We start from the raw sequence: 229350 nt of genomic DNA, 5'->3' as shown, positions 1-229350 counted from the left end.
CGTCCGGGCCGGCGGAAAAAAACCTGCCGCACTTCGTCGTGTATTCGTGTTCAGATGTCGAGCCGGCGGCGCGCGTAGTTCACGAGAATCGGCAAGTCGGAGAGATGGGTTAGCTTCGCAATCGCCCGACGGTCGCCGCCGTTGATCTGCCTGAGGGTGTCCTGTCCGGTACTCCGGAGGTCATCCATCAGTCGATCGTACCGCTCGTTGGGGGCGAGATACAGCAGTTCCGTCATCATCAGACGGGCGTTGTGTTTCGGGGCCACCTCGCTGTGCCAGAGCTGGTCGTAGACAGAGAGGTTCTCCGCCGAGGTGTCGGGCTCGTCAGGCTTGAGCGCTGAATCGGCTGTTGCGGCGGCGGCACGGGCTGACTTCATCCCTTTGTGGATGCCCTCGCCCCACAGCGGGTCGACGGTCGGGACGGTGTCGCCGATAGCCATGAAGTTGTCTGTGCTCATCGAATCGGGTGGCTGGATGTGGGCCGAGCCGCGGTGGGCCTGCGTGCCTTCGATCTTTTCGGCGTCGTCGAATCTGGGGTCCGAGTCGAGCCAGTACTCCAGATAGTCGTCGATGCCCATCCCGTCTTTCGCGTACTTATCGTGGGAGCCGTTCTGGATGTAACAGAGACCGACCTTCGCCGTGTCTTCGCCGGTGTGGAAAATCCAAGAGTAGCCACCCGGGGCGAGGTCGTGATCCAGACGGAGCATCATTGCGTCCCGGAGGTCGGCGTAGTCGTCGTGGTCGACTTCAACGCCCTCGAACTCGTACTCGACGCCGATAGCCTGATGATTCCGCTTGAGGTTACACACGTCGAGTTTCTTCGCCAGCGGCGCGGCGGGACCGGTGGCGTCGATGACGATGTCCGCGTACACCTCTTTGTCGCCGTCGTAGCGGACGCCGACTATCTCCCCGTTCTCCATGATGGGGGCCGAGACGCGGGAGTCAAAGCGGTAGGTCGCGCCCTTGTCCCGCCCCTCCGAGACGAGCCACTGCTTGAACTCTGCGAACTCCAGAACGGCCCCGGTCTGGTTGCGGACGTAGTGGTCGTTGGGTGACTCCAGAACGACGTTGTCCGTGTAGTTCATCACCACGTCATCGGGAATCGCAAAGCCCGTCATCGCCGACATGAACGTCCCGGCGGTGGACTTGTTGCTCTGACGCGGGAACCCGTCTTCTGACTCGGTTTCGAGAACGAGCACCTCGTAGTTTCGCTCCGCTAGATCACGGGCACACTGCGCCCCTGCAGGCCCGGCTCCGGCTATCACCACGTCAAAGCGCTCGCGCATGGTTGTGGGTGTTCCCTGTCGGTAATCAGTCTTTCCGAATACACCGAGGGCGCTCTCGAAAGGGTAAAGACGACCCCACTACCATGACGGGAACACCCGGGGCGACATACAATGGTTCTCAAGACAGGCGCGGGCGTGCTCGCGGACAGGCGGCGGCTTCCCACGGCACTACGGGCGGTGCTGGGATACTACGCGGACACCGGCGTATTCGACGCCGGTAGCCTCTCACTGAAATCCGAGATCGACGACCGCACCGAGGCGATGGTCGAGGACGTGACCGACCGTATCGAGGACGCGCTGGAAGACGAGTTCGGCTGTCCGGTCGAGTTCTCCTATGACACCAAGCTCATCCTGCCAGCACAGCTGACGCTTGGCTACGTCTACCGTAACGCCCGTCAGCAGGCACCCGGCGACCCTGTCATCGATGCTATCGCCGACGGCGTTCCGACTGTTGATGAGACGGCGCTGGAACAGGGGCCTGCGCAGGACCTTGCACCCCGCGAGATGGTCGTCCGAGCCGAGCAGATGACCCGCCTCTCAATCGAGGCGCTCATCGACGGCGACATGCGCGACGCCATCAACGACGACGAGTTCGAGGATTTCGAGGTTGACTTTGACGCAACTGAAGCCGACCGCCGTCGCGTCGCCGAGGTCGCCCAGTCCGCGCTCCAGTCCCACCTCAACGAACTGCTGGAGGACATGCCACCCGTGGTCGAGAACGCCTATCAGTGGGCTGTCGACTACAGCGAGGCACATCAGGACCGTGACGACCACTTCCGAGAGCTGATGACCGCGGCCGAGGACGGTGACGCCGATGCGCTGACTGCTATCCGCGAGGAGTACAAATTCGCCGAATACGACGAGGAGCCGGCGACCCTCACCGAGACGGAGAAGGAACTCCCCTACAGCAAGACCCAGTACGCCCGCGTGGGCGTCCTCTACGACGGTATGCTGGACCTCTACCGACTCGCTGGCCTCGATATCGACGACGAGTTCGCGAAATCCATCGTCCTCGCCATCATCGGCGCACAGGTGTGGCTTGATGACGTTGACGACTACGCCGATGACCGCGAGGAGGGGCAGTTGACGCCCGTCACCGCTGAGTACTTGCTCGCGCCGGACGACGAAGCCGCCTACCGGCGCGTCGTCGATGTGACCGAACAGTACCTCGACCTCGCGAAGTCGTACGCGACCGCCGCCGACTCGCCGCTGACCGGTGTCGCTGTTGAGTACATCTACCGCTCCGGCGACCCAGATGTCCTGCCCGGCAAGCCCGAGTAGGCGTACGAACGACAGCGACTCGATCCAAGCGCCAGTGTTTATATCCCGCCGCCCGCACCGGAATTTGAATGCTTCATTCGTGGGTGGGCAGGGTCGTCGCTATCTGTGGACTACTGGGTTTACTGTTCGCACTCATGGTCGGGTTCGGGACGGCCACGCCTGACCCCGCGCTGGGTGACTACCCCGGCGGAGACGCGATGGCAGAGGACCACGAGAGATATGTCGGCGAGTCCATACAGGTGACCGGCACGGTCGTTGGGACCGACCCCGTCGAAATCGCTGTCGAATACGAGTACGCTGCCAACGGCGAGCGCCACAGCGGGACGCTCGCGATTACGGTCCAGAATGTCGAGACTGCCGTCACCGAAGGCGACTCGCTGCAGGTGTACGGGACGCTCGGCCCGGACCGGACTATCACGGCAGAGAACAGCGTGAGCGTGCCAGCAATGAACTACGCTGCGATGTACCTCGTGTCCGCCCTCGCTGGCCTGTGGACTCTCGGGCGATTGGTCCGTGGCTGGCGGGTGAACTGGCAGACTGGAGCGCTGTGTCGCCGTGACGAGCCACTCAGGCCGATACAGGCGCTTCTCACAAGGGTACAGGAGGTACGTGCCTGATGCCGGACCTGCTCTCACATGCATTCATCGCGTTCACCATCTGTACCCTCCTGTCACTGCGGTACGACTGGCTCTCTGGGGAGTACGTCACCGTGGGGATGGCTGGCGCATTCATCCCGGATATGGCGAAAATCAAGCTTCTCGTCGACGCCGCGGCCGTCGAGGCGGCGCTGGACATCCCGTTCGACTGGCTCGGCGTCCACACGCTCGGCGGCGCACTCGTCGCTGTCCTTGTGGGAACGGTCGTCGTGAACCGCGCCGACCGGCGGCGCGTGTTCGGCCTGCTGTCGCTCGGGGCGGCCAGTCACCTGTTTGCCGATGCGCTCCTGCTGAAGGCTGCTGGACGGTCCTACGAAGTGCTGTGGCCGCTGACGCAGTACCACCCGCCGACGCCGGGACTGTACCTGAGTACGGATATCTGGCTCACCGGCGTCACTGGTTCCGTTGCAGTGGCGACTTACCTCTTCGTGCAGTACAGGGCGTAGCGTCGCCCGGACCCAACCGCCTCAACGCTTCCCGAGCGCTGTCTCGAACACGCGCTGGGCCCGCTCGTAGGCGGCGTTCCGGTCGACGATTGGATGGCAGTAGTCCGGGGCCAGTTCCTCACGTTCGCTGTCCGACAGCGTCGGCCAGTCGACGATTTTGTTCGCCGGAACGTCGCGAAGCTCCGGCACGTACTCGGTGACGTAGTCCGCGCCGCTGTCGTACTTGCTCATCTGTGCGACCGGGTCGAAGATACGCACGTCTACGGAGTCGGTGCCGGTCGAAGCCGTCCACTGCCAGCTGGCGGCGTTGTTTGCGGGGTCGTGGTCGACGAGCTTCCGGCGGAAATGGCGCGCCCCCTCGCGCCAGTCGACGAGGAGATGCTTCGTGAGAAAGGAAGCGACGTTCTGGCGCGGCCGGTTGTGGATGTACCCCTCCTGTTCGAGCTGGCGCATCCCGGCGTCGACGAGCGGATAGCCGGTTTCGCCGCGCGTCCAAGCTTCAAGGTTGCCTTCGTCGTTTTCCCATTCGATTGGGTTCGGGAACGACGTGTAGTTCTCCGACAGCAGCGTGGGGTTGTAGTACAGCAGGTGGTAGCTCTGTTCGCGCCAAGAGAGTTCGTACCGGTACTTCTGGATGTTCCGCTGGGCGTCCCCGGTGGCTTCGGTGTGGCGCTCTGACGCGTCGCGCCACATCTCACGGATACCGATCATCCCCGCGGCGAGGTACGGCGACATACGCGAGACGGCGCTGGTGGGCCGCTCGACGGCGGCCTGCATATCGTCGCGGGTGTCGCTGTACGTTTCGATACCACCGCTGAGAAAGTCATCGTACCGCTGCCGTGCGCCCTCGTAGCCGGGCGTCGGCAGGTCGATGTCGGTCTCGATACTCGGAGCCGTCGTCGGGTCCGAGGCGTCGGCGAGCGAGTCGGCTTCGGGCCGGTCGACAGGCGGTCGCTTGTGGTGAGCCTGCCAGTCGTCGTAGAAGCGACTGTGGTTCTCGTACCGGCTATCGAGCCCAGCGGGGTCGACGAGTACGAGGTCGGTCAGCGATTTCGTCGGGAGCGCCTCGTCGACGCGGCGCTGTCGGTTCCGCCGTGCGGGCCGGTAGTGCTCGTTGTAGTACACCCGGTCGGCGTCGTACTCGTCGACGACCTCTGAAAGCACACCGACGGCAGTACCGTTCCTGACGAGCAGGTCCCCGCCGTGATCCCGGTAGGCCTCTTTCAGCGCTTGCACACCGGCGAGCAGGAACGCCCGCTGGCGCTTGCCGATAGCTGACAGGAGGTCTGTGTCGAGAACGTACACCGGCAGCACTTCGTCGTCCGCGGCGGCGGCAGTCAGCCCACGGTTGTCCGGTATCCGGAGATCCCGCTGGTGCCAGAAGATGTTCATACCTGCTGTTAGGGATGCCCGCATATGGTTCCGAACCCGATTCTATTGTGTACCAAACGGTCCGGCTGATGCCGCTTCTCGGGTGATCGGCGAGACGAGAAATCACTGCGGTCATCGTACGGCGGCCGAAGGCCGCCGTTTCACCGGAATCGAGGTTCAGCCTCGATTCCGGCCTTTTTAGCGTAGATTTTTGCGCCGAGCGGTGCGCGAAGCGCACCCGAGGCGGAAAAAGGTACTAGTAGAACTCGCGGACGAGATCCATCGCGCCCTCGGGTGCGCCGTCAGGGATCTCGGCCATCGAGCCCTCGACGCCTTCGCGTTCCTCGAAGGGGACGGAGTCCTCGTCCTGATAGAGGACGCCCATGTACTCCTTGTCGCTTTCGAGGATCTTGTCCTTGGCTTGGTCGCGGTCCGACGGGTCGTGGTCGGTCTCGTCGAGGTCCACGATGGCGTCGCGGAAGTAGTCGTAGGTGTCGACGTCGTTGAACGTCACACACGGCGAATAGACGTTGACGAAGCCGAAGCCGTCGTGTTCGACGGCCTTCTGGACGATTTCGGCGTGGCGCTGTGCGTTCGAGGAGAACGACTGTGCGATGAACGTGGCACCGGAGGCCAGTGCGAGCGCCTTGGGGTTGACCGGCGGCTGGTTCGGGCCGTCGGGCGAGGTCGAGGTCTCGAAGTCCTCGCGCGAGGTCGGCGAGGCCTGCCCCTTGGTGAGGCCGTAGATGCGGTTGTCCATCACGACGTAGCTCATGTCGACGTTCCGGCGAACGGCGTGGATGAAGTGGCCGGCACCGATGGAGTAGCCGTCACCGTCGCCACCCGAGACCATCACTTCGAGGTCCGGGTTGGCCATCTTCACGCCGATGCCCACCGGCAGGGCGCGGCCGTGGACGCCGTGGAGCGCGTAGCTGTGCATGTACGTCCCGATCTTACCGGAACAGCCGATACCGGCGACGATGAAGGTGTTGTCGGGGTCGTTGCCCGTCTCCGCCAGCGCCTTCATCATGCCGTTCATCGTCCCGAAGTCACCGCAGCCGGGACACCAGGTCGGTTGCTTGTCGGATTTGAAGTCTGTGAAGCGAACGTCGGAACTCATTGTGTTGCCTCCGCGGGTGCGTCAAGCGTTTCCTTGATATCTGTCGCCAGTTCGTCTGCCTTGAACCGGACGCCGTTGTACTTGTTGATGCGCTGGACCCGTTCGAGGACGTCGTGTTCGATGACGTCTGCGAACTGTCCCGTGGCGTTACACTCGACGACGATGACGTCCTCTGCGGCTTCGATTTCCGCTGAGAGGTCCGGCCGCGGGAAGATATACGGCACCGAGAGGAATCGCACGTCGTAGCCGTCCTCCTCCAGTAGTGTCAGGCTCTCGCGCAGGGCTCCTTCGTTGGAGCCCCACGAGATGACCAGCGTGTCAGCGTCGGGGTCACCGAACTCGCGGTAGTCGAAGTCCTCCTGTTCGCGGGCGGTCTCGACTTTCCGCTGGCGCTTGTCGACCTGCTCGATGCGCACGTCCGTATCCTCGGTCCGGCGACCGAGTTCGTCGTGTTCGAGGCCGGTCGTCATGTGTGCGCCGTCGGTCGTCCCGGGGAACGCGCGCGGTGAGACGCCGTCGGCGGCCGCGAAGTGGGCTTGGAAGCGGCCCTTCTCGTCCAGCCACGCGTCGATGTCGTTCTCGTCGACGACCTTCCCGCGGTCGATCTCGACTTCGTCCATGTCGAAGGTCTCGGGGGAGAAGGTCTGTTCGGTGACGGCCATCGCGAGGTCCGAGACGAGGAACACCGGTGTCTGGTACTTCTCGGCGAGATTGAACGCCTCGACGGTCTTCCAGAAGCACTCCGAGACGGTCGTCGGCGCGACGACGAACCGCGGAATCTCGCCGTGGCCGCCGTACAGCGTCATGTTGAGGTCGCCCTGCTCCTGTTTGGTCGGCATCCCGGTCGAGGGACCGGAGCGCATCACGTCACAGATGACCAGCGGCGTCTCGCTCGTGGCGACCAGCCCGAACGTCTCGGTCATCAGGTCGATACCCGGTCCGGACGTGGCGGTCATGGCTCGGGCACCGGCGCGAGCCGCGCCGAGCGCCATGTTGATCGCGGAGAGTTCGTCCTCTGCCTGAACGACCTTGCCGCCGAACTGGTCGACGCGGCCGGTCATGTACTCCATCACATCCGTCGCCGGCGTGATGGGATAGCCGGCGTAGAAGCGACAGCCGGCGGCGATAGCGCCCATGCCGATGGCCTCGTCGCCGTTGAGGAGCACGTAGTCCTCGTCGGTCGTCTCCATGTCGTAGTCGAACTCACCGTACTCCTCTTGAACGTAGTGCTGTCCCTTCCGGGCGGCTTCCTTGTTGTTCTCGACGATGGCCTCTCCCTTGTCGCCGAAGCGCTTTTCGAGGCTTTCGTCGAGGTTCTCGATGGGGAAGCCGGTGACTTCACACGCCGCACCGAGGGCGACGACGTTGAGCATGATAGCCCCACCCGCGTCCTCGGCGAGTCGTTTCAGCGGTACTTCGAGTGCCGTCGCATCGCCGGGTACCTCCACATCCTGCATCGTCGAGCGCTCGCCGTCGTAGATGATGACGGAATCCTCGTGGAGTTCGTCCTCGTTCTCGTGGATCGTGCGCTCGGTGAGTGCGATCAGGATGTCGAGGCGGTCGACGACACTCTCAACCCTGTCGACTGACGTCCGTACCTTGTAGGCAGTGTACCCGCCGCGGATGCGGGAGGCGAAGTCCTTTGAGGTGAAGACGTGTCGACCAGCCCGGGAGAGTGCCTGCGCGAAAATCTTCCCGGTGGAGTCGATTCCATCGCCGGCTTCGCCGCCGATGGCCCAGTTCAGGTCCTCTGGCATTATATCCCTCGGGTAGCCAGCGTGGTAGGAAAAGCCTTCCGTAACCGCCCGCGCGCGCACTACTCGGTTTCGAGTGAATACCGGTGTAGTTTCGAGTGAATACCGGCATAATCCCCCGTATGTGGGAAAACACCGGCAATTACTACCGCCTACCATGAAACTCCGCGACCGTAACCCCCTTGCCCGGCCACGGTAACGCTCAGGTATGGATGAACGAGTCCTCGACGTGGTTGCCGTCCGAGATGTCGGACCGGACACCGTGGCGATTGACTTCGAGACCCCGGACGCCTTCGACGCACAGCCGGGTCAGTTCGTCAAGCTGACCTTGACTGTTGATGGGGAAGACATCTCGCGGTTCTACACGATCTCTTCGCCGACGGTGGAAGAGTCGTTCGAGATCACCGTCGGCATCGACCCCGACGGCGAGCTGGCCCCACAGCTCGGCGCGCTCGAAGCGGGCGACGGTGTCCGCATCGCCGGCCCGTTCGGCTCGGATTACTATGAAGGCGAGAGTCGTGTTGTCGTTCTCGCTGGCGGTCCCGGCGTCGGTCCAGCGGTGGGTATCGCCGAGCGGGCGCTTGACGACGGGAACGAGGCCGCAGTCGTGTATCAGGACGACGCACCGGTCCACGAGGACCGACTGGACGCGCTCGCCGAGGCCGGGGCGCTCGTCTCAGTTATTGACGGCGAGGTGTCCCTGACTGACCCAGTCGCTGAGGCCGTCGAGGACGGCGGTCAGGTGTTCATTTACGGCTTCGCGGACTTCCTTGATGCCGCGACGGAAGCGCTCGAAGCTGCCGGCGTCAGTACCGACGACGCGAAAGTCGAAAACTTCGGATAGGTCGGTCGAGCACCGTTCGAGTGGCGTCTCGCCGGCTGGTAATATCGCCATGATAGACCGCTGGGAGCGATGTTAGCTCTCGTCACCGGCATCCGACGCTCGAACAGTCATCACCGGCACCGGCGAGGTTCGGACCAGTTTTTCGGCGACGCTGCCCAGTAGGTAGCGGTCGATGCCTGTGCGACCGTGGGTCCCGATCACAACGAGGTCAGCATCAGCATCTGCAATGGCGTCGAGAATTGCTTGATACGGGACACCATGGGTGATGGCTGTCTCGACGGTCTCAACCCCCATCTCTGACAGCCGGTCGGACGCATCCCCGACGGCATCCGTCGCGACTGACTCCAGTTCATCGATGATAACAGTGGAGCCGACATCGATACCGAGCGACCGCGTGTCGACGACCGAGACGAGATGGACCGTTGCGTCGGTTGCGCTGGCGAGCGCGCCCGTCGGCTCGATAGCTGCCTCTGCGCCGCTACTGCCGTCAGTTGGGAGCAGAATATCGTCGAACGAGACGGTTCCCGGCTCGGCGTCGGCTTTGACCGAGAGCACAGGCACATCGGCGAGGCGGACGACCTTTTCCGTAACGCTGCCGAGGAGGAACCGCCGGACGCCAGTGCGGCCGTGGGTTCCCATGACGATGAGGTCGATGTCGTTCTCGTCGCCGTAGTCGAGCACCGCGTCGTGGACGACACCCTCACGGACTGCGGCGGTGACGGACAGGCCATCGGTGTCGACGTGGTCGGCCTGCGATTCGATGAAGGCCTCTGCCGGAGAGTCACCGTCGTAGTCCCAGTCGTCATCCGTGGGTCCGTGTTCGTCGACGACTGAGAGGACATGGACAACTGCATCGTGGGTGCTAGCAAGCGTCGCGGCGACCTCAAAGGCGCGCTCGGAGCCGGGGCTGCCGTCGGTTGGAACGAGGAGTCTGTCGAACATCGGATGTCGCTATTTATTGCCGTCAGTGATAAAGTATCGTGGCTGAGACAGGAACAGCATGAGAGAGCACCACTGCGGCGCCACGAGAACAGAACAAAGCCTATAACAGTCGGATGCGAACTCCTCCCATGCGCGAGGCAAGTCGGACGACGCGCCAGCGCATCGCTGACCAACTACGCGACGACGCGATGGCCGCCGGGACAATCGCGAACGCGTTCGAAATACAGACCAGCGACGCGCTCACACACGTAGAGCACATCGCGAAATCTCTGGAATCGACCGACGAGGAACTTCTCGTTGCGCCGCCGGAGTGCGAGGAGTGTGGTTTCACGGATTTCGACGACCTGACGAACCGACCGAGTCGGTGTCCGGAGTGTAAATGCGAAGCCGTCTCCGAGCCGGCATACCGAATCAGCTGACACAGATACGATTCCCGGCCGCACTGATTCTGTCCGTTCAGTTCCCGGAGAAGCCAATCCGGCCGCGTGAAGAGAGGTCGTGGTCGCCTGACGGTCCCTGATTTTCGAACTCGTAGCGCTCGTCGGTCAGGTAGACGACGCCGTCTTCGGTGGTAATCGAGACTTCCTCCAGAACCGCCCCCTCACAGGGGCCGTAATTGCACAGCCCCGAATCAGATTCGAACGTCGCCCCGTGTTTCTCACATACCAGTTCCCCGTTGCGGACCGTCGCTCCACTGCCCTTGTCCAGTCGGACATCTGTCCAGTGTGGACAGTAGTTCTCGAACGCGACGACAGCGTCGGACAATTCAACGATAATCGCTTCCTTCGTGTCGAAGCCGTCGCGAACAGTAAACAGGAACGTTCCGTCATCGGGCACTTCCTCCAGCGCGACGATACGGCTGTCCTCGTCCATGGTACACAGCGGTACGGCAGTCAGGCGTTTCAAACCGCCGGTGCCGGCGAGGATTCCGTCGAATCCCAGTTCGTCAGTACCATCTGGGGTTCATCGTGACCAATCAGTACGGCGTCAACTGTTATCGGGCCGGGGTGTGAACGCGCCGCCATGGGCGACCTCGTCATCTACGGCTCGTACGGCTACACCGGCAATCTCATCGCACAGGCGGCCATCGACCGGGGGCTGGACCCCGTGCTGGCCGGCCGGAATCAGGACGAACTCTCGACACAGGCCATCGAACTGGGCTGTGAGTCCGAGGTCGTCGCGCTGGACGAACCGAAGGTGCTCGATATGCTCCTCGATGATGCCGAAGCCGTCATCCACTGTGCCGGCCCGTTCAGCCGGACGTGGGAGCCGATGGTCGATGCCTGCCTGCGAACCGAGACACACTATCTGGATATCACCGGGGAACTCGACGTGTTCGAGGCCATCCACGAACGGGACAGCGAGGCACAGGAGGCCGGGGTCATGTTGCTCCCCGGCGTCGGGTTCGACGTGGTCCCGACGGACTGCCTCGCCGCCCATCTCGCCGACCGGCTGCCCGATGCCGACACGCTGGAGCTGGCGTTTCACGCGGAGATGGGCGTCTCGAAGGGAACCGCGAAGACGATGGTCGAACACATCGACGCAGGCGGGGCGGTGCGCCGCGACGGCCGCATAGAGCGAGTGACCGTCGGGAGCGAATCGCGCGAGATAGACTTCGGCTGGGGACACGATGGTATGAACACCGTCTCGATCCCGTGGGGCGACGTGTCGACGGCGTACCACACAACCGGCATACCGAACGTCACGGTGTATATGTCGATGCCGCCGTCGGCGGCCCGACAGCAGCGGGTTGCGGGGCTGTTCGCGCCCGTACTCGGCCTCCCGCCGGTGAAAGCCACGCTCAAGTGGTTCATCGAGCAGACGACCGAGGGACCCGACGATGAAGAGCGCGCAAGTGTGCCCAGTTTCGTCTGGGGCGAAGCCAGAACTGACGACGGGGACCGCGTCGAGTCCCGACTGCGAGGGCCACACACCTACGACCTCACGGCGGCGACGGCGGTCGAAATCACCGAGCGGGTCCTGAGCGGTGACGCGCCCGCCGGGTTTCAGACGCCCGCCGGCGCGTACGGCCCCGACCTGATTCTCGCTGTCGACGGTGTCGAGCGCGAAGACGTGGTGTGAACGGACTACTTCGGGGTTGGTGAGAAAGGCAGACAGCTATCAAAAATCAAATAGATAGACAGAAGTGTGTCTTCCGGGAGCCGGAAGCGCGGTAGAAATAGTGTCTCAGACCCCGTATCAGCTCCATATTACTGTTCAGGTATACCCACTACCTGATATATAGTAATCCATACACACCAACTCTTTATTATGATGTAGAATCTCATCATTATTTGTAGAACGGCATGATAGATAACATAGAACACACTTCCGAGAGCAGATGAACCGAACCCGAATTACCGGCAGTAAGCAGGCGTCTCGGCGAACCGTTCTGAAAGGGATCGGAGCGCTCGGTGCCGCAGTATTCGGCACCGCCGCCTCAGTCGGCAATAGCGCGGCCGTCGGCGATAGCGCGGTGTACCAGTACTACCATACAGACTGGACAGAGATCACAGCGACGCTGGAAACAGTCGCACAACAGGGCTACGACGCGGTTCAGGTCCCACCGGCCCAACGGAGCCGCCTCGACCGAAGCCATCAAAACGGCGTCACCGACCCCCCGCTTGGCTATCAGCCCGTCGACCTGACGGATTTCAACAGCGTGTTCGGCACAGAGGCCGAGTACGAGGCGATGGTTCAGGAGGCCCACAATCAGGGCCTCGACGTCGTCGCCGACGCAGTCATCAACCACATGGCCGCAAACGACGACTTCCGGGACGCACTGGGCATTACGTTCGAGGACCTCCCTCGGTTCAGCGAACGCGACTTCCACCCGAAAGACGACATTAACTACGACGACCCAGAATCGGTCGAGGACGACTGGCTCGTCGGGCTGAAGGACCTGAAACAGGAGTCCGAGTACGTCCGCGGCGAGTTACAGACCTACGTCCAGAAGTACGCGGACCTCGGCGTCGACGGCATTCGCTGGGACGCCGCCAAACACGTCCCAGAGTCGTTTTTCGCCGACTACGCGAATCAGTGGGCCGACGACCTCGATCTCTGGACAGTGGGTGAGGTGCTCGACGGCGATGTCAGCGTCTGTCAGGGGTACGCCGACACGGGGATGTCTGTCACCGACTACCCGCTCTATTACACGATGAAAGAGGAGGTGTTCCACAGCGGCGGTGATATGCAGGCGCTCGACGGCGCCGGCATGGTTAATCAGTCGCCGTTCCAAGCGTTTACGTTCGTTTCAAACCACGACAGCGGGCCGCCGGAATACGAGAAACTCGCGTACGCGTATCTCTTGACATACGAGGGGTATCCGCGCGTGTACAGCAACCGTATCAGCGTCGATGACGACGATATCCGGAACCTCCTCTGGATACGAAACAACCTCGCAAGCGGCGGTACTCAGACCCGCCACGTCGATCAAGACCTGTACGTCTACGAGCGCCAAGGGAACCTCCTCGTCGGCCTGAACCGTGCGAGCAGCCAGCGGAGCAAATGGGTCCCCACGAGCTGGACGAACCAGACACTCAACGATTACAGCGGTAACGCAGGCAACATCTCGACCAACAGTGACAGCTGGGTCCAAATCGCTGTTCCCGCGACAAGCTGGGTCTGCTACGCACCCGAATAGGCAGCGGACGCGGGCACCATCAGCTGGTACGCCAGCGACCCGCGCTGGCTTGCTTTCCACCCCTTCAGCGCGATCAGTAGTGCCGCTTCTCGATTCGCTCGTCGAACAGCCGCTGAAGGAGTTTCGTCATCGGCCCGCTCCCAACGGAGATGCCGTCGACGGTCTCAATCGGCCGGATTTCCCATGTTGAGTTCGTGAGAAACGCCTCGTCGGCGTCACGCAGCGCATCGAGCGAGTAGTGGCCGGTTTCGACGGGAAAATCTTCGCCGCGGGCGATGTCCAGCACCACGTCGCGGGTGACCCCCGGCAGCAGGTCGAGGTCCGCACTCGGCGTCCGGAGGCCGTTGTCCGTGACGAAAAAGAGGTTGCTCGTCGCGCCCTCGGCCAGATTGCCGTCCGTGTCCCGGATAAGACACTCGTCGGCCGGTTCACCGCCGGCGGCGGCTTTCCGGAGTTCGAGCCGGCCGAGAATCCCGTTGAGGTAGTTGTGGGTCTTCGCGTCCGCCGGGACGGCCTCGCTTGGGATCCGCCGGGTCCGGACGGTCTGGACCGACGCCGGTCCGTCCCAGACGCGCTCGCCGTCGAGTCCGCCCCGCTGCAGTCCCTTGCAGATGACAACTACCGTCGGGTCAACATCGGCACCCGGCGTGAGCTTCCCGGGCTGGACGCCCCGCGTGACCGACAGCCGGACGTACGCCTCCGCTAAGTCGTTGGCCGCAAGCGTCTCGTCGACGCGCTCGCGGAGGTCTTCGGGCACGGCGTCGGCGAAGCCCAGCGTCTCCGCCGTCCGCTGGAGGCGTTCGCGGTGGGCGTCCCAGCGGAACGGCTCGCCCCCGTAGGCCCGGAGTGTTTCAAAGGCCGCGTCGCCGTACATGAATCCGCGGTCGCGAACCGATACCGTCGCCTCGTCTTCGGGGACGAGCGTCCCGTCTACGTGGTATTGCATAGCAGGCAGAAGTTCTCGATCATGGTCTTGCCGTGGTCGGTCAGAATGCTCTCGGGATGGAACTGGACGCCGATGTGCGGACGGTTGCTGTGGCGGACACCCATGACGACCTGCGATTCGCCGGTGCCGTCAGCGGTGGCAGACTCGGCTGAGTCTGGCGTCGAATCAGTGTTTTCGGTCCCGTCGTCACTGACGGTGTACGCCGTCTCGGTCAGCACGTCGGGGAGAGTCCCGCGGTCGACCGCCAGCGAGTGGTAGCGGCCGACTTCAACGGGTTCCGGCAGGTCCTCGAACACGCCGGTGCCGTCGTGGGTAACCGGCGAGGACTTGCCGTGGACAACCGCCTCGGCGTGGCCGACGGGCGCACCGTTGGCCGCACACAGCGCCTGATGGCCGAGACAGACCCCGAGCGTCGGATACCGCAGTTCCTCGAATATCGGCATCGAGACGCCCGCCTCTTCAGGCGTCCCCGGCCCCGGCGAGACGACGATGCCGTCAGGGTCCAGTTCGCGGATGCCTTCGACATCGATGGCGTCGTTTCGCCGGACGACCACGTTGTCTGCTGTTCCACCGAGTCGGAGGACCACCTCGCCGACGTACTGAACGAGGTTGTACGCGAAGGAGTCGTAGTTATCCACGACCAGCACGGTCGGAGCCAGCGAGTCCGTCGCCGGGCCACCAACGCCGTTTTCGCCGCCGTGACCGCTGTCACGGTGACCGCTCATTGCTGGTCCTCCATCGATAGGTCGACGCGCCGCCCCAGCGCCTCGTCGACAGCGTTGACGAGTGCGCGGCCCTTGTCCAGCGTCTCCTGATACTCGCTGTCGGGGTCGGAATCGTGGACGATGCCGGCCCCCACGCGGAGGTGGTACTCCTCGGCGTAGCGGACTAAAGTCCTGATAACGATATTCAGCGTCGCCCGGCCGTCGAAGCCGAACAGGCCGATGGAGCCGGTGTAGGGCCCGCGTCGCGTGGCCTCAACCTCGTCGATTATCTCCATCGTCCGGGGCTTGGGCGCGCCGGTTATCGTCCCGCCGGGGAACACCGCGGCGATGGCGTCCTGCAGGGTCGCGCCGTCGCGGAGTCTGCCCTCGACGACCGAGACCAGATGCATCACTTCGGAGTAGCGGTCGACGCGCCGGTAGTCTGACACCTCGACGCTCCCAAATTTGCTCACTTTTCCGAGGTCGTTGCGTTCGAGGTCGACGAGCATCGCGTGTTCGGCCCGCTCCTTCTCGTCGTCGAGCAGGTCCGCTTCCAGTTGGTCGTCGGCTTCGGGCGTTTCGCCCCGCGGGCGGGTGCCAGCGATGGGTTCGGTCTCGATTCGGTCGCCGTCGCGGTGCAACAGCAGTTCTGGGCTGGCGCTGACGAGGTCGACGCCGGGGAACTCAAGCAGGGCGGAGTACGGCGCGGGGTTGACCGCCCGGAGGGCGTCGAATGCCTCGACGGGGTGGACTGCCGCGGGGGCACGGAGGCGCTGTGAGACGTTCGCCTGAAACGTGTCGCCGTCGCGGATGTACTGTTTGACCGTCCGGACCCGGTCGGCGAAGGCCTCGCGCGTGCAATCGCTCTCGAAGGTCGCTTCGTCGGCCTCGACGGGCGGATCGTCGACGGCTGGGTCGCCCTCGGTGGCCGCGCGTGCGAGGTCCAAAGCGTGTTGCTTACCGAACTCGTAGGCCAACTCGGGCGTCTCGAAGCCGCCGAGTCGCGGGCAGGCCGTCACGCGCATCGTCACCGAGTCACCGCGGGGTTCCTCCCAAGCGGCGAAGCGGTCGTAGCGAGCCACCTGCAGGCGCGGCAGTGCACGGTCGGCGTCGGCGCTGTCGGGCAGTGACTCCAACTCTCGCGCCACGTCGTAGGAGAGCCAGCCGACGGCCCCGCAGGGATACGGCACGTCACAGTCACCCCGAACCAGCCGCTCGCCGTCGAGGAATTCGGTCAGTGCGGCGAGCGTCTCACCCGTCCCCGGGCCGACCTCGCGGAAGTCCTCCGGGGCCGTCCCGAAGTAGCCCCACCCCGACTGTCCGCCGGTAGTTGCCAGATACACGCCGCCAGTTTCGTCGCGCGCCCGCCGGTAGGCGAGAAACGGGTCGTCGATATCCACGCGGACCTCGACGGGGATACGTGCCTCCGGGGGCGCGTCGGCTGCGAGGTCGGTGAATGCAGTCCGGTCCGTTTCGACCGATGGCATTACAGAACGAAAGCACTGCGGCGACTAATTCCCTTGCGGTTCGGCGAGTCCGACGAACTATCGGTCCGTCGGCGGCTCGGCTCGAAAAGAGGGACCGCCAGCTGCCTTAGGACTCCTCGGCCCGCTCGATCCAGCCCGAAACGCGGCTTTCGGAGAGGTCGGTGTCCGTGGCGATGTCGGCCGCGTCTGCGGCGGCCAGTTCGCCCACCGTCTCGATGCCGACATCGGCGAGTCGGTCGGCGTAGGCGGGTCCGATACCCTTGATATCCGTGACGGGGGCGGCGCTTCTCTCGTCATCAGTTTCGGCTGCTTCCTCGTCGTCACCCTCGACCGGTTCCTCGGCAGCCGTAGCCGCCGAATCGCTGTCCTCATCGTCGGCCGCTGTTTCTGGCTCGGACTCCGTGGTAGAATCATCAGTCGCAGATGCCGATTCGTCGTCGGTCGTGGTCGGTGACGCCGCAGTCTCCGACTCGTCCGTCTTAGTGGATGTCGCACTCCCAGCCCCCGATGCAGTACCGGCCCCGTCCGCGGTATCGGATGTTCGGGACTCGGTAGTCGTCGCGGTGTTCGTTCCTTTGACGGCGTCTTCGTCTTCAGTAGCGGGCTCTCGTTCGACGGTCACGTCCACGTCACGATTGGTCCCCGACGCGGATGACCCAGCCCCGTCAAGCCCGAAAACGGATTTCAATTTCTGAAGCAGACCCATACATGAACGTATTTATCCCCAACACAAATCTCTTGCTGGTGGCTGTTTCGCTACAGGCTCTCGCGCAATTGCCTGTTCATTCGGTCTACGGGGGCGTCTTCGCCGGTCCAGAGTTCGAACGCCTCGACCCCCTGATACAGGAGCATCCACGCGCCGTCGACGGTCGTCGCTCCCGCGGCCGCCGCGTCCTGTAGTAGACGGGTCTCGATTGGTGTGTACACCGCATCGAGTACCGCGAGGTCGCCGTGCAGCGCCTCGCCGGGCACTGGGGTCGCGTCTTCTTCCATGCCCACGCTGGTGCAGTTGACGAGGATGTCGGCGTCCGCGAGCAGGTCGGAAAGCGAATCAAGCCCGTGGCCCGTCGCGTCTGGAACCTCGTTGGCGAGCGCGTGGGCTTTCGTTTCGGTGCGGTTCGCGATTCGCACCGACAGCCCCTCGTCGGCGAGGCCGAACGCGACCGCTCGCCCCGCGCCGCCGGCACCGACGACGACCGCAGTGCCGGACAGTGATACGTCGTGGTGTGCCAGCGCTCGGACAGCACCAACGGCGTCCGTGTTGTAGCCCGTCGGTGTCCCACCGTCGAAATCGATGGTGTTGACCGCGCCGATTCGCTCGGCGAGTGGGGCGGGGTCGACGGCGTCTAGCACGTCCTGCTTGAACGGGATGGTGACGTTGAGGCCGTCGACGCTGAGTGTCCGGGCCGCCTCGATGGCTTCTGCACCAGCATCGGCCGGCGGTTCGAACGTGACATACCGTGCGTCGAGACCCAGTGCCTCGTAGCCCGCCTCGTGCATCGGCGGCGACAGCGAGTGCCCGACCGGGTTCCCGATGAGTCCGTAAACGTCCATACCAACGCCAGCGTCCCCCGATGGTATGAACGCCACGCTCTCCTGCACGTGGGCAGGGTACTCAGTCGAGAGTTTCGCAAGCTTTTCGGCTGGACCCAGCCACGTGTCTGGTAGTGAGCCGTTTTCGCCATCCCCTGATGCAAGTCGCAGTCGCGCTTACCCTGACTGTCGGCTGGATCTATCTGTTTCTTTCCGGCAGTGAAGTCGGGAACGTGACCACCGTCGCGGTCAGCGGGCTCGCCGTCCTCGGGGCGTCGTTCCTTCTGGCATGGGGCGCTGAAACCGCCGAGAAGGATGTCCCGAGGGCGTTCGCTATCGCTGTCCTTGCCATTCTCGCCGTGGCCCCCGAGTACGCTGTCGACGCGCTGTATGCTTGGAACGCCGGGGCTGGTGGGGCGACGACAGAAGCCTGTAGCCAACTCTCCGCACAGGCTATCGAGGCCAGCGAGACATCGCTGGCCCGCGCCTGTCACGACGCAAATCTGGCCATCGCGAACATGACCGGCGCGAACCGCATCCTCATCGGTCTTGGCTGGGCTGGCATCGCCGTCTTCACCGTCTGGCGGGCTGCGAAAACACGGGACCCAGCAGTCACGAAACGTGACGGGTTCCTGCGAGACGCCGTCGAGCTGGATACCGACATCGCGACCGAAATCTCCTTCCTCTTTCTGGCGACGATGTGGGCGTTTCTCGTCCCCCTTGGCGGCGGTATCGGTATCCTCGACACGCTGTTTCTGGTCGGTCTCTACGTCGCGTACATCGGACTCGTGCTCAAGTCCGACATCGAACACAGCGAGCACACCGTCGGCGTACCGAAGTATTTCCAGGACTGGTCGCTGCCGTGGCGGCCGCTGGTCGTGCTGGCGCTGTTTGGCTACTCCGGTGTGATGATTTTCACGGCCGTCGAGCCGTTCGCGCACGGCCTCGAAGAAATCGGTGTCGCGAACGGCATTCCCGAGTTCTTCATGATCCAGTGGGTCGCCCCGCTGGCCAGCGAGTCGCCCGAGCTCATCGTCGTCGCCGTGCTGGTCAACAAGGCCCGGTCGACCGCTGGGTTCAACGCCCTCATCTCCTCGAAGCTCAACCAGTGGACGCTGCTCATCGGGACCATCGCGGTGGTGTACTCCATCGCGCTCGGCGGATACGGCGTCCTGCCGTTCGACGCCAGACAGGGCGCGGAAATCTGGATTACGGCGGCTCAGTCCTTCTTCGCGCTCGCGATTCTGGTCAACTTCGAGATCAGTATTCGCGAAGCAATCGGGCTGTTCGTGCTGTTCATTTCGCAAGTGATTCTTGAGTTCGCCCTCATCAGGGACCTCGTCGCCCTGTCGATATCGAGTCACGACCTCCTGCTGGCGTACACGGGCCTGTACGTCCTCATCGGGGCCGGCCTGTTCGTCCAGCGTCGCGAGGCGCTGAAACACCTGTTCGGGCTGGCCGGTGACGCCGTCCGGACCGCACTGGGGCGTGAGCCGATCCACCCGGAGAACGCCGACTGATGCTTGGAATCGTTGTCTCACACGCTGACGCGGCGTCGACTCACATCGGTGAGCACCTGCGTTCCCTGCGAGACTGGGACACGAGCGTCGACGAGACGCGACCCGACGCCGAAGGTGGTGGAACGGTGTACCGGACTGAGAGCGCGGAACTCCGCGAGTTCGAGGCGCTTCATCTGGACATCGAAGACGCCGCGACGGCGTTCGACGAGCCGGACCTGCTGGTGTTCGCTTCGAAACACGCCGGCGAGACCGAGGAACTGCTGACGGCCCACCACACTGGGAACTTCGGCGTCGCAGAGTACGGCGGCGAGGACGGCCACTTCGCTCGCGCCTGTCCCGGCGCACACGAGGCAGTGGTCTCGGCACTCCAGCGCCATGCTCCACCGGAATACGAGGTCGGGATGGAGTGTACACACCACGGCCCGACGGACGTCGGTGTTCCGTCGATGTTCGTCGAGGTCGGCAGCGCGGAGCCACAGTGGAAAGACCCTGACGCCGCCGAAGCCGTCGCCAGAGCGATACTGGACCTCGCAGACGAACCGGCCGACAAGCCACGGGAGAACGGGACGCGCCGCCACCTCCTTGGCGTCGGCGGCGGTCACTATGCGCCACGGTTCGAGCGGGTCGTCCGGGAGACTGACTGGGCCGTCGGCCACATCGCCGCAAACTGGTCGATAGACGCCCTGACCGAGTGGGCCGACAGCGACGAGGAGCGTGACGCCGTTCTCAAACGTGCCTTCCGAGCTAGCGCGGCCGATTACACCCTTATGGAGGGTGACCGGCCAGACCTCAAGACAGCTATCGAGTCACTCGGCTACCGGGTCGTCAGCGAAACCTTCGTTCAGGAGACGACTGGTGTCGACCTCGGCCTCGTTGAGGCGCTTGAAGACGCTGTCCGGCCGGTCGACGACGGTCTCAGGTTCGGAGAGCTCGCACCGGGATACGACGGCGAGTGGGCGATACTCGACCTTCCGGACGAACTGATATCGGACGCGCGCGGCATCGATAGCGACGCACTGCGTGCGGCTATCGAAGGGCAGTCTATCGCGTATGTGACCGAGCAAAACGGGACCGTACTCACCGGACCGATTGTCTGTCCAGCAACGACAGATCTGGAAGCGGTTATCGACCCGCTCGTCACAATTCTCGAACGACGCTTCGACAGCATCGACTGGACTGCGGACGAACTCGTTGCCCGCGAGACGGTGTTCGACCCGGACCTCGCGCGGACGGCCGACATCCCCGAAGGACCGAAGTTCGGGAAGCTCGCCTCGGGCGAGGCAGTCGAAATCGGCGGGGAAGAGATCGACCCGGAGCGGTTCCATCACGAGCGTATACGTCGATATACGCTGTGAACACTGGCGTGTTAGCCGTCAAAACTGGGGCGCAACACGTCAGACGAGCGTCAGACACAGGGGGAAAACTAATAACTATTCGTCTGCAAGGACGCTTTAAATTATGGATTCGATAATTGACGACGCTATCGACGAGGCAGAACAAGACGGGGAGGACGCGGCGGGCGGAACTGTCGAGGAAACGACATCGACACCGTCTCAGGATATGTCCACATCGGGGACGATGTCAGACGAGGAACTGGCAAGCGTCGTCAAGGACCTCGAAACCAAAATCACGGTCGTCGGCTGCGGGGGCGCTGGCGGGAACACGGTCACCCGGATGATGGAGGAGGGCATCCACGGGGCCAAACTCGTCGCCGCGAACACCGACGCACAGCACCTTGCCGACGAGGTAGCCGCCGACACCAAGATCCTCATCGGCCGCAAGCGCACCGGCGGCCGCGGAGCCGGCTCGGTCCCGAAAATCGGCGAGGAGGCCGCACAGGAAGATATCGAGGACATCCAGCAGTCCATCGACGGCTCTGACATGGTGTTCGTCACGGCGGGTCTCGGCGGCGGAACGGGGACCGGCGCGGCCCCGGTCGTCGCACAGGCTGCGCAAGAAGCTGGCGCACTCACCATCTCTATCGTCACGATTCCGTTTACTGCGGAGGGTGAGCGCCGGCGTGCCAACGCCGACGCCGGCCTCGAACGGCTCCGCTCTGTTTCTGACACCGTGATCGTCGTCCCGAACGACCGATTGCTGGACTACGCGCCGTCGATGCCGCTGCAGGACGCCTTCAAGATCTGTGACCGCGTCCTCATGCGCTCGGTCAAGGGCATGACCGAACTGATCACCAAGCCCGGCCTCGTCAACGTGGACTTCGCCGACGTTCGCACGATCATGGAGAACGGCGGCGTCGCGATGATCGGTCTCGGCGAGTCCGACTCCGAGAACAAGGCTCAAGACTCCATCCGCTCGGCGCTTCGCTCGCCGTTACTCGACGTTGAGTTCGACGGCGCGAACTCCGCGCTCGTCAACGTCGTCGGCGGCCCGGACATGAGCATCGAAGAAGCCGAGGGCGTCGTCGAGGAGATCTACGACCGCATCGACCCCGACGCCCGGATCATCTGGGGCGCGTCGGTCAACAACGAGTTCGAGGGCAAGATGGAAACGATGATCGTCGTTACCGGCGTCGAAAGCCCACAGATCTACGGCCAGAGTGAGGCCGAACAGGAAAAGGCCGCCCAGCAGCTCGGCGAAGATATCGACTACGTGGACTGAAACCGCCTCGTCGTCTGTTCTTTTGACTACAAATACCGGCAGACAATTCTCTTTAGGTACACGAATGCTATCATAAATGATACTCTCGCCGAAAGGGGTTTATCCTGAAATTCAGTCTCTACTCGCATGTACTCAGATTCGAGGCGTAGTGTTCTCAAAAAGTGTTTAGCCGTTGGGAGCTTGGGCCTCTCGTCTGGCTGCCTTGGTTCTCTAAGCGGGAGCGGTGACACTGTTCAGTTTGGTGCACTACTCCCACTCAGTGGTGCACTTGCCCCACTCGGGCAACACGGCAAGCGCATGGTTGAGCAGGCTGTGAACGATGTCAACGCTGGCGGTGGGATCGGCGGTAATAGCGTCGAAGTGACCGTCCTCGATACCGAGGCGAGCGCCGAAACTGCTGTCGAGCAGTACCGCTCGCTCGCCGACCGTGGTGTCATCGGTTTCGTCGGTGGCCTCGTCAGTGACGCGTCACTCGCGCTCGCGCCGGAGGCGGCCAGCGATGAGATAATGGAAGTCAGTCCAGCCAGTACCGCCCCGCAGCTCTCGACTGCTGGCCGGGCTAACGGCCGGAAATACTTCGGCCGGACGGTGCCAAGCGACGGGACGCAGGCGGTGGTGATGGCGAAAGCCGTCGACGACCCGCTGTATATCGGTGCGGACTCCGTCGCGTTACTGAGCATCGACAACTCGTTCGGTGCTGGACTGGCGGACGCACAGCGTGAGGCACTGGACGCCGAGATTGTCGCCGACGTTCGGTACGACCCGTCGTCGGAATCATTCGACGACGCGCTCGCAGACGTGTTCCAGAACGATCCTGATGCCGTCAGCTTCACCAGCGTCTCCGGTCAGGAGCGAAGCATCCTCGATGCATACAATCAGTCGGAGTACGACGTTCCGTGGGTGCTGTCTGCGGGGATGTTCGGCGGCGATCTCCCGTCGTACTACGATGGGTTCTACAGCGCGTCGCTGTCATCTGCGAGAACGCAGGCGTACTTCGAACTCGTCCGCCGCCTCTCGGACATCGACCAGCCCAGAGCGTACTCGGTCAACGCGTACGACGCGCTGTTTTTGATGGCGTGTGCCGCCGAACAGGCCGGAGAGAGCAGCGGGCCGGCGATCGCAGACGCCATTCAGTCGGTCTCTGGCGGGTCCGGACACACCGTCTCGGTCGGCGACTTCGGCCGGGTTCGGTCACTTACCGAAGCAGGACGTGAAGTGAATTACCAAGGTGCGTCGGGAAGCGTCGACCTGACAGGGAATCTCGAACCGCTGAGCTCGTATCTGATCGAACGTGTCACTAACGGCTCGGTCGAATCGCTTGAGCTGTTACAACCACAGTTCTTCAAATCGGGAGGGAACCGATGAGTTCGCTCCCAAGCCGGATGGTGCAGGCGACGGAGCGCGCGCTCCCCAACGTCATTCGGCGGCGGTACGCGGCGAAGTTCGGTGTGCTGTTGCTCGGCGTGGTCGTCTTGCTCGCACTCGGTGGGGCAGCCATCAACCTCGAAACGGGGGCGCTGGTCGAGTCACAGACAGAGGAGCAAATCCGCGGTGTTGCGGAGTCACAGTCGAGTTCCGTCTCCACGTGGGTCTCGAACAAGCAGTCGACGGCGTCGTTCCTTGCGGCGTCTATCGGTGACCGGTCCGACTCGACTTCGGACAGGGAAAATCAGCGGTGGCTCGAACAGAAGCTCATTGGGCTCCCGGGCGACGTCCGGGCGCTTCATTACGTCGACGCCGCTGACGGTACAGTCACCGCCAGCACCGATGACGAGCTGAACGGCGTCGCACTGAGCGACGTTGACGATCCGTGGACCGATGCGAGTGGTGCAGTCGTCTCGTCGGGACCGACGGGTACGTCCGAAGCGTACCTGAGCGGTAACGAATCAGTTATCGCGTTCGTCCAGCCCGTCTCCGGCAGTAACGAATACGTGGTGTTGACGGCGTCGCTCGAGGCGCGCTCCCACGAGTTCACGTCACCGTTTGCGACCGGCGACGTGAAGGTCGTCGGGTCGAACGGACAGATCATACTCGACAATCGAAAGAGTTCGATTCTCGAAGAATACGCGGCAACCGGGGACGCGACCGACACGAGTGTCGAAGCGGCATTGAACGGTGAAACCGGTTACAAATCGGTCTCCGCCAGAACGGGCATGGAAGACGGGCAGTACGTGATGGCGTACACGCCGGTCACCGGCACGGAGTGGGCGCTGCTGTACCACGTCCCGCAGGACCGGGCCTTCGCCCTACAGTCGGCTGTCTCCGAGAACATCGCGCTTCTCTTAGCGCTGGCCGTCGGGGCGCTGTTCGTCGTCGGCGTGACAATCGGGCGCGGAACCGCGAACGCACTCTCCCGCGTGGCTGAAAGCGCCGAGGACATCGCTGCCGGTGACATCAACAGTACGCTCCCGGAGACCACCCGCGTTGACGAGATGGGACAGCTGTACGACTCATTCGCGTCGATGCAGGCATACCTGACGACCGCCGCGGATCAGGCCGACGCACTCGCCGAAAAGCGGTTCGACGACCCGGCGCTCGACGAGAGCATCCCCGGTGAGTTCGGTGCGGCGCTGGAGGAGATGGGCGAAGACATCCAGACGTTGATTACCGACGTCGAGGCCGCCAGAGACGAGGCGGAGGCGGCGAAAGAAGACGCCGAGGAAATGGCGTCCGCCCTCGAAGCAAAGGCAGCCGAATTCAGCGATGTGATGGACCGGTCGGCGGCCGGGGACCTCACACAGCGGATGGCAACCGATAGCGACTACGACGCGATGGTCGATATCGCAGAGAGTTTCAACGAGATGATCGCTGAACTCGAACGGACAGTCAACCGCATCGAAGGGTTCGCCGGAACGGTCGACAGTTCGACCGAGACGATTTCCGCGAGCGCACAGGAAGTGCGGTCGGCCAGCGAACAGGTGAGCGAGTCGGTGCAACAGATCGCCGAGGGCGCTGACGAGCAAAACAGGAACATCCAGCAGGTGAGCGACGAGATGACCGACCTGTCGGCGACTGTCGAGGAAATCACCTCGTCGACCGACGAAGTCGCGTCGAAGTCACAACAGGCCGTCAACGACGGCGAGTCCGGCCGCGAATACGCTGAGCAGGCCGCCGCCGAAATCGAGGCGCTCGAACGGAAGTCCACCGAGGCTATCGAACAGGTCGAGTCCCTCGCGGCGGAGATGGAGCGCATCGGCGAGGTCACGACGCTCATCGACGAGATCGCGGAACAGACGAACATGCTCGCGCTCAACGCGAACATCGAGGCCGCCCGGGCCGGTGAGGCGGGCGAAGGGTTCGCTGTCGTGGCCCGCGAGATCAAGACGCTCGCCGAGGAAACGCAGGAAGCAACGACCGACATCGAGTCGATGATCGACGACATTCGGTCCCGGACTGACTCGACCGTCGAGGATATGCAGGAGATGGGTGAGAGCGTCGACACCGGGAAAGAGACGGTCGAAAACGCGACCGACGCGCTGACCAGTATCGTCCAGCAGGTCAACGAGGCAAACGACGGCGTGCAGGCAATCAGCGACGCGACCGACGAACAGGCCGCCTCGATGGAGGAAGTCGTCTCGATGGCCGAGGAAGTCGGCTCGATCAGCGAGGAGACGTCTTCCGAGGCCGAGAACGTCGCCGCGTCCGCAGAGGAACAGACGGCGTCGATTACGGAGGTCACCGAGAAGATACAGTCCCTCTCCAGTCAGGCGACTGACCTCAAGGACCTCATCGACCAGTTCGAAACCAGCGATGCCGGTGACAGTAGTGAACTGGGAACACACGACTCGGGCGGAACTGCGCTGACCGACGACTGACCGAACGGCTTCGGAACGCCAGTTCCGGGTATCGCACCGTTCTGTCAGCTTATTTTTCTCAGCCGCGATACCCAGAGCGCGCTGTGAGTGGCGCGAACTCGTCGCCGCGCACCACAATATAGAAAAGCCACCAGTGGGTACGACCCGCTATGGACGTTCCATACGATCTCACCTCCTACATCCGCGTACTCAAACTGGCGAGTACGCCGTCGTGGGAGGAGTTCTCCCAGATCGCGAAGATCGCCGGCGCGGGCATCGCGCTGGTCGGACTGCTCGGGTTCATCATCTTCGCCGTGATGACCTTCATCCCTGGCAGCAAGCCGGTGTAAACTCATGGGGATCTACGCAGTCAAAACCACGGCCAGTCAGGAACGCACCGTCGCGGACATGATCATCTCCCGCGAGGAAGACGAGATTCACGCTGCGCTCGCTCCTGATTCGCTGACGAGCTATGTGATGGTCGAAGCCGACGATCACAATGTCTTCGACCGGATCCTCGACGAAATCCCCCACGCCAACGGCGTCGTGCAGGGAGAGTCCTCGATGGCGGAAGTCGAGCACTTCCTCTCGCCGAAGCCGGACGTGGAAGGCATCGCGGAGGGCGACATCGTCGAACTCATCGCCGGCCCCTTCAAGGGCGAGAAGGCGCAGGTCCAGCGCATCGACGAGGGCAAAGATCAGGTGACCGTCGAACTGTACGAGGCAACGGTCCCGATTCCGGTTACCGTGCGCGGTGACCAGATCCGAGTCCTCGACTCCGAAGAGCGGTAGAGAAGCCCCGGGCCGCGAAACCGTGTGACGCGGTCGGCGAAGCGACTCTCGTTCACCTCGAACGGACGGCGACCGAAACTGCAAAGCAGAATTTTCGAGCGAATTGTCGGCGGTCCGTCTCCGTCTCAAAGAGCGACTGCCGCAGTACCGACGCTACGCTTCGCCGCCTTCCAGTCGGTCGATGACCTCGCTCATGTTGGCGGCAGCCTCGACGGACTCCTTTATCTGTTCGCGGCGGCGGACCTCGGCGGCGGAGGCGTCGTAGGCGCGAACGTACTCCGCGCGGGAGTGTTCGTCGAAGGCGTGCTTGATAGCGAAGTAGCCGTCGGGGACAACGGCACCACAGACCTTGCACTCGATGCGGTCGTGTTCGACCGACTGGTGGATGATAAGCTCCTCGACGCGGTCGAACTGTCTATCGTCCCCTTCGATGTCGCACTCCCAGCGTGGCATTTGCTCAGTCGCAGGCGACGCGGGGGTAAAAACCTTGGCAGCCCACCTGTCAGCGGTCTGTCGCTCAGGCTGCCGAAACGGAAACCCCTAATGGCAGTACGGAGTTAGCGTTGACCGTGCAACCCGAGGGGTACGCCGTTGATCTCCACGTGAAAGTACTCGACGACGGGGTCGTCGAGCGCGCGAAGGCACGTGGCCTCGACGCGCTGGTGTACGCGCCGCATTTCACGCGGCTCCCGGAGATACGGCGGCAAGCAGAGGCGTTTTCCGACGAAGAGCTGACCGTGTTTCCAGCCAGAGAGATATTTACTGGGACATGGCAACAGCGCCGGCACGTGTTGGCGCTTGGCCTCGAAGAGCCGATTCCGGATTTCATTACCTTCGACGGCGCGATGCGGGAACTCGACCGCCAAGGTGCGGCTGTACTCGTACCCCATCCCGGCTTTCTCAATGTGAGTCTGGGGCTGGACGACATCGAATCCCACGAGGACAGTATCGATGCACTGGAAGTGTACAACCCCAAACAGTTGTCCCACCACCGAGACCGCGCGCAGTCGTTCACGTCGGAGACCGGTCACAAGCCGTTCGTCTCGTCGTATGCCCACGTCCGTGGGACCGTCGGCGAGGCGTACGTGACCTTTGCCGAGGCGTTCGAGGACGTGGCGGCGCTCAGTGCGGCGCTGAAAAACGACGTGGAGCGGTCGCTGTTCCATCGCGACGGTCTCTCACACGACCTCCGACGGGCGGTCGAGTGGGCGCATCTGGGGCTAGAAAACACGTGGGGCAAATTTGATCGGCTGATGCTACAGGGGACCGAGCCAACTCACCCTGACCACGTCGCGTACGGCGGTCGGTTCGACGACGTGAAAGTGTATTAAACCAGAAACACGCTGTTCTCGACGACGAAGGTCCTGACCGTTGGCGGGAGATACTGTGGGAGCACGTGGACTAGCAGGCCGACCGCAGTCAGTTCGAAGATAGTGATTGCGACGGTGACGATCTCGGCGTGCTCGCTGGTCGTCGTCACGCCCGTCGGTGAGCCGTATTCTTTGTCCGAGATGGGGTAAAACAGGGCGATGCCCCGGCGGGAACCGAAGTAGTCCAGCACGTAGTGGGTGAGGACGCCGAGCCATACCCACTGGAGATTGCCGCCGTGATACAGTGGATGCGCCAGAAAGATCACGAGGACGGGGATGTTGTGCAGCGTCTTGCGGTGCTTGCCGAAGGCGGTGTCGACATCGGGGAACAGCGCGCCCAGAACGACGGGGAGAAACACTTCCGCGATTGTCGCGAAGGTCGTCACATCGCCCGAGGGGTCGAGAACGTATCCCAGCCCGATGCTCAGAAGGACGGCGTTCAGGACGTGCCCACGTTTGTTCATCTACCGGACCGTCTGTGTCCCACCTAAAAGAGCTTACTACTCCTGTAGGGCGGTTTCTAGGTCTCGGAGTGCCTGTGCCGCGATGCTCGATTTGACTTCGCGACGGGTACCGTCGAACTCGTAGCGGGATACTGTCACGCCGGACTCGTTGGTTCCCCACGGCGCGGCCTCGGCGACGGCGATGTACACGGTCCCGACGGGCGTCTCCGGCGAACCGCCGCTCGGCCCGGCGACGCCGGTCGTGGCGACGCCCCAGTCGGTTCTGGCCGTATCGCGAACACCCCGGGCCATCTCCGCCGCGACCGGTTCGGAGACCGCGCCGTGGGCGTCCAGTGACTCCCGTGAGACGGCCAGCAGTTCTCGCTTGGCCTCGTAGGAGTAGGTGACCAGCGAGCGGTCGAAGTAATCACTGGAGCCCGGTATGTCCGTTATTCTCGACCCGACGAGGCCACCGGTACAGGACTCCGCGGTAGCGACCGTGGCATCGGCTTCTCGGAGACGCTCCCCGACACGCTTCTCGACCGGGTCCGCTGTATCGTCTGCCATTGCCGGTCGTTAGCAGGACGGGCGAATAAGCGTTCAGGGCGGGCCGAGATACTTTCAGTTCGGAGACACAACTGCGTGTATGAGCTATCAGACGACGCTTGGCTGGTCACTCCTTACGTCGGGGCTCGTGACGCTATTCCTCTGGGTCCTGCCGGGGTCGGACCTCCTGTGGGGGGTACTGTTGCTTGTTCTCGGCGGACTGACGCTGTACATCCGGCAGTAGACAGAAAAGCAGACGGGGCCGGCAGCCGGAAGGTCTGTATGGACTACACGGAACCCCAGTTCTTCCGGGTCATGCAGTACGCGGCCCGGGCCGACCGGGACGTGGTGGACATGGTGTCGGGCAATCCCGACTGGAACCCGCCCGAGGGGCTTCGGGACGGGCTCAGAGACTACGCCGAGGCCCCGGCGGACGACTACCAGTACCCGCCCAGTGTGGGGCTGACGCCCCTCCGCGATGAAATCGCCGCCCGACGCGGCGTGGACCGAAGCCGAGTCATCGTCACGAACGGCGCGGGCGAGGCGAACCATCTCGCGATGACCGGCGGCCTCCACCACTTCGATGGCAACGAAATCCTGCTGACGGACCCGGTCTACCCCTACTACGCCGGCCGGGCCAACTTCATCGGCGCGGACATCTCCTTCGTCCCAGTCGACGAGACCAACCGACTTGCCCCCGCGGACGTCCGGGCTGCCGCAAGCGAGGAGACGGCCGTCATCGTCGTCAATTCGCCGAACAACCCCACCGGTGCAGTGTACGGCGCTGAGGCGATGGCCGAGTTCGCAGCTATCGCCGAGGAGTACGACGCTCTGTTGCTCAGCGACGAAGTGTACGACCACTTCGACTACGCGGGCCGGTTCAGTTCGGCGCTACACGCTGATTCCGACCACATCGTCGCCACCAATTCCTTCTCGAAAACGATGGCAATCACCGGCTTTCGGGTCGGCTACGCGATTTTCCCGCCGGAGGACGGCCCCACTGGCTCGCTCTTGGAGCGTGCCCGAACCCAGCACATGCTCACGAACGTTACCGGTAGCAGACCGGCACAGTATGCCGTCCTGCGGGCACTGAAGACGACGAGCCCGGACTACTACGCCGCCTGCAGACGGCGACTCGAAACTCGGGTCGACGACTTTTGCGCCGCGCTGGCCGAGGCCGGTGCCGAGTACAACCGGCCCGACGGCGGCTTCTACGTGATGGCGCGGTTCCCCGACTTCCCCGGCTCTTTCGAGAACGTGTACGAACTCATCGACGAAGCCGGCGTCGCCGGAATGCCGGGCGAGGCGTTCGGTGAGTCCCGCAGCGACTGGATACGGTTCGCACTGGTGACGCCGCGGGTCGACGAGGCGGCCGAGCGGCTGGCGAGCTATTTCGAGTAAAAAAAGCAATCGCCGGCTTAGCCGAAGATCAGTTCCACGTCTCTCGCCCGCGCCAGCAGGGCGTCGTCGTAGTACTCCTCGGTCTGGGCAGGATGGGTCTCGTCGATGGCCCGGACCGTTTTGACCGTGTTGGCGAAGTTCTTGTAGGTCGCTTCGTCGACCATCTGGCCGTCGACGACGACCGCGCCGGTCCCCTCGCGTTTGGCCTCGTTGAACGACTCGATCTTGTGGAGATCGCGTTCCATTTCTTCCACTGTCGGCATATGGATGCGATTCGCCTGTTCGGTCTGCTTGGGATGGAGCGACCACGAGCCGTCGATACCGATGGTCGCCTCGTACTCTACTTGATCGGCGTAGCCCTCGGCGTTGTAGTAGGTGACGCCGGCGCGCTCGTGGAACAACTGGTCGAAGGGGCCGCCGATGGCGACGATGTCGGCGGCGCTCGTCTCGTTCGAGAGCGCTTCGAGCAGACCGTCCCAGCGGGGCCGCTCGCCGTTGAGCGCGCGGCCGCCGAGTTCGGCCGTGTAGTCCACCGGGCCGAAGACAAGCCCGGAGAGGCGCGAATCGTCCGCGTACTGGCAGATTTCACGCAGGTCAGAGCGGGCGGGAGCGGTCTCTAAAATAATCGCCATATCGAGAGCCCCCTCGCTCAGCCCGGCGTCACGCTCCGCGTCGGCGATGACGCCCGCGGCGTCGCGCACATCGTCTATGCGGCCGACCTTCGGGAAGACGAAGCCATCCAGTTCCTCGCCGACCTCATCGGCTAGGCGGGTCACCTGTTCGATGCCGCGCTCGCGGGCGTCAGCATCGTCATAGGCCCACTCGACGCGCGGGAGAATCTCCCCCGCGAACTCGTCGGCGTGGTCGGGGACGTGCTCGATGATGTTGTCGACGGCCTCGTCTTTCATCGACGGCGCGGTGCCGTCCTCGATGTCGGGGACGAGCCAGTCGGGGGTCTGGAACCCCTCGCTCGTGAGTCCAGAGACGAGGAACTTCGCGCTGTTGTCGTTCGGAATGGCGGCCGGTGCGGTCTGGAAGGTTCGGCAGAGTCGTGTCATGTATCTCGCTGAATGAGTGCGGTTCGCCGGCCAGAGTAGACCGGGGTCTGCTCTTGATTGAACGCGACGTGTTCGAAGGTGACCGCGCCGGCCCGCGATGGCCCGGCGTCGGGGTCACAGTCGAGGACGCGCGTGAAGCCGTAGACGGTATCACCGAGCGTGACGAAGTCGTGGAACCGCTCGTCGGCGAAGCGCCGTTCGCGGTAGGTCGCCTCGTCGGAGCGGGCGTGGGCCAGCGCAATCGAGCGGGTCACGTCGCCGTACGCGACGATGTCGCCCGACGGCGAGTCGGCCATCTCGTCGCGGTTGTGGTGCTGACGGGCTGTGTTGAGCGTCGCGAGCGGCAGGCCGGCGACGAGTTGGTCGTCCATCGTCCGCCCGCGTTCGTGGCGGTAGGCGACGGCGGCGTGTTCCTCGCGGGCAGTGTCGAGTGCTCGCCTGAAGTCCTCGAAATGCTCCCCGTCGGGCGATACGAGGGTGTCGGGGAGGGTCGGGCCGCTCTCATCCTGTTCGCCCATCGCACCGCCGTCGGTCGCCGCTGGCTCGCGCCGCGGAATCATGTTCGTCCGCTCGTACGTGACGAGCGTCTCGCCCGTCTCGCGGTCGCGGCCCTCCGTCTCCCACGTCACGATTCCGTACTTCGGCCGGGACGAGGATGTCCGCGTGTCCACGACGGTTGAGGTGACCGACAGCGGCGTGCCGGCCGTCGCCGGCTGATGGAACGCCACGTCGTCGCGCCCGAGGAAGTAGCCGCCCTTCTCCGAGAGGTCCTCGACGGTGATGCCCATGACGCAGGCCAGCAGATAGTCCGGGTGAACCGGCCGCTCCTCGAAGCCACGCTCCCGGGCGGTATCAGCCCGCCAGTACGCCGGGTCGTGGTTGAGCGTCTGGCCCATCCACTGTTCGCTGCCGTGCTGAGAGAGGCGGAGGCCGGGGTCGTGGGCGAGCTCGTCACCCTCGGTGAAGAACTCGAAGAAGTGGCCCTTCTCGCGGGTGTCGGCCTGGTCCAGCAGCGAGTCGAACGTCTCCTCGTCCGAGAGATCCAGCGCGTCGGGGTCGGCCCAGTCAGTCATCGGCCGGCACCTCCCGTGTGGCCTCGCGGCGTGCAATCGCTCGCCGCATCTCGTTTGTGACCACCATGAATCCCTCGTCGAAGCCCATCCCAGGCTTTGCCAGCACCTGTGCGGCGTCGGTCGCCAGCGCGACGTGGGCACAGGCCCGCGCCGAGGTAACGGTCTCGTTGCAGGTGCCGCCGACGTAGGCGCGGGTGTCCGTGCCGTCACAGTATAACACTGCCTCGGTCGAGCGCTGGATGCCGCCGAGGTCTGGCGTCTTTATCTGGACCAGATCGGCCGCACCTGCGTCGACGAACGCCTGCACGTCCTCGAAGGTGTTGCACCACTCGTCGGCGACGATGTCCACGTCGACGCCAGCATCGGCCAGTCCGTCCCGGAGTTCAGCCATCTCGGCGATTTGGTCAGCGCGGCCGCCGGCGTCCATCGGACCTTCGACCTGAAGGGGGTACGGCGCGGCGGCCTCTCGCAGGGTCTCGAAGTAGTCGGTCACCTCGGTCCGGTCGTAGGGCGGGCCGAACACCTTCCCGAGGATGCCGTACACGTCGACGTGGAAGCGCGGCGAGTACGGCTCCGGCCCGAGCGCCGTCGCCCGGTCCGAGAGCCACGCGAGGTAGTCACGCAGCCCCTCGCCGTCCTCGCCGACCTTCTCGACGCTGTTGAACAGGCCGTGTGGCAGGACCGGGACGCCCTTGATGAGCATCTTCTCGGCGTTGATGCGGCGCTCGTCGCCCGACTGTCCGAACACCGGGACCGGCGAAGTTGCCGGTTCGGTGTCGTAGGTGTCTGCGAGCACGTCTGTCGGCGTCACTCCCTGCGCTTGCGCGGCGGCATTGAGAAGGGCCTGCGAGACGCCGTATCGGACCGCGGTATGGAGCTGGCCACCGCCCGAGCGGTGGGCGTCCATCTCCTCCAGCATCGTGGCGTTGGCCCCGAACTGGGTCGCGTCCTGTCCGCGGAGCGCGTCGGCGACGGGCCCCTCGACGACGGGGCGGTACTTCTCGGCCCGGAACAGCGGGTCGCGACCGCCAGCGCCGGAGTACTGCACTGCGGCACAGTCGCCCGTCGCGATGGAGCCGTCGGCGAGTTCGATTTCAACGATGAGTGCCTCGCCGGCCTCGCGGATGCGGTCGAACCCCTCGGTGACCGGCTGGCCGTCGTAGGCGAATCCGCTCTGGGTCGCCCCGTCCTTGATTGCCTGCTGGTCGTCGAAGAAGAACCCGGAGAGGCCGGGAACTGTCCGAACGTCCTCAATCCGCATCGCTGGCACCTCCCGCAGGCTTGCTGTCGCCGGTCGGACGCCCGATGAGCTTCCCGTCGCTGATGGCATCCACGTCGTCGGCGACCATCCGGAACGACTGGTCGCGGCCCTCGGTCTCGGCCCGTTCACCGAGTCGTGCGGCGTGGATTTCCTTGATGTCGTCCGGGAGCGCGAGGTCCGCGAACTCGAAGATGCGGACCCGCCCGTCGTCGTCTCTGGCCGGCAGCACCGCGCCCTCCGCGGCGTCACTCGGCGCAAAGGGCACGTCCAGCGCGCCGCTGTCGAAGGCGTTGATAACCCCCTGTGCAACGTCGCCGTCGCCAGCGTCGTAGATGGCGTCCATCAGCGCCCGCGTCTCTCGCTCGATGAGCGCCTGTTCCTCGTCGATACCACCCAAATCGATGTCCTGTTCGATCATCATATCGATAAGCTGTCTCGTCGTTCGCAGTCCGGCCGCGTTGGCCTCTTTCGTCGGCACGCCTTGGAACTCCTGAGCGGACTTCGTGATGACTTTGTCCGGCTGCGCGACGGCCGCCGTCGCACCGCCGAGACTGATGACGCCGTTGGCGCGGGCCTCGTCGGGCGGGAAGCCGCCCATCCACTCGTGGAAGACGGTCGTAACCGTCACCTCGTCGCGGAGGTATTCGTTGCCCAGCTTCCGCAGCGCGCGCAGCGCCGCAACGTCCTGCACGAGGTTCCCGACCTGTCCGTAGCCCAGCGTGAGCGAGCGAACGCCCTGTGTCGCGGCTAACTCACCCTCGACGAGCATCACTGCGATGGCGATGCTCGGCGGGACGAGCGTCCCGGTCAGCGGGCCGAACGGTTCGCGGTTGATCGTCACGCCGCGTTCGGTGTAGGCCCCACAGAGCCGGTCGACGAACTGCCAGTGTTCGATGGTCGTCGCGAGGTCGTGCCGCTTTGTGTACGGAATGTTGTAGGATATCGGCCCGCCCTCGAAGCTCTGGAAGCCGCCAGCAAGCGTGACCATCGCCAGCAGTCGGGCGTCGGGCGTGCCGTGGCGGACCTCGACCGGCGCGTCGAGCGCGCGGATGAGTCGTCGGCAGTCCTCGACGCCGTGGTTGACTGCTGGGAAGCCGTTCAGTTCGTTCTCGTCGCTGCCGCGGGAGGCGGCCAGTCCCTCTTCTGCCTTCTCATACTCGTTGTCGCGCGTGTACGAGTCGATAGTCGTCGGCAGGAGGTCCGCGCCGCCCTCGTCCTGTAGATACCGCAGCAAGTCGATCTGTTCTTCGAGACAGGGAACGCCCGCCCGCGGCTGGAGGAGTGGCTGGTCAGCCGACTCCAGCACCGTGGCGAACTGTTTCGAGGCCGGCAGCGACTCGTGGAAGGCGATGGCCTCCTCGAAGTCGACTTCGCGGCCCGTGTGCCAGTTGTCCCTGAGGTCGTTTGCGATGCGCTGTAGCTGGTCGTCGCTGAGTCGCTCGTCAGTTGGCATAGTCACCCGTCAACCCTGATCTGCTCCGCCTCTGTTGTCGTCAGTTGCAGGTCTTCGCGGAGCATCGCTATTGCTTCCTCCGGGTCGGTCTCCGCGTCGAAGACGCGGTCGAAGCCCATTTTCCGGAAGGTCGTTTGCGTCTCCTCGAAGTCGGACTGCCCGACGGCGAGGTTCCCGCCGACGTAGGTGAGCACGTCGAGCCCGGCGTCGTCGAGCTCCTCGTGGAGCCCCTCGCAGTCCTGACGGGCGTGCCCGTACAGCGAGGATACCAGTACCGCCTCGGCGTCGTGAGATTTCGCGGCGGAGACGAACTCGTCCTGTGACGTCTGGACACCGAGGTTGATGACCTCGAAGCCAGCGGCCGAGAGCGCCTGCTCTAGAATCGTGATGCCGACGACGTGTGCGTCGGAGCCAATCACGCCGAGGATAACGGTCCGGGGCATGTACTACCCCGTCATCGGCGGGTAGTGATAAACCTAATGGTCTTTCATGATAATATGGCCTTAAGGAATTTATAACGGACGTTCAAGAAGGTTTATGCGGCCGCCCCGTCGTGGTTTTTGCATGGGTGCGCTTGACGACTTGCGTGTGCTCGACCTGACACAGGTCCTCGCCGGACCGTACTGTACGATGTTGCTCGCAGACATGGGCGCGGACGTGGTAAAGGTCGAACGCCCCGGCGGCGACCTCATCAGGTCGAACCCGCCGTTCGTGGACGACGGCGACGAGGAGGCCTACGGCGGGTACTTCCAGAGCGTCAACCGCGGCAAACGCTCGCTCGAACTCGACTTGGGGGCGGAGGAGGACCGCGAGGCGTTCCTTTCACTCGTCGAGCGCGCAGACGTGGTGGTCGAGAACTTCAAGGCCGGCACGATGGAGAAATTCGACTGCGGCTACGAGACGCTGCGAGAGCACAATCCGGACCTGATCTACTCCTCTATCCGGGGCTTTGGCGACCCGCGGACGGGCGAAACCCACCGGCAGGGCCAACCCTCGTTCGACCTCATTGCACAGGCACTGGGCGGGGTCATGGAAATCACCGGCCAGTCGGATGGTCCGCCAACGAAGGTCGGCCCGGGCGTCGGCGACCTCTTTACCGCCGTGCTGAACGCCGTTGGCATCCTCGCGGCCGTGCATCACCGCGAGCGCACGGGCGAGGGGCAGTACGTCGATACGGCGATGTACGACTCGATGGTCTCACTGTGCGAGCGGACGGTGTATCAGTACTCCTGTGACGGCGAGTCGCCGACCCGGCAGGGCAACTCCCACCCCACGCTGTTCCCCTATGACTCCTTCGAGGCCGCCGACGGCCACGTTGTCATCGCGGCCTTCGCCGACGGCCACTGGGAGGCGCTGTGCGAGGCGATGGACCGACCGGACCTCGCTGCGGACTACCCCGACGCCGGCAGTCGGATCGCGAACCGCGAGTCCCTGCGTCACGAGATCGCCGATTGGACCGCCACCATCGACTCGGAGACGCTCCTCGACCTGCTCGAAGGACGCGTGCCGGCCGCCCCGGTCCAGAACACTGCCGACATCTTTGACGACCCACACATCCACGACCGGGAGATGCTCACCGATGTCGACCAGCCCGGTGCCGATGAACAGATGACTATCGCCGGCAGTCCAATAAAGATGACCGAGACGATGCCCTCGCCCGGTGGTCGCGCACCACTGCTAGACGAGCACAGAACGGAACTGCTCGATGAGGCTGGGGTCAGTACGGAGACCAACCGCGTCGAAGGCGACGACTAATCGGCAACTGTCGGCAATTTTCACCACATCAGGGCAGGACCATTATCTATCATGAGCCGTACAGTAGGCTATGGTCGAAGTTCCAGATGCACTCAGTACATTGTTCAGTGCGCGAGTAGAGACTGATGGGGACCGATATGTCGTCGAAATTCCGAAAAGCGAAGTGTCTCACGGCGCAATTTCGCCGGGCGAGACCTACCGCGTAGGCCTGCTTTCGCAAGTTGACGCCGGCTCGGCGACGACAGCCCAGACTCAGACGCCCACACAGAATACCGACCCGGAGCGAGCCGACACCGGCGTCCCGCAACCGCCAGTCGATGAGGGCGAAATCCGAAACGTGACCATCGAATCGCTCGGCGATCAGGGCGACGGCATCGCAAAGGTCGAACGAGGGTACGTCGTCATCGTTCCTGACGGTGAACCGGGCGACTCGCCGACCGTCGAGATCGAGACCGTACAGGAAAACGTCGCGTTTGCGAGCGTCGTCGACAACGACGGCCGGACCGCATAGCGGAACAGCTTCGTTTTCAGCGGCCCAGTAACCGTCGGCTGGCAGACTGCAGGGCCGGACCAAACGGTCACAACAGGGTCGCTCAACCGACAGACCCCTATTTGAATGGAATCTGTCGGACGTGGTAGAGGTCGAAGAACGACTAGTAATCACAGCATCACAAACGTTTATATGATTTAAATCCGGTATTTAAAACACTACATGGTCGACCCAAAAGAGAGCATTGACATCGAAAATGTCGTTGCTTCGACCGGTATCGGACAAGAACTCGACCTTGAGAGCGTTGCGATGGATCTGGAGGGGGCCGACTACGACCCCGAACAGTTCCCGGGCCTCGTCTATCGGACACAGGACCCCAAATCCGCCGCGCTCATCTTCCGGTCGGGCAAGATCGTCTGCACGGGTGCGAAATCGACGGACGACGTCCACCAGAGCCTGCGAATCGTCTTCGACAAGCTCCGAGACCTGAACATTCAGGTCGACGACGACCCGGAGATCGTCGTCCAGAACATCGTCAGTTCCGCGGACCTCGGGAGTTCGCTCAACCTCAACGCCATCGCAATCGGCCTCGGGCTTGAGAACATCGAGTACGAGCCGGAGCAGTTCCCGGGCCTCGTCTACCGACTCGACGACCCAGACGTGGTCGCGCTGCTGTTCGGTTCGGGGAAGCTCGTCGTTACCGGCGGGAAACGGAAAGAGGACGCGGAAGAGGCCGTCGACACCATCGTCGAACGGCTAAGCGACCTCGGACTGCTGGACTAACCACGCGGTGCCAGTGACTGGGCGGCGGTCAGTCACAGCCCGTTTTTCCGTTCGTCTCTGGCTGAAGCGACTGCCACGGGGTAGAACCCCGCGGTTCAAATACCGGGACGACTAATCCCGGCTCAATGGCAGACCCCGCCTCGACGGGCACGGAGTCTTGGCGCACGTATTTCGGCTTCGACGAGCCATACGAGAATCAGGCCGATGCCGTTGAACGAGCTATCGAGGCAGGCAAGGCGCGCGGCTTTCTCGCGATGGAAGGGCCCTGTGGGACCGGCAAGACGATGGCCGCGCTCACCGCCGGCGCGACGCTGGTCCGCGATACGGACCTGTACGAGCGGATGGTCGTCGTCACGCCGGTCAAACAGCAACTCCAGCAGTTCGTCGACGACCTGCGGGCGCTCAACGCCGGCATAGCGGAGCCCTTCGAGGGCATCTCGCTGGTCGGCAAGCGCGACCTCTGCCCGTACGGTCGCGAGGGGCAGTTCCCGGACGACGTGGGCACGCACGACCGCTGTGAGGACCTCAGGGAGGCGACGGCGCGGTTAGTCGAGGACGACGGGCGCTCGGACGGCGCAGCCGTCGCGGACGCCGCAATCGCCGGTGAAGCCGACGACGACCAGTGGTGGGACCCGCGGAAGGGACAGGACCTCGCCGCGGCCGCGCGCCCCGACGCCGCCGAGCAGGCGACGCTGGGTGAGGACACGCTTTCGACCGCGGGTGCGGCCTCCCCGTACCGGCGGACCCAGCCGACGGCCCCGGAGGCGATGGCCGAGGGATCGGACCCGCCGCTGTACTGTCCGTTCGAGGCGGACTGGTACGCCCGCAACAAAGGCTCGCCCGTTGACTTCTCAGCCGGAGAGGAGCACGTAGTGACGATGGATGACTACCTCCCGGCGGCGACGGAGCGCGGGACTTGTCCTCATCGGGTAATGAGCGTGATGCTCTCCGAGGCCGACGTCATCGTCGGGAACTACAACCACCTGTTCGACCCCGGCTCCCGCCCGCTGCTGTCGGACGTGCTCGACGACCAGACGCTCGTCATCGTGGACGAGGCCCACCGACTCGAAGAGCGTGTCCGGGACCTCCTGTCAGACCGCCTTGGCCGCCAGACCATCGTGCAAGCGCGAAACGACTGTACAACGCTCATCCAGCGCGCCCAGCAGAGCGCCGACCACAAGGCGCAGGTGCGTGAGGTGCTGTCCGCCCGAGAAGTCCCGCTAGACGCGGTCGATCAGGCTCGGAAGTTCTACGACGACCTCGTCCGGTGGCTCGACGACCGCATCGAGTCGTTCCTCGACGCCGAACACGAGGGATGGCGCGCGGACCCGGCAGTCCTCCCCGAGCACGACCGCGAAATCCCGCTTCGGGACCCCGACACGGTCGAGCAGGACGAGCTGACCGAATGGGCCGAGCGGAAGGGGTACGACGGCTCACTCTGGCGGTCGCTGTCGCAGGTCGGCGCGGCTGTCGAGGACGCGATCGACCAGCTCGGCCTGACCCGCCAGCCGGTGTGTGCCGCCGTCGGCGTGCTGGCCGGACAGTGGTGGGAGCGCGACCACGCGACGTTCCTCCGGGAGATCGAACTGGAGCACTCGCCGAATCACGGGGAAAGCCTCGACGCCGACTATCAGGCTGTCTACACGCCGGGACTGGTGTGTTACAACTGCATGCCCGGGACGGCCCTTCGCAACGTCTTCGACGACCTCGGAGGCGGCATCCTGATGAGTGCGACTCTGGAGCCGCTGGATGTGTTTACCCGCGTCTCGGGACTGGACTCGATAGCCGAGACGGGGTCAACGGCCCCCGATGAGGGGTCCGGCGACGGGCGACCGGTCCGCACGACGACCTACGACCTGCCGTTTCCGCCTGAGAACCGCGCCTCGTACCTCGTCGACGCGACGCCGTTTACCGCACGCAACCGCGGCGACCCCGAGACGATGCGACCGCTCGGTGACAACTGGAATCCGACGCGCGACGAGTACGCACAGGCGCTGCGCGCACTGGCCCGCTCACCGGGCAACGTCATGGTGGCGATGCCGAACTACCGGGAAGCGCGCTGGGCTGGCGCGTACCTGCAGGACGCCGTCGAAAAGCCGGTTCTCGTCGACGAATCATCGAGCAACGAGGAGACCGAACGGCTGAAACGCGAGTTCTTCAGCGGCGACGGGAAGGTCATTGTCACGTCGACGCGCGGGACGCTGACCGAGGGGGTCGACTACGACGGCGAAAAGCTGTCCACCTGTGCGGTCGTCGGTATTCCGCTGGTGAACATCGGGTCGCCCCGCGTTCGGGGCGTCCAGCGGGCCTACGGCGACGCCTTCGGCGAGGACAACGCCTTCGAGTACGCCCTGACAGTTCCGGCTGTGCGGCGCGCGCGTCAGGCCATCGGTCGCGTCATCCGCGGCGTCGACGAAGTCGGGGTGCGAGCGCTGGTCGGCCGTCGGTACACGCCGGACGCACGGCATTCGGTGTCTCCGTACCTGCCCGCCGGCGAACGCGAGGAGTTCACCCGTATGACACCCAATTTCCTCGCGAGCCAGCTCGATTCGTTCTGGGCCGACCACCAGTAGCGCCGCCTGTTGATTAACCGGAAGATTTCGTTGACAGCGGAAGGCATATACATCGTGGAACGAGTGTACCTATAGATGCCCGAGTGTCAGAACTGCGGTGAATTCGTAACCGAGCAGTACGTACGGGTTTTTACACCAGAAGCCGTCGAAGGCCATGGCCCCCGGGTCTGTCCAAACTGTGAGGACAAACTCCGGGACGGTGCGGACGTCCGTGAAGCACGGTCCTCGAGACAGTAGGACAACTCCTTTTCGGGAAGTACTCAAGGCCGGACAAGCGTAGCTTCTGGCATGAGCAAACTCGACGTCGAAGCGGTCGATGACATCGACGCACCCGCGGGAATCGACGCGGCGGAGTACGTCCTCTACGGCGGGAAAGGCGGCGTCGGCAAGACGACGTGTGCCGCGGCCACGGCGCTGGCCTCCGCGCGCGACGACACGGCGACACTCGTTGTCTCCACTGATCCCGCTCACTCCCTGTCAGATACACTTGAGGCGGACATCCCGGCGACGCCGACGCGCATCCGCGAGGACATTCCGCTGTACGCCGCGGAAATCGACCCGGAGGCCGCCGTCGGTGATGGGCCGCTCGGCGTCGAGGAGGACGCGCTGGGCGGCGTGGGCGAACTGCTCGGCGGCGACGGGATGTTCGGCGGGGGCGGAGCAGGTGCCGCAGCGGGCGCAGAGGACCCCATCGGCGGCGAGGAAGGACTGCTCGGCGGGTCGATGCCCGGAGCCGACGAGGCTGCGGCGCTCCGCCTTCTACTGGATTACGTCGACGACGACCGCTTCGACCGCGTCGTCATCGACACCGCGCCGACCGGCCACACCCTCCGGCTGCTGGAACTCCCTGAGACGATGGATTCGATGGTCGGGAAGATCCTCCAGCTCCGCGAGCGGTTCTCGGGGATGATGGACAACCTCACCGGTATGTTCGGCGACGACCAAAACGTCGACGCCGAGGCTGGCATCGAGGACCTGCAGGAGCTTTCGGACCGGATCGAGCACCTCCGGGGGATTCTACAGGACCCACAAAAGACGGATTTCCGAATCGTGATGGTACCCGAAGAACTCTCAGTCGTCGAGTCCGAGCGACTGCTCGCCCAGCTCGGCGAGTTCAACATTCCCGTCAGCACCGTCGTCGTCAACCGCGTGATGCAGGACCCGAGCGAGGTGCTCGGCGAGGACGTGGACATCGCCGGCCCAAACCACGCCGACTGTGAGTTCTGCGCCCGGCGCTGGCAGGTCCAGCAAGACGCGCTGGCCCGGTCACAGGACATGTTCCGCGGCCACGACGTGCGCCGCGTGCCGCTGTTCGCCGAGGAAGTGCGCGGTGAGCGACTGCTGTCGGTCGTCGCGGCCTGTCTGGACTAACGGGAGCAGTGGGCGGCTTGGTTAGCTCGTCAGCTTCCGGATGACGCCGAACGCCGCGTCGCGCCACTGGGCCGGCAGGTAGTCGAGCATGAGCAACAGTTGTGCGCCCTGACCGACGGGATACCGCGGCTCGGGGTTGCTGGCGTTGGCGGCGTCACGGATCGTCAGCGCGACCGTCCCGGGCGTGACCGACAGCGCGTCCTGAATGCCGACCAGACTCGAATCCTCGTGGGCCTGATACAGCCAGTCGTACGCGCCGGACTTGTCGAGGTTGTCGAGTTCTTCGTCGGCGCGGCTGTCGAAGTTCGTCTCGACTGGGCCGGGTTCGACGAGCACCACGTCGATGCCGAACTCCTCGACCTCCATCCGAAGCGCGTCGCTGAGTCCCTCCAGCGCGAACTTCGAGGCTGCGTAGCCGCCCTGATTCGGGAAGGCGATGCGGCCGGCGACGCTGGAGACGTTGACGATAGTCCCGTTCTCGCGAGCCCGCATATGCGGGAGCGCTTCGCGGATGAGTCGATGCGGGCCATAGAGGTTCACGTCGAACTGCTCGTGCAGCGCTGCCGTCGACACGTCTTCGACTGCGCCGAACTGCGGGTAGCCGGCGTTGTTCACCAGACAGTCGAGTCGCCCTTCGGAATCGACGAGCGCTTCCACGACCCGCTCGCATTCGCGCGGGTTCGTCACGTCGAGTTCGGCGGTCTCACAGCCCGCTTCTTCGAGGTCTTCGATGTCCGATTCCTCGCGGGCGGTCGCCCAGACAGTCCAGTCGTCGGCAAGGAACGCCTCGGCACTCGCCCGCCCGATACCCGAGGACGCCCCCGTAATCAGCACCGTCTTCGCCATGTGTTGGCCGGGAGAACACACCCCGGGAAGTTATACTGTCGGTTATCCGAACGAGCTACGTGACAGTCGCCTTCGCCTCGTCGGCGTAGTTGTCAGCCAGCCGGGTCGGCTCGGGGAGCTTGTAGCCGTCGGCGGTGGCTTCGACGAGATCCGCTGCCGTGCTCGCGCTGACGCGGTGGCCGGGGCTGACGATGAGCGGATTGATGTACCGGTTCGGCGAGTCGTACTGCCGGGTCTGGAGTGCATGGCCGATGCCCGTCCCGTTCGGGCACGTCTCAACGCTGTCGTCGGCTGCAATCGGAATCCGCGTGCCTTCCGGGTACGTTTCCTCAAGCGACTGCGCCGGCGTGCCACAGAGGAGGCTCTTGGCGACGCCGACGGCCGGCACGTCCAGCGTGACGCCGATGTGTGTCGCCAGCCCGGCTTCCCGGAAGTGGATGCGGCCGCTGCCGTCGACCAGCACCACGTCGGGGTCGTGGTCCAGTTCGGCGAACGCGGCCAGAATCGCGCCGCCCTCGCGGAACGACAGCAGACCGGGAATGTACGGAATCTCGGTTCGTTCGACAGCGCTGACTCGCTCTATGACTTCGCCGTTCCGTAGTACGACGATAGCCGAGACAGCCTTGTCGTCGACAAACGCCTGATCGACGCCGGCGACGAGTGGCGTGTCCACTGTATCGTCGCCAGCATCCAGCGTCGTCTGATCGCCGTCAGGGACATCTCCGGCGCACGTGATGGTCCGGGGCGAAAATTTCAGGTCGTCTTCGAACCGTGCGACATCGGCGATGTCGCGTTGCAACTCCTCCATCTCAGCCTGCGAGAGCGATGGGTCGGGGACGAACTCGGGACGAACTGGGTGCATCGTCACGGCCGACGGCGACCCGGACCGCCGGGACCGCCGGGACCGCCCGGTCCGCCGGGGCCGCCGCCCCCGCCGAACTGTATCTGGCCGGGCATCCGGGTCTGGCCCTTGATCTTCTGGCCGTACCAGAGTCCGATAACGAGGCCGATAAGGTGGGCGAGGTGGGCAATGTTGCCGCCGAGCAGGCCGGCCCCCATCGGATTGAGTGAGCCGAAGACGCTCAACAGGAAGTAAAAGCCGGTAATCGCCCATATCGGGACCGGGATCAGGAAGTACAGATACACGCGGAGATCAGGTTTCAGGACGGTCAGGAACGCCATGATCGCCAGTGCCGCGCCGCTGGCTCCGAGAACGCCGGCGGAGGTACCCTGCACCGTCTGAATCGCGATCTGTCCGAGCCCCGCCAGCGCCCCCGAGACGAGGAAGAAGATCGCGAACTTCTTCGACCCGATCTGTTGCTCGACGAGTCGGCCGAAGAAGTAGATGATAATCCCGTTTCCGAAGATGTGATAGAACCCGAAGGGGGCGTGTGAGAACACCGACGTGACCCATGTCCAGACGTATTCTGGGTTGTTCGGATGGAGTACGAACAACGTCTGGAACGCTTCGCGACCGAGAGAAAGGATAACGATGTGTTCGAGAATGAACACGATCCCCATGATCGCTAGGAACAGGTACGTGACGTTCCCCCGGAAGTACGCCAGCGGCCCGCCGGGCCCAGTGTCGATACCGAACCGGTCGGCGACGCCGCCGCCCCCAGAGGTCTGGCTGGTGTTTACGCTCTCGTCGAACCCGCTGTCGAACACGCCGCCCGGATCGCTCCAGTTGTCCAGTCCGGGGCAATCGTGGGCCTCGGGCAGTCTGTGTTCCGCACAGTAGGTCCCGCCACAGTGCCCACACTGGTACGGCATGTTCTCCTGCTTTCCACAGGCATCGCACTCCGACATTGTGCTACGGTAGGAGTGGGCGGTGGAAAGGGATTGTGCTTACAGTGGGCCGGACACTGGACGACTGTCACAAGACCGAGAAACACTCTGTCAGAGCTATACAAACCAGTGAGCGGCGCACAGCAGCCAGACAGCGATTCACTCGCCAATATCGGGATGGCTTTCGGCGTCTCGGAGCACACCGATCCACGCTGGCTCGCCGTCGTACTCGATTTCCCCGCCGGACACCTCGATTATCCGCGTTTCACCGTCGGCCTGTTGCCCCGCAAATTCCGAATGGAACGTCTCAAGATCGTCTGATTCTGCCGTTCTGAGTAAATCGGGGAACCGGCTTTCGTCGCCCGCTGGAGTGAGGATGGTCGGTGATTCGTCGATGAGTTCGCTCTGGTCATAGCCGAAAATGTCCGCCAGCTTCTGGTTCACGTAGACGAACGTCCCGTCCTGAATGATACAGACGCCCGCGAGCTCCTGTTCGACGAGCCGCTGATACCACGAGAGGGCGTTCCAGAACCGCTGTTCAGTGCGGTGTTGCTCGACGGCGTTCTCGATTCGGTTGGCGAGGACATCGTACGTGTCTGACTTGCCCCCCTTCTGCATATAGTCGGTAACGCCCGACGCAATTGCCTCGCTCGCGATCTCCTCGCTGCCCTTGCCAGTGAACAAGATGAACGGGATGTTCTGATACTGTTCGCGGACGAGCTCCAGCAGTTCCAGCCCATCGGTGTTTGGCATGTCGTAATCGCTGACGATACAGTCGACCTGCTCGGTCCGGAGGAAGTCAAGTGCGGCGACGGCGCTGGTCTTCGTCACGACGTCGAAGTCGTCGTTGATGCGTTCGAGATACAACTCGACCAGTTCACCCACCTGTGGGTCGTCGTCGACGTGCAACACGGTACACTGCTGGGATTGCTCGACTTTCGCCAGCGGAATCGGGACCTCTGTCCGCATTTCGTCGCGTCGCTCCGCTGACTCGGTCCGGAGCAGCGGCGTGTGTTGCGTTGCCGCGCGGCGGCTTCCGCTGATAGCCCCGCTGGAGAGCTCCACTACCTTCTCTCTGAGCTGCCACTGTTCCTCAGAGGTCATCTTCTTTCCCGGTACTGTTGCTAGCACAGAGATTGAAATCAGCCAGCCACCCAGTCACGCTGGTCACAATTGTCGCACACATTGGCCCCTCTACGTCCAACCGCCGAGCTGAGCCAGTAGGACGCACATACTTCGAGTGAATATTCGGAGATTCCCAGTCAGACATCAATACTTGATCTTGGCTATCAATTGCATATCAGTCTACTAAACGCTACTGATGGGGGGTATCGCTGTGACCGTTCTTCTGTCCGATCGATCTGTACGTGTGATTTGGCCCTAAACAGACGTTTTGGGCTTTGATTGTATTGTTTTCTGCATTTGTCTTTTAATTCTATCCTTAATACAATATATTATATGTAGGTACTCTTCAAATAAATTTAATTATCTATCGCCCAACATCCAAATCGTATCATGTCCGATACTACCATGCGCGAATACCTCGCAGAGCACCCGAAAATGGCCGGCGCACTGTTCACCCTCCTGATGCTACTATCTCAGGCGGGGACTGCAGCAGCTAATAATAGCACGTACATTGGGCCATAAACGAAGAACCAGCTTAGACAACTCAGAACTTTTCTGCAGCACTTACGAGCTACGAGGAAATTCGAACGCTTAGTGAATGTTATCCAAGTCTATTGAATTGCTCCAGTAGAGGCTTCCATTAGCTTTGACAGGCACTTGCTGCATATGTAGAAACTCTACTAGCTCGTCTCTAGAGATAGTGAATCTGTCAACTGAACCCGGAACTATATAATACTCCTCACAATCGTTAAAATGAGGGAACATAATCGCTCCTAATCCTTTGTTATCTGTAGAATGTACATTCATTTCTACGTTGTAGCCGGTTTCAGCGGTTTCTATTTCGAGTACGTTTGGGATCCCGCCGTCTGCTTGGGCAACTGTCACACCACCATCACCAACGACAATATACTGCCCACCCAGAATGCTCTCACCCCGAGCAATAGTTAGCGCCGCTCGAAGCGGGAAGCCACAGTTCAACAGCCGGGCGACCGACTCACCGATGCGAACCGCACCGTCGTTCAGGATTTCGTTGAGCGTGACGATGCCGCCGATAGCGCCGTTTTCGACGAGCGCAAGTCCCTGATTGTAGGAGTTACAGGCGTTCAGCAAGAACGTGTCGACGCCGACCGAATCGACTGTTGTCACGTCAAGCTTGCCGTCGGAGCAGACGAAGCCGTCGTGTTCGGTGTGGCCGATGTAGTGGAAGAACTCGGCGTCGGTCGTGAGGACGGTTCTGAGCTCCGCCGTCGTCAGGTCGTCGTGGACCGTGACATCGAACGGCAGGTCGTCGCGGCTGCCGTACACTTCGTCGACGAGCTGCCGTTCCTCGTCCATACGAGCGTCGTTCTGGACGACGCGAATCGTGATGTCTTCGGCGTTCCTATCGCGGTCAAGTCGGTGTTCGAACGCCGCTTTGGTCAGCTTGCTCGCACCGATCGGGATACTGTCCCCGATCCATGCTTGTTCCAGTGAGTCCGCGGCCTGCGGTTCGACGTAGTCCACGTCGGCTGGGTTGGTAGCAGCGTCGGAGGTCGCAGCGCGGGTGATGACATCGTCACGAGTGAACTCGGCCTCGGCTTCTGCCGGAACAGTCGCCTGATTCAACCGTTGTTGTGGGTGGGTTTGGACGATAGCGAGGTCGTCGACGACGTACGGCAGTTGCTCTGCGTTCGTCGGCACCGGGTCGATGTGCGTCGTCAGCCGCCACTTCGGAATGTGGTCCTCGATAACGTCGTACGGGACCTGTAGATAGGTGGCGACCTGCTCCGCGAGCGACTGCCGATACAGCGACTCGAAGTCAAGATCGACGTAGGGCTCGATGGCTGCTCGCTCGTGCAAGTCGATCTGGTGGAACCCCTCAGTGCGTGTGACACAATCGAGGAAGAACAGGCGTTTGAGCGTGCGTCCGACCTCGGCCTCGAAGCCCCGTGCAGTGTCGAGCGAGTACGTAAATCCTGTGTCAGTCGTGAGCCGCGGCGTGGCTGCGGGAGCGAGCGAAGCACCGAGGTAGTACGAAAGCGGTGCGGCGACGAAGACGGACGCGAGGTCGGGCGGGAGTTCGAGCGTGACACCTGTGTCCGGACTGTCGATATCCGCAGGGATCTCTAAACTGTCCCCGATCTCAATCGCCGGCGGGTGACCACGGAGCGTCGGATAGGAGCGCTCGGGGTCGTAGGCCTTGAGCGCCGAGCCGAAGGTCTCGACTGCGGCCATCACGTCAGCCGGTTGCTCGGTCGTCGTGACCGTGGCCGCCGGCCGGTCGTGCTGGGACCGAGCGCCGATGAGCAGGTCCGTCGGGGCGTCGAACTCGATTCGGGTCCGGTCCGAGTCGACGGTGACCTCAATCTCGGTGTTCTCGACCCGCATATACGTCTTAATCTGCGTTAGCGGGTCGAGCACGTAGTCATCTGTCGGCAGCGTCTCCGACTCGAACTGTGCGACCTCAGCGGCTATCGCCCCGTCGTCGTCACGGACGTACACCATGACGACTGTCGGGAGTTCGATAGCGCGCGTCCGTATCCGGACAGCGTCCCCGACTGGGTACTGAAACACGTCGGTCGCCCCCTCGTTGAGCGCGATGGGCGTCGGCGTGTGTATCCGGTAGCGCTGGCGCTCGATTTGGTCGATGACTGCGAGCCCGGGTCGGTCGTCGAGCGGTTCGAAAGCTAGAGTCATATAATAACCGAGGGCGGCGGTATTACTCTCGTACAGTGAGAACGACAGAAACCATGAAAAAGATATCGCCGACCCGCTTCTATTTCAGTCGGAACCGATCACGGAGTCTGCCTGAAGGAGAGAGACTGCACGGGGACGCGTGGGCGAAGCGAAACGGGCAGCTCCGTGCAACCCAGTCTCTGTGGGCGAAGCGGGTAAGGGCACCCCGGTCTAACACTCCGGTAGTGAAAGAGTTCGAGCGCAAACAGTTGCTGGAGCGCATCGAACGCGACAGCGCGACCGTCGGTGCGGACATCCCCGATGAGATCACCGTGCAGGGCGAGGAGATCGAACTCCAGTCGTTTGTCTTCGAGATCAAGCGCCGGAAGACGATTCCGCAGGGCGAGCGCGAGCGCGTCGAGCAGGCGAAAAAGAACCTGCGGCGCGAGCGCCTCCAGCGCAAGCAACGGATCGAGGACAACGAAGTGGGCTACGAGCGCGGTGAAGAACTCGCCACGGCAATTATTGGCATCGACCGAGCGCTCAACGCCCTCGAACAGCTCGGTGCAGCGAACATCGAACAGGAAGCGCAGGCACAGGAGACTGCTGACAGAAAGCGTTGGATGAAGTTCCTCCAGAAAGCGTTGGGCCACGAGGACGCGGACTCCGGCACGGGTCGTGCCGGGCGGAGTTACTAACATGAGCCGGAACGACGAAATCGCGACGCTGCTCGAAGAGTTCGCCGACCTGCTGGACGCGAAAGGCGTGGAGTACAAGCCCCGGGCCTACCGTCGGGCGGCCGAGAACATCAGGGACTTCCCCGGTGCAATCGAGGGGCTGGCCGCCGAGGGCGAGGACAGCGTCGGTGAGATAGACGGCGTCGGCGACGCTATTTCCTCGAAGGTCGTCGAGTACTTCGAAACTGGCGAGATAGCGGAGTTGATCGAACTCCGCGAGGAGCTCCCCGTCGAGATGGACGCCCTCACAGCGGTCGAGGGTATCGGCCCGAAATCCGTCGGCTCGCTGTACGAGGCGCTGAGCATCACTACCCTCGACGAGCTGGAGGCGGCTGCCGAAGCCGGCGAGATACAGGCGGTTTCGGGCTTCGGTGCGAAAACGGAACAGAATATCCTCGATAACATCGACTTCGCCCGCGAGGCCCACGAGCGGTCGCTGCTGGGCGAGGCCCGCCCGCACGGCGACCGGATTCGGGGCTACATGGCCGCTGGCGATGCTGTGGCCGAGTGCGCACTCGGCGGCTCTATCCGCCGCTGGCGACCGACCATCGGCGACGTGGACGTGCTCGTCGGGAGTACCGACCCCGAAGCCGTCGTCGAGCGGTTCGCCGACTGGGACGGGCTCGACCGGGTCATCGAATCCGGCGACACGAAGGCGAGCGCTTACGCGGACGACGTTCGGGTCGATTTGCGCATCGTCGACCCGTCGGAGTTCGGCACGGCGCTCCAGTATTTCACCGGCAGCAAGGACCACAACGTCGCGGTCCGCAACCGCGCTATCGAGCGAGACCTGAAGGTAAACGAATATGGGGTCTTCGATGTCGAGGGCGTCGAGGACGACGGCCAGCGAGCCGGCGAACTGGTGGCCAGCGAAACCGAGGACGAAGTGTACGAGGCGCTAGGCATGGAGTGGGTGCCGCCGGAACTCCGCGAGAACCGCGGCGAGGTCGAGGCCGCCGCCGACGGGTCGCTCCCGGACCTTATCGCCGAGGGCGAGGTCCGCGGCGACATCCACATCCACACGAACTGGTCGGACGGTCGCAACACCATCGCGGAGATGGTGGAAGGCGCAGCCGCGTTCGGCCACGACTACCTCGCCGTCACGGACCACGCGACCGGACCGGGGATGGTCGGCGGCGTCGGCGTCCCGGACGAGGAACTCCGCGAGCAGATAGCAGCAGTCGAGTCGGTCGCGGCGGACGCCGATATCGACGTGTTCACCGGCGTCGAGGCCAACATCGCCGCAGACGGCAGCGTCTCGGTCGCAGACGATCTGCTGGCGGAGCTAGATGTCGTGGTCGCTTCGCCCCACGCCGCACTGGACGGGGACGGCACCGACCGCCTCGTCGCCGCGGCGGAACACCCCGACGTGAACGTCATCGGCCACCCGACGGGCCGCTATCTCAACCGCCGGGAGGGTCTGGACGTCGACATCGAACGTCTCGCAGCGGTCGCCGCCGACAACGATACAGCGCTCGAAATCAACGCCAACCCCGCCCGTCTGGACCTCGGCGGTGGCGCGGTCAAGCAGGCCATCGAGTCCGGGGCGACAATCGCCATCAACACGGACGCACACAGCCCGGGCAACTTCGAACTCCTGCGCTACGGCGTCCACACGGCGCGGCGGGGGTGGGCCGAGACGGGCGACGTGTTGAACACCCGCGACGCCGAAGGCCTTCGCGAGTTCCTTGATGCCTGACGACACTCTCAGTGACCGGCTCGCCCTCGATGCGATGCTCGGTAAGCTTGCCACCTATCTGCGGATGTGTGGCTACGATACGGCGTACGCGCTGGACCGGGACGCCGAGGCCGACGACGACCTCCTCGCCCTGAGCGAACGCGAGAACCGGCTGCTGATCACCCGGGATAGCGACCTCGCTGCCTGCGCACCCGACAGTCTGTTACTCAGCGAACGGGCGGTCGAGGACCAGTTACGGGAACTTGCCGACGCCGGCTTCGAGCTCGCACTCGCGCCGGAGCCGGCCCACTGTGGCGTCTGCAACGGTCGGGTCGAACAGGTCAGCCCGGAGGACCCCACGCCGGAGTACGCACCGAGTGTGGACGACGAGACGATCTGGCGCTGTGTCGACTGCGGCCAGCACTTCTGGAAAGGGAGCCACTGGGCCTCAGTCGAGGCGACGCTAGATGGGCTATAGAGACAGAAAGTCAGCGGGCGTCGTTACAGTTCCTCAGCCGCGGCGATGGCCGCCTCGGTCGTCCCTGCAACGACCACGCCGGTCGTGACATCGTCTTCGGTCCAGTAGACGACAGCCCTATTCTCACGCTCGATTGTGGTCGCGTTCTGTCCGTTCACCTGTACTGCCGTCCCGTTCTCCGCACCGTCAAGATAGCTCGATGCGCCGGTCGCGGTCAGGACCGTCACGTTCTCCCCGTCAGCGTCGTACTGCTGGGCCACGGCCGTACTCTCGGGCCGGCTGATGTATCGGGCTTCCTCGAAGGTCCCGTTCTCGTATTCGGGCAGGTCAAGATCAGTCGCGGACTGGGCCGCGTCGTAGGAGTCGTACGTCTCGATGGTCGTGACGGCGACCCGGTCAGCCGGCGGAGCGAATTGGCTGTCGTCGATGCTGACGTTGAAATTCGTCTCCTCGACAGTGAGTTCCGTCCGGTTTGTCCCGTCGTCAGTGGTCAGCTTGTGGACGCGGTAGTCCTCGGTGTCGACCCACAGCGTCGTGTTCGGCGCATCGATGCTCTCGTTTGTCGGTTCGAGGTCCAGAACGTACGTCGTCTCGCCGTTGACCTCGTCGGTCCCCCGAAGCGTCGCAGTGACGTTCTCCTCGGGAACCGGATCGGTCGTGTCGTTCATCGCAGCTGATTTCTCCGGCAGTTCGCGGCCGTACGACTGATTCTCGCCGACCGCCCAGACAACGGTCCCGTTCGTCCCCATCTCGTAGGACCGGTCTTCGCTCGTGACGGCGGCCCACGTCTTGTTGGGCTCGGCAGCGGCGTACTCCACTGTGGCAGTCTTCGAATCAGACTTGTTCGCGACGGTCACCGTCGCCGTTCCGGTAATCGTCTCGGCTGCCTCGTAGCGCTGTTCGGTCTGGTCCAATACCTCGTCGCCGGACGGCTCCCCCATCTGGCTGAGACCTGAAACGCCGGCGACCGCCCCAGCAGCCAGTAGTCCAATAGTGACGAACACCGCGACGATAGCCAGTCTCCGTCCGGTATCGGCTGTCATTGTCAGGCCTTAGGACTGGAGTGGTAAGTGGGTTCCTCCTATCAAGATACGGACCACTCCTGCCGAACCCGGATGTGGTCGAACCCCTCATTGCCGTCCAGTCCGTATACAGAGCCGTGAGCGAGTCAGCGAATACGACCGTCCGTGTCGACGGCGTCAGCAAGCAGTACGACCTCGGCGGGACGGTGACGGCGCTTGACGACGTGAGCCTCGACCTGTCTGCGGGGTCGTACACGGCGGTGATGGGACCGAGCGGCTCCGGCAAGAGCACGCTCCTGAACCTCATCGGCGGACTGGACACGCCGTCGTCGGGGCGGGTCGTGGTCAATGGACAAGACGTTTCGGCGGCCAGCGAGGCCGAACGGGCCGACATCCGCGGGACTGCGGTCGGATTCGTGTTTCAGACGTTCAATCTCATGCCGCGACTGAGTGCGGTGGAGAACGTCGCCTTACCGCTCGTCTTCGATGGCTGGGACAGGGACCGTCGCCGCGAGCGGGCGGCGTCGCTGCTCTCGGAGGTGGGCCTCGCCGACCGCACCGGCCACGTCCCCTCGGAGCTCAGCGGCGGCCAGCGCCAGCGGGTCGCCATCGCTCGGGCGCTGTCGACCGACCCGGCGCTGATTCTCGCCGACGAGCCAACCGGCAACGTCGATACGGACACCGGCGCGCAAATCCTCGACCTGTTCGACGACCTCCACGCGGCGGGCAACACGTTCCTGCTGGTGACCCACGAGCGACATGTCGCCGAGCGGGCGGAGCGAATCGTCCACGTCGAGGACGGGCACATCCAGTCTGTCGAGGACGTTTCCGGGGGCGAGCACTGATGGACACTGGCGAGAGTGTGCGAATCACGCTCCGGTCAATCAAAGCGCACAAGCTCCGGTCGGCGCTGACTGTCGTCGGCGTCGTCATCGGTATCGCGTCAGTAATCACCTTCGCCACGTTCGGGGCCAGCGTCGAGGCGGAAATCGTCGGCGACATCGAGACGTCGAACGCAGGCAACATCTACGTGTTCGGAACGCCGTCCGGCGACGACGACTTTGACCGGACGCTCCAGCCAGTGTTTACCGAGTACGACATTCAGCAGTTGGAGGCGATCACCGGAGTCCAAGCAGTGCTCCCGCGCGGAATCGTCCAGACGCAGTCGGTGCGCCACGGAAATCAGACGCTGGCCAGACAGCAGGTCACGGCGGTACGGTCTGCCAGCATCAATGACGGCGTCCTCGTCGAGGGGCGTTCATTCGAAGCTGATGAGGAGGCCGTCGTCGTTAACGAGCGCATGGCCGGGTCGTTCGCTGAGAACCTCACGACCGGCGAGCGCTTCACGATGACGATGGCCGACGGGAGCGAACGCAACGTCACCGTCGTCGGCGTCGTCAACGGGACGCGCGGCGAAGTCCCGGTCAGCGAGTTCGCCCGCCAGCCGCGGGTGTACGTCCCCATCGACCCGTTCTATGACTCGGTTGTCGAGAGCCCGTCGGCGGGCGTGCGACAGCGTGCGTACCCGCAGGTAACACTCGCCGTCGACCCGCGGGCGATTCCGGAGACCCAATCGGCCATTCAGACGTATCTCTCCGGTGAGTCCGACGCGCGGTCGCTGTCGGCCGACGACACGGAACTGGTCGCCCGGTCCGGGAACGACTTCGTCGAGGAGATCAGCGACGTTATCGAGCGCATCACGCGTTTCGTCACCGGCATCGCCGTCATCGCGCTGGTCGTCGGTGCTATCGGCATCGCCAACGTGATGCTCGTCAGCGTCACGGAGCGGACCCGCGAAATCGGCATCATGAAAGCCGTCGGTGCGCGCAACCGCGACGTGATGCAGGTGTTCCTCGTCGAGGCCGCACTGCTCGGGACGCTCGGCTCGCTGCTGGGCGTCCCGCTCGGACTCCTCGTCGGCTACGGCGCGACCCGATACGCCGAAGTCGCGTTCTCGCTCGCGCCGCTGTGGATTGCGCTGGCGGTCGGCGTGGGCGTGCTAGTCGGCGTCGTCGCCGGCCTCTACCCGGCGTGGCGGGCGGCACGGGTCGACCCCATCGACGCGCTCAGACACGAGTGAGCCTTACCCGGATTCAGAACACCGAAATACGTGGTCGTCGTACCGACGGGCCATGACCTTCTCGGAGGAGGCCCGCGAACGGCTCGCCGACATCGTCGAACTCCAGCCGACGAAAAACGGCGAGTTACAGGAGCGCTGGGACATGGATAGCGGGAGCGAGGTGCACCAGTACCTCGAATCCGAACTCAAGGAGTACTACTACCGCAACGACAACAGCCTCATCTGTGCGACGCCGGAGGCAACGACGCTTATCGACGGGGAAGACTCCGAACGCGTACAGACGGTAACAGTCACCCCGCTCCAGCAGGCCATCGTCGACGTAATCGCTGGCCACGACGAAGAGAGTCAGAGTGTCGTCGCCGTGTTACACGCCCTTCGCGAGGTGGGTGAGGACCGGGAGACCGACGACGTTCGCTCTGCGCTTCGGAGCCTCGCAGACAAGGGAATCGTAGAGACCGTCGAGAAGACCGTGCCGACGTTCAGGCTGGCCGTTCCACGCGACGAACTGGACATCGAACTGTCAGAGGGGTGAATCCGGACTCCCGTGGCGGCCGGTTACTCTGACAGCCCCGGCCGCTGCCGGCGTCGTCGCCGCGCTAACAACCGTTGTATTGCGTTCCCCGGTCCGCCGTCGAGCGGCCAGTCCATCGACCGCCACGCCGGAGGCTCCGGCTCGTAGGACGAGCACTGCCCACGACACTCAGCCGCCGTCGGCAGGCACTCTTTTGCCGCACAGTAAGGATACACGCCGCTCTCGTCGGCACTGAGCTGAAAGTGGCGGCAGTCGGGGCGCATCGTGTCCGCGTAGGCGCGCCAGCCGCGAGCATACGCGCGCTCGGCGATGGCGAGCCGCCGCTCTTGCTTCCAGTCGGTGTCCACGTATTCGAACCGCGCCGCGCTGGCGTCGTCGTCCGGCCGCTCCAGAATGCGCGTTCCGGGGTCGTCAACTGACAGCGACCGCGGTTGCCAGACCGCCTCGGCCGTACTGGATGCTGGGTCGACAGTCAATACACCGGCGGCCGCGGGCAGGTCCGCCAGCAGGATCGGCTCCACGCGCTCGTCGGTCGTCGCTGTCGCGACCCACACCTCGTCGGCCAGCGATAGCGCGATGTCCCGCTCCAGTTGTGGAACGAGGTTCCGGGCGGCGCTGGCGGTCAGATCTGGTTTGTTCTCGATGGCGACGATTCGGCGGAGCCAGTCCGGATAGGGACGCACCCGACGAATCTGGATGCGGTTGCCCTGCTTTCGGGTTTCGATGGCGTCCCTGTCAGCCGCCTCGTGAATCGACTCCCGGACGTATCGCCACGGATAGCCCGGGTCCGGCAACGCGTCGCGGTAGTACGTCCAGTCGGCCGGTGCGTGCCGGAGGACGTGCAGGAGGTCTGAGTCAAACGAATCCGGGCCGAACTTTGCCCGCTCTCGGAGTCCAGCAGGGTCACACTCCAGCACAATCGTGTCCCAGCGGCGGTGTTTCGTCCCGAACTGTCTGGCGACCAACACCGCTGCGTCGTTGGCCGGCGACCACGCTCGCTCGGCCCACTGGCAGACAGACAGCTCGAAGGCGAACTCGGAGTCTGGGTCAGCTCCACCGCTCGATGTCACGTCTCTCGAAAAATAGTCGGCCGCGTAAGAACTGATTGGTTAGACCGACGTGGTCGGGCCTGTGACCTGCTGTGCGTTCTTGTTCGTCTGATTGGCGAACGCCGTTCCGAACATGCGGAAAACGGCGACCTGTCCGTAGTAGGAGACGAACGGAACGAGAACTAGGCCGATGACAGTAACCGCCAGCACGTTGCTGATGATGTTCGTGATGATGCCGACGACGATTGGCATGAGAACTGCGATGAAGTAGTCGCTTGTGAGGACGACGTTTTTGAGCAGCGAGAAGTCGAATGCCGCACCGAGGCTCCCTTCGACTGCCATGTTCGCCAGCGCCGCGGGGACGATGTAGTAAATCAGGAACAACACCGGAATCAGCAAGAGGAACGCCATCAACCCGAATCCGGCGATGATTCCGCCGCCCGATTCACCGGCGGCTCCGCCCAGTCCGATGAGTGTCCCACCGATACCGAAGATGACGACCATGGGAACGATAGAGTACACGAGACCGACGATACTGAATTTGATGCCGTCGACGATGAGTCCTCCCCAGTCGTCCCAAGCTGGTGGTTCAGACTCGCCCTGAACGGTCGTTCCGATCACGCGAAGCAGATATCCATTGAACGCGAGCAGCGGGATCAGGAGGAAAAAGAACACCAGCAGTACGCCGCCGATCAACATCTGTGCTATCCAACTGTCGCCTTGCATTGGGTACGATAGTCCGTCTTCTAACATTTTGGATGCCTCTTTGCAAAATGTAATCTTATCCTATTTAAAAATGCTGTTAGTATTGGAAGAGATACTATTTATAAAATATTATTTTCACACGTAATTACCTCAGTAGTGGCTGGTATCGCGGAAGTAGTGTTTAGATTATATTTGTGGGTGCTCGGTCGGGGGTTCTACCACTGAAAGTAATTCGATACTGTCAGCAAAATCACACTTTAGAGTATCTGTGTTCTTCGGATAGTTCTCCGGAGAGTTTACCGGTGCCATCAAGCGACGGCGGAGCTGGCGCTACCCAGAGCACTGTGTCGGTGCTCTATGAATAGGGCTGAGTATCGTCTACGCTTCGCTACTCCTCGTCGCCTCGCTCATCGAGGAACTCGTCTGCCTGTTCGAGTATCTCACGGGGGCCGTCCTGCGTGACCGTGTTGATAGCCTGTTCGTAGTCGCGCCACTGCAGGTCGCGGTGTTCTGTGGACAGTTCGGCTGACGCTTCGAACGATTTCGCGACGAACAGGTGGACCGTCTTGTGGATGGTGTTGCCGTTCGCCTCGAACACATAGTCGTAGTCTTTGCGGAACCCGTCTAAAAGCCGGAAATCACCGATTCCGGCCTCCTCTTTCACTTCGCGTATGGCGGTCTGCTGGAGTTCTTCCTCGCCCTCGACGCCGCCCTTGGGGAACTCCCAATCGCCGGGTCGGCTCTTGAGCAGGAGGTACTCCCGCCGGCCACGCGTATCGCGAAAGAGGATGGCTCCCGCGCTCGTGGCCTCTATCATTATCGGATTTTATGACACCGCTACTTAAGAGAATATCGGAGACACAACGGAAACAGATGGCCTTTTGTCACTCGCGGCTGAGTGTTCGTCTACAGATGCCCTTCGTCACGACACTGACTTTCACCAGTGGGGACCGACACCGCCTCGAGGACATCGTCACAGAAATCAAGGAGAGCGCTGAGCAGAAGGGAGTCGAACTGAAAGGCCCGCATCCAAAACAACCACAGGAGCTACAGATTCCACAGTCGAAGTCACTGGGACCAAGCGGCGGCCGCTTCGAGTCTTGGAACCACTCTGTTTACACGCGAACAATAGAGATCGTCGGGTACGAGGAGTTCGCCCGGAACGTTACCCAGCGGACCTTCCCGGACGCCATCCACGTCGAAGCCGGCGTCGAACAGCGGACACAGATCGGCAGCGGGTCGTAGGGCCGCCGTCCGCGCCCGGAGATTGTTATAAGTGACTGTGCCTCGTTTCGCCGGCATGAACGAGGCTCGGCAGGAGCGACTCAGATCTGTCCGACGCGACCTGCACAGCTACCCCGAACCGGCGTGGCGAGAGTTCTACACCACAAGTCGCATCGTCGACGAAATAGAGCGAATCGGTGTCGACCAGTTGCATCTCGGTCGGGACGTGCTCGATGGCGACGCGCGGATGGCTGTCCCCGACGATGATGAACTCGAAGACTGGCGGATGCAGGCCCGCGAAGCCAGTGCTCGCGAGGACGTGCTGGAGGCTGCAGCCGGGGGGTTCACTGGCGCGCTGGCCGTACTTGAACAGGGCAAGGGACCGACCGTCGCGCTCCGGGTCGACATCGACGCGCTTCCGATAACGGAGTCTGACAGCGTAGCACACACCCCGGCGACGGCGGAGTTCCGTTCAACGAACGAGGGGTACATGCACGCTTGCGGGCACGACGCCCACGCGACAATCGGTCTCGGCGTGCTGGAAGCAGTGAAGGAGAGCGACTTCGGAGGGACGTTCAAAGTCGTCTTCCAGCCCGCTGAAGAGGTCATCGGCGGCGGAAAAGCCGTCGCCGAAAGCGGCCACCTCGACGACGTAGACCACCTGCTGGCCATCCATATCGGCCTCGACCATCCGACCGGCGAAATCGTCGCGGGCGTCGGCGGCTTCCTAGCGGTGCGGCAGTTCAAGGCGACGTTCGCCGGCGAAACGGCCCACGCTGGGGGCCATCCGGCACAGGGACGGGACGCCGTTCAGGCGCTGGCGACCGCCGTACAGAACCTCCACGCGATTCGGCGGCACGGCGACGGCGCGACCCGAGTCAACGCCGGGGTTGTCGAGGGTGGCACGGCCACGAACATCGTCCCCGAGGCAGCGACGCTGGAAGGGGAAGTCCGCGGCGAAACGACCCCGCTCAAGGAATACATGAGCGAGCGGGCGGACACCGTCATGTCGTCCGCGGCCGAGATGCACGACTGCGAAATCGCTATCGAGACGACAGCGGAAGCGCCGAGTGCTGTGAGCGACGATACGCTTGCGGGTGTGGTGTACGACGCGGCAGCAGCAGTTCCCGGCGTCACTAGCCGTCTCCGGACTGATGATCTCGGCGGAAGCGAGGACGCGACCTATCTGATGGACCGCGTGCAAGACCACGGCGGAACGGCGACGTTCGTCGGTATCGGTACCGACCACCCCGGCGGCCACCATACACCCACGTTCGACGTCGACGAGGACTCGCTGGCCATCGGCGTCGATGTCGTCAGCGAGGCGATTAGCCAACTGAGCGAGTGAATCTGCTACGGCGCTTCCCAACTGGCAAGCTGAATAGATTTGTCGCTGTCCGACGGTTTCCAGTTCAGCGTGACCGTCGCCTCCGAGAGGTCAAGCGAGGTCCTCGAAAACGTCACCCGCGATCCGGCTGTGATGTCCGACCCAGCCGCCGGTGCACTCCCGATACTCGTGAACTCGTGCTGTCCGTTAGCGGTTGAAGCCCCGCTAACGGTGATGTACAGGTTCCCGGCCTGAACCGAGTCACCGCTCCGGTGTTCGATGGTGAGGCTGTCGGGACTCCCGGACTCGTACTCGAAGGTGAACGCCGCCTGCGGCGCGCTCTGGCCGAGGTTCCCAGAGCCGAAATCGAGGAAGAACGTCGCTGCTGTCGCCGCCAACAGCACTGTTATTGCAACCATTAGAATGACACCAACAACTGGTGAGACTGCACTATCGTCGGATTGGAATCCCCATGCTAGCATTATTGACCCCCACTCGGGCGACGGCCGACACGCTGTCTCCGTCTCGGTGACCCCCCGGTCGACCGACCCCAGAGTGACTTCATTTTGATATCATGTTATTAGATAATAAAACTTGTCGTTCAAAACTATAGTTTATATCTTAGCCAACTACTATCCAGATAGCTGTTCAAAGCGCTACATCTACCGCTAGCAAACCGATGCCAGAGTGTCAATACCACCGGAAAACGCAACGATCTGCCGAATTAGTACTTTGGCTCTGCGCCAGTGACGTCGTAGATATCGTCCATGATTGCGTCACGCTCGCGTTGCCAAGCCTCGAAGCCGCTGCGGTCGCTGGGGTAGGATTCGTAATGGTCCAGCAGTCGGTCGGCGGCCTTCTTCGTCTGGTAGAGGTCCCGGATAGTCCCCAAGTGACCGATGCTCTTGACGGCCATCTTGAGTTTGAGTCCGAGCCCGATACTGGTCGAGCCGCCGTACAGTGCCTCTGCGAGCTTTTCGCCGGGCAGTGCGGCCAGTAGCGCCATCAGATCGTCAACGTCGTAGGCGGTGGTGAAGATATTGTACACGTCAAGCGCCGCATACCGGGCCCCGAAGTGGTCCATCACGCGCTCGTTGTACTCCCAGAGCGCGGCTTCGTCGTCCGTACGGCCGGATTCAATAGCCTCGATGGCCTGTTCTGCGGCGTAGGTACCGGCGTAGGCCGCACCGGCGATACCGCCGCCAGTCGTCGGATTGACGTGTCCAGCAGCGTCACCGACAGCCATGAATCCGGGTGCAACGGCGGAGTCGTACGGCCGACGCGTCGGCAACGCAGCCCCGAGTTTGTCCTGTACCTCCGCGCCCTCGAACTCGCTTCGGCCCTGAAGATCGCGCTTGAGGTCGTCGACCAGTTCCATCGGCTCCTCGTTCATCTGGAAGCCCAAGCCGGCGTTGATCTCCGTGTCCGTGCGCGGGAAGTACCAGAGGTAGCCGGCGGAACGCTCGGTCGGCTTGAACACGAGTGCGTCGTCCCACTCGACCGGTTCATCAACTTCGATGATCTCCCGGTAGGCAGAGCAAAACTGCGAGTACTGGACGTTCGTGTCGAAGGTCGCGTCTTCGAGGTCGGTCTTGTCTTGGAGGATAGACAGCGCGCCGGCACCGTCGATAACCATGTCTCCCTCGTAGGTGACGGGGTCGCCCTTCCGCATGGCTTTCACGCCGGTGACGCGGCCGCTATCATCCTGCAGCACGTCCTGAACGACGGTGTCGTAATGGAACTCCACGCCGCTATCGGTTGCGCCTTCGATGAGACAGCGACCGTACTCCCAGCGGTCGATGACGGCAAGTTCGCCCGGGACAGGGATTTCGAGGACGGTGTCCTCCTGTGGGATTTCGAACCGGCCGTGGTCGACATCCGTGTTCGTAAACGCCGGTTCGAGCTGGGACTTCGGAATCGCGTCGGGGAAGTCACTGGCTCCCTTCAGCGCGTCCCCGCAGGCGATGTGGCCGGCCTCAGTCTCGTCTTTACGCTCCACGACGACGACGTCGTAGCCCGCATCCGCGACAGTCGCGGCGGCGTAACAGCCGGATGTCCCGGCCCCGACGACGACAACGTCCACGGAAACGGTCCGTGCGCTCGCCGACTCCCCGCCGGCGTTGCCGTCCTGGTGTGTGGTCATGCACTTCCGTCCTGCCCGGAGAGAGAAAATTATTCCGACTATGGGTTTTAGCCGGACTGCTGTAACTGGTTCTTGCGATGAACGGCCGACCAAGAGTGCTTCATGCGGCATTGACGGAGAGCAGTCCGTCTCACTCCGGGACAGCGGTGATAAAGAGTTTTGCTGGGGGGTATCAAATGGCCGAGCATGACAGAGCATACGGTGACATTTGTCGGGACGGGCGAGGAGATCACCGTCTCCGAGAAGGAGACGATTCTCTCGCGGTGTATCGAGGAAGGAATCGCACAGGAGTATTCCTGTCGCGTGGGGATGTGTCTGGCCTGTTCGGCGGAAATCGTCGAGGGCTCGGTCACCCAGCCTGCCGCCCGTGGACTGACCGACCGGGAACGGGAAAACTACGCGCTGACCTGCATGGCGCGGCCGCAGTCAGACCTGAAACTCGACCGTGGGAAGTACCCACCCAGCATTGAAGCGGATGCCACTCCAGAAGACGGCGACCCCACACCTGCGGACGACTAGTAGGCACTGGATACTGCTGGCATATGGCCTGCTAGAAGGTCTGTAAATACCTTTAACATGCACCTGACATATTGCCTGATATAGAGCGGTGAAACCGCGAATGAAGGACAGGTCATATAAGCAAGTGGCCCCTATGGAGTAGTGACTACAGCGTCAGCGGACGGCCTTCGACGACTGATACACGCTTCCCCAACCATGACCAGCCGCGTATACAGACTTCACTCGACACTTGAACTGCCACTGGAAGACGCATACGATTTCTTCGAGGATCCGGACCTTCCACCTGAAATCGCTGACATCGACATTACCCGTCGAAATAATACGCTAATCGTCAGCGCCGTCGCCAAGGACGACTCCATGAGCAAGTACACCCCGACGGCCCAACTCAAGGCCAGCGTCACGGAGAACCGGGTGTACGAGGAGGACCCCGACGAGATGGGACCGCCCGGAGCTGCGAGTACCGGGAGCTCCGGCGGTGGCCCCCAGTGGGGGGCGCTCGAAGAGGAAGAGGAAGAGATCGAGTCCGAACTCGTCGAGTACGCCTGTTTCAAGGGCGACCGCGAGACCGTGCTCCAGAACACCGCGCTCCAGTACGCGATGTTCGAGGTCCTGTGTGAGGTCGCGAAAGTCGCCGAGAAGGGAACGCTAACGGCGATTGCAGCGGTCGATGAGGAACTCCGGGCTGTCCGTATCGTCGACGGGGAAGAGCGACCCGCTGCGATCAACGTTGCAGAGGAACCCCGCGACGGTGAGGAAGAAGAGGGCGTCAACTGGCGCGACAACGAGTTCATCTCGTAACGCGGCCGCGTAGTCCGGTCACGGATTCCATTTTGTCGAGCCGTAGCTCAACGCCGTGTAACGGACGTTCCGAGCCGCTACGCCGGCGTGATACCTGAAAGATCGGCGTCTGTAAACCGTGACGCAATTTCGATGGTAAGGTTCGCTTCGATGTAGGCCGCAATCACGATCAGCACGGCGGCCGTCGCAAGCAGCCACCCGGCTTCCCGGATATCCTGTCCAGTGACCAGTTCGTTCGTGCGGCCGCGGATGTACTGTATCGTGCGCCACCCGAACCGGAGCCCGACAGCGGCGACAATAAGCAGTGCGGGGATTTCGATAAGGCCGTGGGGGACGATGAGTGCGGCGACGACGACGGGCGAGACCTGCTTGAGTGCGATACCGACGACGACCCCGATGAGCAGTCCGTTCAAGACGAGCGACAGAACCGTCATCGAACCGAGCGAGATAGCGCCCAACGCCATCACGAGCAATGCGCCGAGGTTGTTAACCGTCAGTGAGAGTGTCGTTAGCTCAGCCGGCAGAAAGGGATTCTCGCCGGTCGTTCCGGGGTTTTGAAGCCATTCGGCGGGTATCTGGCTGCCGAGTCCGTACCCAGCGAGTGCGCTGGCAAGCAGTATCAGCGCGGCTACAGGGACATAGTGCAACAGCCAGCGGTGCAAGAGACGGGCTGGGAGGGGTGGGCGGTCGTCCATACTGTGCCTTTCGCGCCAGCCGCAAAAAACCCGAGTGACCTGACAGGGTGTGGCCACGAGTATATTTGCCACCGCCTCACACACCTGTCGAAAATCCAAAAAGTACTTGGCATTCGTAATTATATCTCATTACACTATGTCCGAATCAGCAGAGTTCCCGGACTATCTGGACGTTGATTACACTGACGGGGAAGGCGAAGACCCCGAAGAGTACCCGACTGTCAACCACAAGATCGAGAAGGCTATCGAGGTCACGAAGACCGGCCTCGAACAGTACGAGAACCCTGTCGTGATGTGGACCGGCGGCAAGGACTCCACGCTGACGCTGTACTTCGTCAAAGAGGTCGCTGACCGCTTCGACCTCGAGGTACCCCCGGTCGTTTTCATCGACCACTATCAGCACTTCGACGAACTCATCGACTTCGTCGAGCACTGGGCTGACGAGTGGGACCTCGATGTCATCTGGGCCCGCAACGAAGACGTGGGCAACTACGTCGACGAGAACGATCTCGAACCGGGCGACGACATCCCGGTCGACGAACTCTCCGAGCACAACCAGCACCACATCCGGAACATCCTCGAATACGAGGAGGACACGTTCCCGTTCCTGCTCGACACCTACGTCGGTAACCACCTCCTGAAAACGGTGGCGCTCAACGACACCATCGAGGAACACGACGTCGACGGTATCCTGTCCGGCATCCGCTGGGACGAGCAGGAGTCCCGTGCAGACGAGACGTTCTTCTCGCCGCGTCACGACCCGGACATCTACCCGCCGCACGACCGCATCCAGTCGATTCTCCAGTTCGCGGAAGCTGACGTGTGGGAAGCCTTCTGGAACTTCGTCGTCCCGGACACCGTCGAGGGCTACCCCGACGACGGCTATGTCCCGCAGGGCCAAGACGACCTGCCCGAAGGGATCGAGAAAGAGGACGTGCCGGTCTCGCCGAAGTACTTCGCCGGGTTCCGCTCGCTCGGTAGCGAGGTCAGCACCGACAAGTCCGCTGAAGAGCCCGCTTGGCTGCAGGACATGGCGAACACGACCGAACGCGCCGGCCGCGCCCAAGACAAGGAAGACCTGATGGAGCGCCTGCGCGACCTCGGTTACATGTAAGCCGACGCGGAACCGCACCGTTTCCGTATCGTCATTTCTTTTGCTGTCTCAGTAGCGACGGTCGCCGAAACTGACAGGAAACACACGGCCGAATCCGCCTGTCGAACGAGACGAGCGATCTCCGGTCGCTGCCCGGCCGGGGAACTCAAAACGCTCTAGCGGTGCTGTGTATTATCACTCTAACACTTCGACAGGAGTCGATGTAGACTGCACCGGCAGCAATCCCGGGTCCAGTACGGTCGAGTACACAGAGTGGACACGTCTGCTGTTGTCTACGCGGCAGCGGCTAGCGTCGACCACACCCCTTTTAGATCCTTGTGTACCCTTCCTGAACGGTGCAATCATCAGGCCTGACGACTACCGACACCAATCTAAGCCACGCTACTGCCCGAAAAACGACTACTAATTAGTATAGACAACTGTCGAGGAAAGGTTTAGGTACTGTCGAATGGTACCAGTAGGTGAATGAGTTCAGACCAGTACAACTGTCCGAACTGCGGGGCGGAATTGAGCTACCAGACGACGAAGCACAACGGCTGTTCGAACTGCGGTTTCGTTCCGCCACACAGCGCTGAGTAAGACGGATTGGTCCGAGTTAGCGGACGCTCTGTTCTGTAATCGGTAGCTGCAGCGTTCTGCGAGGAGGGCCTCGTATTCGGGTCCGACATCTATTTTTCTCAGCTAGCTGTATCGTTGTCTGTGACGGATCGCACAGACCGGGGCGTTCTCGCGGGCGTTATTTTCGCTGTCCTGCTCGCGCAGGTCTTACTGTATCCGGGTATCGACAGGCTCGTCCGGTCGCTGGGTGCAACGACGGACCTGAACGCGAGTATGTGGTTTCTAGCCGCTGAGTTCGGGGCCTTCGTCGTTTTTGCGGGCGTGTGGGGGGTACTCAGCGACGCTACCGGACGGCGCACGCCGTTCATCATCGGTGGGGCGGGCGCAGGCGCAGTGCTGTACGCCCTCATCGCGTGGCTCCCCGGGGCTGTCTCGCTCCCGTTTGCTGGTGTGCTGGTCCTGCGAGCGCTCCAAGGCGGGGCCACCATCGCGTCGTTCTCGCTGGCGATGACGATGCTGATGGACCTCGGCGGCGGCCACGGCAAGAACATGGGGGCGGCGGGCATCGCAATCGGCGGCGGCACGGCGCTTGGCGCGCCACTCGGCGGCCAACTGTACGAGATCGGGACGACGCTGCCGCTGTACGTGGCAAGCGCGTTGTCGCTCGTCGTCGCAGTGGCCGCCCTTCTGGTGACCGACCGCGCACCGTCGGACGGGCGGGCAGGCTTGGCTGCGACCGTGTCCGGGCTCAAACAGCGGCCGGCACTCGGCGTGCCCTATGCCTTCGGATTCATCGACCGGCTTACCGCGGGCTTTTTCGCGCTCGTCGGAACCCTGTATTTCAGGGAGACGTTCGAGCTTGGGCCCGGCGAAACCGGCGTCATGCTGGCGCTGTTTTTCGCGCCGTTCGCCCTGCTGCAGTACCCCTTCGGCGTGCTCTCTGACCGTATCGGTCGCACCGCACCCATCGCCGCCGGATCGGTGCTGTACGGTCTCACCGTTATCGGCGTCGGGCAGGCTCCGTCGGTCACCACCGCCGGTGCAGGGATGGTACTGACCGGCGTCATCGGTGCGCTGATGGCTCCGGCGACAATGGCGCTCGTTACCGATCTCGCCAGTGAGACGGAGCGAGGGACCGCCATGGCCGGGTTCAACATCTTCGGCAGCGTCGGCTTCCTCGCCGGTATCCTCGTTGGCGGCACCGTCGCAGGAGCCTTCGGCTACCCGACGGCGTTCTTCGTCGCCGGCGGGACGGAGATCGTCCTCGCAGTACTCGCGCTCCCCGAGCTGCTACGGCTCGAAAAGCCGACAGATGAAGCCGTCGGGAGCTGACTACGACGCTTCGCGCACTTCCTCGAGCGCCTCGGGATTCTCGATGCTGGACATATCACCCAAGTCCTCGCCGCGATAGACGCCGGCGATGGCCCGGCGGATGATCTTCCCGCTCTGGGTCTTGGGGAACTCGTCGACGAACAGCACCTCGCGGGGCCGGAACGGCTTGCCGAGTTCCTCGCCGACGGCGGCGCGGATGTCGTCCCGGAGGTCATCAGAGGGCTCGTAACCGGGTTCGAGGACGGTGTAGAGGACGACCGCGGTTCCGGTGGTATCGTCCGGCGCACCGACGGCGGCGGCCTGATTGACGGCGTCGTGTTCCATCGCCGCACCCTCGACCTCCGCTGGTCCGACCTTCCGCCCGGCAACGTTGAGTACGTCGTCGGCCCGACCGTGGAGGAACCAGAGGCCGTCCTCGTCTTTCTGGGCCCAGTCGCCGTGGTCCCACACGTCGTCCCAAGCCGACCAGTACTCGTTCAAGTATCGCTCGTCGCCCGACCAAAGCGACCGGGTCATCGAGGGACAGGAGTCTCGTGCGACCAGATACCCGCGCTCGTGGGTGTCGACGATTGATTCGCCGTCGGAATCGACGATGTCGATGTCCATCCCTAGCCCCGGACCGCCGAGCGTGCAGGGCTTGAGCGACTGGATCGGCATCGGCATGAGAAAGCAGCCCATGATTTCGGTCCCGCCGGAAATGTTGATGATGGGACAGTCCTCGCTGCCGACGTGCTCGTAGAACCACAGCCAGCTCTCGGGATCCCAAGGCTCACCGGTCGACCCCAGCAGCCGCAGGCTTGAGAGATCGTGGCCGTCTAGCCACTCGTCGCCCTTCTTTCGGAGCGCGCGAACTGCCGTCGGCGAGACGCCGAAGGTGGTGATATCGTGACGGTCGATCATCTCCCAGAAGCGGTCCGGTTCAGGATGATCAGGTGCACCCTCGTACATGAACACGGTCCCGCCGAAGGCGTGGTTCCCGAGCAGCGTCCACGGCCCCATCATCCAGCCGATGTCGCTGACCCAGAAAAACCGGTCGCTCGGCTTGTGGTCGAAGCCGAAGTGGATTTCCTTGGCCGCCTGCATGAGCGCGCCGGCGTGGGTGTGGACGATTCCCTTCGGTTTCCCGGTCGTCCCAGAGGAGTACAGCAGCATCGACTCCTGATTGCTCGGGAGTTCTTTGGCGGCGTACTCGTCGTCAGCGGCCTCTATCGCTTCGTCCCACCACTCATCGCGGCGGGTCCAGCGAATCGTCTCATCGGGGTCGTCGGCCACGCCGAGGCGGTCGTAGACCACAGTGTGCTCGACCGGTGTCGTCCCGAGTTCGTCGCCGGCCTGTTCGATGGCCTCGTCGGCGCTCCCCTTGAGGTGGACCTCGGAGCCCCGGCGGTAGAAACCGTCGCCGGTGAACAGCACGGAACACTCGGCGTCGGCGATGCGGGTCGCCGTCGCGTCGACGCCGAACCCGGAGAAGATGGGGACGGCTATTGCGCCGACCTTGAGACAGCCGTACAGGATCGACGCGACCTCCGGCACCATCGGCATATACAGGCCGACAGTGTCACCGACGCCGACGCCGACGGATTCCAAGTAGTTCGCTACCTTGCTGGCCTGTCGGTTCAGTTCGTGATACGTGATCTCTCGCACGTCGCCGGGTTCGCCCTCCCAGATGAGCGCGACCGTGTTTCGAGTGGGACTGTCCCGCGCCGCGTGGCGGTCCAGCACGTTGTGGGCAGCGTTGATGGTCCCGCCGGGGTACCAGTCGGTAAACTGCGGTCCCTCGCTATTGTCTCGGACTTCGTCGTACGCTTCGAAGAACTCGATGTCGAGGTACTCCGGGAGCAGGTCCCAGAACCATTCGATGCCCGAGTCGGGTTCGTTCGGCCGATTCGTGGTCGTTCGCTCGATGAGTTCGTCGTAGTCGTCGATGTCGTATTCCTGCATGAACTCCCAGACGTTCGTCGACTCGACGAACGCGTGGCTCGGTTCGTGGACGATGGAGTCTACGTGGGTTTGCTCGCTCATAGCGTCAGTGTTCTGTAGTGTTTGGCCGTCTGGTATAAACTCGTACCGCCGGTTGGTATGCGATGCACCCGTCTATCGACTGGGGAGTGGAACCCCGTACAGCCTTCGTGGGATAAGGCAGAGGCTCGTGCGCACGCGCATATCTCACTCGTAGGTCTTTGTCATGCCGCCGTCGAACAGCAGGTCCCCGCCGTTGAGATGGTCGGCGTGGGTCGAGAAGCCGAACACGAAGAGGTTCGCCACGTCGATGGGGTCCATCATCTCTTTGACTCGGGACTGACCCAGCATCACGTCGTCGATGACTTCATCAACGCTGATTCCTCGCTGCTCGGCAGTGTCGGGAATCTGATCGACGACGAGCGGTGTCTTGACGTAGCCCGTGCTGATGGAAAAGCCCCGAAGGCCGTCGCCACCCTCTGCGGCGATAGACTGTGTCAGCCCCCGCAGGCCGAACTTCGAGACGTTGTAGGCCACCTTGTCCGAGGTGACATAGTGGCCGTGAACCGACGCCATGTTGCCGATGGCACCCACGCCGTCGTCGGTCCCGCGAATGTGGGGGATGACTCGCTTCGAGAGCGCCAGCGGGGCGCGAAGCATTACGTCGTGCATCTGGTCGTACTTCGCCATCGGGAAGTCCTCGATGGCGTCGATGTGCTGGAGACCGGCGATGTTCGCGAGATAGCGGACCGTGCCGTGGGACGCGGCCGTCTCGACGATGGTTTCGATGTATGCGTCATCCGCGAGATCGCCGGCGACGGTCTCGACAGTTCCATCGAGGTCGAGGTCCGCTGCTGTCGCCGCAACCTCGGCGAGGCCGTCCTCGTCGATATCTGTGGCGACGGCAGTCACCCCGTTTGCGGCCATCGCCAGCGCCGTCGCCCGTCCAATGCCCGACCCGCCGCCGGTCACCAGACAGACAGTGTCGGTGGTGAAGTGGTCGTCGTCGACGAACAGGACCGAGGACTCGTCGATTGGCTCGACGTCGAGCCGTTCGTGGGATGCGTTGGATGCCATTCAGTCACACGTTCTTCAGACACGTCTGAATAGGGGTGGGTTGACATGTATACCCGGTCTGCTGCTGTGGAACTGCTACAGGGCGGCGAGAGACTGCCGTTCCGCTGTCTCACCGGCTCCCGTGGTTTACGTGTAAACCTCTCGTTATTCGGGGGTTACGTCGGAAGAACCAGCCATCCCTGTGAGCGTGGCACACACCGCGTGACCAGACGGCCCGGATTCGTCCGGGGCTTATTGGGACACACCTATGGAACGAACGACAACGGACCATGACACTGGTGGCATCGGCAGGCGAAAACTGCTCTCCGCGGTCGGCGGCTCGGCCGTCGCCGCAGCACTCGCTGGCTGCTCGACGTTGCTGAGCGACGGCGAGTCAGCGGAGCAGGGCGGGCAGTCCAGCGGCGGCATCTCCGACGAACCCATACAGGCCGGGCTGTTGACCTTCACCCGCGGCGCACCGGGCGTGCTCGGTATCCAAGCCCAGCGCGGGGCCGAACTCGCGGTCCAGCGAATCAACGAGGCCGGCGGTATCGGCGGGCAGCGCGAAATCGAACTGGACGTGGTCAACGAGGGGTCGAACCCGCTCGACAGCTACAACCAGTTCATCGAGGAAGGAAAGGAGGTCACGTTCGGCCCGATCTCCAGTGGCACGCACAGCCAGATCGCCCCCGAGGTCGAGAAAAACGAGGTCATCAACGTCAGTACCGACGGAACGGTGACAACGCTGTACGAGGAGACCGTCCCCGACCCGACCTACTCTTTCCGTTTCCAGAACTACGACATCATGGAAGTGGTGACGATGGCCCGGGAGGCCGTCGAGCGCATCGGCGCGGACAACATCTCGACCGTCGCCGGCGTCAACCCCGGCTACTCCTTTGGCGAGGACGAGATGCGGGTGTTCACGCAGGCCATCCAGAAGCTCACCGACGCCGAGATCGTCTACGAGGGGTTCCCGGAACTGGGGGCCAGTGACATGTCGAACCACATCACTTCGATCAACAACGAGGAGCCGGACGTGACCTTCTCCAGTCTGTGGGGCGGCGACGTGACGACATTCGTCCGACAGGCGAACGCCAACAACATGTTCGAGAACACGACGGTGTTCGGCACGACGCTGTACAGCGCGGCCGGCGACGTGCCCGGCGACGCGCTGGCCGGGACAGACATCTACTCCGGATCGCGCAACTACTACTGGGGGAAGCCGGCGCTGGGGAACTGGCAGCCCGGCCGTGAGCTGTTCGACGCCGCGACCCAGCAGGACGGCGTGACCGTGCCGACGGCGCACTACATGAGCGGGTACGGGGCGGTCACCGCTTGGGCGACGGCCGTCGAGAAGGCCATCGACCTGTTGGGAACCTACCCCAGCCAAGAGCAGATTGCCCAAATGCTGGAGGGACACGGCTTCTTTACGCCGGCTGGCTACCATAACATCGCCGAGGACCATCAGGGAGCGTCGAACTCCTTCGCCGGCAAGATGGTGTACGACGACGACCTCGGCGCGGCCAGACTCGAGGACGTGAACACCTACGCGGCGACCGAGACCGCCCCGCCGCCGGGCGTCACCGGCAGCGACTGGCTGGACAGCTGGAGTGCCTGATACCGAGCCATGGCCGTAACACCCACAGCCGCGCTCGTCCAGACGCTCAACGGCATCCAGTTCGGGTTCATCCTGTTCATGATTGCCTCGGGATTGACCGTCATCCTCGGCATTCTGGACGTGTTGAACCTCGCCCACGGGGAACTGTTCTCGATCGGTGCGTACACCGCCATCGGCGTGTTCGGATTTATTATCGGCATCGTCGGCCCGCCGGGGGGCGGCGTTGCCGGGACCGCCGTGTTCCTCTTCGCGGTCCTCGCCGCCGTTCTAGTGACAGCGGCGATTCTCCTTCCCGTTGGGACCCTCTTCGAAGCAGTGTTCCTGCGCCAGATTTACGACCGCGATCAGGTGTACCAGCTGGTGCTGACCTTCGCGCTCCTGCTCATACTGCTGGACGTGAAGAAGTTCATCTGGGGGGACAGCTCGATACGGACCGATGCCGTCTACAGCGCCATCAACACGATTCCGACGAGCGAACTCGTCGGGCTGAACTACCCGACCTACAACGTGTTCGTCATTCTGGTCGGCTCGGCCGTCGTCGCCGGCCTGTTCTGGTTCTTCGAGCGGACAAAGACCGGCCGCATCATCCGTGCGACGGCCATCGACCGCGAGATGGCGACCGCCATCGGCGTCAGTACCGACCGCGTGTTCACGCTCGTGTTCGCACTCGGAGCCTTCCTCGCCGGCTTTGCGGGAGCGATGGCGGTGCCGCCGACCTCGGCGACGCTGGAGATGGGCACCAATCCGCTGGTGCTTTCCTTCGTCGTCATCGTCATCGGCGGCCTCGGTAGCCTCCGGGGCGCATTCGTCGGCGCACTGCTGGTCGGTGTCATCCGGAGCTGGATGATTACGCTGTACCCGCCGGGTGAAATCGCTGCGCCGTTTGCCATCATGGCGCTCATCCTGCTGGTCAAGCCAGAGGGGCTGTTCGGGACGTGGGGTGAGACAGCATGATGCCGGAGCGCGTCGACCGCGACGGGACGCCGGCCTATCGCTTCCTCGGGGTCGAACTGACTCGCCGGGAGGCAGCCTTCCTCGTCCTCGGGGTCGTGTTCCTGTTCGTCATTCCCGACATCGCGGGCCTCTCCGACAGCCTCCAGCTCGGTGTCATCCACCAAGGCCTGTTGTTCGGCTTCGCGGCGGTCGGGCTGAACCTCCTGCTTCGGCATACGAAGCTCACCTCCTTTGGCCACGCGGCATTCTTCGGCACCGGCGCGTACGCGACCGCAGTGCTGGCTCGGTACGCCGGGGTCCAGAGCGTCGGCCTGCTGTTGCTCGGGGCTATCGCCGCCGCGACGGTGATGGCGGCCATCATCGGGGTGCTGTCGCTACGACACACCGGGCTGTACTTCGCCCTTCTGACGCTGGCCTTTGGTCAGCTCCTGTACGCCATCGCGCTCGGGCAGAGCGCTCTCGGCGGGAGCGACGGGCTCCCCGTCAGGCCGGGGCCGGCGAATCAGCCGCTTCTGTTCGGGGCCTCGTTCAGCCCCGACGTGTATCAAGTGCTCACCTACTACCTGACGGTGGTCGTCATCCTCATCGGCCTGTTCGTGATGTACCGCATCACGCAGTCGCCGTTCCGCAACGCGCTTGATGCTATCGGGCAGGAGCGGACCCGGGCGCGGTTCATCGGCCTGCCGGTTCGCCGCTACGTCTGGGCCGCGTTCGTCATCTCCGGCATCTACGGCGGCGTCGCGGGCGGGCTGTACGCCGTCGTTCGCCAGTACGTCCGTCCGGAGGGGACGCTGTTTTTCCTCCGGTCGGGCGACATCCTGTTCATGGCAATATTGGGCGGGTTCCGGACGCTGGTCGGTCCGCTCATCGGCGGTGTCGTCCTCGTGTTCCTGCAGGACGTGGGTCAGGACGTGACCCAGTACTACGAGTTCCTGACGGGTACGATACTCCTGATACTGGTGTATGGCTTCCCGCGGGGCATCGTCGGGTCGCTCCGGTCCGGCGGCATCGTCAACACGCGGCTCGGTGAACTCCGCCGGGAACCGTCGGTCCTGTCGACGTGGGGCCGGACCGCCGTGCAATCGATAGAACGGAAGGTGACAGAGGCACTGACCAGCCTGCGGATAATCCTCTTTGGAGTCGACTGATATGCTCGAAGCACGCAATCTGCAGAAGTCCTTCGGTGAACTGGTCGCAACTGACGACATCACGCTCGAGTTCGGCAAAGACGAGGGCGAACTCGTCTTCATCGTCGGCCCGAACGGGGCCGGGAAGACGACGTTCATCAACCTCTTGACCGGCTTTCTCTCGCCGGACGAGGGCTCCATCGTCCTTGATGGCGACGACATCACCGGAATGTCGGCAAACGGGCGCGTCGACGCCGGTATCGCCCGGAGCTTTCAGGTCGTCAAGGTGTTCGAGGAGATGACGGTCCGAGAGAACCTCCGGACGGTCGTACTAACCGAGCAAGGCAAGACTTGGAGCCTCTTCTCGATGGCTGACGGCCACGAGGACGTGGAGGCGCAGGTCGACGAACTAATAGAGAAGTTCCGGCTCGAAGACGCGGCCGACACCGTCGCCGAGGAACTCCCCCACGGCGACCGGAAACTGCTCGACGTGGCGATGTCCTTTGGCCTCGACCCGGATTATCTCCTGCTCGACGAGCCGACCTCTGGGGTGTCGACCCGCGAGAAGGAGTACGTCATCGAGACGATTGTCGAGGTCGGCCGGGCCGAGGGCGTCACGACGGTCACCATCGAACACGACATGGACATCGTCACGGAGTACGCGGACCGCGTCGTCGCCCTGCATCAGGGCGCAGTCCACGGGGTCGGCCCGCCGACGATGCTTGAAACGGACGACGAACTCCGGCGGCTCCTCTTGGGGGTGGGCGACGATGAGTAGTGATTCTCTGCTGTCGGTTCGTGGCCTCAACGCCGCCGTTGAGGGGTTTCAGGTGACCGAGGACATCGACCTCGACGTGAACGCCGGGGAGGCGGTCGGTCTCGTCGGCCGAAACGGGGCCGGCAAGACCAGCACCTTCCGCGGCATCATGGGTCTGACGCCGGTCTGGAGCGGGTCGGTCCGGTTCCGCGGCGAGGAACTGACGAGCATCCGCTCGGAGCTGATCCCCAAGCGTGGCATCGGCTATCAACCGGAGGACCGGAAACTGTTCACCGGGATGACCGTCGACGAGAACTTCCGGCTCCCGATCTGGACCAGCGGGAAGGCCCGCGGTATCGACGACGAGGACGCGGTCATCGAGAGCGTTTACGACGTGCTCACCGAACTTGACGACCGACGGAACGCGAAGGTCCAGAACCTCAGTGGCGGCCAAGCGAAGATGGTTGCCATCGGCCGGGCGCTGGCGCTCCAGCCCGACCTGCTCATCCTCGACGAACCGCTGGAGGGACTGGCTCCGGTCGTCGTCGAGAGCCTCAAGCGCTACATCCGGGCGATCAACGATCGCGACATCGCGGTCCTCATCGCCGAATCGAACGTCACGCACGTCCCAGAGGTCGTGGACCGGCTCTACGTCATCGAGCGCGGGGATATCGTCGCCAGCGGCGACCCCGAAGAACTGGCGGCCGACGAGGACATCCAGAAGCTGATGCAGGGCAGCGGAGCGGAATAGTTCCCACAGACGGAGTATCGGACCAGCCCCTCACTCGGTCACGTCGTTCATCGCCGTCGTGACACGGTCGAGTATCTTCCGCTGGCTGCGCCGGAGGTTCTTCGAGATGGCCATTTTCGACACGTCGAACTCCTCGGCGAGCGACGACAGGGTCGCGTCCCGGGGCGTGTCGAAGTAGCCGCCCTCGACGGCTTTCTCCAGCGTGTCCCGTTCCACCGCAGAGAGTTCTCGACACCCGTCGACGAGTCGCTTCGCCGAGTCGATGTTCTGCAGGAGGTCGTAGTAGTCCTCCAGATCAACCGACTCTCGTGACCGGATCGTGTAGTCGTTATCACGCTCCAGTTCCGATAGTGTCCCCTCCGCGACGCGTTCGGTGTCGAAGCCGACGTGCCAGATTTCAGAGCCGTCCCGGATGCGGAACGGCCCGGTGATGTACCCGCTGTGGTCGCGGATGACGCTCATCGCGTTCGTCTCGTCGATGCGTGAGCGGATGAGTGCCAGATCGCCCTTCCGGCGGAGGAGCTGATAGGACTCCATGTGGTCGTGTGCCTCCAGCGCGTCCAGCCCGCGGTCCAGTTCTTCCCGGTCCGTGCCGTTGACCATGATCCGCGTCTCCAGCTCCCGCTCGACGGGATGGAAATCCCACTGCTTGGCGAGGAACGACACCTCGTAGTCCCGGGTGGTGTCGATGTACGGACAGTCGTACTGGACCATGTCCATCTCGAGCGATATCATGGGTAATCAATCATGTTGGTCTGTCTTAGTGATTGCCTCTCCGTGACCAACCATGTCAATCACGCCGCAAACCCTTTTGACTGCGGCAGTTAATTTTCGAGCTATGTACGTCCGGGATGCGAAAAACCGAGAGGAAGTCTGGTTGCTCGACCGTATCGAAGAAATGGGGCTGGACGAGACGGCTTTCAGATCCCGGGACTACGTCGTCGCTATCGACGAGGAGAGCCACGAGAAGGCGGGCTTCGGTCGGATCCGAATCCACAAGAGCGAGGAGGTGTCCGTCTGTGAACTCACCAGCATCGGCGTTCTGCCGGAGTGGCGCAATCAGGGCGTTGGCGCGCACGTCATCGAGCGACTGGTCGAGTACGCGGGCGACGAAGGGTTCGACACCGTCTACTCGCTGACGAACGCTTCGGAGTATCTCGCACAGTTCGGCTTCGAGCGCATCGAACCGACGCAGTTGCCCGACTCGCTCCGGGGCCGACTGGCCACCAAACAGGAGAACATCCAGCCGGACGCGGTTCCGCTCCGGGTGGCCGTCGACCGCTTCGAGGTACCGGGGCCGCTCCGGAAGCGGTTCAAGCAGGCCAGTGCCGGCGAATCCGAGGACACCGAGCCAGAAGAGGGGCCCGAGGACTTCGGCATCGACCCCGACGAAGCGACCTACAAGTACGACACGGGCGACTGACCGCTATCGGACATCGACGACTTCGACATCGAACACGAGCGTCTTACCGGACAGTTCGTGGTTGAAATCGACTTCAACGGCGTCGTCCCGGACCGCAGTGACATCTCCGTGAAGTCCGTTTTCAGCTTCGACGTGGAGTCCGACTTCCGGTTCTTTTCCGACCATGCCCTCGAACGTTTCGGGGTCGTACTCGCGGACGCGGTCGGGCTGGAACTCCCCGTAGGCCTTCGCCGGTGGCACCGTGACGGTGGCTTCCTCGCCAGCGGCCATTCCGACGAGGGCCTCGTCGAGACCCTCGATTATCTCCCCAGAACCGACAGTGAAGGAGAGCGGTGCGTACTCGCTCGCCTCGACGCCCTGTGCCTCGATGAGTCCGTGCTCTCTGGCGACTTCGGGACGTGACGTATCGAAGACGCCGCCGTCCTCGAAGCGGCCGACGTACTCGATGGTAACGCCGTCTCCCGGTTCGATTGGCATACATCCTCGATAGATACCGACGATATAAACGCACCTCGGAACAGTGCGCCGCCATGTGGCGACGCGACGCATTACAAACCGTGAAGGATTTAAGAACCCTTAAGCCTCCGCCGTCCGACAGTCCGTCCATGTTTGACCCCGACGAGCTGGAGGAGATACGGGAGTCGAAGGCTCAGTGGGAGGAAGACGATGTCCAGCCCACCGTCGACCGCTTTGGCGAACGCAAGGAAACGTTCACCACGGACACTGAAGGACACGAGGTAGACCGTCTGTACACCCCCGAAGATATCTCCGATCTCGACTACGAGGTGGATCTAGGTCTCCCCGGCCAAGAACCGTACACCCGCGGCGTCTATCCGACTGGCTATCGGGGCCGACTCTGGACAATGCGCCAATACGCCGGGATGGGGACGGCAACGGAGACCAACGAACGGTTCAATTACCTGCTCGACCAAGGTCAGACCGGGCTCTCGATGGCGTTTGACCTGCCCACACAGATGGGCTATGACTCCGACCACGCGATGGCTGCCGGCGAGGTCGGTAAAACCGGCGTCGCCATCGACTCGCTGGACGACATGGAGACCGTGTTCGACGGCATCCCGCTGGACGAGGTGTCGACGAGCATGACGATCAACGCCCCCGCGTCGGTGCTTTTGGCGATGTACATCGCCGTCGGCGACAAGCAGGGCGTCGACCGCGAGGAACTGCGCGGGACCATCCAGAACGACGTGCTGAAAGAGTACATCGCCCGGAACACGTTCATCTACCCGCCGGAGCCGTCGATGCGGCTCATCACCGATATCTTCGAGTTCTGTGCCGCCGAGACGCCGAGTTTCAACACCATCTCGATATCTGGGTATCACATCCGCGAGGCCGGTTCGACGGCCGCTCAGGAGATCGCGTTCACGCTCGGGGACGGCATCGAGTACGTCGAGGCCGCCATCGAGGCCGGGCTTGATGTGGACGAGTTCGCCCCACAGCTCTCCTTCTTTTTCGCCTCCTACAACAACATCTTCGAGGAGGTCGCGAAGTTCCGGGCCGCACGCCGACTCTGGGCGAAAATCATGGACGAACGCTTCGACGCCCAGAACCCCAAGTCAAAGCAGTTGAAGTTCCACACCCAGACCGCCGGCTCGACGCTGACCGCCCAGCAGATCGAGAACAACGTCGTTCGCGTGTCCTATCAGGCACTTGCGGCGGTCCTCGGCGGAACCCAGAGCCTCCACACGAACGGCAAAGACGAGGCCATCGGCCTGCCGACCGAGCAGTCCGTCAGGACGGCGCTGCGGACCCAGCAGATTCTCGCCCACGAGTCGGGAGCCGCGGACACCATCGACCCGCTGGCCGGCAGCTACTACGTCGAATCACTGACCGACGAACTCGAAGCCGAAGCCCGCGAACTCATCGAGGAGGTCGACGAACGCGGCGGGATGCGCCGCTCCATCGAGGAGCAGTGGGTCCAGCGCCAGATTCAGGACGTGGCCTTCGAGCGCCAACGCGAACAGGAGGCCGGCGAGCGGGTCATCGTCGGCGTCAACGAGTATCAGGTCGAAGAAGAGGGGGAACAGGACATCGAAGAGGTCGATGAGGCGGTCGAGCAGGCACAGAAAGACAACGTCGCCACGGTCCGGGAGGAGCGTGACGACGAGGCAGTCGAGGCGAAACTCGACGCCCTCCGGAGGGCCGCCGAGGGCGACGAGAACGTCATGCCCTACATCATCGACGCCGTGAAGGTGTACGCCACGACCGGCGAAGTGTGTGACGTGCTCCGGGACGTGTTCGGTGAGTATCAGCCCGGCTCGTCGATGTAAGGTCGGGTGAAACGCGAGGAGCGTCCTGCTTGCCAGCTAACTATGCTCCCAGAATTATAAGCCACCCCGGAGTACGGCCGTTCATGCAATTCGACCACGCTGGCATCGCAACCGACGACGCCGACCCGCTCGCGGAACTGTTCGCCGACGCCTTCGAGACACCAGTCGTTCACGAGGAGACGTTCGATGGCCTGCAGGTGACGTTTCTAGATATGGGCAACGGCTACTTCGAACTGCTAGAACCGCTGCCAGACGCCGACGGCGCGATTCCGAGCTACCTCGACAGCAACGGGCCGGGCATCCATCACGTCGCGCTAGAAACCGACGACATCTCCGCCGCACTAGAGACAGTCAGTGCCTGTGGCATCGACCGCATAGACGAGGACCCGCGGCCGGGCGCGTGGGGCCACGACGTGGCCTTTCTCCATCCGAAGACGACCGGTGGCATACTCGTGGAATTAGTCGAACACTAATCGACATCCCGCCTCGGAGTCACTCGTCGTCAAGGAAGGCCGCAAACCGTTCCTCTGCTCCCGGTGTCAGGCGCTCTGGCGGGTCTGCGAACCACCCTGCGCCCATGAGTTCAGACTCGTCAACGTCGAGGGTCCCTTTCTTGTACTCCGCTTCGAGGTAGATATCTAGCGTGTGGACCGATCCCTGTGCGTCGGTGTCCGGATAGTACTTCGAGTGAACGACCTCCGCGACGCCGGTGACCGTACAGCGGATGCCGGTCTGTTCGTTGACACGGCGGACGGCGGTCCCTTGCACCGACTCGTACTCGTCCCCTTTGCCGCCACCCGGCAGCGCCCACATGTCAGCGCCACGGCCCAACACCAGCAGAACGCGGTCGCGGGTGTCCCCGGCGGCCTGCTCGGGTATCTGGTCGCTCAGCTCCGGGAAATCAGAGCCGTCACGGGTGACGAACACGACGCTGTTCCCCGAGTAGCCGGTCCCACGCGTCGCAGCGAACACGTCGGCGTACTCCTCGGGGGTTAGCTCGAAGGTTTCCCGGGTGACTGGAACCTCGTCGTAGGCCGCTTCCAGACTCGAAATACGCTCGTCGACGTTCGTCTGGTTGATCTTCTCCGTGAGGTTCGCGTCCCCAGTCCCCTGACCACTGGCGTCGTCAGTCATACGGGGTTGTACTCCGGGGCACCGATAAGTCCGGTGGTCCAGTCGATGAAAAAGAACTTGTATTCTGGTTGTCTCTTTTCGGACATGAAAGCAATTGTCCTCGCAGGCGGGTACGCCACCCGGCTCTGGCCAGTCACCAAGCACCGGCCCAAAATGCTGCTCCCCGTTGGTGAGACAACTGTCATCGATCGGATTCTCGGCGAATTAGAGGAGGACAGTCGCATTACGGACGTGTTTGTCAGCACGAACCAGCGCTTTGCCGACGACTTCCGGGACCACATCGCCGCGAGTAGCTTCGAGAAGCCGTCCCTGACCGTCGAGGAAACTGCCGAGGAGGACGAGAAGTTCGGCGTCGTCGGCGCGCTCGCCCAACTGGTCGACCGGGAAGGGCTCGGCGACGAGGACCTGCTCGTCATCGCTGGTGACAACCTCATCAGTTACGGCATCGACGAGTTCATCGACTACTTCGAGCAGTACGGCGACCCCACGCTAGCCGCCTACGACGTCGGGTCCCGCGAGAAAGCAAGCTCCTACGGCCTCATTGAACTGGACGGTGAAGAAGTCACAGACTTCCAAGAGAAGCCCGACGACCCCAACAGCACGCTCGTCTCGATTGCCTGCTACGCGTTCCCGGCCGACTCGATTCGCTTCGACGAGTACCTCGAAGACGGGAACAACCCCGACGAACCCGGCTGGTTCATCCAGTGGCTCGTCGACGACGGGTCGGTCCGCGCGTTCACGTTCGACGACGCTTGGTACGACATCGGAACGCCCGGAAGCTATCTGGAGGCCGTCGCGTGGGAACTCGACGGCGACAACGTCGTCGCAGAGGACGCCACCATCGAGAACACCACGCTCGGCGAGAACGTCCACGTCCTCTCGGGGGCTGAGATCGTCAACTCCAGCCTCGACCGGACCATTGTGTTCCCGGACACGACCATCCGTGATTCGGATGTCCGCGAGTCGATAATCGACCGCGACACGCAGGTCGAGGGTCTGGACCTAGCCGGTGCGCTCATCGGTGCACATACGCAGTTGACCGACGGCGATTAACCCCGCTTAGCCGTTTTGTCTCTCCTGATTACGCCAGCCATGCGTCCTCGACCTGCACCGTTCCACGGCTGCCGTCCCACTCCGTCTCGTACTCCAGTTCGATCCGGCGGTCCATGTGTGGCCCGTCGGTGACGAGCGTCTCGAACTCGCCGCCCTCTCCGAGGATGTGGACGCCGTACTCCTCGTTGAGCGCTTCCAGTTCGTCGAGCGCGTCGGCATCGAGCGTCCGGCCCAGCCACGACTCGTCGAGTCCGTACGCGGCCACCCGGATAATCCGTATCTCGAAGCCAGCGTCGAGCATCGCGTCGGCGAGGTCGCGTGGGTTCTCCTGCCACAGGGGCGCGAACACGTTCGCTTCAAGGCGGTCGGCCATCGATTCGATGCGAGTCGTCTGGTACTCGCTTTCGACCGCGCCGGCAGTGACGCCGGTGATGCCGCCGTCTAGTTCGGCGTCGAGGTCGCGGAGCGCGGCCTCAAGCGGTTCGAGTTCGGTGTCGCCCTGTGCGCCGGAATCAAGCACGTCATCGGCCTCGAAATCGTCGGGCTCGACTTCGACTAGTGGAATACCGATGCTCTCGGCGGCCAGTCGAGCCAGTCGAGTCGCCGGAACGTGGTACATATATGAGTCGCCCTCCGGGTGGACCGTCACCAAGTGTTCGACAGGGTGGCCTCGTTCCAGTGCCCGGTACAGCGCCCACGAAGAGTCTTTGCCGCCGGAGAACAGCGAAACCCACGCACCGTCAGTCATAGCCGCCGGTAGCCATCGACGGCGTAAATCGCTGTCTATTCTACCAGTTCGTCTTCGATATCGGTGTGGCTGACATAGGTCGCTACCCGGACGCCGATGAGGCTGATGAGGATCCCTGCGAGGATGAACAGCGCGAGGCGGGTCCCGGCCTCCAGCGTGAAGCCCTGCACTTGGACGATACTGAGGTTCGTCTCCGGCACCTGAAACGGCTCGAACACGCCGCCGCGTTCGAGGAAGTACGCAGAAAAGCCACGAACGACGAGGCCGACGGCGACCGCACCGAAGGGAAGGTTCACGTACGCGCCCCGGACCCCTTCTTGCTGGATGAGTTCGTCCAGTAGACGACCGAGCGAGGCGGCCAGCGCCGCGCCGGTCAGCCACGGGACGGACGCGAAAGCAAAGCGGTTCGCAAGCAGGAAGGGACTGATATCGCCGACCGCAGAAACGCCCAAAACGCCGGCGAAGATACCGACGAGCGAGAGGCCACCGGCGACGACGTAGGTCACGAGCGACACCTGCCCCGAATACAGGGCTTCGCGGGTCTGGCCGGGGAGTCGCGAAAGGTACGTGTCGATACCGAGCCCCTTGTAGATGAGGAACACGCCGATAGCGGCCGCGATAGCGCCGACAGCGATGGTCGGGCTGGTGACGACGAGCAACAGCGGGAACGCGAGCATGATGATCCCGACAGGAACTAGCACTGTCTTGCGCAGTTCCTCGTCGGCCAAGAACTGCTTGAGCAGGTAGTATGTCGATTCGATGTCACGAGCTTGGCGGACGACGACGCGGTCGACGGCGTCGACCTGAACGCGGCTCTCGATGATGGGGACCAGCCGCTCGTCGTCGGCGCTGTCGACGACGACGACCGCGGAATCGGGGTCGTGCTCGGCGACTAGATTGTCGATCTGGCTGGCGATCTCCCGGTCCGAGCCGACGCTGTCGCTCCCGCCACCGACGACGGCAAGCACCGGCGAGGACCCCTCAGCTTCGAGTTCGTCCGCGACTGCGAGCCCTTCGAGCAGGCAGTTGACCCGGCTGTCTTCCGGGTCAACGACTCCCGTCTGCGTGATGAGGGCCTCGACGGCGTCGCGGCCGACGACGGGACACGTCGCTGCGGCCGGACTGTCCCTGTCGATACACACCACCAGCGTGGTCACACTACCGCGAAGGCGGTCCCCGAATAAAAAACCTCCCGAGCTATCGCCGGAAGGAGAGGCCCTCAATGTCGCCATCGGCGACGCCAGCGATGCCCGCACCCAGCGCGAACGCGACCTGCTGTGCGCCCCCGCGGAGCTTGTTCGTCAGTCCGCGTTCAGGCTCGTACTCCTTGATTGTCACAGCCTCACCCAGCCGTTGCTCCAGACTTGCCTCAACGTCGTCCCGCGTTCCGAGCCGGTCGACGAGCCCGCGTTCTTCCGCCTCGTCACCGAGGAAGATTCGCGCTTCAGTATCCTTGAGCGTCTCGGCGTCCATCTCGCGGCCTTCGGCCACGGTGTCGACGAACTGGTCGTAGTAGTCGTCGACGATGCCCTGGAGGTACTCGCGCTCGTCCTCGGTCATTTCCTTCAGCGGGACGCCGGCGTCCTTGTACTCGCCGGCGGTGAATTGCTCGTAGGAGAGGCCGAGCCGGTCGGCCAGCTCCTTGGCGTTGACCCGGGAGCCGACGACGCCGATAGAGCCGACGATAGAGCCCTCACGCGCCCACAGTTCGTCACAGCCGGCGGCGATGTCGTAGCCGCCGCTGGCACAGACGTCCGTCGCGTAGGCGATGGTCGGGCCGTCGAACTGCTCGGCGGCGATGCGGATATCCTCGCTGGGAACGATTTCGCCCCCCGGCGTGTTCAGCTTCAGCATGAGTGCTTCCGAGCCGCGGTCGCTATCGGCCCGTTCGATCTGTTCAACGATGTTGTCGGCCGATGCACCGACTGGCGGACTGGTGATGCCGCCCCCGCCGTCTCGACTGATCGGTCCTTCGACGGCGACCTCCGCGACGTTGTGTGCCGGCAGCAGCGACCCGGCGATGTTGCCACCGATACGTACCGCACCGACGACGACGGCCAGCAGTAACAGGATGCCAAGCAGTTCCGCCAAGCTGTTCGGGACCGCAACGAACAGGTACCACGCCGCTATTGCCGCGACGATGCCGACGATTACGACCAGTAACCCACGAAGGATGTCGTCTGCGTCCGTCATTACTGATACATCCCGAGCGGCTGTGCGCTCGTGCTCTCCTCCTGATTCTCTTGGAGTTGCCGTGCGAGCTGTGCTTTTGCTCGGCCGATTTCTTCGGCTTGCTCGACCAGCGCCTCAGTGTCGACCTCGAAGTCGGCCAACGGGCTGATTGCCGTCTGCAGAAGGGCTCGAGCCGCTTCCGGGTCGGGGAATCGCTGGTCGGCTTCGACGATGAGTCCGATGCCCGTCAGCCCGACCCGCTGTGATTCGTGGATCAGCGCGCCGGTCGGCCCGGTGATCGCGCCGTTTTCCGAGGGCGGGTCCACGTTCGCGTCCGTCAGCATTGCCGCCCCGTCGCCGGTCGAGACGCCGTACACGTTCGGAACGCCGTCTTTCTCGGCAGGGCGACCGCTGAGGTAGATGGGCGTCGCGTCGTTGGCCTCGAACCAGCTGACCATACAGCCGGCGAACTCTTTTGCGCCGGAGGGTGAAATTGGCGCATCACTCTGGAGGACGAGCAGATCACGCTCTTCGTCCGCGTACAGCCGGACCGGTGGGCGAACCTCCGGGTCGTCCGTTCCGTACACGGCGATTTCTGGCAGTCCCTCGCAGTGGGCCGACGCGTAGTACTCCATGTCGTAGACGTCGACAAGATGGTCTGCAGCTATCTTGCCGACGAGTCCGACGCCCGGTAGCCCCTCGACCAGTGTTGGCGAATCGAGAGAAATGTCGTCGCGGTGGACCTGTATGTGTGCCATACCTCAGGTATCGGCCGCCGGCGGCTTGAAAGCCATGGGCCGGTGCTGTTCGAAACCCACAAACCGACCGCCAGCGAACGCCGGATAATGGAACCACTCGACCGCTACCGGCCCATCATCGACGACTACGAGGCGTTCATCGACGCGTGTGAACGCCCGCTGCCGTCGGCTGTGCGGGTCAATACCATCAAAGCCACCGTTCAGCGGGTCCGGACGGCGCTTGCGGAGGCGGACATCGCCTACGACCCTGTCGACTGGCACGACGGCCTGTTTGTCCTGCCCGAAGACTCTCCCGGCGCGAACTGGCCGTACTTCCACGGCTGGATTCACGGTCAGGAAGAGGTCTCGGTTATTCCGGCGACCGTACTCGATCCACAGCCCGGCGAGCGAGTCTGGGACGCCTGTGCAGCACCGGGCAGCAAGACGACCCAGCTCGCCGCGCTGATGGACGATACTGGCGAGGTCGTCGCGACGGACAACAACCTCGGGCGTATCTCGGCGCTGCGGACTAACACCGAGCGGTTGGGCGCAACGACGGTCGCCGTCACTCACGAGGACGGCCGCAATCACTCGCTCAAGCCCTTCGGCGGTGAGGGGTACGACCGCGCGCTCGTCGATGTCCCCTGTTCCTGTGAGGGGACCATCCGCAAGAACCCGGATACGCTGGAGGACTGGACGCTCTCTCACGTCGAAGGGATCTCGGGCGTGCAGAAAGGCATCCTCAAGCGGGCCGTCGAAGTGACCGAGCCCGGCGGCACTGTCGTGTACTCCACCTGCACGTTCGCCCCGGAGGAGAACGAAGCCGTACTGGACTACGTGCTCGACGAGGCGGCGTGTGAAATCGTGGACTACGACCTGCCGCTCAACCACGCGCCCGGTATCACCGAGTGGCGAGACGAGACCTACGACCCGAGCGTGACCAACGCCAAGCGCATCTACCCGCACCACAACGACACGGGCGGGTTCTTCTGTGCGAAACTGGAGGTCCCCGCAAAATGAGTGACCAGAGCACGGAGTTCACGCGGCTCCCCGAAACGGACGACGAGCGCGAAGACCCCGAACGAGCGACCCGTGCGGAAGTCCTCGATTTCTGGGCCGAACGCTTCGGTGTCCCGCCGGAGACCTTCGAGGGGTACACCTTCTGGGAACGCGGCGCTGGCAAACTGTGGCTGTATCAGGGCAGCCCGCCATCGCCAGTTGACATCGAGGGCCTAGGAATGACGTTCCTCCGGACGCGCCAAGAACACTGGAAGCCGACGCTGGAGGCTGTCCAGCGGTTCGGCGAGCACGCCAGCCAGAACGTCATCCACCTCGATGAGGACGCTGCCCGAGCGTTTGTGGCCGGCGAGGACCGGGAACTCGACTGGGACGGCGACTGGGGGTATCTGGTCGTCACCCACGACCTTGCTGGTGAGGCTGAACCGGTCGGCGTTGGTCTGTACGTCTATGGCGAACTCCGGTCACAGGTGCCGAAGGGCCGGCGTCGAGACGTTTGATTCGGCGGGACACCCATCCCGGCGAGAAGCGCTCAGCCACTGGAAGACTGTGTGGCCACCGTTCCCTGCATCGCGTACAACTCCGCGTATGTCCCCTCGCTGTCGAGTAGTTCGTCGTGGCTTCCCTGTTCTGTGACCTGCCCGTCCTCAACGGTGTAGATGCGGTCGGCGTTAGAGACGGTCGAGAGTCGGTGGGCGATTGCGATCACAGTCTGGTCCCCATCAAGCGTCTCGACTGTTCGATGGATTTGCCGTTCCAAGTTCGAGTCGAGGTCGCTGGTGGCTTCATCGAGCACGAGTATGTCTGCATCCATCAGCAGTGCGCGGGCCAGTGCGACCCGCTGGCGCTGTCCGCCGGACAGTTTCACGCCGTCATCGCCCAGCACCGTGCCGAGCCCTTGTGGGAGGTCATCGAGGAATTCGAGGACGAGGGCCTTTTTAGCGACTTCATAGAGCGTTTCCTCGGAGATATCCCGACCGACTGTGAGGTTGTACCGTAACGTGTCGTTGAAGATATGTGGGTCCTGTCGAACCATCGCGACAGCGTCACGCCACTCGTCGAGGGCATAGGTCGAAATCGGCGTCCCGTTCGCCAGAATATCACCGCTGTCTGGCACATACAGTCGAGTGAGCAGCGAAACGACTGTCGATTTACCACCACCGGACTCACCGACAATGCCGACGAACTCGCCTCGCTCGGCAGTCATCGAGAAGTCCGCAAGCACTGGCTCGTCCTCGTAGGCGAACGAGACATCCTCAAACACGATTTCCTCGATTCGGTCGGAGACTGGCTGCCCGCCAGTAGGCTCCTGCTGGGTTTCGAGGCGGTCGATGAACTGGTGGGTTCGAACCAGATGTGGTAGCTCCCCCTCGATAGCGTAAACGGTGGAGTTGAGCGAACTCAGTCGGGGCGCGAGTCGGAGCATCGCGAACAGGAATACGCCGAACTCTGCGATGGACAGCGCTCGGAAACTGATTGCAACGTAGACGAGCCCAAACAAGAGTAGCGAGACGAAGAGTCGATAGAGGCTTCCGATTGCGACCTGATTCCGGCGAACAGCGACACTGGTCGAGGTGTAGCGGTCGAGTATGGTCCGGAACTCGGCACGCAGTCCGTCGCGCATGCCGAACAGTTTCACCTCACGGATACCCTGCGTCCCAGCTTGTGTTGTCTCCTGCAGTTGTTCGTTTGCCGTCGCCACACGGTCGCCAACAGCGTACCCGGGTTCGATGCCGTATCTGATGAGCGCCGTGACGCCGCCGAGGGCGACAGCCGCACCGACTGCCAGCATCGGTGCGATAGCCAGCGCGATTCCGATGTACACCAGACAGAGGATGCCCTGCTGGAAGAACTGGATGATACGGCCGATAACACGGCCGGCGTACCGGGTCTGTGTCAGAATCGTATTCATGATGTCGTCAGACCCCTTGTCGTCGTAGTAGGCGACCGATGCGCCCATCGCCAGTTGGTAGGCCCGGTTTTTGAGGTCGCGTTCGTATGTCTGTGTGAGCTTCGCTGCGAGCCATTTCACGGTAAACGACGCCGTGAATCGGACGACCATCACAAAGGCGAGGCCGAGCAACAGGAATTCGAGTGTGAGCGGCAGTCCGGCAGCAGCGTACGCGGAAAGGAACTGGCCAGTGACGCCGTCCGCCTGAAGCGGGAGACCTTGCCCCGCCTGTGCGGCGTCGAGTATCGGAAACAGGAACGAGAGGCCAACGCCTTCCAGTAGCATGACAAAGAGGCTAGCGGCAACGATACTCCCCGTCAGACCCGGACGATACAGCGCAACGCGGCGCAATGATGCGTATCTCTCACTAACGGAGGGAGTATCAGTCATTGTTCCGGATGCGGGTTCTATGAATCATAGTTACCGACTCACTACGGTCGGGCAGTACAGGGCCGAAGGGAACGTTTACCGGCAGTAACGCTTGTGGCGGCGACGAAAAGAGGACATAACAAACCATGTGAGTATCGCCGATATCTGCATGGTAGCGATAGATTCCGGATCGGCTGTCGTCGCAACTGACGACTGTGTCACAACGACAATCGACGGCGAGGTCGTGCTGCTCAACAACAAGACGGGACGGTACCAAGGATTGTTGGGGGCCGGCCCGGATATCTGGGACCGGATTCAGGAACCGACGGAGCCAGCCGACATCGTCTCGGCGCTGGTCGAAGAGTACGATGTCGACAGCGACCGAGCGGCGACTGACGTGAAGCGATTTCTGGACACGCTTGCCGCGGAGCAACTCATCAAGGTTGATGCGAGCTCGACTCCGTGAGTTCAGGGCGTTGTCACGGGCGCAGAAACTGTTGCTCTGTGAAGCAGTGGTACTGATGGCTACGAGCAAAGTACTGCTTGCAGTCGCTGGGCTGGAGGACGCAGAGCGATATGTCGGCACAATTTCTCAGGCTCTCCCGTGTCATCGTCAGTCTGGGTCACCAGAGTCAGTACGCTGGGCAGTTCTGACAGCGGGATCGCGCCTTCCGGGCACCTACGATTGTCTCGACCGAGCACTCGCTGGTAGCACACTGCTGGTGGCCAACGATCTGCCACATTGTCTTCGCTTCGGCGTGGATACGCAATCCGATACCTTCGAGGCTCACGCTTGGATCGAGTCGAACGGTGATGTCCTTATTGGGGATGTCGCCGACTTTGAACGGTTTCGAACACTCACGGAACGAGAAGAACGTGGGTAACGGATAGTAAACGCCCTATTCTACAGAATCTCCACAGTAATACATACTATAACAAATACACTGATGTCTGAAACCAGAGGTGGGGGTAACCCATGAAGGAATACGAAACGCCGTCGGTCGAAACGTACGGAACTGTCGAAGAAAAGACGAACTGGTGGGACCACGACGACGGATACGGGAAGTGGAGCTAATATCCGCTGACGGTCCATACATCTAGCTGCTTTCTCTTTTTATCGACACTCGATAGTCTCCCTGTTCGGTGGAGACATCGCACCGGTTTCGTGCCTGCGTGTTGGAGTAGAGAGTGCATTCTTATCCACCACAGCAGTCAAGCGGTCTGGTATGAATCAGGGGTGTCGTCGACGGGGTGTGTCTCAGCATGGATGGAATCAATGGACAGCTACAAAGGGTGGACTCTAGCAGGATGGCGACGGCAAACACAGCTACGTATGAAGCCTTCGGGCTGACGGTCCGCTCTGCCTTCGACGTACCGGAACTTCCGCTCGCGGAGCCAGAGCCCGACGGGCGGGCCGACATCACTATCACTGAGGAGCGGATTCCTTGTCCACTGTCGGCTGACTCCAGTTCGACCTTTCACGCGGTAACTGAGCGCGAATACTACCTGTTATACGACGCCGCAACGGTCCGGATTCTCGACGGGAAGTCCATCGCGGTAGACCCGGCCTCGGACGTGCCAAGCGAAGTCCTCCGACACGTACTGGTCGGCCCGGCGTTGAACCACTTGCTGGATCAGCGAGGCTACTTCGTGCTGCACGCCAGTACCGTCAGCATCGACGGGCGCGCTGTGGCGTTTGTCGGGGAGTCAGGGGTCGGAAAAACGACAACTGCGATGGCCTGCCTGCTCAACGGACATCGTGTCCTGAGCGACGACGTAGCTGCGATAACGCTGGGCGATTCGGGGCCGGTCGTCCGGAGCGGCTACCCCTCGATGAAACTCGATCCGGAGGCGGTTGAAGCGTTTGACCCCCCTGTCGAACCACCAGAACAGGTCCATGGCGGGCGTCCTCGGCACTTCTACGGACTCAGGCACGACCAGCCCGCGACCCCAGTGCCGCTAGAACGCATCTACCTGCTCGAAGACGGCGAATCTATCGCAATGGAACCAGTCAGACCGGACGAGCAGGTCATGGCGCTCGTCGATAACACGTACACGCTGGGCGCGTTAGAAGCCGACGGCCAAGCTGTGTCCAATTTCAATGCCTGCGGGAAGATCGTTGAGATGACAGATATAAGACGACTCCGCCGGCCGCGAAATCTCGATACGCTTCCGGCTGTCGCAGCCAGCATTCAGGCTGATCTCGATAGTGACTCATGTTGACAAAGGTCGAACCCGAACTTCAGGTGGTGGCCAGCTGTGCTCATACCGCGACCGTCGCCAACGCTTCCCCTGACCCTCCCCCACTGGATACCACGCTAAACTGGGACCGCGTCGTTGAACTCGCCCGGTATCACGGCGTCGTACAACTCCTCTATGAGGGACTGGAAGCGATGGCACGCGAGAGCGGTGCTGAGTTTACCGTGCCAGAGGCCGTATTGACACGACTTAGCAACACAGTACAGGGAAGGCGGATGCGGAATCTCGCGTTCACGACCGAGCTACACGAAATAGTCGAGGGGTTCGAGACACGCGGGGTGCGCGCGATTCCGTTCAAAGGACCAGCGCTGTCCGCCGCCGCCTACGACGACGCAACGCTGCGTGAGTACAACGATCTAGACCTGCTCGTTCATCCAGAAGATATCCCCGTTGCTGCGGACGTTCTGGAAGAACGAGGATACGAGTGGCGCGGGGGGACGCCGCGGTTGGACGACGCTGCGCTGCTGGGCGGTCCCGTGACGAAAGCCATCGTCCACGAGTACGAGATGCGGGGGCCGGAGTTCGATGTGGAACTTCGCTGGCGCGTAGGCGACGCCGAACGACCGTTCTCCACATCCTTCAGTGAACTCTGGGACCGCCGCGACAGAGCCTCGGTCGGTGGCCAACCGCTTCCGGCGCTTGCACAAACAGACCGGCTGCTCGTGCTGGCCTTTCACGGAACCAAGCACCGCTGGTATCTCCTGAAATGGCTCTGTGATTTCGTTGCGGCGCTTGAGTCGACGGAAACGGACTGGTCACACGTCCTCGCTCGGGCGCGTGAAGCTGGCGTCGAACGGAACCTACTGCTGGGGGCTGCGCTCGCCCGTGTTGTCTTTGGGTATGCTCTCCCAGCGCCGATACTGGACCGCCTTCGCACGGACGACCGCGCCTCCGAATTAGCCGATTCCGTCGTCGAGTCGCTAGCTGCTGGGACGCCACAGCCGCCGACGCAGTTCGAGGCCGCTCGGTTTTACTTGGCTGCCAGCGATTCGGCCACTGCGCTGGTGCCGCTCCTGCTGTTACATTCCTCACTTCACCCGACTTACTCGGAGTACCAGTTTTGCCCGCTCCCCGGTCCAATGCATCCGCTGTACTACGTCATCTGGCCGTTCCGCCTCCTCCTCGAAACACCACAGTGGCCGGGACCGCGCTCCGAGGAGCAACGTGATGAACCGACCTGAACGACGGTCGCTCCATTCATTGCGGCGGTACTCTGCAGTATCTAGAATCGGATTCCACCACTGTTTCCCACAGGCGGCTCACTCCCGTAGCTGGATTGTCCCCTCGCCCAGTCCTTCCCAAGCGACCCGATATCCCAGTCGAGCGAGTGCGGCGCTGTCGTCAGCGATACCGTGCGACGACAGTCGGTCGGTCGCCGTCTCGTAGGCCATTCCGGGTTCGATTTGCTCGGCCAGTTCGTCCAGCACGGTAGGGGCAACTAACGTTCGGCCTACGCACTCGTGGTCCGGAAAGACCACCTCGTCCAGTGCATCCTCACTGACGCCGTACTCCGCGGCGAGGTCGGCGAGCGAGACAACCGGGGCGTCCGGTCGGAGTTCATCGGGGATCACCGCAGCGCTCTCGCGCACCAGTCGCTCCTCGTAGGGCCGCAACGCGTCCCGGACATCTTTCACTCTGACCGTGCCAGAGTACGGAATCGCACGGGTACCCGTCGCTTCGATTTCCTCGCCGACACCGAGCGACTCGTCGACGGCGACCAACATCTCGACAGCCTCCAGCGCGTCGAGGCGGGCGAGTTTCTTCTCGACGTACTCCGGCGTCCAGAACCCCATAATCTCGAAGAATATTCGGAAAGGTGCGTCGCCGTCGGTCCCGTCTGAACGTTCCCCACGTCCCGTCTCCCGAACGCCGGTATCAGCGCCGGGTCGCCACTCGAAGGCGAAGTCCGGGATGACGACGTGTTCGCCCGCCGCTAGGGGCTCCGGCTCGCGGATGAGGTCCCAGTCGAGATCCAGCGCACCGAACCGGCCAGCGAAGTCGGCTTCGACGCTGCTATCGTAGCTGACCTCGGTTACGGGCTCGACGCCGGGAACGGAGATATCCGCGTCCGAGAGCGTGAGTTCCTGCTCGGTGCCCCGGTCGTCGATGGTCGCCGTTAGCTCCCACTCATCTGCAGTTGCGACCGTTCGCAGAAGTCGAGCGAAGCGGGTGCCGTACCGTCGCGTGTTCGAAAACAGTGTGTCCGGGCCCGTGACGACTACCTCCCGACCGGCCTCCGTCCGGCGAATCTCGTACATCAGCCTGAGACGCTTGACCGCCGAGACGAGCGCCTTCGGGTCCGAGGAGCGGACCCGTACCTCGGTCGCGTCGAACAACGCTGTTTGTGCCAGCGAGAGGTTGTACTGGGTCCGTAGCACGGCCGGCCCCCATCGCGAGTCGACATCGGTGAGAATCTGGCGCGAGTCCCGGTCGGCGTACAGCGCGTCGGCCAGCGCCGCAGCGTCCGTACCGAAGTGGTCGGCCGCCCGGGCGAGTGTCCGCTCGCGCTCGGCCTCGGTCACGACGCCGATGTCCGCGGCGGCTTCGAACACCCGACGACGGGCGCGAACGGGGTCGACCGAAGCTTGTGTCTCGAATGTAGCCTCCCGCTCGACGAGTTTCGCCAGCCCGCGGACGAGCTTGAAATCGTCGGCTTCCCGTTCGACGTTCGCGAGTGCTGTCTCCAGCGTCTCGCGGGATTCGCCGACATGGCCCTGATAGACGCCGAGCACACGAGCCGCTAGTCGCTCTGCGCTGGCGTCGGCGAACTGCAGGTGATACCCGCCGCCGGCGCGGGACACCCGCAGCAGGTCTTTCGTCAGCACGCGCGTATTTCGGTCACGGAGCGACAAAAACACGGGGAGTCAGGGCGATCCTGACTCGACACGCTGAGATGGTCCCTCAACGATTTACTGTCCGCTATCTGCGACGCCTAGCGACCCGCTCTTCGGCAGTCTCCTCGGTCACGAGTTCGTACAGCAGTGCTCGCCCACCGTCGGCTTTCGGCCGGAGAATTCGGCCAAGTCGCTGCGTGAACTCCCGCTCTGAGCCGCTGCCCGAGAGGACGACGGCGACGTTCGCGTCGGGCACGTCTACTCCTTCATCGAGGACGTTTGCCGTCACGACCCGGGAGTAGGTCCCGTCGCGGAACCGCTCTAGAATCTCCCGGCGCTCGCTCGCTCCGGTTTCATGTGTTATCGCCGGGATGAGGAATTGCTCGGAGAGACGGTACACGAGGTCGGTGTGTGCGGTGAAGACGATAATCCGGTCCTCGCGGTGGCGGTCCAGAATCGTCGCCAGCCGGTCGACCTTCCGCTGGGCGTTCATCATCACCTCGCGAGCCCGCTGTTTCGCCAGCAGCGCCTCGCGAGCCGCCGGGTCGTTGCCCGAGCGTTTCACGAGTTCTTGATAGTCGCTGCCCGAGCGGAGCTGGATGTTCGACTGCTTGAGGTAGTCGGTGAAGGTCCCTTGGTGCTCCTCGTAGCGGTCCCGCTCGTCCGGCGTAAGTGATACCTCGATGCGCTTGATGTCGTAGTCCGCGAGGTGCTCGCCGGCCAAGTCGTCGACGCTGACTCGCTGGACGAGTGGCCCGACGAGGCCTTCGATGGCCTCGTGGGCTCCGTCCGGCCGCTCGAACGTCGCCGTCAGCCCGAGCCGTGCCGGGGCAGCGAGTAGCCGAGCAATGTCCTGATACCCTTCGCCACCGAGGTGATGGACTTCGTCAAAGACCACAAGTCCGAATCGGTCGCCGAGTTCGTCGGCCCGCAGATACGCCGAGTCGTACGTCGACACCGTGATGTCCTTGACGCGCTGTTCGCCCCCGCCCATGCGGCCGACCGGCTGGTCGAACTCCCGCTGTAGCTCGCGCTGCCACTGCTCCAGCAGATCGATGGTCGGGACCACGACCAGCGTCGGCGTCCCCAGCGCGACCATCGCCGCGATGCCGATGACGGTCTTGCCGCTCCCCGTCGGCAACTCCAGACAGCCCCTGTCATCGGCCTCGCGCCACGCATCGAGGGCCGACTGCTGGTACTCCCGGAGGTCGTACGTCGTCGAGAGTGACAGTGACGGGAGCGAACTGACGTGGTCTTCGTACGCCAGCCCGCGCTCCGCAAGGGCGGCCCGGAGGTCGGCGTACCGATAGGCCGGCGCTCGTCCGGTCTGGGAGCGCCGGTCGTACTCGATGCCGGGCAGATCCGACGGCGGGTCTCCCGACACGCGGATCGTCCCCGATTCGTACGTCAACTCCAGCACACCCCGAGGTTTGCCGGTCCGGCCGATAACGCTTTCGCGGGCCGTACCGCTGCGGGTATTATGTGGTGAACTAGCAGTACTGTTTACATCTACTCGCACCTAGTATTGGACTATGGACGATGCGCGCACGACACTGCTTGCCTTCCTGCTGTCGGTAGTGCTGACCCTCGCCGTGTTGCCGGCGGGCGTGGCAGGGACACAGACGGGACAGGACACATTGACCGTCGGCAAAGACGGGAGTGCTGACTACCGGTCGATACAGGCTGCCGTGGACGCCGCCAATAGCGGCGCTACCATCGAGGTCCGTCCGGGCACCTACTACGAAGAAGTCCGAATCAACGAGAGCATCACCATCGTCGCACCCGACCGGGCGATCCTTGACGGCTCGCGGTTCGTCAACGGGACCGGCGTCACGGTGGCCGGCACAGCCGAACCGAACGTCACCGGATTCACCGTGCGGAACTACCGCTTCGGCCTCGCGGCGAACGGAACCAGCGGCGACTGGACGCTCACCGACACGACGGTTATCGCTGCCAGCGTCGGTATCTACGCGCCGAATACGACTGGGAACTGGACTATTGAGGACACCGCCGTCGCCAGTACGACCTACAGCGGCGTGTTCGCCCGCGAGACCAGCGGTGACTGGACGATTCGCGACACCCGCTTCGTCGATGTCGGTGGCGACGGCGCTGATGTCCGTGGGTCTACGGGCGACTGGACGGTCGAAGCGGTGGTCGTCGACCGATCCGGCGCTGACGGCGTCGACGCCTCCGGGACAACCGGCGACTGGACGGTCCAGAACACGGAGGTCCGCCGTAGTGATACTGGCGTCAAAGCTATCGATAGCGGTGGCAACTGGACAGTGACCGATCTGACAGTCCACCGGAGCGACACCGGTCTCGTGACTGCCTTCTCGAGCGGGACATGGACACTAGAAGATTCCACTCTCGAAACCCGAGATATCGGGGTTTTCACCGCTCGCACAACCGGGGAATGGACTATCCAGAATACGACCATCGAAAGCCGGCAACAGGGAATCCACGCGGTCAAGACCAACGCGTCGTGGACTGTTTCTGATTCGACTATCTCCGTGACCGCCGAGCAGAATGCTATCGGTGTCGATGTCCGGTCAGCGAGCGAGGGGTGGTCGCTTGACGAAGTGACCATCGACAGCGCCGGTATCGAAGTCGCCGAGTAATGGTGACGCGCTGGCATCGCGTTCCCCGTCACGGGATGTCACTTCGTCACCAAAGCGAAGCCCTTAATTAAAACACCCTCTTCTGACGGAGTACGGGACCGTGGGGTAGCGGTATCCTCGGCGGATGGGGTCCGTCGGACCTGAGTTCGAATCTCGGCGGTCCCACTTCAACTTCTGTAAAACCTGATCAGACAGCGACGGCATTCCTTCGCTGGACTGGGTGCTAGGTCAAGCGAACCGAGGCGGACGCGAATAGACTACAGCGAGAGGGGACTATAGCCGGGGCTGGAAGTGGAAACAAGTGTCGCGTAGCCGTAACGGTGTGAAACCGATTTCCTCTACACTTTTGTGACGCCGATAGCAAGCGGGGGTATGGGAAAGGCAAACGACGTAGACTACGCTGACCTGCACGACCCGAACGCAGAGTACACGATGCGGGAGCTCTCCGCGGAGACGATGGGCGTTACCGCCAAACGCGGCGGCGGCCGCGACGTGGAGATTACCGACGTGCAGACGACGATGGTCGACGGGAACTTCCCGTGGACGCTCGTCCGAATATACACTGACGCAGGCATCGTCGGCACGGGCGAGGCCTACTGGGGCGCTGGCGTCCCGGAACTCATCGAACGGATGAAGCCGTTCGTCGTCGGCGAGAACCCGCTGGACATCGACCGCCTCTACGAGCACCTCATCCAGAAGATGAGCGGCGAGGGCAGTGTCGAGGGCGTCACCGTCACCGCTATCGCTGGCATCGAGGTCGCGCTGCACGATCTCGCGGGCAAAATCCTCGAAGTCCCGGCCTACCAGCTGCTCGGTGGCAAGTACCGCGACGAGATGCGCGTGTACTGTGACTGCCACACCGAGGAGGAGGCCGACCCCGAGGCCTGTGCCGATGAGGCCCGCCGCGTCGTCGACGAGCTGGGTTACGACGCGCTGAAGTTCGACCTCGACGTGCCGAGCGGGCTGGAGAAGGACCGCGCGAACCGCCACCTCCGCCCGGGCGAAATCCGCCACAAGGCCGAGATCGTCGAGAAAGTCACCGAGGAGGTCAAAGACGAGGCCGACGTGGCCTTCGACTGTCACTGGACGTTCTCGGGGAGCTCTGGCAAGCGCCTCGCTGATGCCATCGAGGAGTACGACGTCTGGTGGCTCGAAGACCCCGTCCCACCGGAGAACCTCGAAGTGCAGGAGGAAGTCACCAAGTCCACAACCACGCCGATCACTGTCGGCGAGAACCGCTACCGTGTCACCGAGGAGCGACGGCTCATCGAGAATCAGGCCGTCGACATGATCGCGCCGGATATGCCGAAAGTCGGCGGGATGCGCGAGACGCGCAAGGTCGCCGATGTGGCGAACCAGTACTACATCCCGGTCGCGATGCACAACGTCTCCTCGCCGATTGCGACGATGGCGAGCGCACACGTCGGGGCCTCGGTCCCGAACTCACTGGCCGTGGAGTACCACTCCTACGAGCTCGGCTGGTGGGATGACCTCGTCGAGGAGACTGTCATCGAGGACGGCTACATCGAGATTCCCGAAGAACCGGGCCTCGGCCTCACCCTCGATCTCGACGCCGTCGAAGAACACGTCGTCGAGGGCGACACCGTCTTCGACGAAGCGTAACGTCCGACCACCCATTTGGTGTTGACTGGGGCGGCACCGGGTGACGTGGTGGTCACCCGATACCGGAACGGCGACACGGTTACACCGTTTCGAACTCGACGCCGGTGATCTCGAAGCGAGCACCGCCGTCGTCGCTTTCTGTGGCCGCTACCGACCAGCCGTGGGTATCGACGATTTCGTCGACAATCCGGAGCCCGAATCCGGAGCCCGAAGCCAGCGAGTAGCCACCCTCGAACACCGTCTCGCGCTCGTCCGACGGTATCCCAACGCCGTCGTCGGCCACGTAGAAGCCGTCGTCCAGTTCGCCGACAGTTAGCGTCAGGTCGGCCGCCGCTCCCTGTGACTGTACTGTCGAGGTTGCCGCACGCTGCTCCCCAGTGTCTTCCTGTCTCTCGGTGTGTGGCGTCTGTCCATGTTCCACACTGTTCCGGATGAGGTTCTCAAACAGTTGCCGGAGCCGGCTCGGGTCTGCTCGGATCACGGCGGCGGTCCGTAGCTCCAGCGTTGCGCCGCCGGTTTCGACGGTTTGCCAGCACTGTTCGATGATTGTCTGGAGCGGCACCGGCTCGTTGTCGAGCGCTGCCTCGCCGTTCTGGGCCAGCGTCAGGAGGTCTTCGATTAGCTGTCCGATGCGGTCGTGAGATCGCTTGATCGCATCGAGATGCTCGCTATCGTGGTCTCTCTGTGCGAGTTCTAGCTGGCCCCGGGCAACGTCTAGAGGATTCCGGAGATCGTGACTGACGACGCTGGCGAACTCTTCGAGGCGCTCGTTTTGCCGTTCAAGCGCCTGCTGGCGGCTGTCGCGGTCGGAGATATCCCGCCCGATACCGGCCACGCCGGGAGTCGAGCCGTCAGCAGCCGGTACCCGGCTGCCGGTGAATTCGTACCGAACGGTCGATCCACCGGCGGTCAGCAGGTCGGCTTCGAACGATGTTTCACCGGTCTCGAAAGCCGTTTCGATACGGTTGCGAATGTTCTCACGATCAGATGGAGCAAAGAGCGCTGCCAGCTCCATCTGTGCCAAATCAGCGTCTGCGTAGCCGGTGGCTGCCGCCAGTGCATCATTCCAACGAGCCAGACCGCCGTTCTCGTCGAGTTCATAGAACAGATCCGGTACTGCATCAACCGGCGCGTCGGGGCTCTCTCGTTTCGCGACACGCTCGGATTCGCGTCGCTTCCGCTCGGTGATGTCACGTGAGGCACCGACGATTCTGGTGACTGTGCCGTCCTCGACAATCGGTTGCGCCTCGGCCCGTACCCAGCGCTGGTCGTCGTCGGGCCGGGTGATGCGGAATTCGAGCTCGACGGACTCGCCCGCCGACACGCGCTGCATCGCTTGGACGACCCTGTCCTGATCTGTCGGATGAATCGCCGTCATGAACTCCGCGGGGTTGGCCTGCAAGGACTCGACGGAGCGGCCGTAGATGGTTTCGTATGCCGAGTTGACGAACTGTATCTCGGTCCAGTCCCCGGAGAACACCCACAGCAGTTCGTTGGACTGTTCGGTTAGCTCTGTGAGCCGCTGTCTGGTCCGGCTGGCGGTTTCTGTCGACTGGTGATGTTCGACGAGCAATCGAATCCGATTGGCGAGGAGGTCGCCACACCCGACAGCCGTGTCTCTGCTGAAAACGTCAGTGACTCCGTTCGAGACTGCGTCACTGGCAACGGATTCCGACTCGGTCAGCAACAGTACCGGAACATTGCTGTCCCGTTCGCGGACCGCGTCGACAAACGCACAGCCGGACCGGTCCGGGAGGTCGTCCGCGGCGACGATACCATCGATAGTGTTGTCTTCGAGGCGTGCAAGCGCACTGTCAGCCCGGTCAGTCGTGGTCAGTGTCAGCGAGTCCGGACTCTCCCCGTCCGGGAACTCGACGGGTTCGTCGAGTAGCGGGGTGTCGTCGACCTGCAACACGTGTATCGAGTCCGCCGTCGCATATGTGTCAGCCATCTTGTGTAAATAGAACTGCATCCCCCCTCTTGAAGATACACCTGCATTGCTGGATTATGTCCCGAATCGATCCGAGATTGCACCCCGGTCAATCTTGTCCGGGCCGCTGGTCGGCATCGCCTCGACGAACGCGATTTCGCAGGGGTGTTTGTACCGGGCTAGGCGGTCATCGAGGAACGCCCGGAGGTCGTCGAGCGTGAGCGGTCTGTCGCCGGCTCCCTCCGTCGTGACATCGGGCGCAGGTTCGATGATAGCCTTCCCGACATGTCCCCACCTGTCATCTGGGACTGGAATCACGACGACGTCAGCGACCGAAGGATGGGCGGCGATAGCGTCCTCGACCTCCGCGGGATAGACGTTCTCGCCGCCGCTGACGAACATATGTTTGGTGCGGCCCTCGATGTAGTAGTAGCCGTCCGCGTCGACACGGGCGAGGTCGCCAGTCGACACCCAGTTGTCGCTGAACGTCTCAGCCGTGGCCTCGGGGTTGTCGAGATAGCCCGTCGCAGCGTGGGGTGAGCGCAACTGGAGTTCGCCGACGGTGTCGGGGTCGACGGTCTTTCGTTGGCCGGTGGCGCTGTCCCCGTCGGCCGCGTCCGCTGGTTCGACGACTCTGGCGTCGACGTGCATCGCCGGCTTGCCGACCGAATCGGCCTTCTCGCGGGGCCATCCCTCCGGCATCGCGAAGTTGTTCGGGCCGCATTCGGTGAGGCCGTACCCCTGCGAGAGGTCGACGCCGCGGTCCCACCACGTCTCCATCACGCTCTTGCGACAGGGGCCGCCGCCGGACTTGGCGAAGCGGAGCGTCGAGAGGTCCGTGCTGTCCCAGCGGTCGTGCTGGGTCATCATCCGAAGCACTGCGGGGACGGCGACGAGAACGGTCCCGCCCTCGGCATCGATGGTCTCCAGTACGTCGCCGGGGTCGAACTCGCGGGCGATGACGACCGTCCCGCCCATATGCCACAGCGGGACGGTGAGGACGTTCCAGCCGCCGGTGTGGAACAGCGGAAACACCATCGGCGTCACGTCGTCGGCCCGCAGCCCCCAAGCCGTAATCGTGTTCAGGGAGTTCCAGACGATACCGCGGTGGGTGATTTCCGTCTCTTTGGGCGTCCCCGTCGACCCGCCGGTGTGCAGGAGGAGGTGCGTGTCGCCGGGAGCCGGAGTCGCTGTCTCGACGGACGAGCCGTCCTCGGGGAGGGCCGAAGCGTAGGGCGTGCTATCGAGTTCGGCGACCGAGGACGCGCCGTCTGCCGCGGTTTCGAGATGGATGAGTTGGGGCGCAGTCGCGTCGGCTGTCTCCAGGGCGGTCGAGACAGCGTCGGCGAAGGGGGCCTCGACGACGAGTATCTCCGGGTTCACGCGGTCGAGAAGCGCGGCGAGTTCGGGGGGCGCGAGTCGGTGGGACAGCGGAGCCAGCCGGCTCCCGGTCTTGCCGGTGGCGAAGAACAGGTCGACGACGGCGGGCCGGTTCCGCGAGACGACGGCGACGCTCCCGGCTGTGTCAGTTCTGGCGGTATCACTGTCCGTGCCGACGCCGTACTGCCGGAGCAAGCGAGCGGTCCGGTTCGCGCGGCGGTCCAGTTCGGCATAGGTGAACCGCTCACCGGTCGTCGCGTCCACCAGTCCCTCGCGGGTCGGCGTGAGCGCGGCCCGGCGCTCGCTCCACGCACCGACCCACTCTTGTGGGGTGCCGGGACCGAACTCAGACATCGTCGATGAACTCCCGTATCTGTGTGTTGACGCGCTCGTACTCCTCGATGAAAAACAGATGCGGGCCGCCGTGGACGGTGATGAAGTCGGGGCTGGGCAAGCGCCGGGCCAGCAGTTTCCCGTTCTCGTAGGGTACTACCTCGTCGGCGGTCCCGTGGATGATCAGGCACGGCTCCGTAAGTTCCCCGAGGCGGTCCGACGCGTCGAACGCCTGCACTGCCGCCCCTTGCCATTCGAGGGCCCGGTCGCTGGCGTCGCTGTCGATGCGCCAGTCGATGATGCGCTCGATGAGGTCCTCGTGGGCCGCCATGAATCGCTTCGAGAGCGCCGGCTGCATCTTGTATCGCCGGAGTTCACGCTCGTCGAGGTCGTCGGGCACGTCGAACATCCGCTGCTGTGTCCCCTCGGGGACCGGTCTGGCTTCGGGGCCGCCCGGCGACGTACACATGAGCGTCAGCGACTGTGCCCGGTCGTACTCCAGCGCGTACTGCTGGGCGACCATTCCGCCCATGCTGGCCCCGACGACGTGGGCCTGCTCGACGCCGGCATCATCGAGAACGGCCTCTAAATCGCCGGCCATCTGGCTCATCGTGTACGGCCCCTCGGGCTCGTCCGAGTTACCGGTGCCGCGGTTGTCCCACACGATGGTCTCGTACTCGTCGACGAGCGCCTCCTGTTGCCACAGCCACATCCAGCGGCCGTAGCCGATGCCTTCGACGAAGACAACGGTCTCGGCGTCCGACGGTCCATCACGCTCGTAGGCGATGTCGACGCCGTCGTTGGTCGCGTAGTGCATACTAGCTGTTTCTGGTTGGATATCCTTCAAGTGGTCCGGTTCCGTACTCATTGCTCTCCTGATTCCGTCTGCAGGTGGTCACACGGCAGGTCGTCCAGTTGTCGATACATCTCTGTTGAGGAGCCACGCGGTGCGCGGCCACCCCATGCCCAAGTCATCGTTCTGTCGGGCGGTTCGACGGTCGTTGTCACTGTGTTCGTCATTCCGACTCACCCCAGAGCCTCTCCGGCAGTGCCTCGGCGAACGTCCCGCCGACGCGCGCCCGGAGCGTCCCCAGCAGTCCGTCGGGGACGTAGAGGACGAACAGCACGAACACGAGACCGACGTACAGGCTCGCGTGCCCGTTCAACAGCAGGTCGATGAGCCCGCCGATGGTCGTGTCTCCGACCAGCGTGGCGTCCAGCGTTTTCTGGCCCAGCAACGCGCGAAGGTACGGCAACAGGCCGCCCCCCTGTCCGGCCTTCGAGAGGAATTCTCGCACTGTCTCGTCGAACAGATGGCCGTACAGTGAGCCGGCGAGCGTGCCGAACCCACCGATAATGCTCGCCAGCAGAGCGTCGCCGGTCACCAGAAAGTAAAAGGCGTTCTCCGGACTGGCCGAACGCTTGAATCCGGCGAACAGGCCGCCGGCGACGGCCGCGAAGAAGCCGCTGATGGCGAAGGCACCGAGCTTGTAGAGGTAGGTGTTGTAGCCGATAGCGATGGCGCGCTCTTCGTTCTCCCGAATGGCAATCAGCACTCTGCCAAACGGAGAGTGGATGACGCGCTGCATGGCGAAATAGCAGGCGAGAACGACGAGGCCGATCATGTAGTAGGACACCTCCGTCCCGGACAGTACCGACCCAAGGAGGGCCACTTCATCGCCGGTCAGCACGCCGATTGACAGCGACAACTGGTCGATACCGGGGACGCCGATCTGGAACCCTTCGGCGTGGCTCGGCCCGACCGCAGGGCCGTCGCGGGGGTTGGTCGCCACGTAATCCCAGCCGCGGACGAACACGTACAGCACCTGCGCGAAGCCGAGCGTGATCATCGCGAAATAGACGCCCGACAGCCGGAACGACACCAGTCCGACCAGTATCGCCAGTACGACAGCGACGAGGCCGCCGACCACGAGCGACAGCATGAACGGCGTGCCGGGCCCCAGCAGCGGCAGCTTTCCGTTGGCGATGAGGATGACCGTGTACGCGCCGGTGCCGTAGAACACCGCGTGGCCGAACGAGAGGTAGCCGGTGTAGCCGCTGATGAAGTCAAACGAGATGGCAAAGAGCCCGAAGTACAGCACACCGACCATCGTCTCCACTGTCGGTAGGAGCATCTGTGTCTCGGCACTGACCGGCGAGTTCAACAGCGTGTGATACACCGACGGGTACAGCGCCAGCAGGGCGATGACGAGGATGTGGGCGGTGTGGTCCCGGAGGTACTCTCGGGGCCATTCCGTCTCGACGGTCGTGGCGGCCTGTGGCTCGGACGCCGTCTCGGCGTCGGCGTCGGCCTCGGTCTCGGTGCTAATGGCCCCCCACCTCCTCGACGCCGAACAGCCCCTGCGGGCGGACGATGAGCGTCACCACGAGCACGAGAAACAGGACCAGTTCCGGCAGGCCCGTGAACTGAATGGCGTTCTGGAACCACCAAGTCGTCACCGCGTCGGCCATGCCGACGACTAGGGCGGCGACGACGGTGCCACGGAACGTCCCGAGGCCGCCGACGATGACGACGATGAACGCCGGCAGCAGTGTCTCGGCCGCCAGCGGGACGCTCGCGCCCCATGTCGGGTCCCACATCAGCAACGTTCCGGCCGCTCCCGCGAGGCCGATACCCAGCGCGAACACGACGGTGAACACCTGCCGAACGTCGATGCCGAGCGCCGACGCCATCTCCGCGTCCTCGCTCCCTGCGCGGATGTACAGCCCGTACCGGGTCTTCGTGAGAAACGTCCAGATGCCGACGACGGTGACGACGCCCAGCAGTATCTGGAACAGCGACATCCAGCCGGCGCTGACCGGGCCGAGCATCACCGACTCCCGCAGGAACTGCGGTTTGGTCGCCAGCGCGGCCTGCCAGTCAGACAGCGGCTGAAGGTCGTAGATACCCAGTACGATGCGGACGAGTTCTTCGATGACCAGCGTCAGCCCGAACGTCAACAGAATCTGGTATATCGGCGGCCGGTCGTACAGCGGCCGGATGATGGTCGTCTCGATGGCGCCGCCAAGCACCGTCAACAGCGCGAACACGACGACGATGGCGACGAAGAAAAGGCCGAGACGGGCCAGGGGCGCTGTCCCGCCCGTTACCGTGACGACCATCAGGAGGCCGCCCAGGTACGCCCCGACCATCGTCAGCGACCCGTGAGCGAAATTCAACACGCCCATCAGCCCGAAAATCAACGTCAAGCCGCTTGCTATCATCACGTACAGCGCCGACTTGGCGAGCCCGTTGACGATGACCCCGCCGAGTTCCCCGAGCGTCAGGAACTCCGCGAGCGCTTCCAGGATCATGCCGAAAGATACCTCCGGAACCGCTCGTCGTCGGCCGTCACCGCTGCCGTTTCGCCGTCGTCGACGACGCGGCCCTTATCGAGGATGTAGAACCGGTCGGCGAGGTCCAGCGCCAGCGGGAGGTTCTGCTCGACCAACAGCATCGTCACGTCTTCGCTGGCTTTTGACAGCGCCTCGGCCACGTCGGCGACGATCTGGGGAGCCAGTCCCTCGCTCGGTTCGTCGACCAGCAGGAGGTCGTTGTCGCCGACCAGCCCGCGGGCGATGGCGAGCATCTGCTGTTGGCCGCCCGACAGCGTGCCGGCGTCCTGTCCCCGTCGCTCTTCGAGAATGGGGAAGGACTCAAAAGCCAGTCCGAGCCCGTCGCTCACCTCGTCGGGGTCCGGAATCGCCGCCCGGAGGTTTTCTTCGACCGTGAGCTGGCCGAATATCCGGCGGTCTTCCGGAATCCAGCCCAGCCCCCGCGACGCGACATCGTGTGTCTCCAGGCCGACCAGTGACTCGTCGCGGAACGTAATCGTCCCCTCGCGGGGTGGCGTCAGCTGGAGAATCGTCCGGAGTGTGGTCGTCTTGCCGACGCCGTTGCGGCCGGCCAGCGCGACCACTTCCCCCTCCTCAACCGAGAGGTCGACGCCTTCGAGGATGTGGCTATCGCCGTAGTACGTGTGGACACCGGCGAGTTCAAGCAGGCTCACGCTGTTCCCCCCTCAGAGTCCGGTTCGGACCCGGTTGCTGTCGTCTCATCGTCCAGACTGCCCGGTTCGTAGCCGCCGAGATACGCCGACTGCACGTCGGGGTTGGCCCGGACCTCCGCCGGTGGGCCGTCGGCGATAACAGCGCCCTGATGCAGGACGACCACGCGGTCGGAGACGCCCATCACGATGTCCATGTTGTGTTCGACCAACAGGACGGGGTAGTCCTCTGCGACCGCCTCGATGAGGTCCCGGATTTCGTCGACGCTTTCCGAGGAGACGCCGGCGTTTGGCTCGTCGAGCAGGAGGGCTGCGGGGTCGCCCGCCAGCGCGATGGCGACTTCCAGTTTCCGCTTCGCCCCGTGGCTGAGTGTGCTTGCGAGGTCGTCGGCCCGGTGGGAGAGCCCGACCCGGGCCAGAATCTCGTGTGCGCGCTCGGTGAACTCCTCGTAGTGGTCGACGTTGCGCCAGAACGTCGTGGCGTCGTCGCTGTGGGCCTGCTCCGCGACCCGGACGTTCTCCAGTACTGTGCTGTCGGGGAAGACGTTCGTCACTTGGTACGAGCGGTGGATTCCCTTGCTGGCCGTCTCGTGTGGCGAGGCGTCGGTGATATCCTCCCAAGTCCTGTTCCGCCGGAGTTCGACCGTGCCTTCGGTGGGCGAGAGGGCTCCGGTCAGCAGATTGAAGAACGTCGTCTTGCCGGCCCCGTTCGGGCCGATGAGCGAGCAGAGTTCGGCGTCGAGTTCGAAGTCGACGCTGTCGACGGCTTTGAGCCCGCCGAACTGCTTGGTCAGTCCCTGTGTTCTGAGCATGCCTACAGTGAACAGCCCATCTGGTCGCTGTCCTGTGGGATGGTCGTCTCGTCGGCGCTGATGCGGGCCAGCGGCTCGCCGGGCATGATGGCCGCCCCCCAGTTGGCGGCCCACTCGTCGGTCGTCGGAATCGGGTTCGCGACGGTCATCGCCGACCGCGCCTGGTTGTTGTACTCTTGGAAGGTGTAGCCGTTCTCGCCTTTCGGCGTGTCGGTGACGGTCATCCCCTTCAGGGCGTCGGCGATGTCCGCGCCCTCGGTCGACCCGCTCTCCTGAACCGCTTGGTGAATCGCCGACGCACCTGTGAACGTCCCCGCTGTAAAGAGGTCCGGGACGACGCCGTACGCGCTGGTGTAGCTCTCGACGAAGGCGTCGTTGATCGGGTTGTCGTACTGGTTCCAGTGGTAGCGGGTCGTGAACGGGCCGAGCCGGGAATCCCTGATTTTGTCCTCGGTCAGTGGTTCACCGAGGACACTCTGCATTGTCCCGCCGACGACGCTGTTCGTGATGCGGGTCGCGAACCCGCCGAACACGCGGTAGGAGTAGTCGCCCGAGAGGAAGGCGTTGAACATTGCGGGGAGTGTCGCGACAGTGAACCCGCCGACGACGCCTTCGGCTCCGGCCTCCTCGGCGTTGTCCAGCAGCCCCTCCCACTCGGCATAGCCCTGCTCGACGAAGCGCTCGCCGACGATGTCGACGCCCTCGGCCTCCAGCACGTCCCGGTAGTTGTTGACGACAGCGCGGCCGAAGCTGTAGTCCGCGCCGAACAGGTAGACGCTGGAGACGTCCGTCTCTCTGGCGACGTACTTCCCGCCCGAGCGGGCGTCCATCGCGGTATTCTCGCTCGCCCGGTAGACGAGGTCGCTACAGGTTTCGGAGTTGGACGTGATATCAGCCGACGCTGCCGGGCCGAGCATGATGGGGACCTGCGCCTGATTGACGACCGTCGTGACGACCCGGCTGGCGACCGCCGAGGACGCACAGCCGGCGAGCAGGTCCACGTCCTCGTTCTCGACGAGGTTCGTCGCCGCTGTCTGGGCCGTATCCGCCGAGAACTCCGTGTCCCGGACGAGCAGCCGGTACTCCGTGTCGCCAGCGGTGATCGTTATCTCACCGGTGCCAGCGTCGGTCGGCGGGTCTGTATCGCCCTTGTACGCCAGCCCGGAGAGAAAGCCCCACAGCGACTGGTCGCCGTAGTACTTCAGGTCGCCGGCGCGGGGCTGCAGGACGCCGATGCTGACAGTCTGTGTCGAGCCACCGCCGCCCGATTCGCCGTTCGTACCGCTGTCCGTCGTACCGCCGTCCGAACCGTCCTGTTCAGTCATGGATGAGTCGTCACTGACACAGCCGCTGAGCCCGACAACGCCGGCACCGAGCGCGCCGAGAACGCGCCGCCGTGTAGCCGTGTTCTGCATAACAAATTACTGTAGACTTGCCGGCCACATAGTGTACTGAGTTAACATGTTAACGCGAGAGGATATCTCGTGCGCTAAGGCAACCGAGCTGACGGCTACGGCTAGAATCAATCGTCGATGTCGTCCAGCGCGTCAACGACGCGCTCGATCATCTTCCGCTCGCCGCGCCGGAGGTTCTTCGAGACGGCGGGCTTTGACACGCCGAAGTCCTCGGCCAGTGACCCCAGCGTCGCGTCCCGTGGCGACTCGAAGTACCCCTCGGAGACGGCGGTTTCCAGCGTCTCGCGTTCGGTGTCCGAGAGGTCACGACAGCCGTCGACGAGCGTCATCGCCGCGCCGGCGTTCTGCACGAGGTCCTGTAGCTGCGGGAGCGTCGTCGACGTGCGCTCGATCACGTCGTACTCGTTGGCGCGGTCGAGTTCCGAGAGCGTCGTGTCGGCGTCCCGGCCGCGGTCGAAGCCGACGTGCCAAGTCTCGCTGCCTGCCTCGATGTGGAACGGCCCGGTGATGTACCCGCCGTTGTCCCTAATGGTCTGCATCGCTGCCGTCTCCTCGATGGTCGTTCGGATGTGAGCGGCGTTGTCCTCGCGGCGCAACAGCGCGCAATCGTTCATGTTCCCGTGGGCCTGCAGGCTCTCAAGCCCCGTATCGAGTACCCCTGCGTCCTCGGCTTCGACAACCATCCGCGTCTCAAGCTCTCTCGCACGCTGGTCGAAGTCCCAGTGTACCGCTGCAAAGGCGACATCGTGGTCTGCCGTCGTGTCGATGAAGGGGCAGTCGTACTGCTCCATGTCCAGTGCGATATCTATCATTGGCAGTCCACTGTCTCAGATGACGTTCGTGTGACATGGTAAAGAACCCCACGATTAATGACGCGTAATACTCGCAACCGGATTCTTCACGAACGTCTATCCCTGATACACCGTTTCAATAGTGTTTTAGGGCTCGGTTCTGGAAGAAGTGGTATGACTTTGCACGCCAGAGAGATAAACCAAGACGTACGGGAGCTGGGTGCGCTTCTAGGCGAAGTGCTGGAGGCACAAACCTCAACCGAGGCGTTCGAAACAGTAGAAACTATCCGGAACTCGTGTATCGACTACCGACGCGGAGACACCGAGACACGGGACGAGGTCCACCGGGCACTGAACCGACTGAACCCGGAGACGCAGGATATTGTCGCACGAGCGTTTACCACGTATTTCGAACTCATCAATCTCGCCGAGGAACGCGAACGGGTCCGAGAAATCCGAGAGGGGAGTCAGGAGGGTGTTCTGGCCGACAGCGTCGAAGAGGCCGTCCGGGATCTGGCCGAGCGTGGCGCAGACCCCGCGGAGTTCGAGCAGGTACTCGAAGACGTGCTCATCCAGCCGACGTTCACGGCCCATCCCACCGAAGCCCGCCGGAAAACCGTGAAGGCGAAGCTCCGGTCGGTTGCCCGTGACATCGAGCGACTCGACGAGCGACGGCTCACTGACCGCGAACAGAAGCGCATCGAGCGCGACCTCGACGCCGAAGTGACGAGCCTCTGGCAGACCCCGCAGGTCCGGGACCGCCGTCCAGAGGTCACCGACGAGGCGCTGAACGTCCAGTGGTACCTTGAGAACGTCCTGTTCGATGTCATCGACGAGGTGTACGACGAACTCGAAGCGACTCTCGACGACATCTACGACGAGGACATCGATATCGATACCCTCTACGAATTCCGCTCGTGGGCCGGCTCCGACCGCGACGGCAACCCGTTCGTCACGACCGAGGTGACTGAGGAAACGCTTGAGCGCCAGCGCGAAACCGTGCTGCCGCTGTACCGAAACAAGCTCAAGGAACTCTCCGGCGTGTTGAGTCAGGACGCCTCGAACATCGCAACCGACGCGCTGTTCAACGAACGACTCGACCGTCACAAGTCCAGACTCCCCGGCATCGCCACGGAGGCCGAGGAACGGTATCCGGACGAACCGTACCGCCAGAAGCTCCGGCTGATGCGCGAATCCGTCATTCGAGTTAGTGACGTCCGACAGGGCGGCTACGAGAACGAGGAGGAACTGTTGACCGACCTCCGTGTCATCGCCGACAGTCTCCGAGAAAACGACGCCGAGGTAATCGCCGAGGCCCACGTCGATCCGCTGATCCGCAAGGTCGAGACCTTCGGCTTCAACCTCGCCAGCCTCGACCTGCGCGACCACCGGAAGATGCACACCGACGCCATCGCCGAGGCCGTCGACCGGCAGGGTATCGACTACGCGTCGATGGACGAAGACGAGCGCGTCGAGTTCCTGACCGAAGCGATCCTGCAGGACAACACTGTCATCGACATGGAAGACACCGAGGGCCTTTCGGAGGACGCCATCCGCGTCCTCGACCGCTTCCGTGCGGCCGCCGACTGGCAAAACGAGTTCGGCATCGACGCCATCGATACATACGCTATTTCGTGGTGTGAGGAGCCCAGCCACGCGCTCGAAGTGCTGTTCCTCGCTGACCAAGTCGATATCGTCGACCTGCCCGGCTACTGTGGATTCGACGTGGTGCCGCTGCTGGAATCGGAGTACGCACTCTCCGGGGCTCGCCGCATCATGGGCACGCTGTTCGAGAACGAAGCCTACTCTCAGGCACTCGAGGCCCGAGACAACATTCAGGAGATCATGCTGGGGTACTCCGACTCGAACAAGGAGAACGGCTTCCTCGCCGCCAACTGGTCGCTGTACAACAACCAGAAGCGACTGGCAGACATCACCGACGACTACGACGTGGAGATGCGCCTGTTCCACGGCCGCGGTGGCTCCATCTCCCGCGGTGGCGGTCCGATGAACGACGCGATGCTGGCCCTGCCAAACGAGACGGTAACCGGCCAGATCAAGTTCACCGAGCAGGGCGAGGCCATCGCCGAGAAGTACGCCAACCACGACATCGCCGAGCGCAACCTCGAACAGATGCTCAACGCCCAGATTCGGGCGCGCAAAAACGCTATCGAGGAGCCCGTCGAGGAGATCCCCGAGGAGTGGGAGGAAGCCATGGAGACGGCGGCCGACGCCGCCCGGAACGAGTACCAAGACCTGCTTGAGACCGACGGCTTCGTCGAGTTCTTCGAGCAGGCGACGCCGATAACCGTCATCGAGAACCTCAACATGGGCTCGCGACCGGCCTCCCGAAGCGAGGACCGAAGCGTCGAAGACCTCCGGGCCATCCCGTGGGTGTTCTCTTGGACGCAGGCCCGCTGTATCATCCCCGGCTGGTACTCCATCTCGACGGGGCTGGACGCCTATCTCGAGAACGGCGGCGACATGGAAACGCTGCAGGAGATGTACGAGAACTGGCCGTTCTTCCGGACGAAACTCGACAACGCGTCGCTGGCGCTCGCCCGTACCGACCTCGGAATCGCCGAGGAGTACGCCGACCTTGCCGACCCCGACCTCCGCGAGCGCATCTACCCGCGGATCGTCGAGGAGTACGAAGAGACCGTCGAGAAGGTCCTCGAAATCACCGGGCAGGACGGCCTCCTCTCGCGTGAGTGGCTGCAGGAGAACCTTGAGCGCCGGAACCCGTACGTCGATCCGCTGAACCTGTTGCAGGTCCGCTTGCTCAAGCAGTCCCACCGGACGGAAACCGAGCGCCGGACGCTGCGACTGACCGTTCAAGGTATCGCAGCCGGGATGAAAAACACCGGATAAGACGTCACACAACCGAATTACTACGAAAGTAGTACCCATCGAAGGATTTAGGCGTCTTCCCTCGGAGTAGCCGGTATGGCACTCGAAACAGTTCTTCTCGCAGTTGGACCGAACGACGCCGACCGAATCGACGAACTCGCAGATGCCGTGCTCGATATCGCGAGTCCGGCCGGCGCGACGGTCATCGTTGCACACGTATTCACCGACGACCAGTACGACGGCGTCGTCGACAGGCTCGAATTCGAATCGACCGGCGAAGCCGACCCCGACGAAGTCGCGGACCGCCACACAACCGTCCGGGAACTCGTCTCGCGGTTCAACGACGCCGGGCTGACGACACAGGTCCGCGGTGCCGTGGGCAACCACGGCGAGCAGATCGTCAGCCTCGCTGAAGTGACGGGCTCGGACCTCGTCGTCGTCGGCGGCCGCAAGCGCTCGCCGACCGGAAAGGCCGTCTTCGGCTCCACTGCTCAGGAAGTCATGCTGAACGCGGCGTGTCCGGTCACCTTCGTCCGCGGCGCAGAGTAGGCGGCGAAACGCGGATTTTACTTACTCTACCAGCGCGGCTTCGAGGAGTTCGAGCGGATGCCGGATCTCGTAGCCGCTCCCGTGTTCCATCTGCATCGCGCAGGTCGGGCACTCGGTCATGCCGGTCTCGCCCTCGGCGTGTTCCATGTGCTCGAACATCTCCTCGCCGATTTCCATCGACTTCTCGTATTTCTCTTCTTTCCAGCCGTAAGTCCCTGAGATCCCGGAACAGGAGTCGCCCACGTCTTCGACTTCAGCGCCGTCGAGGTCGCGGAACAGCTCGACGGCCTGACGGTCAAGCCCCTGATTGCGCGAGTGGCACGGGGCATGGTATGCGAACTCCTCCGCGAGCTCGCCGTCCACGTCGGCCGCCTGCACTTCGCCTTTGAGGTCCTCGTGGATGCGGAGGTACTCGACGGCCTCGAAGGTGTTTTCGGCGACCTTGTCGATGCCATCGATGTCGAATAGCTCGGGGTACTCCTGCCGGAGCGCCATCGAGCACGAGGTACAGGAGGCGATTGCGTGGTACCCCTCGTCGACGAGTTCGGACATCGACGAGACGTTCGTCTCGGCGTGGCGGCGGGCGTCGTCGAGCATGCCGTTGGCGAACATCGGCGTCCCCGAACACTTCTGCTCGGGCGCGACGACCTCGTAGCCGAACTCCTCGTACACCCGGACCATCGCCTTGCCGACCTCCGGCGTGTTGTAGTTGGAGTAACAGCCATGGAAGTACGCCACCTTCTTGTCGGCGTCTTCGGGGAGTCCGCGGCGCTTGCGGGCTTCGCGGGCGTTTTCGCGTGACTGGACCTGACCGCCTCGGTCGGCCCACCAGTCGCGGAAGGTCTGCCGGGCGAAGGCCGGGAAATCACGCTCGCTGGTGACGCCGAGCGTCTTCTCCATCACCCAGCGGGCCGGCCCGAAGTTCATCGCGAAGTTCGCGAGTCGCGGGACCTTGCTGGCGAAGAACGCGGAGGTGCGGTAGTTCGCGAGGATGCGGTTACGGATGTACTCGACGGAGAGCTTGTCCATCTGCTCGCTGACGTACTCCCCGCGGGCGGTGTTGTGCATCTGGCTGAGGGGGACGCCCGAGGGACAGGCGTTGTCACAGCGCATGCAGTTCGAGCAGTCCATCACCGAATCGTCGATCTCGTGGTCGTCGTCGGACTGCTTGAGCCGCCACTGTTCGGGGCCCTGAAACTTCGGACCGGGGAAGTCGTCGTCGACCTCCGCGACGGGGCAGTTCGTGTCGCAGGTCGAGCATTTGTAACAGGAGTCCGCGCCGGGGCGGAGGTCGAAGTCGTCGCTGTCGGGGAAGACGTCGACTGGTTCGAACTCCTCGCCTGTATTCGGTGCTACCGGGTCAAAATCTGTCTCTGGTGGGGTTTCAGCGTCACTCATCGTGCCTCCTCTGCGGCGCGCTGGCCCGCCGCGTAGCCTGTTGCAATCGAGACGCCGCTGCCGGATTTCTCGGCGGCGAAGTCGTAGCCGCCCAGCACCGAGCCGGCGGCCCGAAGGTTCTCGAACTCGTGGTTGTCGCTCGCATCGAGTGGTCGCAGGTCGTCGTCGGTCGCCACGCCGTAGCGGGCGAACTCGTGGTCGCCGAACAACTCGCCCTCGAACCAGTCGTAGCGGTCCGTTGCGTGGGGGACATGGCAGTCGAAGACGGGCTCGTACACCCCATCGCGGTCGGACTCGACGCCCTTGCCGACGAAGCCGCCGGTCGCGAGAACGTACTCGTCGGCGCTGTTGGGTATCTTCGCGCCGTTCTTCTCGATGTACACCTGTTCGATACGGTCCTCGCCATCGAAGTCGACTACCGGGTTGCCGGTCTCGATGCTGGCCCCGGCCTCGTCCAGCGCCGCGAACAGGGCGTCTTCCAGCCGGAGACCGGGCAGCGACGGTGGCCCCATCGGCACCTCGAACACGTCGACGCCGAGGTGCTCACCCAGCGCGTCGCGGATCGCGCCGGGGTTGTCGTCGCCCAGAATCGCGGGGAAGCCGACCCGCTGTTCGTCCTCCAACAGCGGATTCACACGCTGGGCGAGGGCCTCGCGGGCCGGAACCATGCGCCCGCGGACCGCCACCTCGCTGTTGGTATCGAGCAGTTTGGCGTAGCGCGTGACCTTCGCGTCCGCACGCAGGTCGCCCGGGAACCGAATTGTCTCGCCGCGCACGTCGAACGGGACCCCCGTCGCGTCGAGATGGGCGGCGATGTGGGGCGCGTCGAAGTCGACCATCTCCTCGATGCCGACGAGCAGCGTGTCACGGGTGTCGCTGGCGAGGCCGGCGCTGGCCCCGGCCGGATAGCGGGCGGTCGGCTTGATGCTCCCGCCGTGGGTCGGCAGCAGCGCGTTCGTGTCCGTGTGCTCTCCCTCGTAGGTCGGGACCGCGTCGTCGAACAGCGACAGCGCGTCCCGGACCGTCCCGACGCCGACTTTCCGGTACGGGTGGGAGTCGGGCAGGGACGGGATGGCCTCGTATGGGTCAGTTAGCGGGCCGTCGCCATCGGGCGTGTAGCCCAGTACGTCGACGAGCCCCGACGCCTGCCTGAGCGTGCTCTGTTTGTAGGAGACCAACCGCACGTCGGCCCCCTCGCGAGCAGCAGCCAGCGCGCTGGTCAGCCCACCGAGACCGCCGCCGATGACGAGCACCTCCGACTCAATAGCCATCTGTCCCTCCGTCGGCAGCGACATCAGCACTGTCGACACTACTGCCTGCCTGCCCGCGGCCCGAGTCGAACGCCGAGAAGTCGAGCGGGTCGCCGTCGGCAGGGTCCTGATCGCGGTTCTGCGTAGTAGCGTGCAGCGCGTAGTTCAGCGCGGCCTGTGAGAGCTGTTCGCCCCAGAGAGCGTGGCGTTGGCCCTTCCAGCGCTCCTGTAGCAGTTCGTCCCAAGCCTCGCGGACGACCGGTTCGTCGTACTCCGAGTGGAGTTCACTCGCCATCCGATGCGAGCAGAAGCCGCCCTGACAGTTGCCCATCGACGCACGGGTGCGGATGCGGACGGCATTGAGGTCAGAGCCGGACCCCTTGATTGCGTCCTGAATCTCGGCGCGGGTGACGCCCTCGCACTCGCAGACCGTTGGATTGGGACCGTCGGTTGTGAGCACGTCGTCGGCTCGGGAGCCCAGCCGCTCGACGCTCCGGCGGCCGATGGGCGAGCGAAGCCCGAACTCGTCCATGTAGTCCCGCAGCACCGAGAAGTCCTCGCTGCCGGGGAGCGGCTCGTCAGCCGTCCGGCAGTCGGCGTCGATGCCGAACTTCTCGCAGACGTGGTCGGATATCTGCTCGCCCATCATCCGGTAGGTGGTGAACTTCCCACCGACGATGCTGGTCATGCCGGGCAGGTCGTCGCGCTCGTCGTGGTCGAGCAAGAAGAAGTCCCGCGTGATGTCCGTCGGGTCGTCGCTGCCCACATCCGGCGGTTCATACAGCGGACGGACGCCCCAGAACGAGCGGATGGTCCGTGCCTCGTCAAGCATCGGAATCAGTTCCGAGAGGGTGTCGATCATCATATCGACTTCCCACTGCTCCTCTGGGTAGTCCTCGGGGTCCTCGACCTCCTCGTCTGTCGTGCCCAGAATCGCGGTCGTCTCGTGGGGCACGACGATGTCGGCGTCGCCTTTCGGCCGACAGCGGTTGATGACGGTGTCGACCTGCCGGATGTTCATGATGGTCATGACGCCCTTGGAGGGGCGGACCTCGATGTCCAGCCCGGCCATGTCGCCGATGCGACCGGCCCAAGCCCCAGTCGCGTTCACAACGTAATCGGCGCGGATTTCCTCGGTCCCGCCCTCGGTCCCGTGGACGCGTTTCCCGGGGCCGGAGTCGTGCTCGACCTCGAGCCCGACGACTTCACCGCTCTCGACGAGGAGGTCGGTCACTTTGCTGTGTGTCTCGATGCGTGCGCCGTGTTCCTGTGCGCTCGCGGCGTTCGCGACGACCAGCCGGAACGGGTCGATAGCCCCGTCAGGAACGCTGATTGCCTTGTCGATGTCCTTCGCAAGGTGCGGCTCCATTGCGCGGGCTTCTTCCCCCGAGACGACTTCGGCGGGGATACCGCACTCCTCACAGCCGCTGAGCTTCTTCTGGAAGTACTCTTCAGAGTCCTCCGGTCGCTTGACGAACAGACCACCGGTCATCTCGACACAGTGGCTTGCGATATCCCGAAGCACACGGTTCTCCTCGATACACTCGGTCGCGCTGGCCTGATCCGAAACGGCGTATCGCCCGCCGCTGTGGAGCAGCCCGTGCATCCGACCGGTGGTCCCGTGGGTCAGATTCCCCTGTTCTACGAGGGTCACGTCGAGCCCGCGCATCGCGAGGTCCCGCGCGATGCCCGCCCCAGTCGAGCCGCCACCGATGACGGCGATGTGTGGTGTCGGTCCCATCTATCTTTCCGTGGGTTTGGAGCGCATACACTTCACTTTACCGTTGCTGGTGTTTGGGTAGTAAATTTTCTATGTAATCATGAGGAATAGCGTCACCCTACACTGGTGATTGTGGACTATTGGCACACACTTCTCAGTAGGTTCTGAGAGGCATTGTTAGAAGTATAAACACATTTTCGAATAATGACTTAATTATTTCAATTTATATGGGGTGAGGACTGCCATCTTGGCACTGAATCTCTGCCCAAACAGTAGTTATCACTCATACCGTTTCGACAGTAACTATTATATATTTTGATAGTGGACTATTCCCGAGAGCGTGTTGGCCGTTCGGCCAACGGGAGCGACAATGAGTAAATGGAACCCACTTGATTCAGAAGACGGCCCGCCTGACGAGGAACGTACCGACGGCGGCGTCACAGAGGGGCGGGATGGAAACGAGTCGGAAGATGAATCGCCGTCGGCAGAATCCCTCCAGAAAGAACCAGAGACGGAAAGCGGCCCTGAACGGGCGGAACTGAAAGCACAATGTGAGCAACTGGCGGCGGAACTCGAACAGGAGCGGGCGGAGCGTCGCGCGCTCGAAACCGCTGTCGACCGTCTCACCGCTGTGGCCAGGGAAAACGCTGATGGTGATCTCACGGCGAAGCCGGGACAGCCACCGGCTGAGGCGGCGGAACCGCTGTACGACGCATACGACGAACTGCTTCGTGAGTGGACAGACACCGTCGACCGGATGGCGTCGTTCAGCGAACAGGTGACCGCCGCAACGGAACAGGTCGACACCCGTCTCGGGTCGGTCAAGTCCGCCAGCCGGGATGTGAGCGGTGCTGTCGGGGAGATTTCGACCGGGTCGGACGAGCAACGCGATGAGATACAGTCAATCTCCGACGAGATGCGGAACCTCTCGGCGACGATAGAGGAGATAGCGAGCGCCGCAAACGAGGTCGCAGACACCTCCAGCGAAGCCAGCGTTCGAGGCGAATCCGCACTGGAGTCGGCGTCCTCGGCGATGACGACGCTCGACCGACTGACCGACAACGCTGAAGCGACCGTCGACAAGGTCGAACAACTGAACGACCTGCTGTCGGACATCGAAGAGATTGTCGGCTTCATCACGGATGTCGCGGACCAGACCAATATGCTGGCGCTGAACGCCAACATCGAAGCGGCCCGTGCGGGAGAATCCGGCGACGGGTTCGCCGTCGTGGCCGAAGAAGTCAAATCGCTCGCAACCGAGACGAAAGAGGCGACTGACGAGATTGCGGCCTCCATTCAGGAGGTCCACGAACAGGCCGACGCGACGGTTTCGGAGATGTACGACACCCGAGAGAGTGTCGAAGACACCCGGTCGTCAGTCGCCAGCGCACTCGATGAGCTGGATTCCGTCGTCTCGATGGTCGAGGAGGTCGATACGAGCGTCCAAGAAATCGATGACGCGACAGATACGCAGGCTGATTCCACACAGGAAGTCGTGTCGATGGTCGACGATGTCGAGGATATCAGCGCTCGGACAGCCGAAGAAGCAGCTGTCGCTGCCGACGCCGCAGCGGACCAGACGACGGAGCTCGCGGAGGTTTCGACGCGGGTTTCGACACTCACTGAACGGGCCGAATCGCTGGAAGCATCGCTTGATTCCTTCGAGCTGGCGACTGGGTCGGTGGCGGCGAACACAGACGGAACCGTCGTCGAGTTCTGGCACGCGATGGGCGGTGAGAAAGCGTTACTGCTTGAAGAGCTGGTTCGTGAGTTCGAATCACAGACGGAGGGGATCAGTCTCGCACTGCGGTCGAAAGGGAGCTACCGCGGAACTCTCGATGCGACGCTGAATGCCGCCGAAAACGGCGATCCACCGGCAATCGCACAGATATTCGAGATCGGCACTACGCGTGCGCGCGACAGTGGATACTTTACGCCCGTTGAGGAACTCCTCCCGACAGCCCATATCGACTCGCTGCTCGACCCGGTGACGAACTACTATCGTTTCGACGGAACCCTCCACTCGCTGCCGTTCAACGCGTCGAACCCGGTGATGGCGTACAACCGCGATGCGTTCAGACGTGCTGGACTCGATCCCGATTCGCCGCCGGAAACCCTCGCTGACGTTCGGAGCGCGGCTGAACAGCTCGTCGACGAGAGTGGCGTAGATGCCGGTATCACGTTTGCGAACTACTCGTGGTTCGTCGAGCAGTGGTTCGCCGAGGCTGACCAGCTTCTTGTGGACCAGCGCAACGGTCGCGCCGGGTCGCCGACGGAGAGCTATCTCGACGGGGAGTTCGCCCACGACTTGTTCGAGTGGTGGCAGGGCCTCGAAGCGGACGGACTGTACCACGATCCCGGCATCGAAGCCAGAGGTGCCGCCCGAACTCACTTCGCCGAGGGGAACGCCGCGATGCTGATCGGCTCGACATCGTCCCTGAACAGCATCGAAAGCAACGCTGACTTCGATGTTGGAACCGGCCGATTCCCCGTACTTGACGACCGGACTGGCGTGCTCGTCGGCGGCGCATCTCTCTGGGTCGGCGAGGCAGTTTCCGGGGCCGTACATGACGCTGTCGGCGAATTCCTGACGTGGCTCACTGAACCGGCCCAGCAGCGCCGGTGGCATCAGGAAACCGGGTACTTCCCGGTTCACGCTGACGCGATTCCACAGCTCCGGTCGGCAGACTGGTTCGAGCAGAACCCTCACTACCGAACAGCGTTTGACCAGCTCATAGACACACGTGACACAACGGCGACACGAGGCGCACAGATCGGCCCGTTCGATACGGTTCGAACGATCATCGAAGACGCCGTCGATAGTATGGAGGGGCCCGATTCAGTCCCGGGCGTGCTCGACCGACTCGACACACAGGTCACAAAACAGCTTGAGCGGTACGATTCTGACCGGTAACGCCGCCGCACCCTTTCTTTACTAGCCAAACATCACCATTAGTAATCTTTATAATGGTTCACTATGTTGTTTACTGGCAAGGTGGTAGCTTTCATAAATAAGCTACCTCCACCACGGAGAAAACAACAATGGCAGACACATACGTTGGCGCAATCGACCAGGGAACGACTGGCACTCGCTTCATGGTATTCGACCATAGCGGCCAGGTCGTTGCGAACGCTTACGAGAAACACGAACAGATCTATCCGGAGCCCGGCTGGGTCGAACACGACCCCGTCGAAATCTGGGAAAACACGCAGGAAGTCGTGACCAAGGGGCTTGCCGATGCAGGTGTCGGTGCCGAACAGCTGGAAGCACTCGGCATCACGAACCAGCGTGAGACGACGATTGTCTGGGATAAGGAGACCGGCAAACCGGTCCACAACGCGCTGGTCTGGCAGGACCGCCGAACCACCGACCGCGTCGAGGAAATCCAAGAAGAGGACAAGGTCGAATGGATTCGGGGGAAGACCGGGCTGGAATGTGACGCCTACTTCTCGGCGACAAAGACCGAGTGGATTCTCGACAACGCGGAGCCGCTCAAGATGCAGAGCTCGCGCGGCGCTGATCTCCGCGACCGAGCCGAGGATGGCGAACTCCTGATGGGAACCATCGACGCGTGGCTCATCTACAAGCTCACCGGCAACCACATTACGGATGTCTCGAACGCATCGCGGACGATGCTGTACAACATCCACGACATGGAGTGGGACGATGAACTCCTCGACGAGTTCGGCGTCCCGGAATCCATGGTTCCGGAAGTCCGTCCGTCCTCCGACGAGAGCCTGTACGGCCACACCGACGCGGACGGCTTCCTCGAAGAGGAAGTCCCCGTTGCGGGCGCGCTGGGCGACCAGCAGGCTGCGCTGTTCGGTCAGACCTGCTTCGACAAGGGCGACGCGAAAAACACCTACGGCACCGGCGCGTTCTACCTGATGAACACCGGTTCCGAAGCAGTCGCCTCGGATAACGGCCTCCTGACGACCGTCGGCTTCCAGATGTCCGGCGAGCCAGTCCAGTACGCGCTCGAAGGTTCCATCTTCATCGCCGGCGCGGCCATCGAATGGCTCGAAGACGTCGACCTCATCAACAACGCCGCCCAGACGGCGGAACTGGCCCGCTCGGTCGAATCGACCGACGGTGTCTATATGGTGCCGGCCTTCACGGGCCTCGGCGCTCCGCACTGGGACGGCCGTGCCCGCGGGACGATTGTCGGGATGACTCGCGGAACGCGAAAAGAACACATCGTCCGTGCGACTCTGGAATCCATCGCGTACCAGACCCGCGACCTCGCGGAAGCGATGGAGGAAGACTCCGGTGTCGAGATGACGACGCTACGAGTCGACGGCGGTGCCGTCAAGAACAACTTCCTCTGTCAGCTCCAGTCGGACATCATCCAGACGGACATCGCCCGCCCACAGGTCGACGAGACCACCGCCCTTGGGTCGGCCTACGCGGCCGGTCTCGCCGTCGGGTACTGGGATACTGTCGACGAACTCCGGGACAACTGGCAAGTCGACAAGGAGTTCTCGCCGGAGATGGACGCCGAGGATGCAGACAAGATGTACGCCCGCTGGGACGACGCCGTCGACCGGTCCCGCGACTGGGCACAGGAGGAATAACAGATGGCGATCGCATTCGGACTCACGGCGGTCGATATGCTCGTCCTCGCTATCGCGGCGTTTGCAGGCGGAGCATTCGGGGCCTCTATCGGTGCACTCCCAGCGTTCTGTTTCACCGGCTTCATGGTCCTTATCGGAGAGGCTGGCAACGTCGTCTCGGAGTCGTTCGTCGGTGGTTCTCCTGACGTTATCTCGGGTGCCGCCGGTGGGTACGGTGCCGGAATTGTCGGCCCACTGGCCTTCGGTCCCGTGTTCGGGCCACACGTCGCCTTCGCTGGTGGTGTGGCAGCAGCCGCGTACGCTGCGAAGTACGACGGGATGTACGAGCCGGACGACGGTGACTACCACCCGGCAAAGGACATCGCCTACGCCCTTGGTACCCGACCGGACGTCCTTGCAGTCGGTGGGGTATTCGGTGTCCTAGGTATGGCAATCCGGCAGACGTCCGGTGGACTCGGTGTTCCCATTGATCCGCCTGCAGCAGGCGTCATCCTGACGGCCGTTATCGCCCGTCTGGTCTTTGGGTACCCGGTCATCGGCCGTGCCCGCGGAAGCGGTCTGCTCGATATGTCGCCGTTCGAGAGCGGAAAAATGCGGTCGAGCAGCAGTGAAGAAGTCGCAACGGATGGCGGAGCCATGGCTGCCGAGCGACCGGCTGTCGAGCCGTGGCTGCCACACCAGTACAAGTGGACACACGTCGCAATGCTCGGACTCATCACCGGCATCCTTGGCGCGTACATCTTCGCCAAAACCGGGAGTCTCTTCCTGCCGTTCGGTATCTCAGCAGCGAGTCTGCTGTTCCTGAACCTCGGCGTGGAGAAGTTCCCGGTCACACACCACATGACGCTCCCAGCCACGTTCGTCGCTAGTATGGCGATGACAGACGGAGCGAGTGTGCTGGTCGCGCTCGGTCTGGGTGCGTTCTTCGGCATCCTAGGTGCACTGCTCGGTGAAGTGTACCAGCGCATCTTCTATGCGCACTCCGACACGCACTTCGACCCGCCAGCCGCCTCCATCATCACGACGACCCTCATCCTTGGCATTCTGGCACTGGCTGGAGTATTCACGACATCTGCAGCTGTCCCCCTGCCGTAAGCCACACGCCTTTTTATTTACTCGTCCAATCAGACATACTAACGATTTAATTTCCAAGCATGGACATCGAAGCGAGAATCAAACGTCGACAACGCCGGAACGGGGAGCCACGGCTCATTCAGGATTACGAGTCAATCTCACCGGTCGTCCACATAGAGGAGCCGGCTGACCGTGGTCCGGTGCTTGAGCGACTCCTCGACCACCTCGATCCGGTGTTCGATGGGCAGCTTCCGCCGAACGCGTACGTGTACGGCCCCCGTGGTTCAGGGAAGTCCGCAGTTATTACGGCGCTTTTCGCCAATTTAGAACAGCTTCCGACGGAACAACAGGCGATCATCCACACGACGACCCGTGCACAGCCACCGACCTCTCCGTCGTTTGTCTACGTGAACGCCCGAGAAACTGCGAGCGAGTTCGCGTTCTACCATGCGGTGCTGGACTCGCTTGTGGACGACTCGGTGCCGGAACACGGGATCGGGACGGAGACGCTCAAGTCACGACTCCACGAGCTGGTACGAGAGCAGCGCACGGGCATCGTCATTGCAGTCGACCACATCAGCGAACCGGAGAGCATTCAGGCTCCAACCCTCGTTGACCTGTTTGCTGGCTTACCGAGCAACGTCAGCTGGCTCGCTATCGGTCGCGATGACCCGTCGACAACTGAACTGACTCGATACACCGCCGAGTCGATCAGCATCGACCGCTATCAGCGGCAGATGCTCGTCGACGTGTTGATGACCAGAACATCGAACGGACTGGCCCAGCAGGGACTCGGCCACGGCCTAGCGCGGCATATCGCGGACTGGGCGGACGGCAACGCCCACGACGCCCTTGCCGCGCTGTTTATCGCTGCAGAGTTGGCCGAGGAGCGGGGGCAGGGCCGCATCACACAGGCCAATGTCGACGCGGCTATCGCGGAAGTGCCCGACCCCTGCGTTTCGTTGGGCGTCGTCCTCTCCCTGCCGACGAACCGGCAGATCGTCCTCAGAGAACTCATCGACTTAGCGGAGAGCGAACGCTCCTCGGTAACGGCGACGACAGAGGCGATTGCGTCGGCACAATCAGTCGATCTCTCACCCGGGACCGTCAAGCGGTTCCTCTATGAGATGGCTGAGTCCGGGGTCGTCAATCGTGTCGAGGCAACGGCCACCAACGGTCAGGGGCGCCCGCCGAGCCGTGTCGAACCGCGGTTCCCCCCGACAGCCTTCCGGCGACTGTACGACCTGCAACAGTAGTCCGAGTTCTGCGGCCAAGTCGGTGCGTTTCAAACGCGCTGTGACGGATCGCCTGTGCCACCAGTCAGCGCTGACGCCAGTGCGCCGCGAACCACGACATCGTCGCCGAACTGCGTCAACTGGATGTCTGGAATGTTCGACATCACCATGTCGTCAAGCCGTTCTCGGATCGGTTCTAGCACCTGCTCGGGGTTGTTGAGTGCGACGGCCCCGCCGACATAGACGACGAGGGGCGCGTACGCGTGAACGATATTTGCGACGCCGATAGCGTTCCAGTGACAGATCTGATCGAGAACGTGGGATGCGAACTCGTCTTCACCGGCATATTCGAAAATATCCGCCGCGGAGAACTCTTCAGTCTCGATTGGGAGCGCCGTCTCGACGGGGTCTTCTCGGTGCAGTTGTGTGGCATACCGCGGGATGTTCTCGCCCGAGCAGTACGCTTCCCAGTGGCCGTCGTGCCCACAGCCACAGGTCATGAAGCCGTGTGGATCGATGGTCAGGTGGCCGACTTCCCCAGCGTTGCCGTCCCAGCCTGAGAGGATGTTCCCGTCGACAGCGACCCCAGCGCCGACCCCGGAGGAGATAGTGAGATACACCATGTCGTCGGGGCTCCGGTCCGAGTAGAACCGCTCGCCGATGACGCCGGCGTTAGCGTCGTTGTGCAACGAGACCCGCTCGCTGCCGATGAGGTTTTCGACCGGTCCGGTCAGCGGGATCCGGTCGATAGTATCAGGAAGGTTCGCGGGGTTCTCGACGACACCTTCGGCCAGATCCATCGGACCGAAGGACCCGATACCAGCGGCAACCACGTCTGTGGGGGCGATATCGGCGGCGTCACACGCCTGCCGGATCGCGTCGAGGACTGCCTCCGTGACCGCGATACCTGCCGGTCCACGCGGTGTCTCAGTTTTATGTGACGCGACTATCGAACCTGTCTCGTCACCAATAACAGCCCGAATATGTGTCGCTCCGAGGTCGACCCCTGCGTAAGCGCCCATGCTGGTCGAAGGGTTGCCCCACCGATACTTAACTACACAGATTCTACTGCGATCAGTAGTCTCGCTCTCTGCCCGAGATGTCTTCTCGGCCAACGGCCTCCTCGTAGACGACGCCGCGCTCGGAATCCAGTGTGACGGTCGACCCGTCAGAGACAGCATCAGGCAGGTCCGCGTTCGATATCATCGGAATCGAAAGCTCGCGGGCGATAATCGCGGCGTAGCTCGTAACGCCTTCGTGGGCGTCGATGATGCCCCCAATGCGGCTGGTATCGCCGACGAACTCGCCGTCGAACCCTTCCGGTACTGCCAGTATCGCCCCGTCTGGAACGTTCGAGAGGTCGCCGGGCGATTCGCGGGGTGGGGCCGTCGAAATCCGATGGACAGGGCCGGTTACCAGTCCATCGACGATAGACCGACCGCTGGCGACAGTTTCGGCCGCAACGTGGACTTTCAGCATGTTCGCCGTGTTCATCCCCTCCAGTTCGGTCATCATCCCGGAGAGGACGACGACCGTGTCACCGCTGTCCGCGGCCTCGGTGTCGAGAGCCGCCTGCACTGCAGTCTGGATGACGGCATCGGCGCCTTCGGTAGTGTATTCGGTCGTTACCGGCGTGATACCCCATGAGAGTGCGAGCTTCCGGCGGACGCGCTCGCTCGGCGTCGACGCGACAATGGGAATCGACGGCCGGTACTTCGCCGATTTCAGGGCGGTGTAGCCGGATTCGGAGGCAGCGACAATCGCCGACGCTCCGATGTCGCGTGCGAGGAACCGGCCGGAGCGTGCGAGCGCGTCCGTCCGGGTGTCACCGGCGTTTGGCACGCGCTGTTCGCGTGACTCGGCGTACTCATCGCTACTCTCGACATCGCGGATGATGCGGTCCATCGTCTCGACGACGCGGGCCGGATGGTCACCGATTGCCGTTTCCCCGGAGAGCATCACCGCGTCGGTGCCGTCGAGCACTGCGTTTGCCACGTCTGAGGCCTCCGCGCGGGTCGGTCGCCGCGAGTGAACCATCGAGTCGAGCATCTCGGTGGCTGTGATGACCGGGACGCCGGCCTCGTGACACCGGCGGATGATGCGCTTTTGAATGATCGGGACGTCCTCAAGCGGGCACTCCACGCCGAGGTCGCCGCGGGCGACCATCACGCCGTAGGCCTCGTCGATGATTGAGTCGAGGTTCTCGACGGCCCCGGCCCGTTCGATCTTGGCGATGATCGGGATGTCGACGCCGCGCTCTTCGAGCGCCTGACTGATCTCGTAGATATCCTCGCCGTCACGGACGAACGACGCGGCCACGAAATCCGGTTCCTTCTCGGCGGCCACGTCGAGTTCTCGCTCGTCGTTTGCCGTAATCGTCGGCAGGTCGAGTTCGACACCGGGGACGTTGACGCCCTTGCGGGCGGCCAGCTCGCCGCCGTTCTCGACGGTCGCAAACACTGTGTCGTCTTCGACGCGCTCGACAGTCGTCTCGATGCGGCCGTCATCAAGCAACACCCGGTCACCCGGTTCGACTGCCGTAATCGACTGCGAGAGACCGACCTCTTCGGGCGTCGCGTCGTCACCGACGACGTACCGGATGGTGGCGCCCTCTGTCAGCTGAATCGGTTCGTCGATCTCCGCAGTTCGGACCTCCGGACCGGGCATATCGAGCATTGCCGCGACCGGTTCCTCGACCGCCTCGTCTACCTCACGGATGCGATCAATCATCTCTCGGCGGTGCTCCGGCGAGCCGTGACTCGCGTTCAGTCTGGCAACAGACATACCGGCCTTTGCAAGTGACGCGATGTCGTCGACCGAGTCCGACGCGGGGCCGAGGGTACAAACGATCTTTGCGCTACGCATTGTGACCTCCGTCTCCGGGGAGCCACAGTTTACAGCGTTCATAGTTAATCATACCCTGCCGTTCCCCGCGAAGGGATAAGAAGCTTGCTGGACGCCGTAGCTACCGCGAAATCGCTTCCGTGTCGCCGCTGAGAATCGAGCGGACTTCGTCGGGCGACACGACGGCAATATCGCCCGGAATCGTCCGTTTGAGTGCGGCCGTCGCGGCACCCCAAGCAAGGCCGTCTGCAACGGTGCCCCCGGAGAGATACTGCGAGAGGAATCCGCCGACAAACGAGTCGCCTGTTCCGACCGGATGCGCGTCGGTCGACTCGAACGTCGATTGCTCCGTTACAGTCCCGTCAGCAAGCGCGAGCGCCCCGTCGCTACCACGGGTGATTACTGTCGCTTCGAACCCGTACTCGGCCGCGAGGTCCCGAGCAATCGTTTCCGCGTCACCGGTCCGGTCCAACACGGCATTCGCGTCGCGTTCGGCGACCACGAGCACGTCGACGGACGGGAATAGCTCGGTCAGCACTGAACGGGCTTTGGCTGGTGTCCAGAGCTTCGAGCGATAGTTCAGGTCGAAGGTCGTGGTCGTGTCCGCATCCTGTGCGAGCGAGAGGAGATCAGCAGTGGTCGATTCGAGCGTCTCAGAGAGTGCCGGTGTGATACCCGAAGTGTGGAATCCCGCGGCGTCTGCGATGGCTTCTGTCGGAAGCTCCGTCGGTGTGGCGGTTGTGACACTGGCGCTTTGGCGATCGTAAATAACATCGTTGCCCCGCGGTGGACTTCCCTGTTCGAGGTAGTAGGTTCCCTGTCGGGCGCTGTCCGAGTCGTCCCAAGCAACATCGACCGACACGCCGTGGTGCTTGAGTTCACCTGTAACTCGGCGACCGACCGGAGAATCCGGGAGTTTTGAGGTCCACAGTGCATCGAGTCCGAGCCGTTGGGCAGCGACTGCGACGTTTGACTCCGCGCCAGCCGCCCTGACGGTGTATTGGTCTGCGGTCTCCAGTCGCTCGTCGGCAGGTGGCGATAACCGCAACATTGTCTCACCGAACGTAACTAACTCCGTCATAGCCGACGTTGCTCACTGGCTGGGTATAAATCCCGGAGAACCGGTCGTCTGACGGAGCTGTTAATATCTCCCTACTGGCTGGTAGAACGGTACTTCGTGGTGGTGAATTATTGGTCGTTCAGTCTTCTCCAAAAGTTTATGTGCAATAGTAATTTACACACGCCAGTATGGATTCAGGGAGAAATGGTGGTGGGCCGTCGGTCTTTAGGCGGAACCTACTCCGTTCGATTGGTGCGGCCGGGCTGACCGGGCTTGCAGGCTGTGGTGGCAGCGAGGGTGTAACAGCTGGGGACGAGACGCCGACCCCAACTCCAGTTGGAAACTATCCAGTGTCCGGGGATTCGGTGACGTTCGGTTTCAACGTCGCTTCCTCGGGGGCGTACTCAACGGCCGGCAAGCAGGAGCTACGAGGTTTCAAACTCGCGGTCAAGCACATTAACAACGGCGGGGGGTGGGTAATGAGCGAGAAGTACAACTCACCGCTGGACGGTGACGGACTTCTGAATAAGGATGTCGAATTCGCTGTCGAAGACACGGGTGGCAATTCAGATACCGCCCGAAGCAACGCACAGCGGCTTGTTGACAGTGAAGAGGTGATTATGCTCGCTGGAGGGACGTCCAGTAACACTGGCGCGGCCACTCAGGAGGTGGCCGCACAGAACCAAGTCGTGTATATGGCGACGATGGCTAGCGCGAACTCGCTGACGGGTATCGACTGCAACCGGTACTCCTTCCGCGAGATGTTCAACAGCCACATGGCGGCCGAGGCGCTGGCCCCGGCCCTCAGCGAGGCGTACGGAGACGACGTCGAGTACGTCAAATTTTTCCAGGACAACAACTGGGGACAGTCGCTTCGGGATGATATGGATGCCGTCCTCGGGAAACTCGGTTGGGCACCTGTTTGGGACACCAGTTCACAGGTCGGGACAAGCGACTACTCCCAGTATGCGGCAGATATCGAGTCCGTCGACTTCGACGTAATTGTGCTTGGACTCCGTGGTCTTGACGCAGTAAACGCACTCAGAGCGTTCCGTGAGAAGTTCCCCGAGTCAAATATCGTCCTTCCGTCGGCCTCGATAGAAGTTGCTCAGGCTGCAGGCGGTGCAATCGACGGTGTTATCGGAACCGTCGCTTGGAGCCCGGCAATCAACTCGCCACTGTCTGACACCTTCCGAGAGGCGTTCCGTGAGGAGTACGGCAGTACGACGGGGTCCTCGAAATCGGCGATTCCATCGGGGTCGGCGCATATTGCATATACCCAAACGCTTCAATACGCCAGCGCAGTCGAGCGGGCAGGAACGTTCAATCCGCTCGATGTCATCGGAGAACTCGAAGGACATGAGTACGACGCCGGGCTCGGACCGCAGACGCTCCGGGCTTGCGATCATCAGGCGATGCGCCGAGTGCCAGTTGTGAAAGGAAAGCCAGAGGTACAGCAGTCCTATGGCACCTACTACGGCCTAGTTGGGGAACCAGCGGATGTACAGTACGCGTGCGACAGCGGCCCAGCGGCTAACTGCTCGCTTGGAGGGAACTAATTATGAGTTCAGGAAATACACAGATACCAGACAGTTCAGAGACCGATTCGAACGCCTCCGGTGGGATTTTAGCGACAGTCGTTCCGGACGTTATACGGCGAAACTTCGCACTCAAATTCGGGATTGTCCTCTTCATCATGGCGCTGTCGGTTGGGCTCATCGGCCTTGCCGCAACTGAACAGGTCAGGAACTACACGGAACAGCAAGTTCTGAGTGACTACGAAAACGCCGCCGCACAGGAAGCGGACATCTTGTCACAGTGGGTTGACCGAAACCGGCTATCAACCCAGTTCGTCTCTTCTGACGACGTCTGGGCTAGTAGTGAGACAGACGATATTGATATCGAGCTCAACAATCGGAAAGCCGCCTTGTCCGCAGATGCTGCCGACATCCATCTGATCGAACAGAGTGCCAGCCAGTCGCAAGTCATCGCTAGCACGTCTAACTCGCAGGTGCTGACTAGCTCAGCGCTGGAATCGACGAGCAGGGCTTGGTTTACCGGTGCGAACTTCGAAGCGGCAAGCGATGTCGTCGTCTCCGATGTGTACCAGACGAACTCCGGCCCAGTCGTCGGCTTCGTCAGTCCTGTCGATGCCTCGCAGAACCGGTACATCCTCATCGAATACTCGCTTGACGAAATCGCGAACTCGCTTCAGGGGAACAACAGGGCCGAAGGCGGATTCACGCAGGTCGTCAACGGATCGGCAGTCGTCATGATCGACGAACCCAGAGACGGGAGCCGCGGTGTCGGTGAGAATATGCTGCAGCCGTACAGCGAGAACAGCCGTGCCACCGGACCGATCAGCGAGGCGAACGACCTCCGGTCGTCGGAGCAGCAATCCGGTGTCACCGCTGACATGCCGGCGGCCGACGTGCTCAGTGAGCGCTACACGGTCGGCTATGCACCAATACAGGGGACGGACTGGGTCGTCCTCGTGCACGCGCCCAACTCCGCGGTCTTTGGCTTCGTCCAGAACGTCCAGCAGTACGGACTCATCGGCACGGCACTGATGGTGTTACTCATCGCGGGTGTCGGTGCGATACTCGGGTATAACACGGCGACATCGATTGACCGCCTGACCCGAAAAACGGACCAGATGCGACAGGGGAACCTCGATGTCGAGATCACCACCAGCCGTATCGACAACATCGGCCGTCTGTACAGCGGGTTCGCTGACATGCGTGACGCGCTCAAACAGCAGATCAACGAGGCCGAGCGTGCACAGAAAGAGGCAGAAGTTTCCCGCGCCGAAGCCCTCGAAGTCAACAAATACCTGCAAAAGAAGGCCGAAGAATTCTCCGACGTGATGGAGGAAACAGCCGCTGGAAACCTCACCGAGCGAATGGCGACCGATGGCGAGAACGAGTCGATGGACCGTATCGCCAGCGAATTCAACGGCATGGTTGACGAACTCGAAAAGACGATCGGCCAACTCAATAGCTTCGCCGACGAAGTCGCGGAATCCGGGGACGTCGTCCTGTCCAGTGCGGAGTCCGTCCGTGACGCATCCGAACAGGTCGCCGAATCGACACAGAAGATCTCCGACGACGCCTACGACCAGAAGGATCGTCTTGCGACTATCTCGGAAGACCTCGATGCCCTCGTGGACACGCTCGAAGAACTGGAAGCCAATAATCCGGATATCGAGCTTGGTGACTCGCTTGAACGGTTCCGGACGGTAGCGACGACGCTACAGTCGGCCGCCGAAACGAGTGACCAGATGATGGCCGAAACCCAGACCGTCGCTGGGGCGGCCGAAGAGCAGGCCGCAGAGCTCAACGAAGTGTCGTCGCGGGCCGAGCAGCTCAAACGCTACGCGAAGCCACTCGGTGACATCCTGAATCGCTTCGAAACCGAAGCCGAGCACGAGTTCGTTTTCTCGGGCGGTCCGTCACAGAGTCTCGGCGAAGAGGAAGAAGAGTAGCTCGCTTCGCTGCGTTCACCGAAACCGATTTTCGCGCTGGCGACGTATCGCGTTCAATGAGCGACGACGTGGGCGATATCTCACGGGCTGAACTCGCCGAGTACTGTCGAACCCAAGCTGCGATTCTTGCCGGTCATCTGGACCAGCGCAGCGCGGAGCTCTCCGATTTGCTCGACGAGATCGAACAAGACACTGCCAACGCTCGTGCGACAGTAACCGAGAGTTCCGAGCGCCCGGACGGTGATGCGGAAACTACTATCGCCGAGGTCGAGGCCAAGCAGGAGCGAGCGCAGGCGAAACAGGCGGCAATCGACGAATACCGGACGCTCGCTGCGGGATATACGGATCTTGCCGAGCGACTTGCCGAGGGCTCCGGTGACCTTGAGACCGTTCTGGAGTTCGAAATCGAGACCGATGCTCCGACATATTTCGACGCCGAGACGACGATTCTGGGAGTGGCGACCGGAGGAGATCAGGACTGACAGCGTGGAACCGGACAACGAATCGTCTCCTCTACAGGGCCGTTTCTGATGGCAGCTATTGTTTCCACGGTGGCCCGGCGCTGACGTCCGAGGAGCCCGCTGGCAGAGACTGTCGTTGCTACGAGATGGATAGCCCGGCGCAGACGTTTTTGGCTGTCTACAGTCTGGCGTATGGGTACCTGATCCCAGATCCGAATAAAGAGCCCAACACGAATTCTATATATCGATATACAGTTTATACGCTCCAAGCGAGCCACTACGGATGAAGTGTAGAGATTACTTCAAGTAATGTATAGCTGAAGTAGTCACGCAAATTTCAGCCAGTCAACTCTCTCTGGGAGATCCGAGATTACGAATTGAACGTACGCTCGACGAGGTATTTGACCAAGTAGAACCCGCCGACAAGGGTGACACCCATCACCACGAGTACGATCGCAATCATGAACAGAAGGACGAGTGCGTCGTTAGCCATCGGGCCCACCCGCCTGAGAGGCTGCGTGTCGTCGAGGACGCATGTCGCTAGCTTCAGTCTGGACACGCTAATGTAGTATGGTTTTGGACTCAGCATTCTGTGGCGCTTGTGGTCTATGCTGAATTCGTCTCATATCGGCACAGTGGCACGTACATAAGCGAGTGACAGGCCCGGAAGGGCCACAATCTGTTTGCAGGCGGTACGATGAACTGAACCACGGGGTAGAAGTCCGTGCAGTCCACCCAGCTAGACCAGCGTACAGGGCCAAGCGGCCATCAAGACACAAATCGCCTGAATCGTACTGGGGCTCTACCGGCTTCCCGAGAATCGTGATGGAACACCCGATAAGAGGCTTCAAACGGCTGTCCGTGTTTCACAACCGAGTCACAGAGAGACTAGACCATCGTCGTTCACCCAAAGGAGGCGGTGATTTCGCTCATAGCGCCAAACGAAGCGATTTGCAGTTGTGTGTCGGAACAGCAAGGAGTGTCAGGGCTGGTACTGTGACAGAATCCCAGCTTCAGCAGCTATGGCGACTGCAGTCTGGGTCAGAACCGGAGAGCACCGTTTCTAGCATCCTATTCGGTTGGCTACGGTGGGTCTGTGGCGAGAATCAACCGAGAAGTGGACAAGTAAGTCAGGATGCCGGCGACAGCCCTGTCTGGTGATCGCGCCACTGGGCATGTACCAGAAGTGGCACGCACCCAACGGTGAAGAAGTCGCAGATGCTGGTATGTAACCTGCGGAGGACGGACCGACTATTTGGGAACAGCAGTACACAGAACTGTCAGACGGCACTGTCTAGTTCTTGATCTCCTCAGCTGGCGTTTTTCCGTCAAGGGCTTGGTTCGGTCGTTCGTGGTTATGGTGGTGTTTGAAGCGTTGTAGCCATGTTTCGAGCTGGATTGACTGCCTCCAAAAGGAGTGAAAGCGGTCGATTCACATGCTCACAGTCTGGAACCACTTTTCGATGTGGTTCCGGATTCGAGAGTCAAGTCGACCGCTCAAATCGTGGCGAGAGAGGGCAGTCAGATAGCCGCCAGCATCAACGAGAAGCACTGAATCGACGACATCGTGTTTCTGAGTGAGCCGATGTAGGAACGCCGTCCTCAGAAATCGAAGATTTTTGATGTGCGAACGAGAGCATCGCTCTCGTTAACCCCGCGGAGTCAGTCCCGCGGCGGCTGAACACGTCAACATATAGCAACAGCTTCGACTCAGCGTCGACGGCGGCATACAGCCACTTCTTTTCGCCATCTACCTCGGTTTGTTTCTCGTCAACCACGGCCCGAGGCGACTGCGCCGTCGACAGGTCATTCTGTGCTTCAGACAACGTATGAACCCAGTTCCAAACCGCACCATGAGAGCGTTCGACATCCAGCGGGTCTAAGATTGTCAGCGTCTCCCTGATCGACAGCCCCGCAGAATGGAGACACGCCCCAAATCGCTGGACAGGTGTCGGGGTGCGCTCGTTCACCCAACGTCTTGGCTGTCCCCATCTAACGTCTCGCTGAGGAGGTCTGCGAGTGGCATGGACACTTCTCGCTACGACCGACTCGTTTCTCAAACTCGGTCAACTAGACAGTGACTGTCAGACTATCTCATCCCTCGTTTGACACTGACGAGTGACCAACTGGCTCTGAATAGTCTCAGACTCACCCACCGTGGTTGTTCGCTTGGTCTCAGTATGGATGCAGACTACCACGCATCGGGCTGTACTACTGCACATGGATTCGGTTGGACGGCGGGCAAATCAGATAGAGTTGGTGAATTTGGCCCCGTGTTTATATTTGTGGCTGTAGTCCCATCTGTCGCAATAATGTTGTTTGGTTGCCATAATAGCGGCATACTGGGGCGAAATAGGGTGTCACACACCCAAATAAGTGTGTTTATCCCTGAGTATGGGACTACATTGAAGTCCCCGGCGTCCGAGAGTGAAATGTGTCCAGTGACAGTGAGCGAACGACGGTTCGGACGTACATTCCGGCCTACCAGAAAGAACAGTGGCAGGCCCACGCCGAGGAACTGGATATGAGCCAGAGCGAGTTTGTCCGGGCAATGGTACAGGCGGGCCGAAGCGGCTTCGAGCCAGCAGCGGCCGAAACAGCCGAATCGGATGCCGGTGAGAGCAATAGTGTGGAACACCGTTCTTCGGACGCTACCCCCGGGGGTGACGGGTTGAAAGACAGGGTGCAGGAAATCCTTGAGGATGGTGACTACTACGAGTGGGACGACCTGCTTGCCGAACTGACTGACGATATCGAGGAGCGCCTCGAAGATGCGCTACAGGAACTGCAATCTAACAACGAAGTGCAGTACAGCGGGCGACATGGGGGGTACGTTCGCGACGAATGAGCACGGATACAGCTACGTCGGACGCCGAATCGGATCCGATCGGATATTTCCTCGATGACATCACATATCACGGAAAGAGCGACCGGACTCGCGCATTCTATGAACGCGTCCTTCGGGACTTCGAATCCTATCTGGCGGAGGGACACCAGTCGCTCCCCGTCCAAGAGGCGTCCCACCGCGACTGCATGGCATACGTGCACAGTCTCCGTGGCACCGTCGAAGAAAGTACCGTCGCAACGTACGCCTCCTATCTGCACCGTTTTTTCGCGTACATGACACAGGTAGGGGTCTTCGAATCGAACCCGATGACACTTGTCATGGAAGAGATGGACGAGTCCATCAACACCGACCCAACCCGTCGCGAAATAGACCTCCAGTCGATGCGTACGTTCGTCGACAGCGTGTCACATCCGCTAGAACGGGCTATCGTAGTGACGTTGCTGAAGACCGGAATGCGAGCCGGTGAACTGTGCAACCTCGATATCCGGGATCTCAACCTCGAAACCCCCGGGCCTAGACCGGATATCCCGGTCCGAGCGGGGCTTGACGGGCGTCCAGACTCGCTGTTCGTCGCGACGGGACCGACTCGCGGCGAGGCCAGTAATGGGGAAGAACGGACAGCGTCGAATAAGCGCAAACGGGAGACGACGATCCCAGTCGACACCGAGCTAGCATCCGTATTGCGGCGCTGGCTCGCGATTCGACCGGATACGCAGTCCCCGGCAGCGCCGCTGTTTGTGTCGACGAGTGACAGCTGGGGAGAGCGTCTCACACCGAACATGGTCCACCACATCGTCGAATCCCACGCCCGCGAGTTCGGCTGGTACACGGACGGTGGGGGAGCCGAAGAGAACGTTACGCCGCATTACTTCCGGCACTTCTTTACGACACATCTCCGGGACCGGACCGGTGAGCGCGGCGTCGTCAAGTACCTCAGAGGTGACGTAGCACAGGACGTCATCGATACGTACACCCACGAATGGGGGACTCGAGTCAGGGATGTGTACGAGGCCGAAATCTACTCGCTACTGTAATATCTGTATTATTGTTTGGTTCTCGGTCCGCATGCAAGATGGTCGCTGCGGAACCTGTGAATCATATACCGCTATACAAAACTGGCCGCGTTCTGCTTATCAGTTGTACTCTCTCAATGGACAATCGCGGTGGCCACATAGGGGGCAGTAGGGGCCTATGCTCGGGCTGGCCCTACAGGACGGTCCAGTGGTACACGACTGACCAGTTCTCTGTCACCTGCTTGCCGAAGGTGCTCCGTCAGTGCACCATCGGGGGCTGAAAAGAATGTGCCACCAGAGACTACGGACACCAAGCTAACACGCGTCACAGTGTAGACCGTACCCGGGAGAAGGGCCACTGATAGGGCTACTCGGGATCCAGAAGTTTCGACTCAGCCGTTCGGAGATGTTCGAGCAACGTGGTCTTCGAGATGTCCATCTGGTCGGCTAGCTCGCGAACCGAGATTCCGCGCGGCCACTGGTAGTAGCCTGCCTCGCGGGCCGCTTCGAAGGCTTGTCGCTGGGCCGGCGTCAGTGAGTCGGTTCGCAGCCCACCCACCGACCGTTCGGAATCGCTGACCGGTGTGACGATGGATTCGACCGATACGTCAGCGTCGGCGTCAGCCTCGACGGCATCGAGTGCGGACTGGATTTCGGGGCGCTCTCTGGTGAAGCTCACCTGCCACCGTTCGCGACCGTCTTCGATACGAACGGGCGCACTGTGGACGAACCCGTGTTGGAGGAGCGTCGGGCAGACCAGCTCGTCCGGGTCGTACTCTAGCAGGAACTGTCTGACGACGGTTCCCGGCGCCTCACGCTTGTGTCCGATACGTGCCTGAAGTTCCTGTATCTCTCCGGCGTGGGATGACGCACGGACTGCGTCGAGGCAGTCCTCGACAGCCGACTTTGTCGGTCCATACGCTGTAAAAACGCCGTTGACCGATGCTGTCGGCGACTGTACGGTCTGTTGCACCGTGTGTGCCAGAATGCCGCCATCGGTGCGGTCGGTCGCTTCGATAGCCCAGCAGTTCGGGTGCCACAGGTCGAGTGTTAGCCGTGCTCCGGCGCTATCGGTTTGACTCATGGAATGTGCTGAAATATTTGATTGGTGACCCTAAGAGAGTGGTCATTGTCTGGTGTGTCCGACACCTGCGGTTGCAGTGTGCGATTCGACGCGGTCCATCAATGCTGATGCCGAGACAACCAGAGCAAGGTACAGTATCGCCACCAGTACGAAGAGTTCCGTGTACTGGTACGTTTCGTTAGCGATGGTACTCGTCCTGCCGTACAGTTCCTGCACAGTGATGAAGCTCGCCAGCGAGGAGTACTTGATGAGGTACACGAGTTCGTTCGTCCAACTGGGAAGTGCAAGCCGGAGGCCCTGTGGAACGACGACGTACCGTATCCCTTCGAGCTTCGAGAGCCCGATGGCGCGTGCGGCGGTCAGCTGCCCGCCGTCAACTGACTCCAGTGACGCACGCAAGTATTCGGACTGGTAGGCAGCGCTGTTCAGTGTGAAACTGATGACGGCCACCCAGAACGCCTGTGCCGGGACGAACCCGACACCGATTCCCGGAACGCCTCTGAGAACCTGCGTCAGTGACGTCGCGAAGTAAAGCACGAACAACTGGGCGAGCAGCGGCGTTCCGCGGATGAGTTCCGTGTACGACAGGGCAAGCCAGCGGGCCCACCGCCCCCCGTACACGCGGACGACGCTGAGCGGGAGCGCCAGCGTGAACCCGAGACAGACACTGAAAACGGTCAGTAGAACCGTCGTCCAGATACCGTGTGCCAGCGCCGGCAGGTACGCCGTCGCGTCGGCGGCGAACCGGAGCGTGTCAGCGAGCCACACCAGCGGCGCGCCGGCGACACCGAGTGATGCGGCGAGCGAGGCGGCGGTATCCGCTGTTGTCAGAATCGGGGCTGCCGGAATAAACGGTGTGCCACGGGCAACGCCAAGTGTCCCTGCGAGGACGAAATCGGTGGTCCAGCGAGCGAGAACCCAGACCCAGAACAACATCAGGCCCACGGTAAGCGGGCGAACAGTAAAGACCGTTCCGACGCGGTCGCGGAGCCCCGGGTTCGGTGACGTCGTAGATTCAGCCGTGCTCATGGCGTCTCCTCGTGTGCGTGCAGTCTGCTCAGGAACTGTTCGGTTCGGTCCGCAGTCGGGTTCTGGAACAATTGCTTCGGCGGACCGTGTTCGACGATGTCACCGTCGTCGAGGAACACGATGTCCGACGCCGCCGACCGGGCGAAATCCATCTCGTGACTGACCACGAGCATCGTGATGCCCTCGGCGGCGAGGTCACGCATCACGTCGACGACCTCGCCGACGAGTTCCGGATCAAGCGCACTGGTCGGCTCGTCGAACAGCAACAGCTCTGGATCCATTGCGAGTGCGCGCGCGATGCCGACGCGCTGTTTCTGCCCGCCGGAAAGTTCAGCGGGATAGGAATCCGCTTGCTCCAGTAATCCGACCTGTTCGAGGTAGTCCCGTCCAGCTGCCTCGGCGTCAGCAGCGTCCATGCCGAGTACTTTTTTCGGGCCGAGCGTGACGTTTTCGAGCGCCGTCAGGTGCGCAAAGAGGTTGAAATCCTGAAACACCATGCCGACCTGCTTTCGCAGCTCGTTGACATCGGTGTCAGATCCAGTCACGTCTTGCCCATCGAGGGCGATCCGGCCGCTGTTGATCTCCGTCAGTCGGTTCACACATCGGAGCAGCGTGGACTTACCTGAGCCGCTGGGGCCGATGAGGACGGTCACGTCGCCCTGCTCCATCTCGAGGCCCACGCCTTCCAGTACCTCTTCGCTCCCGTAGGACTTGTGCAGGTCGTCAATTGAGAGTAATGGCTGTGTCATGTCGTTCCCTCCGGTACCGCGTAGTAGTCGCTGAGTCTGTCGAGTGATCGATTCGTCGCAAACGTCAGCACGAAGTAAACGAGGCTGACGACGAGGAATATCTCGAGTGCCGCGGTCGACCGCCCGCCCTCGTAGAGGTTCTGGCCCGTCGTCAGCAGTTCGCCGATACCGATGACGATAGCGATGCTCGTGTCCTTGAGGACGATGGTAAACTCGTTCTGGAATCCCGGAACGCTCCGGCGGAGCGCCTGTGGGACGACGACGTGCCGAATCGCTTCAAAACGGGACATCGCGACGGCACGTGCCGCTTCCAGTTGTCCGTCATCAACGCTCTGGAGCGCACCGCGGAATATCTGTGACTGATAGGCGGCGCTCCGGAGACCGAGCGCGATGGTCGCCGTGACGAACGCGCTACTGGAAACGGACAGGCCGAAGTACAGGATCATAATGATGACCAACAGCGGGGTACCGCGAAGGACGACCCCGACCTGTTCGACCAGTCGACGGGCCCTGTCCGAGCCGTACACCTCTATTGCACCCGCTGGGAACCCGACAACGAATCCCAGAAGAATGCTGGCTACAGTGAGCCCGATGGTGACAGCTGTCCCGCCGAGCAACAGGCCCAGATTGTCGACGACGAACAGCCAGTCAGCGGTCTGAAGTAGGGTTGCTGCCATGGCCTCACTTCTGTCCGAACCACTTCTTGGTCAGGTCCTTGTACGTCCCATCGTCCTCAACTGCGGTCAACCCACTGTTGAGCGCGCCCGCGAGTTCGTCGCTGCCGGACTGAATGCCGAACCCGAACTGCTCGCCGGTTTCGTGGACGAACGCAGACTCGATGGGTCGATCTGCCACGAAGGAGTTCGCGACGGGGACGTCGATGATGATGACGTCGACGTTTTCGTTCAGCAAATCTTCGACAGCAAGCACGTAGTTACCGTACGCGTTGTACTGCGACTCTTGAATCGTCCCCGCTTCGATGAGCTGGTCCTTGATGACGGATTCACCAGTCGTTCCCTTCTGTGCACCGACTGCCGATCCGGAGAGGTCGTCTAGCGACGACGGTGAGAACGACCCGCTTTCCCGGACGACGATGGCCTGATTCGAACTGTAGTACGGGTCGGAGAAGTCGATCGCTTCGTCGCGTTCGTCGTTGATGGTCATGCCCGCAGCGACGACATCGACGTTCCCGTTGTTCAGCGCCGGAATGAGCGACTTGAACTCCAGTTCCTCCCAGCCGCCCAGTTCGTACTCCGTCGCCGTGATAACGGCTTCCAGCAGTTCGACGTCGAAGCCGACGAGTTCGCCGTCCTGTTTCATCTCAAACGGCGGAAAGCCCGGCGCGGTTGCAGCGGTGAGCGTCTGTGAGTCCCCGCTCCCTGACTGGCAGCCGGCCACTGACAGTGTCGCGACAGTGCCACCGATTGCCTGCAGATACCTCCGTCTGTCTACGCGTGCCTCTCGTGGCATAGTCCCACAGTCGAATCAGTCATATTTTAACATTTCGGTTACCGCAGAAGCAGCGAGGGTCAGGCGGACGCGACAGCGCCTGCAACCTCGGTAAACACCGAATCGAGGATGTCGAGACAGAGTTCCAGCTCGCGTTCGGTGACATCAAGCGGCGGGAGGAGTCGGAGCGACTTCTGGCCACAGCCCAGCGTGAGGAGGCCATGCTGGAGTGCGGTTTCCATCACAGCGTCACGGCGGTCAGCCGTATCGAACTCCAGAGCAGTCATCAGACCGAGACCACGAACGTCCTCGACCAGCTGACGGTCCGCCGAGATATCTCGGAGGCGGTCCATGAAGTACGTCCCCTTCTCGGCGGCGTTGTCAAGCAGGTCGTGATCCTCGATGGCGGCGAGTGTCAGGGCTCCGCGCATCGAGCCGAGGATGTCGCCGGCCCCCCACGTCGAGGAGAGCCGCGACGTTTCAGACGGGAAGATGTCCGACCGAGAGACGGTCGCGCCGACCCGAAGCGCTTTCGCGCTCGTGATGACATCCGGTTCGATGTCGTAGTGGTCGACGGCCCACATCTCACCCGTGCGGCCGACTCCCGACTGAATTTCGTCGGCGATGATCGGGATATCGTGTTCCCGGCAGAGGTCGTCGACGGCCGAGAGGAACTCGGGGTTCGGGACGCGATAGCCGCCTTCGCCCTGTATCGGCTCCAAGATGAGGAACGCGACTTCCTCGGGCGGGATGTGGCCGGTGTCTGCGTCGAGTTTCGAACGGAGGCGTTCGACGCCGGCCTCGGAGTACTCCACATCGTGAATCCCGCTGAGCTCGGGGAACTTCCGGCGATAGACGGACTTCGAACGGTTCAGTGAAAGCGCCCCGAGGGTCCGTCCGTGGAACGCGCCGTCGAAAGTAATGCCGTATTTCGGCGTCTCGCAGTTGTCGTAACAGACCTTCATCGCGTTCTCGACGGCCTCGGCCCCGGAGTTCGAGAGGAAGACGGTGTCGAAGTCGTAATGGCTGGTAATGTCGGTCAGTCGATCCATCAGGTGGGCGGGCCCCGGCAGCGACGTTTCATCGGGCGAACCGCCGGTGCTGATATAGAAATCTTGGCCGGCGATTTTCAGCGGGTCGACCATGTCGAACTCGTCGGCGCGGTCGAGCACTTTCGGGTTGTTGTAGCCAAGCGGTGACGCGGCGACGTGGCAGGTGAAATCGAGTAGGACGTTGCCGTCCGCGTCTGTACAGAACGGACCGATTGCGTCTTCAGTGATGTCCCAGACGAAATCGTACACGTACGTACTTGGCGCGGCAGTCTCGTGGTGGTACTCGACCCACTCGCTGCTCTGTGGGCCGGGAAGGCTATCGACACGCGGCTCTGCAGTATCGCGGTCCATGTTATCACAATCGGAATCATTGGTAATAAATCACTGTGTTCCGGCACCGCGTGGCGGCCACACAACTGAGGACGTGCCGTGGTTCGAACCCGGGCTACAGGATCCGTTTGCCGAACGCGCTGGCGGCGAGTTCGGCCGCCCGTTCGCCCGTTGTATTGCGCTTGTCGAGGATAGGATTGACTTCGACGACATCGAGCGAGCGCAGCACCGATTCGGCAGCGTTGCGGTCGGCGACCCGTTCCATCGCCGTATGTGCCTCCCGGTACGTGACGCCGCCCGGGACCGGTGTCCCGACTCCCGGGGCGTCGTCCGGGTCGAGCCAGTCGAGATCGAGGCTGACGTGGATGTCATCGACGCCATCAGTCGCGATGTCGAGCGCCTCGTCAGTGACGGGTCCGATGCCCCGTTTATCGATGTCTGCCATCGTAAAGACGGAGATTTCGCTGTCCCGAAGGACCGCTCGCTCGTCGGCGTCGAGGCTCCGCGCTCCGACGATGACGGTGTTCTCCTCGGAGACGTTCGGGGCGGTGGCCCACGGCTTCTCGGTGAAGTCACCGTAGCCGTGGGCGGCCGCGAGCGGCATGCCGTGGACGTTGCCGCTGGGCGAAGTCGTCGGGGTGTTGTAATCGCCGTGTGCGTCGAACCAGACGACGCCGAGTTCGGCCGTCTGGGCCGCACCGCGCATAGTTCCCATCGCGATAGAGTGGTCGCCACCTAACACCAGCGGCACGCTTCCGTCGGCTATTTCGGTTGCCACCCGGTCGGCAAGGGTGTCGGTCATTTCCGCGATAGCGTCGAGGTACTTCGCACCGTCGTCGGGGGTCGCCGGCTGAGAGCGTAGCGTCGGCAGTGACAGGTCCCCAGCGTCAGTGTAGTCGACACCGGCCGTATCAAGCGCGGCGCTGAGGCCACCGTAGCGAATCGCCGACGGCCCCATGTCGACGCCGCGTCGGTCGGCACCGAGAGCGAACGGGACACCGAGCACCGCAACGGGTGGCACGGGACGACTGTGGTCTTGCGAGTGTGTAGACTGGAGCGACATTCGTTACTACGGCCATAGCCCGCGGGCGTTCATAGCGTCACCGATTCGCGAGAGCGCGACGATGTAGGCAGCTGTTCGCCACGTGACATCGCGGTCCTCGACTTCGGTCCGAAGCGCGTCCCAAGCGTCGAGCATCTCGGCTTCCAGTTCGTCGTTGACCTCCTCGCGGGACCAGCTCCGGCGGTTGATGTGCTGGAGCCACTCGAAGTAGCTCGCGGTGACGCCGCCGGCGTTGGCGAGGATGTCCGGAATGACGGGGATGTTTCGCTCTTTGAACACCGTATCGGCTGCTGTTGTTGTGGGGCCGTTTGCCCCTTCGACAATGATGCTTGCCTGTACGTCCGCAGCGTTCTCCTTGGTCAGGACATTCCCGACCGCTGCGGGAATGAGGACATCGACGTCGAGTTCCAGCAGTTCGGCGTTGGATAGCTGACGTGGTGCGTCGACATCTCCTAACTGACCGTGGTCGTCGCCGTCGGCCGAAATCGATTCGATATCGAGTCCGGATTCGTCGTAAATGCCGCCGTCGACGTCGCTGACAGCGACCACAGAAGCGCCCCAAGAGTCGAGGAGGCGTGCGGCGTTTGCGCCCACAGCGCCAAAGCCCTGTACGGCCACAGTGGCCCCCTCGATGCTCCCGTCGTAGTAGTCGAGCGCTTCGCGGGCAACGATAGCGACGCTCCGGCCGGGTGCCTCTTCGCGGCCGTGTGTCCCGCCGACTGCTGTCGGTTTGCCGGTCACAATTCCGGGGACCGTCTCGCCCTCCTGCATCGAATACGCGTCCATGAACCAAGCGACCGTCTGCTCGTCGGTCCCCATATCGGGTGCGGGGATGTCTTTTGTCGGTCCGACGACTTCGCGTAGCTCCTCGGCGAACCGACGGGTGAGTTGCTCGGTCTCCTGTTGATTGAGCGTCGACGGATCGACGACAATGCCGCCCTTCGCGCCGCCGAAGGGGAGATCCATCACCGCACACTTCCACGTCATCAACATCGCCAGCGCCGTACACTCCTCGGCGGAGACGCTTGGATGATAGCGCATCCCTCCTTTATACGGTCCTCTGACCTCGAAGTGCTGGACGCGATAACCGCTGAACACCTCGACGCTTCCGTCGGTTCGGCGGATCGGGACAGACACCTCGACGGTTTTCGATGGATGGCGGAGTTGCTCAAGCAGCCCCTCGGAGAGGTCGAGGTGTTCGGCCGCCTGCTCCAACTGGCGGCGGGCAGTCGCGATTGGCGATTCGTCCTCGTCTGGCGCTTGCTCTGATGGCTCCTTCTGTGTGCTCATGATTGGTTGGTGGATTCGGCTGTTGGTTCTGGTGCGTACGCCCACTCGCTTCGGGACCAATGGGGCGAATACGCTGAGTGGTTCAGCACGCTGTGTCCGTACTGACTGTCAGCATCCGACGGCTGGAGTGAGACAGTGTATCGGCATCAATACCGGTATTGTTAATAAATATTTGGGACTGTCCGTGGGGCAATCCGTTTGAATATAGCAAAAATTATTGAATGCCTGTGTTGAGGGCCTATAAGCTATAATAGGCCAAATTAGCGGTGTATGTGCGGGATATCGCACAAGGTTGGCTTGATATACTCAATAGAAAAGAGGCGGCACTCGTCGAAGAAAGCCGCGCCTGATAGCACAGAGGTTCCCGTATTCGCGCTTTGCCGCGGTCATGGTACCGAAGGGCGAGCCAGCAAGCGCTTTGACCAATTCAAAAATAGACTCGGCGCTGTCGTAGCGGAGCACCGTCCCGGGACATCCCAGCAGCGGCAGGTATTAGTCACACAGTACCTACTGGAAACAGCCTGCAGACGTACTATCGGGCCTGATACGCTATCTACAGTCCCTTACTAACGATGGTACGACTGTTATTGTGGCTCATGTAGCGGGAGAGTCGCTCCGCACCACGGTCACAGTAGCGTACCCGTTATTTGAGCTATCCAAATGTTGGCGGCTGGACGACGCCGTCGGGTAGTGTTCGTCGCCGACACAGAGCAACGGGTGGAAGGCCCTGCTGTTAGGTGCTCCGGTCGAACGAAGTCATTTCGAGATTGACTTCGATGAGATTCGCTGCCTCCATGACCATCTCGGGGATTTCGGTGTCGAAGCGACTCCCTTTCAGGCGACTGGTCGGTGCAGTCACACTGACCGCGCCGACAACGGTCCCGTCGTTGTCCAGAATTGGCGCACCGACTGCCCGGAGGCCGCGGATCTCTTCCTCGTCGTTCGTCGCGTACCCCCGCTCCTGGATGGTCTCTAGCTCGTCGCAGAGCGTCTCTCGGTCCGTAATCGTGTGCTGTGTCTGTCGTGAGAGACCCTCCCGGTCGATTATTTTCTCGACACGCTCGTCCGGGAGACGCGAGAGGATTGCCTTGCCCGAAGCGCTGTCGTGGAGGTGTTGTGGTGCCTCCCGCAACTGGAGGTGATAGTCCATCCCGACGGCGTGTTCGCCTCGCCGCTCGTAGATGGCGACTTCGCGCCCATCGTTTTCGACGACCAGATGGACGTACTCGCCGGACCGGTCCGCCAGTTTGTCCACTTCCTCTTGGCCAGCGGTGTAGAGTTCCGTCTCGTTGCGGACGTGTTCGCCCATCGTGACGAACCGAAAGCCGAGTTGGTATGTGTCGTTGTCCTTCGTGAGGAAGCCACAGTCAGTCAGTGTCGCAAGGTACGTGTGAAGCGTTCCCTGTGAGAGCTCGATCCGCCCATTCAACTCCTGCAACGTCGCGCTGTTTGACTCTTGGACAGCTTCGATGATCTCGCAGGCGTTCTCCACGGACTGTATCCGGCGGCCCGTGTTTTGTGTGTCGGCGTCGTCGGTCATTACCCGAGTAGAGTTCCCGTCATTATTTAAAAACCCGGATGTAGCCGATAAGGACCGCTCGGGCGCTACCGAGCGACAGGGAGTGATACCTAACACAGTACGATCATCCGGCGACTTGTTTACCGAAGTACTGGAAGCCAGAGCGGGTCGAAGTCCCTATTCTGGTACTAAAAGTATACTCTGCCAAAGTTTACAGATAGATTCCACTAGTACATACATATAATAGTTAATCTCAGGTAGAATTTCTATATTCAAGTCCAAGCCTTGTATATCCAGTCTAATATTCTGATTTTCTCCCCGAGACAACGCTAAATAGTACACATATCTGAATGAGCCTAACAGATAAGCTTGGGACACACAATCAGATGCTATGGTATGAGAACTGAACGCAGCCGATAGATCGAAACCACACGACGCACCCCGGATATAACGCGACTACCGCGGAGGGACTATATAAATAGCCGTCCAGAACACGGGGGTGTTGACCGGTAACTAAAACACTTATTGTTGTTACTGAACGAGACACTAGCATGTCAACGACGCCTGCGCAGGACGGCACGCAGTGGTTCCTGCACACATGGCGAGACCACATTCTCGAGCCGATAGAGACGGCCCTCACTGTGCTTGACATGGAACATACAGAGCTCGCGGCCGAGCAAGACGGTCTCGAAGACTTTCTACAGCGTCTGCGTGCCGTCGACCCCGCCAAACAGCCCTCCTCCCCCGTCGGTGCGCGAAGTCGACAGTCCGCGTCCGACCACGTCGAAACGTTGCGGGACGCCTACGCCGACACAGTGCTGGCTGTCGACCACTACGAGTCAGTGTACGACGAATCGCTGGTTGAGAACGTCGCCATCGAGTTCGGGTCGGACTACGCCGCGCTGTTCCATCCTGAGACGAACGTCGGGTTTTCGCCGCCGCTCAAACGCTCGCTGGTGGCCGCGACTGAGAAGGCCATCGATGAACGGACCTCGCTGGACCGTGCCGTCAAAATCGAACGGGAGTCGATGCAGGGGTACCGTGGCAGTCTACAGGAGATTATCGAGACGCTCGACAGCACAGTCGTGCCCGAGTGGTATCGCGAGACGTTCCAGAACGACGTTACTGCGCTTCTACAGGAGCGGCAGGACCAACTCCACTCTAGCGTTCACCGGTTCGAGACACACGAGTTCTGCACGTATATGTACGAAGAGCAACTCTGGACGTACCCCGTGTTGACCAGTCTTGCGCGGTTACAGGAATCTGTGGACAGTTGAACGAAAGCGACCCCTGTAGCAGACCGTCATAGGCGTTACCGAAGCGCGGTACGCTTAACGCCGCCACCCACCACCCAACTCAGGGAGTGTGGCGGCGATTGCACAGTCGTTGTATTCTGCGGCGACGTTCGCGAGCAGACACCATTCACTATTTATCGGCGAACATATTCGCCCCACTTCCTGCGAGCTGAGAGTCCGGTTCCCTATATATACAGGTTGGTCTTCGAGTTGCATCCGTGAGCTACCATGGAAACGCGTAGAACATTCGTACGCGGTCTGGGCGTCGCGGCTGGAGTCGCGCTAGCTGGCTGTTCATCGGGCGGCGGGTCCGACAGTAGCGGTGACGCCGAGTCGGATAGCGGCGGTGGCGGGTCAGATGGCGGCGACACCGAGTCCAGCGACGGCGGGAGCGGGTCCGAGTGGACCGAGACAAGCACCGTCGAGATGACGGACGAACTGGCATACGAGCCGAAGAAAATTCAGGTCGAAGCGGGGACGACGGTCACGTTCGAGAACGTCGGCAGCATCGGCCACACGGTGACGGCCTACGAGGACAAGATTCCCGATGGCGCGGATTACTTCGCCTCTGGCGGGTTCGACTCCCAGCAGGCTGCAAAAGACGGCTACAGTAACGGTCAGGAAGGCAACGTCCCGAAAGGCGAGAGCTACGAGGTCACGCTTGAGACGACGGGGACGTACGAGTACTACTGCATCCCCCACGAGATGAACGGGATGGTCGGCACAATCAAGGTGGTCTGATATGAGCAAGAACGAAACCCCACGCGACCCGAACGAAGTTCTCGATGAGTACGAAGAAACGCTCGACTCAGTGCTGGCAGAGGTCGAGTCCCCGGACGAAACGGCTGAAGAAGACGACCTCTCGCTGGGACTACCCGGCCTTTCGCTTGGCCGCCGGGACTTCATGAAGGCCGGCGTGGCCGCCGGTGCGATGGGGTCCGTCGCCGGCTGTTCGGCGCTGACCGGCGGCGATGGCGGCGCGGCCAATCAGTCGACGCCTTCGGGCAGTGGCGCGAGCCACGCCGTCGAACCGGGCGAACACGACGAGTACTACGGCTTCTGGTCGGGCGGCCACTCGGGGGAGCTTCGAGTCATCGGTATCCCGTCGATGCGCGAGCTGACACGCATCCCGGTGTTCAACACCGACTGCGCCTCCGGCTACGGCTACACCGACGGCACGAAAGAGATGCTGGAGGAGGGCGGCGGCTACAGCTGGGGTGACAACCACCACCCGAGCCTCTCGGAGACGGACGGCGACTACGACGGCGAGTACCTGTACGTCAACGACAAGGCCAACGGCCGCATCGCCCGCGTGAACCTCACGTACTTCGAGACGGATGCCATCACGGACGTGCCGAACATGCAGGCCATCCACGGCTGTACTATCCTCTCGCCGGATACGAAGTACGTGCTGGGCAACGGCGAGTTCCGCGCGCCGCTCCCCAACGATGGCACCGACGCGAAGAACCCGGACAACTACACGTCGTTGTTCGTCGCCGTCGACCCTGAGTCGATGGAGACCCAATGGCAAGTCAAGGTCGATGGCAACCTCGACATCGTCGACACCGGCAAAGAGGGTCGGTGGGCCATCTCCTCAGCGTACAACAGCGAGGAGGCCACCGATATTCAGGGAATGACGAAGGACGACCGAGACAACGTCAAGGCCTTCGACATTCCGGCCATCGAGCAGGCCGTCGAGAACGGTAACTACGAGGAGGTCAACGGCATCCCCGTCGTCGACGGCACCCAGAGCAGTTCGCTCAATCAGGGCGACCGGCCTATCGTGAAATACATCCCGACGCCGAAGAGTCCACACTGCGTCGAGGTCGGGCCGAACGGCGACTACGCCTTCATCGCGGGGAAACTCTCCCCGACAGTGACGATGCTCGACCTGAACGCACTGGCTGATTCCGCCGACCCCGAGGAGGTCGTCGCTGGACGACCCCGTGTCGGACTCGGTCCGCTACACACCACCTTCGACGGGAACGGACACGCTTACACGTCGTTGTTCATTGACTCACAGGTCGCCAAGTGGGACATCCAAGCGGCTGTCGAAGCAGACGAGGGGTCCGAGGACCCCATCATGGAGAAGCAGGATGTCCACTACAACCCGGGCCACATTCAGGCGCTGGAGGCGATGACGACCGATCCCGACGGCGAGTGGCTCGTCAGCCTCAATAAACTCTCGAAAGACCGGTTCCTCCCAGTCGGCCCCATCATGCCCGACAACGATCAGCTCATCCACATCGGGCAGGGCGAGAAAGAGATGGAACTGGTCGCGGACCACCCGGCCTATCCCGAGCCACACGACTGCGTCTTCGCCCACAAGGACAAGATAGACGCAAAGAAGGTGTACGACAAGAACGACTACGAAGAAACGTACATCACGGAGGCGGACTCCGGCGTCGAGCGAACGGGCGAGAACAGCGTCCACGTCAAGATGACGACCAAGCGCTCGGAGTTCGGCCTGCCGGACTTCACGGTTCAGGCGGGCGACGAGGTGAAACTGTCGACGACCAACATCGAGGGCGTTCAGGACATCATCCACGGCGTCGCCATCCCCGAGCACGACATCAACTACGCCGTGGCCCCACAGGACACCCGCGAGGTCACGTTCACGGCTGATGACCCCGGCGTGTACTGGATCTACTGTACGTACTTCTGTAGCGCCCTGCACCTTGAGATGCGCAGCCGGATGATCGTCGAACCGGCGGAGGAGTAGCGCCACGAACCACTTCGGAGGTGTCCAGCCATGCAACGACCCACCCTCGACGACTTCCGTGAGATACGACGGGGTCTCCCCGCGGTAGCGGCGCTGCTGTTCGTCGCGGCGCTCGCGTTCCCGATGTGGCACATCAGCGTTGACGCCGTGCAGTACCCCAGTACGACGCTGCACGTCAACCTGTACGCCTACCCGCGGCTGACCGGCGACTTCACCGAGATGGCGCGGCTGAACCACTACATCGGCTTTTACTTCCCGGACCCGGTGCTGTTAGAGCCGAACTTCCCGGTGAACGACCGGGCTATCGACGTCCCCGAGTGGTCGCTGGGGCCGTTTGCGTTCGTCGCCGTGTCGCTGCTGTCGGTGTTCGTCGCTGTCGCGCCGACCGCCGAGAAGCTCACGCGAGGTCTGCGATACCAGTTCGGCGGTACAGTACTGGTGTTCACCGTGATGCTGGTCGACATCCAGTTCCGGCTCTGGCAGGCCGGACACACGCTCGATCCGGGTGCGCCGGTGATGGGCGTCGACGGCTTCACGCCGCCGCTGTGGGGCCAGTATCAGGTCGCCAACATCACCAGCGTTTCACGGTTCGGCCTCGGCGCGTACATGGCCGCCACGGCTGTCGGACTGCTCGCGGTGTCGTACTACTACCGCGACCAGTCCGTGACGTTCGGCGAACTCCCTGCCAGAGTTTGGAACGGGATGCGCGGCCTTCCAGACACCGTTCGGGACCGCCTCGGCCGCAATGACGAGACCGACGATGAGGACGACGCCCCGCACCGCCCAACGACTACCGCGACCGAAACCGACCACTCATGAGTCTACTGTCCCACGATTTCGAGCGCGTGTTCGCCGCCGGCACCGCGGTTCTACTCGTGCTGTCGGTCGCCGCTGTCGGGATGGCAAGCGCTGGCCCGTCCGGTAGCGACGACCTCGCCTTCGACCCCGACGTGCCCGACACTGACTCGTTCAGCGCCCCGTCGGCCGACGGCACCGCGACGGTCGACGGCGAGACCTACGATAGCGCGCAGGCGGCGGTCGATACCGCCGACCCCGGCGACACCGTCACGCTCGATGGCCGTTTCAACGAGACTGTCGTCGTCACGACGCCGAACATCACGCTGGCCGGGAACGGCCCCGGGTCGACCCTGCTGCATGGCGACGGCGAGGGCGACGTGCTCGCCATCGAAGCACAGGGCGTCACCGTCTCGGGCCTCTGGGTCCGCAACAGCGGCTACAGCACTGCGACGAATGACGCCGCGGTATTCGTCAACGCGAGCGGGGCCACTGTCCGCGACAGCCGCGTGACCGACATGACGTTCGGCATCTGGCTCGACGGCGTCGACAATGCCGACATCCGCAACAACACCATCGTCGGCCGCGAGGAGATAACGCAGTTGACCAAGCGGGGCAACGGCATCCAGATCTGGAAGACCGAGGATAGCGTCATCCGCAACAACGAGATCACCACGGTCCGTGACGGACTCTACTTCAACTGGGCCAAGGACGTCAACGCCAGTGCCAACACGATGTGGGAGCTCCGCTATGGAGTCCACTACATGTACTCCGACGACTCGCACCTGCGGGACAACACCGCCTTCGACAACGACGTCGGATACGCGCTGATGGTGTCGAAGCACCTCGTCATCGAGGGCAACGTCGCGGTGAACAACAGCGGCCAGTCCGGCCACGGCATCCTCGTCAAGAGCATCGACGACACGGATATCAGGGACAATCACCTCGTCGGCAACGAGAACGGGCTGTTCGTCTACAACTCCGTCAGCAACCGCATCGTCGGTAACCTCGTCGTCGGCAACGACGTGGGCGTCCACATTGCCGCCGGCAGCACCGACGGGACCGTGACGAAGAACAGTTTCATCCGCAACGACAGGCCGGTACTCGCGGTCATGAGCGATCAGGTCCACTGGAACGAAAGCGTCGGGAACTACTGGTCCCGGGCGAACCCGACCGATATCGACGACGACGGCGTCGGCGACACCCGCTACCAGCCGGCCGGGACCGTCCAGCAGGTGACCGCGGAAAAGCCCGCCGCGCGAGTGTTCGCCAGCAGTCCGGCCTTCGACGCCGTTCGGCTGGCCGAGTCGTCCGTTCCGGTCGTCCAGTCGCCCGGCGTGGTCGATGCCCGTCCGCTCACTGAACCACCCCACGAGAACTGGAGGAGCTACTATGAACGTGATTGAGGTCGACGACGTATCGAAAGCCTACGGCGACGTGCAGGCGCTTGACGGACTGAGTCTGTCTGTCGAGCAAGGGGCAACCCTCGGCGTGTTCGGCACGAACGGGGCCGGCAAAACGACGCTGTTCAAGCTGCTCGCCGGATTGAACCGACCCGACGACGGCAGCGTCTCCGTCGCTGGCGCGGACCCGACGGACGGGACCACCGTTCGCGAACGGGTGCGCTATCTCCCCGAGCATGCCGGCTTCCCGCCGAGTCTGACCGGCCGCGAGGTGCTCCGGTTCCACGCCCGGATGCGCTCGGTGCCCCGCGAGAATCGGGACCACCACATCGAGCGCATCCTGCACACTGTCGGGCTCTCGGACGCCGCAGACCGCCGGGTCGGCGGCTACTCCAACGGGATGAACCGCCGGCTCGGACTCGGCACGGCACTCGTCGGCGAGCCGGCCGTGCTGATACTCGACGAACCGACCGCCGGGCTCGACCCCGACGGCATCCGGGCATTCCACGAGGTTGTGGAGGCACTGGCGGCCGAGACCGACGTGACTATCGTCTTCTCCTCGCACGCACTCGGGGAGATTCAGCGGCTCTGCTCGGAGGCAGTCATCATCGCTGACGGACAGGTGGCGACTGTGGGGCCAGTGGAGGAGCTTCGCCGTGCCGCCGCCGACGAGGTGACGGTGTCGCTGTCGCTGGCATCCGAGTCGGCGGTGAGGGACGCAACAAAGATACTTCGTGAACACGGGGCCGCGGCGAGTGTCGCCCGTGCGGGCGTCGACCTGACCGTAACCACCGCGCTAGCCGACGCCTACGACCTGCTCACCGCCGTCGGTGAGGCCTACGACATCGACCGATTCGAGGTCCGCGAACCCGGTCTTGAGGCTGCATTCTACGAGGCAGTCGGGACGGACGACGGCGACGAACGCCCCAGCCCAGACAGCAAAACGCCTGCGGAGGCAGCGACCGAGGACTCGGGAGGTGAGCCGGCATGAGCGACGGGGAATCCTCAACGGACCCGGCCCCCGACGGCGGCGTCGTCGCGGTCGACGCTCCGGCCACCCGGTTGCACGACGGCGGAACCGAGGAGAACGCGACTACAACCGCGACCGACGACTCCGCACTCGCCCGGCTGGCCGACAGCAGCCTGCTCACTATCGCTCGCCGGGAGTACCGGCTCGCGGTCCGAAGCCGATGGGCGCTCGGCGTGGCGCTGCTGTTCGGCCTCTTTACTGCCGCGGTGGTCCAGTTCGGTGCGAGTTCGGTCGGCCCGGGCCGCTTCGACGCGGTGATCGCGACCATCGCGGAGCTCGGTGTCTACCTCGTGCCGCTGACGGCGCTGGCGGTCGGCTACGACGCCATCGTCGGGGCCGACGAGCGCGGTTCGCTCGAACTCCTGCTCGCCCTGCCGGTCACGAAAGGACGCGTCGTCGTGGGAACTGCCATCGGCCGGGCGGCGGTGCTGTCCGGCGCGATGTTGCTCGGTTTCGTCCCCGGCGCGCTGTTGACCGTTCGCCACATCGGTCTCGCCAGCGTCGGCCCGTACGCGGCCGTCGCCCTCGCCGCGGTGCTGACCGCCTGTGCGATGCTCGGCGTGGCGGTGCTGGTCTCGACGGTCGCACGGACGAAAACGCATGCACTCGGTGCCGCGCTGGCTATCTGGCTGTGGGTCGCGCTGTTGCACGACCTAGTCGCGCTGGGGGCCGTCGCGGGGTTCGACCTCGGATCCGGCGCTATCGCTGCGGCGATACTGCTCAATCCCGTCGACTGCTTCCGCGTGCTCGCGCTGTCGCAGGTGGACGTGGTCGCCGGTGGCTTCGGCAGCGTGCTAGCACAGGCCGGCCTGACCGCGCCGATGGTCGCTGCGGCGCTCGCGGCGTGGGTCGTCGTGCCTGTCGGCATCGCGACGAAACTCATCCAGCGGCGACGCCTCTGAAAAGAACGCGTTTCAGACCGACTGCAGTGCCGTTTCTTCGGGCTCCTCGAACAGACTGGCGACCCGCTTCGTGGTCTCTGTGCGCTCGTGGGCGTTTTCGAGAAGCACAGTCTCGCTCGGGAACAGCCGCTCGCCGAGTTCGAGGCCGTGGTCGCGTGCGGTCGAGCCCGTGACAGTGAGGTAGACGCCCAAGCCGGTCGCAGCGATGTCTTCCTCCTCTTCGCCACCCTCTGTGGGATATGTGAATGAAATCCCATCGAGCGCGCTCGTTCCGAGCACCGCTTCGACAAGCCGTTCGTAGCGCGGTGAGATACAGAGCTCGCCCTCGTAGTTGGTGACGAAACCCCGGTCGAGTGGCCCGTCCTGTGAGTCCATGACCTCCGGCGTCGCCAGCAGCGTGTGGTACACCGTATCGCCCAGCCCGGTCACGACCCGTACGTCCGTATCCAGCGGGTCGATGCGGTCGTTGATCTCGTGAATGGCGGTCAGTGGTTCGTCCCGAAGCTGGACGACCTCTTCGAGAACGAGGTCAGCGCTGTCGAACCCGAGTGCGAATTCGTGAGTTCGGAGCGCCCGGAACGGCTCCTCGCGGCCGACTAGCTGGACATCACCGTGTTCGGTCGGAACGGTGACGCTGTCGAAGACAATCCGTCGGGGCATCCCGTCGCGGTCGTCCCGTAACAGCGTGTACTCCGGCTTGTGCGGCTCATCGAGTGAGGAGTAGTCGCTGATGCGATGGTACACATCGGCGACCGCGTCCTGACTCCCCTTGGTGACGGCCTTCTCGTAGCGGAGCGTCGAGATGATGTCGTCGGCCAAGTCGGTCGTCTCCGTGCGTCCGGCGAGTCGCTCCAGCACTGCTTCGAGGGGCCGGCCCTTGCGCGGAACGGCCACTCTCGTCGTCGTCATTATGCAGGCACAGACGGGGGATCGGTAAAACGAGTTCGGTTAGTCGCCGCCGCCAATGACCGACGAGAGCTGTTCGCGCCACTCTTTGAGCTCCTCGATCTCCGATTCGGTTTCGTCGATCCGGTCAGCGAGTTCGCCATCGTCGATCTCCTCGCGGACGGTTTTGATGTCGTCTTCGAGGTCGTCAAGCTGCCCTTCGACGCTCTCGACTTCCTCGGAGAGGTCGTCGACCTGCTCGGAGGCAGACGTGGCTGTCTCCGTCGCCGACTGGACCTCGTCTTGGAAGTTCTCTAGAGCCGTTTCGAAGGAGTCGAGCCGCTCGCCGAACTCCTCAATCATGTCCTCGCCGGTCCCGTTCTCTTCGAGGAATTCTTCGAGCGCATCGGTGTACGCACGGAGATCCGCGACGTCGCTCTGGATACGTTGGATCCGGGCGTCGTTGACGCCGCCGGCGTCGCTATCGTCCTCGGAGACGGCGTCAAGCGCACGCTTGAGGAGCTTCACGTCTTCGGGCGAGACGTTCTGATCGCGGATTTCCTGTGCCATCGTCGCGACGACCGCGCCGGATTGCACCTCGGAATCTGCCGGTGCGGCGTTGCTCTCCTCCGGGGCTTCGACGCCTGAGTCCGGGTTGTTCGGGTCCGAGAGGTCCAGCGTCTCGATATCCTCGTCGTCATCCTCTTCGAGGCCGGGAACGCTGTCGGCGTCGCCGGCAATGACGTCTCGAACAGCCTCGTCGCCCCCACCGACGAGGTCTTCCTCGTCTTCGTCCAGAGGCGGGTCCACACTCTCGATTTCGGGTTCTGTCAGGAACTTCTCGACATCGTCGGTTCCCGTCGCACGGATACCGTAGACGGTCGTGTAGTCGGCCTCAGGTTCGAGTTCTTTCTCGAAGGCGATCCGGTTTTCGTTGATGTCCCAGTACTCACTGCCGTACTCGGGGTGGAAGCCCAGATCCTCGACTGCGACGTCTCCCGGAACGGTGTCGACTAGTCTGACTGTCACCGGAACGGACCGTCGCGAAGTGAGATTGAACGCTATCGCGGGGACAGGGAACTCGTCCGCCTCGAACCGCTTGGTCACTGTCACGCCATCTGCGGCGACAGTGACTTCGTCGTAGGCTTGCGAATTGCTCATGGTCTGTATGGTCTCAGCAATAGTATTAAAGGTACGTACCTGACCAACATTTACGCCTTTTTTCTACACTGTAGAGGTTAATATAATATAGGTAGGTAACTTCAGTAACAAGAACAGGGCGTGAGCAGTGAAGGGCGGACGGTCCGTCCATGCGGCACTGGCAGGCTGTTTTCAGTCGAGATCGTACCGGTCGCCGATTTCAACAATTGAAAGCGTCGAGGGATGCGTGAAGCTGTTGGCGTGGTTGTGCAGCACGGTCGGCTCCGTCGTCATCCCCTTCCACATGTCCCAGTGGGTCGGGACGAGGGTGTCCAGTTGGAGTTCGTTTGTGGCTTCGATAATCATGTTCTCGTCGTTGTACCACTGCGTTCGGGTGGGCTCGCCGGTCTCCTTGTCGTCGATCATCCCGACCGTCCCGAATGCGAGGACGCCGACATCGATATCGTAGCGCTCGCCGACAGATTCGAACTCACCGGGGCGGGCGTCGCCGCCGTGGAAGAACGTGCCGGATTCGTGTTCGAACACGTACGACACCGGATGCTCGGCGTCGGGGTCGTTGGCCGGTTCGACGTGGACCGTCAGGTCACCGATTTCGAGCGTCTCGCCCTCCGTGACTTCGTGGAGTTGGTCGTCGGTGACGCCGTAGTTCTCAAGCCATGCCTCCTCCCGGATGACATCGTGCCCGCTGTCAGTGGTGTAGTAGTCCGCACCCGTACCGGCGAGAATCGGGGCTTGGGACGGCCCGTGGACGTGGTCAGTGTGTTCGTGGGTGCCCAGAATCGCGTCACACTCGGTGATGTCGTCGGGGTTGAACGGCACCGGGACCATCCGCACGGTCCGCGGCGGGTCGCCCGTGCCGAGGTACGGGTCGATGAAGACGGTCGTCCCGCCGCTCGATTTCACGATGAAGCCGTTACAGCCCAGATACCAGATCGCCAGTCCGTCAGGCGTCGCCGACTCCACCGCACGCGGGAGCCAGTCGTCCCAATCGGATTCGACTGTCATGGCGGGAGATGCCACGCCCGGTCGCTAAGATGTTTCGAAGACGCTGGGTCGTCTCCCGATGTTTGAGAACGAGGCCCCCAGTTTATTTCCCAGTTGGGTGAAAGACCACCTGTATGTACGATCACATCCTCCTCGCCTCGGATGGGACAGAAGCGTCGACCAATGCCGAATCCCACGCGATTGCCCTCGCAGCAGAACACGGTGCGGACCTCCACGTCCTGTATGTCGTCGATGAAGACGTGTACACGGCCTACAGCGGCGACGAGTACGTCGACGAATCGGAAGGGCCGGAGCACGGCCTCGAAGAGACGGGTCAGGAGACGCTGGCCCGGATACAGGCCGACGCGGAGGCGTCCGGCGTCGACGTAACGACGACCCTGAAACACGGACGGCCGGCCGAATCCATCATCGAAACCGCTGACGAGGCGGACGTCGATCTGCTCGTGCTCGGGACGAAGCGGCGGCCGGCGGAGTACCGGAGTCTCTTGGGCAGCATCACCGACAAGGTGCTTCGACTGACCGAGCGACCGGCGGTCGTGGTGAAAACCGAAGTGGAGGAGTAACTGCCCAGTCGATTGCGTGTATCGCTGACCGACGCTAACTGTCGACAGCACGGTGCCACTGACGGATGACGGCTGTCGACGGCGTCGGCGCTCTTGACCGGCGGCTCCGGAGTCAGTGCGAACCGTGACCGCGAAAAATACCGGTGGTCAGTCCTCGCAGCAACCGCCGGCTTTCTGCCCGAAGTCGACGGCCAGTTCCTCGGAGACGATTTCGTTGAGCTCCTGCAGGCGCAGTTCGAGTTCGTTCTGGGCCTCTAGGTAGTCGCTCATTACCGGGATGTCGTGGAGTTCCTCCTGCTTTTGCTGGACCTTCCGGAGGTCTTCCTGCGAGGCGTTGCCCGTCTGACGGGCGAGCATGAACTCCTCACGGATCTGCTCGAACTCCTGAATGGCCGCCTGTGCCTCGTCGTGGTTCTCGACGGCGTCTTTCGTCTCCTTGAATCGCTGGTACACCGGTAGCTCGGCGATTGCTTCGCCGAACTCTGTAGCGAGCGCTTCGACGTGGTCACCGTCGATATCAGCGGCGGTATCAGTCTCGATGCTCATCGACGTAATGTATGGACTCGGGCGGTATAGGCCTGCCGAAACCGGGTTGTTCTGGGTCAGACGGGGAGAGCAGACATGACTCTGACTGTGTCTATTCTTCCATCGACTATCTCGGACTGGCAGGCGTGCAACGGTGTGTCTTGCGTCCGTGTTTGTACAGTCTTTGTCTTTTACTGGGCATCGCTATGCTGATGGGTACGTAGCTTCGCTTGCGACATGGCCAGTTTAAATCAGTTATCAACTGATATAATCGGTCGAAAACGGTATATTCGGTTCTGGAATAGGCTTTACAATGCCAAAAACAGCTGCTGGAAACGATCTGCTACCAGAATCTATGGACAACGGCGAGGAGTTCTGGCTCCACACGTTCGAGTCCCTTATCGAGGATTTACCGGAAGCAGCATTCGTGGTCGACTCGGACGGCGACATCACGCACTGGAACGAGACGGTCGCAGGTATGCTCGGGCTCCCAGCGAGCGAGGCGGTTGGGATGAACGCCTACGACGTGTTCGGTACGGAAGGCCAAGATGAGACGCTCGCCCAAGAGGTCATCAGAACGGGGGAGCCAGTCCGCGAAAACGAGTTCCGCTCGGCCGAGCGGCCGGACGGGACGATGGCGCACGCGCGAGCGGTTGCTATCCCGCTCATGGGTCCCAGTGGGGACGCTATCGGTGCGCTGGAGCTACTGATCGATTTCAGCGATATCGTCGAACAGCGTGCGGCGCTCCAGAACCTCCAGTCACAGATGGCAACGGATGTCGAGTCGGCGGTCGGCGAGATCAGCGACTCCGCCGCGGCCGTCACCGAGCAGTCCGACGACATCAAGCAGATGGCCGGCGAGCAGTCCGACAATCTTGATGAGGTTCAGTCCGAGGTCTCCGGGTTCAGCGCGACCGTCGAGGAAATCGCCTCCAGCGCCGAGGAAGTGAGCAGCCAGAGCGGCGAGGCCAGAGAACTCGCCGAGGAGTCCGTCGAGACAGCAGAGGAAACCATCGAACGCGTCGAGGATGCGACGGAGTCCGCCGAACAGGTCGCGTCGGACTCGACGGAACTCCGGGGCCACATCGAGGAGATCGACGAGTTCGTCGAGGTCATCAACGACATCGCGGACCAGACGAACATGCTGGCACTGAACGCGAACATCGAAGCCGCGCGAAGCAACAGCGACAGCGACGGGTTCGCGGTCGTCGCCGACGAGATCAAGGAACTGGCCGACGAGTCCAAGCAGCACGCCGACGAGGTAGAGCGCATCGTCGGGGAGGTCCGCGAGATGGCCGACGACACCGCCGAAAACGTCGAGGAAACGACGGACGCAATCCAGCAGGCCCTCTCTGATCTGGAGACGGTGCTAGACAACCAGCAGGCCATCCTCGACGCGACCTCGGAGACAGAACAGGGCATCGGTGAGGTTGCGGCGGCGACGGACGATCAGGCCGCAAGCGCTGAAGAAATCGCCAGCATGATCGACGAAATCGCCCAGCGTGCCGCCGAGGTTTCCGAATCTATCGATGAAGTGGCTGACGCCAACGAGACCCAGCACCAGATGGCCCGTGACCTAGAAGAAAACGTCGAGCGGGTCGAGCGACGGCTCGCCGAGATTATGGAGTGATCCCCGCTCACCGAAACACGGGGGTTATGCCGCTCGAACGGATACAGGGTTGCAATGAGTCAAGAGCGGACTGACGGCGACCTCCGGAACACCGGACTGTCGCTCAAGCACGACCGAGAGTGGGACTACGAACTCGACCGAATCGTCGAAGCCGTCGAGGAACGGGACGCCGAAAAGGTAGGACTGCAGTTCCCCGAGGGGCTGAAACGCCGCGGTCCGGCCGTGGCCGACGACCTCCGCGAGAACCTCCCCGACGACGTGACGGTGCTGCTCTCGGGCCAGCCCTGCTATGGGGCCTGCGACCTCGACACCTACATGATGCGCCGGACGGACGTGTTCGTCCACTTCGGGCACTCGCCGATGAAAGAGTCTGACAAGATCATCTACGTGCCGCTGTTCTCGAACGTCGACGTCTTTCCCATCATGGAACAGGCCCGTGAGGAACAGCTTTCGGACCCGGAGGAGGACCCCGATGTGGGGCTGGTGACGACGGCCCAGCACATGAACAAGTTCGGCGAGATGCGCGAGTGGCTTGAGGAACGCGGCTATAACGTCCACACGCGTCGCGGCGACGAGCGGCTCACCCACGAGGGGCAGGTGCTGGGCTGTAACTACGCCAGCGCCGACGTTGACGCCGACCAGATGCTGTACGTCGGCGGCGGGAAGTTCCACCCGCTCGGGCTGGCGATGGAACACCCCGAGAAGCACGTCGTCATCGCCGACCCGGTCAACAACGTCGTCACCGTCGCGGACACGGAGAAGTTCATGAAACAGCGCTACGGCGCGGTCCACCGAGCGATGGACGCCGAGACGTGGGGCGTCATCTTCTGTACCAAGATCGGGCAGGGCCGCTGGGATCAGGCCGAAGAGATCGTCGAGAACAACGAGAACGCCTACCTCATCACGATGGACGAGGTGACGCCGGACCGGCTGACGAACTTCGGGATGGACGCCTACGTCAACACGGGCTGTCCGCGCATCACCACCGACGACGGGCCGCAGTTCAAAAAGCCGATGCTCACGCCCGGCGAGTACGAGATTGCTATCGGCGAGAAACCCCTCGACTCTCTGGAGTTCGACACCTTCCACGGTACTTGGTAACGTTCTCACAGCTGAGAACGGCGGGGACACAGTCTTGTACCGTGCAAATCGAATTCCGGTATGGCTTCTACCGAGGACGGCGTCATTTATCGGGATGTTTTCGAGGCGAACCCGGACCCGATTATGATCCACGACGCCGATACCGGGACTGTCGTCCGAGCCAACCAAGCAGCGGGGGCGTTGCTGGGGTGCGATCCACACGACATCGTCGGGCGGCACGTCGGCGAGTTCAGTCCAGAGGGGTTCTCTACGGCGGACGCGAACGGTCTGATAGCCGAGGCGGCCGAGTCAGGGACAGCGCAGGTCGAGTGGGCGATAACGGGACCCGACGGCACTGACAGGCTGGTCGAGGTCACGCTCAAGCGAGCAGTCATCGATGACACGACCCGTGTTGTGGCGTTCATTCACGATGTGACCGACGTCCGTGAGCGGGAACAGAAACACGCCGAGCAGAGCGAACAACTCCAGACGCTTATCGGAAACCTCCCTGTCGTGGTGTTCACGCTCGACCCGGACGGCACCTTCACGTACTCGGCCGGAAAGGGGCTCGAAGGCCTCGGGATAGCGCCCGGCGAGCTCGAAGGGACGTCGGTGTTCGAGACGTACGCCGAGTATCCGGACATCATCGCTGCTGTCGAACAGGCTCTCGACGGCGAAGAGCTCCGTGTGACCCAGACAGTCGATGACTTCGTTTTCGAGACGTGGTATCGGCCGGTGTTCGACGACAGCGGACAGCTCAAGCAGGTGGTCAGTGTTGCCAGAGATATCACTGCTCTCAAGCGCCGCGAGGAGCGTGTCGAGGCACTCAGTGACGCGACGAACGAACTGCTGTACAGCCGCACGGAGACGGCGGCTGCGGACACGGTCGTACAGATCGCACAGCGTATCGTCGACCAACCGCTCGCCGCAATCTGGGCATACGACAGCAGCGACGACACGCTCTATCCCATCGGTGCGACGGCGGCAGCGACTGACTTCGCCGGTGTGGAAACGCCTACAGACCTCCAGCGATGGGTCCAGACAGCGACGAGCACCGTATTTTCCACGCTGGCGAGCCAGCCGTTATCGAGGACTATCAGGAGCTATCGAGTCCGTCAGCGCCGGCAATGCCGATGCGGACGCTCCTCTGTCTCCCGCTCGATGACCGGGGGATGCTGTGTATCGGCTCCGAGACGGTGTCCTCGTTCGACGGTGACGAGCGGTTCCTGCTGGAGATTCTTGCGAGCACAGCGGCTGCCGCGCTGGAGCGAATCGAGCGAGAGACACGGCTCAAATCGAAGCAGACGGAACTGGAGCGCTCGAACGAGGCGCTCCAGCAGTTCGCCTACATCGCGTCCCACGACCTGCAGGAGCCGCTCCGGATGGTCTCAAGCTACGTCGACCTGCTGGACAGCGAATACGGCGACGACCTCGATGAAGAGGCCGCCGAGTACATGGCTTTCGCCGTCGACGGCGCTCGGCGGATGCAGGAGATGGTCGATGCCTTGCTCCGGTACTCGCGGGTCGAAACGAACGCCAGCGATTTCGAGGAGATAGACCCGGAGGGAGTCCTCAATCGGACGCTGGATGCCCTGCAGATGCGAATCGAAGAAGCGGACGCCACTGTCACGATGGAGACACTACCGCCCGTCGACGCTGACCCGAATCAGGTCGGGCAGGTGTTCCAGAACCTTCTGGAAAACGCCATCCAGTACGCTACCGAAGCCGGCATCGAACCCCGTATCGAGATCAGCGCCGACAGGGACGGTGACGACGTCGTGTTCACCGTCTCGGACAACGGACCGGGGATACCGGCGGCGGACCGCGAGGAGGTGTTCGACATCTTCCACCGGGGCGGCGTGCACGATACGGAGGGTACCGGTATCGGCTTGGCTGTCTGCCAGCGGATCGTCCTGCGCCACGACGGGCGCATCTGGGTCGAACCGTCGGACAGCGGGGCGACGTTCAAATTTACATTGCCCGCGGCGACGGGGGCGAATCGCGATGACTGATAGCGCTGAGGGCCGGCCAGTCGAGATTCTGCTGGCCGAGGACAATCCCGGGGACGTCAGACTGACCGAGAAAGCCTTAGAGAAGGGGAAGGTGCTGAACAATCTCCACGTCGTCAACGACGGCGTCGAGGCGCTGAAATTCCTCCGGCAGGAAGGCGAGTACGCGGACGCACCCCGCCCCGACCTGTTGTTGCTCGACCTCAATATGCCCCGTAAGGGAGGGCAGGAAGTCCTCAAAGAGATGAAAGCCGACGAGTCGCTCCGACGGATTCCGGTCGTCGTGCTGACCAGTTCCGAAGCGGAAGAGGACATCATCGAATCGTACGACCTGCACGCGAACGCCCACCTGACGAAACCAGTCGATTTCGACGGGTTCGTCGACATCGTGAGCAGCGTCGAGGAGTTCTTCCTCACGGTCGTCAAGCGGCCGCCGAAATAACGATGGCCGAGACGGTGCATCTCGACGTGCTCCTCGTCGAGGACAACCCGGGTGACGCCCGCCTCGTCGAGCATCACCTGAACTCCCCGGCAGTGGCACATTTTGTCGACGACGTGACAATCTCGCACGTCGATTCGCTGGCACCGGTCAGCGACCATTCCGGGGCGGCCTACGACGTGTTGCTGCTGGATCTCGGACTGCCAGAGTCGACAGGACTTGCGACACTCGACCGGGCCACCGAAATGGTGGAGGCTGTCCCGATTATCGTTCTCACGGGGATGCAGGACCAAGAGATGGCTATCGAAGCGATCAACCGCGGCGCACAGGACTACCTTCCGAAAGCGGATCTGGACGGTGACCGACTGGTGAGAGCGCTCCGGTACGCAGTCGTCAGGAGTCGCCAGCAGCGTGCCATTCAGCGCCAGACCGACCAGATGGACCTCTTCAACAGCATCCTGCAACACGACATCCTCAACGGGATGAACGTCATCCGGGCGCGAGGGGAACTCCTTGAGGACACGCTCGACAGTGAGGAGCGCGAGTACGCCTCGACGGTCGTCCAGTGGAGCGACGACCTCATCGAACTCACCGAGAAGGTCCGGTCGGTACTGGAGACGGTCACTGACGAGGGCAGTCGTGACCACGAGCACCGTGAGCTACAGACCGTCCTCACTGAGGCGGCGGACCGCGCCCGCTCGGTCAGCGACGACTGTACCGTCACCATCGAGCCACAGTCGGTCACTGTCGTCGCCGACGAACTGCTTGATGACGTGTTCGGGAACCTCTTTCTCAACGCGGTCGAACACGGCGGAGCGGACGTGACTATCGACGTGACGACGACGGTCGAGGAGGGTGTCGTGACCGTCTGTATCGCGGATGACGGGGCCGGGATTCCGGACAGTGAGGCCCGGCGCATCTTCGAGCGTGGCGAGAAGGGCTCCGAGTCCGGCGGCACGGGCTTCGGGCTGTACTTCGTGGACACGATGGTTCGGAGCTACGGCGGCGACGTCTGGGTCGAGGACAGCGAGTTCGGTGGAGTTGCCTTTTATGTCGAGCTCCCGCACGCGACGTTGTAGGGGTGGCCAACTGTCGCGCCGCCATCGGTCAATCGCATTTCACCTCCTGAGAAACGGGGCCGAATCTTCAACTCCGGGGAGGTCGAGTTACCAGCTATGGATGACCCGCTGGACGGTGTCGAGGGTAGCGACTCAACGGAGCAGGATCGCTATCTCGCGGCTATGCAGGATCTCACCGCGGCGATGGCGGCCAGCGGAGAGTCGTTCCGGGAGCGCGTCGAGCCAGTCCTAGCTGTCGGCCGGGAACATCTTGGGTTTCCGAACGGCCATATCACAGTCGTCTCCGGCGACGAACACGAAATCGTCGCCAGCAGCGGCCTCTCTGAAACAATCGCCGCCGGTGCCAAGACACCGCTTTCGGAGACGTACTGCAGACACACCCTCGACGGCTCCGGGATTCACGTCATCGCAGACGCCAGCGAGTCAATGGTGACCGACCCCGCGTACGAGCGGTTTGAACTGGAGGCGTACATCGGTGCTCCGTTGCAGGCGAACGGAGCAGAGTACGGAACGCTGTGTTTCGTCAACGACGATGAGGCGATTGCGGAGCTCTCAGACTGGCAGCAAACGCTGTTCAACCATCTCATGCAGTGGGTCGAGGCGGAGATAGAGCGCGAACTGGCCGTCGATACACGCGAGCGGAGCCAGCGGCTACTGGAGGCGACATTTAATTCACCGGAGACGTTCATCGGGATTCTCGACGCCGACGGGAACCTTATCAGGGCAAACGAAAGGGCGCTCGGGTTCATCGACGTTGATGATGAAACCGTCTTCGGGGAACCGTTCTGGGAGGCTCCGTGGTGGAACCACGATGAGGCGGTAGCGCGCCGTTGTCAGGATGCTGTCGAGCGGGCAGGTACCGGAGAGATGGTCAGGTTCGAGGCCGAGCATATCGGCGCAGATGGCCAGCGTATCTCAACGTCAGTTGTGGCGAGACCGGTCGCTGTCGACGGCACTGTGGAAAAAATAATTGTCGAGGGGACGGACATCACGGACCTCAAGCGCCGCGAAGAGCAGATGGAGTTTTTCAACAGCATTCTCAGACACGACATTCTCAACGGGATGAACGTCATCGAGGCACGGGCAGAAACGCTTGCAGACGCACTGTCCGGGACACAGGAAACCTACGCCGAGACGATCTTGGACTGGAGCCGGGACATCGTCGACCTCACACAGAAGGTCCGGAGCGTCCTGAGCACGATGTCGGACGACGGGCTGACCAAGGCAGAGACGATCGAACTGGGGCCGGTCGTCGAGGGGGCGACGAGAAAGGCGGCCTCCATGGACACGGAGTGTACGCTCAAAACAGACGTCCCTGACGGCATCGAAGTTGTGGCTGACGACCTCCTCGACGATGTTATCGGGAACATCCTGACCAATGCCGTCGAGCACGGCGGTTCAGGCACCACAGTCGAGGTGACGACGGAACGCGTCGGCTCAATGGTTCACCTTCGCATCGCGGACGATGGCCCCGGGATACCGCCCGGGGAGCGCGAGGCGATCTTCGAGAAAGGGGAGCGTGGAACCGAGTCGACGGGGACCGGGTTCGGGCTCTACTTCGTGTCGGTGATGGTCGACAGCTACGGCGGCGATATCTGGGTCGAGAACAGTGACCTCGGCGGCAGCGAGTTCGTCGTCGAACTCCCACTAGAATAACTACTGAGCATTTCCAAACGTTTTTGAATGATCTTGACGTATCTCAGGTAATGCCGACAAAGAGTGCGCTCGCCCAGCAACTCGCCGTCGTCGCCGGGTTCGACAATCCACGGGCCAGTCTCGAACAGTACCGGACACCGCCGGATCTGGCGGCGCATCTCGTCCACACCGCGGACCTCCAGAACGACATTCAGGGACGGACGGTCGTCGACCTCGGCTGTGGAACCGGTATGTTGGCGCTGGGTGCAGCGCTGCGGTCGCCCGCGCGGGTTGTCGGGCTAGATATCGACCCCGCGCCGCTGTCGACGGCGCGCGAAAACGAGCGGAAAGTCGGGTCGACGACGCCAGTGTCGTGGGTTCGAGCAGATGCCACCACGGCCCCACTGTGTCCCTCCGCCGACGAGACCACCGTTGTGATGAACCCCCCGTTCGGCGCGCAGTCGGACAACGAACACGCCGACCGTCGGTTCCTCGAAACCGCCGCAGCCATCGCGGGCGTCTCGTACTCGATTCACAACGAGGGCAGCCAAGCGTTCGTCGAGTCCTTCGCCGCCGATAACGGCGGCGAGGTGACTCACGCCTTCGAGACGGAGTTCGACCTGCCGCGACAGTTCGAGTTCCACGAGTCGGACCGACAGGCCATTACCGCGGAAGTGTACCGGATCGACTGGACCTAGCTCCGCGCCGCTTGCTGGCGGCGCTCCGCGACCTTGACGCGGGTGCCGTCGGTCCGCGCGTACAGCCGCGAGCGGTTCCGCTCGAAGGTCAGCCCGCCGACCCGCGTCCGCGTCATGTTCGCCGGAAGCGGTGCCTGCCCGACCGTTTCGTTCCCCCGTGTTACGACCACATCGAACCCGTTCTGCCGGGCCGCCACCGTCACGTTCCGTCCGTCCAGTATCACGTCCGCCGTCGACGGCTCGGAAGTGTAGGCCGTTCGGGGCTGGCCCCCCTCGCGCCTGAGCTGGACCCGGTAGACGCTAGCATTGCCGAGCACCGACCAGTCCGTCCGTTTCGCGGACACCGACTCGCGCCAAGTCGGCCCGCCGACCGTGACCCGCTCCTGCCCGTTGACCGCGAGCCGGCCGGGCTGGACGGCGGCGATCCAGATCTCCCGCTCTGCGCTGGCGACGATGACGCCACTGGCGTTGACGCTTGTCCCCTCTCTCTGCGTTGGGACCCAGATGCTCTCGAAGTATGCGTTCGGGACGTTCTCGTCGTAGGTCACCACGTAGTCTCTGACCTCAATACCGTCTTCGGGGAGCTGGTCCGCTTGCAGGTCAACGAGATTCGTCGGGATGGCAGCGAAACTCAGTGCGCTGAGGGCGACGAGTAGGATGACCACTGCGAGCGACGCCGGTCGCCGGTCGACTCCCAGTCGGAACGAGCGGTCGGAGCCGACGGTCGCCGCCGCGACGGTGAGCGCCAGAACGAACACCAGCGCCGTCCCGACCCAGCGGAACAGCCGAAACCGGCCGCCGCCGAGGGGGAGATACACCGCCCACAGCCCCTGTGCGACGGCGAACACAAGCGTCGCAAAGAACACCCGAAGCGTGTCGGGGCGTTCGTCCCGGTTCCAGAGGAGCGCGAGAGCGACGATGACACCGGCCAGAATGCCGAGAGCATGGCCCTGAATAGCGATACTGGACCACCATGGCGTCACGAACCGGGTCTGGCCTGACGCCGTCGATACAGGGTAGCGGAGTGCCGATAACAGGAGATCGAGCACGCGGGAGCCAAGCAGCGCACCGAGAAACAGCGTCGGCCGCGTCACAAGCGCGAATCCAGCGATGGCAAACACGACGCCGGAAAAGCCCACTATCGGCCCGATGGCGAACACCGCGGAGAACACGCCGACAGTGAACATGGCGACTGGAACGGCCAGAATCCGGGCGAGCGGATTCGTCTGCAGAGCTGTGAAGGTCTGGACGCCCCGCTTACGAGGGTAATGCCCCCAGACGTACTCCGCGACCGTTCCGTACACCAGTGTCCCCATGAGATTGCCCGTGAGATGCCCCTGACTGCCGTGGGTGAACGCACCGGTGAGCATCCCGAACGGATAGAAGTACGACCACGTCCGGAACGGTGTGACAAGCGGGTTCCGCGGGTGCCACCACGCGCCCTGCAGGAACAGGTACACCGCCGCGACGCCGGCCATTGTCAGCAAGGTCCCCCACGGGACCCCGAGAAGGAGCCGTGCCCGCATCTTGTCCCCAAGCCGTACGTCCGAGAAGCGACGGGCAGCAATGAGGACAGCAAGCACCACGGCAAGCACAACCGCTTCCTGCCACGGGAGCCACGCGGGAATGACCGGCGTCGGCAGCGACTGCATCATTCACGCACAGTTCGGGTACGCGACGGCTTATGGATGGCGGCAGGTGTCACTCCCGAACAGTGACAAGCCGGGAGCGGACCGGAGTCAGGCAACCGTGCCAGCGGCTCCGTCGCCTCAGAACAGGGCCATACCGACGCTGTACGGCCACGATGTGCCGGCCACCGCCAGCAACGCTATCGCGCCGCCGGCGAGGGCGACGTTCTTGAGGAACTGCGTCATCTCGTCCTGTATCTGGTCGTCCGGGACGGCCCAGAAATTATGCATCATGACGGCGGAAGCGATGAGGAACGTCGCCAGCGCCCCGGCCGCGATGACGGGGTACGCGCCGAGGATGAGGAGGACGCCGCTGACGAGGAGCAGCCCGCCGCTCCCGTAAACTGATGCCGCGGGTGCCGGAAGTCCCTTTGCCTCCGCGTAGGGAGTCATCTGCTCGGCGCTCTGGAAGTGGTTCAGACCCATGAAAGCGAGAACCCCACCGAACAGGAGCCGCCCCAGCAGGAACAGTTCGGCCGCCCCGGCGGACTCAAACGCCATCAGGCGCTCACCTCCGGAGCAGTGGGAGTTTCGCTACGTGACTGTCGAACCGCGATTGGTAGTTTCATTACGTTACTTGGTTCGCATCCGAACCTATTTGTACGTTCCCGGACAACAGAGATACTAGGTAGCATCGATGTCATCTGAAGTATTCACTGCCGCTGAGGAAGAGGAAGAGAGCGGGCCGTGTGCCGTCATCGAATCGCTGGAACAGATCGGGTCGCGCTGGCGACTAGTCGTGCTCCACGAACTCCAGAACGGCGAACAGCGGTTCAACGAGCTCAAACGCGCCACCGACGCCAGCTCTCGAACCCTCTCGCGGGTCCTCGATGACCTTCAGGAGATGGACTTCGTCGACCGTCGCCTAGAAGAGGACGCCCCGGTCGCGACGTACTACCAGCTCACCCCCAAGGGGGAATCGCTCTGTCCGGTGTTCGACGAGATCGAGGACTGGGCCGAGGAGTGGCTGGCCGGCTGCCAGAGCTAACCGACAACGCAGACTTTTCTATCCCCCGGCCCCATCGCTTTACCAATGGGAGTACGGCCACCAGCCGATAACAGCGACGAGCCAGACGTCATCGAGTTCGGTATCGCGGCACTCGACGCCCGCCTGTCGGACGTGGACATCGAGTATCCCGCGACCACGAGAGAGGTCCGGGACGCCGCCGGCCACATCGCAGTACCCTTCGACGCGTCGGGCCACTCGATGACCGTCGCCGAGGCGCTTGAGGAGACGAACGCCACGGAGTTCGACAACGAACAGGAGCTACTCAACGACCTCCATCCGATCTTCGAACGGAAACGGGAAGCCACCAGAAACAGTCTTCTCTCCCAGCTGCGCGCGTTGGTCCCGTTCTGAGCTATTTGTCGGGCTGACGCGGAGATACCGCCGGCTCTGTCCCGCTGTCGCTCTCCTCGGTGCCTTCCGCGTCGCCGGTCTGCTGGTCATCGAACACATCCGCCGGCTGATTGGGGCTCTCGTGTGTGAGTTGGACAGCGATGTCCTCCAACCGGCGCGTCTGCTCGCGGTTCACCGCCACGAGCATATCTGAGAGGACACCGAACATGAGAAGTTGGATCCCCAGCAGAATAGCGAACGAGCCGATAACGGCTATCACCTCGTGTGAGATGCTGTTGACAACCCAGTCGTAGGCCACGTACGCTCCGAGCAGGAACCCGACCACAGTGCTCCCGAGGCCGACGCTCCCGAAGTAAAAGAGCGGATTGTTGGTCTTTGCCATCTGGTACAGCGTCAGGATAATCGTTGCGCCGTCCCGGAACGGGCGGAGGTTCGTATCGGACTCGTCGGGCCGGGGCAGATAGGTGATCGGCACCACCGCCGTCGAGATGTTGTGTTTGACACACTCGACAGCCATCTCGGTCTCGATACCGAAGCCCGACGCCGTCAGCGAACTCCGCTGGAACGACTGCCGCGTAAACGCACGATACCCCGAGAGGATATCAGTGAGGTCCCGTCCGTGGATCGTTTCGAAGGCACTATTGATGATACGGTTGCCGATCTGGTTGAGTTTCGTCATCGCGCCGGGCTGCATATCCGCAAAGCGGTTTCCGATGACGTGTGCGGCCTGTCCCGAGAGCAGCGGTTCGAGCAACCGGTCTGCCTCGTCGGGCCGATATGTCGCGTCGCCGTCAGCCATCAGGACGTACGGCTGCTCGATGTGGCGCGCCACCGCCTCTCTGACGGCCTGCCCCTTCCCCGAGCCGGACTGTTCGACGACCCGTGCACCGGCTGATTCGGCGACTTCCTGTGTCTTATCGGTCGACCCGCCGTCGATGACGAGGACGTTGTCGAAGCCCTGCTCACGGAACCCGGACACGACCGACTCGATAGTCTCAGCCTCGTTGAATGTCGGCAACAGTATACAGACGTCGTCTCGGTCGGCCATCGACTCAACGTCAGCCACGCGAAGGCAAATAAATGCGGGTCTGGCCGCGGGCGGATGTTCGTTCCAGCTTCCCGCCGGTCGTCGGTGAAGCAGCGGTGACTGGGGGACTAGCTGATGACAGCCGGGACTAGCCGACAACAAACTGTCTCAGTCGTTGCGCTGCTCGCTCATGTGCTCCCAGACCTCCGCACAGCCACAGCCGTCTTCGATGTCTGCCATGTGATCGTCTTCCTCAGTCTGGGATGACGTAGTCATGTTACTCACTCTGCGAGTAACTACTCGCCGCCACCCACTAATAGATTTGGGCGGCGGGCGACGCGTTTTATACCCCTCCTGCTCATGAGCGTGTATGAGCGACCCCGCGGACGTGTTCGACTTAGTTGGGCTCACCGAATACGAGGCGACGGCACTGGAACAGTTGCTCTCGCTCGGCCGAACGACGGCTCCGAATCTCGCGGAAGCGAGCGGCATCCCGAAGGCTCGCGTCTACGGCGTGCTGGAGTCGCTGTCCGACCGCGGCTTCATCAAGGTAATTCCCGGTCGGCCCAAGGAGTACCAGCCGAAATCCCCCAGCAAAATTCTCGAACGGGCCGTCGAAAACCGCAGGCAATCATACGAGTCGTTCTCCGCAGACATCGATTCCTACCGCGATGTCTTCCTCGCCGAGTATGAACCGCAATTCGAACGCGCCAGCGAAGACATCTCGCCGACGGCCGAACTGTTCCACGTCGTCGACGTGGGCGAACCGAGCGAACGCGAAACTAGACGGCTGTACGACGACGCCGACGAGACGCTACGAGTTATCACCAACAGTTTTGCCTACCTCGACAGCGTCGAGCGCGCCCTCGAAGACGCCCTCGACCGTGGCATCGATGTCAGCGTGCTCTTCTTGCATCCCGATGCACTCCCAGCGAAGAAGGCTGCTGTCCAGGCCGACATCGTCGACCGGCTGAAAGAGGAATATCCCGCAATCGACCTGCGGTTCAGCACAGAGAAACTCCCTTGGCGCGGCACGCTCGTCGACCCGAGCATGGACTACGACAGCGGCGAGGCGATTCTGCTGGTCGAGGAACCGGACGTTCCCAACCACATGCGCCAAGCCGCGATTACAGACAACGGGTCATTCGTCGCCGGGATGAAGCGGTACTTCGATCTGATCTGGGAGTATGAGAGTGTTCGGCAGCCAAACTGAGACTACCCGGCAATGTCGTCGTACAGTGCGCCGTACTGCCCAGCGATAGCTTTGATAGTATACTTTTCTTCGACCAAGTCGCGCCCTGCTCGTGATAGTGACTCGCGACGTGATTCGTCCGACAGCAACAGACCCAGACAGTTCGTGAGGCCATCGACATCATCAACCTCATGATACAGCGCCGCGCCATCGTACAGCTCTCTAAACGTGTCGATATCCGAGAGAACCGTTGCGGTTTCCGCAGCCAGCGCCTCAGCGACGGCTGAGCAGAACCCTTCCCAGCGGGACGGCATCGCGAAGGCATCAGCTGCTTTTGCCATTGCGTAGACGGCCCGACGCTCAACCAGACCAGCGAAGTGGACCCGCGATGGAATGCCGAGTGTCTCGGCAAGGGATTCCAGACGTGATCGTTCGGGTCCGTCGCCGCAGATAGCGAGTTCCACGGGTCGGTCCGCCCGCTCATTCAGCCTTGCGACAGCCCGGATTAACGTGTCTTGGGCTTTCTGTTCGTGTAGCATGGCTGCGTTGCCAACGAGGAAAGCGCCGTCCGTGAAGTTGGCGCCGTTCGGTAGTGCGGGTGCAGTCTCATCTATGCGGTCTAAGTGGACGCCGTTCGGGATTCGCCGAACCTTTTCTTTGCGAAGTATCGCCCGCTCCCAGCGGGTGAACGATCGGTAGACGCTATCGGAGATACAGACGACACGTGTGGCAAGCGGATTAGTGATACCGTTGGCTATCCGCCCCTTCCGGGTGAACCCATCGCGAGTATTTCCCTCACGGGAAACGACCGGCACATCGACCTGACGTGCGATGATCTTCGTGAAGGCCGCAGAGTGGTTGTGGTGGGCCTGAATCAGGTCGTACTCGGAGAGAATGCTCGCAGCGCGGCGGTACGTCGCCGAATCTATACCAAGCGCTGTGTCCGGCGCGTTGAGGGACCGGACATCCAATAGCTCCTTGCCAGCGAACTGTCCCGAGCCGAACCAAGTCAAGATGTCGACGGTGTGGTCAGTATGTCGTGTCACTGCCGTCGCAATCTCCGCCGGGATACTCCCTTCGCCGACCGCGTTCACCACGAAGCAGATATCCAACGAAGCCACGGTGACTAGCCTTCACTGAGGCCGGTGAAAACGGTTGCGACCTCAGGCGTAGCCCAAGTCCTCGAGACTCTCCATTACCGAGTCCGAGACATCGACATCACCGGTGCCCTCCAGATAATCGAGGTCGTCGACCAGTTCGTCCATCCGGTCGCGGGGAGTTTCGAGAGTGCTCGACCCGGATTCGACGAACTCCCCGTCAAAGTCTTCGTACCCGTAGTAGTTTTCGGCCGTAGCGATGCCGTACAGCTTCCGGTCGTACGTCGAGAACTCGCTGGATTGTCCGGCCGCTTCCAGCTTCCGTTCGCGCCACATGTTCAGGCCGAGGTACTCCGTCAACTGCGGCTCATGATTCACAGGCGACCGGAGGTCCCGCCCGCGACCCTCATACTCGCTGTCCCCGATACCGACCATCGCCAGTATCGTCCGGTGGACATCGATGAGGCTGACAACCTCATCGCGCGTCTCCTCGCCGTCCATTCCCCAGATTGACAGCGGGACATGAGTCAGTTCTGGGTAGAGGCCCAGCCCGTGACCCCAGATTCCCTTCTCGCCGAGGTTTTCCCCGTGGTCGGCTAGCGTGATCACGTAGTCGAACTTGTTGCTGAGTTCCGTGAATATCTCCTCATACCTCTCGGATAGATACCGCACCGAGTCGCGGTAGGCCTGCCGGATGGTCTCTGCATACTCCTCGTCGACCGGCTCCTCCTGGACGGACTCTGCAAACCCGGGCATCTCCTCAAACTCTACCGTACGGTGCTCTTCAGGCGGTCTGTACGGCCCGTGGGCCTCCATCAGGTTCATGAAGAGGAAGGCGTCGTCCGCGAAGTTGGTGCCGCGAACGTGCGAGAGCGCCTCCTGTGCCCCGGAGTCAGACACAGTGTGTGTCCGGTATTTGATCTCCAGCCCGTGTTTGAGACTCGGGACCGTGTCGCAGTCACCGGAGACACACGCCCACAGTGCTTTGAGATAGCGCTGTGGTCCCTCGTCGCGGTGTTCCCGGATGAACGCATTCCACTCGAAAATGTCGTCGACCGCGTTGGCATGTTTTGAGTTCCAAGAGCCGCTGTAGCTGTCGAATCCTCTGTCCCAGCCGAACTGCCGGGAGATCTGGACGTTTGCACTGAAAGCGTGGGTATCCAGCCCCTCCGCCTGAAGTCGACGGGCCAATGGGGGGTGGGGCGGGGTGAACTGGTGGGAATTAGCGTTCGTGCCGGTCTCGATCGGATAGAGCCCGGTAAACAGCGAAGCATGTGACGGAACGGTGTAGTGACCCGGCGCATATGCGTGCTCGAAGGTGGTTCCCGGAAGCCACTCGAAGTGTCTGTCGAAGGCGTCCTTTCGGAGGGTGTCCAGTACGACGAGGGCAATGCTGGTCATACTCAACGGGAATCACGTCACCAGTATAAATCCCACTACGACGGTCTACATGTAGCCGAGGTTTTCAAGTTGGGACATCACCGCGTCGTTGTCGCCCATCGAGAGCGACTCGCCGCCGGAGCCACTGTGGTCGTGCCGATCCAGTTCGGTCTCAATGGCTCCTCGAACGTCGAGGACACTCCCGATATCCTCGACGAGACGCGGCGATGTGGCTGCGACCATTGCCTCATGGGTGTGGACGCCGTCCTGAAGCCCGTGGTCGCTCACCAGCAAAAGTTCGTCCTCCTTGCGGAGGTCCTCAACCAGCTCACCAACGAACTCGTCGAGTTCGTCGTAGGCCTGCCGCTGGAGTTTCGGGTGGTCGTAGGAGACGTGGCCGATGAGGTCAAGTCCGCTCGTGTAAGCGAATACGAGTTCTTGCCGACCGCCTCGGAGTGCTCTGCGTGCCCGGGCAAGACGAACCATCGACATCTCCAGACACTGCTCGTAGAATGTTGCAGGGTCGGCTGAGGTGTGTCCGCCCGGGGCGCTCCCATCGCGTTCAAACAGGTCCCCTAGATTCCGCCGGAGGCTGTGCTCCCGGTCCTCGGTCTCCGGATCGACGACGTAGTTCGGGATACCGATTGTTGCCGCCTCGTACCCATCGAAGACCGTCGAGAGCCCTTCTGTCTCGTAGTAGGTCGCTGGCACACGGAAGGCATCCTCGCCGGTGTTGTTGAGGAGCCACGCACCGATTCTGGTCTGGAGGCCGTCAGGCAGCAGATACTTCGCGGCAGCGCTGCCGTACCGCAAAAGTGGGTTCTCCCAGGCCACGCCATCGTCAAGCACAAGCCCGTGCTCTTTGGGGGTGAGCCCAGTGATAATCGTCGGCCATAGCTCGTGGGTACTTGGCTCCCCCTCGACGCTGTCTATCGTCTCTATGGCCCGGTAGCTGTCGAGCGTGAGGTTTGGATGGTCCGCGGGGTCTACTAGCTCCGGGTCCAGCGCGTCGATACCTATGACGACCAGCACCATGATTATTTCATCTCGGCTACGCGTCCGTTTAATACTTGTCTACTTCGGCTACTCGGCATAGCCCAGCGCTTCCAAGCGGTCTTGGACAGTCCCGTCATCAACCGCCTCAGGCTGAGAAGGATCGAACTCGACCCATGGGACGGCCGTCAGCGGTCGGATCCCAACCTTACAAGGGTGTTCGTACATCGTTGCGTCGGCGAGTCGGCCGAAAACCTCCCCATGGTCAGCGGTGATGACGACGGTGTGACCGTCGGTAACCCACGATTCGATAGCCGGAAGTAGCGTCCGCCAGATGCTCCGAACCGAGGCGCGATAGGCACTCTGGGCCAGTTCAACATCGATCTTCCCGCGGGCCATCGCCACCTGCATTCCAGCTATCTCCTCGTCGCCGTCCATCCACGGCCCGAGGTCGGGGTATGCGAGCTCCCATTCATCGTCAATCCGTGCGACGTAGGGCCAGTGAGGTTGCTGAAGGTGTGCGATGACTGGTGGCGAGTCCCCACTGACGTGCTCTGTAACTCTATCGAGGACTGGTTCGGGCAGCACGGTCTGGCGTCGTTCATCCCAGTGGCTCTGCCAAAAGTGTTCCAGTGAGTCGGCCCCAAACTCAAACTTTTTATACTGCGGATTTGCGGTCAGGACTGTCTTCCCGGCGAACAGGTCGCGATCTGCAGCAGCCGCGAGCCAGTCCGGGGTACAGCTGGCTGGCGTGGTCACTTCTTGGACAGGCCAGTCGACAGCGTCCCGACAGGTGTCGAGCCGACAGGCGTCAAGGACGAGCAGGACATCCCAGTCACCCTCCGCGATTCGCTGATGCTGGTCAGCGTCGGCCATCGAGGTAGCCCGCTGGAGCAGCCACTTCCTGAGCCGATAGGAGAGCTGCTCGCTGGCGCTGGTGTCAGCCGTTGGGCTTTCGGGCATGCGTCCGGGTATCCCACCGTTCGTGATAAATCATCCGTCTCCATCTGGAACCGGAATATAAATTACTCGAGGGCTAGTCATGAAAAACTACACCGTATGTCGACGCCGAATATCGTCTGGATCACTCTTGACAGCCTCCGGTCGGATCACACGACAATCGGAGGGTACGAGCGCGACACGACCCCGGAGATGGCCGACCTAGCCGCCTCAGGCCACGGATTCGATACGTGCATCGCCCACGGTAAATCTACGCTTCCTTCTAGCGGTGCAATCTTGACGGGTTACGCTCCAACCCACACGAACATCGGGATTGAGGGGAACGCGGTTCCAGACAGTATTACGACGATCGCGGAGCGATTCCGCGATGCCGGCTACCGGACGGCTTGCCTGTCGCGCAATTCCTACCTCAGCTCAGCAACCAATCTTGATCGTGGCTTCGATAGGTTTCAGTGGCTCGCATCTTCAACGATTCATCGGGCCGGTGCAAAGACCCTCGCCTCGTACCTCTGGAACATCCGGAACCACTCAGCCGGGCTGACAACGGACACGTCAAAACACGCGTCACCACTGTTGATGAACGGCGTCGCGAAGCGATGGCTGGGTGGCTTCGAATCCGAATCCAAGCCGTTCTTTTTCTATCTCCATTACAACGAACCCCACCGACCCTATTATCCACCGGGGAAGTACCTCGATACCTTCACTGATGACCTCGAGATGTCCGGGCGGGAGGCCGCCGAACTGGCGCTCGATATTCACTACGACCTCGATGAAATTATCGCAAACGGCTGCGAGTTGACCGACCAAGAGTGGGCTGCTCTGCGAGCGATGTACGACGCGGAGATTGCCTACACAGACGAAATGGTAGGCCGGCTCGTCTCGCATTTACGTTCGCTCGATCTTGGCGACACTATCGTCGTGGTGACTGGCGACCACGGCGAACTGTTCGGCGAGTGGGGATTGCTCTCGCACAGCTACGTCCTGAACGACGCCGTCACCCGCGTCCCGCTTGTCATCAGCGGACTTGACGAGCCGCTGACCGTCAACAACGGGGACATCATCCAGCACAGCGACGTGATGCGAACATTGCTCGAAGTCGCCGGCGTGGACGGATCGGATACAATTGGAGTCGACCTTCGTGAAGAGGGCCGTGAGTTCGCCGTCTCTCAGCGGGGCCCGAACACCTACGAGGAACTGCTCACCCACAACCCCGACTTCGACTACTCGGCGCTCCACACCGGGACGCTGAGTGCGCTCCGGACAGAAGGGTGGCGCTATCAGGAGAGTGCAGAGGGTTCGGAATTGTTTGATTTATCCGATGAGGAGACCGACGTGCGCGAGACGTACCCCGAAGTGGCCGAGTCGCTACAGTCCGACCTCGCCGACTGGGTTGAGGCGAACGGCCAGCCGGTTTCGGGGGGACAGCAGGAGGAGTTTTCCGGAGCGGTCCAACGCCAGCTCCGCGACTTGGGCTACATGGAATGAAGCTTGGGAAAACCGCCTTCTCGCACTTTGTCTCACAGGTCGTTGTCACGCTGGCCGGTTTCGCGGCAACATGGCTCATAGCTGTTGTTCTGGGTGCAGACGGGCTTGGACGGTATTCTGTCATCGTCTCACTGGGCTTCTTTTGGCTAGTGATCCCGGGCAACGCTGTTTCGAACGCGATGAAAAAGCGGATTAGCGAGGGGGACAGTCCGGCTGGATTCATCGGCGGCGGTATCCTGCTCAACGCGGTTGCGACTGCCGTGCTCGGCGTCCTCGTCTTGGCGGCCGGCGAACTCCTCGGGGGGATTGTTTCCCGCAACCGCGAGCTGATGCGGGTCCTCATCGATTACGACGTGGAAATCGTGATCATGCTGGTCGCAACGGTAGCATATCGGACGGCACAGGGCAGCTTGCAAGGTCAGAAACGAGTCGCTGCGACGGGTTGGCTCAAGGCCGGCGAACGCGTGACACGGACCGCTCTACAGATCGGGGCGCTCCTAGCAGCGATGGGCGTGGCCGGCATCGCGCTGGGCCACGCTTTGTCACTTGCCGTCGCCGCCGTGGCTGCTTTCCTGCTGAGCGAGCGGGAGCCGGCGCTGCCCACTGTCGACCAGCTCCGGAGCCTCGTCGACTACGCCAAGTATGCGTGGATGGGAGCGCTCCGAGGCCGGGTATTCGGCTGGCTCGACACTATATTTCTCTCCTTTTTCGTTAGTGCATCTCTCATCGGCATCTACGAGGCGGCGTGGGGTGTCGCGTCGATGCTTGCCATCGCGAGTTCTTCGATCAGCCAGACGCTTTTTCCCGAGGTCAGCGACCTGAGCACGGAGGACGGCTACGACCGTATCGTCCACTACCTCGACGAGGCACTGGCGTTTAGCGGTATCCTCGTCATTCCGGGGCTTGTCGGCGCGGCTGTCATCGGTGACCGAGTTCTCCGGTTCTACCGACCGGAGTTCGAACAAGGTGCGACGGTGTTGCTCATCCTCATCGCGGCGTATCTTGCCGACGCGTTCGCTTCCCAGTTCACAAACGTTATCAACGGGGTCGACAGGCCCGACGCAGCATTCCGTGTAAACATGGTTTTCATTGTCTCTAACGCGATCCTGAATGCAGTTCTCATCTGGCAGCTCAGCTGGACGGGTGCGGCAATCGCCACCGCGTTATCGTCGCTGCTTCGGGCGCTAATCGGTTACTGGGTACTTGGAAACATCGTCGGATCTATCCGGATCCCGTACCGGACACTCAGCACTCAAATCGCCGCTGCCGCGCTGATGGCCGCCGCAGTCTCTCCCGTCGCCATGCTGATGCCCCCCGGGCGGCTGGGTACGCTGCTGCTCGCCGGCTTCGGCGGGGTCGTCTACGCTGTCGTCCTCATAGTCATCTCAGCCCGGGTTCGCTCGAAGGCCCAGTTGCTTATGCCGGAAACGATACTATAGCAATCCTTAATTATGCCACTGGCGGACGCAGTACCATGAACAACGTCCTCCTCGTTACTATCGATTCGCTACGAGCGGACCACGTGGGGTATCACGGGTACGAACGAGATACCACGCCACATATCGACGCGTACGCCGAAGAAAGCAGCACGTTCCTGAACGCCTTCTCCCATGTCGGCGGCACCCGTTTTTCATTTCCCGGCATCCTCTCGGGCGTGACGCCGATGATGTATGGCGGTCACGAGCGAATTTCCGAGGAACAGACCCTTATATCCGAGGTGTTCGACGACGCCGGCTACCGCACCGGTGGGTTTCACTCGAACCTCTACGTCTCCGGGAAGTTCGGCTACGACCGGGGTTGGGACGAGTTCTACGACTCGGCGCCCGACGAGTCGACTACCTCGAAGCTCCGCAAGTGGGCCAAGACGAACCTCGACGGCACGCTGCTCTCCCTCCTGAGGCGGGGCTACGACTTCCTCGAGTCCTCACAGGGCATCAACGTCGGGTCCTATCACGTCCCGGCCGATGAAATTACTGACCGGGCGATTCAGTTCATCGAGGATAGCGACGATGAGACGCCGACGTTCGTCTGGGCACACTACATGGACGTCCACCATCCCTTCCTCCCGCCCGAGGAATACCAGCTGGAGTTCCGGGACGAGCCGGTGTCCGACAACGACTCGATCCAGCTTCGTAGAAAGTTCATCGAAGAGCCTGAGGCAGTGACAGCGGAAGAGCACCAGACGTTCATTGATCTCTATGATGCGGAGATACGGTTCAACGACGCGGAGGTCGGTCGCCTCATGGACGCCGTCAAGTCGACGTGGGGAGACGACTACGTGATGGCATTGACGGCGGACCACGGCGATCACTTCCTCGAGCACGGTTACTTCGGCGGTGCTCGCCTGCTTGACGTGAAGAACCACGTCCCGCTCCTGATTAACGGCTGGGACGATACAGGGAGCTACGATGAGCTAGTCGGGCTGACTGACCTGCCCTGTACGCTCGTCGACACCGCTGGACTCGATATTCCGGACAACTGGTTTGGACAGAGCCTCCGGCGACTCGCCTTCGACGGAGAGTGGGATCGCAGCGAGATTCTGGGCGGTTACCGCGACAGCGACGGGTACGAGCACATCCGCGTCCGAGAGCCAGAGTGGAAGCTTATTGCCCACGAGGACGACACAGACGACGAACTGTACGACCTGACAGCGGACCCTGAAGAACAGGTAAACGTCATCGAGGACCACCCATCTCAGGAGCGGCGGCTTCGCAAACGACTCGATGACCACCGGCAACTCGTCCGGGCGACAGAGGCGGACGACGTCGAGCGCCCGGATATGGACGAGAACGTCAAGGAACGGCTCCGTCGGTTGGGTTACGACGAGTAGCCAGTGACGGAACGAAGGATACTGCGGTATCGCTCACAGGCCGCGTCGAAACTGTACTCGCATTCGATCAGGGTACGTCCGTTCTCGCTGATTGCTGCCAGATCGTCTCTGTTGAGGATCCTCTTGATACCCGCCGCCAGTGCTGTGGGCTCGCGCGAGTCGATGGTGAAGCCGGTCTCTCCGTCCCTGACCACGTCCGGGACACCCGAGACCGGGCTGGCGTATACCGGCGTTCCGCAAGCCAGCGCCTCCAGAATAGTCGTCGGGAGTCCTTCGGTCGGCTGAGAGGGCAGGATCAGGAGGTCAAGGTCGTTCAGGGCGCGAGGAACCTTGTGGTGGTCGACCCAACCGGTCAGTTCCACCCGGCCAGCCTCGATCTCTTTGGCGAGTTCCCGTTCCAGCCACTCTCGGAGGTCACCGTCCCCGACAAACCGGAAGGTGATGTCGTCGGGAAGCTGCTTGGCAACTGCTGCCAGCTCTCGCACGCCCTTCTCTTCGTCGAGTCGCCCGAGGAATCCGACAACGCGGCCACGGTCAGTGTAGGGTCGCTGGACGCAAAATTCGTCCGTCCGGACGTATCGCGCGCCCGTTGGATACACAGTAGGGGATTCCGGATACAGGTCCAGCTGGCGAGCCATCTCCGGTGTGTAGGTGATGACGCCGTGGGCTGTGGCGAAGCCAGCTCGCTCAAGTCTCCGGACGGCGCCGGCCAGTCCGGCAGCCACCCAGTCTGGCAACTGCTGTTCCCAGTTCAGCCGGAGTGTCAGCGGTACGTCGCCGCGGGGTTCGACAAGAACTGTTTTACCGAGCAGCCGAGCGGCGATAATAGGTAATAGGTACGATGTTGCGCCGAAAAACAGCACTACGTCTTCGTCGCGGTCGGCGATGACGCGGCACATCCGAAGTTGGTTCAGCAGGAACCGGAACGCGGCGGTGACGACGGAGTCACCCGCGCCTTTCTGTGTGAGTTCGACGAGTTCGTGCCGGTCACGAATCTCGGAGTCAGCCGGCAGGTCAGCCGTCACGAGCGCGACCGATGTCACAGCCGATAGGATATCCAGTAGACTCCGCGTGGCGTTCTCACCGGCGGCGGCAAGCGGATGGGTCACGACACAGACGCTCGGAAGGTCCGTTCCCTGTGCATCCACGTCAGCCTCTTCGCGACGTTTTGGTTCCGTCATCTATTACCCCCAGACCGTCATCCCATAGAGGTACCCAAACCCGACGAAGGCGGTCAGCACAAACAGGAACACGAGCTGTAGCACGCCGCCGACCGACGGCGAGCGGGTGACACGCCCGATCCTTTTGGGGGCAAACTGAAACAGGAGGTCGCCGAGGAAATCCGATTCTGCACCTGTCGATTCAGGAACGAACACTTCCATCCCGCGCTTGGAGTACCCCTGCCAGAACGCGCGGTCGATGAGCCAGCCGGGGTCGGTCCGGTAGTGGAATATCTTGTGGGCGACGAGGGCGTCCGGGGTGTAGTACACGCCCTCATCGTACTCACTTCGCAGGCGTGCACAGAGTTCCGTCTCGCCGCCCTGAAGGTTCTTGTCGCCCTGCCGACCGCCGATATCGTCGTCAAAGCCACCCAGTTCGAGAAACACGTTCCGGTCGAAAGAGATGTTCGAGCCGAACGTGTTGCGGACGACGCCGGGTTCGTCGGGGTCGCCGTTCGGTCCGAACCCGCGGTGTGTGACACCGATGAGCCAGTAGAACTCCGCTGGCAGAAAACTGGGCTTGCCGGCGACCCACGCCGGGGTCATGCGGCCGCCAGCCGCGAGCGCGTCGTGTTGTTCGTAGGCAGCGACTAACGCCTCGACCCACCCCTCGTCGGCGATAGCGTCGTCATCGATGAACGCGACGACGTCCCCGGTCGCTACTTCGGCCCCGTTGTTCCGACTCTCCAGCAGCCCGACGTTCTCGTCGTTACAGTGCGTCAGGACCGCTTCCCGGTCGCCGAAGTCGGAGTTGTACTGTTCGTACACGTCCCGGTTACCATCCGAGACCAATACGAGTTCCACGTCGTCGTAGGTCTGGGCTAAGACGCTCTCGGCCGCCGCTCGACAGTCATCGTATCGCTCCATCGTGTGCGTACAGAGCACGACCGAGACTCGCATGGTCGGTGGTGTGCCACCGGTGCTGTTAGGCGTTTCCATCCTGCGCTCGCATAGAGGTCAAAAGGCTTATGCGCGCCTTGGCAGTTTTTCCGTGCAATGAGTCAATCACGGGGCTATCTTGACGACAACCCCGAACTCGAGTCCGCCCTAGAGTGGGCCGAGCGCTGGTACCACGTTCCGGTCCTCCTGGTACTGCTCGGGTTCATGCTGTGGAATCGCGTCCGGAGTTGGCAGAACTTCATTGTTGACGGTGAAGTCCTCTTCAGCGGGAACGACGCTTGGTATCACTACCGTTCAACCCAGTACGTGGTCCAGAACTGGCCCTCGACGATGCCGTTCGACCCGTGGACCTATTTCCCGTACGGGACCACAAATGGGCAGTTCGGGACGCTGTTCGATCAGATCATCGCGACAGCTGCCCTGATTGTCGGTCTGGGTTCCCCTAGCGACCAGACGGTCGCGATGACAGTCCTGTTCGCACCGGCCGTGTTCGGGACGGTCGTTGCGATTCCAACGTACTTCGTTGGCAAGCGACTCGGCGGCCGCATCGGCGGCGTGACCGCGGTGACTGTGCTCGCATTCTCGACTGGTGGACTGTTACAGCGGAGTCGCGTCGGGTTCTCCGACCACCACGTCGCTGAAGCGCTCTTCCAAGTACTTGGGGTCCTCGGTGTCATGGTGGCTGTCAGCGTCGCCGCGCGGGACAAGCCCATCTACGAGCAGTTCGTCGAGCGAGATATCAGTGCATTGCGAGACACTATCAGTTGGTCCGTGCTGGCTGGTGTGGCGATTGCGCTGTATCTCTGGACTTGGGCTCCTGGTGTACTCCTCCTCGGCATACTCGGTGCCTTCTTCCTGCTCCGATTGTGTCTGGAGTACGTTCACGACAGCAGCCCGGAACACACGGCCATCGCGGGCGCAATCACGATGATGACTGCCGCTGTGTTGAGTGCATCTAGAGTTAACGTACTAGATATCACAGCCACCGAGCAATCGCTGCTACAGCCAGGGCTGGCGTTGGCTGTTGGCCTCGGCTGCGTGTTCATGGCATGGCTGGCCCGGTTCATGGAGCAGCGTGAATACGGCCGGTACGTGTATCCGGCGGTCGTGTTTGCGATACTCGCTCTCGGAGCGATTCTAATGGCAGTATTGACCCCCGATCTGTGGAGCTTCTTCACAAACAACGTGATGCGGGTAATCGGTCTCACAACCAGCGAAACGGCCAACACCGTCGGCGAAGCCTCGCCGCTGCGGAACGCTGGCGTCTTGTTTGACCAGCACGGGTTCGCTGTCATCGTCGCAGGAATCGGCGGCCTCATCCTGCTCGGAAAGCAGTTCCTCTCTGACGATGCACCCGCAGAAGAGCTACTCATCGTCGTTTGGGCACTGTTCATCCTGTTGGCTACGTTCACCCAGCGGCGGTTCGCGTACTATCTCGTCGCGCCGATTGCAGTGCTGTCAGGGATGGTCGTCGGTCGATTTATCGTCTGGTTCGATTTCAGCGCCGACGATGGGATCGAATACTATCAGGTTCTAACTATCTTCACGGTACTTCTTGTCATTGTTGTCCCGCTGTTCGCCTTCGGTACAACGCCAGTTGAGGCCGGCTCAACCGGTCCCGGGCCGGGTATCCAGGGTTGGGATGAGAGCCTGCAGTGGATGGAATCGAACACACCCGCCGAAGGGGCCTACGGCTCTGGCGGCGAGGCGACGCTTGATTACTATGGTACCTATGAGGAACAAGAGGACTTCGACTACCATGATGGACAGTACGGTGTTTTGTCGTGGTGGGACTACGGACACTGGATTACAACTAGAGCCGAGCGTGTTCCGAACGCCAACCCGTTCCAACAGGGCACCGAAACGGTTGCACCGTTCCTGATCGCACAGAACGAAACGCAGGCGAACGAGATCCTCGACAACACAGACGAGGATGACGCGAAGACGCGGTACGTGGCTGTCGACTGGAAGATGGCCGAGACCAACGGAAATCTCGGTGGCAAGTTCTTCGCCCCGTCAGCCTTCGTCGACGGGGTGCAGACCAGTGATTTCTACAGTCGGCTGTACATCCAGTCTCAAGGCGGTGTCCGTCAGGTGACGTTCCAGCAACAGGCCTACTACGAGACGATGGTCACCCGGCTGTACCGGTTCCACGGCAGCGCTGCGGCGCCGCAACCGATTGTCGTCGACTGGGAGAACAAGCAGACACAACAGGGCGCGCAGTACCGCGGTGCGCCGACGAACGAACAGGAGCCGGAGGGCCAACAGCAGGGACAGGTCATCCGCCAGTTCCAGAGCGTAGAGCAGGCCCGCCAGTACGTCGAGCAGGACGCGACCTCGCAACTCGGTGGCTACGGTGATGCTCCCACCGAGCGGGTTCCGGCGATGGAACACTACCGTCTGGTCGGTTCCAGTGAGACCGAGGCGTTCCCGAACAGCCCACAATACCAGCATTCCGCCTGGACGAAGATATTCGAGCGCGTTCCCGGTGCGACGATTGAAGGGACTGGACCGGCGAACACGACAGTCCGGACCGCCGTGGAGATGCGCAACCCGGCCACGAACAAGACGTTCATCTACCGCCAACGGACCCAGACCGATCAGAACGGGAACTTCGAGATGACCGTTCCCTACTCAACCACGGGGTACGGCGAGTGGGGCACCGACGAGGGCTACACGAACGTGAGTGTCCGTGCTGAGACCCAGTACCAGTTCACTGCGGTCGGAACGAACAACGGGAGCCAGACCGGCTTTGCTGGTACGACTGAGGTCACCGAGGGACAGGTTATCGGTGAGGACGACTCCGCCGCAACCGTCGAACTGGAACCGATATCAATCCAGCAGGGGAGTGAAACTAGCGGTGAATCACGCGCCCCGGTGACCGAAGACACGGCTGAAGCAGGAGTATAGCGAAGTAGCGGCGGTCAGTCACCATCAGATCGGCTGTTCGATCCACCTGAGACTTTTCACAGGATTCCGTCGATTAACCGTGTTCTAGTAGTGACGTCCATGTCCGCGAAAAACCGACAGCAGCGGTACCGCGAACTCACTCGGCGAGCGGATTGAACGTGCCGTTGATGTCCCACTCATGGAGACAGTGTGGGTCACCGGACTGCTTGGTGCCGTCGTCGGAGACGATACGCCAACTGTGTTGTTCTGGGTCCCACTCGTCGACCCGCCCACAGCGCTCGCACTCGCGTTTGCGTGGGGTGACGATTTCAGCCATATCTGGTGCAAGCGCGTGGGTGATTATCAGGCTGCCGGTCCCTGACGGGCCAGTCGGAACGATTTGGAGCCGGCGAGTGAGGGGGCTGAACTCACACTAATGCTGGGGTAGTGCAAACGTTACGACGCTCAAAAGTCCGGGAGGTCGTCCGCGCCGACCTCCTCGGCGTCCCAGTCGATGTACTCGTCGGCCAGCACCTCACAGACGACCTGTCCGAACTCAGTCAGGCCGGCGTTGATACCTGAGACAGTGCCCCAAGAATCGATGTCCGGGTGGATTTCCCGCTCGCGCCAGTCCTCGGGCAAGCCCGGGGCGTGGTAGCCGACGCGGCCCGCAAAGGAGTCCCAGAAGAAATCGAACTCCGCGATGAGCTCTAGGTCAGTGACGATCTCCCACTGGTCGGCCGTGAGCGATGTGTCCGCGGCCCATTCCTCGAAGGCGTCCGCCCACGCACCGTCGTCGAGGGCCTCGGCGAGTTCCTCGCGCCGGTATTCGTCGCCCTGTACGTCCGCGTCGTCGTACTCGTCGGCAGCGACGCCGGTGGACAGTTGTGGTCGCTCCGGCGTCTCGACATCGAGTGTCATAGTCGTGGTATGTGGCGGAGCCGAATAAAGCTCATACTGTTAGCTGCACTTTCGTGACGAGAGTCACCACTTCGAGGGGCAATACGCTTCACGTGAGTTCGGTGGACGGTATCAGCGGTTCGCTTCCCCGTCGAGAGCGCGCTGTCGCAGTCGTTCACCGCGGTCAGTCTCGGTCGTCACGTCGGGAACGGGAACCGGGTTCCTGTCCTCGTCGACCGCGACGTACACCGAGTACGACTCTGCTGTCGACTCAGTGTCGCCGGTTCTGAGGTTCTCTCGGGCCACTCGGAGCCGAACTTTAACGCTCGTTTCGCCAGTGTCGTAGACGAACGCCTCAATGAGAGCCGTGTCACCGACAGGGATCGGCCGCTTGAAATTCACCTGATCCATCCGTGCGGTGACGCAGGTCTCGCCGGCAAAGCGCATCGCTGACATCGCTCCGAGTTCGTCCATCCACTTCAGTACGTTCCCTCCATGGGTCGAACCCAGATGGTTCGAGTGATTGGGCTGGACCATCCAGCGGTTCTCGATATAGGTTTCCAGTACCGTTGGCATGGCGCGAGGTTGGCCAGCACTCCGGTTGAGTCTGTCGGACGGGCTTCGAAAACGTGGCTATGCCGAAACGTACTGCGCTTCCCACTCTTTCCGGGCGTCGAGTTCGCGCTGACCGCGCTTGGTCAGCGTGTAAAAGTTCGTTCGGCGGTCGCGTTCGCCCTTCTCGATGAGTGCCTTTTCTACGAGCGTGTCAAGATTCGGATACAGTCGGCCGTGGTTGACCTCGCTCTCGTAGTAGTTTTCGAGTTCTTCCTTGATTGCTAACCCGTGGGGCTCGTCAAGGCCTGCAATGACGTACAGCAGGTCCCGCTGGAATCCAGTCAGGTCATACATCGTATATCCGATATAGTTTGACCCTGTACATATCAGTCTTTTGAATCGGCAAATCTATTACGTATTTACAAGCCCCGTCACCGTCCAGTAGTTACCACGACATCTGTGGCTGTATTAACACGAGAGTTGGTAATAGCTTCGGCCCGTGACGGGAACATACAATGCTGCGAACATGATCCCGGTCGCTGTTCCTGCGCAGTCACCCGGACCCGACAAGGGTAAAGGAAACGAATGTGTAACGCGGGTGATGACCGAACACGCGGAGTCGGCGGCAGACGAGTTCCCAGAACCGTCAGGGGCGGGACGCGTCGATGTCGTCGGAACCGCCCACGTTTCCGAGCACAGCGTCAAGGAAGTGGAATCGGCGATTGAAGAATCCGAGCCCGATGTCGTCGCCGTCGAACTCGACGAGGGCCGGTATCGCCAGATCAAGGGCGAAACGCCTGACGACCTCGATGCAAGCGACCTCCTTCGCGGGAACACCGTCTTTCAGTTCCTCGCGTACTGGATGCTGTCGTACATCCAGACTAGACTGGGCGACCGGTTCGACATCGAACCGGGTGCAGACATGAAAGCGGGAATCGACACCGCCGAACGCCTCGGCATCGGCGTCGCGCTCGTCGACCGGGATATCCAGACGACCGTCCAACGGTTCTGGGCGCGACTGACGGCCGTCGAGAAACTCAAACTCGTCGGCAGCCTCGCGGCCGAGATGGGGCCGCCGTTGACGGTCGGGCTGACCGTCGGTGCTGTTTTCGGCGGCCTGTTTGCGGTCGTTGCTGGGGCCTTCGGTGGCCCGTTCATCGTCCCAAGTGGGGCTCTTTCTGCCTTGCCCGGGGGTTTCGGTGGCGCGGTCGAGGGTCTGCTCGATACGCTGTTGCTCATCTGTGTTGTCGCGGCCGGTATCGGGATTCCCATCGCCGCACTGCTGGTCCGGTTCCGCGGCGAGGCCGACGTTGAGGAGTTCGACATGGAGAAACTGACTGATACCGACGTGGTCAGTGCAATGATGGAGGAGTTCCGTCAGTTCTCCCCCGGCGGCGCGGAGGCACTCATTGACGAACGCGATGCGTTCATCGCACACCGACTTATCGCTCTCCGTGAGGCCGGCTATCACGTCCTCGCTGTCGTCGGGGCTGGCCATCGTGAAGGTATCGAGCGCTATCTCGACAATCCAGAGACGCTCCCGCCGATGGAGTCGCTCACCGGAACCGAGGGTGGTCGTCGGTTTTCACTGTACAAACTCGTCGGCTACGGGTTCGGTGTCGTCTTCCTCGTCTTCTTCGGCCTGCTCATCCTCGGTGGCGCGAGTCAGGCGGTGCTGTTGAAGCTGTTCGTCGCGCTGGTCGTGGTCAACGCCGTGCTGGCCGGCGGGCTGGCAAAAGTGGCCGGCGCACACTGGTCGAGTGCCGCCGCAGCCGGCGCGTTTGGCTGGCTGACGAGCCTGTTTCCGCTGCTTGCGGCCGGCTGGTTCGCCGGCTACGTCGAACTGCGGTACATCTCCGTCAACATCAGCGATATCGCGACGCTCAACGAGATACTCAACGATCAGGAGTCGCCGATACTGGACCTCATCAGCCGGATGCGTGGTGTGCCACTGTTTCGGCTGATCCTCGTTGTCGCGCTCACGAACGTCGGCAGCGCAATCGCCTCCTACGTCGTCTTCCCGGTGTTGATCCCGTACATCTCGTCGGATATTGGCGGGATGCAAGGCGTCTCGAAACTCCTCTGGCAGGGCGTCCGCGAAGGGACGCAGATACTTCTGGGGGTCCTCTGATGGCGGGTCGACGACAGCGAACCGCTGGAGGCCGGACCGTCGGCGGTCTCAGCTTCAGTCAGCGCGAACTCAGAGATCTCCTTGTCGCTTGGCTCGCGCTCGGGCTGGCGTTTACGTTCTTCCTCGAACGACAGTTCCGCCGCATCGTCTTCGGCCAGTTCGGTGGGCTGTCGGGAGCCGAAATCGCTAGCACGTTTGCCGTCAGCCTGCTGACTGTCGGCGTCGGCTTCCTGTTGCACGAGCTGGCCCACAAGGTCGTCGCCGTCCGCTTCGGCCAGATCGCCGCGTTCAAGGCCGATTACCGGATGCTCGGGTTCGCAGTTCTGGGTGGCCTCGTCGGCTTCCTGTTTGCCGCGCCGGGCGCAGTCGTCCACCGCGGCCGTCTCACGGCGAAGCAACACGGCCTCATCGCCGTCGCGGGGCCGGTGACGAACCTCGCACTCGCCGTTGTGTTTCTCGTTCCGTTCGTCGCGGCGCTGCTGTCGGGTGCGGGCGGCTTCCTCTGGGAGGTCGCCCGGATGGGCCTGCAGATCAATCTCCTGTTGGCCGGCTTCAACATGCTGCCCTTCGGTCCGCTCGACGGCCGAACGGTTCGAGAATGGAGTACGCCAGTGTTTCTTGCCGTCGCGGTTCCGTCGATTCTGCTCGGGGTCGGCGCGCTGTTCGTTCTCTGAGCGGCCGCAACGCTCCGCCGGAACGACGCTCTTTTGCCCGCGCCACGCACGCTCTCGGGTATGACCGACAGTGAGTCCGAGTCTGGGGACGATAGCGAGGAGGGACTGACCTACGCGGAAACCGGTGTAGACATCGACGCCAGCGAAGCGGCGACAAAGGCGCTCATCGGCGCGGCCGGCGAATTCGAGGGCGATTACGCGGGTCTGGTCGACATCGGCGACCAGTACCTCGCGCTTGCAACGGACGGCGTCGGCACCAAGCTCCTCGTCGCCGAGGCCGTCGACGACTATTCGACCATCGGCATCGACTGCATCGCGATGAACGCCAACGACCTCATCGCGACCGGTGTCGAACCGGTGGCCTTTGTCGACTACCTCGCGGTCGAGACGCCGGACGAGGAGACGAGCGAGGACATTGGCGCGGGACTTCGGACGGGGGCCGAGCGGGCCGGCGTGGCGCTCGTGGGCGGCGAAACCGCCGTGATGCCGGACGTTATCAAGGGGCTAGACATCGCCGGCACCTGCGCCGGACTGGCACCGAAAGACGCTGTCTTCCCCGGCGAGGCCGAGGCCGGCGACGCGATTGTCGGCTGGCCCTCGTCCGGGATTCACTCCAACGGCCTCACGCTCGCACGCGAGGCGGTTACACAGAACCACGAGTACACCGACCCGTTCCCGCCGAATCCCGACAGGACCATCGCGGAGGAGCTGCTGACGCCGACGCGAATCTACAGCGAGGTACTGGAGCCACTCCGGGCCAGTGAGACGCACGCGGCGGCCCACGTCACCGGCGGCGGCTGGACCAACCTCACGCGGATGGGGAGCTACCGGTACGAGATTACGGACCCGTTCGAGGCCCAGCCCGTCTTCGAGTTCGTCCAGCAGGAAGGCGACGTAGCCGACGAGGAGATGCACCGGACGTTCAACATGGGCACTGGGTTCGTCGCAGCAGTGCCACAGGCTGATGCTGACAGGATCGTTGCTGACAGCGAGGACGCTCGTGTGGTCGGCGAAGTAGCTGCCGGGGACGAGGCGGTCGCGATTCGCGACCTCGAACTCACCGAGTAAGCGATTGAGGTCGCCGACAGAAACCAGTCAGTCAGAGTCAGGCGGACAGGATGTCTTTGCCGGCGGTCTCCTCCGCAATCCGTATCTGAAGGGCCTGCCGGATGTGGTATCTGGCGGCTTCGGTTTCGGCGTTCTCGAGGGCCTTTTCGAGTTCGGCATACAGTGGGTCGCTGGGATTAGGCATATCGCTATGTCTCTCGTTAGTGAGAATAGACATATACCCCTGACACTGTTTTCGGTATTAAGCCCCTCCTACGGGCAGTACGGTGTTGCTATCGCTGTTCGCGTTTCTGAGAATTAGAGTTAGCTGACCGTACGCGCGATATCCGCTTCCGTTATGACACCGATAGTTTCCCCGTCTTCGACAACCATTACGGCAGCATTGTGGTTCAGATACGCATCGACTTCGTCGATGGGGGCGTCGGGCTCGACGGTCGCAATCGATTCGTTCATCACCTCGGCAACGGGGAGTTCGCCGACATTCTCTTCGGAGCGCTGACGGATATCAGAGTTGCCGATAAGTCCTTGTGGTGCCCCGTCCCGGATGACGGGGACCTGCGAGTACCCCTTCTCGTCCATCAGGTCCTTCGTCTGGTGGACAGAGTCGTCAGGTGCGACGCCAACAACGGGCGAATTCATCAGATCGCGGGCCTTGATGATGCCACCTTCGGCTTCTTCGAGGGCGGTCACGATTCGGCGGAGCGTCGACAGCCGTGGGTCCACGTCGCCACCTTCGATACGAGCGATAAGGGGCTGAGAGACATCTGCCCGCTCCGCCAGTTCACTCTGGGTCAAGCCGAGTTCGTTGCGGCGCTCCCGAAGATCCTGCGGCGTCGGTAAGTCCATATCCGCTAATTACCAGAGGTAATATAAAAAGCCCACGGCTGCTCCGGCGGGCGAATCAAGCAAAACGCCGGTTATGCCTCGGCTTCGGCTTCGTCCTCGTCGGCTTCGGTCTCGAACACCTCGACGACTTTCAGCGGAACGTCCCGGAGTGCGCCGCCGATCTCGCTCTTGGCGATCCGCTGGGCGTGCTCGGGGGATTCGGCGTTGAACACGTCCATCTCAAGCACCAGACCGACGAGCGCCGTATCGGCCGCAATAAACGCCGAGTCGAACGGTTCGCCACAGGCCGGACAGCCGGTCGCGCCGACCTCGACCTCGACGTAGTCCATCTCGGCCTCGTTGAGGCGCTTCCCTGCTTCGCTCACTGCTACACCGATAGCGTCGTCGATGTCGTCTACGTCACGAACCAGCCAGGCTGCTTCCATCGCCACGAGGTAGTTCATACACTAGCTCTCGTGGCCCGACTATTCGATAGTTTTGATTCGCGTCTGTTGCGCACGTCACCATTACTATCTCTATAACTTATGCGAACCAGCCACCTGACTCACACCCCTATTATGTCTGATCGCGGAACCGTTCGGGTATTCGTCTGTTCTCTCAGCCATCTCAGCAAACCGCAAGACAGCGGCCCCATTGTCCGTCACGATCAATACTCTTTGTCTGAGATTCGGCGACAAGATTTATATACCAGAGCCACTCTGGATGGACCGAGGAAGATGGTAGCTCGACTGTATACCGCAACGCTGTTCGCACTGTACCAACTCACCCTGCTGCTGGGCATCATGCTGCTGCCGGTGGCGATGCTCACGGAGCGGCTCGGACTCAGACTGCCGATGGACCGGGCCGTGTCGGGGCTCAACGAGGCTTACGATCAGGCGAGTGCGTAAGGCAGGCAGTCAATAGACCCCTGACCGGATGGTGGCGGTCAGGCTCACCACAAAAAGAGGTTTTATCAGCGCCCGACTAGTATCAGACAGTAATGCGAGATATGACTCCGGGGCCGGACCTTTCTGGACCCCAAGCCGCTGACGAGTTCCAGAGCGACCCGTACGCGCCCGAAGTCGGCGAGCTCCCCGAACAGTCCGCACAGGATTCGGAGAAGGTGAACAAGACGGGGACGACCACCATCGGTATCAGCACGTCCGAAGGGGTCGTCATCGCGACGGATATGCGCGCCTCGCTTGGCGGTCGCTTCGTCTCGAACAAGAACGTCCAGAAAGTCGAGCAGATCCACCCCACGGCGGCGCTGACCCTCGTCGGTAGTGTCGGCGGCGCACAGTCGTTCATTCGGACGCTTCGCGCGGAGGTCAACCTCTACGAAGCGCGACGCGGTGAGGACATCAGTATGAAGGCCCTCTCGACGCTCGCGGGCAACTTCGCACGCGGTGGCCCCTTCTTCGCTATCAACCCCATCCTCGGCGGCGTCGACGACGACGGTCACCACGTCTACTCTATCGACCCGGCCGGCGGCGTCATGAAAGACGACTACACCGTTACCGGTTCCGGGCTCACCGTCGCGTACGGGACCCTCGAAGACCGCTACGAGGAAGACATGACAAACGAGGAGGCAAAGGAAGTGGCTGCCGCCTCGATCAACGCCGCCGCCGAGCGTGACACCGGGTCCGGCAACGGCATCTACCTCGCCGATGTCACCGCCGACGGCGTCGACATCAACGGCTACGACTTCGACGAACTGCTGTAATCCGGGCACTGCACGGTCTCTTTTGCTCCGTTTGTATCCGACAGCAGTCCTCGGTCTCGTCCAGCCGTCCGCACGGCGACCCTGAACTGACGTGCGAACGAGAGAATTATACGGTCGGCTTCCGCATCGCCGGTATGGAACTGTTCGGGACCGCGGGAATCCGCGGTGATGTTGTATCGAAGGTGACGCCGGACCTTGCACTGCGAGTCGGGCAGGCTACTGGGCAGGACGGCGAGACGTTCGTGCTGGGGTACGACGGTCGTGTGACCTCACCAGCGCTCGCTGATGCGATGGCCGCGGGACTGCAAAGCGCCGGCGCGCGCGTCGTCAGAATCGGCCGCGTTCCGACGCCAGCGCTGGCGTACGCCTCGCAGGGCCGACACGGCGTGATGATTACCGCGAGCCACAATCCGCCGACGGACAACGGAATCAAACTGTTCGCCGATGGGACCGAGTACGGCGACGACGATGAGACGCGCATCGAAGGGCGAATCGAGGACGGTTCCACGCCGACTGCTTGGCGCGACTGGGGCGACACGGAATCGGTGGCCTATCTCGACGAGTATCGAAGCGCTGTCGCCGACTACGCTGAGTCACTCGGCAGCGACCCGTCGGAATTGACAGTCGCCGTCGACTGCGGGAACGGGATGGCCAGTGTGGCGACGCCACAGGTCCTCCGGGAACTGGGTGCCGACGTACTCGCGACGGAGGCGAACGTCGATGGGACCTTCCCCGGCCGCGAGAGCAAGCCAACGCCGGAGACACTGGCCGATTTCCGTGAGTTCGTCGCCGAGTCCGACGCCGACTTCGGGTTCGGCCACGACGGCGACGCCGACCGTATCGTCGTCGTGGATGCCGACGGTGATGTCATTCACGAGGACACGATACTCGCGATGCTGGCCGAACATTACACACGCGCCGCGGACATCTCGGACCCGGTGGTCGTGACGACGCCCAACGCCTCCGGCCGCATCGACGAGCGTGTCGAGGCCGCCGGCGGCCGTGTCGAGCGCATCCACCTCGGTTCGCTCCACGTGGGCATCGCCAACGTCCGCGCGGACGCAACTGACGAAACCGAGGTCGTCTTCGCCGCGGAACCGTGGAAGCACATCCACACCGCCTTCGGCGGCTGGATCGACGGTGTGGCCAGCGCAGCCGTGCTGACACGTCTGTTTGCCGAGGAGAGTGTCGCCGATAGGCGGGCCGTCATTTCCGAGCGGCCCTATGAGAAGGTGAGCGTCGAGTGTCCCGACGACGCCAAAGCCGAGACGATGGCCCGACTCGAATCCAGCCTGCCGGACGTGTTCTCTGAGGCCGATGTCTCGACTGAGTACGGCGTCCGACTCTCCTTCGACGACGGGTCGTGGACGCTCGTCCGACCAAGCGGTACCGAACCGTACGTCCGGGTGTACGCCGAAAGCGACGACATCGACGCGCTGGTCGCGGACACCACACAGGCGGTCCGCGACGCAGTCGAGGCCGTCAGTACTGCCGACGCCTGACACCTCCGGCCGCTACCGAGACCGATAGAATTTCTACACGGCCCTTCGAGGCCCAGTGCATGGAGGACCTCCTCGACGCAGCGAGAGACGCCATCGACGAGGCGTACGCACCGTACTCGGAGTACACCGTCGGTGCAGCGCTCGAAACGAGCGACGGCAGCGTCTACACCGGCTGTAACATCGAGAACGCCAACTACAGCAACAGCTTGCACGCCGAAGAAGTGGCTATCGGCGCAGCCGTCAGCGACGGGCATCAGTCGTTCGAGCGCGTCGCCGTCACCTCGGGTAAGCGCGACGGCGTCACCCCCTGTGGGATGTGCCGCCAGACGTTCAGTGAGTTCTGTGACGAGTCGTTCGAGATCATCACTGACGGTGACGAGCCGACGGTGTACGAGCTCGGGGAGCTCCTGCCAACGACAATCACCAGCGATCATCTCGACAAATGACAAGCGATAGTGAAGACCCGAACGACGACGTACAGTACCATCTGGAAGTGAGCGAGGACGACGTGGCCGACAGCGTCCTGCTGCCGGGCAACCCCGAGCGCGTCGAGAAGGTCGTCGACTACTGGGACGACCACGACATCGTCGCCGAACACCGCGAGTACCGTACGGCGACGGGCACCCACGACGGCACGCCGATTTCCGTCACCTCGACCGGTATTGGCGGGCCATCGGCCGCTATCGCCCTCGAAGAACTGGCCCGCGTCGGCGCTGACTCGTTCATCCGCGTCGGCTCCTGTGGCGCAATTCAGGAGGAAGCCAGCATCGGCGACCTCGTTATCACAACCGGTGCAGTGCGACAGGAGGGGACCAGCAAAGAGTACGTCCGCGAGGACTATCCCGCCAGCGCCGACCACCGGATCGTTTCGGCACTCGTCGCCGCCGCCGAAGAACTCGGTTACGACTACCACCTCGGGGTCACCTGCTCGACGGACAGTTTCTACGCCGGACAGTCCCGCCCGGGATTCGAGGACTTCGAGGCCAGCGGCAGCGACGAACGTATCGCGGCGCTCAAAGAGGCCGGCGTCCTCAACTTCGAGATGGAGGCCGCGACGATTCTCACGCTCGCGAACCTGTACGGCCTGCGGGCCGGCGCTGTCTGTACAGTGTACGCTAACCGCGTCACCGGCGAGTTCCGCACCGAAGGGGAGCGCAAGGCGGCCAAGTGCGCCAGCCTCGCCGTGTCGTATCTGGCCGAGATGGACGCGGCCGTCGAGGAAGCCGACGCCGACGGGTGGCACGCCGGCCTGTCTATCGACCGCTAGGACTCTCTCCCGGTATAGCTGTGAGTTGCGGAGGCAGCAGCATACCGCGCGAGTGGAACGAGCGCGGTTTCACGTCTCGCGACCAGCGGGAGCGAGACGGTCGTTTTTAGCGTAGATTTTTGCGAGCCGAGCGGGACCGAAGGTCCCGCTGGCCGTGCGAACGGGCGCTCCGCGCCCGTGAGCAGAGAGTGGTGCCCGCAACACGCTCTACGAGCGCGCGAGGAAAGGCGACGAAGTAAAAAGGGCCTCGCTACATGTCGGGCCAAGCCTTGGCGGCCCGGCCGACACCGGTCACGTCGTTGATCCAGCGGGCGGCAATCGCCTTTTTCAGCAGTTTCGCGGGCATCCCACCGAACGTCTCGATGGGGACGTTCACGACGTCGTGGGCGACGGCTTTCTCTCCGACGGAGACGACGGTTCCCTTGTCCTTGTGGGTCCATGTTTTGAGCGGCTGCCCGCGCACCGCACGGGCGAGGTTCTCGCCGGCCACCTCGGCGGCTTGCCAAGCGGCTTGGGCCGTCGGCGGGGCGGGTTGGTCGCCCGGCTGGTCGATTAGCGCCGAGTCGCCGATGGCGAAGACGCGCTCGTCGTCGGTCTGGAAGTTCCCTTCGGCGTGGACGCGGTGGTTGCGTTCGTCCTTGTCGAGGTCGACCTCGTGCATACAATCCCGGCCGGTGATACCGCCGGTCCAGACCAGTACGTCGTAGTCCAGTTCGTCCTCGTCGCCGATGTAGACTGTTTCCTCGTCGACCTCGCCGATGAACTCGCCGCATTTGATGTTCACGTCGGCTGCTTCCAGACGCTTGCGCAGGGCACCCTGAAGCTCGGGGTCGCTGTTTGGCAGGACCTGATCGAGGCCTTCGACGAGATGGATGTCGATAGGCGCGTTGTGTTCGTCGCGGAACTCGGCGACCTCACCCGCGGTCTGGATGCCTGAGAGGCCAGCGCCGCCGATGACGACCTGCGCGGGGTCGTTCGTGGAGGCCTCACGAGCGGCCTGCTGAATATTGTCGTGGATCTCCAGCGCGTCGTCGAGGCTCTTCAGCGTCAGGGCGTGCTCTTCGAGCCCATCGATGCCGAAGAAGGCCGTCTGCGAGCCCAGCCCCACGAGCAGGTAGTCGTACTCGACAGTGTCGGAGTCAGCCAGTTCCACTTCCTGAGCGTCAGTATCGATACCGACGACCTCGTCCTGCACGAAAGCAGTCGAGGGCTGTTTGATCTCGTGAACGGGAATGGCGATGTTCTCCTGCACGCTCGGGTCCCGAATACATCGGTGGGACTCGTGTAAGACCAGATGATAGTCCGTCTCGGAAACCCACGTTACATCCACATCCGTCTCACCGTTTAGCTCGTCCTCTAAACTCTTGATTGCCCCCGCACCAGCATACCCCGACCCGAGTACGACCACGTTCTCTGTCATACCGGAGACTCCGCAACCGACTGATACAAACCCTTTGAAATCCCTCTCAGTGGGAGAACGATTCTCCAGCGATACTCGTGGTAAGAACGGTACGATGCGGCCCCGGTGACCGCAGAAAAACAATCCAAAAGACCAGTGAGACGTACTAGTGTTCCGGTTCGCCCGCCGGTGCCCGCATATCGTCGATAGCGAGGATGAGTTTGTTGTTGGTGTCGTCCTTTCCTTCGAGAGTCCCGATAATCTGGAGCTTCGACAGCGGTGTCGGCCCGACCGTCACCGAGTCGCCCTCGTGGAATTCGGACATCGTGCCCTGCAGCTGAATCTCTGCGCGACACTCTTCGGGGTGGTGGACGCTGGTCAGGTCGATCTCCTCGACGTTCGAATGTTCGACAAGCTCGCCGTTGTGGCGTAGCGGGACCTCTGCAGCCTGATCCATGTCCTGAATCTGGAGCGCGTCGTAGGCGTTAGCGGTAGGCTTGTACCCACCTTTTGGGCCGGGGACACCCTCGACAAGCTGCAGGGCTTTGAGGCTCTGCATCTGGTTTCGAATCGTCCCGGGGTTCCGGTCGACTTTCTCGGCGATGTCTTCGCCTTTGACAGCGCTTTCACTTTCCCGATAGAGATTTACCAGTTCCTGCAGAATGTTCTTTTGACTGGGTGTCAGTTCGATAGATGACATAATCTGTTGTTCGGTACAGCCGTCCTTAAATGCGACGGTAAACCGTCTGGAACCGTCTTAGAATCGCCGAAAACGTTAGTACTTTATTCCAGCGCTGACCTGACACAGATATGGAAAGTCAGCGTATTCTGGTGACCGGTGGTGGGGGGTTCATTGGGGCAAACCTCGCGAACAAACTGGCCGAGAACAACGATGTCATCGCTCTGGACGACGGCTACCTCGGGACGCCGAAGAACGTATCAGAAGAGGTAGAGTACGTCGAGCAGAGCGTCCTCGACGAGGACCTGCCGACGGACGTTGACGTGGTGTTTCACCTCGCCGCGCTTTCCTCATACGCGATGCACGAGGACAACCCGACGCACGGCGCTCGCGTGAACGTCGAAGGGTTCGTCAACACGGTCGAGCAGGCCCGAGACGACGGCTGTGACACCATCGTCTACGCCTCGACCTCCTCCATCTACGGCAGCCGAACGGACCCGTCGCCGGAGGACATGGACGTGACGGTCAACACCGGCTACGAGGCCTCGAAGATGGCTCGGGAGACGTACGCGGAATACTTCCAGAACCACTACGACCTCACGCTGGCCGGGATGCGCTTTTTCTCGGTGTATCAGGGCTACGGCGGCGCGGAGGAACACAAAGGCGAGTACGCGAACGTTATCGCCCAGTTCGCCGACGACTTGGCCAGCGGCGACGCGCCGAAGCTGTACGGCGACGGCGAGCAGACCCGCGATTTCACACATGTCGACGACATCGTCCGCGGGCTCGTCTTAGCCGCTGAACACGAACTGAACGACGTGTACAACCTCGGCACCGGCGAGGCCTACGACTTCAACACTGTCGTCGAGATGCTGAACGACGAACTGGGAACGGACATCGAACCGGAGTACGTCGAGAACCCGATTCCTGAGGACGTGTACGTCCACGATACCTGCGCAGACTTCTCGAAGATGCACGAGGCGACTGGCTGGGAACCGGAAACCAGCTTCGAAGAGGGCATCGAACTGGTCTGTGCGCCGTATACGTAGGGCTATCGCCGACCCAGCGCTGGGTCTTTATCCGTCGCCCGTGGAGGCGACGGTATGGAACAACAGGTTCGCGTCCTCGGCGTTCCGATGGACCTCGGTGCCGACCGGCGCGGCGTCGACATGGGACCGTCGGCGATACGGTATGGCGGTCTCGCTGACCAGTTGGCAGGTATCGGTATCGACTGCGTCGACGGCGGCGACATCGCCGTCCCACGGCCCGAGGAACGCGACCCCGACGCCGGCGGCCTGAAGAGCGGTCGTGCGAAGTTCTTCAGAGAGACGAAGGAAGTCTGTGAGGACGTGACGACGGCGGTCGATGCGACCCTCCGAGAAGGGCGCTTTCCGCTCGTCCTGGGCGGCGACCACTCCATCGGCATCGGAACCATCGCCGGCGCGGCCAGCGACGACGAGGAACTGGGCGTCATCTGGTTCGACGCCCACGGCGATTTCAACACACCGGAGACGACGCCGAGCGGGAACATCCACGGGATGTCGCTGGCGGCCGTTCTCGGGCTGGGCCCGTTCGCCGACCACGAATGGGCGCACACGCCGGCAGTGAGCGAGGAAAACGTCGTTATCGTCGGCCTACGGGACGTGGACGACGAAGAACGCCGGCTGATAGAAGAGAGCGATATCACGGCGTACACGATGTCGGATATCGACGCCCGGAGCGCGCCTGAAATCGTCGATGAGGCTCTAGAGATTGCGACGGACGGGACGGATGGCATACACGTCTCGCTTGACCTCGACTGGCTCGACCCGACGGAGGCTCCCGGCGTCGGGACGCCAGTCCGCGGTGGCGTCTCCTACCGCGAGGCCCACATCGCGATGGAGTACGTCGCCGACCATCACGACCAGTTGCGCTCGATGGAACTGGTCGAGGTGAACCCGATTCTCGACGAACACAACCGCACCGCCGAGTTGGCCTGTGAACTCGTCGCCAGCGCTTTCGGCAAGCGCGTGCTGTAGCTATCCGAACCCCTCGTACTGCATCTCGGAGTCGGGAACGCCGACGCTTCGGGCGGCCCGGACCAGCGTCGACACCATCGCGCTGATGCCACACGCGTACAGTTCGACGTTCGTCGGGTCGATACGGGCGTCGACGCCGGACTGTGGACGCCGCTCCCGAACGGCGTCGAACCGCTCCGGCAGGTCTGCACTGGCTAGCGCGTCGCTTTCTACGTGGTTGACAAACACCGACTGGACGTAGTCGGTCGCGCCGTCCCAGTCGGTCAGCAGTGGTTCGCGCGTGAGCGTCGGGACGAAGTGGAAGTGGTCGTACTGGGCGTCGAGTCGCCGGAAGTGCGCCCGGTGTGGCAGGTCGTCCTCCCAGCCACAGCCGAGAAACAGCCAGATGTCACGGGGCTGGCCATCGACCACGTCCCGCCCCTGTTCGAGCGTGTAGTCGATCATGCTCTTGAACGGCGCGACGCCGGTCCCGGTTGCCAGAAAGACCATGTCTCGGTTCGAGGGAGGGTCCAGTACCATGTCGCCGTTCGGCCCGCGAACGACGACCTTCTCGCCGGCACGGACGCGTTCGAACAGCCCGCTGGTGAGTTTTCCACCGGGGACCAGCCGGATGCAAAACTCCAGTTCGTCCTCGCTTGGAGAGTTGGCCAGCGAGTACGCTCGCGGCGTGTCCCGGAGTCTGAGCGTGACGTACTGTCCGGGGGCGAAATCGAGGTCCACGTCGGGTTTGACACGCAGTCGCAGCAGCGATGGATAGGGGCGGTCGAAGCGTTCGGCCAGCGTCTCGATTCGCGCGAGTCGTTGCTTCGACGCCCCCGCGTCACGAACGCGGTCAAGCAACGCCGGCCACCGGATTGTCGACCCGTTCCGGGCAGCCGCCACCCACGACTGGTCCCCGACGGATGCAATCTGGTCGCGGACCGCCGACAACACCTCGTCGTTGCGGTTGCGGTCCATCGGTTCGACGAGCGTCACCTGCGCGTCCTCTGTGACTAGCGGCAACTGTGCCGCCCGGTCGTGCTGTGAGAGATGCCGAGGCAGGTCCATGGACGGGCTACGTCACCAACACCTGTATGTTTGCCCCACCACCTTTTTCGCGCTCGGGTTCGCGCTGCGCGCGAACCGCTCCTTGAAAAACGTGGGCGAAAAAGACCGCTCGCTTCGCTCGCGGTTACTTGCCGGCATCCGCTGATACGGTCAGCCGCTGGCTACACGCCTTTCTTTCAGGCCAATAATAGTCACCCACATTACGTTTTGCCGCTCATGTGGCCTGTGGCCGCCAATCGCGGCAAAACGTGGTCTTGCTGAACAAAGTGAAGCAAGGCTCGAAAGACTCGCGTTGCTCGTCTTTCGGTGGCGAAAAAGCGCGAATCGCTCCACGATTCGCGTGAAACCGCGCCTTCGGCGCGGTACGCCAGCTACTATTGGTCTGACGCCGCGTCGTCCGTCTATTCGCTGTTATCTGCTGGCACGACCGTCACGCTCGCCACACGGTCGTCGTCTTCCAGACCCATAATCGTCACACCCTTCGTGTTCCGACCGACCTGTGACACATCACCGGCGCGGATGCGCATAATCTGGCCCTGCCCGGACATGATGACAAGATGGTCCTCGTCGGTGACGGCCTTGGCAGTCGACACGCGGCCGTTCCGGTCGTCTGTCTTGATGTCGATGAGGCCCTTGCCGTAGCGGGACTGCGTGCGGTACTCGTCGAGTTTTGTCCGCTTCCCGAAGCCGTGTTCGGTGACGGTCAGCAGCGACCGCGAGTCATCGTCATCGGTGGCGACCATCGCCGCGACCTTGTCGTCGCCCTGCAGTTTGATGCCGTTGACACCGCGGGCGGACCGGCCCATCTCGCTGACTTCGCTCTCGCTGAAACGGATGGTCATCCCCGCCTCCGTGGCGATGACGAGGTCGCCGGTGCCGTCGGTGACGTCCACGTCGATGAGTTCGTCGCCGTCTTCGAGCTTGGCGGCGATGATGCCCGTCGAGAGGATGTTCTCGAACTCAGAACAGCAGGTCCGCTTGACGTAGCCGTTCCGGGTCACCATCGTGATACACTCGTCGTCTCCGAACTCGTCGGTCGAGACGACGGCGGTCAGCTCCTCGCCGTCGTCCAGATCGATGAGGTTGATCGCGGACTTGCCCCGGGCAGTGCGGGACATCTCCGGAATCTCGTAGGTCTTGAGGCGGTAGACCTGTCCTTGATTGGTGAAACAGAGCAGGTAGTCGTGGCTATTGGCACGGAAGACCTTCGAGACGCGGTCGTTCTCCTTGGGGTCGGCACCGATGATGCCCTTACCGCCGCGGTTCTGCGGGTCGAAGTTCTCGACCGGCATCCGCTTGATGTAGTCGTCCTCGGTGATGACGACAACGCAGTCTTCCTCTGGGATGAGATCCTCGTGGGTGACCTGTCCCTCGTCCTCGATGATACTCGTCCGGCGGTCGTCGTCGTACTCGTCTTTGACCTCTTGGAGTTCGTCGGCGATGACGCTATCGAGTTTCTCGCGGCTGTTGAGGACGGACTGGAGGTACTCGATGGTGTCCTGTACGTCCGCGTACTCGTCTTTGATTTCGGCCGCTTCCATCGAGGTGAGCGAGCCGAGTTGCATCCGGACGATGTGGGCGGCCTGCTCCTCTGAGAACTCGAAGGACTCCTGCAGGCCGGCCCGGGCGGCGTCGCGGTCCTCGCTGTTTTGAATGAGGTCGACAACGTCCTCGACGTTTTCGAGGGCCTTCAGTCGGCCTTCGAGGATATGGGCGCGGTCCTCAGCCTCGGCGAGGTCGTACTCGGAGCGTCGGCGGACGACCTCGCGGCGATGGTCGATGTAGTGCTGGAGGCTCTCTTTCAGCGAGAGTACCTCCGGCTGGCCGTCGACGAGCGCGAGATTGATAACGCCGAAGGTGGATTCTAGGTGATGGTCGAGCAGGCGGTTCTCGACCACGTCGACGTTCGCGCCGCGCTTGAGTTCGATGACGATGCGGACGCCGTTGCGGTCGGACTCGTCACGCAGGTCCGAGATGCCCTCGATTTTCCCCTCGTTCACGTCGTCGGCGATGCGCTCGACGACGCGGGCCTTGTTCTCCTGATAGGGGAGTTCGCTGATGACGATGCGGCCCTCCTCCGGGTCGACCTCGTATTCAGCACGGACCCGCAAGCGGCCGCGGCCGGTCGCGTACGCCGAGTAGATGGCGTCGCGGCCGACGATGTTGCCCCCGGTCGGGAAATCCGGCCCCTTGATGTGCTCCATCAGGTCCTCGACCGTACAGTCGGGGTTTTCGAGCAGATGGACCGTCGCGTCGACCAGCTCGCCGAGATTGTGCGGCGGGATGTTGGTCGACATACCGACAGCGATGCCCGAAGACCCGTTCAGCAGGAGGTTCGGGACTTTCGACGGCAGCACGTCGGGTTCCTGCAGGCGGTCGTCGTAATTGCTGGAGAAGTCGACGGTGTCTTTCTCGATGTCTTCGAGCAGTTCCTCGGCGATGGGGGCCATCCGAGCCTCCGTGTACCGCATGGCTGCGGCCGGGTCGCCGTCCATCGAGCCGAAGTTCCCCTGACCGTCGACGAGCGGGTAGCGCATCGAGAAGTCCTGTGCCATCCGGACGAGCGTGTCGTAGATGGCCGAGTCACCGTGTGGGTGGTAGTCACCCATCGTCTCCCCGATAATCGAGGAGGACTTCCGGTGGGCGGAGTTCGAGGAGACGCCCATCTCGTGCATCGCATAGAGGATGCGTCGATGGACGGGCTTGAGACCGTCCCGAACGTCAGGGAGCGCCCGCCCCGCGATGACCGACATCGCGTAGTCGATGTAGGACTGCTCCATCTCGTCCTCGATGCGGACGTGCTTGATCTGCTCTGCCGGTGCGTTCGCGTCGTTTGCGTCAGAACTCATATATCGACCCACTCCGCTTCAGGCGAGTGCTCCTTGATGAACTCCTTGCGCGGTTCGACGGCGTCACCCATCAGGACGTTGAACATCTTGTCCGCGGCCGCGGCGTCCTCGATGGTGATCTGCTTGAGAATCCGATTGTCGGGGTTCATCGTCGTCTCCCAGAGCTGTTCGGGGTTCATCTCACCGAGGCCCTTGAACCGCTGGACCTGAGTCGGGTTCCCGTCACATTTCTCCTCGATGATCTTGTCGCGTTCTGCGTCCGTCATCGCGTCGTAAGTGTTCCCGCGGTAGCGAATCCGGTACAGCGGCGGCTGGGAGGCGTAGACGTAGCCGGCCTCCAGCAACGGCTTCATATGCCGGTAGAACAGCGTCAACAGGAGCGTCCGGATGTGCGCCCCGTCGACGTCCGCATCCGTCATCAGGATGATCTTCTCGTATCGCAGGTCCTCGATATCGAACTCGTCGCCAATACCGGTCCCGAGCGCGGTGATGAGGTTCCGGATTTCGTTGTTCTCCAGAATCCGGTCCAGTCGGTGTTTCTCGACGTTCAGAATCTTCCCCTTGATGGGAAGGATGGCCTGAAACTCCGGGTTCCGGCCCTGTTTGGCGCTGCCGCCCGCAGAGTCTCCCTCGGCGATGAACAGTTCGGCTTCCTCGGGGTCCCGCGTCTGGCAGTCCGCGAGCTTCCCGGGCAGTGCCGTCGAATCCAGTGCCGACTTCCGCCGGGTGAGCTCCTCGGCCTTCTGTGCGGCCTTCCGTGCTTTCGCGGCCTCGACGGCCTTCCCGACGATGGCTTCGGCCGTGTCGGGATTCTCCTCGAAGAAGGTCGCCAGTCCGTCATGCATCGCCGATTCGACGATCCCGCGGACTTCGCTGTTGCCGAGTTTCGTCTTGGTCTGCCCTTCGAACTGTGGGTCAGGATGTTTGACAGAAATAACGGCCGTCAGCCCTTCGCGGATGTCGTCGCCTTTGAGTGTATCGTCAAGATCTTTCAGCAGATTATTGTCGGTCGCGTAGTCGTTGATGACCCGTGTGAGCGACGTTTTGAATCCTGTGAGATGTGTCCCGCCCTCGCGCGTGTTGATGTTGTTGGCGAAGGCGTGGATCGAACCCTGCAGGTCGTCGGTCCCCTGCATGGCGATTTCGACCTGCACCGGCCCCTCCGCGATTTCCTCCTCGTCTTCGAAGTAGATGATATCGCGGTGGAGCGGGTCCTTGGTCTCGTTCAGGTATTCGACGAATTCGCGGATACCGCCGTCGTAGGCGAACGTCTCCGTCTCGCCGTCGCGCTCGTCGATGATAGAGATGGCGACGCCGGAGTTGAGGAAGGCGAGCTCCCGCAGTCGAGACGACAGCGTCGAGAACTTGAACTCGCCGGTCTCGAAGATTTCGTCGTCGGGCCAGAACCGGACGGTCGTTCCCGTCTCTTCGTCGGGTTCGAGGTCGCGGACCTTCTTCAGGTCGTATTCGGGTTTGCCGTGGTCGAAGCGCTGTTTCCAGAGCGCGCCGTCGCGCCTGACCTCGACTTCGAGCCACTTCGAGAGGGCGTTGACGACGCTCACACCGACCCCGTGGAGACCCCCGGAAACCTGATAGGATTTGTTGTCGAATTTGCCACCAGCGTGGAGAATCGTCATCACGACCTCGACAGCCGGGCGGCCGTGCTCTTCGTGGGTATCGACGGGAATTCCCCGCCCGTCATCGCTGACAGAGACGGAGCCGTCGTCGTGAATCGTTACGTCGATGTTGTCACAGTAGCCGGCGAGCGCCTCGTCGATCGCGTTGTCGACCACCTCATAGACGAGATGGTGGAGGCCACGAGCGTCCGTCGACCCGATATACATCGCGGGCCGCTTCTGGACGGCTTCCAGCCCTTCGAGGGTCTGGATCGACTTTGCGCCGTACTCATCAGACTCTCCTGACATAGGAACTTACCCGTCCTAATAGAGGGGGACGTATAAAGCTCCCGCACGCGCGCGGGACCGCGGTTTCGGGGCAGCGTCCACTTTCACTCCGGTGGCGATTACCTTTTAAGCCCGACGCGGGTACGTACCGCACGACAATGACCTCGTATCAGTCGCGACTCGGCGAGGGCGAGGGGATCGCCGAGGAGTTGGCCGAGTCCCAGCGGGCCATCTCCATCGCCGAGTTCTTCGAGAAGAACAAGCACATGCTGGGCTTCGACTCGGAGGCCCGAGCGCTCGTCACGGCCGTCAAGGAGGCCGTCGACAACGCGCTCGACGCCTGCGAAGAGGCCGGTATTCTCCCCGATATCTACGTCGAAATCCAAGAGTCCGGCGACTACTACAAACTAATCGTCGAGGACAACGGCCCCGGTATCACGAAGGAACAGGCCCCGAAAATCTTCGGAAAACTCCTCTATGGCTCCCGCTTCCACGCCAGAGAGCAGAACCGTGGCCAGCAGGGGATCGGGATTTCCGCGGCCGTGCTCTACTCGCAACTCACCTCCGGCAAGCCGGCGAAAATCACCTCCCGACCGAAGGGCCAAGACGAGGCCCAGTACTTCGAACTCATCGTCGACACGGACACGAACGAGCCAGAGATCAGCGTCGACGAGACGACGACGTGGGAGCGCCCTCACGGGACGCGCATCGAACTGGAAATGGAGGCCAATATGCGGGCCCGGTCGACGCTGCGGGACTACATTCAGGACACCGCTGTCGTCAACCCCCACGCACGCATCGAGTTCGACGAACCGGGGCTGGACGAGTCCCTGAAGTTCGAGCGCGCCGAGCGTGCCGAACTCCCCGATGAGACGGAGGAAATTCGCCCCCACCCACACGGCGTCGAACTGGGGACGCTCCTGAAGATGCTCGAAGCCACGGACTCCTACTCCGTGTCGGGGTTCATGCAGGAGGAGTTTACCCGCGTCGGCGGGAAGACCGCCGACAGCGTCATCGCGAACTTCAACGACCGACACTACGGCCGCGGCATGGCCTGGCAGCCGCCGAAAGTCAATGCGGACGCCGAAATCGAAGCCGCCGTCGAGGACGCAGTGGCGAACAAGGGGGCCGAGACGACCGCGACGTTCGCCGCCGCCGTCTCCGATGCTATCCACGACCGCGACCGGGTCGCGTACCACGAGGTCGAAGCGATTGTGGATGCGGCGGCCGAGGACGCGGAGGCCGACGGCGACACGACGTTCGGCGCGACCGTTCGAGAGAACGCCGTTGTGGCCGCGTGGAACGCCGTCAGCGATGAACTGACTGCCGACCTCTACGCGCTCATCGACGATGTGACGACGAAACGCAAGGACGACGCCGCAATCGAGGGACTTGCGAGCCGTCTCGCTGACAAGTTCGCCGACGAGGGCCGGCATCGATTGACTCGCGACGAACTCCGGAACTACATCGACCGCGCGGCCGACATGACCGAGGAGCAGGACGACGCCACATACGGCGAGACGGCCCGCGAGAACGTCCTCGAAGCACTCTGGGCGGCTGCCGAGGGCGTTCCGGAGGAACCGCCGAAAGTCTCCGACATCGCAGACGATCGTGACACAGCGAGCGAGTTGCTGTCGGCGATGCGCGAGACGGACATCATCGCACCGCCGACAGACTGTCTCTCCCCAATCAGTGCGGAACTCGTCGAGGAGGGGCTCCGCAAGGAGTTCGACGCGGACTTCTATGCCGCGTCAACGCGGGACGCGTCGGTCCACGGCGGCGACCCGTTCATCGTCGAGGCCGGTATCGCCTACGGCGGCGAACTGGAAGCCGAAGGGACGGTCGACGTGATGCGATTCGCCAACCGCGTGCCGCTGGTGTACCAGCGCGGGGCCTGTGCGACGACGGACGTGGTGAAGTCGATCCGCTGGCGCAACTACAACCTCGACCAGCCCGGCGGCTCCGGCATCCCGAAGGGACCGGCCGTCATCATGGTCCACGTCGCCTCGACGAACGTCCCCTTCACGAGCGAGTCCAAGGACGCCATCGCGAACGTCCCCGAGATGGAAGACGAGATCGAACTCGCCATCCGGGAGGCCGCCCGCGAGCTCAAGAGCTACCTGAACAAGCGCCAGTCGATGCAACAGCGCCGCGAGAAGCAGGACAAACTCGCGACCATCCTGCCGGAGATGGCCGAGAAGCTCACCGAAGTCACCGACAACGACGAGCTCCACATCGACGACTCGCTGGCCCGCATCATGAACAACGTCCTCGTCGAGCGAGAGGTCGAGGACGGCACCGTCCGTGTTCGAATCGAGAACAACGACGACACGAACGCGGACGTGGAACTGACAGACATCGTCACTGCCGAACCGCAGGACACGAACGGCGCGACGGTCGTCGAGATGGACGGCGAGTGGTTCGTCAAGTGGTCTCCGACCGTCGGGGCCGGCGAGACCGCCGTGCTGGAATACAGCGTGACCGACGAGGCCGAGTTCACCGTCTCGGTCGACGGCGTCGAAGAGGAGAAACTCACGGTGAACGCCTGATATGAGCACAGATTCAGACAACACACCCGACACCGAGGAAGCGCGCGAGCAACTCATCGACCTCGCGGCGGACTTCTACGACCAGTTCGCCGGCGGCGAGGTGCCGACCATGTCGATTCCCACCCGGACCAAGTCGAACATCGTCTTCGACGAGGACGAGCAGGTCTGGGTGTACGGCGACCGTAACTCCACGCGGTCGGCCAAGACGATATCCGGAGCCGAGAAGATTCTCAAAGCCGTTTACACCATCGACTTCCTCTCCCAGCAACTGGAAGAGGACCGCTCTTCGACCCTGCGTGAACTGTACTATCTCTCGGAGTCTTGGGACCTCGACGAGGCCCAGTTCAACACGCAAGACGAGTCGAACAACCTCATTGAGGACCTCGAAATCGTCTCCGACGTGAAACGCGAGGACTTCCACATGCGCCCGGAGGAGTCCGGCGCGAAGGTGATGGGGCCGCTGCTCCTCCGCGAGCAGACCAACCGCGGCGACCGTGAGATCCACTGTCAGGACGACGTCGGGCAGGGCGGCTACCAGATCCCGAACAACCCCGACACCATCGAGTTCCTCGACAACGACGCGAAGTTCGTCCTCTGTGTCGAGACCGGCGGTATGCGCGACCGCCTCGTCGAGAACGGTTTCGACGACGAGTACGACGCACTGGTCGTGCATCTCGGCGGCCAGCCCGCGCGGGCGACCCGGCGGCTCATCAAGCGCCTCCACGACGAACTCGACCTCCCGGTCACGGTGTTCACTGACGGTGACCCGTGGTCGTACCGCATCTTCGGGTCGGTCTCCTACGGTTCGATCAAGAGCGCGCACCTCTCGGAGTACTTGGCGACCCCCGAGGCACAGTTCATCGGCATCCGCCCGGAGGACATCGTCGAGTACGAACTGCCGACGGACCCGCTGTCGGACTCTGACGTGAACGCTCTGGAGAGCGAGCTGGAGGACCCGCGGTTCCAGACGGATTTCTGGGAGGAACAGATCGAACTCCAGCTCGACATCAACAAGAAGGCCGAGCAGCAGGCGCTTGCCTCCCGCGGACTTGACTTCGTGACGGACACGTATCTGCCCGAACGGCTGGACGAGATGGGCATACTATAGTCGTCGGACCCACCCTCTCGGTTATGCCAGTCCGTACACAGTCCCGTTTTCGGCGGCGACGTACGCTCGCGTCTCGTCGGCAGACAGGTCGGTCAGACCGCTCTCGGCCTCGAATTGCCATTGTTTCTCCCCTGCCGTTGTCTCAAGCGCGAACTTGAACCGATTTCGCGGATCGGAGTTCGACCATGAGTCCACATATAGCGTCTCCGAGACGGTTGCGGCCGGGACGACGCCTTCGACGTTCGCGTCCGGCTCCCACGTCCAGCCGAGGTCTCCGGTGGCACTGTCGTAACTACGTACGGCGTCACCGCATGCATAGAGAACGCCGTCCAGAACTGGGGCCTGTTGGACGTAGCCCGACTGTTCCGCCTGCCACTGTTGGTCACCGCTCGCGGGGTCAAGCGCAGTGACGCACGAGCCACCGACATAGAGCGCCCCATCGTGAAGCGTCGTCGACGTTACCGTTCCTTCGTCGTAGGTCCAGAGAGACTCTCCAGTGTCGGAATCCTGGGCAACTACCGTGCCGTGAGTCTCGTCCACGTCGGCAGCGTAACAGACAGCCTCGTCGGTGGCGACCATCGTCTGCGCGTGGTAGTCCGAAACGTCGTGAGCCCACCGCTGTGTCCCGGTCTCAGCATCGTACGCGTAGAACCGACCGTACGACGCCACGTATATTGTCCCGTCTCGCACGACACCCTCGTATTGGTCGCCGACTCCACCAGTCCACTGCACTGACCCATCGGAGACAGCGAGTGCGTAGAGCGTTCGTCCCTGCTTCGAAGGGGCATCGGTGTTCGTCCCGACGTACACCATTTCCTCGGTCGCGCCGAGCAGTTCGAGCCACCACTCTCCGGGCGAGAACGTCCACTGCTCCGTGCCGGTTTCAGCATCGAGTGCCACGACGACGTGATCCTCGTACAGCCCTTCTTTCCCGCTTACGACGACTACGCTGTTCCCGATAGCGATGGGCTGCGAGCGGATGCCGTCATCCGCGTTGTACGACCACTGCTGACTCCCGTCGTCGGTCGCGAGTGATGTGACGGTTCCTGACGCTGTCCCAACGTACAGACGGCTGCCCACACTAATTGGTGGGGCGGTGATTTCTGAGACGAGGGGCTGCTGCCAAGCGACGAACGGTTCTCCTTGCGTGTGAGTAGCAGTCCCATTCTTTGATTCCGGTGGTGCCGTCTCCGTAGTTTCGGTGACGCTGAGACACCCGGCGGACGCCAGTCCAAGGGTCGCAACACAGCCACGAAGATATCGTCGACGGGAGGAGGGCATAGTAGTCTAATTTCTGTTGGCCAGTAAGTGCTTTCTGCCGAGTGAAAAAGTCAGTGTGGTCGTCGGCGTGGAATTGATTCAGTATCTGGGCAGTAGCGAATCCATGTGCGTTTAGTCCAATTTTGTATGGCACCCCATCAGTCGTGGTCGGTCGACGGGTTTTGGGGCGGTAGTTTGAGCAGTGAACGGACGTTTCGACGGAGCCAGTTTCGTATTTTCGTCCCGACGGTGGTAAACACCAGCGTCGCAGCAAGACCGATCGAGGCCAGTTGGAACGTGATCATAGTCCACGGTGTCAACGACCGGCCAAGGAGCAGAACGACGCCGAAAAGCAAGATTAGGTCAATGATCTGCTCTGCCACAAAGTAGCCGAAACTGGCCGCAAGTGAGGGCTGAAAGCCGGCCGTCCAGAACAACACGACAATGATCGTCCCGAACAGCAGGCCAGCTCCCATCGTTGACAGCGGAAACTCGACCTGAATCGCATCGGCCACCGCGGAGCCGAGGGACCAGAGCGACCATCCGACGAGGAGCCAGACCAGCAGCAGGTGACCGAACGAGGGTGTTCGTTCGGTCACTGAACGTGTTTCCCCTGCTTGCTCGCTGGCGCGGTCCATCACTGATGTATATTGATTACCGCTTCAATACTTTTTTGACTGACAGGTGAAGCGGGAGCCGTCATCTCAGTCGCTGTCCGGCTGTTACACTAGCTAGTTCTCGTCGAGCACGACTGGTACGCCGCGTTTCGCTACATCCTCGGCGAACGCACCGGAGTCCGCTTCCAGCGACTCGAACGTGTTATAGTGCATCGGCAGCACGAGGTCCGGGTCCATCGCTTCGGCCAGATCGGCGGCCTCGTGTCGGTTCATCGTGTAGTTCTTGGCGATGGAGGGGACGAACAGCGACACGTCGAGTTCGGCGTGACCGTCCAGCACGTCGGTGTCGCCGGGCCAGAACACGCGGGTGTCGTCGAGGGCGACGAGGAAGCCACAGCCGATGCCCTTCGGGTGAATCGGGCTGCCGTCATCCTTGACGTTCCGGCCGTCCTCGTGGTTGTAGGCCGGCATCGTCCAGATAGGCACGTCGTCGACCAGCACGTCGGCCTCCATCGACACCTTTCGGACCTCGTAGTCGAGGTCGGCGAGACGGTCGAGGTCGCGGTCGGTCGCATGGACGTTGATGCCCTCGAACGCGACCACGGTGGCGTCCTCAGCGGCGACGCGGCGGATGCCGTCGGGGTCGTAGTGGTGGATGTGGGTCACGCAGACGATATCCCCGTCCTTCGGCGCGTAGTCGCGCGTCGGCGGATGGCCGATACCGGGCGTGTCCGGTTCCCACTCACCAGTGAGGACGCCGTAGCGGCCGGGGTCGAAGTAGACGACAGTGTCGTCGCCTTCCAGCCGCAGCGTCGCGTAGCCGAGCCACTCCGCGGTGATGCCGTCGTGTCTGACTGTCATGTGTGATCGTTCTCGGAGAAAGCCATTACGCGTGTCGGTCCGCCTCGAATCGCAGCAGCGGCGCTACTGTGACGCCGCCAGCCGTTCGACGCGCTCCAGCGAGTCAGCGTTATCTGGCGTCTTGTCCTCGCGAACCGAGAGGAATCGGGGGAACCGCAACGCGTAGCCCGAGTCGTAGGACTGGGAGGCCTGAATCTCCTCGTAGCCGACCTCGAAGACGACGGCTGGGTCAAGCACCACGTCGCGGCCGTCCTCGCGCCGGATGTGCGGTTCGAAGCGCTCTGTCAGGTCGTCGAGCTCCGCGTCGGTGATGCCTGTCGCGACGTTGCCGACGGTGGCGTAGCCGTCGTCGGTTCGCACCGAGAGTTCGAAGGAGCCGAGGACGTTCGCCCGGCGGCCCTCGCCCCACTCCGCGCCGGTGACGACACAGTCCAGCGTCTCCACGTCGGGCTTTCGCTTGCGCCAGTGCTTGCCCCGCTTCCCGGGCGAGTACGCGGCCGTCGGGTCTTTCAACATGATGCCCTCCTGCTCGGCGGCAAGGGCCTCTCCCTCCAGATCTTCAATCTCGTCGGGGTCGTCGGACAGCCACATCCGCGAGACAACGTCGCTTTCGGCCGGGAACAGCGATTCGAGGCGGTCGTGACGCGTCTCCAGCGGGGCGTCGAGTAGATCCTCGCCGTCGGCGTGCAGACAGTCGAAGGCGTGCAGCCGGACGGCCACGTCCTCGCGGGCCGCGGCCACGTCGTGTTTCCGGCGGAAGCGACGCAAGACCTCTTGGAACGGGAGCGGGTCGCCGTCCGCGTCGACCGCGACCACCTCGCCGTCGAGGATTGCGGGCGCGTCAAGCGTTGACTCGACGGTGTCGACGACCTCGGGGAGCGGGTCCGTGACTTCCTCCATGTTCCGGGAGAACAGCCGGGCGTCCTCGCCGTCGAAGTGGACCTGCACGCGAGCGCCGTCGTACTTCCACTCGACAGCGGCGCGGTCCCAGTCCTCTAGCGCGCCGGCGACCGTACCCGCCTGAGCCAGCATCGCCTGAACGGGGCGGCCGACTTCAAGAGTAATAGTCGCCAGTCCGGACTCGCCCTCGTCGCGGGCCACCTCGGCCACCATTCCGTAGTCGTTAGACACCTGCACGGCCCGCTCGACGGCGTCGACCGGCACGTCGAAGGCGGCCGCGACAGCGTCCCGGACCGTCCCCTCGCCGACGCCGATGCGCATCTCCGAGAGGACGAGTCGAGCGAGGTAGCCGGCTTCGGTCGGGGAGCACCGCGAGAACAGGCCAAAGAGGATGTCGACTTTCGTCCCCTGACTCCCGCTGCCGTCGACGGCGGCCAGTTCCCGTAACTCGGCGTCGAGTTCCGCCACAGTGAGGCCGCCACTCCCGCCGCCAGCACCGAACGCGGCGAGACCCTGCTGGCCGCCGAGGTCGTAGCTGGCCGCGACGGCCCCGATTTCGCCCACGTCGGCCAGCCGCCCTTCCACGTCGTCGGCGCTGACGTTCCGGCCCGCCGCTCGGGCGATGGCCTCATAGCAGAGCCGCGGCCCGATATCGAGCGTGCGGGACTCGTAGGCCGGAAACACTCGACCCTGTACGAAGCGAGCCAGTGTCGAGAGGTCAGACCCCGCGTCGGTGAACAGGTCAGTAACCGCCTCGGTTATCGCGGTGTCGGCGCTCTCGGTTTCGATTGCGTCGGCCCGGTCGGCGAAGGCGGCGAACTCCATCAGCCTCTCCTACCTGATTGGACACCGTAAATCCAGCGTCACTCGACCGTGTATTCGACGGTGACGTTCTCGCCGGCCGTCGACGACGCGTACGGCTGGTCCGGGGACCCGGAATTGCTGTCGAAGGGATAGTCCAGTTGTTGGTTCCCGTTGGTGTCCTGATGGGCGACGAGCACGAGCGACTGCCCGGTCGATGGCGGTCTGTCGAGGGGTATCTGGACATCGCTGTGGGACCCCGAGGAGAGGTACTCGGACGTCCCGAGTACGCGTCCGTCGGCCTCGAACTCGCGGACGACGATGAACCCGCCCTCCGACAATGACGCCGATTCGACCGTTATCTGGTCGCCGGCGACGGCGGGGCTGGTGACCGTCATCGACGCGACCGGGGAGGTGAGGAGGATGAACGCGACGTAGGCGACGCCCAGCAAAATTGCGGCGTGTTTCGCGCCGTCTTTGAGCGTCCCCTCGCCGAGCTGGCCACCGATGAAGCCGGTCAGGACCGCCTGAATCAGCGCGGTGTGGAAGAAGACGAGCGTGTACGCGGCCTTGTCGACGCGACCGAAGCGGGCGAACTGGTCGACGCCGACGCCGAGGCGGTTCGACTCGCCGGCCGGCATCGGCACGCTGGAGGGCAAGCTCGGGACCAGCACCTCTTGCACGGCGACGATGATGACCAGAAACACCAAGAACGCGACGTAGATGACGACGAGGTAGGTAAGCATTTGCTGGCGTCGCCGGCGCTTCAGCCGGAGGTCAGCCCGTGACTGGGTCGCCGCGATGCGGAACACCGGTCCAAGTTGGCCCGAGGCGTGCATCGCGTGGGTCAACAGCGTCACGATACGCGTTATCGCCGTGGTCTGGACCCGGCGGCCGAACCGAACCAGAGCGTCGGTGACATTCGCCCCCATCCTGATGTCGGCCCAGATACGGTGCATCTCCTGAGTGAGCACGCCGATGTCACTGCCGCGGACCCGGCGGAGGCTCTCCACGACGCTCATTCCGGCCTCGTTCAGGCTCGCCAGCCGTTCGAGCAGGTCCGGCGTTGCATCCTCAATGCGGGAGAGCCGTTGGGTGTAGACGAACCGGACCAGCGCGAACGGCCCCAGAATCAGCAACACTGACTGGATGACGAGGTCATCGAGGATGCGGATGTTGACCGACGACGCTTGGAACGCTGCCGGAGCACGGACGAGCAGCAACACTACCGCGACAGGCACTGTGAGGTAGAGGACGTACACCGGGTTCCAGATCAGCGACTGCATCGGAGAGCTGAGCAGTTCCCGAATCGATTTGACGCGGTCGTGGAATCTGAGCCGGAGCCAGTTCGCCTCGTCAGCCGGGGCGACGCCGCCGTCGGTCAGGCCGAGACGGTCGGCCCCCGTGCTGGGTTTCCCCAGCGTCGCCGTTTCGTGCCGCTCCAGAATGTCCGTCGTGCCGCTGCTCCCGATGCCGAGCGATTGGAGTTTGATATCAAGATACACCACGAATCCGACGTTGGCGAGCGGGATGACGAGATACGCCATCAGCTGCAACAGCCAGAGCGTGTCCGTCGTCGTCAGGCCGAACACGAGCAAGATTGTCATCAGGAAGAGCACGGCGGCGACGAAGACGGTGACGTACGCCTCGGCGACCGTCGCCAGTCGCTCCAGTAGGTTCTCCTGACGCTCGGCGGCCTCTTCCTGATGTCGCTCGTACTGCTCGCGGAGGAACGGGGCCAGCGACTGGCCGCTCTGGAGGACGCTTGAGAGGTTCTCGGTGAACGTCTTGAACTGTTCGCTCGGGGTTCGCCGAGAGACGTGTTCGAGCGCAGAGATCATGTCCCGTCCGAACAGGTCCATCTCCCTGACGGCGACGCCGACCTCCTTCGCCGTGTCGCCGTAGATCTCCTGATTTCGGGCTAGCACCCGCATCACGTCCGGGAACGACATCCCGCCGCGGGAGAGCGCGTACATGAAGGCGATGGTGCGGGCCATCCCCTCGTCGATGTTCCGGCTCCGAACGTCTGCCCGGTTTTTGAGCCGTTCCCAGCGGTACAGGTACGTGAGACCTGCCGTCGCCGCGCCGGAGAGAACGCCGCCGCCGATGAGGATGTAGAGCGTCCCCGTCGGCGTCAACACGAGTTCGAACGTCCGCAGGCCGAAGGCGTTCACCATCGTCGAGGGGAGTCCCTGTGCAAGCTCCACCAGCGCCGGCAGCACCAGCAGCAGGCCGCCGATGGCATATGCGCCGGTGATCGCCCCGGCGACGGCCCCCACACAGGCGTACACCAGCGTTCTGGCGGCGTAGCCGCGGTAGGTCTCGTCGATGTATGCGGCTTCGAGCTGTCGTTCACGCGTGGGCGACTCGCCCACGTACCGACCGAAGAGCCGTCGGGACAACCGCGTGACGTTGCGGTCGAAGCGCTCGTTGATGGTGCTGTAGCCGACCAGACCGAGAATCCCGACGACGACGGCCAGCGGTGCGAGACCGAGCGGGTTCAGCGCCATATCAGGCTATCGCGCCGTCGTCGATGTTCGCCATGACCTGCGCTTTGTCCGCGTAGTACTTGTTGACCATCGCCGTGAACTTCCGGTAGTCAGTGATGCCTTCGGACTGGAGATAGCGAAGGAACTGCTGGCGGTTGCGGAGTTCGGTCAGCAGTTCCGACTGCGACCAGCCGCGCTCCTCACGGATCTCGTCCAGTAGCTCGCTGTTGTTCTCGCTGAATCGGTCCTCGGTGGCCCGCCAGTTGTACGTCGTCGAGTAATCGAGTTCGCCAGTCCGCTGGTCGATGCCCTCGATCTCAGCGAGCGTCTTCGCACGGCGGACGCGCTCGTCGCCCGAGCGGGCAAGCACCTGCACACAGAGGATGTCGAGGCTCTGGACCATCGGCCGCGGGACGTTGATGGGCTCGTTCTCCAGCCGGTTGATGACCGTCTGGACCGAATCAGCGTGCATCGTCGAGAACGTCGTGTGGCCGGTGTTCATCGCCTGAAACAGCGTGATGGCCTCCTCGCCACGCACCTCGCCGACGATGATGTACTCGGGGCGGTGGCGCAGTGCGGAGCGCAGCAGGTCATACATCGTGATATCGGAGTCACCAAGCCGCTCGCGGGTGACCGAGGAGAGCCAGTTGTCGTGATACAGCGACAGCTCGCGGGTGTCCTCGATGGAGAGCACCTTCGACCGAGGCGGGAGGAACATCGCCAGCGCGTTCATCGACGTGGTCTTGCCGGCCGCCGTCCCGCCGGCGAAGATGAGCGACTTGTTGGATTCGATGGCCAGCCAGAGGTAGGCGAGCATCTCGACGGAGAACGTGCCATACTCCAGCAGTTCGATTGGCGTGAAGGGCTCGTCAGCGTATTTCCGGATGGTGAACGCGGAGCCACGCGGCGTGACTTCCTCGCCAAGCGCCAGTTCGATACGGGAGCCGTCCGGGAGCGTCGTGGAGACGACGGGGTCAGAGACAGAGACGTGTCGGCCCGAGCGCTGGGCCAACTGGATGACGAAGTCGTTCAGTTCGTCGGCGTCGTAGACGATGCTCGTCTCGATGTCCGTGTAGCCGTCGTGGTAGACGAAGATGGGGAGGTTCGCCCCGTCACAGGAGATGTCCTCGATGTCCGGGTCGTGCATCAGCGGGTCGATGTGGCCGTAGCCCTGAAACGAGCGGTGTAGGTAGTAAAACAGGCGGTAGAACGTCTCGGGCTCGATGACAACGCCGTACTCCTCTAGTCTGGCTTCGAGTTCTTCTTTGAGGACGCGCTCGGGATCAGTGTCGACGTCGTCGCGGTAGATGAGCGGGATGCGGATGTCTTCAAACAGGCGGTCGAGCAGTTCTCGCTCAAAATCGGTCAGCGACGGCTCGACGACCTGATACAGGTGCTCGTCTCGGTCCGGGTCGTGATTGATAGAGGCGAATGCAAACGGCGCGTTCAGCCAGTAGCGTTCGACCTCGTTATAGCCGTCTAAGCCATCGAACTCGACCAGCGCCCCGTGGCGGCTGGGGTCGTAGTTCGCCGTGGGAACCGCCGACCCGGAAAGCACTGTTGCGGTCCGCGAGAGCCACGACTGGATGTGGCCGAGCGGGTCCGAGACGAAGTCACCGGGTTCGGGGGATTCTGGGTTCGACATCGGTGGTCCAGCGGGGCGCGCCGCACGTGCGTCCCTGAATATACCTCTGCTATCGTATCCACCTACTTAAATTCGCTCGCCAAATTATCAGCAGTATAATCGCCAGCGGTCAGACGAACTGGCCTGTGTGTCCGTCACGTCCGGTCGACGGTAAGCAAGAGATAGGCAAAGACAAGCGCGACGAGCGTGCCGACAGGGACCGTGATGCCGGGAAAGGACGTGACGAACAGCCCGCTTGCCGCGAGCGTGAGGACGCCGACGAGGCCGAGCAGCCCGCCGAACAGCCGGACCGGGTCGACAGGAAGGGACGCTTCGAGGCGCTCCTCAGCGGCATAATAGTAGAGACTGAGTCCGAGCGGGAGCAAGAAAACGACTAGGGCGGTGAACCCGAGCGTTCCGGCGAGGGCAAGCGGGTCTGACTCCTGAAACGCGGCGACCTGCCAAGCCCAGAGAAACGGCTGCTCTCCGGGGAGCGTCGCACCGAAGATGAACTGGAACCGGAAGGGGAGAAAGCGGAGCCCGATGACAGTCAGCCCCTCAATCTCGAACAGCGACACCGACCACGGGGCAAGTCCAACGAGCCACGTCGCAAGCACCGCGAACTCGCCCGCGTATTCTGACTTCACCCAGGCCATACTACTGTCAGAGGGTGGGCCGGTCACGTAAAAGCTATCGATACCAACAGTCGGTGCGCCGTTACGTTCATTTGGCCGGGCCACGTATCTGTAAATACCGGAATGAGGCGTGATTACTTCACCGTCGATATCCAGGCTTCGGCCACCGACAACGACGACCCGACGATCGCGATTGTGTACGATGGGCCGACAGGAGAGCTCCGCGAGCGCCTCAGCAAAGTAGACGACGGCACACTCGATGGCGAAGAGATCGACGTGACCTTTCGCCGCCAGCCCGAGACCGACGGCGTGCTCTCGCTGACGAACCGTCTCACCGGTGAGTACGTCTTCGAGGCGGCAGCGCCGACAGCGGACATCGACGCGCTCGTCTCCACGGCGGACGCACAAGAAGACCCACAGTTTACAGTCCGCCTCACCGACGGCGAAGGCGAGTCACGGACTTACGAGCTGGGGACGCTGCTCGTCTACGACCACGACGGGGACCTCCTGCGCAGCCAGAGCCTGATCCCCGGCAGCGTCGAGCTGTAGACGCGTCCCGCACCGCTATATCCGTTCGAGAACCGCCGGGAGAACCGCCGTGACATCGGCACGAATCACATGCGCCGCACTCGCGTCACGCGGCGTCTCCTCGTAGTTTACCACGACCAGCGTGCTGCCCGCTTCCGCCGCTATCTTCGGGAGGAGCGACGCCGGCTGGACCGACAGCGACGACCCTGCTGCCAGAAACACGTCGCTATCGCGGGCGAGGCGCTGGGCCTCGTCCATCGCCACGTCGGGCATGGGTTCGCCGAACAGGACCACGTCGGGTCGGTAAACGCCGCCACACTCACAGCGCGGCGGCAGGTCGCCGCCCTCGGCGGCCTGCTCGAACACCGCTTCGGCGTCCCGGCGGTGGCCGCAGTCGTCACAGACCACGCGCTGGTGGGTCCCGTGCAGCTCGATGACCCTGTCTGTCCCAGCGGCGTGGTGCAGCCCGTCGATGTTCTGCGTGAGCACAGCGTCGAGCTGGCCCGCGGATTCAAGCGCCGCCAACGCCTCGTGTGCGGCGTTGGGTTCGGGGTCTAGGTCGCCGTAGATGGCCTCCCGAAGCGAGAGTCGGTCTTCCCAGAAGCCCGCCGGGTCGGCGTCGAGCCGGCGGCGGTGGAAGTCGGCGGGGTCGTGACGCTCCCAGATGCCGTCGTCGCCGCGAAAGGACGGGATACCCGACGCCGTCGAGACACCCGCCCCAGTGAGCGCGACAGCGGTTTCGGCGGTACGAAGCGCCTCGGCCACAGCATCGAGCGTCTCGTCGGCGACATCATCGGTCCCGTGCCTGTCGTCGGCCATGCGCTCGCTTCGCAGTGCGAGGCCGTGGGTCTGTCGGATCGCATCGCTGTCCCAACCCACAGTACATCGGGACGAACGTCGCCCGTCGCAGGAAGAGAAACGGACGGATTTAAATCGCCACCGCTCGCCTTTCTGCATGACATGCGCTTGCACGAATACCAGGCGAAGCAAGTCTTCGCTGACGCGGGCATCCCGACGCCCGCCTCGCAGCTGGCCGAGACAGTAGATGAGGCCGTCGACGCGGCCGAGGAAATCGGATATCCGGTCGCCATCAAGGCACAGGTACACGTTGGCGGCCGCGGCAAGGCCGGCGGCATCAAGCTCGTCGAGTCCAAGGAGGAAGCTCGCGAGGCCGCCGAGGACATCATCGGGATGGACCTCAAGGGCTACCACGTCTCGAAAGTGCTCGTCGAGGAAGCCGTCGACTTCGTCAACGAGCTGTACGTCGGCGTGACGATGGACCGCAACGAGGGCCGGCCCGTCGCGATGGTCTCGACGAAAGGCGGCGTCAACATCGAGGAGGTCGCCGAGGAGGACCCCGACGCCATCGCTCGCGAGCACATCGACCCCGCGTTCGGAATGCACCCGTTCCAAGCCCGGAAAGTCGTCTACGAAGCCGGTGTCGACCGCGAGGTCGCAAACGACGTTGCGAGCGTCCTCACGACGCTGTACCAGCTCTGGGACGACCGCGACGGTGCCGACACGGAAATCAACCCGCTGATGATCACGAGCGACGACGAAGTCATCGCGGCCGACGCCGTCATGAACATCGACGGCGACGCCCTGTTCCGCCAGCCGGAAATCGCGGAGATGGGCGAAGAGGCCGCGGAGGGCGACGAACTCGAACAGAAGGCCGACGAGTACGGCTTCGACTACGTCCGACTGGACGGTAACGTCGGCATCATCGGCAACGGTGCGGGCCTCGTGATGACGACGCTGGACCTCGTGGACTACTACGGCGGCGAGCCCGCTAACTTCCTCGACGTCGGTGGCGGCGCGAAGGCCGACCGCATCGCCAACGCGCTCGATATGGTGTTCTCCGACGACAACGTCGATTCGGTCGTGTTCAACATCTTCGGCGGCATCACCCGCGGCGACGAGGTCGCCAACGGCATCAATCAAGCGCTGGAGCAGTTCGACGAGATTCCGAAACCGGTCACTGTCCGACTTGCAGGGACCAACGCCGAGGAAGGGATGGAAATCCTGAACGAAGATCTGGTCACGGTTGAGCACACGCTGGAGGACGCCGTCCAGCGTGCGGTCGAGTACGCAAAGGAGGTGGAAGCATGAGTGTTCTAGTCGATGAAGACACACGCGTCGTTGTACAGGGAATTACCGGCGGTGAAGGGAAGTTCCACACCGAACAGATGCTGGAGTACGGGACGAACGTCGTCGCCGGCGCAGTGCCCGGCCGCGGCGGGCAGGAGGTCGCCGGTGTCCCGGTGTTCGACACCGTGCAGGGCGCAGCCCGCGAGGCTGACGCGAACGCCGCCGTCGTGTTCGTGCCACCGGCCTTCGCCGGCGACGCCTGCTTCGAGGCGCTGGACGCCAAGGGCATCGACCTCGTCGTCGCCATCACCGAGGGAATCCCGACGCAGGACATGGCCCGAGTCTACCGCAAACTGCAGGAGACCGACACGCATCTGGTCGGTCCGAACTGCCCCGGCGTCATCACGCCCGGCGTCGCCAAACTCGGCATCCTCCCGGGGAACATCTTCTCGTCCGGGAACGTCGGCCTCGTCTCCCGCTCGGGGACGTTGACCTATCAGGTAGTCGACAATCTGACCAACCGCGGTATCGGTCAGTCGACGGCCATCGGTATCGGCGGCGACCCGATCATCGGGACCGACTTCATCGGCGCGCTCGAACAGTTCGAGGCCGACCCCGACACCCACGCCGTCGTGATGTGCGGCGAAATCGGCGGCGAGGACGAGGAAGAAGCCGCTCGCTTCATCGGCGAACACATGGACACACCGGTCGCTGGCTTCATCGCCGGCCGGACCGCCCCGCCCGGAAAGCGCATGGGCCACGCCGGCGCTATCGTCTCCGGCTCCGGTACCGGAACTGCCCAGTCGAAGATTACCGCACTAGAGGACAACGGCGTACCAGTCGGCGACACGCCCGAAGAAGTCGCCGACCACGTCGAAGACCTGCTGTAGGCCACCGTCGGTTTCTTATCACCTGTTTTCGTAGTGCTACCAGATGACGCCTGCTCGTGGGACTACCTATCTCGTGGTCGGTAGCGAAGCGACTGACCTTGCCGGGGACCTCTCCGAAACGCTGACGACGGACGGGGTAACAGCTGAGGTAGCCCAAGACACGAGCGCGATACGAGACCGACTGAGCGACGGTGATATCAGAGGTATCGTCATCGGTGATGACGGCGACCTCAACGGGGTAGCGGTGCTTGAGGAACTGCGAGCGGCCGGGGCCGTGGTCCCGATTGTGTTCACCGCGGTCGACCCCGACCCGGAGCGAGTCACTGAGGCGCTCCGGGCCGGCGCCACTGATTACGTGACGACGGAAACACCGGTATCCCTGCTGGCCGCGAAACTCGAAGCGTACGCGACCCGGTGGCCGACGGACTGGTGGGTCGGTGCCAGACAATGGGACGAGATTTCGAGCGGCGTCTCCCATGACGCCAAGAACCCGCTGAATGTCATCATGGGGCGGTTAGAGCTACTGGACATCGGTGAGCCCCATGAAGACGCGTTGCTTCGGTCCGTGCGCCGCGTCGAGACGCTGCTTACCGACCTCTCCCGCATCGGAAGCATCGCGTGCCCCGTCTCGGAAACCGCCTCGCTTTCGCTGGCTGATGTCGCCACTGAGGTCTGGGCCGCAGCGAGCTACGAGGACGCGACGGTCGAAGTGGCGACGGATGCGACTATTGACGCCGAAAACGACCGACTGCAGGTGCTTCTCCGCGAACTGTTCGACAACGCTGTCACACACAGCGAGGGATCGGTGACCGTCACCATCGGTGACACCGATTCGGGGTTCTACGTGGCCGACGACGGCCCGGGGATTCCCGATGCGGATCGCGATGAGGTGTTCAAGCAAGGCTTCGGGACAACGACGGAAGGGGAAGGGTATGGACTGTTCCTCGTCGACACTGCAGCGAGAGCCCACGGGTGGACAGTGTCAGTCGGGGAGAGCGAATCTGGCGGCACGCGAATCGACGTGACGACGGCCTAGCGGTTTTCTCCCGCAGAATCGCTCTCGGTCTCTGGAAGACGGCGGCTGGTCTGGTCCCGAACTGGCTACTGCCGAGAGGTGTCCGTGGTTGGTCAGTGCAATCACCCATTACTGTCCAAGATGTTAGGTGTATAGCGTATCGAAAACCGACGGACGGCGGCCGACCCGAACCTTCCGTCAACGGAAAGAAGCGGCCGTGAACGTTCCGGTATCGCTATAAGGGATGAATCTGTAGTTTCGAATATGCCTCATATTTGTCGGAACTGCAAACGAACCTTCGGCACAGAACTCGAACTCGAACTCCACCGCGACACGTGTTCGGACGGGCAGCTCTACTGCGACGAATGCGGCGACCGGTTTACCGAGCGGGCGGCCACGGAAGACGGCTGGCACTATCGTTGTCCGAATGACGACTGTGACGGCACCGGCATCGACGACGACATCCACAAAGTATCGGACGCTCGCGTAACCAAACAGTAGAACGACAGGCTTGTCCGGCAGTACTGTGGACGACGATGCCGGAAAGCGCGGTGCACGACTGTTCCGTTGGCCAGTAGTGGGAAATGTTCATCTAACAAACCGATGCGGAAGTGACAGACCCAAATCGCCGCTCAGATCGCCTGCCAGCCATTATTCAGGCAGTTGGATGGGGCCTCCTGCTTGGAATCGTCGGCAATTACTTTTATTTTTCTGACGCTGGGCTTCCAGCCGTTCTCACGGCCGATTTCGTAGTCAGTATGCTGGCAGTCGTCCCGTTTGCCGCGGTGATTATCGTCGGGGGGTTCTGGCTGGGGAACTCAGAACTCACCTTGTCACGGTATCAACGGATCGGGGTTTGGTTTGCCGGTGGGCTTAGCAGTTTCCTGTTATTGAACCTCCTGATGATGCAGACTTGGTCGACCGGGTCGCTACGGTGGAATATCGGATGGGTACTGTTTGCAGTTGGCGTTGGTGGCTCGGGCGGTCTGGTCGCCGGCATCTTCGAAGCCCGGGCGATCTCTCGGGCTGTCGAGGCCGAGCGACAGCGGCTTCGTCGGGAGGCTGTCGAGCAGCGCAACGAACGTCTCGACGAGTTCGCGGCCGTTGTGGCACACGACCTCCGGAACCCGCTCAACGTCGCGTCCGGGCAGCTCGAACTCGAACGAATGGACCGCGATTCGGAGCATCTGGAGACGGCTGCGACAGCGATGGACCGAATGGGAACGCTCATTGACCGAACGTTGACGCTGGCTCGAAGCGGACACGTCATCAGCGATACGGAGACCGTTGATCTCGCAGAACTGGTCGATAGCTGCTGGGAGGCCGTACCGACAGGGGATGCGACGCTAAAAAACGAAGTGACAGCCGTCATCGACGCCGACCCGGATCGGCTCCGGCACCTGTTCGAGAACCTGTTTCGGAACGCCGTGGAGCATGGTTCCATGGACACTCGACCGGGGGCCGACGACAGTGTGGAACACGGTTCGACGGGCAGTCAGGCAGAGTCCGAGGACGCCCTCGAACATGGCAATTCTGGCCTGCTGATTCGTGTTGGCGAGACGGCTGAGGGGTTCTACGTTGCCGATGACGGCTCCGGAATCCCGCCCGAAAAGCGTGATGCGGTGCTCGACGACGGGTATTCCACCATAGACGGCGAAGGCGGGCTGGGGCTGGCAATCGTCCAGCGCATCGTCGAAGCCCACGGCTGGGACATCGATGTGGCTGCAAGCGATGAGGGCGGGACACGCTTCGAGATTACGGACATCACGAGGACGGATAGCTCCGTGGAAGACACCGACACGCGCTCGAAGACGCCACTACAGACCTGAGGGGTCGGCGCGGTCGCTGCCTACGTTTCGCGCCGCTGTGCCATCGCGGCGATACGCTGGCACGCGCGGGCACACACCGGGGCGTAGCCAGTCGCCAGCGGCGGAATTTCGAACCCGACGACTGCGCCGTCGGCCCGCTCTTCAGCGAAATGGCCCGTCGCGGGGAGCCGCGCGACGTTCCACGTCCAGCGATACGGCGTACACGCTGTCACCTCGAACGGGAGCCACACCACTCCAGCAGCCCGAACCCGGCCGGTCGTGCCGACATCGATATGCCGAGTCGTTGTCTCGACAGCTGTGACCGACGGGCCCCAGTCTGCCCAGCATTCGGTGTCGGTCAGGATATCCCACACAGTATCGACTGACGCAGCGACATCGTGCCGGACGACCAACCGTCGCCCGTCTGGTGTTTTCTCGAGAGAAACGCTGTTAGTGCCGAGTTCGAGTGCCATTATCAGAAGCAATAGGCCGGAGCCAAGGTATAGGTTGGTTCACTCACAACCAATCGGCAGATGATTGACGCCCGGGATATTCGGAAGGAGTACGGCGGTTTCGTCGCTGTACAGGGCAGTTCGTTTTCAGTCGACCGCGGCGAGGTGTTCGGAATTATCGGGCCAAACGGGGCCGGCAAAACGACGACGCTGAAGATGCTCGCGGGCCTGCTGGAGCCGACGAGCGGCTCCGCCGAGATAGCGGGGCTCGATACCGAGACCGCGGAGATGCGCCAGCAACTGGGCTTTCTCCCCGAGGAGTCGCCGCTGTACGAGGAGATGACACCGATATCTTATCTGAAATTCTTCGCCGACCTCTACGACGTTGACCCGGACGTGGCCGAGGAGCGGATGCACGACACGCTTGACGAACTCGAACTCGAACACCGCGACCGGAAGCTCGGGGATATGTCCAAGGGGATGAAACGGAAGGTCGCCATCGCCCGCTCGCTCATCAACGACCCCGACGTGCTCATCTACGACGAGCCGGCGTCGGGGCTGGACCCACTGACGACGAACTACGTCATCGAGTTCACCGAGCAGTTGGCGAAGGAAGGCAAGACCATCGTCTTCTCGGCGCATAACCTCTTTCACGTCGAGTCCATCTGTGACCGGGTCGTCATCATGAACGAAGGCGAAATCGTCGCCCGCGGCGATCTCGAGGAACTTCAGGCCGAGTACGGCCACACGCGGTATCACGTCTATACGACCGTCGACGTGCCCGACGCCGTGCAGGAGAACGAGTCGTACAAGCGGGTCGTCGAGAGCATGGACGCCGTCGAAGCGACGCGCGAACAGGCAGAAGCAAACGGCGGAGAGGTAGTCGACATACGAACAGAGGAGTCCAGTCTGGAGGAGGTGTTCCTCAACGTCGCAGAGGCCGGGACCCGCGGCACGCGGTACGTCGAGGAGGACGCGGAGTAGATGCAACTGGAAACACTCCTTCGCGTCGCAAAGTGGGAGGTGACGAAAAACGCCGGCGGCGTGGACAAACGGACCGTCGTCGTGATGGGACTGTCCCTCGTTGCGATGGGCGCGGTCGCCGCGATAGCCGTCAGTGGCGGCGCTGGTGCGGGCATGGACGACGGCATCTACCGGATTGGTGTTGACGAGGGCAGCCCCTACTACGGCGTCGCGGCCGATGATCGGACCTTCGATATCCGTGAGCCGGACCCCGCCGCTATCGAGCGACGCCAACAGGAACTCCTGTATCGAGGAATACGACTCCAGAACGTCCCACAGACAGCCAAGGAGCGGGCCGCGCTCACCGAACTCCGCGACAGCACGGCGCAGTACAACGACCGGACTCTCGCTCGGGACGACAACGGGACCGCCGCGTTCCCGGTGTCCGTGACACTTGTCTACGAGCAACAGTCGGGGAGCAGCCAGCTTGACCCACGAGATGAGGGACCCGACGGCGGCTCAGGCACTGACGGGAGTGGGTCGGGAACTACCGACGAGGGTTCTGATGGCGGCGACAGCAGCAACGCGGACGGAGCTGACGGTGACGGCAGTGCGGACACTGACGGAAGTGGCTCAGAAACGACAGACGGTGGTTCTGACCGTGGTGACGGTAGTCACACAGACAGGGCTGCTGGCGACGATGGTACAGACACGAGCAGTATTGATGGGTCGGCGACGAGCGGCGGTGACGGAACCGCCGGCGGCAGCGGCGCGAACTTAGGCGCTATCGGCGCGCGGTTGACCGGCGACGTGCAAGGCGGCACTCCCTCCGATATCTCGCCGCCGTTCCCCTTCGAGTCGCTCGTGCTCGCCTTCCTCTACATCGTGCCGATGAACTTCGTCATTCAGGCCTACGGCTCGTCGATGCTCTCCGAACGGCTGAACCGCCGGGGGGAGCTCCTGCTGGTGACACCGGCCTCGCGGGGCGACATCATCGGCGGAAAGACACTCCCGTACTTCGTCGGTGCTGTCGGCGTGGCGACGCTCATCACCGGCGCGCTACGGTTCGGAAACATCGCGCCGGCGGGGAGCTACGTCGCAGTGCTGGCGGTGGTCCCGCTCGTCGTCCTCTTCCTCTCGGCGACGTTCTGCGGGGCGATGTTCGCCCGCTCGTTCAAGGAACTCACCTTCGTTACGGTGACCATAACGGTGACGCTGACGTCCTACGCGTTCGTGCCGGCGATCTTCACCGACGTAACACCGATTGCACTCATCTCGCCGCTGACGCTGGTCGTGCTCGACCTGACCGGGCAGTCGGTCGGCCTCTCGTCGTTCGTGTTCTCGGTGACGCCGCCCCTTTTGACCGGACTGGTGCTGTTCGGTCTGGGCGCGGGCCTGTACCGGGAAGAGGACATGTTCACCCAGCGACCGATTCCGCTGAAGGTGCTCGACGCGCTGGCCGGCGGTATCAACTCCCGCCGGAGCGCGCTGAAGATGAGCGTCGTCCTGTTGCCGCTTGTCATCGTCGCGGAACTGGCAGCCATCGCGTTCCTGTTCGTCCTCGACTCGGTGTCGCTGAACGTCTTCGGGACGAACCAGTCGCTCGGTATCGTGCTAGTGCTCGGGGTCATCGTCGTCATCGAGGAACTGGCAAAGAGCCTGCACGTCTATGCCGGCTACGAGCACGCCCGCTACGAGCGGACGCTTCGGTCGGCGCTCGGCGTCGGTGCGCTCTCCGGACTCGGCTTTTTCATCGGAGAGAAAGGTCTGCTTATCGCTAGGCTGTCCGACTTAGAGAGCCTCCCAATTGGCGAGGCGGCGCTGCAGGGCGCAACCCTGCCGACCGGCCTGCCGCTGTGGGTTGCGGGGCTGCTGTTCCTGCTCCCGCTGGCTCTGCACACGGTAACCGCGGCCATCTCGTCGGTGGGTGCGAGCCGCGGACGCCGGGCCTATCTCGTCGGATTGGGGCTGGCTATCGTCATTCACTTCGCCTACAACTTCGCGGTGGTGAGCACCCTTGTCTGAAGACCGCCCCTTCTGGCGCGACCCGCGGGTGGTCGTGGCCCGGCGGGACATCCGGTCGCTGTCCCGCGAGAAGACCATCGTGCTGGCGCTGCTCATTCAGCTGTTCGTCGCGGGGTTCTCCTCCTTTCTCGTCGTCGGCCTCACGTCGCTGTACGACCCCGGCTCGGTCGCGGCCGGCGAGGTGGAGATGGCCGTCACCGGCGACGCCCGCGAGGAGTTGGAGGCTGCGGCCGCCGAACAGGACGGGACCAGCGTCACTACCTTCGAGAACGAAGCAGCCGCACAGCGGGCGTTCGACCAGCGCCGGGTAGACGCGATACTGCGCGGCCAGTACGTACCGTCGACGCGCGGACCGGGAGAGCAAATACAGGTCACCGCCGTCGTCCCCGAGGGGAGCATCCGGTCGACGCTCATCGTCGTCGAGGTGCGACGAGTCCTCAGTGCGCTGGAGCGACAGGAGCGACTGGAGCGGACGCCGTATCTCGACCAGCCGCCCGTGCCGCTCCCGTTTACCGTCAGCGCGAGCCAGTACTTCGGGTTCACCTACACCATCCTGATTCCGCTGCTGCTGTTCCTCCCGCCCTTTATCAGCGGCTCGGTGGCCGTCGACACCGTCACCGAGGAGATCGAACGCGGCACGATGGAACTGCTGCGCGTCGCCCCGGTGTCGCTGCTCGACATCATCGACGGCAAGGCCCTCGGGATGGTGTTGCTCGCCCCCGCACAGGTGCTGCTGTGGCTCGGACTGCTGTCCACGAACGGCATCGCCGTCTCGAACCCGGCAGCGATTCTGCTGTTCATCACCGCAGTTACCGTCGTCGTCGTGACGCTCGGCGTTGTGCTGGGCATCTCCCTCCAGAACCGCCGCCCAGCGCAGTTGCTGTTCTCCGTGCTCACGCTCGTGCTGTTCGGGGGAGCGGTTCTCCTCCCGGAGCATCCGGCGACGACGGTCGCGAAACTCGCGGTCGACAGCCCGACGCTGCTGACCTACGGCCACGTCGGCGGAGCAGTCGTGGTGGCGATTGCGGGCTACGCCGCGGCGAGGCTGTACATCGGTCGGGTCGCAGCGGAAGCCCTGTAGTCCACGCCGAACCTTTTTCGCCAGTGCGAACGCGAACCCGAGCATGGAGTACACGACACTCGGGTCGACTGGCATGGAGGTCAGCCGGCTCTGTCTGGGCTGTATGAGCTTCGGAACCTCGGAGTGGCGCGACTGGGTGCTCGACGAGGACGAGAGCCGCGAGGTGATCGAACGGGCTATCGACCTCGGCATCAACTTCTTCGATACGGCCAATATGTACTCGATGGGCGAGTCCGAGCGCGTCCTCGGGACCGCTCTTGACGATTATGACCGAGACAGTCAGGTCGTGGCGACGAAGGGCTACTTCCAGATGGACGAGGACAACCCCAACTCCGGGGGACTCTCGCGGAAAGCCATCGGACAGGAACTGTCGAACTCGCTGTCCCGGCTCGGGATGGACACCGTCGATCTCTACCAGATTCACCGCTGGGATTACGACACGCCCATCGAACAGACGCTCGGGGCGCTGGATGATGCAGTGCGGCGCGGACAGGCGCGCTACGTCGGCGCGTCCTCGATGTGGACACACCAGTTCGCCGACGCGCTGCGGACGAGCGAGCGCGAAGGGCTGGAGCGGTTCGAGACGATGCAGAACCACTACAACCTGCTGTACCGCGAGGAGGAGCGCGAGATGCTGCCCCTGTGTGAGAAAGAGAACGTCGGCGTCATTCCGTGGAGTCCGCTCGCCCGGGGCTATCTCACCCGCCCGCACGAGGAGGTCGAGGAGACGGTGCGGGGCGAGACGGACGACTACGCTCGTGAACACCCCTATTACGAGGGCAACGGTCGCGAGGTCAACGAGCGCGTACAGGAACTGGCCGATGAATACGACGCCTCGATGGCACAGATCGCGCTGGCATGGGTGCTCGATAAGGAATGGGTCGACGCACCGATTATCGGGACGAGTAGCCTCGAACACCTCGAAGAAGCAGTTGCGGCGCTCGAAATCGATCTCTCAGACAGCGATGTAGAGTGGCTGGAAGACCCCTACGAGCCAGTTCGGGTGTCAGGTCACGAGTAAGCCGCCGAAACGGTTAACACGCTGTATGATGAATCGCTAGGTTGAGGAAAGGTAACAATGACCAATGCTCGGGGGCCGAGCAGCGAGACACTCGAAGAAACGACGGGCGGTGACGCCTGCGTCTGCCCGGTAGGCAACGCGGTCGAACACTACATGACCGGGATACTGGGCCTCATCGCGACGCTCATCGTCGGTGCACAGGCCTATCCGTGGCTACAGTCAGTCGCCGATACCACATCGTACCTCGGGTCGACGTGGCTGGTGTTTAGCTTCGCCGCGATATGGCTCGTTTGCTGGATCGCGCTGGAAGTCGCTTGGGAGTGGCGTGCCGGGCGTGTACATCTACTGTAGCGGGGGTCAGCCGCGAACCTCGGCCGCGATTCGTTGTATTTTCGTGAAGTCGTCGTCGGAGTAGGCGATGAGTCGCACGTCTCTCAGGGAGTCGGACTGGTACT

General features: G+C 62.6%; 212 protein-coding genes, 1 tRNA gene and 2 pseudogenes (1 of these 215 cut by a window edge). 110 read left to right on the top strand and 105 right to left on the bottom strand.

Annotation, left to right across the window (positions count from 1 at the left end; all coding sequences use genetic code 11):
* Positions 1-50 precede the first annotated feature (50 nt).
* Complete coding sequence (locus tag Har1129_RS02995) at positions 51-1286, bottom strand: digeranylgeranylglycerophospholipid reductase (RefSeq protein WP_151099311.1); 1236 nt, start codon at positions 1284-1286, stop codon at positions 51-53.
* Positions 1287-1397: 111 nt separating this feature from the next.
* Here Har1129_RS02995 and Har1129_RS02990 point away from each other — a divergent pair, with 111 nt between their 5' ends.
* The 3 genes from Har1129_RS02990 to Har1129_RS02980 all read left to right on the top strand — a co-directional run bounded on the left by Har1129_RS02990 (position 1398) and on the right by Har1129_RS02980 (position 3669).
* Positions 1398-2567 carry a hypothetical protein gene (locus tag Har1129_RS02990; RefSeq protein WP_151099310.1) on the top strand — a complete coding sequence of 390 codons (1170 nt, stop codon included), beginning with the start codon at positions 1398-1400 and terminating at the stop codon, positions 2565-2567.
* Between the two features lie 68 nt (positions 2568-2635).
* Positions 2636-3184, top strand: a complete 549-nt coding sequence (locus tag Har1129_RS02985) for a hypothetical protein (RefSeq protein WP_151099309.1) — start codon at positions 2636-2638, stop codon at positions 3182-3184.
* Positions 3184-3669: a metal-dependent hydrolase gene (locus Har1129_RS02980; protein ID WP_151099308.1), complete on the top strand. Its 486-nt coding sequence runs from the start codon at positions 3184-3186 to the stop codon at positions 3667-3669. Before Har1129_RS02985 ends, Har1129_RS02980 begins: the two co-directional genes overlap by 1 nt.
* 21 nt (positions 3670-3690) lie before the next feature.
* On the opposite strand, the gene Har1129_RS02975 is transcribed toward Har1129_RS02980, so the two are convergent.
* The 3 genes from Har1129_RS02975 to Har1129_RS02965 all read right to left on the bottom strand — a co-directional run bounded on the left by Har1129_RS02975 (position 3691) and on the right by Har1129_RS02965 (position 7917).
* Positions 3691-5061 carry a deoxyribodipyrimidine photo-lyase gene (locus Har1129_RS02975; protein ID WP_151099307.1) on the bottom strand — a complete coding sequence of 457 codons (1371 nt, stop codon included), beginning with the start codon at positions 5059-5061 and terminating at the stop codon, positions 3691-3693.
* Between the two features lie 235 nt (positions 5062-5296).
* Positions 5297-6160 (bottom strand): 2-oxoacid:ferredoxin oxidoreductase subunit beta, encoded by an 864-nt coding sequence (locus Har1129_RS02970; protein WP_151099306.1) that lies wholly within the window; start codon positions 6158-6160, stop codon positions 5297-5299.
* The gene (locus Har1129_RS02965) at positions 6157-7917 is read right to left on the bottom strand and encodes a 2-oxoacid:acceptor oxidoreductase subunit alpha (RefSeq protein ID WP_151099305.1); all 1761 of its coding nucleotides are present in this window, start codon (positions 7915-7917) and stop codon (positions 6157-6159) included. The genes Har1129_RS02970 and Har1129_RS02965 overlap by 4 nt, the downstream gene beginning before the upstream one ends.
* A gap of 205 nt (positions 7918-8122) precedes the next feature.
* Between Har1129_RS02965 and Har1129_RS02960 the strand changes: the two genes are divergently transcribed.
* A complete protein-coding gene (locus Har1129_RS02960; protein WP_151099304.1) occupies positions 8123-8758 on the top strand; it encodes an FAD-dependent oxidoreductase in 636 nt (211 codons plus the stop codon).
* Positions 8759-8830: 72 nt separating this feature from the next.
* Here the strand turns inward: Har1129_RS02960 and Har1129_RS02955 are convergent, their stop codons facing one another.
* The gene (locus Har1129_RS02955) at positions 8831-9700 is read right to left on the bottom strand and encodes a universal stress protein (RefSeq protein ID WP_151099303.1); all 870 of its coding nucleotides are present in this window, start codon (positions 9698-9700) and stop codon (positions 8831-8833) included.
* Positions 9701-9828: 128 nt separating this feature from the next.
* Between Har1129_RS02955 and Har1129_RS02950 the strand changes: the two genes are divergently transcribed.
* Positions 9829-10119: a transcriptional regulator gene (locus Har1129_RS02950; RefSeq protein ID WP_151099302.1), complete on the top strand. Its 291-nt coding sequence runs from the start codon at positions 9829-9831 to the stop codon at positions 10117-10119.
* 37 nt (positions 10120-10156) lie between these two features.
* Here the strand turns inward: Har1129_RS02950 and Har1129_RS02945 are convergent, their stop codons facing one another.
* Positions 10157-10573: a Rieske 2Fe-2S domain-containing protein gene (locus Har1129_RS02945; RefSeq protein ID WP_151099301.1), complete on the bottom strand. Its 417-nt coding sequence runs from the start codon at positions 10571-10573 to the stop codon at positions 10157-10159.
* A 150-nt stretch (positions 10574-10723) separates the two neighbouring features.
* On the opposite strand from Har1129_RS02945, the gene Har1129_RS02940 reads away from it, so the two are divergent.
* Complete coding sequence (locus tag Har1129_RS02940; protein ID WP_151099300.1) at positions 10724-11782, top strand: trans-acting enoyl reductase family protein; 1059 nt, start codon at positions 10724-10726, stop codon at positions 11780-11782.
* A gap of 259 nt (positions 11783-12041) precedes the next feature.
* Entirely contained in the window at positions 12042-13343 is a 1302-nt protein-coding gene (locus tag Har1129_RS02935; protein WP_151099299.1) for an alpha-amylase domain-containing protein, read from the top strand.
* A 73-nt stretch (positions 13344-13416) separates the two neighbouring features.
* Here the strand turns inward: Har1129_RS02935 and Har1129_RS02930 are convergent, their stop codons facing one another.
* The 5 genes from Har1129_RS02930 to Har1129_RS02910 all read right to left on the bottom strand — a co-directional run bounded on the left by Har1129_RS02930 (position 13417) and on the right by Har1129_RS02910 (position 18034).
* Positions 13417-14289, bottom strand: a complete 873-nt coding sequence (locus Har1129_RS02930) for an aminotransferase class IV (RefSeq protein WP_151099298.1) — start codon at positions 14287-14289, stop codon at positions 13417-13419.
* A complete protein-coding gene (locus Har1129_RS02925; protein WP_151099297.1) occupies positions 14274-15014 on the bottom strand; it encodes an aminodeoxychorismate/anthranilate synthase component II in 741 nt (246 codons plus the stop codon). Before Har1129_RS02925 ends, Har1129_RS02930 begins: the two co-directional genes overlap by 16 nt.
* The gene (pabB, locus tag Har1129_RS02920) at positions 15011-16480 is read right to left on the bottom strand and encodes an aminodeoxychorismate synthase, component I (protein WP_151099296.1); all 1470 of its coding nucleotides are present in this window, start codon (positions 16478-16480) and stop codon (positions 15011-15013) included. The genes Har1129_RS02925 and pabB overlap by 4 nt, the downstream gene beginning before the upstream one ends.
* 106 nt (positions 16481-16586) lie before the next feature.
* A complete protein-coding gene (locus Har1129_RS02915; protein ID WP_151099295.1) occupies positions 16587-17186 on the bottom strand; it encodes a helix-hairpin-helix domain-containing protein in 600 nt (199 codons plus the stop codon).
* A gap of 50 nt (positions 17187-17236) precedes the next feature.
* Positions 17237-18034 (bottom strand): shikimate dehydrogenase, encoded by a 798-nt coding sequence (locus Har1129_RS02910; RefSeq protein WP_151099294.1) that lies wholly within the window; start codon positions 18032-18034, stop codon positions 17237-17239.
* Between the two features lie 137 nt (positions 18035-18171).
* On the opposite strand from Har1129_RS02910, the gene Har1129_RS02905 reads away from it, so the two are divergent.
* The 7 genes from Har1129_RS02905 (at position 18172) to Har1129_RS02875 (ending at position 26738) form a co-directional block, all read left to right on the top strand.
* Positions 18172-19533 carry a sodium:calcium antiporter gene (locus tag Har1129_RS02905; RefSeq protein ID WP_151102075.1) on the top strand — a complete coding sequence of 454 codons (1362 nt, stop codon included), beginning with the start codon at positions 18172-18174 and terminating at the stop codon, positions 19531-19533.
* Positions 19533-20888 carry a D-aminoacyl-tRNA deacylase gene (locus tag Har1129_RS02900; RefSeq protein ID WP_151099293.1) on the top strand — a complete coding sequence of 452 codons (1356 nt, stop codon included), beginning with the start codon at positions 19533-19535 and terminating at the stop codon, positions 20886-20888. The genes Har1129_RS02905 and Har1129_RS02900 overlap by 1 nt, the downstream gene beginning before the upstream one ends.
* Positions 20889-20991: 103 nt before the next feature.
* A complete protein-coding gene (ftsZ, locus tag Har1129_RS02895; protein WP_151099292.1) occupies positions 20992-22152 on the top strand; it encodes a cell division protein FtsZ in 1161 nt (386 codons plus the stop codon).
* Between the two features lie 126 nt (positions 22153-22278).
* Positions 22279-23517, top strand: a complete 1239-nt coding sequence (locus Har1129_RS02890) for an ABC transporter substrate-binding protein (protein ID WP_225307727.1) — start codon at positions 22279-22281, stop codon at positions 23515-23517.
* Positions 23514-25967: a methyl-accepting chemotaxis protein gene (locus Har1129_RS02885; RefSeq protein WP_191906140.1), complete on the top strand. Its 2454-nt coding sequence runs from the start codon at positions 23514-23516 to the stop codon at positions 25965-25967. Before Har1129_RS02890 ends, Har1129_RS02885 begins: the two co-directional genes overlap by 4 nt.
* Before the next feature lie 149 nt (positions 25968-26116).
* The gene (locus tag Har1129_RS02880; protein ID WP_004592944.1) at positions 26117-26296 is read left to right on the top strand and encodes a protein translocase SEC61 complex subunit gamma; all 180 of its coding nucleotides are present in this window, start codon (positions 26117-26119) and stop codon (positions 26294-26296) included.
* 4 nt (positions 26297-26300) lie between these two features.
* Positions 26301-26738 (top strand): transcription elongation factor Spt5, encoded by a 438-nt coding sequence (locus tag Har1129_RS02875; RefSeq protein WP_004516836.1) that lies wholly within the window; start codon positions 26301-26303, stop codon positions 26736-26738.
* Between the two features lie 153 nt (positions 26739-26891).
* Here the strand turns inward: Har1129_RS02875 and Har1129_RS02870 are convergent, their stop codons facing one another.
* Complete coding sequence (locus tag Har1129_RS02870; RefSeq protein WP_004516837.1) at positions 26892-27191, bottom strand: hypothetical protein; 300 nt, start codon at positions 27189-27191, stop codon at positions 26892-26894.
* Positions 27192-27307: 116 nt separating this feature from the next.
* Between Har1129_RS02870 and Har1129_RS02865 the strand changes: the two genes are divergently transcribed.
* Positions 27308-28069 carry a PHP-associated domain-containing protein gene (locus Har1129_RS02865; protein WP_151099290.1) on the top strand — a complete coding sequence of 254 codons (762 nt, stop codon included), beginning with the start codon at positions 27308-27310 and terminating at the stop codon, positions 28067-28069.
* On the opposite strand, the gene Har1129_RS02860 is transcribed toward Har1129_RS02865, so the two are convergent.
* Together Har1129_RS02860 and Har1129_RS02855 are read right to left on the bottom strand one after the other, a co-directional pair.
* On the bottom strand, positions 28066-28572 hold the full coding sequence (locus Har1129_RS02860) for a metal-dependent hydrolase (protein WP_151099289.1): 507 nt from the start codon (positions 28570-28572) through the stop codon (positions 28066-28068). The two genes, Har1129_RS02865 and Har1129_RS02860, sit on opposite strands and share 4 nt — an antisense overlap.
* Before the next feature lie 36 nt (positions 28573-28608).
* Positions 28609-29118 (bottom strand): CinA family protein, encoded by a 510-nt coding sequence (locus tag Har1129_RS02855; RefSeq protein WP_151099288.1) that lies wholly within the window; start codon positions 29116-29118, stop codon positions 28609-28611.
* Positions 29119-29197: 79 nt separating this feature from the next.
* Between Har1129_RS02855 and Har1129_RS20390 the strand changes: the two genes are divergently transcribed.
* Both Har1129_RS20390 and Har1129_RS02850 read left to right on the top strand, forming a co-directional pair.
* Entirely contained in the window at positions 29198-29341 is a 144-nt protein-coding gene (locus Har1129_RS20390; protein ID WP_191906141.1) for a hypothetical protein, read from the top strand.
* Positions 29342-29379: 38 nt separating this feature from the next.
* Complete coding sequence (locus Har1129_RS02850; protein WP_151099287.1) at positions 29380-30498, top strand: pyridoxal phosphate-dependent aminotransferase; 1119 nt, start codon at positions 29380-29382, stop codon at positions 30496-30498.
* Positions 30499-30515: 17 nt separating this feature from the next.
* Here the strand turns inward: Har1129_RS02850 and citE are convergent, their stop codons facing one another.
* From citE to glmS, 5 genes are read right to left on the bottom strand one after another with little or no spacing between them, the layout of a single operon-like run.
* Positions 30516-31556 (bottom strand): L-malyl-CoA/beta-methylmalyl-CoA lyase, encoded by a 1041-nt coding sequence (gene citE, locus Har1129_RS02845; RefSeq protein WP_151099286.1) that lies wholly within the window; start codon positions 31554-31556, stop codon positions 30516-30518.
* Positions 31553-32629 (bottom strand): 2-methylfumaryl-CoA hydratase, encoded by a 1077-nt coding sequence (mch, locus tag Har1129_RS02840; RefSeq protein ID WP_151099285.1) that lies wholly within the window; start codon positions 32627-32629, stop codon positions 31553-31555. Before mch ends, citE begins: the two co-directional genes overlap by 4 nt.
* Positions 32622-33890, bottom strand: a complete 1269-nt coding sequence (locus tag Har1129_RS02835; RefSeq protein WP_151099284.1) for a methylaspartate ammonia-lyase — start codon at positions 33888-33890, stop codon at positions 32622-32624. Before Har1129_RS02835 ends, mch begins: the two co-directional genes overlap by 8 nt.
* The gene (locus tag Har1129_RS02830) at positions 33880-35343 is read right to left on the bottom strand and encodes a methylaspartate mutase subunit E (RefSeq protein WP_151099283.1); all 1464 of its coding nucleotides are present in this window, start codon (positions 35341-35343) and stop codon (positions 33880-33882) included. Before Har1129_RS02830 ends, Har1129_RS02835 begins: the two co-directional genes overlap by 11 nt.
* A gap of 2 nt (positions 35344-35345) precedes the next feature.
* Positions 35346-35786, bottom strand: a complete 441-nt coding sequence (gene glmS / locus Har1129_RS02825) for a methylaspartate mutase subunit S (RefSeq protein ID WP_151099282.1) — start codon at positions 35784-35786, stop codon at positions 35346-35348.
* A 121-nt stretch (positions 35787-35907) separates the two neighbouring features.
* Between glmS and mct the strand changes: the two genes are divergently transcribed.
* The 5 genes from mct (at position 35908) to Har1129_RS02800 (ending at position 42315) form a co-directional block, all read left to right on the top strand.
* A complete protein-coding gene (gene mct, locus Har1129_RS02820) occupies positions 35908-37098 on the top strand; it encodes a succinyl-CoA:mesaconate CoA-transferase (protein ID WP_151099281.1) in 1191 nt (396 codons plus the stop codon).
* Positions 37099-37168: 70 nt separating this feature from the next.
* A complete protein-coding gene (locus Har1129_RS02815) occupies positions 37169-37609 on the top strand; it encodes a TRAM domain-containing protein (RefSeq protein ID WP_151099280.1) in 441 nt (146 codons plus the stop codon).
* Between the two features lie 201 nt (positions 37610-37810).
* On the top strand, positions 37811-38371 hold the full coding sequence (locus tag Har1129_RS02810) for a TATA-box-binding protein (protein WP_151099279.1): 561 nt from the start codon (positions 37811-37813) through the stop codon (positions 38369-38371).
* 125 nt (positions 38372-38496) lie between these two features.
* The gene (locus Har1129_RS02805; protein ID WP_151099278.1) at positions 38497-40944 is read left to right on the top strand and encodes an ATP-dependent DNA helicase; all 2448 of its coding nucleotides are present in this window, start codon (positions 38497-38499) and stop codon (positions 40942-40944) included.
* A 288-nt stretch (positions 40945-41232) separates the two neighbouring features.
* Entirely contained in the window at positions 41233-42315 is a 1083-nt protein-coding gene (locus Har1129_RS02800; protein ID WP_151099277.1) for a TRC40/GET3/ArsA family transport-energizing ATPase, read from the top strand.
* 21 nt (positions 42316-42336) lie between these two features.
* Here Har1129_RS02800 and Har1129_RS02795 read toward each other — a convergent pair whose 3' ends face one another.
* The 4 genes from Har1129_RS02795 to Har1129_RS02780 all read right to left on the bottom strand — a co-directional run bounded on the left by Har1129_RS02795 (position 42337) and on the right by Har1129_RS02780 (position 46053).
* The gene (locus tag Har1129_RS02795) at positions 42337-43161 is read right to left on the bottom strand and encodes an SDR family oxidoreductase (protein WP_151099276.1); all 825 of its coding nucleotides are present in this window, start codon (positions 43159-43161) and stop codon (positions 42337-42339) included.
* A 55-nt stretch (positions 43162-43216) separates the two neighbouring features.
* Complete coding sequence (locus Har1129_RS02790) at positions 43217-44023, bottom strand: endonuclease V (RefSeq protein ID WP_191906142.1); 807 nt, start codon at positions 44021-44023, stop codon at positions 43217-43219.
* Positions 44024-44025: 2 nt separating this feature from the next.
* On the bottom strand, positions 44026-44970 hold the full coding sequence (locus tag Har1129_RS02785) for a rhomboid family intramembrane serine protease (RefSeq protein WP_151099274.1): 945 nt from the start codon (positions 44968-44970) through the stop codon (positions 44026-44028).
* A 138-nt stretch (positions 44971-45108) separates the two neighbouring features.
* Positions 45109-46053, bottom strand: coding sequence for a response regulator (locus Har1129_RS02780; protein WP_151099273.1), 945 nt, complete (start codon positions 46051-46053; stop codon positions 45109-45111).
* A 411-nt stretch (positions 46054-46464) separates the two neighbouring features.
* Here Har1129_RS02780 and Har1129_RS21130 point away from each other — a divergent pair, with 411 nt between their 5' ends.
* On the top strand, positions 46465-46596 hold the full coding sequence (locus Har1129_RS21130) for a hypothetical protein (protein ID WP_255359471.1): 132 nt from the start codon (positions 46465-46467) through the stop codon (positions 46594-46596).
* 69 nt (positions 46597-46665) lie between these two features.
* Here the strand turns inward: Har1129_RS21130 and Har1129_RS02775 are convergent, their stop codons facing one another.
* Entirely contained in the window at positions 46666-48750 is a 2085-nt protein-coding gene (locus Har1129_RS02775) for a caspase family protein (RefSeq protein WP_151099272.1), read from the bottom strand.
* Positions 48751-48974: 224 nt separating this feature from the next.
* Between Har1129_RS02775 and Har1129_RS02770 the strand changes: the two genes are divergently transcribed.
* The 3 genes from Har1129_RS02770 to Har1129_RS02760 are packed head-to-tail and all read left to right on the top strand — an operon-like array spanning position 48975 to position 51622.
* Positions 48975-49427 (top strand): DUF5788 family protein, encoded by a 453-nt coding sequence (locus tag Har1129_RS02770; RefSeq protein WP_151099271.1) that lies wholly within the window; start codon positions 48975-48977, stop codon positions 49425-49427.
* Position 49428: 1 nt separating this feature from the next.
* Positions 49429-51165, top strand: a complete 1737-nt coding sequence (polX, locus tag Har1129_RS02765; protein ID WP_151099270.1) for a DNA polymerase/3'-5' exonuclease PolX — start codon at positions 49429-49431, stop codon at positions 51163-51165.
* Complete coding sequence (locus tag Har1129_RS02760) at positions 51158-51622, top strand: Mut7-C RNAse domain-containing protein (RefSeq protein ID WP_151099269.1); 465 nt, start codon at positions 51158-51160, stop codon at positions 51620-51622. The genes polX and Har1129_RS02760 overlap by 8 nt, the downstream gene beginning before the upstream one ends.
* Positions 51623-51645: 23 nt before the next feature.
* Here the strand turns inward: Har1129_RS02760 and Har1129_RS02755 are convergent, their stop codons facing one another.
* Positions 51646-52665 (bottom strand): outer membrane lipoprotein carrier protein LolA, encoded by a 1020-nt coding sequence (locus Har1129_RS02755; protein WP_151099268.1) that lies wholly within the window; start codon positions 52663-52665, stop codon positions 51646-51648.
* Positions 52666-52781: 116 nt separating this feature from the next.
* Between Har1129_RS02755 and Har1129_RS02750 the strand changes: the two genes are divergently transcribed.
* The 3 genes from Har1129_RS02750 to Har1129_RS02740 are packed head-to-tail and all read left to right on the top strand — an operon-like array spanning position 52782 to position 55256.
* Entirely contained in the window at positions 52782-53489 is a 708-nt protein-coding gene (locus tag Har1129_RS02750; protein ID WP_151099267.1) for an ABC transporter ATP-binding protein, read from the top strand.
* Positions 53489-54724, top strand: a complete 1236-nt coding sequence (locus tag Har1129_RS02745; RefSeq protein WP_151099266.1) for an ABC transporter permease — start codon at positions 53489-53491, stop codon at positions 54722-54724. The genes Har1129_RS02750 and Har1129_RS02745 overlap by 1 nt, the downstream gene beginning before the upstream one ends.
* Before the next feature lie 52 nt (positions 54725-54776).
* Positions 54777-55256, top strand: a complete 480-nt coding sequence (locus Har1129_RS02740; RefSeq protein WP_151099265.1) for a DUF5797 family protein — start codon at positions 54777-54779, stop codon at positions 55254-55256.
* A 23-nt stretch (positions 55257-55279) separates the two neighbouring features.
* Here Har1129_RS02740 and Har1129_RS02735 read toward each other — a convergent pair whose 3' ends face one another.
* The 3 genes from Har1129_RS02735 to Har1129_RS02725 form a co-directional block, all read right to left on the bottom strand.
* A complete protein-coding gene (locus tag Har1129_RS02735; protein WP_151099264.1) occupies positions 55280-56326 on the bottom strand; it encodes a DUF5787 family protein in 1047 nt (348 codons plus the stop codon).
* 39 nt (positions 56327-56365) lie between these two features.
* Positions 56366-57004, bottom strand: a complete 639-nt coding sequence (locus Har1129_RS02730) for a DUF4013 domain-containing protein (RefSeq protein ID WP_151102073.1) — start codon at positions 57002-57004, stop codon at positions 56366-56368.
* A gap of 394 nt (positions 57005-57398) precedes the next feature.
* Positions 57399-57827, bottom strand: a complete 429-nt coding sequence (locus Har1129_RS02725; protein WP_151099263.1) for a bis(5'-nucleosyl)-tetraphosphatase — start codon at positions 57825-57827, stop codon at positions 57399-57401.
* A gap of 95 nt (positions 57828-57922) precedes the next feature.
* Here Har1129_RS02725 and Har1129_RS02720 point away from each other — a divergent pair, with 95 nt between their 5' ends.
* Both Har1129_RS02720 and Har1129_RS02715 read left to right on the top strand, forming a co-directional pair.
* Entirely contained in the window at positions 57923-58255 is a 333-nt protein-coding gene (locus Har1129_RS02720) for an uS10/mL48 family ribosomal protein (RefSeq protein WP_151099262.1), read from the top strand.
* Between the two features lie 55 nt (positions 58256-58310).
* Positions 58311-59582 (top strand): amidohydrolase, encoded by a 1272-nt coding sequence (locus Har1129_RS02715; RefSeq protein WP_151099261.1) that lies wholly within the window; start codon positions 58311-58313, stop codon positions 59580-59582.
* Positions 59583-59587: 5 nt separating this feature from the next.
* Here Har1129_RS02715 and Har1129_RS02710 read toward each other — a convergent pair whose 3' ends face one another.
* Entirely contained in the window at positions 59588-60043 is a 456-nt protein-coding gene (locus tag Har1129_RS02710; protein WP_151099260.1) for a type IV pilin, read from the bottom strand.
* A 242-nt stretch (positions 60044-60285) separates the two neighbouring features.
* On the bottom strand, positions 60286-61704 hold the full coding sequence (locus Har1129_RS02705) for a geranylgeranyl reductase family protein (RefSeq protein WP_151099259.1): 1419 nt from the start codon (positions 61702-61704) through the stop codon (positions 60286-60288).
* Positions 61705-61890: 186 nt separating this feature from the next.
* On the opposite strand from Har1129_RS02705, the gene Har1129_RS02700 reads away from it, so the two are divergent.
* The gene (locus Har1129_RS02700) at positions 61891-62223 is read left to right on the top strand and encodes a 2Fe-2S iron-sulfur cluster-binding protein (protein WP_151099258.1); all 333 of its coding nucleotides are present in this window, start codon (positions 61891-61893) and stop codon (positions 62221-62223) included.
* Between the two features lie 195 nt (positions 62224-62418).
* A complete protein-coding gene (locus Har1129_RS02695) occupies positions 62419-63021 on the top strand; it encodes a hypothetical protein (protein ID WP_151099257.1) in 603 nt (200 codons plus the stop codon).
* A 77-nt stretch (positions 63022-63098) separates the two neighbouring features.
* Here Har1129_RS02695 and Har1129_RS02690 read toward each other — a convergent pair whose 3' ends face one another.
* Complete coding sequence (locus Har1129_RS02690) at positions 63099-63716, bottom strand: stage II sporulation protein M (protein ID WP_151099256.1); 618 nt, start codon at positions 63714-63716, stop codon at positions 63099-63101.
* A gap of 136 nt (positions 63717-63852) precedes the next feature.
* Between Har1129_RS02690 and Har1129_RS02685 the strand changes: the two genes are divergently transcribed.
* Together Har1129_RS02685 and Har1129_RS02680 are read left to right on the top strand one after the other, a co-directional pair.
* The gene (locus tag Har1129_RS02685; RefSeq protein WP_151099255.1) at positions 63853-64830 is read left to right on the top strand and encodes a phosphoadenosine phosphosulfate reductase family protein; all 978 of its coding nucleotides are present in this window, start codon (positions 63853-63855) and stop codon (positions 64828-64830) included.
* A gap of 699 nt (positions 64831-65529) precedes the next feature.
* Positions 65530-66720 (top strand): MFS transporter, encoded by a 1191-nt coding sequence (locus tag Har1129_RS02680; RefSeq protein ID WP_151099254.1) that lies wholly within the window; start codon positions 65530-65532, stop codon positions 66718-66720.
* On the opposite strand, the gene Har1129_RS02675 is transcribed toward Har1129_RS02680, so the two are convergent.
* Both Har1129_RS02675 and Har1129_RS02670 read right to left on the bottom strand, forming a co-directional pair.
* Positions 66721-68742 (bottom strand): AMP-binding protein, encoded by a 2022-nt coding sequence (locus Har1129_RS02675; RefSeq protein WP_151099253.1) that lies wholly within the window; start codon positions 68740-68742, stop codon positions 66721-66723. It lies immediately after the preceding gene.
* A gap of 144 nt (positions 68743-68886) precedes the next feature.
* Positions 68887-69756: an SDR family oxidoreductase gene (locus Har1129_RS02670; RefSeq protein ID WP_151099252.1), complete on the bottom strand. Its 870-nt coding sequence runs from the start codon at positions 69754-69756 to the stop codon at positions 68887-68889.
* Between the two features lie 247 nt (positions 69757-70003).
* On the opposite strand from Har1129_RS02670, the gene Har1129_RS02665 reads away from it, so the two are divergent.
* Genes Har1129_RS02665 through Har1129_RS02645 form a run of 5 tightly spaced genes read left to right on the top strand, consistent with a single transcriptional unit; the run spans position 70004 to position 74942 of the window.
* Positions 70004-71353, top strand: a complete 1350-nt coding sequence (locus Har1129_RS02665; protein ID WP_151099251.1) for an ABC transporter substrate-binding protein — start codon at positions 70004-70006, stop codon at positions 71351-71353.
* Between the two features lie 9 nt (positions 71354-71362).
* Positions 71363-72307 carry a branched-chain amino acid ABC transporter permease gene (locus Har1129_RS02660; protein ID WP_151099250.1) on the top strand — a complete coding sequence of 315 codons (945 nt, stop codon included), beginning with the start codon at positions 71363-71365 and terminating at the stop codon, positions 72305-72307.
* Positions 72307-73455, top strand: a complete 1149-nt coding sequence (locus Har1129_RS02655; RefSeq protein ID WP_151102072.1) for a branched-chain amino acid ABC transporter permease — start codon at positions 72307-72309, stop codon at positions 73453-73455. Before Har1129_RS02660 ends, Har1129_RS02655 begins: the two co-directional genes overlap by 1 nt.
* 1 nt (position 73456) lies before the next feature.
* On the top strand, positions 73457-74212 hold the full coding sequence (locus tag Har1129_RS02650; protein ID WP_151099249.1) for an ABC transporter ATP-binding protein: 756 nt from the start codon (positions 73457-73459) through the stop codon (positions 74210-74212).
* Positions 74205-74942, top strand: coding sequence for an ABC transporter ATP-binding protein (locus tag Har1129_RS02645; protein ID WP_151099248.1), 738 nt, complete (start codon positions 74205-74207; stop codon positions 74940-74942). Before Har1129_RS02650 ends, Har1129_RS02645 begins: the two co-directional genes overlap by 8 nt.
* A gap of 30 nt (positions 74943-74972) precedes the next feature.
* Here the strand turns inward: Har1129_RS02645 and Har1129_RS02640 are convergent, their stop codons facing one another.
* Complete coding sequence (locus Har1129_RS02640) at positions 74973-75677, bottom strand: helix-turn-helix domain-containing protein (RefSeq protein ID WP_151099247.1); 705 nt, start codon at positions 75675-75677, stop codon at positions 74973-74975.
* 103 nt (positions 75678-75780) lie between these two features.
* Here Har1129_RS02640 and Har1129_RS02635 point away from each other — a divergent pair, with 103 nt between their 5' ends.
* On the top strand, positions 75781-76365 hold the full coding sequence (locus Har1129_RS02635; RefSeq protein ID WP_151099246.1) for a GNAT family N-acetyltransferase: 585 nt from the start codon (positions 75781-75783) through the stop codon (positions 76363-76365).
* Positions 76366-76368: 3 nt separating this feature from the next.
* On the opposite strand, the gene Har1129_RS02630 is transcribed toward Har1129_RS02635, so the two are convergent.
* Positions 76369-76842 (bottom strand): peptidylprolyl isomerase, encoded by a 474-nt coding sequence (locus Har1129_RS02630; protein ID WP_151099245.1) that lies wholly within the window; start codon positions 76840-76842, stop codon positions 76369-76371.
* Between the two features lie 128 nt (positions 76843-76970).
* On the opposite strand from Har1129_RS02630, the gene Har1129_RS02625 reads away from it, so the two are divergent.
* Together Har1129_RS02625 and mce are read left to right on the top strand one after the other, a co-directional pair.
* Positions 76971-78653, top strand: coding sequence for a methylmalonyl-CoA mutase (locus Har1129_RS02625; RefSeq protein ID WP_151099244.1), 1683 nt, complete (start codon positions 76971-76973; stop codon positions 78651-78653).
* Positions 78654-78736: 83 nt separating this feature from the next.
* On the top strand, positions 78737-79126 hold the full coding sequence (gene mce / locus Har1129_RS02620; protein WP_151099243.1) for a methylmalonyl-CoA epimerase: 390 nt from the start codon (positions 78737-78739) through the stop codon (positions 79124-79126).
* Between the two features lie 19 nt (positions 79127-79145).
* Here mce and Har1129_RS02615 read toward each other — a convergent pair whose 3' ends face one another.
* The gene (locus tag Har1129_RS02615; RefSeq protein ID WP_151099242.1) at positions 79146-79787 is read right to left on the bottom strand and encodes an NUDIX hydrolase; all 642 of its coding nucleotides are present in this window, start codon (positions 79785-79787) and stop codon (positions 79146-79148) included.
* Between the two features lie 84 nt (positions 79788-79871).
* Between Har1129_RS02615 and Har1129_RS02610 the strand changes: the two genes are divergently transcribed.
* The gene (locus tag Har1129_RS02610; RefSeq protein ID WP_151099241.1) at positions 79872-80840 is read left to right on the top strand and encodes a sugar phosphate nucleotidyltransferase; all 969 of its coding nucleotides are present in this window, start codon (positions 79872-79874) and stop codon (positions 80838-80840) included.
* 28 nt (positions 80841-80868) lie between these two features.
* Here Har1129_RS02610 and Har1129_RS02605 read toward each other — a convergent pair whose 3' ends face one another.
* From Har1129_RS02605 to Har1129_RS02590, 4 genes are read right to left on the bottom strand one after another with little or no spacing between them, the layout of a single operon-like run.
* Positions 80869-81588 carry a diphthine--ammonia ligase gene (locus tag Har1129_RS02605; protein ID WP_151099240.1) on the bottom strand — a complete coding sequence of 240 codons (720 nt, stop codon included), beginning with the start codon at positions 81586-81588 and terminating at the stop codon, positions 80869-80871.
* A 35-nt stretch (positions 81589-81623) separates the two neighbouring features.
* Complete coding sequence (locus Har1129_RS02600) at positions 81624-82745, bottom strand: DUF373 family protein (RefSeq protein ID WP_151099239.1); 1122 nt, start codon at positions 82743-82745, stop codon at positions 81624-81626.
* 40 nt (positions 82746-82785) lie between these two features.
* Positions 82786-83781, bottom strand: coding sequence for a signal peptide peptidase SppA (gene sppA, locus Har1129_RS02595; protein WP_151099238.1), 996 nt, complete (start codon positions 83779-83781; stop codon positions 82786-82788).
* Positions 83781-84518 (bottom strand): proteasome assembly chaperone family protein, encoded by a 738-nt coding sequence (locus Har1129_RS02590; RefSeq protein WP_151099237.1) that lies wholly within the window; start codon positions 84516-84518, stop codon positions 83781-83783. Before Har1129_RS02590 ends, sppA begins: the two co-directional genes overlap by 1 nt.
* Before the next feature lie 87 nt (positions 84519-84605).
* Between Har1129_RS02590 and Har1129_RS02585 the strand changes: the two genes are divergently transcribed.
* A complete protein-coding gene (locus Har1129_RS02585) occupies positions 84606-85517 on the top strand; it encodes an RsmB/NOP family class I SAM-dependent RNA methyltransferase (protein WP_151099236.1) in 912 nt (303 codons plus the stop codon).
* Positions 85514-86014 (top strand): hypothetical protein, encoded by a 501-nt coding sequence (locus tag Har1129_RS02580; RefSeq protein ID WP_151099235.1) that lies wholly within the window; start codon positions 85514-85516, stop codon positions 86012-86014. The genes Har1129_RS02585 and Har1129_RS02580 overlap by 4 nt, the downstream gene beginning before the upstream one ends.
* Positions 86015-86046: 32 nt before the next feature.
* On the opposite strand, the gene Har1129_RS02575 is transcribed toward Har1129_RS02580, so the two are convergent.
* Complete coding sequence (locus Har1129_RS02575; RefSeq protein ID WP_151099234.1) at positions 86047-87855, bottom strand: ABC transporter ATP-binding protein; 1809 nt, start codon at positions 87853-87855, stop codon at positions 86047-86049.
* A 127-nt stretch (positions 87856-87982) separates the two neighbouring features.
* On the opposite strand from Har1129_RS02575, the gene Har1129_RS02570 reads away from it, so the two are divergent.
* The 4 genes from Har1129_RS02570 (at position 87983) to Har1129_RS02555 (ending at position 91274) form a co-directional block, all read left to right on the top strand.
* Positions 87983-88300, top strand: a complete 318-nt coding sequence (locus tag Har1129_RS02570; RefSeq protein WP_225307724.1) for a PqqD family peptide modification chaperone — start codon at positions 87983-87985, stop codon at positions 88298-88300.
* A complete protein-coding gene (locus tag Har1129_RS02565; protein ID WP_151099233.1) occupies positions 88281-88718 on the top strand; it encodes a lasso peptide biosynthesis B2 protein in 438 nt (145 codons plus the stop codon). Before Har1129_RS02570 ends, Har1129_RS02565 begins: the two co-directional genes overlap by 20 nt.
* A gap of 424 nt (positions 88719-89142) precedes the next feature.
* Positions 89143-90057: a hypothetical protein gene (locus Har1129_RS02560; protein ID WP_151099232.1), complete on the top strand. Its 915-nt coding sequence runs from the start codon at positions 89143-89145 to the stop codon at positions 90055-90057.
* Positions 90051-91274 (top strand): nucleotidyltransferase family protein, encoded by a 1224-nt coding sequence (locus tag Har1129_RS02555; RefSeq protein ID WP_151099231.1) that lies wholly within the window; start codon positions 90051-90053, stop codon positions 91272-91274. The genes Har1129_RS02560 and Har1129_RS02555 overlap by 7 nt, the downstream gene beginning before the upstream one ends.
* A gap of 78 nt (positions 91275-91352) precedes the next feature.
* Here Har1129_RS02555 and Har1129_RS02550 read toward each other — a convergent pair whose 3' ends face one another.
* Together Har1129_RS02550 and Har1129_RS02545 are read right to left on the bottom strand one after the other, a co-directional pair.
* Complete coding sequence (locus tag Har1129_RS02550; protein WP_151099230.1) at positions 91353-92918, bottom strand: DUF790 family protein; 1566 nt, start codon at positions 92916-92918, stop codon at positions 91353-91355.
* A gap of 94 nt (positions 92919-93012) precedes the next feature.
* The gene (locus tag Har1129_RS02545; RefSeq protein WP_151099229.1) at positions 93013-94347 is read right to left on the bottom strand and encodes a DEAD/DEAH box helicase family protein; all 1335 of its coding nucleotides are present in this window, start codon (positions 94345-94347) and stop codon (positions 93013-93015) included.
* Between the two features lie 112 nt (positions 94348-94459).
* On the opposite strand from Har1129_RS02545, the gene Har1129_RS02540 reads away from it, so the two are divergent.
* From Har1129_RS02540 to Har1129_RS02530, 3 genes are all read left to right on the top strand, one after another.
* Positions 94460-95545 carry a nitrous oxide reductase family maturation protein NosD gene (locus Har1129_RS02540; protein WP_151099228.1) on the top strand — a complete coding sequence of 362 codons (1086 nt, stop codon included), beginning with the start codon at positions 94460-94462 and terminating at the stop codon, positions 95543-95545.
* Positions 95546-95639: 94 nt separating this feature from the next.
* Positions 95640-95710 (top strand) — tRNA-Pro (locus Har1129_RS02535).
* A gap of 207 nt (positions 95711-95917) precedes the next feature.
* Positions 95918-97168: a mandelate racemase/muconate lactonizing enzyme family protein gene (locus tag Har1129_RS02530; RefSeq protein WP_151099227.1), complete on the top strand. Its 1251-nt coding sequence runs from the start codon at positions 95918-95920 to the stop codon at positions 97166-97168.
* 79 nt (positions 97169-97247) lie between these two features.
* On the opposite strand, the gene Har1129_RS02525 is transcribed toward Har1129_RS02530, so the two are convergent.
* The 10 genes from Har1129_RS02525 to Har1129_RS02485 all read right to left on the bottom strand — a co-directional run bounded on the left by Har1129_RS02525 (position 97248) and on the right by Har1129_RS02485 (position 107857).
* Positions 97248-99119 (bottom strand): PAS domain S-box protein, encoded by a 1872-nt coding sequence (locus Har1129_RS02525; protein WP_151099226.1) that lies wholly within the window; start codon positions 99117-99119, stop codon positions 97248-97250.
* Positions 99120-99173: 54 nt separating this feature from the next.
* Positions 99174-100832: an AMP-binding protein gene (locus Har1129_RS02520; protein ID WP_151099225.1), complete on the bottom strand. Its 1659-nt coding sequence runs from the start codon at positions 100830-100832 to the stop codon at positions 99174-99176.
* The gene (locus Har1129_RS02515) at positions 100825-101679 is read right to left on the bottom strand and encodes an alpha/beta fold hydrolase (protein WP_151099224.1); all 855 of its coding nucleotides are present in this window, start codon (positions 101677-101679) and stop codon (positions 100825-100827) included. The genes Har1129_RS02520 and Har1129_RS02515 overlap by 8 nt, the downstream gene beginning before the upstream one ends.
* A complete protein-coding gene (locus Har1129_RS20385; RefSeq protein WP_191906143.1) occupies positions 101676-101831 on the bottom strand; it encodes a hypothetical protein in 156 nt (51 codons plus the stop codon). The genes Har1129_RS02515 and Har1129_RS20385 overlap by 4 nt, the downstream gene beginning before the upstream one ends.
* A complete protein-coding gene (locus Har1129_RS02510; protein ID WP_151099223.1) occupies positions 101828-102991 on the bottom strand; it encodes a branched-chain amino acid ABC transporter permease in 1164 nt (387 codons plus the stop codon). Before Har1129_RS02510 ends, Har1129_RS20385 begins: the two co-directional genes overlap by 4 nt.
* Before the next feature lie 145 nt (positions 102992-103136).
* Positions 103137-104126 (bottom strand): branched-chain amino acid ABC transporter permease, encoded by a 990-nt coding sequence (locus Har1129_RS02505; protein ID WP_151099222.1) that lies wholly within the window; start codon positions 104124-104126, stop codon positions 103137-103139.
* Entirely contained in the window at positions 104123-104821 is a 699-nt protein-coding gene (locus Har1129_RS02500; RefSeq protein ID WP_151099221.1) for an ABC transporter ATP-binding protein, read from the bottom strand. The genes Har1129_RS02505 and Har1129_RS02500 overlap by 4 nt, the downstream gene beginning before the upstream one ends.
* On the bottom strand, positions 104818-105630 hold the full coding sequence (locus Har1129_RS02495) for an ABC transporter ATP-binding protein (RefSeq protein ID WP_151099220.1): 813 nt from the start codon (positions 105628-105630) through the stop codon (positions 104818-104820). Before Har1129_RS02495 ends, Har1129_RS02500 begins: the two co-directional genes overlap by 4 nt.
* 2 nt (positions 105631-105632) lie before the next feature.
* Positions 105633-107045, bottom strand: coding sequence for an ABC transporter substrate-binding protein (locus tag Har1129_RS02490; RefSeq protein WP_151099219.1), 1413 nt, complete (start codon positions 107043-107045; stop codon positions 105633-105635).
* Positions 107046-107152: 107 nt separating this feature from the next.
* A complete protein-coding gene (locus tag Har1129_RS02485; RefSeq protein WP_151099218.1) occupies positions 107153-107857 on the bottom strand; it encodes a helix-turn-helix domain-containing protein in 705 nt (234 codons plus the stop codon).
* A gap of 153 nt (positions 107858-108010) precedes the next feature.
* Here Har1129_RS02485 and ppc point away from each other — a divergent pair, with 153 nt between their 5' ends.
* Both ppc and Har1129_RS02475 read left to right on the top strand, forming a co-directional pair.
* On the top strand, positions 108011-110707 hold the full coding sequence (gene ppc, locus Har1129_RS02480) for a phosphoenolpyruvate carboxylase (protein WP_151099217.1): 2697 nt from the start codon (positions 108011-108013) through the stop codon (positions 110705-110707).
* A gap of 75 nt (positions 110708-110782) precedes the next feature.
* Positions 110783-111235 (top strand): universal stress protein, encoded by a 453-nt coding sequence (locus Har1129_RS02475; RefSeq protein ID WP_151099216.1) that lies wholly within the window; start codon positions 110783-110785, stop codon positions 111233-111235.
* A gap of 21 nt (positions 111236-111256) precedes the next feature.
* Here the strand turns inward: Har1129_RS02475 and Har1129_RS02470 are convergent, their stop codons facing one another.
* The 3 genes from Har1129_RS02470 to glpA are packed head-to-tail and all read right to left on the bottom strand — an operon-like array spanning position 111257 to position 115624.
* Entirely contained in the window at positions 111257-112633 is a 1377-nt protein-coding gene (locus Har1129_RS02470) for an anaerobic glycerol-3-phosphate dehydrogenase subunit C (RefSeq protein ID WP_151099215.1), read from the bottom strand.
* A complete protein-coding gene (gene glpB, locus Har1129_RS02465) occupies positions 112630-113904 on the bottom strand; it encodes a glycerol-3-phosphate dehydrogenase subunit GlpB (protein ID WP_151099214.1) in 1275 nt (424 codons plus the stop codon). Before glpB ends, Har1129_RS02470 begins: the two co-directional genes overlap by 4 nt.
* Positions 113894-115624: an anaerobic glycerol-3-phosphate dehydrogenase subunit GlpA gene (gene glpA / locus Har1129_RS02460; RefSeq protein ID WP_151099213.1), complete on the bottom strand. Its 1731-nt coding sequence runs from the start codon at positions 115622-115624 to the stop codon at positions 113894-113896. Before glpA ends, glpB begins: the two co-directional genes overlap by 11 nt.
* Positions 115625-115973: 349 nt before the next feature.
* Here glpA and Har1129_RS02455 point away from each other — a divergent pair, with 349 nt between their 5' ends.
* The 4 genes from Har1129_RS02455 to Har1129_RS02440 all read left to right on the top strand — a co-directional run bounded on the left by Har1129_RS02455 (position 115974) and on the right by Har1129_RS02440 (position 122508).
* A complete protein-coding gene (locus Har1129_RS02455) occupies positions 115974-118517 on the top strand; it encodes an extracellular solute-binding protein (RefSeq protein WP_151099212.1) in 2544 nt (847 codons plus the stop codon).
* A gap of 128 nt (positions 118518-118645) precedes the next feature.
* Positions 118646-120178, top strand: a complete 1533-nt coding sequence (gene glpK / locus Har1129_RS02450) for a glycerol kinase GlpK (RefSeq protein ID WP_151099211.1) — start codon at positions 118646-118648, stop codon at positions 120176-120178.
* A 3-nt stretch (positions 120179-120181) separates the two neighbouring features.
* Complete coding sequence (locus tag Har1129_RS02445; RefSeq protein WP_151099210.1) at positions 120182-121273, top strand: hypothetical protein; 1092 nt, start codon at positions 120182-120184, stop codon at positions 121271-121273.
* A 59-nt stretch (positions 121274-121332) separates the two neighbouring features.
* Positions 121333-122508: a Cdc6/Cdc18 family protein gene (locus tag Har1129_RS02440; protein WP_151099209.1), complete on the top strand. Its 1176-nt coding sequence runs from the start codon at positions 121333-121335 to the stop codon at positions 122506-122508.
* Positions 122509-122537: 29 nt separating this feature from the next.
* Here the strand turns inward: Har1129_RS02440 and Har1129_RS02435 are convergent, their stop codons facing one another.
* The 3 genes from Har1129_RS02435 to kdgK1 form a co-directional block, all read right to left on the bottom strand.
* Positions 122538-123509, bottom strand: coding sequence for an ROK family protein (locus Har1129_RS02435; protein WP_151099208.1), 972 nt, complete (start codon positions 123507-123509; stop codon positions 122538-122540).
* 52 nt (positions 123510-123561) lie between these two features.
* Entirely contained in the window at positions 123562-125352 is a 1791-nt protein-coding gene (gene pyk / locus Har1129_RS02430) for a pyruvate kinase (protein ID WP_151099207.1), read from the bottom strand.
* Positions 125353-125452: 100 nt separating this feature from the next.
* Complete coding sequence (gene kdgK1 / locus Har1129_RS02425) at positions 125453-126412, bottom strand: bifunctional 2-dehydro-3-deoxygluconokinase/2-dehydro-3-deoxygalactonokinase (RefSeq protein ID WP_151099206.1); 960 nt, start codon at positions 126410-126412, stop codon at positions 125453-125455.
* A 329-nt stretch (positions 126413-126741) separates the two neighbouring features.
* Between kdgK1 and Har1129_RS02420 the strand changes: the two genes are divergently transcribed.
* The 3 genes from Har1129_RS02420 to Har1129_RS02410 are packed head-to-tail and all read left to right on the top strand — an operon-like array spanning position 126742 to position 130357.
* Positions 126742-127950 (top strand): ABC transporter substrate-binding protein, encoded by a 1209-nt coding sequence (locus tag Har1129_RS02420; protein WP_151102070.1) that lies wholly within the window; start codon positions 126742-126744, stop codon positions 127948-127950.
* Between the two features lie 2 nt (positions 127951-127952).
* The gene (locus tag Har1129_RS02415) at positions 127953-129875 is read left to right on the top strand and encodes a HAMP domain-containing protein (RefSeq protein ID WP_151099205.1); all 1923 of its coding nucleotides are present in this window, start codon (positions 127953-127955) and stop codon (positions 129873-129875) included.
* Positions 129876-129931: 56 nt separating this feature from the next.
* A complete protein-coding gene (locus Har1129_RS02410; RefSeq protein ID WP_151099204.1) occupies positions 129932-130357 on the top strand; it encodes a hypothetical protein in 426 nt (141 codons plus the stop codon).
* A 349-nt stretch (positions 130358-130706) separates the two neighbouring features.
* Here Har1129_RS02410 and Har1129_RS21125 read toward each other — a convergent pair whose 3' ends face one another.
* On the bottom strand, positions 130707-130829 hold the full coding sequence (locus Har1129_RS21125; RefSeq protein WP_255518326.1) for a hypothetical protein: 123 nt from the start codon (positions 130827-130829) through the stop codon (positions 130707-130709).
* An 801-nt stretch (positions 130830-131630) separates the two neighbouring features.
* Positions 131631-132362 (bottom strand): annotated as a pseudogene (locus tag Har1129_RS20835) (IS6 family transposase).
* 408 nt (positions 132363-132770) lie between these two features.
* Between Har1129_RS20835 and Har1129_RS02400 the strand changes: the two are divergent.
* Positions 132771-133184: a DUF5805 domain-containing protein gene (locus tag Har1129_RS02400; protein ID WP_151099202.1), complete on the top strand. Its 414-nt coding sequence runs from the start codon at positions 132771-132773 to the stop codon at positions 133182-133184.
* Positions 133181-134218: a tyrosine-type recombinase/integrase gene (locus Har1129_RS02395; protein ID WP_151099201.1), complete on the top strand. Its 1038-nt coding sequence runs from the start codon at positions 133181-133183 to the stop codon at positions 134216-134218. Before Har1129_RS02400 ends, Har1129_RS02395 begins: the two co-directional genes overlap by 4 nt.
* A gap of 346 nt (positions 134219-134564) precedes the next feature.
* Here Har1129_RS02395 and Har1129_RS02390 read toward each other — a convergent pair whose 3' ends face one another.
* The 9 genes from Har1129_RS02390 to Har1129_RS02350 all read right to left on the bottom strand — a co-directional run bounded on the left by Har1129_RS02390 (position 134565) and on the right by Har1129_RS02350 (position 143783).
* The gene (locus Har1129_RS02390) at positions 134565-135281 is read right to left on the bottom strand and encodes a helix-turn-helix domain-containing protein (RefSeq protein WP_151099200.1); all 717 of its coding nucleotides are present in this window, start codon (positions 135279-135281) and stop codon (positions 134565-134567) included.
* 42 nt (positions 135282-135323) lie between these two features.
* Positions 135324-136310 carry an amino acid ABC transporter permease gene (locus tag Har1129_RS02385; RefSeq protein ID WP_151099199.1) on the bottom strand — a complete coding sequence of 329 codons (987 nt, stop codon included), beginning with the start codon at positions 136308-136310 and terminating at the stop codon, positions 135324-135326.
* Complete coding sequence (locus tag Har1129_RS02380; protein WP_151099198.1) at positions 136307-137059, bottom strand: amino acid ABC transporter ATP-binding protein; 753 nt, start codon at positions 137057-137059, stop codon at positions 136307-136309. The genes Har1129_RS02385 and Har1129_RS02380 overlap by 4 nt, the downstream gene beginning before the upstream one ends.
* A complete protein-coding gene (locus Har1129_RS02375) occupies positions 137056-137736 on the bottom strand; it encodes an amino acid ABC transporter permease (protein WP_151099197.1) in 681 nt (226 codons plus the stop codon). The genes Har1129_RS02380 and Har1129_RS02375 overlap by 4 nt, the downstream gene beginning before the upstream one ends.
* Positions 137737-137740: 4 nt before the next feature.
* Positions 137741-138529, bottom strand: coding sequence for a transporter substrate-binding domain-containing protein (locus Har1129_RS02370; RefSeq protein ID WP_151099196.1), 789 nt, complete (start codon positions 138527-138529; stop codon positions 137741-137743).
* Between the two features lie 59 nt (positions 138530-138588).
* On the bottom strand, positions 138589-139911 hold the full coding sequence (locus Har1129_RS02365) for an aspartate aminotransferase family protein (RefSeq protein WP_151099195.1): 1323 nt from the start codon (positions 139909-139911) through the stop codon (positions 138589-138591).
* Between the two features lie 94 nt (positions 139912-140005).
* On the bottom strand, positions 140006-140953 hold the full coding sequence (gene rocF, locus Har1129_RS02360; protein ID WP_191906146.1) for an arginase: 948 nt from the start codon (positions 140951-140953) through the stop codon (positions 140006-140008).
* A 6-nt stretch (positions 140954-140959) separates the two neighbouring features.
* Positions 140960-142243: a glutamate dehydrogenase GdhB gene (gene gdhB / locus Har1129_RS02355; protein WP_151099194.1), complete on the bottom strand. Its 1284-nt coding sequence runs from the start codon at positions 142241-142243 to the stop codon at positions 140960-140962.
* A gap of 733 nt (positions 142244-142976) precedes the next feature.
* Positions 142977-143783, bottom strand: coding sequence for an IclR family transcriptional regulator (locus Har1129_RS02350; protein ID WP_151099193.1), 807 nt, complete (start codon positions 143781-143783; stop codon positions 142977-142979).
* Positions 143784-144313: 530 nt separating this feature from the next.
* Here Har1129_RS02350 and Har1129_RS02345 point away from each other — a divergent pair.
* The 7 genes from Har1129_RS02345 to Har1129_RS02315 all read left to right on the top strand — a co-directional run bounded on the left by Har1129_RS02345 (position 144314) and on the right by Har1129_RS02315 (position 151909).
* Positions 144314-145039 carry a hypothetical protein gene (locus tag Har1129_RS02345; protein WP_151099192.1) on the top strand — a complete coding sequence of 242 codons (726 nt, stop codon included), beginning with the start codon at positions 144314-144316 and terminating at the stop codon, positions 145037-145039.
* Between the two features lie 246 nt (positions 145040-145285).
* The gene (locus Har1129_RS02340; RefSeq protein ID WP_151099191.1) at positions 145286-145798 is read left to right on the top strand and encodes a plastocyanin/azurin family copper-binding protein; all 513 of its coding nucleotides are present in this window, start codon (positions 145286-145288) and stop codon (positions 145796-145798) included.
* A gap of 1 nt (position 145799) precedes the next feature.
* The gene (gene nosZ / locus Har1129_RS02335; RefSeq protein WP_151099190.1) at positions 145800-147779 is read left to right on the top strand and encodes a TAT-dependent nitrous-oxide reductase; all 1980 of its coding nucleotides are present in this window, start codon (positions 145800-145802) and stop codon (positions 147777-147779) included.
* A gap of 30 nt (positions 147780-147809) precedes the next feature.
* Positions 147810-148598, top strand: a complete 789-nt coding sequence (locus Har1129_RS02330; RefSeq protein WP_151099189.1) for a hypothetical protein — start codon at positions 147810-147812, stop codon at positions 148596-148598.
* Positions 148595-149980 (top strand): nitrous oxide reductase family maturation protein NosD, encoded by a 1386-nt coding sequence (gene nosD, locus Har1129_RS02325; RefSeq protein ID WP_151099188.1) that lies wholly within the window; start codon positions 148595-148597, stop codon positions 149978-149980. The genes Har1129_RS02330 and nosD overlap by 4 nt, the downstream gene beginning before the upstream one ends.
* Positions 149967-150968, top strand: coding sequence for an ABC transporter ATP-binding protein (locus tag Har1129_RS02320; RefSeq protein WP_151099187.1), 1002 nt, complete (start codon positions 149967-149969; stop codon positions 150966-150968). Before nosD ends, Har1129_RS02320 begins: the two co-directional genes overlap by 14 nt.
* On the top strand, positions 150965-151909 hold the full coding sequence (locus Har1129_RS02315; RefSeq protein WP_151099186.1) for an ABC transporter permease: 945 nt from the start codon (positions 150965-150967) through the stop codon (positions 151907-151909). The genes Har1129_RS02320 and Har1129_RS02315 overlap by 4 nt, the downstream gene beginning before the upstream one ends.
* Before the next feature lie 12 nt (positions 151910-151921).
* Here Har1129_RS02315 and Har1129_RS02310 read toward each other — a convergent pair whose 3' ends face one another.
* From Har1129_RS02310 to Har1129_RS02300, 3 genes are all read right to left on the bottom strand, one after another.
* Positions 151922-152818 (bottom strand): hypothetical protein, encoded by an 897-nt coding sequence (locus Har1129_RS02310; protein WP_151099185.1) that lies wholly within the window; start codon positions 152816-152818, stop codon positions 151922-151924.
* Between the two features lie 39 nt (positions 152819-152857).
* Entirely contained in the window at positions 152858-153955 is a 1098-nt protein-coding gene (locus tag Har1129_RS02305) for a hypothetical protein (protein ID WP_151099184.1), read from the bottom strand.
* Between the two features lie 171 nt (positions 153956-154126).
* The gene (locus Har1129_RS02300; protein WP_151099183.1) at positions 154127-154960 is read right to left on the bottom strand and encodes an MBL fold metallo-hydrolase; all 834 of its coding nucleotides are present in this window, start codon (positions 154958-154960) and stop codon (positions 154127-154129) included.
* 113 nt (positions 154961-155073) lie between these two features.
* Between Har1129_RS02300 and Har1129_RS02295 the strand changes: the two genes are divergently transcribed.
* The gene (locus Har1129_RS02295; RefSeq protein ID WP_151099182.1) at positions 155074-155523 is read left to right on the top strand and encodes a universal stress protein; all 450 of its coding nucleotides are present in this window, start codon (positions 155074-155076) and stop codon (positions 155521-155523) included.
* A gap of 147 nt (positions 155524-155670) precedes the next feature.
* Here Har1129_RS02295 and Har1129_RS02290 read toward each other — a convergent pair whose 3' ends face one another.
* On the bottom strand, positions 155671-156069 hold the full coding sequence (locus Har1129_RS02290) for a YlbF family regulator (protein ID WP_004593080.1): 399 nt from the start codon (positions 156067-156069) through the stop codon (positions 155671-155673).
* A 334-nt stretch (positions 156070-156403) separates the two neighbouring features.
* Here Har1129_RS02290 and Har1129_RS02285 point away from each other — a divergent pair, with 334 nt between their 5' ends.
* The 8 genes and pseudogenes from Har1129_RS02285 to Har1129_RS02255 all read left to right on the top strand — a co-directional run bounded on the left by Har1129_RS02285 (position 156404) and on the right by Har1129_RS02255 (position 164618).
* Positions 156404-157678, top strand: coding sequence for a methyl-accepting chemotaxis protein (locus Har1129_RS02285; RefSeq protein ID WP_151102068.1), 1275 nt, complete (start codon positions 156404-156406; stop codon positions 157676-157678).
* Between the two features lie 54 nt (positions 157679-157732).
* Positions 157733-158779 carry a diphthamide biosynthesis enzyme Dph2 gene (gene dph2 / locus Har1129_RS02280; RefSeq protein ID WP_151099181.1) on the top strand — a complete coding sequence of 349 codons (1047 nt, stop codon included), beginning with the start codon at positions 157733-157735 and terminating at the stop codon, positions 158777-158779.
* Positions 158780-158839: 60 nt separating this feature from the next.
* Positions 158840-159514 (top strand): annotated as a pseudogene (locus Har1129_RS20830) (PAS domain-containing protein); the annotation flags it as partial.
* Positions 159515-159789: 275 nt separating this feature from the next.
* Positions 159790-160770 (top strand): ATP-binding protein, encoded by a 981-nt coding sequence (locus tag Har1129_RS20825; protein ID WP_225307721.1) that lies wholly within the window; start codon positions 159790-159792, stop codon positions 160768-160770.
* On the top strand, positions 160763-161209 hold the full coding sequence (locus tag Har1129_RS02270; RefSeq protein WP_151099180.1) for a response regulator: 447 nt from the start codon (positions 160763-160765) through the stop codon (positions 161207-161209). The genes Har1129_RS20825 and Har1129_RS02270 overlap by 8 nt, the downstream gene beginning before the upstream one ends.
* A gap of 2 nt (positions 161210-161211) precedes the next feature.
* Positions 161212-162285, top strand: a complete 1074-nt coding sequence (locus tag Har1129_RS02265; protein ID WP_151099179.1) for an ATP-binding protein — start codon at positions 161212-161214, stop codon at positions 162283-162285.
* Positions 162286-162381: 96 nt separating this feature from the next.
* Positions 162382-163941, top strand: a complete 1560-nt coding sequence (locus Har1129_RS02260; protein ID WP_151099178.1) for an ATP-binding protein — start codon at positions 162382-162384, stop codon at positions 163939-163941.
* Positions 163942-163991: 50 nt separating this feature from the next.
* Positions 163992-164618, top strand: coding sequence for an METTL5 family protein (locus Har1129_RS02255; protein ID WP_151099177.1), 627 nt, complete (start codon positions 163992-163994; stop codon positions 164616-164618).
* Here the strand turns inward: Har1129_RS02255 and Har1129_RS02250 are convergent.
* The gene (locus Har1129_RS02250) at positions 164615-166273 is read right to left on the bottom strand and encodes a rhomboid family intramembrane serine protease (protein WP_151099176.1); all 1659 of its coding nucleotides are present in this window, start codon (positions 166271-166273) and stop codon (positions 164615-164617) included. The two genes, Har1129_RS02255 and Har1129_RS02250, sit on opposite strands and share 4 nt — an antisense overlap.
* A 114-nt stretch (positions 166274-166387) precedes the next feature.
* Positions 166388-166807, bottom strand: a complete 420-nt coding sequence (locus Har1129_RS02245) for a DoxX family membrane protein (RefSeq protein WP_151099175.1) — start codon at positions 166805-166807, stop codon at positions 166388-166390.
* 136 nt (positions 166808-166943) lie between these two features.
* Between Har1129_RS02245 and Har1129_RS02240 the strand changes: the two genes are divergently transcribed.
* Entirely contained in the window at positions 166944-167294 is a 351-nt protein-coding gene (locus Har1129_RS02240) for a helix-turn-helix domain-containing protein (RefSeq protein WP_151099174.1), read from the top strand.
* 45 nt (positions 167295-167339) lie between these two features.
* On the top strand, positions 167340-167666 hold the full coding sequence (locus Har1129_RS02235) for a hypothetical protein (protein WP_151099173.1): 327 nt from the start codon (positions 167340-167342) through the stop codon (positions 167664-167666).
* Position 167667: 1 nt separating this feature from the next.
* Here Har1129_RS02235 and aglJ read toward each other — a convergent pair whose 3' ends face one another.
* Positions 167668-168714 (bottom strand): S-layer glycoprotein N-glycosyltransferase AglJ, encoded by a 1047-nt coding sequence (gene aglJ, locus Har1129_RS02230; protein WP_151099172.1) that lies wholly within the window; start codon positions 168712-168714, stop codon positions 167668-167670.
* A gap of 349 nt (positions 168715-169063) precedes the next feature.
* Between aglJ and Har1129_RS02225 the strand changes: the two genes are divergently transcribed.
* Positions 169064-169906 (top strand): TrmB family transcriptional regulator, encoded by an 843-nt coding sequence (locus Har1129_RS02225; protein ID WP_151099171.1) that lies wholly within the window; start codon positions 169064-169066, stop codon positions 169904-169906.
* Positions 169907-169908: 2 nt separating this feature from the next.
* On the opposite strand, the gene Har1129_RS02220 is transcribed toward Har1129_RS02225, so the two are convergent.
* The 4 genes from Har1129_RS02220 to Har1129_RS02205 are packed head-to-tail and all read right to left on the bottom strand — an operon-like array spanning position 169909 to position 174318.
* Complete coding sequence (locus Har1129_RS02220; RefSeq protein ID WP_225307720.1) at positions 169909-171006, bottom strand: glycosyltransferase family 4 protein; 1098 nt, start codon at positions 171004-171006, stop codon at positions 169909-169911.
* Between the two features lie 42 nt (positions 171007-171048).
* Positions 171049-172383 (bottom strand): sulfatase-like hydrolase/transferase, encoded by a 1335-nt coding sequence (locus Har1129_RS02215; RefSeq protein ID WP_151099170.1) that lies wholly within the window; start codon positions 172381-172383, stop codon positions 171049-171051.
* Between the two features lie 45 nt (positions 172384-172428).
* Positions 172429-173397, bottom strand: coding sequence for an alkaline phosphatase family protein (locus Har1129_RS02210; protein ID WP_151099169.1), 969 nt, complete (start codon positions 173395-173397; stop codon positions 172429-172431).
* A 48-nt stretch (positions 173398-173445) separates the two neighbouring features.
* Positions 173446-174318: a hypothetical protein gene (locus Har1129_RS02205; RefSeq protein ID WP_151099168.1), complete on the bottom strand. Its 873-nt coding sequence runs from the start codon at positions 174316-174318 to the stop codon at positions 173446-173448.
* Positions 174319-174414: 96 nt separating this feature from the next.
* Between Har1129_RS02205 and Har1129_RS02200 the strand changes: the two genes are divergently transcribed.
* From Har1129_RS02200 to Har1129_RS02190, 3 genes are read left to right on the top strand one after another with little or no spacing between them, the layout of a single operon-like run.
* The gene (locus Har1129_RS02200; protein ID WP_151099167.1) at positions 174415-175800 is read left to right on the top strand and encodes a sulfatase; all 1386 of its coding nucleotides are present in this window, start codon (positions 174415-174417) and stop codon (positions 175798-175800) included.
* Complete coding sequence (locus tag Har1129_RS02195; RefSeq protein ID WP_151099166.1) at positions 175797-177239, top strand: lipopolysaccharide biosynthesis protein; 1443 nt, start codon at positions 175797-175799, stop codon at positions 177237-177239. Before Har1129_RS02200 ends, Har1129_RS02195 begins: the two co-directional genes overlap by 4 nt.
* Positions 177240-177274: 35 nt before the next feature.
* A complete protein-coding gene (locus Har1129_RS02190) occupies positions 177275-178630 on the top strand; it encodes a sulfatase (RefSeq protein WP_151099165.1) in 1356 nt (451 codons plus the stop codon).
* Here the strand turns inward: Har1129_RS02190 and Har1129_RS02185 are convergent.
* Both Har1129_RS02185 and aglG read right to left on the bottom strand, forming a co-directional pair.
* On the bottom strand, positions 178618-179811 hold the full coding sequence (locus Har1129_RS02185) for a glycosyltransferase family 4 protein (protein ID WP_151099164.1): 1194 nt from the start codon (positions 179809-179811) through the stop codon (positions 178618-178620). The two genes, Har1129_RS02190 and Har1129_RS02185, sit on opposite strands and share 13 nt — an antisense overlap.
* Before the next feature lie 3 nt (positions 179812-179814).
* The gene (aglG, locus tag Har1129_RS02180) at positions 179815-180750 is read right to left on the bottom strand and encodes a glucosyl-dolichyl phosphate glucuronosyltransferase (protein ID WP_151099163.1); all 936 of its coding nucleotides are present in this window, start codon (positions 180748-180750) and stop codon (positions 179815-179817) included.
* A gap of 96 nt (positions 180751-180846) precedes the next feature.
* Between aglG and Har1129_RS02175 the strand changes: the two genes are divergently transcribed.
* Positions 180847-183660 carry an oligosaccharyl transferase, archaeosortase A system-associated gene (locus tag Har1129_RS02175; protein ID WP_151099162.1) on the top strand — a complete coding sequence of 938 codons (2814 nt, stop codon included), beginning with the start codon at positions 180847-180849 and terminating at the stop codon, positions 183658-183660.
* A gap of 136 nt (positions 183661-183796) precedes the next feature.
* Here Har1129_RS02175 and Har1129_RS02170 read toward each other — a convergent pair whose 3' ends face one another.
* From Har1129_RS02170 to Har1129_RS02155, 4 genes are all read right to left on the bottom strand, one after another.
* Positions 183797-183976: an HEWD family protein gene (locus tag Har1129_RS02170; protein WP_151099161.1), complete on the bottom strand. Its 180-nt coding sequence runs from the start codon at positions 183974-183976 to the stop codon at positions 183797-183799.
* Between the two features lie 128 nt (positions 183977-184104).
* On the bottom strand, positions 184105-184560 hold the full coding sequence (locus Har1129_RS02165; RefSeq protein WP_151099160.1) for a hypothetical protein: 456 nt from the start codon (positions 184558-184560) through the stop codon (positions 184105-184107).
* A gap of 111 nt (positions 184561-184671) precedes the next feature.
* Entirely contained in the window at positions 184672-185115 is a 444-nt protein-coding gene (locus Har1129_RS02160) for an acyl-CoA thioesterase (protein ID WP_151099159.1), read from the bottom strand.
* Between the two features lie 57 nt (positions 185116-185172).
* Positions 185173-185448 carry a PadR family transcriptional regulator gene (locus Har1129_RS02155; protein WP_004515723.1) on the bottom strand — a complete coding sequence of 92 codons (276 nt, stop codon included), beginning with the start codon at positions 185446-185448 and terminating at the stop codon, positions 185173-185175.
* A 247-nt stretch (positions 185449-185695) separates the two neighbouring features.
* Here Har1129_RS02155 and Har1129_RS02150 point away from each other — a divergent pair, with 247 nt between their 5' ends.
* The 3 genes from Har1129_RS02150 to purM are packed head-to-tail and all read left to right on the top strand — an operon-like array spanning position 185696 to position 188967.
* On the top strand, positions 185696-187225 hold the full coding sequence (locus Har1129_RS02150) for a TraB/GumN family protein (protein ID WP_151099158.1): 1530 nt from the start codon (positions 185696-185698) through the stop codon (positions 187223-187225).
* Complete coding sequence (locus tag Har1129_RS02145) at positions 187225-187899, top strand: site-2 protease family protein (protein WP_151099157.1); 675 nt, start codon at positions 187225-187227, stop codon at positions 187897-187899. The genes Har1129_RS02150 and Har1129_RS02145 overlap by 1 nt, the downstream gene beginning before the upstream one ends.
* Positions 187900-187959: 60 nt before the next feature.
* Positions 187960-188967 carry a phosphoribosylformylglycinamidine cyclo-ligase gene (gene purM, locus Har1129_RS02140; RefSeq protein ID WP_151099156.1) on the top strand — a complete coding sequence of 336 codons (1008 nt, stop codon included), beginning with the start codon at positions 187960-187962 and terminating at the stop codon, positions 188965-188967.
* Between the two features lie 37 nt (positions 188968-189004).
* Here purM and Har1129_RS02135 read toward each other — a convergent pair whose 3' ends face one another.
* From Har1129_RS02135 to Har1129_RS02125, 3 genes are all read right to left on the bottom strand, one after another.
* Positions 189005-189184 carry a hypothetical protein gene (locus tag Har1129_RS02135; protein WP_151099155.1) on the bottom strand — a complete coding sequence of 60 codons (180 nt, stop codon included), beginning with the start codon at positions 189182-189184 and terminating at the stop codon, positions 189005-189007.
* Between the two features lie 86 nt (positions 189185-189270).
* Positions 189271-189813 (bottom strand): CBS domain-containing protein, encoded by a 543-nt coding sequence (locus Har1129_RS02130; RefSeq protein ID WP_151099154.1) that lies wholly within the window; start codon positions 189811-189813, stop codon positions 189271-189273.
* A gap of 71 nt (positions 189814-189884) precedes the next feature.
* Positions 189885-190256: a DUF555 domain-containing protein gene (locus Har1129_RS02125; protein WP_004515717.1), complete on the bottom strand. Its 372-nt coding sequence runs from the start codon at positions 190254-190256 to the stop codon at positions 189885-189887.
* A gap of 273 nt (positions 190257-190529) precedes the next feature.
* Between Har1129_RS02125 and Har1129_RS20370 the strand changes: the two genes are divergently transcribed.
* From Har1129_RS20370 to Har1129_RS02105, 5 genes are all read left to right on the top strand, one after another.
* Complete coding sequence (locus Har1129_RS20370) at positions 190530-190700, top strand: hypothetical protein (RefSeq protein WP_191906147.1); 171 nt, start codon at positions 190530-190532, stop codon at positions 190698-190700.
* 92 nt (positions 190701-190792) lie between these two features.
* Positions 190793-191515, top strand: a complete 723-nt coding sequence (gene psmB / locus Har1129_RS02120) for an archaeal proteasome endopeptidase complex subunit beta (protein WP_151099153.1) — start codon at positions 190793-190795, stop codon at positions 191513-191515.
* 134 nt (positions 191516-191649) lie between these two features.
* Complete coding sequence (locus Har1129_RS02115) at positions 191650-193017, top strand: phosphopentomutase/phosphoglucosamine mutase (protein ID WP_151099152.1); 1368 nt, start codon at positions 191650-191652, stop codon at positions 193015-193017.
* A gap of 59 nt (positions 193018-193076) precedes the next feature.
* Complete coding sequence (cdd, locus tag Har1129_RS02110) at positions 193077-193463, top strand: cytidine deaminase (RefSeq protein WP_004593122.1); 387 nt, start codon at positions 193077-193079, stop codon at positions 193461-193463.
* Complete coding sequence (locus Har1129_RS02105) at positions 193460-194284, top strand: nucleoside phosphorylase (RefSeq protein WP_151099151.1); 825 nt, start codon at positions 193460-193462, stop codon at positions 194282-194284. The genes cdd and Har1129_RS02105 overlap by 4 nt, the downstream gene beginning before the upstream one ends.
* A gap of 250 nt (positions 194285-194534) precedes the next feature.
* Here the strand turns inward: Har1129_RS02105 and Har1129_RS02100 are convergent, their stop codons facing one another.
* Positions 194535-195704: an NAD(P)/FAD-dependent oxidoreductase gene (locus Har1129_RS02100; protein ID WP_151099150.1), complete on the bottom strand. Its 1170-nt coding sequence runs from the start codon at positions 195702-195704 to the stop codon at positions 194535-194537.
* Positions 195705-195849: 145 nt separating this feature from the next.
* Entirely contained in the window at positions 195850-196383 is a 534-nt protein-coding gene (locus tag Har1129_RS02095) for an Rrf2 family transcriptional regulator (protein ID WP_004515710.1), read from the bottom strand.
* 110 nt (positions 196384-196493) lie between these two features.
* Here Har1129_RS02095 and Har1129_RS02090 point away from each other — a divergent pair, with 110 nt between their 5' ends.
* The gene (locus Har1129_RS02090) at positions 196494-197411 is read left to right on the top strand and encodes an NAD-dependent epimerase/dehydratase family protein (protein WP_151099149.1); all 918 of its coding nucleotides are present in this window, start codon (positions 196494-196496) and stop codon (positions 197409-197411) included.
* A gap of 54 nt (positions 197412-197465) precedes the next feature.
* Positions 197466-198380 (top strand): arginase, encoded by a 915-nt coding sequence (rocF, locus tag Har1129_RS02085; RefSeq protein ID WP_151099148.1) that lies wholly within the window; start codon positions 197466-197468, stop codon positions 198378-198380.
* On the opposite strand, the gene Har1129_RS02080 is transcribed toward rocF (Har1129_RS02085), so the two are convergent.
* The 3 genes from Har1129_RS02080 to gyrB all read right to left on the bottom strand — a co-directional run bounded on the left by Har1129_RS02080 (position 198381) and on the right by gyrB (position 204201).
* The gene (locus Har1129_RS02080) at positions 198381-199427 is read right to left on the bottom strand and encodes an FAD-binding oxidoreductase (protein WP_151099147.1); all 1047 of its coding nucleotides are present in this window, start codon (positions 199425-199427) and stop codon (positions 198381-198383) included.
* A 401-nt stretch (positions 199428-199828) separates the two neighbouring features.
* Positions 199829-202276 carry a DNA gyrase subunit A gene (gene gyrA, locus Har1129_RS02075; protein ID WP_151099146.1) on the bottom strand — a complete coding sequence of 816 codons (2448 nt, stop codon included), beginning with the start codon at positions 202274-202276 and terminating at the stop codon, positions 199829-199831.
* Entirely contained in the window at positions 202273-204201 is a 1929-nt protein-coding gene (gene gyrB / locus Har1129_RS02070) for a DNA topoisomerase (ATP-hydrolyzing) subunit B (RefSeq protein WP_151099145.1), read from the bottom strand. The genes gyrA and gyrB overlap by 4 nt, the downstream gene beginning before the upstream one ends.
* A gap of 137 nt (positions 204202-204338) precedes the next feature.
* Between gyrB and Har1129_RS02065 the strand changes: the two genes are divergently transcribed.
* Together Har1129_RS02065 and Har1129_RS02060 are read left to right on the top strand one after the other, a co-directional pair.
* Positions 204339-206729 (top strand): DNA topoisomerase VI subunit B, encoded by a 2391-nt coding sequence (locus Har1129_RS02065; protein WP_151099144.1) that lies wholly within the window; start codon positions 204339-204341, stop codon positions 206727-206729.
* Between the two features lies 1 nt (position 206730).
* On the top strand, positions 206731-207837 hold the full coding sequence (locus tag Har1129_RS02060; protein ID WP_151099143.1) for a DNA topoisomerase IV subunit A: 1107 nt from the start codon (positions 206731-206733) through the stop codon (positions 207835-207837).
* A 21-nt stretch (positions 207838-207858) separates the two neighbouring features.
* Here Har1129_RS02060 and Har1129_RS02055 read toward each other — a convergent pair whose 3' ends face one another.
* From Har1129_RS02055 to Har1129_RS02025, 7 genes are all read right to left on the bottom strand, one after another.
* Complete coding sequence (locus Har1129_RS02055; protein WP_151099142.1) at positions 207859-209118, bottom strand: PQQ-binding-like beta-propeller repeat protein; 1260 nt, start codon at positions 209116-209118, stop codon at positions 207859-207861.
* Between the two features lie 137 nt (positions 209119-209255).
* The gene (locus tag Har1129_RS02050; protein WP_151099141.1) at positions 209256-209735 is read right to left on the bottom strand and encodes a hypothetical protein; all 480 of its coding nucleotides are present in this window, start codon (positions 209733-209735) and stop codon (positions 209256-209258) included.
* 93 nt (positions 209736-209828) lie between these two features.
* The gene (locus Har1129_RS02045) at positions 209829-210575 is read right to left on the bottom strand and encodes an MBL fold metallo-hydrolase (protein ID WP_151099140.1); all 747 of its coding nucleotides are present in this window, start codon (positions 210573-210575) and stop codon (positions 209829-209831) included.
* 63 nt (positions 210576-210638) lie between these two features.
* On the bottom strand, positions 210639-212300 hold the full coding sequence (ligA, locus tag Har1129_RS02040) for an ATP-dependent DNA ligase LigA (RefSeq protein ID WP_151099139.1): 1662 nt from the start codon (positions 212298-212300) through the stop codon (positions 210639-210641).
* 38 nt (positions 212301-212338) lie between these two features.
* Positions 212339-214786, bottom strand: a complete 2448-nt coding sequence (locus Har1129_RS02035; protein ID WP_151099138.1) for a type II secretion system F family protein — start codon at positions 214784-214786, stop codon at positions 212339-212341.
* Between the two features lies 1 nt (position 214787).
* On the bottom strand, positions 214788-216410 hold the full coding sequence (locus Har1129_RS02030; protein WP_151099137.1) for a type II/IV secretion system ATPase subunit: 1623 nt from the start codon (positions 216408-216410) through the stop codon (positions 214788-214790).
* Between the two features lie 134 nt (positions 216411-216544).
* Positions 216545-217045 (bottom strand): TIGR04206 family protein, encoded by a 501-nt coding sequence (locus tag Har1129_RS02025; protein WP_151099136.1) that lies wholly within the window; start codon positions 217043-217045, stop codon positions 216545-216547.
* Between the two features lie 102 nt (positions 217046-217147).
* Here Har1129_RS02025 and Har1129_RS02020 point away from each other — a divergent pair, with 102 nt between their 5' ends.
* Entirely contained in the window at positions 217148-217573 is a 426-nt protein-coding gene (locus Har1129_RS02020) for a DUF5793 family protein (protein WP_151099135.1), read from the top strand.
* Positions 217574-217588: 15 nt separating this feature from the next.
* Here the strand turns inward: Har1129_RS02020 and Har1129_RS02015 are convergent, their stop codons facing one another.
* A complete protein-coding gene (locus Har1129_RS02015; protein WP_151102066.1) occupies positions 217589-218371 on the bottom strand; it encodes an NAD-dependent protein deacylase in 783 nt (260 codons plus the stop codon).
* Between the two features lie 141 nt (positions 218372-218512).
* Between Har1129_RS02015 and sucC the strand changes: the two genes are divergently transcribed.
* From sucC to Har1129_RS01990, 5 genes are all read left to right on the top strand, one after another.
* Positions 218513-219661 carry an ADP-forming succinate--CoA ligase subunit beta gene (gene sucC / locus Har1129_RS02010; RefSeq protein ID WP_151099134.1) on the top strand — a complete coding sequence of 383 codons (1149 nt, stop codon included), beginning with the start codon at positions 218513-218515 and terminating at the stop codon, positions 219659-219661.
* On the top strand, positions 219658-220530 hold the full coding sequence (gene sucD / locus Har1129_RS02005; RefSeq protein WP_011223042.1) for a succinate--CoA ligase subunit alpha: 873 nt from the start codon (positions 219658-219660) through the stop codon (positions 220528-220530). Before sucC ends, sucD begins: the two co-directional genes overlap by 4 nt.
* 43 nt (positions 220531-220573) lie before the next feature.
* Complete coding sequence (locus tag Har1129_RS02000) at positions 220574-221566, top strand: hybrid sensor histidine kinase/response regulator (RefSeq protein ID WP_151099133.1); 993 nt, start codon at positions 220574-220576, stop codon at positions 221564-221566.
* Between the two features lie 243 nt (positions 221567-221809).
* Positions 221810-222046, top strand: a complete 237-nt coding sequence (locus tag Har1129_RS01995) for a hypothetical protein (protein WP_004593153.1) — start codon at positions 221810-221812, stop codon at positions 222044-222046.
* 257 nt (positions 222047-222303) lie between these two features.
* Complete coding sequence (locus tag Har1129_RS01990) at positions 222304-223374, top strand: HAMP domain-containing sensor histidine kinase (protein ID WP_151099132.1); 1071 nt, start codon at positions 222304-222306, stop codon at positions 223372-223374.
* A 20-nt stretch (positions 223375-223394) separates the two neighbouring features.
* Here the strand turns inward: Har1129_RS01990 and Har1129_RS01985 are convergent, their stop codons facing one another.
* Positions 223395-223826, bottom strand: coding sequence for an SRPBCC family protein (locus tag Har1129_RS01985; RefSeq protein ID WP_151099131.1), 432 nt, complete (start codon positions 223824-223826; stop codon positions 223395-223397).
* Between the two features lie 60 nt (positions 223827-223886).
* Between Har1129_RS01985 and Har1129_RS01980 the strand changes: the two genes are divergently transcribed.
* The 5 genes from Har1129_RS01980 to Har1129_RS01960 are packed head-to-tail and all read left to right on the top strand — an operon-like array spanning position 223887 to position 229246.
* On the top strand, positions 223887-224789 hold the full coding sequence (locus Har1129_RS01980; protein ID WP_151099130.1) for an ABC transporter ATP-binding protein: 903 nt from the start codon (positions 223887-223889) through the stop codon (positions 224787-224789).
* Positions 224790-226793 carry an ABC transporter permease gene (locus Har1129_RS01975; RefSeq protein ID WP_151099129.1) on the top strand — a complete coding sequence of 668 codons (2004 nt, stop codon included), beginning with the start codon at positions 224790-224792 and terminating at the stop codon, positions 226791-226793.
* Positions 226786-227874 carry an ABC transporter permease gene (locus Har1129_RS01970; RefSeq protein ID WP_151099128.1) on the top strand — a complete coding sequence of 363 codons (1089 nt, stop codon included), beginning with the start codon at positions 226786-226788 and terminating at the stop codon, positions 227872-227874. The genes Har1129_RS01975 and Har1129_RS01970 overlap by 8 nt, the downstream gene beginning before the upstream one ends.
* A gap of 43 nt (positions 227875-227917) precedes the next feature.
* A complete protein-coding gene (locus Har1129_RS01965; RefSeq protein WP_151099127.1) occupies positions 227918-228895 on the top strand; it encodes an aldo/keto reductase in 978 nt (325 codons plus the stop codon).
* A gap of 57 nt (positions 228896-228952) precedes the next feature.
* Entirely contained in the window at positions 228953-229246 is a 294-nt protein-coding gene (locus tag Har1129_RS01960) for a hypothetical protein (RefSeq protein ID WP_151099126.1), read from the top strand.
* Positions 229247-229252: 6 nt separating this feature from the next.
* Here Har1129_RS01960 and Har1129_RS01955 read toward each other — a convergent pair whose 3' ends face one another.
* Positions 229253-229350, bottom strand: the end of a protein-coding gene (locus tag Har1129_RS01955) for a macro domain-containing protein (RefSeq protein WP_151099125.1). The gene runs 403 nt beyond the window's last position; the window shows 98 of its 501 coding nt (coding positions 404-501); the start codon falls outside the window, past its right edge — the gene reads right to left on this strand; it ends in the stop codon at positions 229253-229255.

Source organism: Haloarcula sp. CBA1129 (genome assembly GCF_008729015.1).
GTDB lineage: Archaea > Halobacteriota > Halobacteria > Halobacteriales > Haloarculaceae > Haloarcula.
The sequence above is the reverse complement of the archived record's forward strand: the minus strand, read 5'-3'. Positions and strand labels throughout refer to the sequence as shown.

Excerpts from the sequence above, each read along its gene's own strand:
- Har1129_RS02675 (WP_151099253.1), bottom strand. The coding sequence starts at position 68,742 with ATGAGCGAGCAAACCCACGTAGACTCCATCGTCCACGAACCGAGCCAC.
- Har1129_RS02315 (WP_151099186.1), top strand. The coding sequence starts at position 150,965 with ATGAGCGACGGGGAATCCTCAACGGACCCGGCCCCCGACGGCGGCGTC.
- aglG (WP_151099163.1), bottom strand. The coding sequence starts at position 180,750 with ATGCGAGTCTCGGTCGTGCTCTGTACGCACACGATGGAGCGATACGAT.
- Har1129_RS02625 (WP_151099244.1), top strand. The coding sequence starts at position 76,971 with ATGTTTGACCCCGACGAGCTGGAGGAGATACGGGAGTCGAAGGCTCAG.
- Har1129_RS02700 (WP_151099258.1), top strand. The coding sequence starts at position 61,891 with ATGACAGAGCATACGGTGACATTTGTCGGGACGGGCGAGGAGATCACC.
- aglJ (WP_151099172.1), bottom strand. The coding sequence starts at position 168,714 with ATGGCCGACCGAGACGACGTCTGTATACTGTTGCCGACATTCAACGAG.
- Har1129_RS02385 (WP_151099199.1), bottom strand. The coding sequence starts at position 136,310 with ATGAGCACGGCTGAATCTACGACGTCACCGAACCCGGGGCTCCGCGAC.
- Har1129_RS02365 (WP_151099195.1), bottom strand. The coding sequence starts at position 139,911 with ATGGACCGCGATACTGCAGAGCCGCGTGTCGATAGCCTTCCCGGCCCA.
- Har1129_RS02985 (WP_151099309.1), top strand. The coding sequence starts at position 2,636 with ATGCTTCATTCGTGGGTGGGCAGGGTCGTCGCTATCTGTGGACTACTG.
- Har1129_RS02495 (WP_151099220.1), bottom strand. The coding sequence starts at position 105,630 with ATGCTCAGAACACAGGGACTGACCAAGCAGTTCGGCGGGCTCAAAGCC.
- Har1129_RS02885 (WP_191906140.1), top strand. The coding sequence starts at position 23,514 with ATGAGTTCGCTCCCAAGCCGGATGGTGCAGGCGACGGAGCGCGCGCTC.
- gyrB (WP_151099145.1), bottom strand. The coding sequence starts at position 204,201 with ATGTCAGGAGAGTCTGATGAGTACGGCGCAAAGTCGATCCAGACCCTC.
- ligA (WP_151099139.1), bottom strand. The coding sequence starts at position 212,300 with ATGGAGTTCGCCGCCTTCGCCGACCGGGCCGACGCAATCGAAACCGAG.
- Har1129_RS02540 (WP_151099228.1), top strand. The coding sequence starts at position 94,460 with ATGGACGATGCGCGCACGACACTGCTTGCCTTCCTGCTGTCGGTAGTG.
- Har1129_RS02090 (WP_151099149.1), top strand. The coding sequence starts at position 196,494 with ATGGAAAGTCAGCGTATTCTGGTGACCGGTGGTGGGGGGTTCATTGGG.
- Har1129_RS02065 (WP_151099144.1), top strand. The coding sequence starts at position 204,339 with ATGACCTCGTATCAGTCGCGACTCGGCGAGGGCGAGGGGATCGCCGAG.
- Har1129_RS02215 (WP_151099170.1), bottom strand. The coding sequence starts at position 172,383 with ATGACCAGCATTGCCCTCGTCGTACTGGACACCCTCCGAAAGGACGCC.
- Har1129_RS02855 (WP_151099288.1), bottom strand. The coding sequence starts at position 29,118 with ATGGCAGACGATACAGCGGACCCGGTCGAGAAGCGTGTCGGGGAGCGT.
- Har1129_RS02225 (WP_151099171.1), top strand. The coding sequence starts at position 169,064 with ATGAGCGACCCCGCGGACGTGTTCGACTTAGTTGGGCTCACCGAATAC.
- citE (WP_151099286.1), bottom strand. The coding sequence starts at position 31,556 with ATGACACGACTCTGCCGAACCTTCCAGACCGCACCGGCCGCCATTCCG.
- Har1129_RS02145 (WP_151099157.1), top strand. The coding sequence starts at position 187,225 with ATGGCGGGTCGACGACAGCGAACCGCTGGAGGCCGGACCGTCGGCGGT.
- Har1129_RS02530 (WP_151099227.1), top strand. The coding sequence starts at position 95,918 with ATGGGAAAGGCAAACGACGTAGACTACGCTGACCTGCACGACCCGAAC.
- Har1129_RS02130 (WP_151099154.1), bottom strand. The coding sequence starts at position 189,813 with ATGGACTTACCGACGCCGCAGGATCTTCGGGAGCGCCGCAACGAACTC.
- Har1129_RS02980 (WP_151099308.1), top strand. The coding sequence starts at position 3,184 with ATGCCGGACCTGCTCTCACATGCATTCATCGCGTTCACCATCTGTACC.
- Har1129_RS02780 (WP_151099273.1), bottom strand. The coding sequence starts at position 46,053 with ATGACCTCTGAGGAACAGTGGCAGCTCAGAGAGAAGGTAGTGGAGCTC.
- Har1129_RS02950 (WP_151099302.1), top strand. The coding sequence starts at position 9,829 with ATGCGCGAGGCAAGTCGGACGACGCGCCAGCGCATCGCTGACCAACTA.
- Har1129_RS20370 (WP_191906147.1), top strand. The coding sequence starts at position 190,530 with ATGGTAGCTCGACTGTATACCGCAACGCTGTTCGCACTGTACCAACTC.
- Har1129_RS02515 (WP_151099224.1), bottom strand. The coding sequence starts at position 101,679 with ATGAGTACGGAACCGGACCACTTGAAGGATATCCAACCAGAAACAGCT.
- Har1129_RS02160 (WP_151099159.1), bottom strand. The coding sequence starts at position 185,115 with ATGCCAACGGTACTGGAAACCTATATCGAGAACCGCTGGATGGTCCAG.
- Har1129_RS02305 (WP_151099184.1), bottom strand. The coding sequence starts at position 153,955 with ATGAGCAATTCGCAAGCCTACGACGAAGTCACTGTCGCCGCAGATGGC.
- nosD (WP_151099188.1), top strand. The coding sequence starts at position 148,595 with ATGAGTCTACTGTCCCACGATTTCGAGCGCGTGTTCGCCGCCGGCACC.
- Har1129_RS02650 (WP_151099249.1), top strand. The coding sequence starts at position 73,457 with ATGCTCGAAGCACGCAATCTGCAGAAGTCCTTCGGTGAACTGGTCGCA.
- Har1129_RS02630 (WP_151099245.1), bottom strand. The coding sequence starts at position 76,842 with ATGCCAATCGAACCGGGAGACGGCGTTACCATCGAGTACGTCGGCCGC.
- Har1129_RS02245 (WP_151099175.1), bottom strand. The coding sequence starts at position 166,807 with ATGGCGTTTGAGTCCGCCGGGGCGGCCGAACTGTTCCTGCTGGGGCGG.
- Har1129_RS01980 (WP_151099130.1), top strand. The coding sequence starts at position 223,887 with ATGATTGACGCCCGGGATATTCGGAAGGAGTACGGCGGTTTCGTCGCT.
- Har1129_RS02025 (WP_151099136.1), bottom strand. The coding sequence starts at position 217,045 with ATGGCCTGGGTGAAGTCAGAATACGCGGGCGAGTTCGCGGTGCTTGCG.
- Har1129_RS02930 (WP_151099298.1), bottom strand. The coding sequence starts at position 14,289 with ATGCAATACCACGTAGACGGGACGCTCGTCCCCGAAGACGAGGCGACG.
- Har1129_RS21130 (WP_255359471.1), top strand. The coding sequence starts at position 46,465 with ATGTCCGATACTACCATGCGCGAATACCTCGCAGAGCACCCGAAAATG.
- Har1129_RS02905 (WP_151102075.1), top strand. The coding sequence starts at position 18,172 with ATGCAAGTCGCAGTCGCGCTTACCCTGACTGTCGGCTGGATCTATCTG.
- Har1129_RS02190 (WP_151099165.1), top strand. The coding sequence starts at position 177,275 with ATGAACAACGTCCTCCTCGTTACTATCGATTCGCTACGAGCGGACCAC.
- Har1129_RS02415 (WP_151099205.1), top strand. The coding sequence starts at position 127,953 with ATGAGTTCAGGAAATACACAGATACCAGACAGTTCAGAGACCGATTCG.
- Har1129_RS20385 (WP_191906143.1), bottom strand. The coding sequence starts at position 101,831 with ATGACGAACACAGTGACAACGACCGTCGAACCGCCCGACAGAACGATG.
- Har1129_RS02000 (WP_151099133.1), top strand. The coding sequence starts at position 220,574 with ATGACGCCTGCTCGTGGGACTACCTATCTCGTGGTCGGTAGCGAAGCG.
- Har1129_RS02960 (WP_151099304.1), top strand. The coding sequence starts at position 8,123 with ATGGATGAACGAGTCCTCGACGTGGTTGCCGTCCGAGATGTCGGACCG.
- Har1129_RS02730 (WP_151102073.1), bottom strand. The coding sequence starts at position 57,004 with ATGTTGATCGGCGGCGTACTGCTGGTGTTCTTTTTCCTCCTGATCCCG.
- rocF (WP_191906146.1), bottom strand. The coding sequence starts at position 140,953 with ATGTCGCTCCAGTCTACACACTCGCAAGACCACAGTCGTCCCGTGCCA.
- Har1129_RS02380 (WP_151099198.1), bottom strand. The coding sequence starts at position 137,059 with ATGACACAGCCATTACTCTCAATTGACGACCTGCACAAGTCCTACGGG.
- Har1129_RS02100 (WP_151099150.1), bottom strand. The coding sequence starts at position 195,704 with ATGACAGAGAACGTGGTCGTACTCGGGTCGGGGTATGCTGGTGCGGGG.
- Har1129_RS02710 (WP_151099260.1), bottom strand. The coding sequence starts at position 60,043 with ATGCTAGCATGGGGATTCCAATCCGACGATAGTGCAGTCTCACCAGTT.
- Har1129_RS02105 (WP_151099151.1), top strand. The coding sequence starts at position 193,460 with ATGACAAGCGATAGTGAAGACCCGAACGACGACGTACAGTACCATCTG.
- glmS (WP_151099282.1), bottom strand. The coding sequence starts at position 35,786 with ATGCCCCGGACCGTTATCCTCGGCGTGATTGGCTCCGACGCACACGTC.
- Har1129_RS02560 (WP_151099232.1), top strand. The coding sequence starts at position 89,143 with ATGGCGACGGCAAACACAGCTACGTATGAAGCCTTCGGGCTGACGGTC.
- Har1129_RS02785 (WP_151099274.1), bottom strand. The coding sequence starts at position 44,970 with ATGTCGGAGTGCGATGCCTGTGGAAAGCAGGAGAACATGCCGTACCAG.
- Har1129_RS02775 (WP_151099272.1), bottom strand. The coding sequence starts at position 48,750 with ATGACTCTAGCTTTCGAACCGCTCGACGACCGACCCGGGCTCGCAGTC.
- Har1129_RS02655 (WP_151102072.1), top strand. The coding sequence starts at position 72,307 with ATGCCGGAGCGCGTCGACCGCGACGGGACGCCGGCCTATCGCTTCCTC.
- Har1129_RS02210 (WP_151099169.1), bottom strand. The coding sequence starts at position 173,397 with ATGGTGCTGGTCGTCATAGGTATCGACGCGCTGGACCCGGAGCTAGTA.
- Har1129_RS02740 (WP_151099265.1), top strand. The coding sequence starts at position 54,777 with ATGACCTTCTCGGAGGAGGCCCGCGAACGGCTCGCCGACATCGTCGAA.
- Har1129_RS02580 (WP_151099235.1), top strand. The coding sequence starts at position 85,514 with ATGAGTGACCAGAGCACGGAGTTCACGCGGCTCCCCGAAACGGACGAC.
- Har1129_RS02045 (WP_151099140.1), bottom strand. The coding sequence starts at position 210,575 with ATGACAGTCAGACACGACGGCATCACCGCGGAGTGGCTCGGCTACGCG.
- Har1129_RS02020 (WP_151099135.1), top strand. The coding sequence starts at position 217,148 with ATGAGGCGTGATTACTTCACCGTCGATATCCAGGCTTCGGCCACCGAC.
- Har1129_RS21125 (WP_255518326.1), bottom strand. The coding sequence starts at position 130,829 with ATGGCTAACGACGCACTCGTCCTTCTGTTCATGATTGCGATCGTACTC.
- Har1129_RS02285 (WP_151102068.1), top strand. The coding sequence starts at position 156,404 with ATGGACAACGGCGAGGAGTTCTGGCTCCACACGTTCGAGTCCCTTATC.
- Har1129_RS02395 (WP_151099201.1), top strand. The coding sequence starts at position 133,181 with ATGAGCACGGATACAGCTACGTCGGACGCCGAATCGGATCCGATCGGA.
- Har1129_RS02150 (WP_151099158.1), top strand. The coding sequence starts at position 185,696 with ATGACCGAACACGCGGAGTCGGCGGCAGACGAGTTCCCAGAACCGTCA.
- Har1129_RS02590 (WP_151099237.1), bottom strand. The coding sequence starts at position 84,518 with ATGGCACACATACAGGTCCACCGCGACGACATTTCTCTCGATTCGCCA.
- Har1129_RS02125 (WP_004515717.1), bottom strand. The coding sequence starts at position 190,256 with ATGAACTACCTCGTGGCGATGGAAGCAGCCTGGCTGGTTCGTGACGTA.
- glpK (WP_151099211.1), top strand. The coding sequence starts at position 118,646 with ATGGCAGACACATACGTTGGCGCAATCGACCAGGGAACGACTGGCACT.
- Har1129_RS02240 (WP_151099174.1), top strand. The coding sequence starts at position 166,944 with ATGTCATCTGAAGTATTCACTGCCGCTGAGGAAGAGGAAGAGAGCGGG.
- Har1129_RS02185 (WP_151099164.1), bottom strand. The coding sequence starts at position 179,811 with ATGACGGAACCAAAACGTCGCGAAGAGGCTGACGTGGATGCACAGGGA.
- Har1129_RS02055 (WP_151099142.1), bottom strand. The coding sequence starts at position 209,118 with ATGCCCTCCTCCCGTCGACGATATCTTCGTGGCTGTGTTGCGACCCTT.
- Har1129_RS02640 (WP_151099247.1), bottom strand. The coding sequence starts at position 75,677 with ATGATATCGCTCGAGATGGACATGGTCCAGTACGACTGTCCGTACATC.
- Har1129_RS02790 (WP_191906142.1), bottom strand. The coding sequence starts at position 44,023 with ATGCACCCAGTTCGTCCCGAGTTCGTCCCCGACCCATCGCTCTCGCAG.
- polX (WP_151099270.1), top strand. The coding sequence starts at position 49,429 with ATGAGCCGGAACGACGAAATCGCGACGCTGCTCGAAGAGTTCGCCGAC.
- glpB (WP_151099214.1), bottom strand. The coding sequence starts at position 113,904 with ATGGCTATTGAGTCGGAGGTGCTCGTCATCGGCGGCGGTCTCGGTGGG.
- Har1129_RS02685 (WP_151099255.1), top strand. The coding sequence starts at position 63,853 with ATGTCCGAATCAGCAGAGTTCCCGGACTATCTGGACGTTGATTACACT.
- Har1129_RS02725 (WP_151099263.1), bottom strand. The coding sequence starts at position 57,827 with ATGATAGAGGCCACGAGCGCGGGAGCCATCCTCTTTCGCGATACGCGT.
- mch (WP_151099285.1), bottom strand. The coding sequence starts at position 32,629 with ATGACTGACTGGGCCGACCCCGACGCGCTGGATCTCTCGGACGAGGAG.
- Har1129_RS02370 (WP_151099196.1), bottom strand. The coding sequence starts at position 138,529 with ATGCCACGAGAGGCACGCGTAGACAGACGGAGGTATCTGCAGGCAATC.
- Har1129_RS02585 (WP_151099236.1), top strand. The coding sequence starts at position 84,606 with ATGGAACCACTCGACCGCTACCGGCCCATCATCGACGACTACGAGGCG.
- Har1129_RS02490 (WP_151099219.1), bottom strand. The coding sequence starts at position 107,045 with ATGCAGAACACGGCTACACGGCGGCGCGTTCTCGGCGCGCTCGGTGCC.
- Har1129_RS02660 (WP_151099250.1), top strand. The coding sequence starts at position 71,363 with ATGGCCGTAACACCCACAGCCGCGCTCGTCCAGACGCTCAACGGCATC.
- Har1129_RS01995 (WP_004593153.1), top strand. The coding sequence starts at position 221,810 with ATGCCTCATATTTGTCGGAACTGCAAACGAACCTTCGGCACAGAACTC.
- pabB (WP_151099296.1), bottom strand. The coding sequence starts at position 16,480 with ATGCCATCGGTCGAAACGGACCGGACTGCATTCACCGACCTCGCAGCC.
- cdd (WP_004593122.1), top strand. The coding sequence starts at position 193,077 with ATGGAGGACCTCCTCGACGCAGCGAGAGACGCCATCGACGAGGCGTAC.
- Har1129_RS02345 (WP_151099192.1), top strand. The coding sequence starts at position 144,314 with ATGTCAACGACGCCTGCGCAGGACGGCACGCAGTGGTTCCTGCACACA.
- Har1129_RS02050 (WP_151099141.1), bottom strand. The coding sequence starts at position 209,735 with ATGGACCGCGCCAGCGAGCAAGCAGGGGAAACACGTTCAGTGACCGAA.
- Har1129_RS02455 (WP_151099212.1), top strand. The coding sequence starts at position 115,974 with ATGAGTAAATGGAACCCACTTGATTCAGAAGACGGCCCGCCTGACGAG.
- Har1129_RS02445 (WP_151099210.1), top strand. The coding sequence starts at position 120,182 with ATGGCGATCGCATTCGGACTCACGGCGGTCGATATGCTCGTCCTCGCT.
- Har1129_RS02635 (WP_151099246.1), top strand. The coding sequence starts at position 75,781 with ATGTACGTCCGGGATGCGAAAAACCGAGAGGAAGTCTGGTTGCTCGAC.
- Har1129_RS02340 (WP_151099191.1), top strand. The coding sequence starts at position 145,286 with ATGGAAACGCGTAGAACATTCGTACGCGGTCTGGGCGTCGCGGCTGGA.
- Har1129_RS02860 (WP_151099289.1), bottom strand. The coding sequence starts at position 28,572 with ATGAACAAACGTGGGCACGTCCTGAACGCCGTCCTTCTGAGCATCGGG.
- kdgK1 (WP_151099206.1), bottom strand. The coding sequence starts at position 126,412 with ATGACGGAGTTAGTTACGTTCGGTGAGACAATGTTGCGGTTATCGCCA.
- Har1129_RS01975 (WP_151099129.1), top strand. The coding sequence starts at position 224,790 with ATGCAACTGGAAACACTCCTTCGCGTCGCAAAGTGGGAGGTGACGAAA.
- Har1129_RS02195 (WP_151099166.1), top strand. The coding sequence starts at position 175,797 with ATGAAGCTTGGGAAAACCGCCTTCTCGCACTTTGTCTCACAGGTCGTT.
- Har1129_RS02645 (WP_151099248.1), top strand. The coding sequence starts at position 74,205 with ATGAGTAGTGATTCTCTGCTGTCGGTTCGTGGCCTCAACGCCGCCGTT.
- Har1129_RS02170 (WP_151099161.1), bottom strand. The coding sequence starts at position 183,976 with ATGGCTGAAATCGTCACCCCACGCAAACGCGAGTGCGAGCGCTGTGGG.
- Har1129_RS02030 (WP_151099137.1), bottom strand. The coding sequence starts at position 216,410 with ATGTCGAACCCAGAATCCCCCGAACCCGGTGACTTCGTCTCGGACCCG.
- ftsZ (WP_151099292.1), top strand. The coding sequence starts at position 20,992 with ATGGATTCGATAATTGACGACGCTATCGACGAGGCAGAACAAGACGGG.
- Har1129_RS02330 (WP_151099189.1), top strand. The coding sequence starts at position 147,810 with ATGCAACGACCCACCCTCGACGACTTCCGTGAGATACGACGGGGTCTC.
- Har1129_RS02095 (WP_004515710.1), bottom strand. The coding sequence starts at position 196,383 with ATGTCATCTATCGAACTGACACCCAGTCAAAAGAACATTCTGCAGGAA.
- Har1129_RS02815 (WP_151099280.1), top strand. The coding sequence starts at position 37,169 with ATGGTCGAAGTTCCAGATGCACTCAGTACATTGTTCAGTGCGCGAGTA.
- Har1129_RS02555 (WP_151099231.1), top strand. The coding sequence starts at position 90,051 with ATGTTGACAAAGGTCGAACCCGAACTTCAGGTGGTGGCCAGCTGTGCT.
- Har1129_RS02485 (WP_151099218.1), bottom strand. The coding sequence starts at position 107,857 with ATGATAGATATCGCACTGGACATGGAGCAGTACGACTGCCCCTTCATC.
- Har1129_RS02250 (WP_151099176.1), bottom strand. The coding sequence starts at position 166,273 with ATGATGCAGTCGCTGCCGACGCCGGTCATTCCCGCGTGGCTCCCGTGG.
- Har1129_RS02970 (WP_151099306.1), bottom strand. The coding sequence starts at position 6,160 with ATGAGTTCCGACGTTCGCTTCACAGACTTCAAATCCGACAAGCAACCG.
- Har1129_RS02375 (WP_151099197.1), bottom strand. The coding sequence starts at position 137,736 with ATGGCAGCAACCCTACTTCAGACCGCTGACTGGCTGTTCGTCGTCGAC.
- Har1129_RS02945 (WP_151099301.1), bottom strand. The coding sequence starts at position 10,573 with ATGGACGAGGACAGCCGTATCGTCGCGCTGGAGGAAGTGCCCGATGAC.
- Har1129_RS01960 (WP_151099126.1), top strand. The coding sequence starts at position 228,953 with ATGACCAATGCTCGGGGGCCGAGCAGCGAGACACTCGAAGAAACGACG.
- Har1129_RS02935 (WP_151099299.1), top strand. The coding sequence starts at position 12,042 with ATGAACCGAACCCGAATTACCGGCAGTAAGCAGGCGTCTCGGCGAACC.
- Har1129_RS02200 (WP_151099167.1), top strand. The coding sequence starts at position 174,415 with ATGTCGACGCCGAATATCGTCTGGATCACTCTTGACAGCCTCCGGTCG.
- Har1129_RS01965 (WP_151099127.1), top strand. The coding sequence starts at position 227,918 with ATGGAGTACACGACACTCGGGTCGACTGGCATGGAGGTCAGCCGGCTC.
- Har1129_RS02080 (WP_151099147.1), bottom strand. The coding sequence starts at position 199,427 with ATGGACCTGCCTCGGCATCTCTCACAGCACGACCGGGCGGCACAGTTG.
- gyrA (WP_151099146.1), bottom strand. The coding sequence starts at position 202,276 with ATGAGTTCTGACGCAAACGACGCGAACGCACCGGCAGAGCAGATCAAG.
- Har1129_RS20390 (WP_191906141.1), top strand. The coding sequence starts at position 29,198 with ATGAGCTATCAGACGACGCTTGGCTGGTCACTCCTTACGTCGGGGCTC.
- Har1129_RS02435 (WP_151099208.1), bottom strand. The coding sequence starts at position 123,509 with ATGGGCGCTTACGCAGGGGTCGACCTCGGAGCGACACATATTCGGGCT.
- Har1129_RS02915 (WP_151099295.1), bottom strand. The coding sequence starts at position 17,186 with ATGGGTCTGCTTCAGAAATTGAAATCCGTTTTCGGGCTTGACGGGGCT.
- gdhB (WP_151099194.1), bottom strand. The coding sequence starts at position 142,243 with ATGAGCACACAGAAGGAGCCATCAGAGCAAGCGCCAGACGAGGACGAA.
- Har1129_RS02605 (WP_151099240.1), bottom strand. The coding sequence starts at position 81,588 with ATGACTGACGGTGCGTGGGTTTCGCTGTTCTCCGGCGGCAAAGACTCT.
- Har1129_RS01985 (WP_151099131.1), bottom strand. The coding sequence starts at position 223,826 with ATGGCACTCGAACTCGGCACTAACAGCGTTTCTCTCGAGAAAACACCA.
- sucC (WP_151099134.1), top strand. The coding sequence starts at position 218,513 with ATGCGCTTGCACGAATACCAGGCGAAGCAAGTCTTCGCTGACGCGGGC.
- Har1129_RS02850 (WP_151099287.1), top strand. The coding sequence starts at position 29,380 with ATGGACTACACGGAACCCCAGTTCTTCCGGGTCATGCAGTACGCGGCC.
- Har1129_RS20825 (WP_225307721.1), top strand. The coding sequence starts at position 159,790 with ATGGGTCCAGACAGCGACGAGCACCGTATTTTCCACGCTGGCGAGCCA.
- glpA (WP_151099213.1), bottom strand. The coding sequence starts at position 115,624 with ATGGGACCGACACCACACATCGCCGTCATCGGTGGCGGCTCGACTGGG.
- nosZ (WP_151099190.1), top strand. The coding sequence starts at position 145,800 with ATGAGCAAGAACGAAACCCCACGCGACCCGAACGAAGTTCTCGATGAG.
- Har1129_RS02795 (WP_151099276.1), bottom strand. The coding sequence starts at position 43,161 with ATGGCGAAGACGGTGCTGATTACGGGGGCGTCCTCGGGTATCGGGCGG.
- psmB (WP_151099153.1), top strand. The coding sequence starts at position 190,793 with ATGCGAGATATGACTCCGGGGCCGGACCTTTCTGGACCCCAAGCCGCT.
- Har1129_RS02880 (WP_004592944.1), top strand. The coding sequence starts at position 26,117 with ATGGACGTTCCATACGATCTCACCTCCTACATCCGCGTACTCAAACTG.
- Har1129_RS02475 (WP_151099216.1), top strand. The coding sequence starts at position 110,783 with ATGGCACTCGAAACAGTTCTTCTCGCAGTTGGACCGAACGACGCCGAC.
- Har1129_RS02390 (WP_151099200.1), bottom strand. The coding sequence starts at position 135,281 with ATGAGTCAAACCGATAGCGCCGGAGCACGGCTAACACTCGACCTGTGG.
- Har1129_RS02955 (WP_151099303.1), bottom strand. The coding sequence starts at position 9,700 with ATGTTCGACAGACTCCTCGTTCCAACCGACGGCAGCCCCGGCTCCGAG.
- Har1129_RS02265 (WP_151099179.1), top strand. The coding sequence starts at position 161,212 with ATGGCCGAGACGGTGCATCTCGACGTGCTCCTCGTCGAGGACAACCCG.
- Har1129_RS02470 (WP_151099215.1), bottom strand. The coding sequence starts at position 112,633 with ATGAGTGACGCTGAAACCCCACCAGAGACAGATTTTGACCCGGTAGCA.
- Har1129_RS02870 (WP_004516837.1), bottom strand. The coding sequence starts at position 27,191 with ATGCCACGCTGGGAGTGCGACATCGAAGGGGACGATAGACAGTTCGAC.
- Har1129_RS02875 (WP_004516836.1), top strand. The coding sequence starts at position 26,301 with ATGGGGATCTACGCAGTCAAAACCACGGCCAGTCAGGAACGCACCGTC.
- Har1129_RS01990 (WP_151099132.1), top strand. The coding sequence starts at position 222,304 with ATGCTGGCAGTCGTCCCGTTTGCCGCGGTGATTATCGTCGGGGGGTTC.
- rocF (WP_151099148.1), top strand. The coding sequence starts at position 197,466 with ATGGAACAACAGGTTCGCGTCCTCGGCGTTCCGATGGACCTCGGTGCC.
- Har1129_RS02165 (WP_151099160.1), bottom strand. The coding sequence starts at position 184,560 with ATGACACTCGATGTCGAGACGCCGGAGCGACCACAACTGTCCACCGGC.
- Har1129_RS02035 (WP_151099138.1), bottom strand. The coding sequence starts at position 214,786 with ATGGCGCTGAACCCGCTCGGTCTCGCACCGCTGGCCGTCGTCGTCGGG.
- Har1129_RS02835 (WP_151099284.1), bottom strand. The coding sequence starts at position 33,890 with ATGCGGATTGAGGACGTTCGGACAGTTCCCGGCCTCTCCGGGTTCTTC.
- Har1129_RS02320 (WP_151099187.1), top strand. The coding sequence starts at position 149,967 with ATGAACGTGATTGAGGTCGACGACGTATCGAAAGCCTACGGCGACGTG.
- Har1129_RS02565 (WP_151099233.1), top strand. The coding sequence starts at position 88,281 with ATGCGAGCTCGACTCCGTGAGTTCAGGGCGTTGTCACGGGCGCAGAAA.
- Har1129_RS02695 (WP_151099257.1), top strand. The coding sequence starts at position 62,419 with ATGACCAGCCGCGTATACAGACTTCACTCGACACTTGAACTGCCACTG.
- Har1129_RS02610 (WP_151099241.1), top strand. The coding sequence starts at position 79,872 with ATGAAAGCAATTGTCCTCGCAGGCGGGTACGCCACCCGGCTCTGGCCA.
- Har1129_RS02760 (WP_151099269.1), top strand. The coding sequence starts at position 51,158 with ATGCCTGACGACACTCTCAGTGACCGGCTCGCCCTCGATGCGATGCTC.
- Har1129_RS02175 (WP_151099162.1), top strand. The coding sequence starts at position 180,847 with ATGAGTCAATCACGGGGCTATCTTGACGACAACCCCGAACTCGAGTCC.
- Har1129_RS02755 (WP_151099268.1), bottom strand. The coding sequence starts at position 52,665 with ATGACAGCCGATACCGGACGGAGACTGGCTATCGTCGCGGTGTTCGTC.
- Har1129_RS02615 (WP_151099242.1), bottom strand. The coding sequence starts at position 79,787 with ATGACTGACGACGCCAGTGGTCAGGGGACTGGGGACGCGAACCTCACG.
- Har1129_RS02965 (WP_151099305.1), bottom strand. The coding sequence starts at position 7,917 with ATGCCAGAGGACCTGAACTGGGCCATCGGCGGCGAAGCCGGCGATGGA.
- Har1129_RS02925 (WP_151099297.1), bottom strand. The coding sequence starts at position 15,014 with ATGAGCGGTCACCGTGACAGCGGTCACGGCGGCGAAAACGGCGTTGGT.
- sucD (WP_011223042.1), top strand. The coding sequence starts at position 219,658 with ATGAGTGTTCTAGTCGATGAAGACACACGCGTCGTTGTACAGGGAATT.
- Har1129_RS02205 (WP_151099168.1), bottom strand. The coding sequence starts at position 174,318 with ATGCCCGAAAGCCCAACGGCTGACACCAGCGCCAGCGAGCAGCTCTCC.
- Har1129_RS02310 (WP_151099185.1), bottom strand. The coding sequence starts at position 152,818 with ATGACGACGACGAGAGTGGCCGTTCCGCGCAAGGGCCGGCCCCTCGAA.
- Har1129_RS02505 (WP_151099222.1), bottom strand. The coding sequence starts at position 104,126 with ATGATCCTGGAAGCGCTCGCGGAGTTCCTGACGCTCGGGGAACTCGGC.
- Har1129_RS02575 (WP_151099234.1), bottom strand. The coding sequence starts at position 87,855 with ATGACTGATACTCCCTCCGTTAGTGAGAGATACGCATCATTGCGCCGC.
- Har1129_RS02295 (WP_151099182.1), top strand. The coding sequence starts at position 155,074 with ATGTACGATCACATCCTCCTCGCCTCGGATGGGACAGAAGCGTCGACC.
- Har1129_RS02350 (WP_151099193.1), bottom strand. The coding sequence starts at position 143,783 with ATGACCGACGACGCCGACACACAAAACACGGGCCGCCGGATACAGTCC.
- dph2 (WP_151099181.1), top strand. The coding sequence starts at position 157,733 with ATGAGTCAAGAGCGGACTGACGGCGACCTCCGGAACACCGGACTGTCG.
- Har1129_RS02805 (WP_151099278.1), top strand. The coding sequence starts at position 38,497 with ATGGCAGACCCCGCCTCGACGGGCACGGAGTCTTGGCGCACGTATTTC.
- purM (WP_151099156.1), top strand. The coding sequence starts at position 187,960 with ATGACCGACAGTGAGTCCGAGTCTGGGGACGATAGCGAGGAGGGACTG.
- Har1129_RS02060 (WP_151099143.1), top strand. The coding sequence starts at position 206,731 with ATGAGCACAGATTCAGACAACACACCCGACACCGAGGAAGCGCGCGAG.
- mce (WP_151099243.1), top strand. The coding sequence starts at position 78,737 with ATGCAATTCGACCACGCTGGCATCGCAACCGACGACGCCGACCCGCTC.
- Har1129_RS02290 (WP_004593080.1), bottom strand. The coding sequence starts at position 156,069 with ATGAGCATCGAGACTGATACCGCCGCTGATATCGACGGTGACCACGTC.
- Har1129_RS02235 (WP_151099173.1), top strand. The coding sequence starts at position 167,340 with ATGGGAGTACGGCCACCAGCCGATAACAGCGACGAGCCAGACGTCATC.
- Har1129_RS02525 (WP_151099226.1), bottom strand. The coding sequence starts at position 99,119 with ATGGCTGACACATATGCGACGGCGGACTCGATACACGTGTTGCAGGTC.
- Har1129_RS02810 (WP_151099279.1), top strand. The coding sequence starts at position 37,811 with ATGGTCGACCCAAAAGAGAGCATTGACATCGAAAATGTCGTTGCTTCG.
- Har1129_RS02800 (WP_151099277.1), top strand. The coding sequence starts at position 41,233 with ATGAGCAAACTCGACGTCGAAGCGGTCGATGACATCGACGCACCCGCG.
- Har1129_RS02720 (WP_151099262.1), top strand. The coding sequence starts at position 57,923 with ATGCCCTTCGTCACGACACTGACTTTCACCAGTGGGGACCGACACCGC.
- Har1129_RS02155 (WP_004515723.1), bottom strand. The coding sequence starts at position 185,448 with ATGTATGACCTGACTGGATTCCAGCGGGACCTGCTGTACGTCATTGCA.
- Har1129_RS02705 (WP_151099259.1), bottom strand. The coding sequence starts at position 61,704 with ATGACCACACACCAGGACGGCAACGCCGGCGGGGAGTCGGCGAGCGCA.
- Har1129_RS02300 (WP_151099183.1), bottom strand. The coding sequence starts at position 154,960 with ATGACAGTCGAATCCGATTGGGACGACTGGCTCCCGCGTGCGGTGGAG.
- Har1129_RS02665 (WP_151099251.1), top strand. The coding sequence starts at position 70,004 with ATGGAACGAACGACAACGGACCATGACACTGGTGGCATCGGCAGGCGA.
- Har1129_RS02975 (WP_151099307.1), bottom strand. The coding sequence starts at position 5,061 with ATGAACATCTTCTGGCACCAGCGGGATCTCCGGATACCGGACAACCGT.
- Har1129_RS02440 (WP_151099209.1), top strand. The coding sequence starts at position 121,333 with ATGGACATCGAAGCGAGAATCAAACGTCGACAACGCCGGAACGGGGAG.
- Har1129_RS02995 (WP_151099311.1), bottom strand. The coding sequence starts at position 1,286 with ATGCGCGAGCGCTTTGACGTGGTGATAGCCGGAGCCGGGCCTGCAGGG.
- Har1129_RS02910 (WP_151099294.1), bottom strand. The coding sequence starts at position 18,034 with ATGGACGTTTACGGACTCATCGGGAACCCGGTCGGGCACTCGCTGTCG.
- pyk (WP_151099207.1), bottom strand. The coding sequence starts at position 125,352 with ATGCGTAGCGCAAAGATCGTTTGTACCCTCGGCCCCGCGTCGGACTCG.
- sppA (WP_151099238.1), bottom strand. The coding sequence starts at position 83,781 with ATGACGGACGCAGACGACATCCTTCGTGGGTTACTGGTCGTAATCGTC.
- Har1129_RS02260 (WP_151099178.1), top strand. The coding sequence starts at position 162,382 with ATGGATGACCCGCTGGACGGTGTCGAGGGTAGCGACTCAACGGAGCAG.
- Har1129_RS02745 (WP_151099266.1), top strand. The coding sequence starts at position 53,489 with ATGGACACTGGCGAGAGTGTGCGAATCACGCTCCGGTCAATCAAAGCG.
- Har1129_RS02270 (WP_151099180.1), top strand. The coding sequence starts at position 160,763 with ATGACTGATAGCGCTGAGGGCCGGCCAGTCGAGATTCTGCTGGCCGAG.
- Har1129_RS02690 (WP_151099256.1), bottom strand. The coding sequence starts at position 63,716 with ATGGACGACCGCCCACCCCTCCCAGCCCGTCTCTTGCACCGCTGGCTG.
- Har1129_RS02715 (WP_151099261.1), top strand. The coding sequence starts at position 58,311 with ATGAACGAGGCTCGGCAGGAGCGACTCAGATCTGTCCGACGCGACCTG.
- Har1129_RS02900 (WP_151099293.1), top strand. The coding sequence starts at position 19,533 with ATGCTTGGAATCGTTGTCTCACACGCTGACGCGGCGTCGACTCACATC.
- Har1129_RS02890 (WP_225307727.1), top strand. The coding sequence starts at position 22,279 with ATGTACTCAGATTCGAGGCGTAGTGTTCTCAAAAAGTGTTTAGCCGTT.
- Har1129_RS02115 (WP_151099152.1), top strand. The coding sequence starts at position 191,650 with ATGGAACTGTTCGGGACCGCGGGAATCCGCGGTGATGTTGTATCGAAG.
- Har1129_RS02135 (WP_151099155.1), bottom strand. The coding sequence starts at position 189,184 with ATGTCTATTCTCACTAACGAGAGACATAGCGATATGCCTAATCCCAGC.
- mct (WP_151099281.1), top strand. The coding sequence starts at position 35,908 with ATGGGTGCGCTTGACGACTTGCGTGTGCTCGACCTGACACAGGTCCTC.
- Har1129_RS02015 (WP_151102066.1), bottom strand. The coding sequence starts at position 218,371 with ATGGCCGACGACAGGCACGGGACCGATGATGTCGCCGACGAGACGCTC.
- Har1129_RS02940 (WP_151099300.1), top strand. The coding sequence starts at position 10,724 with ATGGGCGACCTCGTCATCTACGGCTCGTACGGCTACACCGGCAATCTC.
- Har1129_RS02670 (WP_151099252.1), bottom strand. The coding sequence starts at position 69,756 with ATGGCATCCAACGCATCCCACGAACGGCTCGACGTCGAGCCAATCGAC.
- Har1129_RS02830 (WP_151099283.1), bottom strand. The coding sequence starts at position 35,343 with ATGCCAACTGACGAGCGACTCAGCGACGACCAGCTACAGCGCATCGCA.
- Har1129_RS02410 (WP_151099204.1), top strand. The coding sequence starts at position 129,932 with ATGAGCGACGACGTGGGCGATATCTCACGGGCTGAACTCGCCGAGTAC.
- Har1129_RS02255 (WP_151099177.1), top strand. The coding sequence starts at position 163,992 with ATGCCGACAAAGAGTGCGCTCGCCCAGCAACTCGCCGTCGTCGCCGGG.
- ppc (WP_151099217.1), top strand. The coding sequence starts at position 108,011 with ATGACTTTGCACGCCAGAGAGATAAACCAAGACGTACGGGAGCTGGGT.
- Har1129_RS02520 (WP_151099225.1), bottom strand. The coding sequence starts at position 100,832 with ATGTCTGAGTTCGGTCCCGGCACCCCACAAGAGTGGGTCGGTGCGTGG.
- Har1129_RS02990 (WP_151099310.1), top strand. The coding sequence starts at position 1,398 with ATGGTTCTCAAGACAGGCGCGGGCGTGCTCGCGGACAGGCGGCGGCTT.